207 protein-coding genes, 1 tRNA gene and 2 pseudogenes (2 of these 210 only partly in view) are annotated in these 223,624 nt (G+C 68.1%); 105 read left to right on the forward strand and 105 right to left on the reverse strand.

Annotated features, from left to right (window positions below; all coding sequences use genetic code 11):
- On the forward strand, positions 1-1,203 hold the 3' portion of the coding sequence (locus tag BA022_RS01300; protein WP_088886317.1) for a CaiB/BaiF CoA transferase family protein. The gene continues 6 nt to the left of window position 1, outside the view; the window shows 1,203 of its 1,209 coding nt (coding positions 7-1,209); its start codon lies off the left edge, out of view; it ends in the stop codon at positions 1,201-1,203.
- A 96-nt stretch (positions 1,204-1,299) separates the two neighbouring features.
- Positions 1,300-2,301 carry a Bug family tripartite tricarboxylate transporter substrate binding protein gene (locus tag BA022_RS01305; RefSeq protein ID WP_088886318.1) on the forward strand — a complete coding sequence of 334 codons (1,002 nt, stop codon included), beginning with the start codon at positions 1,300-1,302 and terminating at the stop codon, positions 2,299-2,301.
- A 44-nt stretch (positions 2,302-2,345) separates the two neighbouring features.
- On the opposite strand, the gene BA022_RS01310 is transcribed toward BA022_RS01305, so the two are convergent.
- The 4 genes from BA022_RS01310 to dnaG form a co-directional block, all read right to left on the reverse strand.
- On the reverse strand, positions 2,346-2,804 hold the full coding sequence (locus BA022_RS01310) for a methyltransferase family protein (RefSeq protein ID WP_088886319.1): 459 nt from the start codon (positions 2,802-2,804) through the stop codon (positions 2,346-2,348).
- A gap of 136 nt (positions 2,805-2,940) precedes the next feature.
- The gene (locus tag BA022_RS01315; RefSeq protein WP_088886320.1) at positions 2,941-3,927 is read right to left on the reverse strand and encodes a ketopantoate reductase family protein; all 987 of its coding nucleotides are present in this window, start codon (positions 3,925-3,927) and stop codon (positions 2,941-2,943) included.
- Positions 3,928-4,131: 204 nt separating this feature from the next.
- Positions 4,132-6,537, reverse strand: a complete 2,406-nt coding sequence (gene rpoD / locus BA022_RS01320) for an RNA polymerase sigma factor RpoD (RefSeq protein ID WP_088886321.1) — start codon at positions 6,535-6,537, stop codon at positions 4,132-4,134.
- A gap of 271 nt (positions 6,538-6,808) precedes the next feature.
- Complete coding sequence (dnaG, locus tag BA022_RS01325; RefSeq protein ID WP_228403682.1) at positions 6,809-8,785, reverse strand: DNA primase; 1,977 nt, start codon at positions 8,783-8,785, stop codon at positions 6,809-6,811.
- A 79-nt stretch (positions 8,786-8,864) separates the two neighbouring features.
- On the opposite strand from dnaG, the gene BA022_RS01330 reads away from it, so the two are divergent.
- Positions 8,865-10,511, forward strand: a complete 1,647-nt coding sequence (locus BA022_RS01330; protein ID WP_088886322.1) for an acyl-CoA synthetase — start codon at positions 8,865-8,867, stop codon at positions 10,509-10,511.
- A 59-nt stretch (positions 10,512-10,570) separates the two neighbouring features.
- Positions 10,571-11,788, forward strand: coding sequence for a multidrug effflux MFS transporter (locus BA022_RS01335; RefSeq protein WP_088886323.1), 1,218 nt, complete (start codon positions 10,571-10,573; stop codon positions 11,786-11,788).
- A gap of 94 nt (positions 11,789-11,882) precedes the next feature.
- Here BA022_RS01335 and BA022_RS01340 read toward each other — a convergent pair whose 3' ends face one another.
- Complete coding sequence (locus BA022_RS01340) at positions 11,883-12,935, reverse strand: Ldh family oxidoreductase (RefSeq protein ID WP_088886324.1); 1,053 nt, start codon at positions 12,933-12,935, stop codon at positions 11,883-11,885.
- A 432-nt stretch (positions 12,936-13,367) separates the two neighbouring features.
- On the opposite strand from BA022_RS01340, the gene BA022_RS01345 reads away from it, so the two are divergent.
- From BA022_RS01345 to BA022_RS01355, 3 genes are all read left to right on the forward strand, one after another.
- Positions 13,368-14,483: a TRAP transporter substrate-binding protein gene (locus BA022_RS01345; RefSeq protein WP_011806257.1), complete on the forward strand. Its 1,116-nt coding sequence runs from the start codon at positions 13,368-13,370 to the stop codon at positions 14,481-14,483.
- 127 nt (positions 14,484-14,610) lie between these two features.
- Positions 14,611-15,231, forward strand: coding sequence for a TRAP transporter small permease subunit (locus BA022_RS01350; RefSeq protein ID WP_011806256.1), 621 nt, complete (start codon positions 14,611-14,613; stop codon positions 15,229-15,231).
- Positions 15,228-17,189, forward strand: a complete 1,962-nt coding sequence (locus BA022_RS01355; RefSeq protein ID WP_088886325.1) for a TRAP transporter large permease — start codon at positions 15,228-15,230, stop codon at positions 17,187-17,189. Before BA022_RS01350 ends, BA022_RS01355 begins: the two co-directional genes overlap by 4 nt.
- A 36-nt stretch (positions 17,190-17,225) precedes the next feature.
- On the opposite strand, the gene BA022_RS01360 is transcribed toward BA022_RS01355, so the two are convergent.
- Positions 17,226-18,347, reverse strand: coding sequence for a substrate-binding domain-containing protein (locus tag BA022_RS01360; RefSeq protein ID WP_011806254.1), 1,122 nt, complete (start codon positions 18,345-18,347; stop codon positions 17,226-17,228).
- Positions 18,348-18,397: 50 nt separating this feature from the next.
- Between BA022_RS01360 and BA022_RS01365 the strand changes: the two genes are divergently transcribed.
- Genes BA022_RS01365 through BA022_RS01380 form a run of 4 tightly spaced genes read left to right on the forward strand, consistent with a single transcriptional unit; the run spans position 18,398 to position 21,593 of the window.
- Positions 18,398-19,135, forward strand: coding sequence for an ABC transporter permease (locus BA022_RS01365; RefSeq protein ID WP_011806253.1), 738 nt, complete (start codon positions 18,398-18,400; stop codon positions 19,133-19,135).
- Positions 19,132-19,908 carry an ABC transporter ATP-binding protein gene (locus BA022_RS01370; RefSeq protein ID WP_088886326.1) on the forward strand — a complete coding sequence of 259 codons (777 nt, stop codon included), beginning with the start codon at positions 19,132-19,134 and terminating at the stop codon, positions 19,906-19,908. Before BA022_RS01365 ends, BA022_RS01370 begins: the two co-directional genes overlap by 4 nt.
- Positions 19,905-20,729 (forward strand): ABC transporter substrate-binding protein, encoded by an 825-nt coding sequence (locus BA022_RS01375; RefSeq protein ID WP_088886327.1) that lies wholly within the window; start codon positions 19,905-19,907, stop codon positions 20,727-20,729. Before BA022_RS01370 ends, BA022_RS01375 begins: the two co-directional genes overlap by 4 nt.
- A gap of 9 nt (positions 20,730-20,738) precedes the next feature.
- Positions 20,739-21,593, forward strand: coding sequence for a molybdate ABC transporter substrate-binding protein (locus BA022_RS01380; RefSeq protein ID WP_088886328.1), 855 nt, complete (start codon positions 20,739-20,741; stop codon positions 21,591-21,593).
- Between the two features lie 124 nt (positions 21,594-21,717).
- Here the strand turns inward: BA022_RS01380 and modC are convergent, their stop codons facing one another.
- The 3 genes from modC to modA form a co-directional block, all read right to left on the reverse strand.
- Complete coding sequence (gene modC / locus BA022_RS01385) at positions 21,718-22,794, reverse strand: molybdenum ABC transporter ATP-binding protein (protein WP_088888481.1); 1,077 nt, start codon at positions 22,792-22,794, stop codon at positions 21,718-21,720.
- Between the two features lie 8 nt (positions 22,795-22,802).
- Positions 22,803-23,486, reverse strand: a complete 684-nt coding sequence (gene modB, locus BA022_RS01390) for a molybdate ABC transporter permease subunit (protein WP_047349501.1) — start codon at positions 23,484-23,486, stop codon at positions 22,803-22,805.
- A gap of 91 nt (positions 23,487-23,577) precedes the next feature.
- Positions 23,578-24,339, reverse strand: coding sequence for a molybdate ABC transporter substrate-binding protein (modA, locus tag BA022_RS01395; RefSeq protein ID WP_088886329.1), 762 nt, complete (start codon positions 24,337-24,339; stop codon positions 23,578-23,580).
- 133 nt (positions 24,340-24,472) lie between these two features.
- On the opposite strand from modA, the gene BA022_RS01400 reads away from it, so the two are divergent.
- The 7 genes from BA022_RS01400 (at position 24,473) to BA022_RS01430 (ending at position 31,395) form a co-directional block, all read left to right on the forward strand.
- Entirely contained in the window at positions 24,473-25,258 is a 786-nt protein-coding gene (locus tag BA022_RS01400) for a TOBE domain-containing protein (protein ID WP_088886330.1), read from the forward strand.
- A 172-nt stretch (positions 25,259-25,430) separates the two neighbouring features.
- Positions 25,431-26,201, forward strand: a complete 771-nt coding sequence (locus tag BA022_RS01405; protein WP_088888483.1) for an ABC transporter ATP-binding protein — start codon at positions 25,431-25,433, stop codon at positions 26,199-26,201.
- 1 nt (position 26,202) lies between these two features.
- Positions 26,203-26,916 carry an ABC transporter ATP-binding protein gene (locus BA022_RS01410; RefSeq protein ID WP_088886331.1) on the forward strand — a complete coding sequence of 238 codons (714 nt, stop codon included), beginning with the start codon at positions 26,203-26,205 and terminating at the stop codon, positions 26,914-26,916.
- A gap of 44 nt (positions 26,917-26,960) precedes the next feature.
- Positions 26,961-28,163, forward strand: a complete 1,203-nt coding sequence (locus tag BA022_RS01415; RefSeq protein ID WP_015913847.1) for an ABC transporter substrate-binding protein — start codon at positions 26,961-26,963, stop codon at positions 28,161-28,163.
- Between the two features lie 133 nt (positions 28,164-28,296).
- The gene (locus BA022_RS01420) at positions 28,297-29,442 is read left to right on the forward strand and encodes an ABC transporter substrate-binding protein (RefSeq protein WP_088886332.1); all 1,146 of its coding nucleotides are present in this window, start codon (positions 28,297-28,299) and stop codon (positions 29,440-29,442) included.
- Between the two features lie 48 nt (positions 29,443-29,490).
- Positions 29,491-30,375 carry a branched-chain amino acid ABC transporter permease gene (locus BA022_RS01425; RefSeq protein ID WP_088886333.1) on the forward strand — a complete coding sequence of 295 codons (885 nt, stop codon included), beginning with the start codon at positions 29,491-29,493 and terminating at the stop codon, positions 30,373-30,375.
- An 18-nt stretch (positions 30,376-30,393) separates the two neighbouring features.
- Positions 30,394-31,395 (forward strand): branched-chain amino acid ABC transporter permease, encoded by a 1,002-nt coding sequence (locus tag BA022_RS01430; RefSeq protein ID WP_088886334.1) that lies wholly within the window; start codon positions 30,394-30,396, stop codon positions 31,393-31,395.
- Between the two features lie 202 nt (positions 31,396-31,597).
- Here BA022_RS01430 and BA022_RS01435 read toward each other — a convergent pair whose 3' ends face one another.
- Genes BA022_RS01435 through BA022_RS01445 form a run of 3 tightly spaced genes read right to left on the reverse strand, consistent with a single transcriptional unit; the run spans position 31,598 to position 36,474 of the window.
- Positions 31,598-32,740, reverse strand: coding sequence for a lipocalin-like domain-containing protein (locus BA022_RS01435; protein ID WP_088886335.1), 1,143 nt, complete (start codon positions 32,738-32,740; stop codon positions 31,598-31,600).
- Positions 32,740-33,831 carry a PLP-dependent cysteine synthase family protein gene (locus tag BA022_RS01440; RefSeq protein WP_088886336.1) on the reverse strand — a complete coding sequence of 364 codons (1,092 nt, stop codon included), beginning with the start codon at positions 33,829-33,831 and terminating at the stop codon, positions 32,740-32,742. Before BA022_RS01440 ends, BA022_RS01435 begins: the two co-directional genes overlap by 1 nt.
- Before the next feature lie 9 nt (positions 33,832-33,840).
- Positions 33,841-36,474 (reverse strand): ABC transporter permease, encoded by a 2,634-nt coding sequence (locus BA022_RS01445; protein ID WP_088886337.1) that lies wholly within the window; start codon positions 36,472-36,474, stop codon positions 33,841-33,843.
- A gap of 135 nt (positions 36,475-36,609) precedes the next feature.
- On the opposite strand from BA022_RS01445, the gene BA022_RS01450 reads away from it, so the two are divergent.
- Positions 36,610-37,038 carry an Hsp20/alpha crystallin family protein gene (locus BA022_RS01450; protein ID WP_015913840.1) on the forward strand — a complete coding sequence of 143 codons (429 nt, stop codon included), beginning with the start codon at positions 36,610-36,612 and terminating at the stop codon, positions 37,036-37,038.
- On the opposite strand, the gene BA022_RS01455 is transcribed toward BA022_RS01450, so the two are convergent.
- Genes BA022_RS01455 through BA022_RS01465 form a run of 3 tightly spaced genes read right to left on the reverse strand, consistent with a single transcriptional unit; the run spans position 37,035 to position 39,926 of the window.
- Entirely contained in the window at positions 37,035-37,712 is a 678-nt protein-coding gene (locus tag BA022_RS01455) for an ABC transporter ATP-binding protein (RefSeq protein WP_088886338.1), read from the reverse strand. The two genes, BA022_RS01450 and BA022_RS01455, sit on opposite strands and share 4 nt — an antisense overlap.
- The gene (gene miaA / locus BA022_RS01460) at positions 37,709-38,680 is read right to left on the reverse strand and encodes a tRNA (adenosine(37)-N6)-dimethylallyltransferase MiaA (RefSeq protein WP_088886339.1); all 972 of its coding nucleotides are present in this window, start codon (positions 38,678-38,680) and stop codon (positions 37,709-37,711) included. Before miaA ends, BA022_RS01455 begins: the two co-directional genes overlap by 4 nt.
- Positions 38,670-39,926, reverse strand: coding sequence for a multidrug effflux MFS transporter (locus BA022_RS01465; RefSeq protein WP_088886340.1), 1,257 nt, complete (start codon positions 39,924-39,926; stop codon positions 38,670-38,672). Before BA022_RS01465 ends, miaA begins: the two co-directional genes overlap by 11 nt.
- 144 nt (positions 39,927-40,070) lie before the next feature.
- Here BA022_RS01465 and BA022_RS01470 point away from each other — a divergent pair, with 144 nt between their 5' ends.
- A complete protein-coding gene (locus BA022_RS01470; protein ID WP_088886341.1) occupies positions 40,071-41,060 on the forward strand; it encodes a 2-hydroxyacid dehydrogenase in 990 nt (329 codons plus the stop codon).
- A 7-nt stretch (positions 41,061-41,067) separates the two neighbouring features.
- Here BA022_RS01470 and BA022_RS01475 read toward each other — a convergent pair whose 3' ends face one another.
- From BA022_RS01475 to BA022_RS01485, 3 genes are all read right to left on the reverse strand, one after another.
- The gene (locus BA022_RS01475; RefSeq protein WP_015913835.1) at positions 41,068-41,505 is read right to left on the reverse strand and encodes an HIT family protein; all 438 of its coding nucleotides are present in this window, start codon (positions 41,503-41,505) and stop codon (positions 41,068-41,070) included.
- Entirely contained in the window at positions 41,489-43,462 is a 1,974-nt protein-coding gene (locus BA022_RS01480) for an EAL domain-containing protein (RefSeq protein WP_228403684.1), read from the reverse strand. Before BA022_RS01480 ends, BA022_RS01475 begins: the two co-directional genes overlap by 17 nt.
- A 221-nt stretch (positions 43,463-43,683) precedes the next feature.
- Positions 43,684-44,706 carry a porin gene (locus tag BA022_RS01485; RefSeq protein ID WP_088886342.1) on the reverse strand — a complete coding sequence of 341 codons (1,023 nt, stop codon included), beginning with the start codon at positions 44,704-44,706 and terminating at the stop codon, positions 43,684-43,686.
- A gap of 255 nt (positions 44,707-44,961) precedes the next feature.
- Between BA022_RS01485 and BA022_RS01490 the strand changes: the two genes are divergently transcribed.
- On the forward strand, positions 44,962-45,585 hold the full coding sequence (locus tag BA022_RS01490) for a Crp/Fnr family transcriptional regulator (RefSeq protein WP_047351073.1): 624 nt from the start codon (positions 44,962-44,964) through the stop codon (positions 45,583-45,585).
- 247 nt (positions 45,586-45,832) lie between these two features.
- A complete protein-coding gene (locus tag BA022_RS01495; protein ID WP_088886343.1) occupies positions 45,833-47,935 on the forward strand; it encodes a sensor domain-containing diguanylate cyclase in 2,103 nt (700 codons plus the stop codon).
- Positions 47,936-47,970: 35 nt separating this feature from the next.
- Here BA022_RS01495 and xdhB read toward each other — a convergent pair whose 3' ends face one another.
- Positions 47,971-50,376 (reverse strand): xanthine dehydrogenase molybdopterin binding subunit, encoded by a 2,406-nt coding sequence (gene xdhB / locus BA022_RS01500; protein ID WP_088886344.1) that lies wholly within the window; start codon positions 50,374-50,376, stop codon positions 47,971-47,973.
- Positions 50,373-51,896: a xanthine dehydrogenase small subunit gene (gene xdhA, locus BA022_RS01505; RefSeq protein WP_088886345.1), complete on the reverse strand. Its 1,524-nt coding sequence runs from the start codon at positions 51,894-51,896 to the stop codon at positions 50,373-50,375. Before xdhA ends, xdhB begins: the two co-directional genes overlap by 4 nt.
- A 180-nt stretch (positions 51,897-52,076) precedes the next feature.
- On the opposite strand from xdhA, the gene BA022_RS01510 reads away from it, so the two are divergent.
- From BA022_RS01510 to BA022_RS01540, 7 genes are all read left to right on the forward strand, one after another.
- Positions 52,077-53,678: an ABC transporter ATP-binding protein gene (locus BA022_RS01510; protein WP_088886346.1), complete on the forward strand. Its 1,602-nt coding sequence runs from the start codon at positions 52,077-52,079 to the stop codon at positions 53,676-53,678.
- Entirely contained in the window at positions 53,665-54,738 is a 1,074-nt protein-coding gene (locus BA022_RS01515; RefSeq protein WP_088886347.1) for an ABC transporter permease, read from the forward strand. Before BA022_RS01510 ends, BA022_RS01515 begins: the two co-directional genes overlap by 14 nt.
- Positions 54,738-55,658 carry an ABC transporter permease gene (locus BA022_RS01520; protein ID WP_015913827.1) on the forward strand — a complete coding sequence of 307 codons (921 nt, stop codon included), beginning with the start codon at positions 54,738-54,740 and terminating at the stop codon, positions 55,656-55,658. Before BA022_RS01515 ends, BA022_RS01520 begins: the two co-directional genes overlap by 1 nt.
- Positions 55,659-55,688: 30 nt before the next feature.
- Entirely contained in the window at positions 55,689-56,837 is a 1,149-nt protein-coding gene (locus BA022_RS01525; RefSeq protein ID WP_088886348.1) for a BMP family ABC transporter substrate-binding protein, read from the forward strand.
- An 84-nt stretch (positions 56,838-56,921) separates the two neighbouring features.
- Positions 56,922-58,076, forward strand: a complete 1,155-nt coding sequence (locus tag BA022_RS01530; RefSeq protein WP_047351071.1) for a BMP family ABC transporter substrate-binding protein — start codon at positions 56,922-56,924, stop codon at positions 58,074-58,076.
- Positions 58,077-58,280: 204 nt separating this feature from the next.
- A complete protein-coding gene (locus tag BA022_RS01535; protein WP_088886349.1) occupies positions 58,281-59,333 on the forward strand; it encodes an adenosine deaminase in 1,053 nt (350 codons plus the stop codon).
- A 123-nt stretch (positions 59,334-59,456) separates the two neighbouring features.
- Positions 59,457-61,901, forward strand: a complete 2,445-nt coding sequence (locus BA022_RS01540) for a penicillin acylase family protein (protein ID WP_088886350.1) — start codon at positions 59,457-59,459, stop codon at positions 61,899-61,901.
- Positions 61,902-62,019: 118 nt separating this feature from the next.
- Here BA022_RS01540 and kynA read toward each other — a convergent pair whose 3' ends face one another.
- The 3 genes from kynA to kynB all read right to left on the reverse strand — a co-directional run bounded on the left by kynA (position 62,020) and on the right by kynB (position 64,949).
- Positions 62,020-62,889, reverse strand: coding sequence for a tryptophan 2,3-dioxygenase (gene kynA, locus BA022_RS01545; protein ID WP_088886351.1), 870 nt, complete (start codon positions 62,887-62,889; stop codon positions 62,020-62,022).
- A gap of 2 nt (positions 62,890-62,891) precedes the next feature.
- Entirely contained in the window at positions 62,892-64,205 is a 1,314-nt protein-coding gene (kynU, locus tag BA022_RS01550; protein ID WP_088886352.1) for a kynureninase, read from the reverse strand.
- 66 nt (positions 64,206-64,271) lie between these two features.
- On the reverse strand, positions 64,272-64,949 hold the full coding sequence (gene kynB, locus BA022_RS01555) for an arylformamidase (protein WP_418236106.1): 678 nt from the start codon (positions 64,947-64,949) through the stop codon (positions 64,272-64,274).
- Positions 64,950-65,043: 94 nt separating this feature from the next.
- On the opposite strand from kynB, the gene BA022_RS01560 reads away from it, so the two are divergent.
- Positions 65,044-65,511 carry an Lrp/AsnC family transcriptional regulator gene (locus tag BA022_RS01560; protein ID WP_088886353.1) on the forward strand — a complete coding sequence of 156 codons (468 nt, stop codon included), beginning with the start codon at positions 65,044-65,046 and terminating at the stop codon, positions 65,509-65,511.
- 18 nt (positions 65,512-65,529) lie between these two features.
- On the opposite strand, the gene BA022_RS01565 is transcribed toward BA022_RS01560, so the two are convergent.
- A complete protein-coding gene (locus BA022_RS01565) occupies positions 65,530-65,856 on the reverse strand; it encodes a YkgJ family cysteine cluster protein (protein ID WP_088886354.1) in 327 nt (108 codons plus the stop codon).
- A 117-nt stretch (positions 65,857-65,973) separates the two neighbouring features.
- Between BA022_RS01565 and BA022_RS01570 the strand changes: the two genes are divergently transcribed.
- From BA022_RS01570 to BA022_RS01580, 3 genes are read left to right on the forward strand one after another with little or no spacing between them, the layout of a single operon-like run.
- Positions 65,974-66,267 (forward strand): FeoA family protein, encoded by a 294-nt coding sequence (locus BA022_RS01570; protein ID WP_015913817.1) that lies wholly within the window; start codon positions 65,974-65,976, stop codon positions 66,265-66,267.
- On the forward strand, positions 66,264-68,165 hold the full coding sequence (feoB, locus tag BA022_RS01575; protein ID WP_088886355.1) for a ferrous iron transporter B: 1,902 nt from the start codon (positions 66,264-66,266) through the stop codon (positions 68,163-68,165). The genes BA022_RS01570 and feoB overlap by 4 nt, the downstream gene beginning before the upstream one ends.
- A 24-nt stretch (positions 68,166-68,189) precedes the next feature.
- On the forward strand, positions 68,190-68,387 hold the full coding sequence (locus tag BA022_RS01580) for a hypothetical protein (protein WP_011806146.1): 198 nt from the start codon (positions 68,190-68,192) through the stop codon (positions 68,385-68,387).
- 131 nt (positions 68,388-68,518) lie between these two features.
- On the opposite strand, the gene BA022_RS01585 is transcribed toward BA022_RS01580, so the two are convergent.
- From BA022_RS01585 to BA022_RS01595, 4 genes are all read right to left on the reverse strand, one after another.
- On the reverse strand, positions 68,519-68,869 hold the full coding sequence (locus BA022_RS01585; RefSeq protein ID WP_015913815.1) for a YkgJ family cysteine cluster protein: 351 nt from the start codon (positions 68,867-68,869) through the stop codon (positions 68,519-68,521).
- Positions 68,870-69,012: 143 nt separating this feature from the next.
- On the reverse strand, positions 69,013-69,186 hold the full coding sequence (locus BA022_RS19260) for a hypothetical protein (RefSeq protein WP_187305998.1): 174 nt from the start codon (positions 69,184-69,186) through the stop codon (positions 69,013-69,015).
- A 20-nt stretch (positions 69,187-69,206) separates the two neighbouring features.
- Positions 69,207-70,124, reverse strand: coding sequence for an ornithine carbamoyltransferase (gene argF, locus BA022_RS01590; RefSeq protein WP_011806144.1), 918 nt, complete (start codon positions 70,122-70,124; stop codon positions 69,207-69,209).
- Positions 70,125-70,140: 16 nt separating this feature from the next.
- Positions 70,141-71,337 (reverse strand): aspartate aminotransferase family protein, encoded by a 1,197-nt coding sequence (locus BA022_RS01595; protein WP_088886356.1) that lies wholly within the window; start codon positions 71,335-71,337, stop codon positions 70,141-70,143.
- Positions 71,338-71,571: 234 nt separating this feature from the next.
- Here BA022_RS01595 and BA022_RS01600 point away from each other — a divergent pair, with 234 nt between their 5' ends.
- On the forward strand, positions 71,572-71,886 hold the full coding sequence (locus BA022_RS01600; protein ID WP_011806142.1) for a DUF3579 domain-containing protein: 315 nt from the start codon (positions 71,572-71,574) through the stop codon (positions 71,884-71,886).
- Positions 71,887-72,064: 178 nt separating this feature from the next.
- Here the strand turns inward: BA022_RS01600 and rpsT are convergent, their stop codons facing one another.
- Positions 72,065-72,367, reverse strand: a complete 303-nt coding sequence (gene rpsT, locus BA022_RS01605; RefSeq protein ID WP_011806141.1) for a 30S ribosomal protein S20 — start codon at positions 72,365-72,367, stop codon at positions 72,065-72,067.
- A gap of 104 nt (positions 72,368-72,471) precedes the next feature.
- Between rpsT and murJ the strand changes: the two genes are divergently transcribed.
- From murJ to ppk2, 3 genes are all read left to right on the forward strand, one after another.
- Entirely contained in the window at positions 72,472-74,037 is a 1,566-nt protein-coding gene (gene murJ, locus BA022_RS01610; protein WP_088888485.1) for a murein biosynthesis integral membrane protein MurJ, read from the forward strand.
- A gap of 13 nt (positions 74,038-74,050) precedes the next feature.
- Positions 74,051-74,899 (forward strand): SirB1 family protein, encoded by an 849-nt coding sequence (locus tag BA022_RS01615; RefSeq protein WP_088886357.1) that lies wholly within the window; start codon positions 74,051-74,053, stop codon positions 74,897-74,899.
- Between the two features lie 107 nt (positions 74,900-75,006).
- On the forward strand, positions 75,007-75,921 hold the full coding sequence (ppk2, locus tag BA022_RS01620) for a polyphosphate kinase 2 (RefSeq protein ID WP_011806138.1): 915 nt from the start codon (positions 75,007-75,009) through the stop codon (positions 75,919-75,921).
- 88 nt (positions 75,922-76,009) lie between these two features.
- On the opposite strand, the gene BA022_RS01625 is transcribed toward ppk2, so the two are convergent.
- From BA022_RS01625 to purM, 3 genes are all read right to left on the reverse strand, one after another.
- Positions 76,010-76,402 carry a universal stress protein gene (locus tag BA022_RS01625; RefSeq protein ID WP_011806137.1) on the reverse strand — a complete coding sequence of 131 codons (393 nt, stop codon included), beginning with the start codon at positions 76,400-76,402 and terminating at the stop codon, positions 76,010-76,012.
- Positions 76,403-76,625: 223 nt separating this feature from the next.
- Positions 76,626-77,705 carry an AI-2E family transporter gene (locus tag BA022_RS01630; protein ID WP_088886358.1) on the reverse strand — a complete coding sequence of 360 codons (1,080 nt, stop codon included), beginning with the start codon at positions 77,703-77,705 and terminating at the stop codon, positions 76,626-76,628.
- 18 nt (positions 77,706-77,723) lie between these two features.
- On the reverse strand, positions 77,724-78,773 hold the full coding sequence (gene purM / locus BA022_RS01635) for a phosphoribosylformylglycinamidine cyclo-ligase (RefSeq protein ID WP_088886359.1): 1,050 nt from the start codon (positions 78,771-78,773) through the stop codon (positions 77,724-77,726).
- A 336-nt stretch (positions 78,774-79,109) separates the two neighbouring features.
- Between purM and hda the strand changes: the two genes are divergently transcribed.
- The 4 genes from hda to folK are packed head-to-tail and all read left to right on the forward strand — an operon-like array spanning position 79,110 to position 82,661.
- Positions 79,110-79,802 carry a DnaA regulatory inactivator Hda gene (hda, locus tag BA022_RS01640; RefSeq protein ID WP_011806134.1) on the forward strand — a complete coding sequence of 231 codons (693 nt, stop codon included), beginning with the start codon at positions 79,110-79,112 and terminating at the stop codon, positions 79,800-79,802.
- A 50-nt stretch (positions 79,803-79,852) separates the two neighbouring features.
- Positions 79,853-80,554, forward strand: a complete 702-nt coding sequence (locus BA022_RS01645; RefSeq protein ID WP_011806133.1) for a histidinol-phosphatase — start codon at positions 79,853-79,855, stop codon at positions 80,552-80,554.
- On the forward strand, positions 80,551-82,146 hold the full coding sequence (gene pcnB / locus BA022_RS01650) for a polynucleotide adenylyltransferase PcnB (RefSeq protein ID WP_088886360.1): 1,596 nt from the start codon (positions 80,551-80,553) through the stop codon (positions 82,144-82,146). The genes BA022_RS01645 and pcnB overlap by 4 nt, the downstream gene beginning before the upstream one ends.
- A complete protein-coding gene (gene folK, locus BA022_RS01655) occupies positions 82,143-82,661 on the forward strand; it encodes a 2-amino-4-hydroxy-6-hydroxymethyldihydropteridine diphosphokinase (RefSeq protein ID WP_088886361.1) in 519 nt (172 codons plus the stop codon). The genes pcnB and folK overlap by 4 nt, the downstream gene beginning before the upstream one ends.
- Positions 82,662-82,924: 263 nt before the next feature.
- Here folK and BA022_RS01660 read toward each other — a convergent pair whose 3' ends face one another.
- Entirely contained in the window at positions 82,925-83,896 is a 972-nt protein-coding gene (locus BA022_RS01660) for a Bug family tripartite tricarboxylate transporter substrate binding protein (RefSeq protein ID WP_011806130.1), read from the reverse strand.
- A 132-nt stretch (positions 83,897-84,028) separates the two neighbouring features.
- Between BA022_RS01660 and BA022_RS01665 the strand changes: the two genes are divergently transcribed.
- On the forward strand, positions 84,029-84,379 hold the full coding sequence (locus tag BA022_RS01665; protein ID WP_015913805.1) for a four-helix bundle copper-binding protein: 351 nt from the start codon (positions 84,029-84,031) through the stop codon (positions 84,377-84,379).
- A gap of 186 nt (positions 84,380-84,565) precedes the next feature.
- On the opposite strand, the gene BA022_RS01670 is transcribed toward BA022_RS01665, so the two are convergent.
- Positions 84,566-85,618: a CDP-6-deoxy-delta-3,4-glucoseen reductase gene (locus BA022_RS01670; protein WP_011806128.1), complete on the reverse strand. Its 1,053-nt coding sequence runs from the start codon at positions 85,616-85,618 to the stop codon at positions 84,566-84,568.
- Between the two features lie 45 nt (positions 85,619-85,663).
- On the opposite strand from BA022_RS01670, the gene BA022_RS01675 reads away from it, so the two are divergent.
- Positions 85,664-86,620: an SDR family oxidoreductase gene (locus tag BA022_RS01675; RefSeq protein WP_088886362.1), complete on the forward strand. Its 957-nt coding sequence runs from the start codon at positions 85,664-85,666 to the stop codon at positions 86,618-86,620.
- On the opposite strand, the gene BA022_RS01680 is transcribed toward BA022_RS01675, so the two are convergent.
- The 6 genes and pseudogenes from BA022_RS01680 to BA022_RS01705 form a co-directional block, all read right to left on the reverse strand.
- Positions 86,617-87,264: a DUF4124 domain-containing protein gene (locus tag BA022_RS01680; RefSeq protein WP_088886363.1), complete on the reverse strand. Its 648-nt coding sequence runs from the start codon at positions 87,262-87,264 to the stop codon at positions 86,617-86,619. The two genes, BA022_RS01675 and BA022_RS01680, sit on opposite strands and share 4 nt — an antisense overlap.
- Before the next feature lie 9 nt (positions 87,265-87,273).
- Entirely contained in the window at positions 87,274-87,873 is a 600-nt protein-coding gene (locus BA022_RS01685) for a hypothetical protein (RefSeq protein ID WP_011806125.1), read from the reverse strand.
- Positions 87,874-88,120: 247 nt separating this feature from the next.
- Positions 88,121-88,903: pseudogene (locus BA022_RS19265) on the reverse strand (methyl-accepting chemotaxis protein); the annotation flags it as partial.
- A gap of 134 nt (positions 88,904-89,037) precedes the next feature.
- The gene (locus BA022_RS01695) at positions 89,038-90,006 is read right to left on the reverse strand and encodes a tripartite tricarboxylate transporter substrate binding protein BugE (protein WP_015913802.1); all 969 of its coding nucleotides are present in this window, start codon (positions 90,004-90,006) and stop codon (positions 89,038-89,040) included.
- A gap of 90 nt (positions 90,007-90,096) precedes the next feature.
- A complete protein-coding gene (locus BA022_RS01700; protein WP_015913801.1) occupies positions 90,097-91,353 on the reverse strand; it encodes a CaiB/BaiF CoA transferase family protein in 1,257 nt (418 codons plus the stop codon).
- 152 nt (positions 91,354-91,505) lie between these two features.
- On the reverse strand, positions 91,506-92,702 hold the full coding sequence (locus BA022_RS01705; RefSeq protein WP_047350724.1) for an acyl-CoA dehydrogenase: 1,197 nt from the start codon (positions 92,700-92,702) through the stop codon (positions 91,506-91,508).
- 164 nt (positions 92,703-92,866) lie between these two features.
- Between BA022_RS01705 and BA022_RS01710 the strand changes: the two genes are divergently transcribed.
- A complete protein-coding gene (locus BA022_RS01710; RefSeq protein ID WP_011806121.1) occupies positions 92,867-93,820 on the forward strand; it encodes a LysR substrate-binding domain-containing protein in 954 nt (317 codons plus the stop codon).
- A gap of 21 nt (positions 93,821-93,841) precedes the next feature.
- Here the strand turns inward: BA022_RS01710 and BA022_RS01715 are convergent, their stop codons facing one another.
- Both BA022_RS01715 and BA022_RS01720 read right to left on the reverse strand, forming a co-directional pair.
- On the reverse strand, positions 93,842-94,567 hold the full coding sequence (locus tag BA022_RS01715; protein WP_011806120.1) for an LrgB family protein: 726 nt from the start codon (positions 94,565-94,567) through the stop codon (positions 93,842-93,844).
- Entirely contained in the window at positions 94,564-94,938 is a 375-nt protein-coding gene (locus BA022_RS01720; RefSeq protein ID WP_015913797.1) for a CidA/LrgA family protein, read from the reverse strand. Before BA022_RS01720 ends, BA022_RS01715 begins: the two co-directional genes overlap by 4 nt.
- 225 nt (positions 94,939-95,163) lie before the next feature.
- Between BA022_RS01720 and BA022_RS01725 the strand changes: the two genes are divergently transcribed.
- The 3 genes from BA022_RS01725 (at position 95,164) to BA022_RS01730 (ending at position 96,593) form a co-directional block, all read left to right on the forward strand.
- Entirely contained in the window at positions 95,164-95,391 is a 228-nt protein-coding gene (locus tag BA022_RS01725) for a hypothetical protein (protein ID WP_015913796.1), read from the forward strand.
- A 614-nt stretch (positions 95,392-96,005) separates the two neighbouring features.
- The gene (locus tag BA022_RS19540; protein WP_255580449.1) at positions 96,006-96,140 is read left to right on the forward strand and encodes a hypothetical protein; all 135 of its coding nucleotides are present in this window, start codon (positions 96,006-96,008) and stop codon (positions 96,138-96,140) included.
- 123 nt (positions 96,141-96,263) lie between these two features.
- On the forward strand, positions 96,264-96,593 hold the full coding sequence (locus BA022_RS01730) for a hypothetical protein (RefSeq protein ID WP_088886364.1): 330 nt from the start codon (positions 96,264-96,266) through the stop codon (positions 96,591-96,593).
- Positions 96,594-96,722: 129 nt separating this feature from the next.
- Here BA022_RS01730 and BA022_RS01735 read toward each other — a convergent pair whose 3' ends face one another.
- A complete protein-coding gene (locus tag BA022_RS01735; protein WP_088886365.1) occupies positions 96,723-97,331 on the reverse strand; it encodes a lipocalin family protein in 609 nt (202 codons plus the stop codon).
- 25 nt (positions 97,332-97,356) lie between these two features.
- The gene (locus BA022_RS01740; RefSeq protein WP_088886366.1) at positions 97,357-98,307 is read right to left on the reverse strand and encodes a MerR family transcriptional regulator; all 951 of its coding nucleotides are present in this window, start codon (positions 98,305-98,307) and stop codon (positions 97,357-97,359) included.
- 170 nt (positions 98,308-98,477) lie between these two features.
- Here BA022_RS01740 and BA022_RS01745 point away from each other — a divergent pair, with 170 nt between their 5' ends.
- The 9 genes from BA022_RS01745 (at position 98,478) to BA022_RS01785 (ending at position 107,330) form a co-directional block, all read left to right on the forward strand.
- Positions 98,478-99,782, forward strand: a complete 1,305-nt coding sequence (locus BA022_RS01745) for an NAD(P)/FAD-dependent oxidoreductase (RefSeq protein ID WP_088888486.1) — start codon at positions 98,478-98,480, stop codon at positions 99,780-99,782.
- Positions 99,779-100,597, forward strand: a complete 819-nt coding sequence (locus tag BA022_RS01750; RefSeq protein WP_088886367.1) for a DUF1365 domain-containing protein — start codon at positions 99,779-99,781, stop codon at positions 100,595-100,597. Before BA022_RS01745 ends, BA022_RS01750 begins: the two co-directional genes overlap by 4 nt.
- A 2-nt stretch (positions 100,598-100,599) precedes the next feature.
- Entirely contained in the window at positions 100,600-101,820 is a 1,221-nt protein-coding gene (locus BA022_RS01755) for an SAM-dependent methyltransferase (protein ID WP_088886368.1), read from the forward strand.
- A gap of 74 nt (positions 101,821-101,894) precedes the next feature.
- A complete protein-coding gene (locus tag BA022_RS01760; protein WP_088886369.1) occupies positions 101,895-103,571 on the forward strand; it encodes a methyl-accepting chemotaxis protein in 1,677 nt (558 codons plus the stop codon).
- A 27-nt stretch (positions 103,572-103,598) separates the two neighbouring features.
- On the forward strand, positions 103,599-104,195 hold the full coding sequence (locus BA022_RS01765) for a chalcone isomerase family protein (RefSeq protein ID WP_088886370.1): 597 nt from the start codon (positions 103,599-103,601) through the stop codon (positions 104,193-104,195).
- Positions 104,192-105,511, forward strand: a complete 1,320-nt coding sequence (locus BA022_RS01770) for an MFS transporter (RefSeq protein WP_088886371.1) — start codon at positions 104,192-104,194, stop codon at positions 105,509-105,511. Before BA022_RS01765 ends, BA022_RS01770 begins: the two co-directional genes overlap by 4 nt.
- On the forward strand, positions 105,508-106,044 hold the full coding sequence (locus BA022_RS01775; protein ID WP_088886372.1) for a DUF3833 domain-containing protein: 537 nt from the start codon (positions 105,508-105,510) through the stop codon (positions 106,042-106,044). The genes BA022_RS01770 and BA022_RS01775 overlap by 4 nt, the downstream gene beginning before the upstream one ends.
- Positions 106,045-106,055: 11 nt before the next feature.
- Positions 106,056-106,838 carry an SDR family NAD(P)-dependent oxidoreductase gene (locus BA022_RS01780; protein WP_015913784.1) on the forward strand — a complete coding sequence of 261 codons (783 nt, stop codon included), beginning with the start codon at positions 106,056-106,058 and terminating at the stop codon, positions 106,836-106,838.
- A 3-nt stretch (positions 106,839-106,841) separates the two neighbouring features.
- Positions 106,842-107,330, forward strand: a complete 489-nt coding sequence (locus BA022_RS01785; RefSeq protein ID WP_088886373.1) for a nuclear transport factor 2 family protein — start codon at positions 106,842-106,844, stop codon at positions 107,328-107,330.
- 247 nt (positions 107,331-107,577) lie between these two features.
- Here the strand turns inward: BA022_RS01785 and BA022_RS01790 are convergent, their stop codons facing one another.
- From BA022_RS01790 to BA022_RS01805, 4 genes are all read right to left on the reverse strand, one after another.
- Positions 107,578-107,886 (reverse strand): RNA recognition motif domain-containing protein, encoded by a 309-nt coding sequence (locus BA022_RS01790; RefSeq protein ID WP_011806105.1) that lies wholly within the window; start codon positions 107,884-107,886, stop codon positions 107,578-107,580.
- Between the two features lie 76 nt (positions 107,887-107,962).
- Entirely contained in the window at positions 107,963-108,223 is a 261-nt protein-coding gene (gene infA, locus BA022_RS01795) for a translation initiation factor IF-1 (RefSeq protein ID WP_011806104.1), read from the reverse strand.
- Positions 108,224-108,246: 23 nt separating this feature from the next.
- A complete protein-coding gene (locus BA022_RS01800) occupies positions 108,247-108,462 on the reverse strand; it encodes a hypothetical protein (protein ID WP_088888487.1) in 216 nt (71 codons plus the stop codon).
- A gap of 424 nt (positions 108,463-108,886) precedes the next feature.
- A tRNA-Leu gene (locus BA022_RS01805) sits at positions 108,887-108,971 on the reverse strand.
- A gap of 43 nt (positions 108,972-109,014) precedes the next feature.
- On the opposite strand from BA022_RS01805, the gene cysM reads away from it, so the two are divergent.
- The 3 genes from cysM (at position 109,015) to BA022_RS01820 (ending at position 110,832) form a co-directional block, all read left to right on the forward strand.
- Positions 109,015-109,920 (forward strand): cysteine synthase CysM, encoded by a 906-nt coding sequence (gene cysM / locus BA022_RS01810; RefSeq protein ID WP_047350540.1) that lies wholly within the window; start codon positions 109,015-109,017, stop codon positions 109,918-109,920.
- Between the two features lie 115 nt (positions 109,921-110,035).
- On the forward strand, positions 110,036-110,599 hold the full coding sequence (locus tag BA022_RS01815; RefSeq protein ID WP_088886374.1) for an NUDIX hydrolase: 564 nt from the start codon (positions 110,036-110,038) through the stop codon (positions 110,597-110,599).
- Between the two features lie 5 nt (positions 110,600-110,604).
- Entirely contained in the window at positions 110,605-110,832 is a 228-nt protein-coding gene (locus tag BA022_RS01820) for a sulfurtransferase TusA family protein (protein ID WP_011806050.1), read from the forward strand.
- 103 nt (positions 110,833-110,935) lie between these two features.
- Here the strand turns inward: BA022_RS01820 and galU are convergent, their stop codons facing one another.
- From galU to hemC, 7 genes are all read right to left on the reverse strand, one after another.
- Positions 110,936-111,823 (reverse strand): UTP--glucose-1-phosphate uridylyltransferase GalU, encoded by an 888-nt coding sequence (galU, locus tag BA022_RS01825; RefSeq protein WP_011806049.1) that lies wholly within the window; start codon positions 111,821-111,823, stop codon positions 110,936-110,938.
- 78 nt (positions 111,824-111,901) lie between these two features.
- The gene (locus BA022_RS01830; protein ID WP_088888488.1) at positions 111,902-114,769 is read right to left on the reverse strand and encodes a valine--tRNA ligase; all 2,868 of its coding nucleotides are present in this window, start codon (positions 114,767-114,769) and stop codon (positions 111,902-111,904) included.
- 134 nt (positions 114,770-114,903) lie between these two features.
- Positions 114,904-115,524 carry a VOC family protein gene (locus BA022_RS01835; RefSeq protein ID WP_011806047.1) on the reverse strand — a complete coding sequence of 207 codons (621 nt, stop codon included), beginning with the start codon at positions 115,522-115,524 and terminating at the stop codon, positions 114,904-114,906.
- Between the two features lie 178 nt (positions 115,525-115,702).
- Positions 115,703-116,986, reverse strand: a complete 1,284-nt coding sequence (locus BA022_RS01840) for a heme biosynthesis HemY N-terminal domain-containing protein (protein WP_088886375.1) — start codon at positions 116,984-116,986, stop codon at positions 115,703-115,705.
- A gap of 23 nt (positions 116,987-117,009) precedes the next feature.
- Entirely contained in the window at positions 117,010-118,086 is a 1,077-nt protein-coding gene (locus BA022_RS01845; protein WP_088886376.1) for a uroporphyrinogen-III C-methyltransferase, read from the reverse strand.
- Positions 118,076-118,894 (reverse strand): uroporphyrinogen-III synthase, encoded by an 819-nt coding sequence (locus BA022_RS01850; RefSeq protein ID WP_088886377.1) that lies wholly within the window; start codon positions 118,892-118,894, stop codon positions 118,076-118,078. The genes BA022_RS01845 and BA022_RS01850 overlap by 11 nt, the downstream gene beginning before the upstream one ends.
- A 2-nt stretch (positions 118,895-118,896) precedes the next feature.
- Positions 118,897-119,829, reverse strand: coding sequence for a hydroxymethylbilane synthase (hemC, locus tag BA022_RS01855; protein WP_015913774.1), 933 nt, complete (start codon positions 119,827-119,829; stop codon positions 118,897-118,899).
- Between the two features lie 124 nt (positions 119,830-119,953).
- Here hemC and ppc point away from each other — a divergent pair, with 124 nt between their 5' ends.
- The 4 genes from ppc (at position 119,954) to BA022_RS01875 (ending at position 126,277) form a co-directional block, all read left to right on the forward strand.
- Positions 119,954-122,803 (forward strand): phosphoenolpyruvate carboxylase, encoded by a 2,850-nt coding sequence (gene ppc / locus BA022_RS01860; protein ID WP_088886378.1) that lies wholly within the window; start codon positions 119,954-119,956, stop codon positions 122,801-122,803.
- 9 nt (positions 122,804-122,812) lie between these two features.
- Positions 122,813-124,996: a YccS family putative transporter gene (yccS, locus tag BA022_RS01865; RefSeq protein WP_088886379.1), complete on the forward strand. Its 2,184-nt coding sequence runs from the start codon at positions 122,813-122,815 to the stop codon at positions 124,994-124,996.
- Between the two features lie 112 nt (positions 124,997-125,108).
- Positions 125,109-125,708 (forward strand): hypothetical protein, encoded by a 600-nt coding sequence (locus BA022_RS01870; RefSeq protein WP_228403686.1) that lies wholly within the window; start codon positions 125,109-125,111, stop codon positions 125,706-125,708.
- Positions 125,709-125,722: 14 nt separating this feature from the next.
- A complete protein-coding gene (locus BA022_RS01875) occupies positions 125,723-126,277 on the forward strand; it encodes a FlgO family outer membrane protein (RefSeq protein ID WP_041836344.1) in 555 nt (184 codons plus the stop codon).
- An 81-nt stretch (positions 126,278-126,358) separates the two neighbouring features.
- On the opposite strand, the gene flhC is transcribed toward BA022_RS01875, so the two are convergent.
- From flhC to bfr, 3 genes are all read right to left on the reverse strand, one after another.
- Entirely contained in the window at positions 126,359-126,898 is a 540-nt protein-coding gene (gene flhC / locus BA022_RS01880; RefSeq protein WP_011806038.1) for a flagellar transcriptional regulator FlhC, read from the reverse strand.
- 41 nt (positions 126,899-126,939) lie between these two features.
- Positions 126,940-127,269 (reverse strand): flagellar transcriptional regulator FlhD, encoded by a 330-nt coding sequence (gene flhD, locus BA022_RS01885; protein WP_011806037.1) that lies wholly within the window; start codon positions 127,267-127,269, stop codon positions 126,940-126,942.
- Positions 127,270-127,572: 303 nt separating this feature from the next.
- Complete coding sequence (bfr, locus tag BA022_RS01890) at positions 127,573-128,049, reverse strand: bacterioferritin (protein WP_088886381.1); 477 nt, start codon at positions 128,047-128,049, stop codon at positions 127,573-127,575.
- A gap of 236 nt (positions 128,050-128,285) precedes the next feature.
- Here bfr and ahpC point away from each other — a divergent pair, with 236 nt between their 5' ends.
- Positions 128,286-128,849: an alkyl hydroperoxide reductase subunit C gene (ahpC, locus tag BA022_RS01895; RefSeq protein WP_015913767.1), complete on the forward strand. Its 564-nt coding sequence runs from the start codon at positions 128,286-128,288 to the stop codon at positions 128,847-128,849.
- A gap of 105 nt (positions 128,850-128,954) precedes the next feature.
- The gene (gene ahpF, locus BA022_RS01900; protein ID WP_015913766.1) at positions 128,955-130,511 is read left to right on the forward strand and encodes an alkyl hydroperoxide reductase subunit F; all 1,557 of its coding nucleotides are present in this window, start codon (positions 128,955-128,957) and stop codon (positions 130,509-130,511) included.
- Between the two features lie 100 nt (positions 130,512-130,611).
- Here ahpF and ppsR read toward each other — a convergent pair whose 3' ends face one another.
- On the reverse strand, positions 130,612-131,442 hold the full coding sequence (gene ppsR / locus BA022_RS01905) for a posphoenolpyruvate synthetase regulatory kinase/phosphorylase PpsR (RefSeq protein WP_011806033.1): 831 nt from the start codon (positions 131,440-131,442) through the stop codon (positions 130,612-130,614).
- 223 nt (positions 131,443-131,665) lie between these two features.
- Between ppsR and ppsA the strand changes: the two genes are divergently transcribed.
- The 4 genes from ppsA to BA022_RS01925 all read left to right on the forward strand — a co-directional run bounded on the left by ppsA (position 131,666) and on the right by BA022_RS01925 (position 137,079).
- Positions 131,666-134,056, forward strand: coding sequence for a phosphoenolpyruvate synthase (gene ppsA / locus BA022_RS01910; RefSeq protein WP_011806032.1), 2,391 nt, complete (start codon positions 131,666-131,668; stop codon positions 134,054-134,056).
- 20 nt (positions 134,057-134,076) lie between these two features.
- Positions 134,077-134,394, forward strand: coding sequence for a DUF4212 domain-containing protein (locus tag BA022_RS01915; RefSeq protein WP_011806031.1), 318 nt, complete (start codon positions 134,077-134,079; stop codon positions 134,392-134,394).
- On the forward strand, positions 134,387-136,474 hold the full coding sequence (locus BA022_RS01920; RefSeq protein WP_088886382.1) for a VC_2705 family sodium/solute symporter: 2,088 nt from the start codon (positions 134,387-134,389) through the stop codon (positions 136,472-136,474). Before BA022_RS01915 ends, BA022_RS01920 begins: the two co-directional genes overlap by 8 nt.
- 137 nt (positions 136,475-136,611) lie before the next feature.
- Positions 136,612-137,079 (forward strand): hypothetical protein, encoded by a 468-nt coding sequence (locus BA022_RS01925; protein WP_047350521.1) that lies wholly within the window; start codon positions 136,612-136,614, stop codon positions 137,077-137,079.
- A gap of 116 nt (positions 137,080-137,195) precedes the next feature.
- Here BA022_RS01925 and efp read toward each other — a convergent pair whose 3' ends face one another.
- The 3 genes from efp to BA022_RS01940 form a co-directional block, all read right to left on the reverse strand.
- A complete protein-coding gene (gene efp / locus BA022_RS01930; protein ID WP_011806028.1) occupies positions 137,196-137,750 on the reverse strand; it encodes an elongation factor P in 555 nt (184 codons plus the stop codon).
- A gap of 166 nt (positions 137,751-137,916) precedes the next feature.
- Complete coding sequence (gene earP / locus BA022_RS01935) at positions 137,917-139,029, reverse strand: elongation factor P maturation arginine rhamnosyltransferase EarP (RefSeq protein ID WP_088886383.1); 1,113 nt, start codon at positions 139,027-139,029, stop codon at positions 137,917-137,919.
- Complete coding sequence (locus tag BA022_RS01940) at positions 139,026-139,925, reverse strand: LysR family transcriptional regulator (RefSeq protein ID WP_088886384.1); 900 nt, start codon at positions 139,923-139,925, stop codon at positions 139,026-139,028. The genes earP and BA022_RS01940 overlap by 4 nt, the downstream gene beginning before the upstream one ends.
- Positions 139,926-140,045: 120 nt before the next feature.
- On the opposite strand from BA022_RS01940, the gene BA022_RS01945 reads away from it, so the two are divergent.
- From BA022_RS01945 to BA022_RS01965, 5 genes are all read left to right on the forward strand, one after another.
- Positions 140,046-141,266, forward strand: a complete 1,221-nt coding sequence (locus tag BA022_RS01945) for a CaiB/BaiF CoA transferase family protein (RefSeq protein WP_088886385.1) — start codon at positions 140,046-140,048, stop codon at positions 141,264-141,266.
- Positions 141,263-142,237 carry a hydroxymethylglutaryl-CoA lyase gene (locus BA022_RS01950; RefSeq protein WP_088886386.1) on the forward strand — a complete coding sequence of 325 codons (975 nt, stop codon included), beginning with the start codon at positions 141,263-141,265 and terminating at the stop codon, positions 142,235-142,237. Before BA022_RS01945 ends, BA022_RS01950 begins: the two co-directional genes overlap by 4 nt.
- Before the next feature lie 37 nt (positions 142,238-142,274).
- A complete protein-coding gene (locus tag BA022_RS01955; RefSeq protein ID WP_088886387.1) occupies positions 142,275-143,276 on the forward strand; it encodes a Bug family tripartite tricarboxylate transporter substrate binding protein in 1,002 nt (333 codons plus the stop codon).
- Between the two features lie 50 nt (positions 143,277-143,326).
- Positions 143,327-144,313, forward strand: a complete 987-nt coding sequence (locus BA022_RS01960) for a Bug family tripartite tricarboxylate transporter substrate binding protein (RefSeq protein WP_041836343.1) — start codon at positions 143,327-143,329, stop codon at positions 144,311-144,313.
- A 63-nt stretch (positions 144,314-144,376) separates the two neighbouring features.
- Positions 144,377-144,892: a M48 metallopeptidase family protein gene (locus BA022_RS01965; protein WP_011806021.1), complete on the forward strand. Its 516-nt coding sequence runs from the start codon at positions 144,377-144,379 to the stop codon at positions 144,890-144,892.
- Positions 144,893-144,959: 67 nt separating this feature from the next.
- On the opposite strand, the gene murI is transcribed toward BA022_RS01965, so the two are convergent.
- The 10 genes from murI to BA022_RS02015 form a co-directional block, all read right to left on the reverse strand.
- A complete protein-coding gene (murI, locus tag BA022_RS01970; protein WP_088886388.1) occupies positions 144,960-145,835 on the reverse strand; it encodes a glutamate racemase in 876 nt (291 codons plus the stop codon).
- A 102-nt stretch (positions 145,836-145,937) separates the two neighbouring features.
- Positions 145,938-146,369 (reverse strand): GFA family protein, encoded by a 432-nt coding sequence (locus BA022_RS01975; RefSeq protein WP_088886389.1) that lies wholly within the window; start codon positions 146,367-146,369, stop codon positions 145,938-145,940.
- A 25-nt stretch (positions 146,370-146,394) separates the two neighbouring features.
- A complete protein-coding gene (locus BA022_RS01980) occupies positions 146,395-147,039 on the reverse strand; it encodes a DUF938 domain-containing protein (protein WP_088886390.1) in 645 nt (214 codons plus the stop codon).
- An 11-nt stretch (positions 147,040-147,050) separates the two neighbouring features.
- Entirely contained in the window at positions 147,051-148,037 is a 987-nt protein-coding gene (dmeF, locus tag BA022_RS01985) for a CDF family Co(II)/Ni(II) efflux transporter DmeF (RefSeq protein WP_187305999.1), read from the reverse strand.
- Entirely contained in the window at positions 148,034-148,306 is a 273-nt protein-coding gene (locus BA022_RS01990) for a metal/formaldehyde-sensitive transcriptional repressor (protein ID WP_088886391.1), read from the reverse strand. The genes dmeF and BA022_RS01990 overlap by 4 nt, the downstream gene beginning before the upstream one ends.
- Before the next feature lie 203 nt (positions 148,307-148,509).
- Positions 148,510-149,604 carry a tartrate dehydrogenase gene (locus BA022_RS01995; RefSeq protein WP_088886392.1) on the reverse strand — a complete coding sequence of 365 codons (1,095 nt, stop codon included), beginning with the start codon at positions 149,602-149,604 and terminating at the stop codon, positions 148,510-148,512.
- A gap of 337 nt (positions 149,605-149,941) precedes the next feature.
- Positions 149,942-150,403, reverse strand: a complete 462-nt coding sequence (locus BA022_RS02000) for a GatB/YqeY domain-containing protein (RefSeq protein ID WP_088886393.1) — start codon at positions 150,401-150,403, stop codon at positions 149,942-149,944.
- Between the two features lie 97 nt (positions 150,404-150,500).
- The gene (gene rpsU / locus BA022_RS02005; RefSeq protein WP_007833691.1) at positions 150,501-150,713 is read right to left on the reverse strand and encodes a 30S ribosomal protein S21; all 213 of its coding nucleotides are present in this window, start codon (positions 150,711-150,713) and stop codon (positions 150,501-150,503) included.
- 129 nt (positions 150,714-150,842) lie between these two features.
- Entirely contained in the window at positions 150,843-151,247 is a 405-nt protein-coding gene (locus tag BA022_RS02010; protein WP_088886394.1) for an antibiotic biosynthesis monooxygenase family protein, read from the reverse strand.
- Positions 151,244-151,597, reverse strand: a complete 354-nt coding sequence (locus BA022_RS02015; protein ID WP_088886395.1) for an NIPSNAP family protein — start codon at positions 151,595-151,597, stop codon at positions 151,244-151,246. Before BA022_RS02015 ends, BA022_RS02010 begins: the two co-directional genes overlap by 4 nt.
- A 108-nt stretch (positions 151,598-151,705) precedes the next feature.
- Between BA022_RS02015 and BA022_RS02020 the strand changes: the two genes are divergently transcribed.
- The 7 genes from BA022_RS02020 to sufT all read left to right on the forward strand — a co-directional run bounded on the left by BA022_RS02020 (position 151,706) and on the right by sufT (position 158,462).
- Entirely contained in the window at positions 151,706-152,425 is a 720-nt protein-coding gene (locus BA022_RS02020; RefSeq protein ID WP_088888490.1) for an ArsR/SmtB family transcription factor, read from the forward strand.
- 152 nt (positions 152,426-152,577) lie between these two features.
- A complete protein-coding gene (gene sufB / locus BA022_RS02025) occupies positions 152,578-154,071 on the forward strand; it encodes a Fe-S cluster assembly protein SufB (RefSeq protein WP_088886396.1) in 1,494 nt (497 codons plus the stop codon).
- A gap of 80 nt (positions 154,072-154,151) precedes the next feature.
- Positions 154,152-154,922 (forward strand): Fe-S cluster assembly ATPase SufC, encoded by a 771-nt coding sequence (gene sufC, locus BA022_RS02030; protein WP_088886397.1) that lies wholly within the window; start codon positions 154,152-154,154, stop codon positions 154,920-154,922.
- A gap of 4 nt (positions 154,923-154,926) precedes the next feature.
- A complete protein-coding gene (locus BA022_RS02035; RefSeq protein WP_088886398.1) occupies positions 154,927-156,174 on the forward strand; it encodes a SufD family Fe-S cluster assembly protein in 1,248 nt (415 codons plus the stop codon).
- Complete coding sequence (locus BA022_RS02040) at positions 156,167-157,432, forward strand: aminotransferase class V-fold PLP-dependent enzyme (protein ID WP_088886399.1); 1,266 nt, start codon at positions 156,167-156,169, stop codon at positions 157,430-157,432. Before BA022_RS02035 ends, BA022_RS02040 begins: the two co-directional genes overlap by 8 nt.
- The gene (gene sufU, locus BA022_RS02045; protein WP_011806006.1) at positions 157,429-157,908 is read left to right on the forward strand and encodes a Fe-S cluster assembly sulfur transfer protein SufU; all 480 of its coding nucleotides are present in this window, start codon (positions 157,429-157,431) and stop codon (positions 157,906-157,908) included. The genes BA022_RS02040 and sufU overlap by 4 nt, the downstream gene beginning before the upstream one ends.
- On the forward strand, positions 157,905-158,462 hold the full coding sequence (gene sufT / locus BA022_RS02050) for a putative Fe-S cluster assembly protein SufT (protein WP_088886400.1): 558 nt from the start codon (positions 157,905-157,907) through the stop codon (positions 158,460-158,462). Before sufU ends, sufT begins: the two co-directional genes overlap by 4 nt.
- Before the next feature lie 67 nt (positions 158,463-158,529).
- Here the strand turns inward: sufT and BA022_RS02055 are convergent, their stop codons facing one another.
- From BA022_RS02055 to BA022_RS02070, 4 genes are all read right to left on the reverse strand, one after another.
- Complete coding sequence (locus tag BA022_RS02055) at positions 158,530-158,829, reverse strand: DUF2249 domain-containing protein (protein ID WP_011806004.1); 300 nt, start codon at positions 158,827-158,829, stop codon at positions 158,530-158,532.
- Positions 158,830-158,900: 71 nt separating this feature from the next.
- Entirely contained in the window at positions 158,901-160,106 is a 1,206-nt protein-coding gene (locus BA022_RS02060) for an NnrS family protein (protein WP_088886401.1), read from the reverse strand.
- A gap of 102 nt (positions 160,107-160,208) precedes the next feature.
- Positions 160,209-161,450, reverse strand: coding sequence for a BaiN/RdsA family NAD(P)/FAD-dependent oxidoreductase (locus BA022_RS02065; RefSeq protein WP_088888491.1), 1,242 nt, complete (start codon positions 161,448-161,450; stop codon positions 160,209-160,211).
- Between the two features lie 70 nt (positions 161,451-161,520).
- On the reverse strand, positions 161,521-162,687 hold the full coding sequence (locus BA022_RS02070) for an ABC transporter substrate-binding protein (RefSeq protein WP_088886402.1): 1,167 nt from the start codon (positions 162,685-162,687) through the stop codon (positions 161,521-161,523).
- A gap of 193 nt (positions 162,688-162,880) precedes the next feature.
- Here BA022_RS02070 and BA022_RS02075 point away from each other — a divergent pair, with 193 nt between their 5' ends.
- Positions 162,881-163,381, forward strand: a complete 501-nt coding sequence (locus BA022_RS02075; RefSeq protein WP_011806000.1) for an acyl-CoA thioesterase — start codon at positions 162,881-162,883, stop codon at positions 163,379-163,381.
- A 4-nt stretch (positions 163,382-163,385) separates the two neighbouring features.
- Here BA022_RS02075 and cobA read toward each other — a convergent pair whose 3' ends face one another.
- The 8 genes from cobA to BA022_RS02120 form a co-directional block, all read right to left on the reverse strand.
- On the reverse strand, positions 163,386-164,195 hold the full coding sequence (gene cobA, locus BA022_RS02080; RefSeq protein ID WP_088886403.1) for a uroporphyrinogen-III C-methyltransferase: 810 nt from the start codon (positions 164,193-164,195) through the stop codon (positions 163,386-163,388).
- Positions 164,192-165,121, reverse strand: coding sequence for a DNA-binding protein YbiB (gene ybiB, locus BA022_RS02085; protein WP_088886404.1), 930 nt, complete (start codon positions 165,119-165,121; stop codon positions 164,192-164,194). The genes cobA and ybiB overlap by 4 nt, the downstream gene beginning before the upstream one ends.
- A gap of 93 nt (positions 165,122-165,214) precedes the next feature.
- Positions 165,215-168,073: a nitrate reductase gene (locus tag BA022_RS02090; RefSeq protein ID WP_088886405.1), complete on the reverse strand. Its 2,859-nt coding sequence runs from the start codon at positions 168,071-168,073 to the stop codon at positions 165,215-165,217.
- A 370-nt stretch (positions 168,074-168,443) separates the two neighbouring features.
- Positions 168,444-168,833 (reverse strand): nitrite reductase small subunit NirD, encoded by a 390-nt coding sequence (gene nirD / locus BA022_RS02100; protein ID WP_088886406.1) that lies wholly within the window; start codon positions 168,831-168,833, stop codon positions 168,444-168,446.
- 76 nt (positions 168,834-168,909) lie between these two features.
- A complete protein-coding gene (gene nirB / locus BA022_RS02105) occupies positions 168,910-171,375 on the reverse strand; it encodes a nitrite reductase large subunit NirB (protein WP_088886407.1) in 2,466 nt (821 codons plus the stop codon).
- A gap of 488 nt (positions 171,376-171,863) precedes the next feature.
- On the reverse strand, positions 171,864-173,450 hold the full coding sequence (locus BA022_RS02110; protein ID WP_088886408.1) for an efflux transporter outer membrane subunit: 1,587 nt from the start codon (positions 173,448-173,450) through the stop codon (positions 171,864-171,866).
- Positions 173,447-176,557: an efflux RND transporter permease subunit gene (locus BA022_RS02115; RefSeq protein ID WP_269466926.1), complete on the reverse strand. Its 3,111-nt coding sequence runs from the start codon at positions 176,555-176,557 to the stop codon at positions 173,447-173,449. The genes BA022_RS02110 and BA022_RS02115 overlap by 4 nt, the downstream gene beginning before the upstream one ends.
- Positions 176,485-177,972 carry an efflux RND transporter periplasmic adaptor subunit gene (locus BA022_RS02120; RefSeq protein ID WP_269466924.1) on the reverse strand — a complete coding sequence of 496 codons (1,488 nt, stop codon included), beginning with the start codon at positions 177,970-177,972 and terminating at the stop codon, positions 176,485-176,487. The genes BA022_RS02115 and BA022_RS02120 overlap by 73 nt, the downstream gene beginning before the upstream one ends.
- 376 nt (positions 177,973-178,348) lie before the next feature.
- On the opposite strand from BA022_RS02120, the gene BA022_RS02125 reads away from it, so the two are divergent.
- Together BA022_RS02125 and BA022_RS02130 are read left to right on the forward strand one after the other, a co-directional pair.
- Positions 178,349-179,017, forward strand: a complete 669-nt coding sequence (locus BA022_RS02125) for a DUF937 domain-containing protein (protein WP_088886410.1) — start codon at positions 178,349-178,351, stop codon at positions 179,015-179,017.
- Between the two features lie 179 nt (positions 179,018-179,196).
- The gene (locus BA022_RS02130; RefSeq protein WP_011805990.1) at positions 179,197-179,634 is read left to right on the forward strand and encodes a CBS domain-containing protein; all 438 of its coding nucleotides are present in this window, start codon (positions 179,197-179,199) and stop codon (positions 179,632-179,634) included.
- Positions 179,635-179,810: 176 nt separating this feature from the next.
- Here the strand turns inward: BA022_RS02130 and BA022_RS02135 are convergent, their stop codons facing one another.
- The 4 genes from BA022_RS02135 to BA022_RS02150 all read right to left on the reverse strand — a co-directional run bounded on the left by BA022_RS02135 (position 179,811) and on the right by BA022_RS02150 (position 183,782).
- Positions 179,811-180,614: an ABC transporter ATP-binding protein gene (locus tag BA022_RS02135; RefSeq protein ID WP_088886411.1), complete on the reverse strand. Its 804-nt coding sequence runs from the start codon at positions 180,612-180,614 to the stop codon at positions 179,811-179,813.
- Positions 180,611-181,552 carry a nitrate ABC transporter permease gene (gene ntrB, locus BA022_RS02140; RefSeq protein ID WP_088886412.1) on the reverse strand — a complete coding sequence of 314 codons (942 nt, stop codon included), beginning with the start codon at positions 181,550-181,552 and terminating at the stop codon, positions 180,611-180,613. The genes BA022_RS02135 and ntrB overlap by 4 nt, the downstream gene beginning before the upstream one ends.
- 33 nt (positions 181,553-181,585) lie before the next feature.
- Entirely contained in the window at positions 181,586-182,830 is a 1,245-nt protein-coding gene (locus BA022_RS02145) for a CmpA/NrtA family ABC transporter substrate-binding protein (protein ID WP_011805987.1), read from the reverse strand.
- A gap of 331 nt (positions 182,831-183,161) precedes the next feature.
- Positions 183,162-183,782, reverse strand: coding sequence for an ANTAR domain-containing response regulator (locus tag BA022_RS02150; RefSeq protein WP_088886413.1), 621 nt, complete (start codon positions 183,780-183,782; stop codon positions 183,162-183,164).
- 142 nt (positions 183,783-183,924) lie between these two features.
- Between BA022_RS02150 and BA022_RS02155 the strand changes: the two genes are divergently transcribed.
- Positions 183,925-185,103: a branched-chain amino acid ABC transporter substrate-binding protein gene (locus tag BA022_RS02155; RefSeq protein WP_418236107.1), complete on the forward strand. Its 1,179-nt coding sequence runs from the start codon at positions 183,925-183,927 to the stop codon at positions 185,101-185,103.
- 77 nt (positions 185,104-185,180) lie between these two features.
- Positions 185,181-186,230 carry a tRNA (adenosine(37)-N6)-threonylcarbamoyltransferase complex transferase subunit TsaD gene (gene tsaD / locus BA022_RS02160; RefSeq protein WP_088886415.1) on the forward strand — a complete coding sequence of 350 codons (1,050 nt, stop codon included), beginning with the start codon at positions 185,181-185,183 and terminating at the stop codon, positions 186,228-186,230.
- A gap of 69 nt (positions 186,231-186,299) precedes the next feature.
- Here tsaD and BA022_RS02165 read toward each other — a convergent pair whose 3' ends face one another.
- The gene (locus tag BA022_RS02165; protein ID WP_088886416.1) at positions 186,300-187,751 is read right to left on the reverse strand and encodes an aldehyde dehydrogenase; all 1,452 of its coding nucleotides are present in this window, start codon (positions 187,749-187,751) and stop codon (positions 186,300-186,302) included.
- Positions 187,752-187,909: 158 nt separating this feature from the next.
- Between BA022_RS02165 and BA022_RS02170 the strand changes: the two genes are divergently transcribed.
- From BA022_RS02170 to BA022_RS02185, 4 genes are all read left to right on the forward strand, one after another.
- Entirely contained in the window at positions 187,910-189,337 is a 1,428-nt protein-coding gene (locus BA022_RS02170; RefSeq protein WP_088886417.1) for an efflux transporter outer membrane subunit, read from the forward strand.
- A 70-nt stretch (positions 189,338-189,407) separates the two neighbouring features.
- A complete protein-coding gene (locus BA022_RS02175) occupies positions 189,408-190,808 on the forward strand; it encodes an efflux RND transporter periplasmic adaptor subunit (protein WP_088886418.1) in 1,401 nt (466 codons plus the stop codon).
- A complete protein-coding gene (locus BA022_RS02180; RefSeq protein WP_088886419.1) occupies positions 190,805-191,575 on the forward strand; it encodes an ABC transporter ATP-binding protein in 771 nt (256 codons plus the stop codon). The genes BA022_RS02175 and BA022_RS02180 overlap by 4 nt, the downstream gene beginning before the upstream one ends.
- Positions 191,575-192,780 (forward strand): ABC transporter permease, encoded by a 1,206-nt coding sequence (locus BA022_RS02185; protein ID WP_187148620.1) that lies wholly within the window; start codon positions 191,575-191,577, stop codon positions 192,778-192,780. Before BA022_RS02180 ends, BA022_RS02185 begins: the two co-directional genes overlap by 1 nt.
- 252 nt (positions 192,781-193,032) lie before the next feature.
- Here BA022_RS02185 and BA022_RS02190 read toward each other — a convergent pair whose 3' ends face one another.
- Complete coding sequence (locus BA022_RS02190) at positions 193,033-193,431, reverse strand: Hsp20/alpha crystallin family protein (protein WP_088886420.1); 399 nt, start codon at positions 193,429-193,431, stop codon at positions 193,033-193,035.
- A 191-nt stretch (positions 193,432-193,622) separates the two neighbouring features.
- On the opposite strand from BA022_RS02190, the gene BA022_RS02195 reads away from it, so the two are divergent.
- Together BA022_RS02195 and BA022_RS02200 are read left to right on the forward strand one after the other, a co-directional pair.
- Positions 193,623-194,528: a DUF2242 domain-containing protein gene (locus BA022_RS02195; protein WP_088886421.1), complete on the forward strand. Its 906-nt coding sequence runs from the start codon at positions 193,623-193,625 to the stop codon at positions 194,526-194,528.
- Positions 194,529-194,592: 64 nt separating this feature from the next.
- Entirely contained in the window at positions 194,593-195,906 is a 1,314-nt protein-coding gene (locus BA022_RS02200; RefSeq protein WP_418236108.1) for a branched-chain amino acid ABC transporter substrate-binding protein, read from the forward strand.
- 108 nt (positions 195,907-196,014) lie between these two features.
- Here the strand turns inward: BA022_RS02200 and mltB are convergent, their stop codons facing one another.
- The 4 genes and pseudogenes from mltB to BA022_RS02220 form a co-directional block, all read right to left on the reverse strand.
- The gene (gene mltB, locus BA022_RS02205) at positions 196,015-197,079 is read right to left on the reverse strand and encodes a lytic murein transglycosylase B (RefSeq protein ID WP_088886422.1); all 1,065 of its coding nucleotides are present in this window, start codon (positions 197,077-197,079) and stop codon (positions 196,015-196,017) included.
- Positions 197,076-199,141, reverse strand: a pseudogene (locus BA022_RS02210) (transglutaminase TgpA family protein). The gene mltB and the pseudogene BA022_RS02210 overlap by 4 nt, the downstream one beginning before the upstream one ends.
- Positions 199,142-199,240: 99 nt before the next feature.
- The gene (locus tag BA022_RS02215) at positions 199,241-200,266 is read right to left on the reverse strand and encodes a DUF58 domain-containing protein (protein ID WP_088886423.1); all 1,026 of its coding nucleotides are present in this window, start codon (positions 200,264-200,266) and stop codon (positions 199,241-199,243) included.
- Between the two features lie 4 nt (positions 200,267-200,270).
- Positions 200,271-201,191: an AAA family ATPase gene (locus BA022_RS02220; RefSeq protein ID WP_011805970.1), complete on the reverse strand. Its 921-nt coding sequence runs from the start codon at positions 201,189-201,191 to the stop codon at positions 200,271-200,273.
- Between the two features lie 38 nt (positions 201,192-201,229).
- Between BA022_RS02220 and BA022_RS02225 the strand changes: the two genes are divergently transcribed.
- From BA022_RS02225 to BA022_RS02260, 8 genes are all read left to right on the forward strand, one after another.
- Positions 201,230-202,189: a histone deacetylase family protein gene (locus tag BA022_RS02225; protein WP_088886424.1), complete on the forward strand. Its 960-nt coding sequence runs from the start codon at positions 201,230-201,232 to the stop codon at positions 202,187-202,189.
- Positions 202,190-202,237: 48 nt separating this feature from the next.
- Positions 202,238-203,056 carry an enoyl-CoA hydratase gene (locus BA022_RS02230; RefSeq protein WP_011805968.1) on the forward strand — a complete coding sequence of 273 codons (819 nt, stop codon included), beginning with the start codon at positions 202,238-202,240 and terminating at the stop codon, positions 203,054-203,056.
- A gap of 19 nt (positions 203,057-203,075) precedes the next feature.
- Positions 203,076-204,359, forward strand: a complete 1,284-nt coding sequence (locus BA022_RS02235) for a mechanosensitive ion channel family protein (protein WP_088886425.1) — start codon at positions 203,076-203,078, stop codon at positions 204,357-204,359.
- 161 nt (positions 204,360-204,520) lie between these two features.
- Positions 204,521-205,270 (forward strand): electron transfer flavoprotein subunit beta/FixA family protein, encoded by a 750-nt coding sequence (locus BA022_RS02240; protein ID WP_088886426.1) that lies wholly within the window; start codon positions 204,521-204,523, stop codon positions 205,268-205,270.
- A 21-nt stretch (positions 205,271-205,291) separates the two neighbouring features.
- A complete protein-coding gene (locus BA022_RS02245; protein WP_015913713.1) occupies positions 205,292-206,224 on the forward strand; it encodes an electron transfer flavoprotein subunit alpha/FixB family protein in 933 nt (310 codons plus the stop codon).
- An 80-nt stretch (positions 206,225-206,304) separates the two neighbouring features.
- Positions 206,305-208,095: an acyl-CoA dehydrogenase gene (locus BA022_RS02250; RefSeq protein WP_011805964.1), complete on the forward strand. Its 1,791-nt coding sequence runs from the start codon at positions 206,305-206,307 to the stop codon at positions 208,093-208,095.
- A gap of 78 nt (positions 208,096-208,173) precedes the next feature.
- On the forward strand, positions 208,174-209,130 hold the full coding sequence (locus tag BA022_RS02255) for an NAD(P)H-dependent flavin oxidoreductase (protein WP_011805963.1): 957 nt from the start codon (positions 208,174-208,176) through the stop codon (positions 209,128-209,130).
- A 186-nt stretch (positions 209,131-209,316) separates the two neighbouring features.
- Entirely contained in the window at positions 209,317-210,480 is a 1,164-nt protein-coding gene (locus BA022_RS02260) for an acyltransferase family protein (RefSeq protein WP_088886427.1), read from the forward strand.
- 55 nt (positions 210,481-210,535) lie between these two features.
- On the opposite strand, the gene rnk is transcribed toward BA022_RS02260, so the two are convergent.
- The gene (rnk, locus tag BA022_RS02265; protein WP_088886428.1) at positions 210,536-210,943 is read right to left on the reverse strand and encodes a nucleoside diphosphate kinase regulator; all 408 of its coding nucleotides are present in this window, start codon (positions 210,941-210,943) and stop codon (positions 210,536-210,538) included.
- Positions 210,944-211,220: 277 nt separating this feature from the next.
- On the opposite strand from rnk, the gene BA022_RS02270 reads away from it, so the two are divergent.
- Positions 211,221-212,378, forward strand: coding sequence for a PA0069 family radical SAM protein (locus tag BA022_RS02270; protein ID WP_088886429.1), 1,158 nt, complete (start codon positions 211,221-211,223; stop codon positions 212,376-212,378).
- Between the two features lie 55 nt (positions 212,379-212,433).
- Positions 212,434-212,733: a putative quinol monooxygenase gene (locus BA022_RS02275; protein ID WP_088886430.1), complete on the forward strand. Its 300-nt coding sequence runs from the start codon at positions 212,434-212,436 to the stop codon at positions 212,731-212,733.
- A 190-nt stretch (positions 212,734-212,923) separates the two neighbouring features.
- On the opposite strand, the gene fghA is transcribed toward BA022_RS02275, so the two are convergent.
- From fghA to BA022_RS02325, 10 genes are all read right to left on the reverse strand, one after another.
- Complete coding sequence (fghA, locus tag BA022_RS02280) at positions 212,924-213,796, reverse strand: S-formylglutathione hydrolase (RefSeq protein ID WP_088886431.1); 873 nt, start codon at positions 213,794-213,796, stop codon at positions 212,924-212,926.
- Positions 213,797-213,902: 106 nt separating this feature from the next.
- Positions 213,903-215,018, reverse strand: a complete 1,116-nt coding sequence (locus tag BA022_RS02285; protein ID WP_088886432.1) for an S-(hydroxymethyl)glutathione dehydrogenase/class III alcohol dehydrogenase — start codon at positions 215,016-215,018, stop codon at positions 213,903-213,905.
- A 35-nt stretch (positions 215,019-215,053) separates the two neighbouring features.
- Entirely contained in the window at positions 215,054-215,320 is a 267-nt protein-coding gene (locus BA022_RS02290) for a metal/formaldehyde-sensitive transcriptional repressor (RefSeq protein WP_011805955.1), read from the reverse strand.
- A 314-nt stretch (positions 215,321-215,634) separates the two neighbouring features.
- Positions 215,635-216,945, reverse strand: coding sequence for a citrate synthase (locus tag BA022_RS02295; RefSeq protein WP_088886433.1), 1,311 nt, complete (start codon positions 216,943-216,945; stop codon positions 215,635-215,637).
- A 42-nt stretch (positions 216,946-216,987) separates the two neighbouring features.
- Positions 216,988-217,260, reverse strand: coding sequence for a succinate dehydrogenase assembly factor 2 (locus tag BA022_RS02300; RefSeq protein ID WP_047350435.1), 273 nt, complete (start codon positions 217,258-217,260; stop codon positions 216,988-216,990).
- 5 nt (positions 217,261-217,265) lie between these two features.
- The gene (locus BA022_RS02305) at positions 217,266-217,970 is read right to left on the reverse strand and encodes a succinate dehydrogenase iron-sulfur subunit (protein ID WP_088886434.1); all 705 of its coding nucleotides are present in this window, start codon (positions 217,968-217,970) and stop codon (positions 217,266-217,268) included.
- 30 nt (positions 217,971-218,000) lie between these two features.
- Positions 218,001-219,806 (reverse strand): succinate dehydrogenase flavoprotein subunit, encoded by a 1,806-nt coding sequence (gene sdhA, locus BA022_RS02310; protein WP_011805951.1) that lies wholly within the window; start codon positions 219,804-219,806, stop codon positions 218,001-218,003.
- Between the two features lie 22 nt (positions 219,807-219,828).
- On the reverse strand, positions 219,829-220,194 hold the full coding sequence (gene sdhD, locus BA022_RS02315; RefSeq protein WP_015913703.1) for a succinate dehydrogenase, hydrophobic membrane anchor protein: 366 nt from the start codon (positions 220,192-220,194) through the stop codon (positions 219,829-219,831).
- A 47-nt stretch (positions 220,195-220,241) separates the two neighbouring features.
- A complete protein-coding gene (gene sdhC / locus BA022_RS02320; RefSeq protein ID WP_015913702.1) occupies positions 220,242-220,676 on the reverse strand; it encodes a succinate dehydrogenase, cytochrome b556 subunit in 435 nt (144 codons plus the stop codon).
- A gap of 137 nt (positions 220,677-220,813) precedes the next feature.
- Positions 220,814-221,602 (reverse strand): GntR family transcriptional regulator, encoded by a 789-nt coding sequence (locus BA022_RS02325; RefSeq protein ID WP_088886435.1) that lies wholly within the window; start codon positions 221,600-221,602, stop codon positions 220,814-220,816.
- A gap of 200 nt (positions 221,603-221,802) precedes the next feature.
- Between BA022_RS02325 and BA022_RS02330 the strand changes: the two genes are divergently transcribed.
- The 3 genes in view from BA022_RS02330 to BA022_RS02340 are tightly spaced (at most 12 nt apart) and all read left to right on the forward strand, a layout consistent with a single transcriptional unit that may run on beyond the window.
- Entirely contained in the window at positions 221,803-222,789 is a 987-nt protein-coding gene (locus BA022_RS02330) for a malate dehydrogenase (RefSeq protein ID WP_015913700.1), read from the forward strand.
- Positions 222,790-222,801: 12 nt separating this feature from the next.
- Entirely contained in the window at positions 222,802-223,578 is a 777-nt protein-coding gene (gene tam / locus BA022_RS02335; protein WP_088886436.1) for a trans-aconitate 2-methyltransferase, read from the forward strand.
- Positions 223,575-223,624 carry the start of an HpcH/HpaI aldolase/citrate lyase family protein gene (locus BA022_RS02340; protein WP_088886437.1) on the forward strand. It continues 961 nt past the right edge of the window, so only the first 50 of its 1,011 coding nucleotides appear in the window; it begins with the start codon at positions 223,575-223,577; its stop codon lies beyond the right edge, outside the window. The genes tam and BA022_RS02340 overlap by 4 nt, the downstream gene beginning before the upstream one ends.

Raw genomic sequence — 223,624 nt, forward strand, 5'->3', positions numbered from 1 at the left:
TCCAACGCTTCCTCTTCTCCCCGGCTGCCCCTGGAGGGCCTGCGCGTGGTGGAGTTCACCCACATGGTCATGGGCCCCACCTGCGGCATGGTGCTGGCCGACCTGGGCGCTGAGGTCATCAAGGTCGAGCCCGTGGATGGCGACCGCACACGCCACCTGCTGGGCGCGGGCGCGGGCTTCTTTCCCATGTTCAACCGCAACAAGAAGAGCATCGCCATCGACCTGCGCAGCCCCGCGGGGCTGGAGGTGGCCATCCGCCTGGCCTCGTCGGCCGACGTGGTGGCGCAGAACTTCAAGCCCGGCGTAATGGCCAAGTACGGCCTGGACTACGCGGCCCTGTCGCGCCTGAACGAGCGCCTGGTGTATGTGAACCACACGGGTTTCCTGCCCGGCCCCTACGAGCACCGCACGGCGCTGGACGAGGTGGTGCAGATGATGGGGGGGCTGGCCTACATGACCGGCCGCCCGGGCGACCCGCTGCGCGCCGGCAGCAGCGTGAACGACATCATGGGCGGCATGTTCGGCGCCATCGGCGCCATGGCGGCGCTCATGCAGCGCCAGCAGACCGGGCGCGGCCAGGAGGTGGATTCGGCGCTGTTCGAGAACAACGTGTTCCTCGTGGGCCAGCACATGATGCAGTACGCGGTGACCGGCCAGCCCGCCGCGCCCATGCCCGACCGCATCTCGTCCTGGGCGGTGTACGACGTGTTCAGCGTGAAGGACGGCGGCCAGATCTTCCTGGCCGCGGTGAGCGACGCGCAGTGGCAGACCTTCTGCGACGCCATGGGCTATGCCGACCTCAAGGCCGACCCGCGCTACGTGACCAACAACGACCGCGTGCGCGCGCGGCCCACGCTGTTGCCCGAGCTGCGCCAGCGCCTGGCCGCCCACACGGCCGATGCACTGGCGGCGGTCTTCGAGCGCCATGGCCTGCCGTTCGCACCCATCCTGCGGCCCGAGCAATTGTTTGACGACCCGCACCTCAATGCCACGGGCGGCCTGGCCGAGATCACCCTGCCCGACGGCGAGCGCGCGGGCGGCACCGCGCGCACCACGCTCATGCCGCTGCGCCTGGACGGACAGCGCATGGGCGTGCGCCTGGACCCGCCGCGGCTCGGCCAGCACACGCAGGATCTGCTGGCAGGCCTGGGCTACACGGCCGACCAGGTGGCCGCGCTGCGCGCGTGCGCGGCCGTGGCCTGAGGGGGAGCAACCGGGTCACGGCCTTGTGCATGCGTGGTCCGCCAATCCCTGAGTCCGCGCTTTTTGAGACCCCTATAAAAACCACCGGAGACACCCATGCCCCTCGATGCATTCCCCGCACCCCGCCGCCTCACGCGCCGCCAGGCGCTGGCCTGGAGTGTTGCCCTCTGTGCGCCCGCGCTGGCGCATGCGCAGGGCCCCGGTGCGGCCGACCGGCCGCTGCGCGTGATCCTGCCGCTGTCGGCCGGCTCGGGCGCGGACGGTGCCATCCGCGCCATTCAGGCCAGCCTGTCCAGGGCGCTGGGCCAGCCGGTGGTGATAGAGAACCTGCCCGGCGCGGGCGGCATCACGGGCACCACGCAGCTCGTGCGCGCGCCCAAGGACGGCTCGGTGATCGGCGTGGTGTCCAACAACCACGTGGTGAACCCGCATGTGTACCCATCGGCGCCGTTCGATGCCATCGAGGACATCACGCCCATCACCGTGATCGGCGCCACGCCCTTCGTGCTCGTCGCCCATCCCTCGGTGCAGGCCCGGAACGCGCGCGAACTCATCGCGCTCGCCAAGGCCAGGCCCGGCGTGCTCAACTACGGCTCGTCGGGCAACGGCACCATCCTGCACCTGGGCGCCGCCATGTTCGTGGACCAGGCGCAGCTGGACATCAAGCACATCCCCTACCGCGGCATGGGCCCGCTGATGAATGACATCCTGGGCGGGCAGGTGCAGCTGGGCGTGGTGGCCGTGGCGCCGGCGGCCGCGCACATCAAGTCCGGCAGCCTGCGCGCGCTGGGCGTGACCACGGCCGCCCGCGTCCCCTCGCTGCCCGGCGTGCCCACCCTCGCCGAACAGGGCCTGCCGCGCTATGAACTGGAGGGCTGGATCGCCGCCGTGGCGCCTGCCGGCGTGCCCCCGGCGGACGTGGCGCGGCTGTACCACGGCTTCAAGGCCGCGCTGGCCATGCCCGAGGCGCGCGACGCGCTGGTGGCGCAGGGCTACGAGATCAAGCTCACGCCGCCCGATGCCTCGGCCGCGTTCTTTCGCAGCGAACTGGCGCGTATGGGGCAGGTGGTGAAGAGCGCCAGCGTGAAGATGGACTGACTTCGCTATCGTTCAAGGAGCTGTCAGCGCTTGCTGAATAAGCGCTACAGCCACCTGCGCACCCTTGCTCTATAGGCGGCGAACTCCGGCCCGAACTTCTGCGCCAGCACCCGCTCTTCCGGAATGATCTGAAAGCGTGTGATGTAGGCCACGAACGCCGCCACGCCCAGCAGCGCCAGCGGCGCACCCAGGTACACCGTCCCTGCGAGCAGCAGGAGGGCGAGGCCCAAGTACATCGGGTTGCGCGTGACGCGGTACACGCCGCCCACCACCAGCGCCGAAGCACCGCCCGGCCGCAGCGGGTTGACGGTGGTGCGCGCGCGCCGAAACGCGTGCAGGCCGGCCACGTCGAACGCCAGGCCCACCAGCGCGAGCAGGACGGCCGCCGCGGTGCGCGGCGCGCTGTCCGTCACGCCGCCGCTGGCCTGCGCGGTGAACCACATCGCCACGCCGGCAAGGGCGGCGACGAGCGGCGGAGGGATCTTGTGTTCAAGCCAGTGCATGGGTGTGGGCCGCCGGGCGCCCGGCGGCGGAAAAGGTGGAGGGTGCACGCGCAGCCAGTGTAGGCCGGTCCCGAGGCGGCGCCCAGCCCGCGGTGCGGCGCGTCTGCGTTGTGGCGATTCAGGGTATTTTTGGCCTCTAGCGCTTGCCTATCAAGCGCTGGCAGCTATGTTTTTGATGGTCCTGGGGGCCATGCACGCCACTGGCCTCGGCCATGCGTACCAGCACCAGCAGCGCGCGGTTGACCGGCGTGGCTACACCCAGCGCGGCGCCGCGCTGCACCACGTAGCCATTCAGGTGGCCGATCTCGGTGGGGCGGCCCCGTGCCAGGTCCTGCGCGGTGGAGGACCGTTGGCCCGCCATGCTCTGCGCGATGCCGCGCACGGCCGCGTGGATGTCTGCGGGGATGTGCACCCCGTCCGCCTGCGCCACGGCCAGGCATTCGGCCACGACGTCGGCGATCACATCGGTCGCGCCGTCCTGCTGCACCAGCCAGCCGTAGGGCTGCTGCACGATGGCCGACAGCGCGTTGTAGGCGCAGTTGATGACCAGCTTGGCCCACAGGGCGCTGCGCACGTTGTCCGACACCTCGGCGGGGATGCCCGCGTCGCACAGCTCCCGCGCCACGCGCGCGCTGGCGGGCGACGGGCCGATCACCAGCTCACCCCGCCCGAAGTGACGCACGTGCCCAGGCCCGGCCATGGCTGTCGCCACATACACCACGGCGGCCGCCACGGGGTGCGCCGCGCCCAGCACGGCGCGGGCGCGCTCGTCGTTGTCCACGCCGTTTTGCAGCGTGAGCACCAGCGCGCCCGGTGCCAGGTAGGGCTGCATCTGGCGCGCCGCTTCTTCGGTGTCGGTGGACTTCACGCACAGCAGCACCACGTCGGCGCCACGCACGGCGCTGGCATCGGTACTGGCCTCCAGTGGCACATGGGTGTCCTGCGTGGCGGTTTGCAGTCGCAGGCCGTGGGCCTGGATCGCCTGCACGTGGTCCGGGCGGCCGATGAGCGTGACCGCGTGGCCCGCACGCGCCAGCAGGGCGCCAAAGTAGGAGCCTACCGCGCCTGCGCCCATCACGGCGAAGCGCAGTCGGCCGGTGTGCGAAGGGGTGTTCAGAGGCATGGCGGGGAGCTTTCAGGAAGGACGGGACGGCCATTGTCCACCGATCGGGCGTTCCATGTTTTGCTATTCAAAATATAGCTGCTGGCGCCTGCTGCATAAGCGTGAAAGGCTGATTTGGCTTGAAACCTTGACGCGCAATAAAAAACGCCCCGGCCGAGCGGCGGGGGCGTTGGCAGCGCGAGGTGTGCGCGGAAGATGCGTGGCTTACAGCGAGTCGATGAAGCTGCGCAGCTTGTCCGAGCGGCTCGGGTGCTTGAGCTTGCGCAGCGCCTTGGCCTCGATCTGGCGGATGCGTTCGCGCGTCACGTCGAACTGCTTGCCCACTTCTTCCAGCGTGTGGTCGGTGGACATTTCGATGCCGAAGCGCATGCGCAGCACCTTGGCTTCGCGCGGGGTCAGGCCGTCGAGGATGTCCTTCACCACGTCGCGCAGGCCGGCCTGCATGGCGGCGTCCACGGGTGCGGTGTTGTTGCTGTCCTCGATGAAGTCGCCCAGGTGGCTGTCGTCGTCGTCGCCGATGGGGGTTTCCATCGAGATCGGCTCCTTGGCGATCTTCATGATCTTGCGGATCTTGTCCTCGGGGATCTCCATCTTCGCGGCCAGGATGGACGCATCGGGCTCGAAGCCGAACTCCTGCAGGTGCTGGCGGCTGATGCGGTTCATCTTGTTGATGGTCTCGATCATGTGCACCGGGATGCGGATGGTTCGAGCTTGATCCGCGATGGATCGTGTGATCGCCTGGCGGATCCACCACGTGGCGTAGGTCGAGAACTTGTAGCCGCGGCGGTATTCGAACTTGTCCACCGCCTTCATCAGGCCGATGTTGCCTTCCTGGATCAGGTCCAGGAACTGCAGGCCGCGGTTGGTGTACTTCTTGGCGATCGAGATCACCAGGCGCAGGTTGGCCTCGATCATCTCCTTCTTGGCGTCGCGCGAGCTGGCTTCACCCGCGTTCATGCGCTTGTTGATCTCCTTGAGCTCGGACAGCGGCACCACCACGCGCGCCTGCAGGTCCATCAGCTTTTGCTGCAGTTCCTGGATCGGCGGGATGTTGCGCTGCATCACGGCGCTCCAGGGCTTGCCGGCGGCGGCCTGCTTCTCGACCCACTGCAGGTTCAGCAGGTTGGCCGGGAAGTCCTTGATGAAGGTCTCCTGGGGCATACCGCACTTGTCCACGATGATGCGGCGCAGCTCGCGCTCCTTCTTGCGCACGTCGTCCACCTGGGCGCGCACCATGTCGCACAGCTTCTCGATGGTCTTGGCCGTGAAACGGATGGTCATCAGCTCTGCCGAGATCTCGTGCTGCACCTTCATGTACGCGGGACCGCCGTAGCCGTCCTTGTCGTAGATCTTGTGCATCTTCTCGAACAGCGCGCGCAGCGTGTCGAAGCGGCGCAGGGCCTCGTTCTTGAGCTCTTCCAGCTTCTTGGTCAGCGCCTTGGAGCCGCCCTTGCCGTCGTCGTCGTCTTCCTCGTCGAACTCGTCGAAGTCTTCCTCGGCCACGTAGTCGTCGGCCTCGTTGGGATTGGAGAAGCCGTCCACCACGGTGGAGATGACGACCTTGCCCTCGCGGATTTCCTCACCCATGTTGAGGATCTCGGCGATGGTGGCGGGCGAGGCGCTGATGGCCTCCATCATGTCCATCAGGCCGCCCTCGATGCGCTTGGCGATCTCGATCTCGCCTTCGCGCGTGAGCAGCTCCACCGTACCCATCTCGCGCATGTACATGCGCACGGGGTCGGTGGTGCGGCCGAATTCCGAGTCCACGGTGGACAGGGCGGCCTCGGCTTCTTCCTCGGCCTCCTCCACGGTGGTGGCCGTGGGGGTCACGTTGTTCTGGAACAGGGTTTCCGCGTCGGGCGTTTGCTCGTACACGGCCACGCCCATGTCGCCCAGCATGGCGACCACGACTTCCATGGTTTCGGCGTCCACCAGCTTGTCGGGCAGGTGGTCGGAGATTTCGACCTGCGTGAGGTAGCCGCGCGTCTTGCCCAGCGTGATCAGCTTCTTGAGCTGCGAGCGGCGCTTGGCCATGTCCTCTTCGGACAGCACGGTCTCGTCCAGGCCGAACTCCTTCATCAAGGCGCGTTCCTTGGCCTTGCTGATCTTCATGCGCAGGGGCTTGGCCTTCTCGACCGGGGCGGCTTCGGCGGCCTCAACCACCTCGGCCTCGGGCTCGCCTTCGAGGTCGGACTCGATGTCGGACAGGTCGGCGTCGTCCTCCAGGCCTTCTTCCTTGGCCTTGGGCTTGCGGCCGCGCTTGGCAGGGGCCTTGGCGGCAGCGGTGGTGCCGGCGGCCTTGGCCGGGCGGCCGGGCTTCTTCTTGGGCGCCTCTTCGGCGACTTCGGGCTCGGCAGCAGCCGCCTTGGCGCGCGCGGGCTTCTTCTTCAACAGTTCATCAGCGGCTTTTTTCAGCTCGGCAGCAGTTTTCGGCGTGGACACAGTCTTGACTTTCGGCGCAGCCTTGGGCGCGGCGGCAGCGGCCTTGACAGGGGCGGCTTTCGCGGGCGCCTTGGCGGCGGCTTTCACAGTGGTTGCGGCTTTGGAAGCGGCCTTCGCGGGGGTGCCAGAGGCAGACTTGGGCGACTTCGCGGACTTTTGAACGGGCATGGACAACCTCAAGGTCAAAAACGGACACACAAAGAAAACACAAGCGCCAAGGAACCCGGCGCGGGCAGGCACGGCGACGGCAAGGGCCTTCGCGGTTTGAGGGGAAAACCCTCAGGGGCAAGATGTCTGGGCGAACATTTGGTGTGCAGTCCTTGCGGTGGGGGAGGGCGGTTGTGCGCGTTTGTCACGGTCGCCTGGTCCGGAGGTGCTGCTGTCGCTCTTGCCGACAAACCGTACATTATACCGGCGCAGCAAAATTCAAGGGGCTTTGTCAAGCCCCCGAGGTCATTTTTGTAAGCCCATCTTCCAGCGCGCGGCGGCGCTCCTGCAATTGCCGGTAGCGCTCGATGGCCGCCGGGTCCTGCGAGGCCGCGGCGATCAGGGCGTTCTGCTGCAGCTTGATGGCTTCGATGAGCATGCGGTTGAGCAGTCCACGCAGTTCGGCGCGCAACTCGGTCTCGTCACCCTCGGTCTGGGCGTGGGAGCCGGTCATCACCCGCTCGGCCAGGGCCTGGCAGTCATGGCCTGCCAAGGCCTCGCGCAGCACCGCCCAGGACTGGGGGCCGTGCTCGTGCAATTGCCCTTCCAGCCAGACGAACAGCGCGCCGTGCGGCGCGGGCTGGTCGCACAGCAGCGTGTGATCTTCGTGCGACAGCTCTTCGAGGAACTCCATGTGCGACAGCAGCAGGCGCGCGGCATGGTCGGCGCGCCCCGTGAGGGGGCGGCGCGGCAGCGGCGGCTGTGGGGGGCGCTGCTCTTCGCGGCGCCAGCGCCCGCCCTTCCATTCGCCGCCCTTGCGCCAGCGGCGTGCGGGCTCGCCACCGGCGGGGCTGCCGTATTCCATGCCCGGCGGTTCCTGTCCCCAGGGCGGCTCGTCGCCGAAGGGGGCGCCGTCGTGCGCGGGCGGGTGCGCGGCGGAGCCGGGGCGCGGGCTGTCCTGCGCCCAGAGCTGGGCCAGATCCGGCGCGGGCAACTGGCCCAGTTCACCCAGCTCGGTCAGCAACTGGCGCTTGAGCGCGCCGTCGGGTAGCGCTGCCCACAGCGGGCGCGCGTTGCTCAGCATGTGGGCGCGGCCCTCGGCCGTTCCCAGGTCGCAGCCCTCGCGCGCAGCCTCCAGCAGGAAGCGCGACAGCGGCACGGCGTCGCCCACATGGCGCGCGAACGCCTCCGGTCCATAGGCGCGCACGAAGCTGTCGGGGTCGTGCTCGGCCGGCAGGAAGAGGAACTTCACGCTGCGCGTGTCGCTGGCGTAAGGCAGGGCGCCGTCCAGCGCCTTGCGCGCCGCGCGCCGCCCGGCGGCGTCGCCGTCGAAGCTGAACACCACCGTGTCGGTGAAGCGAAACAGCTTGTGCACATGCTCGGGCGTACATGCCGTGCCCAGCGTGGCCACGGCATTGGGAAAGCCCAGTTGCGCCAGCGCCACCACGTCCATGTAGCCTTCGGTGACCAGGGCGTAGCCGTGTTCGCGGATGGCGTTGCGCGCCTCGTACAGGCCGTAGAGCTCGCGGCCCTTGTGGAACACCGGGGTTTCGGGCGAATTGAGGTACTTGGGCTTGTCGTCGCCCAACACGCGCCCGCCAAAGCCGATGCACTCGCCCTTGACGTTGCGGATGGGGAACATCACGCGGTCGCGGAAGCGGTCGTAGCGCTTGCCGTCTTCCTCGTTCACGATCACCAGGCCGCTTTCCTCCAGCAGCGGGCTGTCGTACTCGGGGAACACGCTGGCCAGGCCCCGCCAGCCCTCCGGCGCGTAGCCCAGGCCGTAGCGCTTGGCCACCTGGCCTGACACGCCCCGGCCCTTGAAATACTGGACGGCGCGCGGCGACTCGCGCAGGTGGCGTCGCCAGGCGTCGCCGGCCTTCTCCAGCGCGTCGGTCAGCGTGGCCTGCTTCTGGCGCTGGGCGGCGGCGCGTTCGCGGTCCTGAGGCGAGGTGTTCTCGTCGTCGGGCACCTGCATACCGATCTGCTGGGCCAGGTCCTGCACGGCCTCGCGAAAGCCCATGCCCGCGTGGTCCATGAGAAACCCGATCGCATTGCCGTTCTTGCCACAGCCAAAGCAGTGGAAGAACTGCTTGGACGGGCTGACGCTGAATGAGGGCGATTTTTCCCCGTGGAAGGGGCACAGGCCCATGAAGTTGGCGCCGCTCTTCTTGAGCTGCACATAGCGGCCGACCACATCGACGACGTCAACGCGCGCAAGCAACTCCTGGATGAACGACTGGGGGATGGACACCGGGGTATTTTCCATCAGCCCGCCGTCAGCTGGCTTTGCTCTAATGAACGGTCTTGCATTCCCGGCCTGAACAAGAAACAAAGGAGCCCCGCACGTGACCAGCATGTACGACCAGAATCTGCCGCGCACCGAAGCCAACCATGCGCCGCTGTCGCCCCTGTCCTTCATCGAACGCACGGCCGAGGTCTACCCCGACCGCCTGGCCATCGTGCATGGCGAGCTGCGCCAGACCTGGGGGCAGACCTACGCGCGCTGCCGCCGCCTGGCCAGCAGCCTGCGCCGCGCGGGCATCGGCAAGAACGACACCGTGGCCGTGATGCTGCCCAACACCCCGCCGATGGTGGAGGCGCACTTCGGCGTGCCCATGGCGGGTGCGGTGCTCAATGCGCTGAATACCCGGCTGGACCCGGAGACCATCGCCTTCATGCTGGACCACGGCGAGGCCAAGGCGGTGATCGTGGACCCCGAATTCGCCCCCGTTATGGCCAAGGCGCTGGCGCTGCGCCAGTCGCAGGCGCCGCTGCTGCTCATCGACGTGGAAGACGCCGTGTACGGCCCGGCCGCGCAGCGCCTGGGCACGCTGACGTACGAGGACTTCCTGGCGCAGGGTGACGCGCAGTTCGCGTGGGAACTGCCCGGCGACGAGTGGGACGCCATCGCGCTCAACTACACCTCGGGCACCACGGGCAACCCCAAGGGCGTGGTCTACCACCACCGCGGCGCGCACACCAATGCCGTCAGCAACGTGCTGGAGTGGGACATGCCCAAGCATGCCGTCTACCTCTGGACGCTGCCCATGTTCCACTGCAACGGCTGGTGCTTTCCCTGGACGGTGGCGGCGCGCGCGGGCGTCAATGTGTGCCTGCGCCGGGTCGAGGCGCAGGCCATCTTCGACGCCATCCGCAACCACGGCGTCACACACTACTGCGGCGCGCCCATCGTGCATGGCCTGCTGGTCAACGCGCCTGCGGCGATGAAGGAGGGCGTTCCCGCGGGCGTGAAGGCCATGGTGGCCGGGGCAGCGCCGCCGGCCTCGATGATCGAGGGCATGGAGCAGATGGGGTTCGACCTGACCCATGTGTACGGCCTCACGGAGGTATACGGCCCGGCCACCGTCTGCGCCAAGCACGCGGCCTGGGACGCGCTGGACATCGGCGAGCGTGCGCGCCTCAATGCCCGCCAGGGCGTGCGCTACCACCTGCAACGCGCGGCCATGGTGCTCAACCCAGACACCATGGAGCCCGTGCCGCACGACGGCGAGACCATGGGCGAGATCATGTTCCGCGGCAACATCGCCATGAAGGGCTACCTGAAGAACCCCAAGGCCACCGAGGAGGCCTTCCGTGGCGGCTGGTTCCACAGTGGTGACCTGGCGGTGCAGTACCCCGACGGCTACATCAAGATCAAGGACCGCAGCAAGGACATCATCATCTCGGGCGGCGAGAACATCTCCTCCATCGAGGTCGAGGACGTGCTCTACCGCCACCCCGACGTGCTGGCCGCCGCCGTGGTCGCCAAGCCCGACCCCAAGTGGGGTGAGACGCCCTGCGCCTTCGTGGAGCTGAAGGCGGGCGCGCAGGCCACGCCTGAGGACATCGTGGCGCATTGCAAGAAGCACCTGGCCGGCTTCAAGGTGCCGCGCGCCGTGGTGTTCGGCGAGTTGCCCAAGACCAGCACCGGCAAGATCCAGAAGTTCGAGCTGCGCAAGCAGGCGGGATCGGCCGCGGCCATCGACGTCTGACGTCCGCCGAGGGCCGGCGGCGGCAGCCAGCGCCACGGCCTGGCTGCTAACCTTCCGCGATGCGCGCGTCCTCTTCGCCTTCTGCCGGCGCACCCCCGCTGTGGCTGCTGGTGCTCATCACCCTGAGCGGCACCCTGGCCATGCACATGTTCGTGCCCGCGTTGCCCGACGCGGCGCGCGCGCTCGGCGTGGGGCCCGCGGCGGTGCAAGCCACGATCAGCATCTACATCGTCGGGCTGGCGCTCGGGCAGCTGGTCTACGGCCCCTTGTCCGATGCGTTGGGACGGCGTCCCCTGCTGCTGGGCGGGCTGGCGCTGTACGCGGCGGGCAGCATCGCTGCCATGCTGGCGCCGACCGCACCGGCCCTGATCGCTGCGCGGTTCATCCAGGCGCTGGGCGGTTGCGCCGGGCTGGCGCTGGGGCGCGCCATGGTGCGCGACACCAATGGCCCGGTGGAGGCCGTGCGCGCCCTGGCACTGCTCAACTTGATGATGATGGTCGGCCCCGGCATGGCGCCGCTGGTGGGTTCGGGCCTGGTGGCGCTGGGCGGCTGGCGGGCGGTGTTCGTGGCACTGGCCCTGGCCGGTGTGGCGACGCTGCTGCTTTCCTGGCGCAAGGTGCCCGAAACCGGTACGCCCACGGGCCGTGTGAGCCCGGGTCGGCTGGCACGCGCCTACGCCGCGCTCGTGCACTCGCCCACCTTCGTCGCCTATGCGGTGGGCGGTGGTTGCGCGACCACGGCGGTGTATGCCTTCATCGCGGCGGCGCCGTTCATCATCACCGAGCAGTTGGGGCACCCACTGCGCGACGTGGGCATTGCGCTGGGCGTGGTGATGGTGGGCATGGCGATCGGCAATGCGCTCACGCGGCGCCTGGCACTGAGCATGCGGCTGGGTTGGCTGCTGGTCTGGGGCAACGCGGTGAGCGTGGCCTGCGCGCTGGTCTTTCTGGCGCTGGAGCTGCTGGGCTACCTGACGCTGGAAGCCACCGTGGGGCTGATGCTGCTGTTCGTGCTGGGTGCCGGCATGGCCAGCCCGGCGGCGCTGTCCAAGGTGCTGACGGTGGATGCGCGCCACGTCGGCGCGGCTGCCGGGTTGTACGGTTTTGCGCAGATGGCGCTGGGCGCGCTGTTCACCCTGCTGGTGGGCTGGGGCTCCAACCCGGCGCTGGCCTCGTCCTGCGTGCTGCTGGGTGCGGCGCTGGTGGGGCAGGGGTGTCTGCAGTTCGCGCTGCGGCGCGAGAAGCGGGCGCGCGGCGAGCGGGCGCGCGGCGAGTAGACGCGCGGTTCCCAGAGTGAACTCTGAATGCTATTGTTTTAATAGCTGTTAACGCTTATTAATTGGGCGCTGCAGGCTCATTTGATTCAATTTTCTAAATTGGCCCGTCGGCGAGGCGCTGCAGCTCGGCCCAGGTGGCGGCAGGCAGCGGCACGCCGTCCTTCAGCGACCGCGCGCGCTGGCGGTAGCGGCGCTCGCCGGGCTGGCGCGTCTGGCCCGCGGCCGCCATGGCCTGCACCAGGTCTTCGCAACGCTGCGCAAAGCTGCGGCCCGCGCTCTTGGCCGGGTCGATGGCGATGATCAGCTCGCCCGTCCAGGGCGTCTGTGCGCCGGGGTGGCCGCTCCAATCGAACTCGAACGAGAAGTTGCCGCCCGTGAGCGCGGCCGCGAGCAGCTCCACCATCATCGACAGGGCCGAGCCCTTGTAGCTGCTGTGCACGCCGCCGAAAGGCAGCAGCGCGCCGCCGTCCAGGATGGCGCGTGGGTCGTTCGTGGGCTGGCCGTGGCGGTCCACGCCGTGGCCGTCGGGCAGCAGGCGGCCCTCGCGCGCGGCGATCTGTACGTCGCCGTGGGCGATGGCGCTGGTGGCCAGGTCGAACACCAGCGGCTCATGGCCCGCGCGGGGCGCGGCGAAGGCGATGGGGTTGGTGCCGAAGAGCGCCGTGGTGCCGCCGCTGGGCACCACGCAGGCCATGCTGTTGACGAGCGCCAGCGCCACCAACCCGTCGTCAGCCAGCGGCTCCACGTCGGGCCACAGCGCCGCAAAGTGGTGCGAGTTGCGGATTGCCAGCAGCGCCACGCCGTTCGCGCGCGCTTTGGCCACCAGCGCCGAATAGGCGGCCCGGTAGGCGGGTTGGGCGAAGCCATTGCCGGCATCCACCGCCAGGTAACCGGGCGCCACATCCTCCACACGCGGCACGGCGCGGCCGTCCACCCAGCCGCTGGCCAACGTCGACAGGTAGCCGGGGATGCGGAACACGCCATGGCTGTGCGCGCCGTCGCGTTCGGCGCTGGCGCAGTTGTGGGCCAGCACGGCGGCCACTTCGGCGCTGGTGCCGTGCCGCTCGAAGATGCGCGCGAGCGTGCCGCGCAGATCGTCGAAGGGCACGTGCTGGACGTCGCCGCTGGCGGTGTGAGAAAGGGGCATGCAGAGGTCTCCTGTGTGGGGCGCGTAAGTGGTGTGCAGGGGCGCTTTGCTTCCAAAAGCATAGCTTCTCGCGCTCTCCCACTATGGGGTTAAAGGTGTTTTTGCTTCAATCTTCGCATGATCCGCCCCGCTGGGGCGCGTGTGGTGCGCATGCCGCTAAATGCCGAGTGGGTCCTGCGTGCTGCGCCGCAGTAATTGCAGGGCCATACCCCACCACCATGCTTCGCAATTCGTAGCGCCCTGCGCCAGATATGCACGGCATTGCACACGTGCGGTGCGCTGGAGCTGCGCAGGTGTGCACTGCGCAAAAAGCGGCGGAACGCCGTGGTGGGGTGCGCGATGCTTCGCGTAAACCCTCTTTGGCGTGCGTTTGCAACCCGCCAAAGATGCGGGTCTGGATTGTCCAGGCATCCCAATCAAGGAGTGAAGTAGATGACAGAGCAGACCAAGACCCCAGGCCGCCGAAACCTACTCAAGGGTGCTGCGGTTGCCGCGGGAGCCATGTCCGTGCCCATGATCAGCACGGCCCAGACCACGGTGTTCCGATTCCAGAGCACCTGGCCCGCCAAGGATATCTTTCACGAGTTCGCGGGAGACCTGGCCAAGAAGATCAACGACATGGCGGGCAGCCGCCTGAAGATCGAGGTGTTGCCCGCGGGTGCCGTGGTGCCGGCCTTCCAGTTGCTGGATGCCGTGGCCAAGGGCACGCTGGACGGTGGCCACGGCGTGGTGGCCTACTGGTACGGCAAGAACCAGGCCGTGGCGCTGTGGGGCTCGGGCCCGGCCTTTGGCCTGGATGCCAACGGCGTGCTCGCGTGGCATTACTACGGCGGCGGTAAGGAACTGCTCGACGAGATCTACAAGAGCCTGAACCTGGACGTGGTCTCCAAGCTCTACGGCCCCATGCCCACGCAGCCGCTGGGCTGGTTCAAGAAGCCGGTGGCACGCGTGGAAGACCTCAAGGGCCTGAAGTTCCGCACCGTGGGGCTGGCGGTGGACGTGTTCACCGAGATGGGCGTGGCCGTGAACCCGCTGCCCGGCGGCGAGATCGTGCCCGCGCTGGACCGCGGCCTGCTGGATGCGGCCGAGTTCAACAACGCCTCCAGCGACCGCGTGCTGGGCTTTCCCGACGTGGCCAAGAACTGCATGCTGCACAGCTTCCACCAGTCCAGCGAGCAGTTCGAAGTGCTGTTCAACAAGAGCAAGTACGACGCGCTGTCGTCGGAGCTGAAGGCGGTCATCGACTACGCCGTGCAGGCCGCCAGCGCCGACATGAGCTGGAAGGCCGCCGACCGCTACGCCAAGGACTACGCCGAGATGCAATCCAAGCAGGGGGTGAAGTTCTACAAGACGCCGGACGCCATCCTGCGCGCGCAGTTGGCCGCCTGGGACAAGGTCACGGCCAAGAAAGCCGAAGAGAACGCCATGTTCAAGAAGGTGATGGACTCCATGCGCACCTTTGCGCAGAGGAGCGGCCGCTGGAAGAACGACACCGACGTCGACTTCAAGATGGCCTGGAACCACTACTTCGCGCAGCGCAAGAGCTGATGCCGCGGCAGGCCCGGCGGGCCTGCCTTTCATTCTGACGAGGGCCGGGGGCACGCGCAGGCGGTGCCGCCCGGGCCAGCGTGTATCCGTTCATTGCCCCGCGGGGCCGCAGCGTTCTCTTCCAGCCATGCAAAAACTCTTACTCGGCATCGATGCCGTGTCCACCTTCATCGGCAAGGCGGCGGCCTGGGCCGTCGTGGGCCTGACGGCCCTGATCTGCTGGGAGGTCTTCTCGCGCTACGCGCTGAACAACCCCCATGCCTGGGTGCTGGACGCACAGATCATGCTGTACGGCACCATGTTCATGCTGGCCGGCGCCTACACCCTGGCCAAGAACGGCCACGTGCGCGGCGACGTGCTGTACGGCTTCTTCAGCCCGCGCGTGCAGGCCGGGCTGGACCTGCTGCTCTACATCCTGTTCTTCCTGCCGGGCGTGCTGGCCATGACCTGGGCCGGCTGGACCTATGCGCAGGAATCGCTGGCCATCCGCGAGCAGACGTTCTCCGCCACGCCGCTGCCGCTGTACCCCTTCAAGTTCGTGATTCCCCTGGCAGGCGCGGTGCTGCTGCTGCAGGGGCTGGCGGAGATCGCGCGCTGCGTGATCTGCCTGCGCCAGGGCGCATGGCCCCGGCGCGGCGAGGACGTGGAAGAGGTGGACGTCGAGAAGCTCAAGGAGATGGTGCACGTGAACGACAGCGACCTGCAGGTGCCGGCTCCCGCATCCGCCGCACAGGGGGGCAAGCCATGAAGATGCGCAAGGAACTGTGGTTCGGCTTTGCCATCATGGCGCTGGTGGTGGCCGGCGCCGTCGGGATGCTGCTGGGCGTGGAGACCGTCACGCGCGGCCACCTGGGCTTGCTGATGCTGTCGCTGGTGGTGGTGGCCATCATGCTGGGTTTTCCCACCGCGTTCACGCTCATGGGCATGGGCATGATCTTCACCTGGCTGGCGTACGACCGCGACATCACGCGCACGCTGGATCTGATGGTGCAGGCGGCTTACAAGAGCATGGCCAACGACGTGCTCATCGCCATCCCGTTGTTCGTGTTCATGGGCTATCTGGTCGAGCGGGCCAACCTGATCGAAAAGCTTTTCAAGAGCCTGCACCTGGCCATGGCGCGCGTGCCGGGTTCGCTGGCCGTGGCCACGCTGATCACCTGCGCCATCTTTGCCACCGCCACGGGCATCGTGGGCGCGGTGGTCACGCTGATGGGCCTGCTGGCGCTGCCGGCCATGCTGCGCGCGGGCTACAGCACGCCCATGTCGGCCGGCGCGATCACGGCGGGTGGCTGCCTGGGCATCCTGATTCCGCCGTCGGTGCTGCTGATCCTGTATGGCGCGACGGCGGGCGTATCGGTGGTGCAGCTGTACGCGGGCGCCTTCTTCCCCGGCATCATGCTGGCGGGCCTGTATGTGATGTACGTGATTCTGATGGCCAAGCTCAAGCCGGCCTGGGCGCCGCCGCTGTCGGCCGAGGAACGGCAGGTGGTGCTGCCGGCCATGACCGCCGCGCTGCCCGCCGAGACGCAGCAATATGCCCCCGTGCGCTTGCTGGATGCCCTCAAGGGCAAGCGCAATGCGCAGGTACCCACGGCCTATGTGCTGCGGCAACTGGCACTGGTGGTGATGCCGGGGCTGCTGTTCGTACTGCTGGCCACCAGCAGCTGGCGTGCGGTCACCGCGGTGTCGGTGGAGGAGGCGTACGGCATCCAACCCATCGGCTTCAACGACAACTCGCCCCGGGTGGCGTCGGAGTTTGGCTTGCAGGAGCCGCCGGTGGAGGGCGGCCTGCAAGAACCGCCGCAGGAATCCACGGGCCTGCAGGAGCCTCCGGGCGCGGACAGTGGTGCGCTGGCCGAGCCCCCCGGTGCCGAGCCCGCGCAGTCCGCCCCATCCGCAGTGGGAGAGCCGCCCGGCTCCACCGCAGGTGCCACGCCCCAGGCCGCCACGCAACCCGCGCCCACCTGGTGGTGGGTCATGTTTGGCGTGCTGGGTGCGGCCACAGCGCTCTTCTATCTGTTCCTGAGCTTCGCGCGGCTGGAAATCTTCAAGATGCTGCTGGGCTCGTTCTTCCCGCTGCTGACACTGATCATGGCCGTGCTGGGCTCCATCGTGTTCGGTCTGGCGACGCCGACCGAGGCGGCGGCCATGGGGGCGTTCGGCGGCTTCGTGCTGGCCGCAGCCTACAAGCGTCTGAGCATGGATGTGGTGCGCGAGTCGGTGTACCTCACGGCCAAGACCTCGGCCATGGTGTGCTGGCTGTTCGTGGGCTCGGCCATCTTCTCCGCGGCCTTCGCGCTGTTGGGTGGGCAGGAGCTCATCGAGCAGTGGGTGCTCTCCATGAACCTGAGCAAGATCGAGTTCATGGTGCTGTCGCAGGTGGTGATCTTCCTGCTGGGCTGGCCGCTGGAGTGGACGGAGATCATCGTGATCTTCATGCCCATCTTCATCCCGCTGCTGAGCCACTTCGGCGTGGACCCGCTGTTCTTCGGCCTGCTGGTGGCGCTGAACCTGCAGACGGCCTTCCTGTCGCCGCCCGTGGCCATGTCGGCGTTCTACCTGAAGGGCGTGGCGCCGCCGCATGTGACGCTCAACCAGATCTTCCTGGGCATGCTGCCGTTCATGGGCATCCAGGTGCTGGCGATCGTGCTGCTGTATGTGTGGCCGCAGATCGGTCTGTGGCTGCCGCAACTGCTCTACAAGTGATGCCGGGCCGGGGACTGCGGTCCCCGCCTCATGGCGTCAACGCGCCGCGGCCCTGCGGCGCGTGAAGTTCCACCACGGCAGCACGCGGCTCATGGCCAGCACTTCGCCGCAGTGCATGGGCGCATAGCCGGGCATGGCAGCCATGCGTCGTTGCCAGGCAGGGGTCTGCAGCAGTTCGCGCAGCGCGCGCGTGGCCGGCTGCTCCAGTGAAGACTTCAGACAGGCCAGGTGGTAGCGCTCGTACACCAGCGGCACGAAGTCCAGCCCGCGCGCACGCGCCGCCAGCTCGATGCCCATGCCCACGTCGGCACTGCCGGCGGCGATGGCCTGCGCCAGCGCGGCGTGCGAGGGCTCATCACGGTCGTAGCCCTCGATCTCTGCGGGTTCCAGGCCCGCCTGCGCGAGCAGGTCGGTCAGCAGCACCCGCGTGCCCGTGCCCAGCGGGCGGTTGACGAAGCGCGCGCCCGTGCGTGCCACGTCCGCCAGCGAGGTCAGGCCCAGCGGGTTGCCGCGCGCCACGATCAGGCCCTGCGCGCGGCGCGCGAAGCCGATCACCTTGTGCAGCCCCGGCTGCAGCAGGGGGCGGTAGGTCTGCGCGGCCAGGGTATCCATGCCCGGCTCTTCCAGCGTGTGAAAGCCGGCGATGGTGCACCGCCCTTCGTTGAGTGCGCGGATCGCGTCCACGCTGCCGGTGAAGCGGATGTCCAGATGCAGCGCGCCGCCCTGGCCCGCGTGGGCGGGCGCGGTGGCGAACGCACGCAGCACGGACAGCGCATCGTCGTGGCTGGCATACAGCGTAAGCACATGGGCATGCTCGTCGAACGCCACGGCAAACGCGCGCTCCAGATCGGCGCGCAGCGCCTCGATCTGCGGCGCCAGCCGCGCCTGTGCCTGGCGCTCGGCCCACAGCAGCTTGGTGCCGAATTCGCTGAGCTGGGCGGACTGGCCCTTGCCCCAGATGATGAGCTCGCTGCCCAGTTGTTCTTCCCAGCGCTTGAGTGCGCCCCACACGTGGCGGTACGACAGGTCCAGCGCACGTGCCGCGCCCGAGATGGAGCCCTGCTGCGCCACGGCCTGCAGCATGTCGAGCAGGGGATTGCGGATCAGCGCGTCGTCCGCGTCGCGGTCGAGCGTGTAGTGGAGTTGGATCCTATGCACAAGTTTTCATATCGCCGGGTATTGGATTGCTGCATACGATAGCCCAACCCATGTCCACAATGACCCAGAGCGTCGCCACGGCGCTGCACCTCATCACCTCCGCCGATGCCGCCTTGTGGACCATCGTCGTGCGTTCGCTCGCCGTGAGTGCCACGGCCTGCCTGCTCGCCTGCGGCGCGGGCGTGGTGCTGGGCGCATGGCTGGGCGTGGCGCGCTTTGCCGGGCGCGACGCGGTGCTCGCGGTGCTCAATACCCTGCTGGCCGTGCCCTCGGTGGTGGTGGGCCTGGGCGTGTACCTGCTGCTGTCGCGCACCGGCCCGCTGGGCAGCCTGGGCTGGCTGTTTTCTTTCAAGGCGATGGTGCTGGCGCAGGCGCTGCTGGTGTTGCCCGTGGTCACCGCGCTTACGCGCCAGGTGGTCGAGGACGTGGACCGCCTGCATGGAGAGCAGTTGCGCTCGCTGGGCGCCGGCACCCTGTTGCGTGCCCTGTTGGTGGCCTGGGACGAGCGCTATGCGCTGCTCACGGTGCTGATCGCCGCATTCGGCCGCGCCATCTCGGAGGTGGGCGCGGTGATGATCGTGGGCGGCAACATCGACGGCTTCACGCGCGTCATGACCACCGCCATCGCGCTGGAGACCAGCAAGGGCGACCTGCCGCTGGCGCTGGCGCTGGGCCTCGTGCTGCTGGGCGTCGTGTTGTTGCTCAACGTGGGCATTGCGCTGCTGCGTCGCTGGCGTGAACGCGTGGATGGTGCCGCCGTGGGCGGCCTGGCCGGGGTGGGGGCATGAGCGCGCTGCCGTCACCCGTCTTCCCCGGGGGGGAGAGCACGGGCGACGTTTGCACCATCGAGCCGCCGTTGTTTGCACTGCGCGAGCTGTCCGTGCGCTACGGCGCGGTGCAGGCGCTGGCCGGCATCAATCTGCGTGTGATGCCCGGCGAGCGCGTGGCTCTGGTGGGTGCCAACGGCAGTGGCAAGAGCACGCTGCTGCGCGCATTGCACGGCCTGGTGCGCCCCAGCGCGGGGCAGCTGCGCCGCGACGGCGCGCCGCGCGTGGCCATGGTGTTCCAGCGGCCTTTCGTGTTGCGCACCAGCGCTCTGAACAACGTGGCGCTGGGATTGTGGCTGCGCAGGGTGCGCTGGCAGGAGGCCTGCGCCCAGGCCGCCGTGGCGCTGCACCGCGTGGGGCTGCAGGACATCGCGCGGCAGAACGCGCGCACCTTGTCCGGCGGGCAGCAGCAGCGGCTGGCGTTTGCGCGCGCCTGGGCCCTGCGGCCCGACGTGCTGCTGCTGGACGAGCCCACCGCCAGCCTGGACCCGCATGCCAAGCGCGAGATCGAATCGCTGATGGCCGACTTTGCCGCCAGCCACGGCAGCGCTGGCCCCGATCAGCCTGTGACCATGCTGTTCAGCAGCCACAACCTGGGACAGGTCAAGCGCCTGGCCAGCCGTGTGCTCTACCTGGAGCACGGGCGCGTGCTGGCGGACCTGCCCGTGCACGATTTTTTCAACGGCCCCTTGCCCGAGGCCGCCCGTCTGTTCGTCAAAGGAGAAATGGCATGAAGAGTTACAAGCGTTTTTGGCCCCTGGCGCTTACCCAGACTGCGGTAGCAGCTATTGCTTTGGTAGCTTATGGCAGCGCTGCGGCACAGGCCATCACGATGGCGTCGACCACCTCGACCGAGCAGTCGGGCCTGTTCACCCACCTGCTGCCGGCCTTCAAGCAGGCCACCGGTATCGACGTGAAGGTGGTGGCGGTGGGCACCGGCCAGGCGCTGGACATGGCGCGCCGCGGCGACGCCGACGTGCTGTTCGTGCACGACCAGGTGGCCGAGGAGAAGTTCGTGGCCGACGGCTGGGGCGTGAAGCGCTACCCGGTCATGTACAACGACTTCATCCTCGTGGGTGGCAAGGCGGATGCTGCCGGCACCAAGGGCAACGACATCGCCGCCGCACTCAAGAAGATCGCCGCGGCCAACGCGGAGTTCATCTCGCGCGGTGACAAGAGCGGCACCCACGCAGCCGAGCTGCGCTACTGGAAGATCGCCACCGAGGGCGTGAAGGGCAGCGGCTACAAGGAATGCGGGTGCGGCATGGGCCCGGCGCTGAACATCGCGGCCTCCAGCGGCGCGTACGCGCTGACGGACCGCGGCACCTGGCTCAACTTCAAGAACCGCGACAACCTCGCGGTGCTGGTGGAAGGCGACAAGCGCCTGTTCAACCAGTATGGCGTGATGGTGGTGAACCCCGCCAAGCACCCGCATGTGAAGCAGGCTGAGGCGCAGAAGTTCGTGGACTGGGTGGTCTCGCCCGCGGGCCAGAGCGCCATCGCCGGCTACAAGATCAACGGCGAGCAGCTGTTCTTCCCCAACGCCAACCCGTAAGGCCATGCCATGGACCGCCGTTCCTTGCTCTGCGTGGCCGGCGTGGCCGCAATGGCTGCCGTGTTGAGCGGTTGTGCCCAGCCTGGCGGCACGGCAATGGGTGCAAGCACGCCGTCCGCGGGCATGGGCGCGGCCACGAACGTGACCGTCTATGCCGCCGGCAGCCTGCGCGAGGCCTTCACCGAGATTGCGCGTGAGCACGAGGTGCGCACGGGCCAGAAGGTGGCATTGACCTTCGGAGCGTCCGGCCTGCTGCGCGAGCGCATCGAGTCCGGCGAGCCGGCCATGGTATTCGCCTCGGCCGATACCGAGCACCCGCAGCGCCTGGCGCGCGCGGGCGATTGGGGCGCGCCGCAGGTGTTCACGCGCAATGCCCTGTGTGCGCTGGCTGCGCCCGGCGTGCCGGTGACCACGGCCAACCTGCTGGACACGCTGCTGCGCGCCGACATGCGGCTGGGCACCTCCACGCCCCAGTCGGACCCGTCGGGCGACTATGCCTGGGAGCTGTTTCGCCGGGCAGAGCAGGTACGCCCCGGCGCCTTTGCGCGGCTGGAGGCCAAGGCGCTGCAACTGACCGGCGGGCCCACCTCGCCCAAGGCGCCACCCGGTCGCGGCACCTATGCCTGGGTCATGGCCGAGGGGCGGGCGGACGTGTTTCTGACCTACTGCACCAACGCCGTTTCTGCCCAGCGCGAAGTGCCGGCGCTGCAGGTGGTGCAGGTGCCGCCAGAGCTGCAGGTGGCTGCGGCTTATGGGCTCACGGTGCGTCGCGGTGCGCCCCAGGCCGCGCTGGACTTTGCCCAGACCCTGATGGCCGAGCCCGCGCAGCGCGTGCTGCGGCGCCTGGGATTTGCCGCGCCCTGAGCGGCGGGCGGCACGGCTTCACCATCGCGGGCGTTGAACTTGGCGATGGGTGGGCGCACCTGCGTGCCGCGGCATTTTTGGCCCAGATGACGTGTAGCGCCGTGCGTCCGCAGGAGTGATCGCCTCAGTCCACCAGCGCGACGCCCTTGACCTGCGCAAACACCTCATCGCCCACGGCCAGCGCCAGCGTGCGGCAAGAGCGCAGCGTGATGCGCGCCAGCAGCGTGGTGCCCGCCACGTCCAGCGCCACCAGCACCTGGCCGGGGCCGTCGTCGGCCAACTGCGTGATGCGCGCGGGCAGCAGGTTCAGGATGCTGCTGTCCGCCGCGCGTGTGCGCGCCAGGCTCACGTCGCGCGCCAGCACGCGCAGACGCACGCTCTCGCCCACGGCGCGCGGGCGGCCGCTGGCCAACTGAATCTGCCCGCCGTCGATGGCCACGGTCAGCAACTGGTCGTGCGCGTCGTGCGCCAGCACGCGGCCCTGCACCAGCGCCGCGGCGGCGTCGCCGTGCGCCAGGGGCAGGTCCAGCCGCGCCATCAGCTCGGCCGTGGGGCCCTGGGCCGTGACGCGGCCGGCCTGCAGCAGCACCAAGTGGGAGGCCAGCCGGGCCACCTCGTCGCTCGAGTGGCTCACGTAGAGCACGGGAATGTCCAGGCTGCGCTGCAGGCGCTCCAGGTAGGGCATGACCTCGGCCTTGCGCGCGGCGTCCAGTGCAGCCAGGGGCTCGTCCATCAGCAGCACGCGCGGGCTGGTGGCGAGAGCCCGCGCAATCGCCACGCGCTGGCGCTCGCCGCCCGAGAGGGTGTGGGGCATGCGCTGCAGCAACGCGCCCAGGCCCAGCAGTTCCACCGCCTGCTCCAGCGACACGCGGCGGCGTGCGGGCGTCTGGCGGCGCAGGCCGTATTCCATGTTGCGGCGCACGTCCAGGTGCGCGAACAGGCTGGCCTCCTGGAACACATAGCCCAGCGCGCGCTGGTGCGTGGGGCGCCACTGGCCGGTGGCGTCGTCCTGCCAGACTTCGCCGTTGACCTGCACGCTGCCGCGCGCGCGGTCCAGCCCCGCCAGCGCGCGCAAGCAGGTGGTCTTGCCGCAGCCCGAGGGGCCGAACAGCGCCGTCACGCCATGGCCCGGCAGCGCCAGCTGCACGTCCAGCGTGAAGTCCGGCCGCGCCAAAGACAGCCGGGCGTGAATGCCGTTCATTGCGCCCGTCATCGCCCCCCCCTGGGCTGCAGCCAGTGCAGCAGCATGAGCACGATGAACGAGAACGCTACCATGCCGCCGGCGAGCCAGTGCGCCTGGGCGTACTCCAGGGCTTCCACATGGTCGTAGATCTGCACCGACACCACGCGCGTCACCCCGGGGATGTTGCCGCCCAGCATGAGCACCACGCCGAATTCGCCCACCGTGTGCGCAAAGCTCAGGATGGCGGCCGTCACGAAACCGGGGCGCGCCAAGGGCAGGGCGACACTGAAGAACCGATCCAGCGGGCTGGCGCCCAGCGTGGCCGCCACCTCCAACGGCCGGCGGCCCAGCGCTTCGAAGGCGCGCTGCAGCGGCTGCACGGCGAACGGCAGCGAATACACGAGGGAGCCGACGACCAGCCCCGGGAAGGTGAACGGCAGCCGTCCCAGGCCCAGCGCCTCGGTCAGCTGCCCGATGGCGCCGCCTGGCCCCATGCTCACCAGCAGATAGAAGCCGATCACCGTGGGCGGCAGTACCAGCGGCAGCGCCACCACGGCCCCCACGGGGCCGCGCCAGCGCGAGCGCGTGTGGGCCAGCCACCAGGCCAGCGGTGTGCACAGCACCAGCAGCAGCACGGTGGTGACGCTGGCCAGCTGCAGCGTGAGCCAGATGGCGGCCCAGTCGTCAGGGCCGATCAGGGGTGTGTTCAATGCTATGAAAACAAGAGCTGTTGGCGCTTGATTTATCTGGTTTGTCAGTCGGATTGGCTGGGAAACGCCCCGCCATCATGCGCAAGGCGCTTCAAAAATCATAGCCGTAGGCACGGATGACGGCGCGCGCTTTCTCGCCGCGCAGGTACTGCATGAGCGCGTCGGCCGCGGGGTTGCCCTGGCCCCGCTGGAGCACGATGGCGTCCTGGCGGATCGGTGCGTGCATGGTGGCGGGCACGACCCAGGCCGAGCCTTCGCGCAACTGGCCGTTCTCCATCACCTGCGAGAGCGCCACGAAGCCCAGTGGCGCGTTGCCCGATGCGGAGAACTGGTAGGTCTGGCCGATGTTCTCGCCCGTGACCACGCGTGGCTGCACCTGCGCCGCAAGGCCCAGCTTGTCCAGCGTCTGCATCGCGGCCAGGCCGTAGGGCGCCAGCTTGGGGTTGGCGATGGCGATGTGCTTCCAGTCGCCGGTGCGCAGCACCTGGCCTTCGGCATCCACATAGCCGGGCTGCTTGCTCCACAGCACCAGCCGGCCGATGGCGTAGGTGAAGCGCGTGGCGCCGTTACCCAGGCCCTCGCGGGCGATCTTCTGCGGCGTGGCGTCGTCGGCCGCCAGCAGCACCCCGAACGGTGCGCCGTTGGCGATTTGCGCGTAGAACTTGCCCGTGGCGCCAAAAGACAGCACGGCCTTGTGGCCCGTGTCCTGCTCGAACTGCGCGGCGATCCGTTGCATGGGCGCGGTGAAGTTGGCGGCCACGGCCACCGATACCTCACCCGCGTGCGCTGACGGCAGCAGGGCAGCGGCAGCCAGAGCGGACCACAGGATGGAGCGGACAGGGAAACCGGACATGAGAGGACCTCGTTATTCCATTTGTGAATAGCGGGAAGTATAGCTACCCACCCGCGCATGCCGTTTGCCGTTTGCCGTTTGCAACATGCCGCGTGCGCCCCAAGCGCCTTGTCGCCCGCGCGCGCAAGGCGGCATGATCGCGCCCATGCAGCATTCCGTATCGTTCCTCGACGCCCTCGGCCATGGCATGGCCGACAAGCGCATCGACATCCTGCGCCAGATCGGGCAGGGCGGCTCCATCTCCCAGGCGGCGCGTGCCGTGGGCGTCAGCTACAAGGCCGCGTGGCAGGCGCTGGATACGCTGACCAACCTGGCCGGCGCACCGTTGGTGGAGCGCGTGGTGGGCGGCGTGGGCGGCGGCGGCGCGCGCCTCACGCCCGCGGGGCGGCAGTTGCTGGAGGCGGCCGATGTGATGCGGCAGGTGCGTGCCACGGTGCTGGCTGGGGTGGGCGAGGGCGGCGGCGCACAGGCGGTCGCCGCGCGGCTGGCGGTGCGCACCAGCATGCGCAACCAATGGCCCTGCATCGTGCAAGGCATGCAGTCGTGTGGGCAGATCGTGCGCGTGCATCTGCGTGGGGCGGGCGACGCGGCGCAGCTGCAGGTGTTTTCGCGCATCACGCGCGAGAGCGCCGAGCTGCTGGGCCTGCGCCCGGGCGTGCCCGTGCAGGCGCTGTGCAAGGCCACGGCCGTGCGGGTGCTGGCTGCGGCACGCGCGCCTGCGCTGGGTGCCGCCAATCAGTGGGCCGCGCGGGCCGCGCGCGTGTCGCGCGGCGAGTTGGGGGACGAGGTCGCGGCGCAGTTGGAGGCGGGCATGCAGATGGTGGGATTCGCTGACGCGGGATCGGGGCTGCGCGTGCGCTCGCGTGTCGTCATGGTGGCCGAGGAGTCAGCCATCGTGATCGCCGCCGAGAACGCATGAATGACCCGCAAGGCCCCGTGTTGGCCGGGGGCATGAAGCGTTCCTACGTAGGCGTTTATACATAGGCATTTCTCCCAGTTATGGCGCACGGGGTCGCACTTTAGGATGCGGTGCAACATAAACATGGAGACGGTCTGTGTCGCGCACGCCGCGCGGCACGTGCCTGATGACAATGAGCGACGTCATACTGCAAACATCCCGCCTCACCAAGGAATTCAAGGGCTTCACCGCGGTCAGCGATGTGAATCTGAGCGTGCGCCGCGGGTCCATCCACGCATTGATCGGCCCCAACGGCGCAGGCAAGACCACCTGCTTCAACCTGCTGACCAAGTTCCTGGAGCCCACGTCGGGCACCATCCATTTCAACGGCCACGACATCACGCGTGAGCATCCGGCGCAGATCGCGCGGCGCGGCGTGATTCGCTCGTTCCAGATCTCGGCGGTGTTCCCTCACCTCACGCTGATGGAGAACGTGCGCCTGGGCCTGCAGCGCAAGCTGGGCACGAGCTATCACTTCTGGCGCAGCGAGCGCAGCCTCAGCCAGCTCAACGACCGTGCGGTGCAACTGCTGACCGAGGTCGGCCTGCAGGAGCTGGCCGACGAGGTCACGGTGAACCTGCCCTATGGCCGCAAGCGTGCGCTGGAGATCGCCACCACGCTGGCCATGGAGCCCGAACTGATGCTGCTGGACGAGCCCACGCAGGGCATGGGGCACGAGGACGTGGACCGCGTCACGCAGCTCATCAAGAAGGTGTCCGCGGGCCGCACCATCCTCATGGTGGAGCACAACATGAAGGTCATCTCGACCATCGCCGACCGCATCACGGTGCTGCAGCGCGGCGCCGTCCTGGCCGAAGGGCCCTACGAAGAAGTCTCAAAGAATCCGCAAGTCATGGAAGCGTACATGGGCACGACCGACGGCCAACTGCAGGGGGCGCACTGACATGGCCGGCACCCCCGCACTGGAAATCCGCAATCTCGAAGCCTGGTACGGCGAGTCGCACGTGCTGCACGGCGTGGACATGGTTGTGCAGCCCGGCGAAGTGGTCACGCTGCTGGGACGCAACGGCGCGGGCCGCACCTCCACCATGCGCGCCATCATGGGCCTGACCGGCGCACGCAAGGGCTCGGTGAAGATCCACGGCGTGGAGACCATCCACCTGCCCACGCACCGCATCGCGCACCTGGGCCTGGGCTACTGCCCCGAAGAGCGCGGCATCTTCTCCAGCCTGTCGTGCGAGGAGAACCTGATGCTGCCGCCCGTGCTCAAGACGGGCTCGCAGGGCATGTCGATCGACGAGATCTACGCCATGTTCCCCAACCTGGCCGAGCGCAAGAACAGCCAGGGCACGCGCCTGTCGGGTGGTGAGCAGCAGATGCTGGCCGTGGCCCGCATCCTGCGCACCGGCGCCAAGCTGCTGCTGCTGGACGAAATTTCCGAAGGCCTGGCGCCCGTGATCGTGCAGGCGCTGGCACGCATGATCACCACGCTGCGCGAGAAGGGCTACACGGTGGTGATGGTGGAGCAGAACTTCCGCTTCGCCGCGCCGCTGGCCGACCGCTTCTACGTCATGGAGCACGGCCAGATCGCCCTGCAGTTTGGCGCCGACGAGCTGGAGGCCAAGATGCCCGTGCTCAACCAGTTGCTGGGCGTCTGACCGACCCCTTTCCCATTCGTTTCGCACCCACCAAGGAGACAACAATGCAAAAGACACTCAAGACACTGGTCGCAGTGATGGGGGCCGCCGGCCTGGCGGTATCCGCCATGCAGGCCCATGCGCAGGACAAGGTGAAGATCGGCTTCATCACCGACATGTCCAGCCTCTACGCCGACGTGGAAGGCAAAAACGGTGCTCTGGCCATCCAGATGGCCATCGACGACTTCGGCGGCAAGGTGCTGGGCAAACCCATCGAACTGCTCTCCGCCGACCACCAGAACAAGGCCGACATCGCTGCCAGCAAGGCACGTGAGTGGATCGACACGCAGAACCTGACGATGCTGTTCGGTGGCACCAACTCCGGCACTGCCCTGGCCATGGCCAAGGTGGCCGAAGAGAAGAAGCGCGTGTACTTCAACAGCGGCGCCGGTTCCTCCGCGCTGACCAACGACCAGTGCACGCCCTACACCGTGCACTACGCCTACGACACCGTGGCCCTGGCCAAGGGCACGGGCGGCGCCGTGGTGAAGCAGGGCGGCAAGGACTGGTTCTTCCTGACGGCCGACTACGCCTTCGGCCAGGCGCTGGAGAACGACACCGCCAAGGTGGTCAAGGAAAACGGCGGCCGCGTGGTAGGCAACGTGAAGCACCCGCTGAACGCGTCCGACTTCTCCTCCTTCCTGCTGCAGGCACAAAACTCCAAGGCGCAGATCCTGGGCCTGGCCAATGCCGGCGGCGACACCATCAACGCCATCAAGGCGGCCAAGGAATTCGGCATCAACAAGAACATGAAGCTGGCCGGCCTGCTGGTGTTCCTGACCGACATCCACAGCCTGGGCCTGCGCAACACCGAAGGCCTGCTGCTGACCACCAGCTGGGACTGGAACCTGAACGACAAGACGCGCGAGTTCGGCAAGAAGTTCTTCGCCAAGACCAAGCGCATGCCCACGGACATCCACGCGGCCGACTACTCCGCCACCATGAACTACCTGAAGGCCGTGCAGGCCGCCGGCACCACCGATGCCGACAAGGTCATGGAGAAGCTCAAGTCCACGCCGATCGACGACTTCTACGCCAAGGGCACGATCCGCGCCGACGGTCGCTTCGTGCACGACATGTACCTCATGCAGGTGAAGTCGCCCTCCGAATCCAAGGAACCCTGGGACTACTACAAGGTCGTGGCCAAGCTGCCCGGCGACCAGGTGTTCACCACCAAGGCCGAGAGCAAGTGCGCCCTGTGGAAGTGAGTTGAGCCACGGCCCCGGGCACTGCCCGGGACCGCGCGCGTCGACGTTGCAAACCAAAGCATGAAAGACAAAGGAGACACCACATGAAGCGAAGCTCACGACATTGGCGTTCGTGCTCGGGGCCGCAGGGCTCATGGCGTCGACCGCGCACGCGCAGGACAAGGTCAAGATCGGTTTCATCACCGACATGTCCAGCCTCTACGCCGACGTGGAAGGCAAGAACGGTGGCGTGGCCATCCAGATGGCTATCGACGACTTCGGCGGCAAGGTGCTGGGCAAACCCATCGAGCTGCTGACGGCCGACCACCAGAACAAGGCCGACATCGCCGCCAGCAAGGCGCGCGAGTGGATCGACACGCAGGGCCTGACCATGATCTTCAGCGGCACCAACTCCGGCACTGCGCTGGCGCTGGCCAAGATCGCCGAAGAGAAAAAGCGCGTGATGATCAACAACGGCGCGGCGTCCTCTGCGCTGACCAACGACCAGTGCACGCCCTATACCGTGCACTACGCCTACGACACCGTGGCCTTGGCCAAGGGCACGGGCGGTGCCATCGTCGATGGCGGCGGCAAAAGCTGGTTCTTTCTGACGGCGGACTATGCCTTCGGCCATGCGCTGGAAGCCGACACCTCCAAGGTCGTGAAGGACAAGGGCGGCACGGTGGTGGGCGCGGTGCGCCACCCGCTGAATGCGTCCGACTTCTCGTCCTTCCTGCTGCAGGCGCAGAACTCCAAGGCGCAGATCCTGGGCCTGGCCAATGCCGGCGGCGACACCATCAACTCGATCAAGGCGGCCAAGGAATTCGGCATCGGTAACAGCATGAAGCTGGCCGGCCTGCTGATCTTCTTCAGCGACGTGCACAGCCTGGGCCTGCGCAACACCGAAGGCCTGCAGTTCACCACCAGCTGGTACTGGGACCTGAACGACGAGACGCGCAAGTTCGCCGACAAGTTCATGGCCAAGACCAAGCGCCGCCCCACCGAGATCCAGGCTGCCGACTACTCGGCCACGATGAACTACCTGAAGGCCGTCGAGGCCGCCAAGACCACCGACGCCGACAAGGTGATGGAGGCCTGGCGCGCCATGAAGATGAACGACTTCTTCGGTTCCGGCTACCTGCGTGCCGACGGCCGCTACGTGCACGACATGTACCTCATGCAGGTGAAGTCGCCGTCCGAGTCCAAGGGCACCTGGGACTACTACAAGCTCATCAAGAAACTGCCGGGTGAACAGGTGTTCACCACCAAGGCCGAGAGCAAGTGCGCCCTCTGGAAGTGATCGCGCTGCTCTCCTGATCCGACTCCCCTACATCAGCGTTCAGTTCCCATGGAAATTTTTGGTGTTTCATTGCCGGCCATGCTGAGTCAGCTCCTCCTGGGGCTGGTCAATGGCTCGTTCTACGCGATCCTCAGTTTGGGGCTGGCCGTCATCTTCGGCCTGCTCAACGTGATCAACTTCGCGCACGGTGCGCTGTTCATGCTGGGGGCGCTGATCACCTGGATGGCCATGAACTATTTCGGCGTCAACTACTGGGTGATGCTGATCTGTGCTCCGCTGATCGTAGGGGTGATCGGTGTGGTGATCGAGCGGCTCCTGCTGCGCTGGATCTACAAGCTCGACCACCTGTACGGCCTGCTGCTCACGCTGGGCCTCACGCTGATGATCGAGGGCGTGTTCCGCTCGATCTACGGCGTCTCCGGCCTGGGCTACGACACGCCCGAGCTGCTGGAGGGCGCGACCAACCTGGGCTTCATGATCCTGCCCAACTACCGCGCCTGGGTGGTGGTGGCCTCGATCGTGGTGTGCATCGCCACCTGGTACGTGATCGAGAAGACCAAGCTAGGCGCCTACCTGCGCGCCGGCACCGAGAACCCCCGCCTGGTGGAAGCCTTCGGCGTCAACGTGCCCGTCATGGTGACGCTGACCTACGCCTTCGGCGCGGCGCTCGCGGCCTTTGCCGGTGTGCTGGCGGCGCCCGTGTACCAGGTCACGCCGCTGATGGGCCAGAACCTCATCATCGTCGTGTTCGCGGTGGTGGTGATCGGCGGCATGGGCTCCATCATGGGCTCCATCCTCACCGGCCTGGGCCTGGGCGTGATCGAGGGCTTCACCAAGGTGTTCTACCCCGAAGCCTCGTCCACCGTCGTGTTCGTCATCATGGCCATCGTCCTGCTCATCCGCCCCGCCGGCCTGTTCGGCAAAGAGAAGTAAGCCAACGGGGTGAACCACATGAACGTCAATAAATTCGCTCCCATTGGCTACGGCCTGCTGCTGCTCGGCCTGATCGTCGCGCCCTTCCTTGGCGCCTACCCGGTGTTCGTGATGAAGCTGCTGTGCTTCGCGCTGTTCGCCTCGGCCTTCAACCTGCTGCTGGGCTACACGGGCCTGCTGTCCTTCGGCCACGCGGCCTTCCTGGGCGGCGCGGCCTACGTGACGGGCCATGCCGTGAAGGTGTGGGGCGCCACGCCCGAGCTCGGCCTGCTGGCCGGCCTGCTGGCCGGTGCGCTGCTGGGGTTGGTGATGGGCTTCTTCGCCATTCGCCGCCAGGGCATCTACGCCACCATGATCACGCTGGCGCTGGCACAGATGCTGTTCTTCGCGGCGCTGCAGGCGCCCTTCACGGGCGGCGAGGACGGCCTGCAGGGCGTGCCGCGCGGCAAGCTGTTCGGCGTGCTCGATCTGTCCAGCGACCTGACCATGTACTACGTGTGCCTGATCGTGGTGGTGGTGGCCTTCCTGCTGATCGTGCGCACCATCCACTCGCCGTTCGGGCAGGTGCTCAAGGGCATCAAGGAAAACGAGCCGCGCGCCATCTCGCTGGGCTACGACACCAACCGCTTCAAGCTGCTGGCCTTCGTGATCTCGGCCGCCATTGCGGGCCTGGCCGGCGCGCTCAAGACGCTGGTGCTGGGCTTCGCCACGCTGTCCGACGTGCACTGGAGCGCCTCCGGCCACGTGGTGCTGATGACGCTGGTGGGTGGCCTGGGCACGCTGAGCGGCCCGCTGGTGGGCTCGGCCGTGGTGGTGCTGCTGGAGAACAAGATCGGCGAGCTGGGCACGCTGCTCGCGCAGCTCACGACCATCGACTGGTTCAACACCCTGGGCGAGTCGGTGACCATCGTCACGGGCCTGATCTTCGTGGTCTGCGTGCTGGCCTTCCGCCGCGGCATCATGGGCGAGATCATCGCCTGGCTGGAGCGCCGCCGCACGGGGGGCAGCGGCAGCCACTGACGCCCTCGTCACCGCATGCCGGCTGGGCCAAGCCCCCAGGCCGGCGGCACCCTCGGCCATGCGCGGCAACCGCCTTGCATGGCCGCTTTGTTTTTGATAGCTGGAGGCGCTTGTTGTGTCTATGTTTTAGATACAAACCGGTTGAAACTGCCCAAAAGCAAAGCGCTGGCAGCTATCACATGCATAGCGACAGGCCGCGCTGTCAGCCCAGCCGCAGGCGCTGCGCATAGCCCGTCATCTCCAGATAGCCGCGCCCCACCTCGGGGCCAGCTGGTTCGCCCGCATCGCCCCGCGCCCGTGCTGCATGCAGCGTGCACAGCCCTTCCCAGTAGATCGCGCCGGTGGAGCCGCGGCTGTCCAGCTCCTGCGCGTCCAGCAGCGCACGCACGATGAAGCCGCCCGCGGGCGTGTCCACGCGCCACTGCACCGGGTAGCGCGCGCCGCTGGCCGGGCTGTGCCAGTGGCGCAGCGGGGAGAACACCACGGCCTCGGATGCGAACACCTGCGCGGCGTCCGCTCCTGCGGGCCGCCAGGAACCCCCGGTCCAGAGCGTGCTGCCGTCGGCGCGCCGCAGGCGGAACGCGGTGAGTGCGGCGCCGTCGTGCAGGTTCATGCCGATCCAGTCCCAGCCCACGGCCTCGGGGTGCATCAGCGCCTCGCTCCACTCATGGTCCATCCAGGCGCGGTTGGCGGGCGCGGCCAGTGGTTGCACCGGCATGCGCCGGCCCGCGAGGGTGATAGCGCCCGTCACGGCCAACTGGGGCTGGCTGTAGTAGTAGCTGGCCTGCGCCGCGTCGGGCCCCTTGCGCGACAGGCCGGCCTGGCCCTGCAGTAGCACGGGCTGGGTGCTGGCGCAGTCCAGCTCCAGCGCAAATCCTTCTGCCTGCGCGCGCACTTCGTAGCGGCTGCCGCCCGGTGCGTTGCTGGCATGGCGCGTGAGCGACCAGTCGCGCAGGCGCACCTGCGTGTCGCCCTCCAGCGCCTCGGCAATGCCGAAGCCCGCGCGGGCAATGCGCTGGTCGTGCAATTGGCGACGGCCTTGCACGTCGGTCAGCGCCGCGTGCGCAAACACGAGCTGGCGCGCGGCGAAGGCGGACTGCATGCCCTGCGTGGCATCCACGCGCGTGCGAAAGAAGGTGATCTGAAAGCCCCACTGCCGCTCGTCGGCCTGCGCATGGCCGGTGATGTACCACCACTCGGTGCGCAGATCGGGGTGGCTGCCGTGGTCGCGCGGGAAGGCCAGCGTGCGCGGCGCCAGGGCCCAGGCGGGAGCAGCCCAGCCGCAGGCAGCACTGCCCAGCGCGCCCTGGGCCGCGAATGCCAGCAGCGCGCGGCGCCCGATCATCAGGCCAGCAGCGCCTGCAGCCGCGCGTGCGCGGCCGCGCAGTCGCCCAGGCAGCGCTGCACCCAGGCGTCGTCGTGATAGGTGGGCAGGTAGCGCTCGCCCGCGTCGCACAGCAGCGAGAGGATCGACCCCTGCTGCCCCTGCGTGCGCATCTCCTGCGCCAGCCGCAGCATGGCGACGAAGTTGGTGCCCGTGGATGGGCCGACGCGCCGCCCCAGCAGGGTGGACAGCGCGCGCATGGCGGCGACGGAGTCGTCGTCGGCCACTTCTTCCATGCGGTCCACCAGCGTGCGGAGGAAGCTGGGCTCCACGCGCGGGCGGCCAATGCCTTCGATGCGCGAGCCCGGCGCGGTGAGCGTGGCGTCGCCCGTGCGGTGGTAGGCGCTGAACACCGAGCCCGCCGGGTCGGCCACGCAGACCTGCGTGGCGTGGCGCTGGTAGCGCACGTAGCGGCCGATGGTTGCGCTGGTGCCGCCCGTGCCCGCACCCACCACGATCCAGCGCGGCACCGGGTGGCGCTCGCGCTCCATCTGGGTGAACATGCTCTCGGCGATGTTGTTGTTGCCGCGCCAGTCGGTGGCGCGCTCGGCGTAGGTGAACTGGTCCATGTAGTGGCCGCCGGTGTCGGCGGCGATGGCGCGCGCCGCGTCGTACACGTCGCCCGCACGCTCCACGAAGTGGCAGCGTCCGCCGTAGAACTCGATCAGCGCGATCTTCTCGGCCGAGGTGCTGCGCGGCATCACCGCCACGAAGGGCAGGCCCAGCAACCGCGCGAAATACGCCTCGCTCACGGCGGTGGAGCCGCTCGATGCCTCCACGATGGTGGAACCCTCGCGCACCCAGCCATTGCATAGCGCATACAGGAACAGCGAGCGCGCCAACCGGTGCTTGAGGCTGCCCGTGGGGTGGGTGGATTCGTCCTTCAAATACAGGTCGATGCCGGCGCTGGCGAACGCGGGCAGCGGCAGCGGGATCAGGTGGGTGTCGGCGCTGCGCTGGTAGTCGGCCTCGATGCGAGCGATGGCCTCGTGCAGCCAGCCGCTGCCGGCCGCCGGGGCGGAAAGAGAGGAGGGGGACAACATGGCCCGCATTGTCGGCGACTACCAGTCTTCCTTGACGGCCATCACCGCGTCGCGCCCCGCGGCCAGGCGACCAGCCAGCCAGGCGGTCAGCGTGCCTACCGCCACCACGGCCAGGGCCAACGCGCCCAGTCGCGGCCAGGGAACGGCCAGGTCCATGGTCCAGTGAAAGCTCTGCGGGTTCACCACATGCACCAGCACCGCCGCCACGGCCAGGCCCAGCAGCGTGCCGGCCACCGCGCCCACGGCCGTCCAGGCCGCGCCCTCGCCGGCGACCACCGCCAGGATCTGCCGCCGCGTGAGCCCCAGGTGGGCTAGCAGCCCGAACTCCTTGCGCCGCGCCAGCACCTGCGCGCTGAAGCTGGCCGCCACGCCGAACAGCCCGATGCCGATGGCCACCGCCTGCAGCCAGTAGGTGACGGCGAAGCTGCGGTCGAAGATCGCAAGCGACCGTGCGCGGATCGCATCGGCCGAGGTGAATTCCAGTGCATCCGCCGCCGAGGCGCCCAGACTCTCGCGGGCCTGCTCCAGCACCTCGCTGCGCAGCGCGCCGGCCTCGCGGCCCGGCATGGGCCACAGCGCCAGGTCGCTGGCGCGCGCGTCACCCGTCAGGCGCGCGAAGTCCTGCAGGTCCAGCGCGATGGCGCCGTGCTGGCGCACATAGTCGCGCCACACACCAGCTACGAAAAATATAGCTGCTGACGCTTTTCCAGACTGCGCTGCAGGCCTGAAAACTTCTGAAAGCCGCGGCCAGTCCGCGCCTGGGCGGGCGCCGTACAGGTCCACCACCGCCTCGCTCACGTACACGCCGACGCGCCCTGGCGGCACGGGGCGCGCAGGGTCCACCAGTGGCAGAGCGCGGGCCGGATCGCCCTCCAGCGGCCGGGCCAGCAGCGCGACGGGGGCGCGGTCGGGTGCCAGTTGCAGGCTGCTGGTGCGCAGCGCCTGCACGCGCGCCACGGCGGGCAGGCGCGCCACGGCATTGACGAAATCCGGGGGAAACACCGCGGCCTCGTCGCCGCTGGCGCCGCCGGCCGCGCGCAGGTACAGCGGCGCGGGCAGCACGCTGTCCAGCCACTGGCTGACCGAGCCGCGAAAGCTGCCTACCATCACCGTCAGCGCCACGGCCAGGCTCAGCGCCGCCACCACGCCGCCCACGGCCACGGCGGCGCTGGCGCGCATGCGGCGGGCGCGTTCCAGCGCCAGCAGGGCCAGGGCATGGCCCGCCGCCAGCGGCTGCAGCCGCGCCAGCAGCGCCTGCACCAGCCAGGGCAGCAGGGCAATGCCGCCGATCAGCAGCAGGCCCACCGCCACGTAGGCCGCCAGCGGTATGCCAAAAATGGGCGGAAGCTTTGCCAGCAAAGCGCTAGCAGCTATCAAAACAAGACCGATCCAGGCGCGCGCGCCGCGCCCGGCCTGCGCACCCAGGCCCTTGAGGGTCTGCGCTGGCGGCAAGTGCTGTGCATGGCGCGCGGGCCACCAACCCCCGATCAGCGCGGCCGCTACGCCCAGCAGGCCGTAGAGGAGCGCCGCCGGTGTACTCCACTGCAACGCAGGCTGTGCACCGGTGAAGTAGCCGCCGCCCAGGTCGCCACCCAGCAGGGTGAGCGCCAGCGCCGCCAGCGCCGTGCCCAGGGCGATGCCGGCCACGCTGCCGATGAGGCCCAGCGCGCAGGACTCCAGCAGCACCAGCGCCTGGCGCTCGCGCGGCGTGGTGCCCAGCACGGCCAGCAGCGCGAACTGCGGCGCGCGCTGCGCCACGCTGAGCGCCAGCACCGAATACACCAGGAAGCCCCCGGTGAACAGCGCCACCAGCGCCAGCACCGTGAGGTTGACGCGGTACGCGCGCGAGAGGCTGTCCACGCGCTGCACATCGTCCTGCGGCGCGGCGAACTGCACGCCCGCCGGCCAGCCGGGCAGGGCGGCCAGCGCCTGCTGCACGCTGGCGGGCGTGCTGCCGGGCTGCAGTCGCAGGTCGATGCGGGTGAGTTGCCCCGCGCGGCCGAACAGATCCTGCGCGGCGCCGATGTCCATCACCGCCAGGGGCGCGCCGCCCGCGGCCACCGTGCCGGCCACCCGTACCGGGTGTGCCGCCAAGCCCGCCTGCAGCGTGATGGCGGGGGTCTGTGCGTCGATGGTGCCCAGGCCCAACGCCTGCTGCGCCGCCGGGTTGAGGAACACGGTGGCGGGCGCCAGCATGGCCAGGCGGTCGGCCCCGTCGTAGGCACGCGGCGCCAGGGCCGGCGCCATGGCGGGCAGCAGCAGCGCATCGGCGCCCAGCACGCGCAGCGCCACGGGTGTCTGGCCGCGGGTCGCGGACGCCCGTACCGGCACTTCCAGCCACGGGCTGGCCAGGCGCACCTGCGGCTGGCGGGCAACCTCGCCATAGAGCGATTCGGGCAGCGCGCCGCGCGTGGCGCGCAGTTCCAGGTCGGGCTGGCCGTTGACCGCGCGCACGGCCTGGGCGAATTCGTCCAGCGCCGACGCATTGATCACATGCACTGCGAACCCCAGTGCCACGCCCAGCATGACGGCGGCCACGGCGGCCGCGCTGCGCCAGGGGTGGTGGCGCAGCGCACGCCAGGAGAAGGTGCGCAGCAGGGCGGTCAGCATGCCGCGATTGTGCGGCCCGCGGCGCGTGGAGTTGCGCTGCATCAAATTCAAACGTGCGGGGGTTCTTGAACCGCGGCGCGACAGCGCCTATATAGCCTGAAGACGGCGGGGCCGACCCGCCGGACGGATGGCCCGTGCGGGCCGCTTCACCTTGTTCTCGAAAGAAGGAGTTTCATCATGAATTCACTGGTCACCCGTGGCAGCTTGTTTGACGATTTCTTCAAGGACTTTGCGCCGGGCTTCTATGTCCGCCCGTTGCACGGCGATGGGCTGCCCACGCCGTCGCAGATCAAGATCGACGTGAAGGAGGACGACGCCGCCTACACCGTGCATGCCGAGGTGCCCGGCGTACCCAAGGAGGACATCCATATCTCCATTGATGGCAACGTGGTCAGCCTGCGCGCCGAGGTGCGCCAGCACGACGAGAAGAAAGAAGGCGAGAAGGTGCTGCGCAGCGAGCGCTACTTTGGCTCGGTGGCGCGCAGCTTCCAACTGCCCGTGGATGTGGACGCCGCCCAGTGCAAGGCCAAGTACGACAACGGCGTGCTCACGCTCACGCTGGCCAAGAAGCAGGGCAACAAGACCCAGCGCTTGACGATCGACTAAATCGCTTGCGCCGGGCGGATACCCTGCGCCGTGAGGCGCAGCACCCGGTCCGCCCGCGCCGCGGCGGCCTGCGAATGGGTCACCAGCACCAGCGCGGCGCCGTGCTCGCGGGTCTGGGCGATGAGCAGATCCATGACCAGCGCCGCCGTAGTGGGGTCCAGATTGCCCGTGGGCTCGTCGGCCAGCAGCAGGGCGGGGCGGTGCACCAGCGCGCGGGCAATGGCCACGCGCTGCAACTGCCCCCCGCTGAGCTGCTGCGGCAGCCGCTCGCCCAGGCCTTCCAGGCCAACGGCGGCCAGCATCTGCTGCACGCGCCGCGCATCGGGGCGGTTGAGCAGCATCAGCGGCAGGCCCACGTTCTGTGCCACGTCCAGATGCGGCAGCACATGGAAGGCCTGGAACACGAAGCCCACATGGGCGCGGCGCCACAGGGCGCGCTGCGTGTCGTCCAACTGCCCCAGATCCACGCCCTCGTGCAGCACCTGACCGGCATCCCAATGGTCCAGCCCCGCCAGGCAGTTGAGCAGCGTGGACTTGCCCACGCCCGAGTCGCCAACGATGGCGACGAACTCCCCGCGCTGCACCTGCAGATCCACGCCCTCGAACACCGCCTGCCCGCCGTAGCGCTTGGCAAGGCCGCGCACCTGCAGCAGGGACGTGGGTTGGGGCCTCATGCGCCGCCACCCCACACGCGCGCGCGCACGGCCTGCACCAGTTGCGCAGTGGCGTCGGGCGCGTCGCAGGCGATCGAATGGCGCTCGGGCATGCTGCGCAGCCAGGTGATCTGGCGCTTGGCCAACTGGCGCGTGGCGGCAATGCCGCGCTCCGGCAGGCTGCTCATCGGGTAGAGGCCGTCCAGTGACTCCCACGCCTGGCGGTAGCCCACGCAGCGCATGCTGGGCAGCTCGGCGTCCAGGTCGCCGCGCGCACGCAGGCGCAGGACTTCGTCCAGAAAGCCGGCGGCCAGCATGGCGTGAAAGCGCTCGGCAATGCGCCCATGCAGCCAGGCGCGGTCGTGTGGTTCCAAGGAAAAAAGGCTTGCAGCGCTCATCGGGCGGCCGCTGGCAGCTACGGTTTTGGTCGTGTGAAAGCTCGACAGCGGCCGGCCCGAGACATGCCACACCTCCAGTGCGCGCTGGATGCGCTGGCTGTCGCCGGGTGCCAGGCGCGCGGCGGTCGGCGGGTCCACGCGCGCCAGTTCGGCATGCATGCCGCTCCAGCCGATGGCGGCCGCCTGGGCCTCCAGGCGCGCGCGCACGGCGGCGTCGGCGGGCGGCATGTCGTCGATGCCGTCAAACAGCGCCTTGAAATACAGCATGGTGCCGCCCACCAGCAGCGGTAGCGCGCCGCGCGCGCGGATCTCGCCGATCAGGCGCGTGGCGTCCTGCACGAACTCGGCCGCGCTGTAGGCCTGCAGCGGGTCGCGGATGTCGATCAGGTGGTGCGGCACGCGGGCCTGCTCGGCGGGCGTGGGCTTGGCGGTGCCGATGTCCATGCCGCGGTACACCAGGGCCGAGTCCACGCTGACGATCTCCACCGGCAGGCGGGGCGCGAGCGCGTCGGCAATGGCAAACGCCGCTGCCGTCTTGCCCGAGGCCGTGGGCCCGGCCAGTGCGAGCGCGGGAATGTGGTCAGCGGGCATGGGCAACCTCCTGCGGGGCATGGCGCTGCACCAGCGTCCAGGCAATGGCGGCCAGCAGCAGCGACCACAGGGCCACGCCTTGCACCAGCGGCCACACGCTGCCGTCCAGCGCCCCGCCCAGCCACTGGCCGATGGCGAAGCCCGCCAGCATCATCATGAAACCATTGAGCGCCGAGGCCATGCCCGCCGCCTGCGGGAACGGGCCCACCGCGCCCGACTGCCCGCAGGGCTGGTGGATGCCGTGGCCCACCATGTAGAGGTAGAACGGCGGCAGCAGCGCGGCCACGCTATGCCAGCCCAGCGCGGCGGCCAGCAGCATCAGCAGGCCGCCGCTGGCCGACAGCGCGCCGGCGATGGCGACCGTGCGCTTGAGGCCCTGGCGCGCCAGCAGCCGCCGGCACAGCAGCGTGCCCAGCAGGTACGCCACGGCCGTGGACAGCAGCGCCAGCCCGTACTGCGTGCGCGAAATGCCCAGCACGTCGAGATAGACAAAGGACGAAGCAGCCAGGAAGGTGAACAGCCCGCCATAGCTGGCCGTGGTGAGCAGCGAGAACGCCCAGAACGTGGGCGTGCGCAATATCTGCGCCGCGGTGCCTGCCAGCATGGCGGGGCGCAGCGCGTGCGGGTTGCGCTGGTGCAGCGTCTCGGGCATGCGCAGCGCGACCAGCGCCAGCGTGCCCATGGCGTAGCCGGTGAGCGCCAGCAAGGCCGCGCGCCAGTTGAACCATTCGGTCAGCAACCCGCCCAGCGGCGCGCACAGGCAGGCCACAAGCCCCAAGCCCGTCAGCGCCTTGGACATGGCGCGTGCGCCCGCCAGCGGCGTGTACAGGTCGCGCACGATGGCGCGCGCGCACATCACCACGGCGCCCATGGCGACGCCCTGGGCCGTGCGCCAGGCGATGAGCACCGCCATGGACGGCGCCAGCGCCGCGCCCACCGCCGCCAGCGTGTACATCGCCAGCCCGGTGAGCAGCACCGGCCGGCGGCCGAATCGGTCGGACAGCGGCCCCCATGCCAGTTGCGAGCAGCCAAAGGCCAGCAGCAGCGCGGACAGCGTGAGTTGGCCTGCGGCCACGGGTGCGTTCAGGCTGCGCGTGAGCGCGGGCAGGGCGGGCAGGTACAGATCGGTGGTGACGGGCTGGATGCTCAGCAGCAGGGCCAGCACCAGGATGGCCAGGCCGGGAGGCACAGGCACGGGTACCGGAGGCGCCTGCTGCGGGCCGATGGCGGCGGACGGGACGGACATGATGCGCGCGAGGGTAGCAGAGTCGATGGCGCGGCAGACCCAAGGCCCCGCACCCCCGCCGGGGCTTGCAGCGGTGCGCAGGGCAGGCCCAACGCATTTGGACGAAAATGGCCTGTACCGCCCTATAGACAAGCGCGAGCAGCTATGAAAAACATAGTCCACTGCACGCATTCAGCTTCGAGCAACGCCGTGACCTCCACCACCCGCATTCCCTTGCTTATCCTCAACGGCATGACGCCGCAGCACCTGGACCAGATCGGCCAGCGTTTTGACGTCTGCTATGCCCCCACGCCCGACGCGCGCGCCCAGGCCATCGCACAGCAGGGCGCGCGCTTCAGGGCGGTGCTGACCATCGGCGCCGTCGGTCTCACGGCGCAGGAGATCGCCGCCATGCCCGCGCTGGAGCTGGTGTGTGCCCTCGGCGCGGGCTACGAGAACGTGGCGCTGGACGCCGCCCGCGCGCGCGGCATTGCGCTGGCCAACGGCGCGGGCACCAACGACGACTGCGTGGCCGACCATGCGTTCGGGCTGCTGATTGCCATCGTGCGCGGCATGCGCACCCTGGACCAGCAGTGCCGCGCGGGCGTGTGGCGCGATGCGATCGGCCTGCCGCCCAATGTCTCGCGCAAGCGGCTGGGCATCTTCGGGCTGGGCACCATCGGCCACAAGATCGCGCGCCGTGCCGCAGGCTTTGACATGGAGATCGGCTACCACAACCGCAGCCCGCGCGCGGAGGTGCCGCACCGCTACTTCCCCAGCCTGCAGGAGCTGGCCGCCTGGTGCGACGTGCTGGTGTGCGCCACGCCGGGCGGGGCGTCCACGCGCCACCGCGTCAATGCCGAGGTGCTGCAGGCGCTGGGCCCGCAGGGCTACCTGGTGAACATCGCGCGCGGCAGCGTGGTGGACACGCAGGCCCTGGCGGCTGCGCTGCGCGAGCGCCGCATTGCCGGCGCGGGGCTGGATGTGTACGAGAGCGAGCCCGCGCCGCCGCAGGAGCTGGTGGGCCTGGACAACGTGCTGCTCACCCCGCACGTGGCCGGGTGGTCGCCCGAGGCCGTGCAGGCCAGCGTGGACCGCTTCCTGGCCAACGCCGAGGGCCACTTTGCGGGCCGCGGCGTGGTCTCGCCGATCTGACCGCGGACTACAGCGCCGCGCGCAGGCGCTCGGCATAACCGGCCAGCACGGCGGCTGGCGGCTCCTGGCGTGGCCAGGTGAAGGTGATGCCGTCGTCCTCATGGCGCGGCACCACGTGCAGGTGTACATGCGCCACGGTCTGCCCGCCCAGCGCGCCATTGGCCTGCAGCAGCGTGAGCCCCGGCGGGTCGAACGCCGTACGCACCGCCAGCGCGACGCGGCGCGCGGTCTGCATCAGCGCCGCGGCCTCTTCGGGGGTCGTGTCGAGCAAGGTGGCCGCATGCCGTTTGGTAGCGACGAGGACATGGCCCGGCGTGACCTGGCCGATGTCCATGAAGGCAATCGTGAGCGCGTCCTCATAGACCTTGGCACTGGGGATCTCGCCGGCCACCAGCCGGCAGAAGATGCATTGGCCGGGCGGCGAGGTGTCAACGAACATGGGCACGGGCGGTCTCTCCTGTAGGTTGGAATATCCAGGTTGGCCGCGGATGGGGATGCGGCGACTCTGTCGCGCTGGAGTGTAAGGACCTAGTGCGCGCCGGCCCGGGCCCGCGGCGCGGCGCGCGCCGCAGGCAGACCAGCCCGCCTGGGCCGGCGTCGCGCCAGGCGATGCCCGCGTGCGACTGCTTGGCATCGCGCTTGGCCAGCGCCGCGAGGTTGGCCACCTCTTCGGCATGCTCCATGCTGCCCGGCGACACGCGCACCGCGCCGATCGACAGCGTGGTACAGCGAAAGAAACGGTTCACGCCATGCCGGTCCTCGGCCCAGATGCCGCCTTCCTGGCGCGCGGATTCATCGAACAGGGCGATGGCCTCGCGCGCGAACGAGTCCACGATGCGCTGGCAGCGCGCCAGCCAGTCGCTGCTCTGGAACAGCAGCATGAAGTCGTCACCGCCCACATGGCCCACGAAGTCGGCCCGCGGGTCGCAGTGCGTCAGCGCCAGCCGCGCCACCAGGCGGATCATCTGGTCGCCGCGCCAATAGCCGTAGTGGTCGTTGAAGGGCTTGAAGTGGTTCAGATCGGCGTAGCAGGCGACGAAGGCCGCGCGGTGGTCCAGCAGGCGCTGCATGTGCAGGCTGATGGGGATGTTGCCGGGCAGGAAGGTGAGGGGGTTGGCGTGGCGCGCGGCCTCGATGCGCGCTTCGGTCACGCCGCGCACCAGTTGCTCGCCGGTGCCCAGGCCCGCGTAGCGCCCGTTGTCGGTGACGATGAAGCCGTCGTTGAGGTAGCGCTGGTCCTGCGAGGTGAGGATGCCCACCAGATGCTCCACGTCGCAGTCCATCTCCACCACGCGCGGCGACGTACTGGCGAACGCCATGCAGGGTTTGCGGCCGTGCACCTCGCGAAAGTACAGCGTGGCGTAGTGGTTCATGAACTCCTGGCGGTTGATGAGCGCCACGGGGCGTTCGCCCTCCAGCACCGCAATGGCGTGCAGATCGCCATGCGTGCGAAACAGCTCGGCCACCGCGTCGTTGCTGGTGCAGGGCGTGACGGTGGGCGCCTGCGCCATGAGCAGGTTGCGCAGGATGCCCGGGCGCATGGGCTGGCCGCCGTGCGGCAGCACGGCCACGCGGCGGTCCCGCAGTACGGACAGCGCGGGCGGCTCGATCGCCATGCGAGCGGTACGCGCGGGCCGGCCCAGCAGGTAGCCCTGGCCGTAGGAAATATCGAGGTCGCGCAGCGCGCGCAGCTCGTCGCTGGTCTCGATGCCTTCGGCCACCAGCGTGGTGCCGAACACTTCGGCAATGCCGCGGATCGCCTGCAGCATCTGCAGCTTCTCGGGGTGCTGGCCGATGTCGCGCGTGAAGTACTTGTCGATCTTCACGAAGTCGGGGCGCACCTCCGACCACAGGCGCAGGCTGGAATGGCCGTCGCCGAAGTCGTCCAGCGCCAGGCGCATGCCACTGGCGTGCACCTGGCGCAGTGCGTCGCGCAGCGGCACCAGGTCGTGCACGCGCTCGTGCTCGGTGATCTCCAGCACCACCATGTGCGGCGCCACGCCCAGCCGACGCACCACGTGGGCCAGAGGCTCCGCGCCGCACAGCCCGACGCCCCAGACCAGCGCGTCGGCGCTGATGTTCACGAACAGCCGGCCCGGCGTGGCCTGCTGGCCCCATTGGGTGAGTGCCTGCGCGACGCACAGCAGTTCGAAGTCGTGCAGCAGGTCTTCGGCGCGTGCCTGGGCCAGCAAGGCGTCGGGCGACTGCAGCGGCGAGTTTTCCGGGCCGCGGATCAGCGCCTCGTGTGAATAGATGTTCCCCTCGCGCAGGTCGGCCAGGGGCTGGAATACGCAGTGCAGCCCACCCGCGCGCAGCAGCCGCGCCAGCGGCCCTTCGCCCCGCACCCTGGGTGACAGCGAAGGCAGCAGTGCGCGCAGAGACAGCCGCGGAGCATCAGGCATCGGTAGCAATTGGTAACTGTTAAAAGGGGAGCGTAGGCCTTCCGGGTGACAGGCCCGTGACGCGCATGCGCCTGGCAAGGGCGATGGCTGGTATTGAATTGATAGCTGCTGGCGCTTTGTCCGTAAGCATCAGGGCTACTTTTCATTGGTATTTGCAGGCGAAAAAAAGCACGCGGCGCATGGCGCCGCGTGCCGTGCAGTGGCCGACAGGGCCTGCTTCGTCAGAACCGGTGGCGGATACCCACGCCGAAGCTGTTGCCCGTGGACTGGTTGGTGATCTTGTCGTTCATGTACATCGCGTACACGTCCGTGCGCTTGGACAGGTTGTAGTCATAGCCCAGCGTGAAGGTTTTGCGGTCCAGGTCCGAGTCCGTCAGCTCGGTCTTGACCCAGGAAGCCAACAGGCTGCCGCCGCCCAGCGGGGCCGATGCGCCGACCTGCATCGTCTTGGCCTTGCCGGGGCTGTTGTCGGCCTTGGTCTGGCCGTAGCTCAGGTACGGCTTCACGACGTTGAAATCGTAGGCTGCGGCCAGCATCCAGTCCTTCTTGGTCGTGCCCAGGTAGGTGCCCTGGCCGGGGTTGCTGATCTGGTCGCGCTCGTAGTAGCCAGTCAGCGTCAGCGGGCCGCCGAAGTAGAAGAAATTAGCGCCGACGTTCTTCTTGCCGTTATCGCCCGGCAGTTCGCCGAACTGGTACTGCAGGTTGGCCTTGAAGCCGCCGATGTCGGGCGTGCTGTAGGCGATCTGGTTGCTCCAGCCTGTGTCGGACGGGGTGGTGGCCTGCCAGCCGGAGGCGTTGAACAGCGGCACGTTCTTGTGCAGGATCAGCGGCGAGAACGTGAACGAGTCGCCCAGCGGGTTGCCCACCACAGACGGCAGGAAGTTGGGTGCCATCCAGCGGCCCAGCAGCACGGAGCCAAAACTGCCCGACAGGCTCACGTTGGCGTCGCGCGAGAAAAACGTATCGCCCGGAAAGCGGCCCTGGGTGCCGGCATCCACCTGGATGAACGAGGTGAGCTGGAAGTTGGCCTTCAAGCCGCCGCCCAGGTCTTCGGAGCCGGTGAAGCCGAACCACGAGGTGGTCATGCCACCGCTATTGACCACCGAGCGGCGGTCGGCGTCGCCGGCCATCTTCATGGAGCCGACGTAGACGTCGGTCAGACCCGAAAGCGTGACGGAGGTCTGGGCGTGCGCCGTGGCCGCGCACAGCGTGGCGGCGGCAATAGCGATCAAATGGCGGTACATGGGTTCTCCTCTGTAGGGCGGGGATGCGCGGCTGGCGCAGGGGTTGTTATGACGGTTTCGTGTCAGGCAGCGATTGTGGTCAAGCAAACATCATGCCGCCAGCCTTTTTCGTGTTTTTGCAACACTGCGAACGCAAGTTGTTGCGCCCGGACCCGCCGGAACGGCGCGTGAGGCGGCCCGGCACGCCGGCGGTTGCACGTCCACTTTTGATTTCGCTCAAAGCAGGACGGGCGGTGCGCCGGCACAGTGGCGGTCATGTTCCCCCTACCGTCCTCTGACCAGTCCGCACAGATCGAGGTGGCCACCGCGGGCGAGGTGCTGCGTGAGCGCCACCAACAACCTGCGTCCGTGCTCTACCTTGACAGTGGCCGCGTGCTGCTGGGCGTGCGCGAGGACGGCGTGATGCGCCACCAGCTTGGTGTCGTCGAAGGGCCGTTCTGGCTCGACGCCGCCACCGCGCTGCTGGAGCAGCCCTGCGCCGTGGACATGGTGGCGGACACCCGCGTGCAGTTGCGCCGGCTACCGCTGGAGGACTTCAAGCGCACCTTTGATGAGTTGCCCGTGGGCGCACAGGCGCTGCTGCGCGACATGGCTACCGGTTACTGCCAACAGACAGAACTGGCCGTGAGCCGCCTGGCCCAGGACGCCGAAGCGCGCTGCGCCCAGTGGCTGCTGCGCCATGCGCAAAACAGTGAAGACGGCGGCTTGCGCGTTACGCTGCACCAGCGCAAGCGCCTGATTGCGGCGCAGTTGGGCATTGCGCCCGAGACGCTCTCGCGTGTGCTGCGCCATCTGCGCGAGCACGGCCTGATCGCTGGCACGGGCAACGTGCTGAGCCTGCCGCAGCCCCGCGCGCTGCAGATGGTGGCCGGCGCCTGAGCACACACTGGGCACTCCGCCCGATGGGGCCGCTGCGGCGGCCCTTTTGCATCCAGTTGTTACCACTCTCTACCTGAAGGCCTGAGGCGTCAGGGTTTTTCCCGCGCTGTCACAGGGTTCCACCCAGTCTGGAGCTGGGGGTGCCTGCGTATATTGGTTCGAGCCTCTGGTGAGGCAGTCCCCCTACGACCATGGTTCGCGCCTTCCTCGATCCTCTCGTTTCGGGCGCTTCGAACGCGGAGCGCCCATGACACCGCCCGAGCATGTTGCCGCGTGGGAAGACGTGGCGCCCGAGCGGGAGCCTGAAGGCTTCGCATGGCTGCCCGGTCCGCTGGTGGGCAAGCTGCTCGCGGTGGCGGCGCTGGCCATCGTGCTCTCCGCAATGCTCACCGTGTGGGTGCTGTCGCGCGCCGCGGGCCAGGAGGTCATGCAGCGCCTGGTCAGCCAGCAGAACGACGAGGTGGAACTGGTGGCGCGGTTGCTGGCCAGCAAGATCGAGCAGAGCCAGAAGGTGCTTGCCACCGTGGCCGAGGGCATCACCCCCGAACTGTTGGAGTCCCCCGCGTCGCTGGAGTGGCTGCTGCAGCAGGGCCTGCCGGCCGTGCGCTTCTTCGACGCCATCCAGGTTGCGCGCAAGGACGGCAACCTCGCCATCAACCTGCGCTATGGCAAGCTGGAAAAGGCCTCGGGTCTGGACCCGGGCGAGCGCGATTACCTCGTGCGCACACTGCTGGACGGCAAGCCGCTGGTGTCGGGCCTCATTGGCGCCACGCCGGCCGAGGCGCGCGTGATGTTCACCATGCCGCTGCTGCGGGGGGAGGGGCGCGTCATCGGGGCCGTGGCGGGCGTGCTGCGGCTGCAATCGCAGGGACTGCTGCCACATTCCCTGGCGCTGCCCGCACGCAGCGATTCGCAGCTGGTGGTGTTCACGCGCGATGGGGTGATCCTGGCGCACCCCAATATGGAGCGCGTGCTGGGCCAGGTGGCCGACGAGCCCGGCCTGGGCGAGGCCTATGCGCGCTGGCGCCGCGCGGACGATGCCCCGCTGGCCGGGCGCGCGCAAACCACCGTGCAGGCGGACCACGTGGTGAGCTTGGCCAGCGTGCCCATGCCGCAATGGGTGGTGGCCCGGGTGAGCGCTTCGCAGGCCGTGCTGGCGCCAATGCAGGGTGTCCAGCGCCGGGCCTGGGCGCTCGCGGCCGCGGCCACGGCGCTGGTGGCCCTGCTGGCGCTGGGCGCCATGCTGTGGATCGCGCGCCCGCTGATCCTGCTGCGCCAGCGTGCCCGAGCGCTGACGGACGCGGAGGCCGCTGGTGCGCCGGCGAGCGGGTCCGCCGGGTATGACGGCCCATGGCCGCACAGCCCTGGCGAGGTGGACGATGTGGTGCGCGTCTGCACCCGGCTGTTGGAACACCGGCGGCTGCAACAGCGTGGGTCGGAGGCGTCGGCGCGCCAGTTGCGTGCGGTGCTGGCGCACGTGCCGTTGGGCATCGTCGTCAGCCGCGACGAGCAGGTGGAGGTCGTCAGCCAGCAGGCCGGCCGCATGCTGGGCTATGCGCCGGCGCAGCTCCAGGGGCGCCGGCTGACGGATCTGCTGGCCTCACCGCCCGGCGCAGCGGATGTGGCACAGCAGGTGCGTGCGCGGTTTGCGGCCCACGGCAGCTTCGATGGCGAACTGCCGCTGCTGCGCAAGGACGGCAGCACGCTGTGGGTGCGGGCGCAGGGGCAACTGGTGGAGCCCGGCGTGCCGTCCAGCGGCCTGGTGTGGTCGCTGGAAGACTTCACTGCGGAGCGTGCAGCGCGCCAGCAGCAGTCCTGGGAGCGCGCCCACGACCCCTTGACCCAACTGCTCAACCGCGCGGAGTTTGAGTTGCGCCTGCAGATGTTGCTGGACGCGCGTGCTGCGCGGGGCCCGCGGGGTGTGCCGGAGGAAGACGGCGGGGTGCTGCTGTTCATGGACCTGGACCACTTCACCGTGGTCAACGACGTTGCCGGCCATGATGCGGGCGATGACGTACTGCGCCATCTGGCACGTCTGCTCGAATCGGAAGTGCGGCACAACGGCTGGGCTGCGCGCGTGGGCGGCGACGAGTTCGCCATCGTGCTGCCGGGCAGCTCCTTGGCGCGCGGGCAGGCCGTGGCCGAGCAGTTGCGCGCCGCCGTGCAGGCGTGGGAGCCCGCATATGGCGGGCGCAGCTTCACCCTGGGCCTGAGCGTGGGGCTGGTCCCGCTGGCGCCCGGTGCGCACGGTGTGGCGGCGCTGCTCTATGCCGCCGACATGGCCTGCTACCAGGCCAAGCGCGCCGGGCGCAACCGCATCGCCGTAGGCAGCGTGCAGGTACCGGCCTGAACGGCTCGGCTGGCATGGCCGCACACGGCGGCGGGTTACTCCAGCCGCCCGATCGCGCGCAGCACGTTCTCTGCCGTGGCGGGCGCGGTCAGTTGCACGGGCGCGCGCGCATCGGCGCCGCCGTCCCCCCGGGCCGCAGCGATTGCATTGCGCAGTGCTTCGTACACGCTGATGGCTAGCATGAACGGCGGCTCGCCCACGGCCTTGCTGCCGCCCACGTTGTCCTCGCGGTTGGGCTGGTGCCACAGCTGCACGCGCAGGTGCTCGGGCACGTCGCCCGTGGCGGGGATCTTGTAGGTGCTGGGGGCGTGCGTGGCCAGGCGTCCTTCGTCGTTCCACACCAGTTGCTCGGTGGTAAGCCACCCCATGCCCTGCACGAAACCGCCCTCGATCTGGCCGAGGTCGATGGCCGGGTTGATGCTGTGGCCCACGTCGTGCAGGATGTCCACGGCCAGCACGCGGCTCTCGCCGGTGTGGGTGTCGATGGCCACCTCGGTGCAGGCGGCGCCATAGGCGAAGTAGTAGAAGGGCCGGCCGGTGAGCGTGGTCTTGTCGTAGTGGATCTTGGGCGTGCGGTAAAAGCCGTCGCTCCACAGCTGGATGCGGTTGGCGTAGGCCTCCTTCACCACGTCCTCCCAGCGCCGCGTGCGTTTTGGGGATATGACCTGCCCACCCGCGAAGCGGATGGCGCCCGCGCCGCAGCCGTCCAGCCCGCAGACGAACGCCGCCAGGTTGTCGCGCACATGGCGGGCCGCGAACTGCGCGGCGCGGCCGTTCAGGTCGGTGCCGCTGCTGGCAGCGGTGGCGCTGGCGTTGGGCACCTTGGCGGTGTCGCTGGCGGTGACCAGCACGCGGGAGAGGGGCACGCCCAGCTCATCGGCCACGATCTGCGCCACCTTGGTGTGCAGGCCCTGGCCCATCTCGGTGCCACCGTGGTTCACCTGTACGCTGCCGTCGGTGTACACATGCACCAGCGCCCCGGCCTGGTTGAACAGCGTGGCCGTGAAGCTGATGCCGAACTTCACCGGCGTCAGGCCCAAGCCGCGCTTGAGCACGGGGTTCGCGGCATTCCATGCCGAAACGGCCTCCTGCCGTTGCCTGTAGAGCGCGGACTGCTCCAATTGCGGTAGCAAATCGTGCAGGATGTTGTCCTCCACGGTCATCTGGTAGTGGGTCACGTTGCGCTCGTGCAGCCCGTAGAGGTTGGCCATGCGGACGTCCAGCGCGTCCCGGCCCAGGGCGCGGGCGATGTCGCCCAGAATGGTTTCGATGGCGATCACCCCCTGCGGTCCGCCAAAGCCGCGGAACGCGGTATGGCTCTGGGTGTGCGTCTTGCAGCGGTACGAGGCGATCTCCACATGTTCCAGGAAGTACGCGTTGTCGCAGTGGAACACCGCGCGGTCGGCCACGGGGCCCGACAGATCGGCGCTGAAGCCGCAGTTAGTGGCCATCATCAGTTTGAGGCCGGTGATGCGCCCGGCGTCGTCAAAGCCCACGTCCCATTCGTAGGCGAAGGGGTGGCGCTTGCCGGTGACCATGAAGTCGTCGTCGCGGTCCAGGCGCAGCTTGACTGGCCGGCCGAACTTGTGCGCCGCCAGCGCCGCCCACACGGCCAGGTGGCCGGCCTGCGTTTCTTTGCCGCCAAAGCCGCCGCCCATGCGCCGGCACTCCACGCGCACCGCGTGGCTGTCGATGCCCAGCGCATGCGCCACCCAGTGCTGGACCTCTCCGGGGTGCTGGGTGCTGGAGTGGATCAGCCACTGCCCCTGTTCCTGCGGCAGGGCATAGGCGATCTGACCCTCCAGATAGAAATGCTCCTGCCCGCCGACTTCCAGTCGCCCCTGCAGGCGGTGCGGCGCCTGCGCCAGCGCCTGGGCCGCGTCGCCCCGGCGCACGTGCACGGGCGGTAGAACATAGCTCTCGGCGGCCAAGGCGTCCCGTACGGTGAGGATGGCGGGCAGGGCGGTGATGCTCAGCTTCACCTGCCGCGCCGCGCGCCGCGCCTGCATCACCGACTCGGCCACCACCAGGCCGATCACCTGGCCGATGTGTTGCACCGTAGCCTGCGCGAACACCGGCTCATCATGGGCGAACGCCGCCAGTACCGGATCGCCCGGAATGTCCTGTGCCAGCACCACGCCGTGCACACCCGCGAGCTGCAGTGCGGCTTGCGTGTCCACGCCTTCCAGCCGCCCGTGCGCCACGGTGCTGAGGATGGGGGCGGCGTAGAGCGTGCCCTTTACCTCGGGCAGGTCGTCGATGTAGTGGGCGCTGCCCGCCACCTGTGCGCGTGCGCTCTCGTGCGCGTGGGGCTGGCCCATGGCGGGCTGACCCATGGCGGGCTGGCCCATCGCGGGCTGGGTCATGGCCGGTGGGTTGCCAGCGGCCGCGCGGCCAACGGGCGTGCGCGCAGTGGGAGCGTGGTCGTCATCGCGCTTCATGGCGTGGCCTCCAGCGTCAGGGGTTGCAGGCGCTCCAGCGCTGGGGTCTCCGCACCGCCGCGGGTCTCGCGCCAAAAGCGGCGCACCAGCGCGCCTAGCACTTCACGGCGATAGGCGCCGCTGGCGCGCATGTCACTGATGGGGTTGAACTCCGCCTGCAGCACGGCGGCGGCGCGCTCCGCCGTTGCGGCGGTCCAGGGCTGGCCGGTCAGCGCAGCCTCGGTCTGGCGCGCGCGTGCAGGGGTGGCGGCCACGCCGCCCGCGCCGATGCGCGCCTGGGTGATGGTCTGCCCTTCGATGCGCAGCTGGATGGCCAGGCACACGGCAGAGATGTCGTCGTCGAAGCGCTTGGAGACCTTGTAGGCCGCCAGTCGCTGGTCCGCCCGCCGCTGGTCCGGCGCGGGCAGAGGTAGGTGGATGAAGGTGAGCAGCTCGTCTGCCGCCAACTGGTTCTGCCGGTAGCCGGTGTAGAAGTCCTCCAGGGGCATGCGCCGGCAGCCGCGCGTGCTGGCCAGCTCCACTTGCGCCCCCAGCGCGATCAGCAGCGGCATCGAGTCGCCAATGGGCGAGCCGTTGGCCACGTTGCCCCCCAGCGTGCCGCTGTTGCGCACCGGCAGGCCCGCAAAGCGCGCGGCAAAGCGGTGCAGTTGCGGCCAGCGGGCCTGCAGCGCAGAGAAGGCATCGGTGAGCGATACGGCCGCGCCCAGCGTGAGCTGGCCGTCGTGCTCGGCCACGCCGGTCAGTTCCGCAGCGCGCGTCACGTCCAACAGGCGCGGGAAGCGGCGGTGCTGCTTGGTGATCCACAGGCCCAGGTCGGTGGCGCCGGCCACCAGTTGCGCGTCGGGGTGGGCGGCGCGCGCGGCCAGCAGATCAGGGAGCGTGGCGGGCGAGATATAAGAGAAATCGGCCTCTAGCGCTTGCGGGGCAAGCGCGAGAAGCTCCAATTGTTGTAGCAACGCGGTTTCGTCCACCTGCACGCGCGGCAGTTGCTGCATCTGCTGTGCGGCATCCAGGATGGGGCGGTAGCCCGTGCAGCGGCACAGGTTGCCCGACAGCGCCTCGGCCGCCTGTGTGCGCGTGATGCCTCGGTTCTGGCAGACCTCGTTCTGGTACAGGCCGAACAGGCTCATGGCAAAACCGGGCGTGCAAAACCCGCACTGCGAGCCGTGGCATTGGACCAGCGCCTCCTGCACGGGGTGCAGTGCGCTGCCCTTTGGGTCGGACGCGGGCCGGATCAGCGGGTCGTGCGCCAGGTCCTCCACCGTCCACAGCGCCATGCCGTCGATGGAATGGGCCAGGCGGATGCAGCTGTTGACGGCCTGGTAGTGCATGCGGCCCTGGCGCGCCTCGCCCAGCACCACGGTGCAGGCGCCGCAGTCGCCTTCGCCGCAGCCCTCCTTGGTGCCGGTGGCGCCCAGGTCCTCGCGCAGAATCTCCAGCAGGGTGCGGTCGGGCGCGATGCCGTGCAGCTGCACGGCTCGGCCGCGGCGGATGAAGCGTAAGGGGCGGGGCGTTGTCATGTACCCAAGGGTATGCCGCAGGCGCCGGCTTGACCATAGGGCGGTACACATAACCCCGCCGGCGTGGTTGGTGGCCGACGGTTTGCTATAAGAAAAGTAGCTGCTGGCGCCCGGTGGGTCGGCGCCGCATGCTGTTTTGATTCCAGGCAGCCGTCCAAAAAACTAGGAGACAATCGCAGGATGAATCCCTCACCCCCTTCTGCCCCCGCCAACGGCGCGCCGCGGCTGCAGCTGACGGGCATCACCAAGCGATACCCGGCCGTGGTGGCCAACGATGGCGTATCGCTCACGGTGCAGCCCGGCGAGGTGCATGCGGTGCTGGGCGAGAACGGCGCCGGCAAGTCCACGCTGATGAAGATCATCTACGGCGCCGTGAAGCCCGACGAGGGCCAGATGCTGTTCGACGGCCGCCCGGTGCAGGTGCGCAATCCGCAGGAGGCGCGCCAGCTGGGCATTGCCATGGTGTTCCAGCATTTCAGCCTGTTCGACACCCTGACCGTGGCCGAGAACGTCTGGCTGGGCCAGGACAAGAGCGTGCCGCTGGCCGAGGTGGAGCGCCGCATCCGTGCCACGGCCTCCGAGTACGGCCTGGGTATCGACCCGCTGCGGCCCGTGCACACGCTCTCCGTGGGCGAGATGCAGCGCGTGGAGATCATCCGCGCGCTGCTCACGCAGCCCAAGCTGCTGATCCTGGACGAACCCACCTCGGTGCTCACGCCGCAGGCGGTGGACAAGCTCTTCGTGGTGCTCAAGCAACTGGCCAGCGAGGGCTGCAGCATTCTCTACATCAGCCACAAGCTGCACGAAATCCGCGCGCTGTGCACGGCCTGCACGGTGATGCGCGGCGGGGTGGTCACGGGCGTGTGCGACCCTTCGCAGGAGTCCAACGCGTCGCTGTCGCGCATGATGATCGGCGCCGAGCCGCCGGCCCTGGCGCACCGTGAGGTGACCACGGGCGGGGTGGCGCTGCGCGCCAGTTCCTTGAGCCTGCCGGCGGCCGACCCCTTCGGCGTGCCGCTCATCGACATCGACCTGGAGGTGCGCGTGGGCGAGGTGGTGGGCATTGCCGGCATCTCGGGCAATGGGCAGAAAGAGCTGCTCTACGCCCTGTCGGGCGAGGACCAGCGCGCCGCGCCCGCCATGGTGCAGGTGGCGGGGCCGCAGGGGCTGGTGCCCGTCGGCCGCATGAACCCGCGCCAGCGCCGCGCGCTGGGCCTGCACTTCGTGCCCGAAGAGCGCCTGGGCCGCGGCGCCGTGCCCAGCATGGGGCTGGCGCACAACCTGCTGCTGACCCGCACCGACGCGGTGGGCGCTTTCGGCTGGCTGCGCATGGGGCAGCTGCAGGCGCAGGCGCGCGCCATCATCGCGCGCTTCCAGGTCAAGGCGGGCGGGCCGAATGCGGCGGCCAAGTCGCTGTCGGGCGGCAACCTGCAGAAATTCATCGTGGGGCGCGAGATCGACGCCGGCCCGCGTCTGCTCATCGTCTCGCAGCCCACCTGGGGCGTGGACGTGGGCGCGGCCGCGCAGATCCGCGGCGAGATATTGAAGCTGCGCGACCAGGGCTGTGCCGTGCTGGTGCTCAGCGAGGAGTTGGACGAATTGTTCGAAATCTGTGACCGGCTGCACGTGCTGGCCAAGGGGCATCTGTCGCCGTCCGTGCCACGCGCCGAGGCGACGGTGGAGCGCATCGGCGAATGGATGAGCGGCCTGTGGCACGCCGAGGTGCAGGCGCACCTGCGCGCGACCAGCGCACCCGAGGAGGCCGGCCATGCTCAAGCTTGAGGCGCGCCCCGAGGCGTCGCGCCTGTTCGTTTTTGGCTCGCCGCTGCTTGCGCTGGCGATCACGGTGCTGATCGGCGTACTGCTGTTTGCGGCCCTGGGCAAGGACCCGGTGCGCGGGCTGCAGGTGTTCTTCTGGGAGCCGATCAAGTCGCCCTATGCGTTGGGCGAATTGGCCGTGAAAGCCACGCCGTTGCTGCTCATCGCGCTGGGGCTGGCGGTGTGTTTTCGCTCCAATGTCTGGAACATTGGCGCGGAGGGGCAGTTCGTGATCGGCGCCGTGGCTGCGGGCGGCGTGGCACTGCTGGCCGACAAGGCCACCGGTCCGTGGATCGTGCCTGCCATCCTGGTTGCTGGAGTGCTGGGGGGCATGGCGTGGGCGGGCATCACGGCGCTGCTGCGCGACCGCTTCAATGCCAATGAGATCCTGGTCAGCCTGATGCTGGTGTACGTGGCGACGCTGGTGCTGGGCTATCTGGTGTACGGCCCCTGGAAGGACCCGATGGGCTTCAACTTCCCGCAGACCAAGATGTTCGAGCCCGTCACGCAGATGCCCAAGCTGTTCACGGGCTCGCGCGTGACCATCGGGCTGCCGCTGGCGCTGCTGGGTGCGGCGCTGCTGTGGGTGTTTCTGTTCCGCATGCGCGCGGGCTTCGCGCTGCAGGTAGGCGGGCTGGCGCCGGCGGCGGCGCGCTACGCGGGCTTTTCGTCGCGGCGCGCGCTGTGGACGGCGCTGCTGATCTCCGGCGGCCTGGCGGGCCTGGCGGGGGCGCTGGAAGTGGCCGGACCCATCGGCCAGCTCACGCCGTATGTACCGGCGGGCTATGGTTTTGCGGCCATCATCGTGGCCTTCGTAGGGCGGCTGCATCCGGTGGGCATGGTGCTGTCGGCGCTGCTGATGAGCATGTTCTACATCGGCGGCGAACTGGCGCAGTCGCGCATGGGGTTGCCGAAGTCCCTCACGGGCGTGTTCCAGGGCCTGCTGCTGTTCACGCTGCTGGCGTGTGACACCTTGATTGCCTACCGCGTGCGGTGGGTGGGTGCCAGGGGAGGGCGCGCGTGATGGAATCGTACGCATTGCTGCTGGGCAGCACGCTGAGCGCCGGCACGGTGCTGGCCATCGCCGCGCTGGGCCTGCTGATCAACGAGAAGGCCGGCATCGTCAACCTGGGGGCCGAGGGCATGATGCTGTGCGCGGCCATCGCCGCGTTTGCCACCGTGGTGCACACGGGCAGCTTCACGCTGGGGCTGCTCGCGGGCATGGCGGCCGGCGCGGTGCTGGCGGCGCTGTTCGGCGTGCTGGTGATCTGGTTCAACACCAACCAGTACGCCACCGGCTTGGCCCTGAGCCTGTTTGGCGTGGGCTTCTCGGCCTTCGTGGGCATCGGCTATGTGCAGGCCAAGCTGCCGGACACGCCCAAGTTCGCCTGGCCGGTGTTGGGCGATCTGCCGGTGGTGGGCCAGGCGCTGTTCAGGTTGCACCCGCTGGTCTATCTGACCGTGGTGCTGGTGGCGCTCATGGTGTGGTTCCTCTACCGCACGCGCGCCGGCCTGGTGCTGCGCTCAGTGGGCGAGTCGCCCGAATCCGCCCACGCGCTCGGCTACCCCGTGCGCGGCATTCGCCTGGGAGCCGTGGCGGCGGGCGGTGCGCTGTGCGGGCTGGCGGGCGCCTACATCTCCACCGTGTACACGCCGCTGTGGGTGGAGGGCATGGTGGCCGGGCGCGGCTGGATCGCGCTGGCGCTGACCACTTTCGCCACCTGGCGGCCCGCGCGCGTGCTGCTGGGCGCCTACCTGTTCGGCGGCGTGACCATGCTGCAGTTCCACCTGCAGGCCACGGGCGTGCAGGTGGCCAGCCAGTTGCTGTCCATGCTGCCCTACGTGGCGACCATCGTGGTACTGGTCCTCATTTCGCGCAACCCGGCCTGGATTCGTGCGAACATGCCGGCCGCGCTCGGAAAGCCGTTCCATCCGGGCAGCTGACCCCATTTTCCATCCATAAAACCCATCGCAATGAACGTACTGAACAAACGATCCCTTTTAAAGGCTGTGGCCCTGTCGGCTGTGGCCCTCGCCACGCTGGCGGCCTGCGGCAAGAAGGAAGAGGCGCCTGCCGCCGCACCGGCACCGGCCGCCGCCCCCGCGGCCGACAAGCTGAAGATCGGTTTCATGTACGTGAGCCCCATCGGCGATGGCGGCTGGACCTACCAGCATGAGCTGGGCCGCAAGGCGATCCAGGAGAAGTTCGGCGACCGCATCGAGACCTCGTTCGTGGAGAGCGTGCCCGAGAGCGCCGACGCCGAGCGCGTGATGCGCGACATGGCAGGCCAGGGCAACAAGCTGATCTTTGCCACGAGCTTCGGCTACCAGGAGTTCGTGCAGAAAGTTGCGGCCGACCTGAAGGACGTGAAGTTCGAGCACGCCACTGGCTACAAGCAGGCCGACAACGTGGCCACCTACGACACCAAGACCTTTGAAGGTGCATACCTGGCCGGCATCGTGGCGGGCGGCATGAGCAAGACCAAGACCGTGGGGGTGGTGGCGTCCGTGCCGATCCCCGAAGTGGTGCGCAACATCAACAGCTTCGTGCTGGGCGCGCAGAGCGTGGACCCGTCGATCAAGGCCAAGGTGGTGTGGGTCAATGAATGGTTCAGCCCGCCCAAGGAGGCCGAGGCCGCCGCATCGCTGCTCAACGGCGGCGTGGACGTGATGTACCAGAACACCAACTCGCCGGCAGTGCTCAAGGCGGCAGAGGAGCGCGGCGCGCGCGCCTTCGGCAAGGACGGCGACATGAGCGCCTATGCGCCCAAGGCGCACCTGGGCTCGGCCGTGATCGACTGGACGCCCTACTACACCAAGGTGGTCGAGGACACGCTGGCCGGCAAGTGGCAGGGCGGCGCGCACTGGTGGGGTGTGAAGGAGGGGGCGATCGACCTCTTGAAGATTGCTGACGACGTGCCGCAGGAGATCAAGGACCGCGTGGCCAAGGCCAAGGCAGGCATGCAGGACGGCAGCTTTGCCGTCTGGACCGGTCCCATCAAGGACAACACTGGCAAGGAAGTGCTGGCCGCCGGCACGGTGGGCGACCTGAAGTTCCTCTCCGGCATCAATTTCTACGTGGCCGGCGTGGAGGGCAAGGTGCCCGGCACCGACGGCAAGTGACAAACACGGGCGCGCCCCTCAGGATGGGCGCGCCTTTTGCTTTGAAACCTGGGTCCGCTTTCACATTCCGACGAAAGAAAAACCATGACTGATCTGCGCAAACGTTCCCTGTTCCAGATGGCTGCACTGACGGCCGTCGCCGCCACCGCTTTGGTGGCCTGCGGCAAGAAGGAGGAGCCGGCTCCGGCGGCCCCCGCGCCGGCTGCGGCACCAGCGGCTGCGGCCGGTCCGCTGAAGATCGCCTTCGCTTACGTGGGACCTGTGGGCGATGGCGGCTGGTCCTACGCGCATGACCAGGCGCGCAAGAAGCTGGAGGCCGAGTTCGGCGACAAGATCCAGACGTCGTACGTGGAAAGCGTGCCCGAAGGCCCAGACGCCGAGCGCGTGCTGCGCGACATGGTCACGCAGGGCAACAAGCTGATCTTCGGCACCACGTTCGGCTACATGGACGTGATCCAGAAGCTGGGCGCCGAGTTCAAGGACGTGAAGTTCGAGCACGCCACCGGCTACAAGACCAGCGACAACACGCGCATCTACGACAGCCGCACCTACGAGGGCGCGTACCTCGCGGGCATCATCGCGGGCGCCATGACCAAGACCAATACGCTGGGCGTGGTGGGCTCGGTGCCGATTCCCGAGGTGATCCGCAACATCAACAGCTTCACGCTGGGCGCGCAGAGCGTGAACCCGCAGATCAAGACCAAGGTGGTCTGGGTCAACGAGTGGTTCAGCCCGCCGAAGGAGACCGAAGCCGCCACTTCGCTGATCAATGGCGGCGCCGACGTGCTGTTCCAGAACACCGACTCGCCCGCCGTTCTCAAGACCGCCCAGGAAAAGGGCAAGCGCGCCTTCGGCTGGGACAGCGACATGACGGCGTACGGCCCCAAGGCCCACCTGGCGTCGGCCATCATCAACTGGGCTCCGTACTACACCAAGGCCACCAAGGACGTGCTGGAAGGCACCTGGACCACCGGTCAGCACTGGTGGGGTGTGAAGGAAGGCGCGATCGACCTCGTCTCCATCGCCGAGGACGTGCCCGCCGAGGCCAAGGCCAAGGTCGATGCGGCCAAGAACGGCCTGAAGGATGGCAGCTTCGTGATCTGGAAGGGCCCCATCGTGGACAACGCGGGCAAGACCGTCCTCGACCAGGGCGCAGTGGCTGATGACAAATTCCTCACCAGCATCAGCTTCTACGTCAAGGGCGTGGAGGGCCAGGTGCCCGGCGGCGACAAGAAATAAGCGGCCATTGCCGCACCAGGCGGCTTTCTTTGCGGAGATCGTCCGCCCGGTACAACGAGCCACCCTTCGGGGTGGCTTTTTTGTCGGTATGGCCATGCCCGCCGTTGCGGGCCGGGAGGTGTTGCACATGGGCGCCGACAAGGCATCATCGCCCTACCGCCGCGATGTCCCGTAGGTTGCGGCCTCATTTTTTGGAGCCTGCCGATGTTCAAGGTCCCGCCCATTCCCGCCGAACGCCTGCCCGGCCTGCTGAGGGCCATGCCCAAGGCCGAACTGCACATCCACATCGAGGGCTCGCTCGAGCCAGAGATGATCTTCGCGCTGGCACAACGCAACGGTGTGCCGCTGCCCTACGCCAGCGTGGAAGAACTGCGCCGTGCCTACGCCTTCACCGATCTGCAGAGCTTCCTGGACATCTATTACGCAGGCGCCAGCGTGCTGCTGCATGAGCAGGATTTTTACGACATGGCACGCGCCTATCTTGCGCGAGCAGCTATGGATAACGTAGCGCATGCGGAAATCTTCTTCGACCCGCAGACGCACACCGCGCGGGGCGTGCACATCGAGACCGTGATCAACGGGCTGCACCGTGCCTGCGCGGACGCGCGCAGCAGCCACGGCCTGTCTGCGTCGCTCATCCTGTGCTTTCTGCGGCACCTGAGCGAGGAGGATGCCCTCGCCACGCTGGAGCAGGCCCTGCCGCTGCTGGACCGCATCGTCGGCGTGGGGCTGGACAGTAGCGAGCGAGGCCACCCGCCCGAGAAGTTCGCCCGCGTGTTCGAGCGCTGCCGCGCCCTGGGCCTGCATGTGGTGGCCCATGCGGGTGAAGAGGGTCCGCCGGCCTATATCTGGAGCGCGTTGGACGTGCTGCAGGCCGAGCGTATCGACCACGGCGTGCAGGCCGTTCACGACCCGGCGCTGATGCGCCGACTGGCCAATGAGCGCATACCGCTCACCGTGTGCCCCTTGTCCAACCTGAAGCTGTGCGTGTTCCCGCGCCTGGCCGATCACAACCTGCTGCAGTTGCTGGAGGCGGGGCTGGCGGTGACCGTGAACTCCGACGATCCCGCCTATTTCGGCGGTTACGTCAACGACAACTTCACGCAGCTCTTCGCGGCGGTGCCGGCGCTCACGGCGCGCCATGCCTACCAGTTGGCCTGGAACAGCTTCGAGGCCAGCTTTGCCGCCGAAGCCGACAAGCGCGCATGGCACCACCGGCTCAAGGAGTGCTTCGAGCAGTTCACGGAGAACGACTGAGGCACCGCGGGGCGTGTTGCTCGCGCGCAGCCGGGTGCTAGGCATTCCGCTGCGTTGCGTCTATCCTGCGTTGGCCCGGGCCGGGGGACCGGCAGGGGTGCACCACAACAAAGGAGACAACGCATGCAAGAGAGAGTGACTCGTGCTGCGGCGCCACGCGCGCTGTTGGCGACGGCGGTCCTGGCCCTGCTGGCCGGCTGCGGGGGCAACGACGATGCGGACGACGCGCCGCTGGCGTACCAGGCGGAGATCCGCCGCACCGCGATGGGCGTGCCGCACATCAAGGCCTCCAACTGGGCCGGCGGGGGCTTCGGTATGGGGTATGTCCAGGCGCAGGACAACCTGTGCACGCTGGCGGATGCCTTCCTCACCTACCGGGGCGAGCGCTCGCGCTACTTTGGCGGCAGCGCACAGCTGGTCTACAACAGCACCATCGGACGCCCGCGCAACATCGACTCGGACTTCTTCCACCGCCATGTGATCTCCGCCGACGTGGTGCAGAAGATGGCCGCGGCGCAGCCCGAGAATCTGCGGCAGATGGTCGAGGGCTTCGTGGCCGGCTACAACCAGTACGTGGACGTTGCCAAGAAAGGGACGGCCCACGCCGCCTGCCGCAGCGAGGCATGGGTGCAGCCCATCACGCAGGAGGACGTCTGGCGCCGCATGTACGCGGCCAACCTGGCGGGGGGGTACAGCAATTTCGTGGAGGCCATCGCCAATGCCGTCGCCCCTGCCGCAGCCAAGGCCGGCGCGGCGCAAGACGCGCAGACCGCCCCGTCCCTGGACCAGAGCCTGACCACACCTCCCGCCCTGCAGGTGGGCGGTGACGCGGGCATCGGCAGCAACATGTATGGCTTTGCGCCGGCAGCCACGGGCGAGTCCAGCGGCGTGATGTTCGGCAACCCCCACTGGTACTGGAAGGGGCCGGACCGGTTCTACCAGGCCCAGGTCACGATCGACAATCAGGTGAACGTCAGCGGCGTCGGATTCCTGGGCGTGCCGCTGGTGCTGATCGGCTTCAACGACAACATCGCCTGGAGCCACACGGTCTCCACGGCGCGGCGCTTCGGCTTCTTCCAACTGCAGCTGCAGTCGGGCGACCCCACCACCTACCTGCGTGATGGCCAGCCGGTCAAGATGGCGCCGCGCAGCATCACCGTGGCCAGCCGCAATGCCGACGGCACGCTGAGCGATGTGACGCGCACGCTGTACACCTCCGAGTACGGGCCGTTGGTCAACCTGGCGGGGCTCAACCCCGCTCTGGCCTGGAGCCAGAGCACGGCCTTCGCCATCCGTGACATCAACGGCGAGAACTTCCGCACCTTCCGCAACTGGATGCGCTGGAACCAGGCGCGTTCGCTGGATGAGTTCATGGCCATCCAGAAGGAAGAGTCCGCGATTCCATGGGTCAACACGGTGGCCGTGGGGCGTGGCAGCGCGCGGGTCTGGTACGCGGACATCGGCGCGGTGCCCAACGTGTCGCCCGAGCAGGTGGCCGCGTGCACCACGCCGTTCGGCGCGGCCGTGGGTGCGGCGCTGCCCAACGTGCCGTTCTTCGACGGCTCGCGCAGCGCCTGCGACTGGCAGACCGATGCGGACTCCAAGCAAAAGGGCGCCATCGGCCCGTCGCGCATGCCCAGCCTGTTGCGTGAGGACTATGTGGGCAACATGAACGACAGCTACTGGCTGTCCAACGCGAATGCCCCGCTCACGGGATACCCGGCCATCTTCGGTCCCGCGGGCACGGCGGCGTTGACGTTGCGCACGCGCCTGGGCCACACCATGGCCCTGGAACGGCTGGCCGGCACCGACGGCTACACCGGCAACAAGGCCAGCGCCGCCATCGTGCGCGACATGGTGCTGAACAGCCGCGTGTTCTCGGCCGAGCGGTTCAAGGACGAGATCCTGACGCTGATCTGCACGCCCTCGCAATGGATGGTGAACGGTGCCACGGTGGACGCCACGCAGGCCTGCGCCACGCTGCGTGCGTGGGACAACCGCGGGAACAAGGAGTCCCGGGGCTCCCATCTGTGGGACGAGTTCTGGACCCGCGTGCCCACCACGGGGTTGTACTCGGTGCCCTTTGACGCGGCCGACCCGCTGAACACCCCGCGCGGGATCAACGTGGCCGCCGTGACCGCGCTGCGCCAGGCCATGGCCACGGCCATCAGCCGCGTGGGGCAGAGCGGGTTTGCGCTGGATGCACCGCGCGGCGAAGTGCTGTTTGCCACGAAGGGCGGTGCCAAATTGCCGCTGTACGGCGGCTGTGGTGGCGTGGGCTACTTCACCATCACCTGTTCCGAGAACGACATCACGGCGGGCGGCTACAGCATGGACGGGCAGCCGCATGGCAACTCATACATGCAGGTGGTGAGCTTCCCCTCCAGCGGCGTGCAGGCCCATACCTTCCTGACGTTCTCACTGTCCGACGACCCGGCGTCGCCGCATTTCGGCGACTACACCAAGGCCTACAGCGCCAAGCAGTGGGTGCGCATGCCGTTCTCGGAGTCCGAGATCACGGGCCACCCGGACTACCGGACGACCACCGTCTCCGCCAGCGCCAAGTAACGGCGCGCAACGGCGCGCAACGGCGCGCCGGTGCCATGCGCACTGGCCGGGATGACCCCCCGTGCAAAGGCCCCGCCATGCGGGGCCTTTGTTCATGGAGCGGCGGGGAGGCGGCAGTTCACAGCGCGGTGCGCAGCCGCCAGATCTCGGGGAACAGCACCACGTCCAGCATCTTGCGCAGGTAGCTCACGCCGCCGGTGCCGCCGGTGCCACGCTTGAACCCGATCACGCGTTCCACCGTGGTCACGTGGCGAAAGCGCCAGAGGCGGAAGGCATCTTCCAGGTCGGTGAGCTCCTCGCCCAGCTGGTACAGGTCCCAATACCTTTGTGGATCGCGGTACACGGTCAGCCAGGCCTGTTCCACGGCTTCGCTGGCCTCGTAGGGCTGGCGCCAGTCGCGCTCGGTATGGCTGGCCGGCACGGGCAGGCCGCGGCGCGCCAGCAGGCGCAGTGCTTCGTCGTAGAGCGAGGGCGCCTCGTATGCCGCCTGCACCTGGGCCAGGCGCTCGGGGTGGTGGGCATGGGGCTGCAGCATGGCGCGGTTCTTGTTGCCCATGGCGAACTCGATGCACCGGTATTGGTAGCTTTGGAACCCGCTGGACTGGCCCAGGTACGGGCGCATGGCGGTGTACTCGGGCGGCGTCATGGTGGCCAGCACATCCCAGGCGTGCACCAGCTGCTCGAGGATCTTGGACACGCGCGCCAGCATCTTGAAAGCGGGCGGCAACTCGTCACGCGCGATATGGGCGATGGCCGCGTGCAGCTCATGCAGCATGAGCTTCATCCACAGCTCGCTGGTCTGGTGCTGCACGATGAACAGCATCTCGTCGTGCGCGGGCGAGAGGGGCTTTTGCGCGCCCAGCACGCTGTCCAACTGCAGGTAGTCGCCATAGCTCATGCTGTGGCTGAAGTCGAGCTGTGCGCCCTCCTGGCGCACGATGGCTTCGGTGGCGCCGGAGGATGCGCTGGGGTGGTGGGGGCAGGTCATGGTCAGGTCACTGCGTTGAGGTGGTTGAACTCGGGCTTGCGCCATTCGCCGGATTCCAGCACCTGGCGCAGGTGCTGCACGGCATTCCACACGTCTTCAAATCCGACATACAGCGGCGTGAAGCCAAAGCGCAGGATGTCCAGGTGCTTGCCGCCGTCGCCCTTGCGGAAGTCGCCGACCACGCCGCGTGCGATCAGGGCCTGCACGATGGCGTAGGCCCCGCTGCCGACGCCCTGAACGCCCAGGCCGTCGCCGCGTGTCAGGCACACCTGCGAACCGCGCGCCGCATGATCGCGCGGCGTGGCCAGTTCCAGGCCGTGGCCGGCGCAGTGCTCCTCGACCAGCGCGATGAACAGATCGGTCAGTGCGAGCGACTTGGCGCGCAGCGCCGCCATGCCGCCCAGAGGCTCGGCGGCGGTAAAGATGTCCAGCCCGCACTGCAGGGCCGACAGGCTCACGATGGGCTGCGTGCCGCAGAGGTAGCGTGCGATACCCGGTGCGGGCTGGTAGTCGGGCGTGAAGGCGAAGGGCGCGGCATGGCCGAACCAGCCCGACAGCGGCTGCGCAAATGTCGCATCCGGGCGGTCCGCCAGGCGCGGGTGCACCCACACGAAGGCGGGCGCGCCAGGGCCGCCATTCAGGTACTTGTAGCTGCAGCCCACCGCATAGTCGGCATTCGCGTCCAGCAGGTGCACGGGCACGGCGCCCGCGCTGTGGCACAGGTCCCAGACGCACAGAATGCCGTGGGCGTGCGCCTGCGCGGTCACGGCGGCCATGTCGTGCATGGCGCCGGTGCGGTAGTTCACGTGGGTGAGCAGCAGGACGGCGACCTGGGGCGTCAGCCGCGTGGCGATTTCCTCGGGCTCCACCAGCACCAACTCCAGTCCGTACTCCTGGCACACGGACTGGGCGATGTACAGGTCGGTGGGGAAGTTGCTGCGCTCGCTGACGAGCTGGGTGCGACCTGGGTGGTCCGTGCGGGCCACGCGCGCGGCAGCCGACAGCACCTTGTACAGGTTGACCGAGGCGGTGTCGGTGAATACCACCTGGTCCGGCCCCGCGCCGATCCAGGGAGCGAACTGGTTGCCCAGGCGCTGCGGCAGGCTGACCCAGCCGGCCTTGTTCCACGAGGTGATGAGGTCCTGTCCCCATTCCTGCTGCACTACTTGGGCCACGCGCGCCGGCGTGGCGCGGGGCAGGGCGCCCAGGGAATTGCCGTCCAGGTAGATCACGCCCTCGGGCAGGCTGAAATGGTCGCGCAGGCTGCGCAGCGGGTCCTGCGCATCGCGTGTGCGGCACTCTTGCAAGGTAGTCATGTGGTTTTTGCTATTAATAAAGTAGCTGTTAGCGCTTGCTGCATGAGCGTTAGAGGCCAAAACGGCCTAATGGTCAGCGCGCGGCGGCAACGCACGCAGCACGGCGCGCACGGGCGATGCGTCGGCCGTGGTGAGCTTGAGCGGCAGTGCGATGAGTTCGTAGTCGCCCTCGGGCACATCGTCCAGCACCAGGTTCTCCAGCACGCGCAGGCCACGCCGGCGGATCACCTGGTGGCTGGGCAGCGGCTTGCTGTCGGCGGGGTCGATGCTGGCGGTGTCGATGCCCACGAGCACTACGCCGGCGTCGGCCAGGCGCTCGATGGTGTCGGGCGCGTAGGCCGTGAGGCCCGCGTCCCAGCGGTCCACGGGCATGCGGGCGTAGGTGCGCACCAGCACCCGCGGCGGCAAAGTGCCCGTCATCGCATGGGCAATGTGGGTCCATTCGATGAGCGGCCCGCAGTCCAGCGCATGCACCACACGGCAGGGGCCGATGAAGGCTTCCAGCGGCACGGCGCCGATGGCTGCGCCGTCCGCTGCGTAGTGCAGGGGCGCGTCCGCGTGCGTGCCCACGTGGGGCGAGAGCGTGAGTGCGCTCACGTTCACCGGGCAGCCGGGGCCCAGTGTGGCGCTCCACTGCTGCTGGTAGGGTGTATCGCCCGGGAACACCGGGCTACCCGCATGCACGGGGGCAGAGATGTCCCACAGCGCGGGCGATGGCGTGGAGGTGGCGGTCATGCCGCGCATGCTATGCGCGGCGGAGGGGTGGGTAAATGGTTTATCCCTGATGGGTGACTCATTTGGATAATCCATTCTCACAGAGACATTTTTGGGTTAAATCATGCAAGCCGAGATCGACCGTACCGACCGCCAGCTGCTGCGCGCGCTGCAGGACAACGCCCGCCTGACCTCCGGCGAACTGGCCGAAATGGCGCACCTGTCGCAGTCGCCCTGCTGGCGGCGCGTGAAGCGGCTGGAGGACGCCGGTGTAGTGCGCGGCTACCACGCGCAGCTGGACCGGCGTGCGGTGGGGCTGGGTGTGATGGCTTTCGTGATGGTGGGCATCGACCACCAGACGGAGGCGCTGTCCGTGGCGTTCGAGGAGGCGGTGTGCGCCATTCCCGAGGTGGTGCTGTTCCACGGCATCTCGGGCCCCGCGGACTTCCTGCTGGTGATCGTGACGACCGACCTGGACGCGTATTCCGAACTGCTGCAGCGGCGCCTGCACCGCCTGCCGGGCGTGCGCCAGGTGCAGACCTATTTTTCGCTGCAGGAGTTCAAGGGGCGCATCGGCGGGTTGCCCGTGTGAAAGCGGGTCCTGCGGCGTTCAGAGCACCAGCCCGTCCAGCGCCGGCAGATGGTGGCGCTGGCGCGCGCGGTTGCAGGCAGCGCTGCCGGCTTCGAATTCGCGGCAGGGCGAGGGGCGCCACTCGTAGATGCCGCAGGCCGCGCGCTGGCCCACCTGGCCCGTGAGGGCCGCGCAGCGCGGCTGCGCATGGTCCGTGCCGCGCATGCGCGCGGTGTCGTCCGTGACCGGCACCACCAGCCCATCGGGAACGCAGCCGCCCAATTCCTCCGTCTCGTGCACCGAGAAGTCCACGCGAAAGCTGGCGCAGCAGGCGCCACAGGTCAGGCAGGGGTGAAGAGTGGTCATGGCGTGCGTCGCAGGGGGTGTCATTGTGACGCGCCACAGGTCCTGATGTGCATCAATCCAGCAGCGTGCAGTTCCATTAGAATGAGAATTACTTTTATTCATTGACTGCAATACAACATGCTTCACACGGGGAATGACGCCGCGCAGCCGCGGGGGCTGGACACCTTGCCGCATGGCGTGCCGGCCACGGTTGCCGGGCTGCTGCCAGCGCAGGATGGCCGGTCGCAGGCCATGGTGCTGCGCCTGATGGAGATCGGTTTCCTGCCGGGCGAGCCCGTGCGCGTGATTGCCCGGGGCTTTCCCGCGGCCGACCCCCTGGCCGTTCGCGTGGGCCAGGCCACTTTTGCCCTGCGCCGCCATGAGGCGGCCCTGGTGCAGGTGCGTGTGGATGCGCTGGAGGCCGCGGCATGAGCACGGCGGCATCTCCCCTGCACATCGCGCTGCTGGGCAACCCCAACTGCGGCAAGACGGCGCTGTTCAATGTGCTGACCGGCGCACGCCAGAAGGTGGCCAACTACGCGGGCGTCACGGTGGAGCGCAAGGAAGGCCTGTTCACCACCGCCAGCGGCCGGCGCGTGCGCGTGCTGGACCTGCCCGGCGCCTACAGCCTGCACGCGCAGAGCCTGGACGAGGCCGTCACCCGCGATGTGGTCACCGGCCGCCGCCCAGGAGAGGCCATGCCCGAGCTGCTGGTCTGCGTGACCGATGCCACGCACCTGCGCCTGAACCTGCGCCTGGTGCTGGAGGCGCGCGACCTGGGCCTGCCCATGGTGCTGGTGCTGAACATGAGTGATATGGCGCAGCAGCAGGGCATCCAGATCGAACGCGAAGTCCTGGCGCGCGAACTGGGCCTGCCCGTGGTGACCACCGTGGGCGTGCGCGCCGACGGGGCGCGCGAGCTGCTGCAGTGGCTGGACACGGCCACCCCGCAGGCCGCCCGCGGCGCCGCCGTGGGCACGCAGGCGCCACCGCCCGTCAATGCGCTGGAGGAAGACCGCCCGCAGCGCGTGCAGCAATTGCACCAGGAAGTGCGCCGCATCATGGGGCTGGCCGTGCGCGAGCCCGCGCTGCGCCTGCAGCGCGACGACCGCATCGACGCCGTGGTGCTGCACCCGCTGTGGGGCATGCTGCTGCTGGCGGTGACGCTGTTCCTGATGTTCCAGGCCGTGTTCAGTTGGGCAGAGGTGCCCATGGGCTGGATCGAAGGCGCCACGGCCGCCGTGGCCGAATGGCTGAACGCCCACATGGCCGAGGGGCCGCTGCGCAGCCTGCTGGCCGACGGCGTGATCGCCGGCGCAGGCGGGGTGCTGGTGTTCCTGCCGCAGATCCTGATCCTGTTCTTCTTCATCCTGGCGCTGGAGGAATCCGGCTACCTGCCGCGCGCGGCCTTCCTGCTGGACCGCGTGATGGGCACCGTCGGCCTGTCGGGACGCTCGTTCATCCCGCTGCTGTCCAGCTTCGCCTGCGCGGTGCCGGGCATCATGGCCACGCGCTCCATTCCGGACTGGCGCGACCGGCTCGTCACCATCCTCATCGCGCCGCTGATGACCTGTTCGGCCCGCCTGCCGGTGTACGCGCTGCTCATCGCGGCCTTCATCCCCGATCGCACGGTGGCGGGGCTGTTCAACCTGCAGGGGCTGGTGCTGTTCGCGCTGTACCTGGGCGGAATCGTGAGCGCCATGGCCGTGGCGGCCGTTGCGCGGCTCGCGCGGCGCAGCGACGGCGCCACGCCGCTGCTGATGGAGCTGCCCGCCTATCGCTGGCCCAGCGTGCGCAACCTGGCGCTGGGGCTGTGGGAGCGCGCGGGCATCTTCCTGCGCCGCGTGGGCGGCATCATCCTGCTGGTCACCATCCTGCTGTGGTTCCTGTCGTCGTACCCCGCGCCGCCGGCCGACGCCACGGGGCCGGCCATCGAATACAGCTTCGCCGGGCGCATCGGCGCCGCGCTGGAGGTGATCTTTGCGCCCATCGGCTTCAATTGGCAGATCAGCATCGCCCTGGTGCCCGGCATGGCCGCGCGCGAGGTGGCGGTGAGCGCCCTGGGCACGGTGTACGCGATTGCCGCTTCGGCCGACGACACGGCCGCGCAGCTCGCACCCATGCTGGCGGCGCAATGGTCGCTGGCCACGGCGCTGTCGCTGCTGGTGTGGTTCATCTTCGCGCCGCAGTGCGTCTCCACCATCGCCGCCGTGCGCCGCGAGACCAACGGCTGGCGCTGGCCGCTCGTCATGACGGGCTATCTCTTCGCACTGGCCTATGCGGCCAGCTTCATCACCTACCGCGTGGCCCTGGCGCTGGGCGGTGGTTGAAAACAGTCACCAAGGAGCAGAACCATGTGGCAAGACATTCTCACCGCCGTGATCGTGGCCGTGGCCGCCCTGGCGCTGCTGTGGCGCTGGCTGCCACAGCGCTGGCGCGCCCGCGCCGCGCGCGTGCACCCGGCACTGGCGCCCATGGCCAAGACCGGCAGCAGTTGCGGGGGCTGCAATGCCTGCGCCGGAGACCGCTGCGCGCCGGCACGCAAGCCCTGAAGCCGGGACAGCCCCGGTCGCGGGCCTAAAAGCATAGCTGCTAGCGCTTGCCAGGCAAAGGTTTCAGTATCAAAACTATCTGAAATCATTGCCTGGCAAGCGCCAGCAGCTCTTCTTTTTGAAGAACCACTTCAAGCGGCCTGCGGCCACTCCTGCGTGTCGCCCTCCGTCAACGGCGGCAGGCCCAGCTTGGCGCGCGTGTCGTGGCAACCGTAGGAGGCGAACGGAAAGTCGCGGCACGGCTGGGGACGCTGGTCGTAGATGCCGCAGCCGATGCAGCCGTTGCCCAGGTCGGCCAGTGCCACGCAGCGCACGGGGTGGCGCTCGGTGCCGTTCATGCGGTAGCGGTTGCCTCCGGCCTCATGGGCCAGGGCGTCGGGCACGCGCCCGCCCATGGACTGCAGTTCATAGACGGAGAACTCCACGCGGTAGTTCTGGCAGCATGCACCGCAGTGCAGGCAGGGGTGGACGGGGACGGACATGCAGGTTCCTCGGGTTCTGGTGCATCGGCAACGGGCCCCATCCCAGGTGCGACGCGCAGCCGGCACCGGGGATCGCGGGCGATCAGGGGGAGCGATGGGAGGGCGGGCATGCGCTGGGGCGCCTGCCGCGCAGAACCGGGCCGCTAGGTGTGGCCCTGGAGGAACTTCAGGTAGAAGGTATGAATGCGCACCTGCAGCGCATGCACGCGTGCCGCCATGCGCCGGGCGGCCGCGTACAGTTCAGGCGCCAGCGGGCGCTGGCGGGCGGGGCAGGGTGGATGGCCCGGGCGCGTGGGGTGGAGTTGCGCGGGGGCCATGGGTGGGATGCGGGATGGGTTTAGACGCGGCCGAGCAGCAGGTATTCCATGAGTGCCTTCTGCACGTGCATCCTGTTTTCCGCCTCGTCCCAGACGACGGACTGGGGGCCGTCGATCACGTCGGCCATGACCTCCTCGCCGCGGTGCGCGGGCAGGCAGTGCATGAACAGCGCATCGGGCTTGGCCACGGCCATCATCTCGGCGTCCACGCACCAGTCGGCGAAGGCCTTGCGGCGCGCTTCGTTCTCGGCCTCGTAGCCCATGCTGGTCCACACGTCGGTGGTCACCAGGTCGGCGCCGCGGCAGGCATCCATGGGATCGGCAAAGACCTTGTAGCAGCCCGCGCGGTGGGGCTTGCCGCCGAAGGCGAGCTTCTCGTCCACCTCGTAGCCGCCGGGGGTGCTCACGTGCACGGTGAAGCCCAGCAGATCGGCCGCCTGCAGCCAGGTGTTGGCCATGTTGTTGCCGTCGCCCACCCAGGCGACGACCTTGCCCGCGATCGAGCCGCGGTGCTCGATGTAGGTGAACAGGTCCGCCATGATCTGGCAAGGATGGAACTCGTTGGTCAGGCCGTTGATGACGGGCACGCGCGAGTATTCGGCGAAGCGCTCGATCTTGTCGTGGCCGAAGGTGCGGATCATCACCAGGTCGGTCATGCGGCTGATCACGCGCGCGCTGTCCTCGATGGGCTCGGCGCGGCCCAACTGGCTGTCGCCCGTGGTCAGGTGCACCACGCTGCCGCCCAGCTGGTACATGCCTGCCTCGAAGCTCACACGCGTGCGGGTGCTGGCCTTCTCGAAGATCATGGCCAGGGTGCGGTCGGCTAGCGGGTGGTACTTCTCGTAGCTCTTGAACTTGCCCTTGATGATGGCGGCGCGCGAGAACAGGTAGTTGTATTCGTCGGCGGTGAAGTCGGTGAATTGCAGGTAGTGCTTCATACGCGGTCGATCTTCTTCATTCAGACAGGAAGGTCTGCACCAGGGGTGTGAGCAGGGCGACGATCTCGTCGGCCTCTGCGCGCGTGAGGGTGAGCGCGGGCACCAGGCGGATCACGCGCTCGGCGGTCACCGACAGCAGCAGGCCGGCCTCGGCCGCGCGATCGATCAGCACGCCGCAGGGGCGGTCCAGCTCCATCCCGATGATCAGGCCCTGGCCGCGGACTTCGTTCACGCCAGCGGTCTCACCCAGTGCGCGCTGCAACTCGGCCTTCAGGTGGGCGCCCACGTCCGCGGCGTTCTGCAGCAGGCCGTCTTCTTCCATGATGCGGATGGTTTCCACGCCCGCGCGCATGGCGAGCGGGTTGCCGCCGAAGGTGGAGCCGTGGTTGCCCGGCTTGAGCACCTGCGCGGCGGCGCCGTGCGCCAGCACTGCGCCCACGGGAACGCCCGAGCCCAGGCCCTTGGCCAGCGTCATCACGTCCGGGACAATGCCGGCCCACTGGTGGGCAAACCACTTGCCGGTGCGGCCCATGCCGGCCTGCACCTCGTCAAGCATCAGCAGCCAGCCGTTGGCGTCGCACAGTGCGCGCACCTGCTGCAGGTAGTCGGCGCGCATGGGATGCAGGCCACCTTCGCCCTGGATGGGCTCCATCATCACGGCGACGATGTTGGCGTTGCCTTCGGTGGCCTCCTGCAGCGCCTCGATGTCATTGGGCGCCACGCGCAGGAAGCCCTCCAGCAGCGGGCCGAAGCCGTTGCGCACCTTGGGGTTGCCGGTGGCGGTCATGGTGGCGATGGAGCGCCCGTGGAAGGCATGGTCGTAGACCACGATCACGGGTTTTTCGATGCCCTTGTCCACGCCGTACTTGCGCGCGATCTTGATGGCAGCCTCGTTGGCCTCCAGGCCGGTGCTGCAGAAGAACACGTTGGTCATGTGCGCGCGCTCGGTCAGCAGCTGGGCCAGCTTTTCCTGACCCGGCACATGGTAGTAGTTGGAGGTGTGGATCAGCTTGGCGATCTGGTCCTGCAGCGCCGGCACCAGCTTGGGATGGTTGTGGCCCAGCGTATTCACGGCGATGCCGCCCAGTCCGTCGAGGTACTGCTTGCCGTTCACGTCCCACACACGCACGCCCTGGCCTCGCTCCAGCGCGATGGGTACGCGGCCATAGGTGTTCATCACGTGGGGCGAGGCAGCCTCGACAAATGCGGTCATGCGGACATCTCCTGACAAGAGAGGGAAACGGGGAACAGCCCCAAAAAGGGAAATGCGATTCTAGGGGCTGCCCCCGCGCGCACCATTGAAGATTGCGCATCACAGTCATGCGCTGCGCTTGCGTTCAATGCTGGCAGGCGGTGCTGGGGCATTGGAGGGTAGCTCTTATATAAGAGTTAGAATCCGTGCCACGCCGACGCACAAGGTCGGCGCCCCTTACACGACCCGAACCCGATGGTTGCTCCCTCCTCCAAAGAAGTCTTCATCCAAGGCATTACCCTCGAAGGGAGGACCTTTCGGCCCAGCGACTGGGCCGAGCGCCTGGCGGGGGTCATGAGCCAGTTCCGCCCCGGCGGTGCCGTGCCTGGCAGCCACCTGAACTACTCCCCCTGGTGCATTCCTACCAGCATGAACGGAGTGAAGTGCGTGGTGGTCCACCGCGACCTGCAGGCGCACGAGCCCATGGCGTGGGACTTCGTGCTCAACTTTGCCAGAGACAACAACTTGCAGGTCGTTGAAGCCTGCCTGCTCCCCGATCCCAAGGCCTGACAATACAGGCCTTTTCTTTTGGGTGGGCGTGTGTGCCTCCGGGGTGCTGTGCCGAGCAGCGCCGGGCACAAAAAAACCGCCCGGAGGCGGTTTCTCTGCTTTGCTGACAGCGCACCCGTTACAAACGGCGGGTGGCGAGCCACCCGGGCTGTTGGCCTGCGCGGGGCAGGCGGTGAATTTAGGCGGCTGCCAGAGCCAAGGCTTTCACCTTGGCGGACAGGCGGCTCTTGTCGCGAGCTGCCTTGTTCTTGTGGAAGATGCCCTTGTCGGCGATGGTGTCCAGCACGGACTGGGCCTTGGCGAACAACTCGGTTGCCTTGGTCTTGTCACCGGCCAGAACAGCCTTCTCGACGTTCTTGACGGCGGTGCGGTACTTGGAGCGCAGCGAGGTGTTGGCTGCGTTCAGCTTGAGGCCTTGGCGGGCGCGCTTGCGGCCCGATGCCAGGCGGGGGTTCTTTTTCTTTGGCTTTCCAGATGCCATGGTATGTGTTCCTTGTGTCTGAGGATGTTGTCAGCAAAGCCGGCCATTATAGCGCAGCCGCCATTTCGGGCGTGGCGCGGCGCCAAACGCATACACTTGCGCCGGTGTCCCTGTTCAAAGCCGCTTCCACCGTATCGCTGTTGACCCTGGCCTCCCGCGTGACGGGCCTGGTGCGTGATCTGCTCATGGCCTCGATGTTCGGGGCCAACGTTCTGACAGACGCTTTCAACGTCGCTTTTCGCATTCCCAACCTGTTTCGCCGCTTGTTCGCCGAAGGGGCGTTCAGCCAGGCCTTCGTGCCCGTGCTGGCCGCGCACAAGGCGCAGCATGGCGATGAGGACACCCATGCACTCGTGAACGCCGTGGCCACGGCGCTGTTCTGGGCGCTGCTGCTGACCTGCGTGTTGGGGGTGGTAGGAGCGCCGCTGCTCGTGTGGGCGCTGGCCAGCGGGTTGCGCCAGAGTCCGGAGGGGTTCGACGCCGCCGTGTTCATGACGCGCTGGATGTTCCCCTACATTGGATTCATGTCGCTGGTGGCCCTTTCTGCGGGCGTGCTCAACACCTGGAAGCGCTTTGGCGTGCCGGCCGCCACACCCGTGCTGCTGAATCTGTGCATGATCGCGGCCGCTTGGCTGGGCGCGCCACAACTGGCGGCGCGGGGCATAGAGCCCATCTACGCCATGGTGGGCGGGGTGATGGGTGGCGGGGTGCTGCAACTGGCGGTGCAATTGCCCGCATTGCGCCGCCTGGGGCTGCTGCCCCGCATCGGCATGACCTGGGGCAGGGTACGCAGTGCCTGGCAGGACCCAGGCGTGCGCCGCATTCTTACCCTGATGGCGCCGGCGTTGCTGGGCGTGGGGGTGGCACAGATCTCGCTGATGATCAACACGCAGATCGCGTCCTATCTCACGCCGGGCAGCGTGACATGGCTGTTTTATGCCGACCGCCTCATGGAATTTCCCACGGCCCTGCTGGGTGTGGCGCTGGGCGTGGTGCTCACGCCGCAGTTGTCGGCCGCCAAGGCTGCGGGGGATGGTGAACGCTACTCGACCATGTTGGACTGGGGGCTGCGCATCGTGGTGCTGCTGGCCGTACCCTGCGCCGTGGGACTGCTGACCTTCGCAACGCCGCTGGTGGCCACGCTGTTCCACCATGGTGCGCTGAACGACGGCGACGTACGGCAGATCTCCGTGGCGCTGGCAGGCTATGGAGCGGGGTTGCTGGGCCTGGTGGCCATCAAGGTGCTGGCGCCGGGTTACTACGCCAGCCAGGATATCCGCACGCCCGTGCGCATCGCCATCGTGGTGCTGGTGGCCACGCAGATCATGAATGCCGCGCTGGTGCCCCTGCTGGCGCATGCTGGGCTGGCGCTGTCGATTGGCCTGGGTGCGCTCATCAACGCCCTGTGGCTGCTCACGGGGCTGCTGCGGCGGGGAAGCTTTCGCCCGCGCGAAGGCTGGGGCCGGTTTGCGCTGCAGGTGATTGCCGCCAGTGCGTTGCTGGCCGTGTTCCTGCTCTGGGCCTCCCACCACTTCGACTGGCTGGCGCTGCGGGCGCACAGCTTGCAGCGTGCGGGACTGCTGGCGCTGCTGCTCGCCGCATCGGCTGCGCTGTACTTTGGCGCGCTGTGGGCCTGCGGGCTCAAGCTGCGCCAGCTGTTGCGCCGCTGAAGGGAGAGGGCGCATGGCGTTGAGCTATTCCGTTCCCACGCCGCTGGAGTATTTCGCGTCGCTGGTCCAGGTGCCGCAGGGCGGCGCCATCGCGTTGCTGGAGTCGGCGGCCTGCATCGCGCAGGACGAATATCCGCGCCTGGATGTGCAGCAGTTCCTGGACGAGATGGACCGCCTGCAGGCGCGGCTGCAGCGGCGCATTGCGCAGGATGCCGAACCGCTGCTGCGGCTCAATCTGCTCAACCAGTTCTTCTTTGGCGAACTGGGCTTTGCGGGCAATCTCAACGACTACTACGCGCCGGGCAACAGCTATTTGCACGTCGTGCTGGAGAAGCGGCGCGGCATTCCCATCTCGCTGGCGGTGCTGTGGCTGGAGCTGGCGCAGGGGGTGGGCCTGCGTGCGCACGGGGTGGCCTTTCCCGGGCATTTCCTGGTCAAGGTGCTCATGCCCACGGGCCAGGTTGTGATGGACCCGATGACGGGGCTTTCCCTCTCGCGCGAAGCGCTGGGCGAGCGGCTGGAACCTTTTCGCCGCGGACACGGACCGCTGGAGGACGAAGCTCCGCTGGGCCTGTATCTGCAGGCCGCCACGGAGCGGGACATTCTTGCGCGCATGCTGCGCAATCTGAAGGAAATCCACCGCGCGCGCCAGGACTGGAGTCGCCTGGTGGCGGTGCAGGACCGGCTCATCGTGTTGCTGCCCGATGCCTGGAGCGAGTGGCGCGACCGCGGCCTGGCGTATGCGGAGAGCGGCGCATCCCTGCAAGCGCTGGAGAACCTGGAGACCTATCTGGCCCACGCTGCGGATGCCGAAGATGCCCATGCGATCGCACAGCGCGTGAAAGAACTGCGCCGTTTCTGATCCAGGCCAAGCGTGCCATGTGACAAAAACATGGCAAAAGTGCACCATGTCATGTGCTGGACACGAAGAGTTGTCACCATCTTCTGCCTGCCGAGAAGGTCCCAGTCATGCCGCACATATCCGAGATCAATTCCCACGAACTCATGGAACGCATCGCCGACGATCTGGCCGACGGCTATGACGAGGAGTTGGAGCTGGAGATCGAGGACCGCGCCTTCGATGAGCACGGCCTGCAGGCGCCCGTGGACCGGCTGGCACGCCAGCAATATTTCCGGGAGCTGTTCCGCCTGCAGGGCGAGCTGGTCAAGCTGCAGGACTGGGTGCAGCACTCAAGGCAGAAGGTGGTGGTGATCTTCGAGGGGCGCGACGCCGCCGGCAAGGGCGGGGTGATCAAGCGCATTACCCAACGGTTGAACCCGCGCGTGGTGCGCGTGGCGGCGCTACCTGCGCCCAATGACCGCGAGCGCACGCAGTGGTACTTCCAGCGCTATGTGGCGCACCTGCCTGCGGCAGGCGAGATCGTGCTCTTTGACCGCAGCTGGTACAACCGCGCGGGCGTCGAGAAAGTGATGGGCTTTTGCACGGAGGAGGAGTACGAGGAGTTCTTCCGCAGCGTGCCGGAGTTCGAGAAGATGCTCGTGCGCTCAGGCATCCGGCTCATCAAGTACTGGTTCTCGATCTCCGACGAGGAGCAGCACCTGCGGTTCCTGGGGCGCATCCACGACCCGCTCAAGCAGTGGAAACTGAGCCCCATGGACCTGGAGAGCCGCGTGCGCTGGGAGGAATACACCAAGGCCAAGGAGGCGATGCTGGAGCGCACCCACATCCCCGAGGCCCCCTGGTGGGTGGTGCAGGCGGTGGACAAGAAGAAAGCGCGCCTCAACTGCATCGCCCACTTGCTGGAGCAGCTGCCGTATGCCGATGTGCCGCATACCGAGGTGGTGCTGCCCGACCGCGTGCGCCACCCGGACTACCTGCGCCAGCCCACACCCGGCAGCATGATCGTGCCCGAGCGGTACTGACGATTGACGATTGGGCGGGTGATCCTGTCTACGCCAAGGCAAGCGGAGGCCGGGGGAGCCGAGCGCCTTGGGGCGCTCGGACGTGCCTTTAAGCGGCCTTGACGGCCAATACCGGGCAATCGACGTTGAGCAGGATCTCCTGTGCCATGCTGCCCAGCAGCAGCTTGCCGACGGGCGAGCGTTTGCGCAGGCCGATCACCAGCACGGATACCTGCAGCGCCGCGACCATTTCCTCGATCTCCTCGATGGTGCTCTTGCCGCGCACGAACTGCTTGAACTCGGCCTCGATCGGCAGCGTGGCCAGGCGCTCCTCCACACGTTCGGCCTCGTAGCCGTTGACGATGCTGGGGTCTTCCTGGCGCCCGCCGGGGCCGGCGTTGACGACGACCAGGCGTTCATTGCGACGGGTGGCGATTTCGATGCCCTTGTCCAGCGCGGCCCGGCCTTCGGGGCGTGGAACGTAGGCGACGAGAATGGTCATGCAAAGTCTCCCTTATAGCTGTGATGACGATGTGTCTGGCGCACTGCGCGCCAGCCGCCAGAATAGCCCAACATCGCAGGCGTTGGCGAGTGTCATCCCGGGTGCGGGGCGCGCGATGAGGGCCAGGCGCCGCGCCGGACGCGGGAAGAGGGTTTGGGGGTGAAAAAGCCCTGCAGCGCTTGCTGGACAAGCGCTAGCAGCTATGGTTTTTGCGGAGCGGCGGTTATACCAGCCGCGCGGCTTCCAGCTCTTTCTTCAGGTAGGCGTAGAACAGCGGTGCCGCCACCAGCCCCGCGGGGCCGAAGACGGCTTCGGCCACGAACATCACCGACAGCAGCTCCCACACGCCCATGTGGGTGCGCCGCCCCACGACCTTGGCGTTGATCACGTACTCGGCCTTGTGGATCAGGATCAGGAAGGCCAGGCAGGCCACGGCCGCAACGGGCGATACCGACAGTCCCACCAGCGTGATGACCGCGTTGCACAGTAGGTTGCCCACGATGGGCACCAGGCCGGCCACGAAGGTCAGGGTGATCAAAGCGGGGGTGTAGGGCAGGTCCAAGTCCCACAGGGGCAGCACCAGCAATAGGAACAGTGCGGTGAGCAGCGTGTTGAAGGCGGCAATCCAGAACTGCGCCGCGACGATCTGACGGAAGGCCTCTCCCATACGCGCGATGCGCAGCACCAGCTCTTGTGCCAAGGGGCCGCGTGAAGCGCCTACGCTGCGTACGGCGGCCAGTGCCCCGATCAGCAGGCCCACATAGGCATACAGCAGGCCCGTGAGCCAGGCGCGCCCCGCCATGGCCAGGGCGCCGGCCTTGGCGGCCAGATAGGCGGCGATGGTGCGCTGGATTTCGGCGGCGCCTTCGGGCAACTGGGCCGCGATGTCGGTGGGCAGCTTCAGCCGCAGTTCCAGCACGGTGCGGGCCAGGAAGTCCAGCAGTTCGCGGTATTGCTGGGGGGCGTCGACGATATAGGTGCGCGAATGCGACAGCGCCAGCGCCAGCAGCAGCAAGGGAGACAGCATGACCAGCGTGGCGGCTGCCGTCTGGCCGCGGGTTGCCATGCTGTTCGCCGTGCGCGACGGGAACCACGCCAAGCGTGGCGCCAGCCAACGCGTGAGCAGAAAACCCAGGCACACGCACAGCAGCCCGGGCAGCAGCCCGCGCAGCATCACGAGCAGCAGCGCGGCGCCCATCAGCAAGTAGCTGGCGATCACCACGCCCCGCGTGGCGGGCGCGAATGGCGGCCTCAGGGCGGCAGGCGTGGCGGCGGAGCCTTGCGGCGGCTGACCCGAAGGCATCGTGCCAATCGCGCTGGATCAGCCCACGACGACGGCGGCGCCGTCGCCACGCTCGGCAATGGCGCCGATGGCGTACACCGCCTCGCCCAGCGCGCGCAGCGTGGCGGCCGTGGCATCGGCGGCCTCCGCCGGCACGACCACCACCATCCCGATGCCGTTGTTGAACGTGCGGTTCATCTCGATGTCGTCGATGCCGGCGGTCTTTTGCAGCCAGGCGAACAGCTCCGTCTGCGGCCAGCTGCCGGCCTTCAGGTGGGCGGCCGTGCCTTCGGGCAATACCCGCGGAATGTTCTCCAGCAGGCCACCACCGGTGATGTGGGCCAGGGCCTTGATCGGATGCTGTGCCAGCGCGGCCAGCACGTTCTTCACGTACAGGCGCGTGGGCTCCATGACGGCGGCCTTGAAGGGTTTGCCGTCCAGCGTGTCAGGCAGCGTGCCGGCGGCCGAGGCGCGCTCGATGCACTTGCGCACCAGCGAAAAACCGTTGGAATGCACGCCGCTGGAGGCCAGGCCCAGCACCACGTCGCCGGGTTTCACCGTCTGGCCGGTGAGGATCTTCGACTTCTCGACCGCGCCCACGGCAAAGCCGGCCAGGTCGTATTCACCGTCGGGGTACATGCCGGGCATCTCGGCCGTCTCGCCGCCGATCAGTGCGCAGCCGCTCAGCTCACAGCCACGGGCGATGCCCCCCACCACTGCGGCGGCGGTGTCCACGTCCAGCTTGCCGCAGGCGAAGTAGTCCAGGAAGAACAGGGGCTCGGCGCCCTGTACCAGCACGTCGTTGACGCTCATGGCCACCAGGTCGATGCCCACGGTGTCGTGCATGTTCCACTCGAACGCCAGCTTGAGCTTGGTGCCCACGCCGTCAGTGCCCGAGACCAGCACCGGCTCCTGGTAGCGCTTGGGCACCTCGAACAGCGCGCCGAAGCCGCCGATGCCCGCCATCACCCCTTCGCGCAGGGTCTTCTTGGCCAGAGGCTTGATGCGCTCGACCAGCGCGTCGCCTGCGTCGATGTCGACGCCGGCGTCTTTGTAGGAGATGGGAGTGGAGGGGGCAGAGGAACTCATGGGATGTGCGTCAGTGCTGAGGGCCGCGGTCGGCGGGCCGGAAAGCGGGGATTTTAAGGGTCCGCCCGGGCGGGCCGCGAATGCCCCCGCGCGGCGGGCTGCGCCGCACGCGGCCCGGGCTCGGGTCGTCTGGGCCATCGACGCACTAAAATCGCGGGTTGCACGCCCTGCGTGCCGCCCGCTTCCCGGGCGCCTCCATGGTTTCGCGGCGGTGAACCGCGGCGCGTCCCCTACCTTGCCTCCCATGCCATCCACTCCATCCCGTTACGGCCCGGCCAGGCTCCGCATTGCGCGCGGAGGCCGGGGCGCGCCGCATTTGCGCGGGTGGCGCTCGCCATGAAGCAGCTGGCCCTGGACATTGGCCTGGTGACCGGCCCCACGCTCGACAACTTCCATGCCGGCCCCAACGCGCAGGCACTGCAGCACCTGCGGCTGGCGGTGGCCGGTGGCGCCGCGCCGCGCTCGCCCGTGCCCACCTACCTGTGGGGCGAAACGGGCACCGGCAAGTCGCACCTGCTGCGGGCCACGTACGAGGCGCTGCGCGGGCAGGGCGCCAGCGTGGGCTGGCTCGACGCCTCCGTGGCGCTGCCCTCGGCCTTCGACGAGCGCTGGAGCGCGGTGCTGCTCGACGAGGTGCACCTGTACACCACGGCGCAGCAGGCGGCGGCTTTCAACTGGTTCGTCAACGCCATCAACCCCACCGAAGGAGCGCCCCGCTGGGTACTGGCCGCGGGCGACCTGCCGCCGGCCGACCTGCCGCTGCGCGACGACCTGCGCACACGGCTGGGCTGGGGCCACGTGTTCCAGCTCCAGCTGCTGGACGAGCAGGAGCGCCGCGCCGTGCTGCGCCAGCAGGCCGACGCGCGCGGCATCTTCCTGGCCGATGAGGTCATGAACTACATGCTGGGCCGCTTTTCGCGCGACCTGGGCAGCCTCATGCAGCTGCTGGACCGGCTCGACAGCTTTGCGCTGCGCACGCAGCGCGCCGTCACCGTCCCGCTGCTCAAGACCATGCTGGAGACCGAGTAGCGCGCGGCCATCGGTGCAGGGCGCTTTCATCCACCCATTGCAATCAACGCATGACCTTTGACACGCAGGTACAACGCCGCCGACTGGCCCTGTTCGACCTGGACCACACCCTGCTGCCCCTGGATTCCGACTACGAGTGGGGCGAATTCACCATCCGCATCGGCTGGGCCGACCGCGAAGAGTTCGGCCGGCGCAACAAGGCGTTCTACGACGACTACGTCGCCGGGCGGCTGGACGTGCACGACTACGTGCGCTTCGCGACCGACGCCATTCGCCAGCGCGGCGCCGAGGCGGCGGCCCTGGCGCACGCGCAGTTCATGCGCGAGGTGATCCAGCCCGCGCTGCGCGAGGAAGCGCGCGCGCTGGTGCAGCGCCACCGCGACGCGGGCGACGAGGTGCTCATCATCACCGCCACCAACGAGTTCGTCACCCGCCCCATCGCCCTGGCGTTGGGCGTGGATCAGCTGGTCGCCGTGGAACTGGAGCGCGGCGACGACGGCTGGATCACCGGCGGCATTCGCGGCGTGCCCTCCATGCGCGAGGGCAAGGTGCAGCGCATGGAGCAATGGCTGGCCGAGCGCGGCCTGCGCTGGACGGACGTGGACAGCACGTTCTACAGTGACTCCATGAACGACGTGCCGCTGCTGGAAAAGGTGGATCATCCCGTCGCCACCAACCCCGATCCACGCCTGCGCGCACTGGCTTCCCAGCGCGGCTGGCGCATTCTGGACCTGTTTCCCCCACACCCATGATCAAGACCTTCATCGACAAACTGCTGGGCAAGGGCGCCGCAGGCGCGGGCCGTGGCACACGCGGCCGCTTTGGCAAGCGTGCGGAAGTGCCCGCCGCGGTGCACGGCATCAACCCCGAACTGGTGGACCGCCGCGCCAGCGACGTGGTGCGCACACTCAAGCAGGCGGGCTACGAGGCCTACATCGTCGGCGGCGCGGTGCGCGACCTGCTGCTGGGCCTCAAGCCCAAGGACTTCGACGTGGCCACCAACGCCACGCCCGAGCAGGTCAAGGGCCTGTTCCGGCGCGCCTTCATCATCGGTAAGCGCTTTCGCATCGTGCACGTGGTGCACGGCCGCGGGCGCGAGCATGAGGTGATCGAGGTCTCCACTTTCCGCGCCTACATGGACAACGCGGCAGCCGAGCAGGTGGGTGGCAACGAAAAGACCAGCAAGGCCCAGCTGGCCGGCATGCACCATGCCGTGGACGCCAGCGGCCGCGTGCTGCGCGACAACGTCTGGGGCCCGCAGGACGAGGACGCCACGCGGCGCGACTTCACCGTCAACGCCATGTACTACGACCCTGAGACCGAGGTCGTGGTGGACTTCCACAAGGGCATCGAGGACGCCAAGAAACGCGTGCTGCGCATGATCGGCGACCCGGCCACGCGCTACCGCGAGGACCCCGTGCGCATCATCCGCGCCGTGCGCTTTGCGGCCAAGCTCAGCCCGCTGGGCTTTGCCCTGGAGCCCAAGACCGCCAAGCCCCTGGTGGAGTGCGAGCCGCTGCTGCGGGAGGTGCCGCAAAGCCGCCTGTTCGACGAGATGCTGAAGCTGCTGCAGACCGGCCACGCGCTGGCCTCGATCGCGCAGCTCAAATCCCTGGGCCTGGCCACGGGCATCTACCCGCTGCTGGACGTGGTGGTGGACCGTTCCAGTCACCCGTTCGTGCAGGCCGCGCTGGCCGACACCGACCGCCGCGTGGGCGAGGGCAAGCCCGTTGCGCCCAGCTTCCTGCTGGCCTGTGTGCTGTGGCAGGACGTGAAGGCCGGCTGGGAGCAGCGCCTGGGGCGCCAGCAGCCCTTCCCGGCGCTGCAGGATGCGATCGACGATGTGTTCGACAAGCGCATCGGCGATGTCTCCGGCCGCGGCAAGCTGGCGGCGGACATGCGCGAGATCTGGGTCATGCAGCCGCGCTTCGAGAAACGCTCGGGTAGCACGCCTTTCGGCATGGTGGCGCACCTGCGTTTTCGCGCAGGCTTCGACTTCCTGCGCCTGCGCGCGGACGTGGGCGAGGTGGAGGAGGCGCTGGCCGAGTGGTGGCAGGAGTTCTCGCTGGCCGACGATGCGCGCCGTGAGGACATGATCGAGCAGGCGCGCGAGGAGCAGCGCGCGCGCCAGCGTAAGGCCCAGCCCACGGTACGGCGCGTGCCCAAGGCCGTGCCAGTCGCCACGGACGACGCCGAGCCCCCGCGCAGGGCCAGCGATGCCGGTGATTCCCTGGCCGAGCCAGCGGCAGAGGACGCTGCTGCGCCCAAGAAGCGCCGCCGCCGTCGCCGCAAGCCCACGGGCAGCGGTGCATCTGAGGGTGGCGCGCCCGCGGGCGAGGTGTGACCTCGCCTTCCGTGGCGGCCAGCGCCTGGGTGGGCCTGGGCGCGAATCTGGGGGATGCGCGCGGCGCGCTGCGCGACGCGGTGCGGGCGATGGGCGCGTTGCCCGGCACCCAGGTGCGGCAGGTTTCGTCGCTGTACCGCAGCGCGCCGGTGGATGCCGGCGGGCCCGACTATCTCAATGCCGTGGCGCAGTTGCAGACCACCTTGGCGCCACTGGCGCTGCTGCATGCCCTGCAGGCCATCGAGCAGGCCGCGGGGCGCGAGCGCCCCTACCGCAACGCGCCACGCACGCTGGACCTGGATCTGCTGTTGTACGGGGAGGAGCGCCTGGACGGCGCCGAACTCACGCTGCCCCACCCGCGCATGGGCGAGCGGGCCTTCGTGCTCCTTCCTTTGGCGGAACTGGCGCCCGGCCTGGCCCAGACGTGCGGAACGGACGTCCAGCGCGCCCAGGCCAGCGGCCAGCGCATCGAGCGCCTGGCCGAAGCCACCGAATGGTTGGGCGCAAACTCCTGAATTAATAGCTGCTTGCGCTGGCCGTACGGACGTTTGAAGGTGAAACCACCTGAAAACTGCCATATGGCAAGCGTGAGGCGCTCTTATTTTTGATGTAAGCACGCCGCCGGTTGCGAGGCGTCACCGCCGTGGTGGCGGGTGCGGCAGCGCAACAGGGGGCGCCGTTGGGGCGGCTTGGCCCCAGGCTGACGACGACACGCCCGGACAGTCGCGCCGTGCGCCGCCCGCGGCACTCCGGTGGCACCCGGAATGCCGCGTTCCGGTCAGTCCACCTTGGCGCCGGAGGCCTTCACCACCTGCTGGTACTTGGCGCGCTCGGCGGCCATGAAGGCGTCGAACTGCTCAGGCGTGGTGGCCACGGGCTCGGCCATCAGTGCGGAAAAGCGCGTCTTGGTTTCCGGTGCCTTGAGTGCGTCCGTGAACGCCTTGTTGAGCTTGGCGATCACGGGCTTGGGCGTGCCGGCCGGTGCCACCAGACCCCACCAGGTGTCGATGGCAAAGCCCTTGAAGGTCTGCGACAGCGGCGGCACGCCGGGCAGCATGGGGCTGGCTTCCAGCGAGGTGACGGCCAAGGCCTTGAGCTTGCCCGACTTGATGTTGGGCGCGGCGGCGGCCAGGTTGTCGATGTTGAAGTCCACCTCGCCGGCCAGCAGGGCCAGCTGCGCGGGGCTGGCGCCGCGGTAGGGGATGTGCAGCGCGAAGATGCCGGCCTTCTGCTTGAACATCTCGCCCGCCAGGTGGCCGGCGCTGCCGTTGCCGCCGCTGCCGTAGTTGAGCTTGGCGGGGTTGGCCTTGGCGTAGGCGATCAGGTCCTGCAGGGTGTTGATCTTGAGCTGCTCGGCCCGCGCGGCGTTGACCACCAGCACGTTGGGCACGCGCACCATCTGCGTGATACCGGCGAAGTCCTTGGCTGCGTCGTAGGGCATGCGGTTGTACAGCCAGGGGTTCACGGCGTGCGTGGCCGTGGCGGCGATGCCGATGGTGTGCCCGTCGGGCGCGGACTTGGCGATCAGATCGGCGCCGATGTTGCCGCCCGCACCCGCCTTGTTGTCGACGACCACCACGCCGAGCGTGTCGCGCACGCGCTCGGCCAGCGCGCGGGCCGTCACGTCCAGCGGGCCGCCAGGCGCGTAGGGCACGACCAGGCGGATCGGCGCATCCTGCGCGTGGCTCAGGGGGGCTGCGAGTGCCGCGCCAATGGCAGCGGCCGAAAGAAGAAGGTGTCTGCGGTTCATAGGCCTCCATTGTGCAAAAAATGGAAGACGCTTCCGTGGCGCCGCAATGCTGCCCTGTCCTACGACAAGGCGCAGCGCATCTTTCTACGATGGGCCCGGGCCTTGCCTGCCCCCGCCCATGAAAGGACTGACATGCTGGACGCCCCCACCATCCTGGACGAATCACGCTACTCCCACTGCATCGCGGCCTGCAACGCATGCGCTGCCACCTGCGATTTCTGCGCCGCGGCGTGCCTGCGCGAGCCCGACCCGCGCCACATGGCCAAGTGCATCGCGCTGGACATGGACTGCGCCGACATCTGCCGCCTGGCTGCCGCCACCATGGCCCGCGAGAGCCCGCACGTGAACTATGTCTGCGAGCTGTGCGCGCGCATCTGCGAAAGCTGCGCACAGGAATGCATAAGCCACGCGGCGGACCATTGCCAGGACTGCGCGGAAGCCTGCAAGCGCTGCGCCAGCCTGTGCCGCGACATGATCGCTTGAGTGAAGTACGGTCCCTGAGCGGCGGCGCTTACCGCGGCCCTGTCGCCGCCTTCGGAGTGCCGTGCGGCGCGGATGGAACACGGCGCCCGTGGTCTAGCAGATCCCGTTCGACGACACCTGCTGGCCGGGCACAACGCCCGTTGCGTGGCGCAGGGTTGTGCGCGGTGCGCCGCGGGGAAGCGCCCGTCAGCCGCCGTGCTTGTCGGCCTCGGACGTGAATGCGTCGGCGTAGAACTCGTCGGGCGGCAGGCCACGCTCCGCGCTGTAGGCGGCGCGGGCCGAGTCCACCACGATGGGCGCGCCGCAGGCATAGACCTGATAGCCCGAGAGGTCGGCAATGTCCTCCATGACCGCCTGGTGCACGAAGCCCGTGCGGCCGGCCCAGCCGTCCTCGGGCAGGGCGTCGGAGACCACCGGCACGTAGCGCAGGTTTGGCAGCGCGGCCAGGCGCTCGCGGATCCAACCGTCCATGTACAGGTCCGCCGGGCGGCGTCCGCCCCAGTAGAGCGTGGCCGGGCGCGTGATGCCCTTGTGCTGCATGTGTTCGATCAGCGCCTTGATGGGCGCAAAGCCCGTGCCCGAAGCCAGAAACACCATGGGCTTGTCGGAATCCTCGCGCAGGAAGAAGCTGCCGAAAGGGCCCTCCACGCGCAGGATTTCCTTCTCCTTCATGGCGTTGAACACATGGTCGGTGAAGCGCCCGCCGGGCATGTGGCGGATGTGCAGCTCCACGCCTGGCGCGCCTTCCTGCGTGTGGGGTGCGTTGGCCATGGAGTACGCGCGGCGCGCGCCGTCACGCAGGATGAATTCGATGTACTGGCCCGCGTGGTAGCGGAAGGTGTCGGCCGCGGGCAGTTGCAGGCGCACCTGCATCACATCGTGCGATGCGCGCGTGAGCGCCGCCACGCGCACCGGCAGCTTCTTGATGGGATAGGCGCTCTCGTCGGTCACCTGGCGCGATTCCAGCACCACGTCGGTCAGCGGCTGGGCACAGCAGGTGAGCACGAAGCCGGCTTCTTCCTCCTCGGTGCTCAGCGCCTTCTGTTGGTGCTCGCCGTGCACCACCGAGCCGCTGAGCTTCTTGCACTTGCACGAGCCGCAGGCACCGTCCTTGCAACCGTAGGGCATGCCCACGCCGCCGCGGATGGCCGCGGACAGGATGGTTTCGCCAGCCTGCGCCTCGAAGGCACGGCCACTGGGCTGCACGGTGATCTGGAATGCGGTCTCTGCGCTGGTCATGACAGTGGGTATCCTTGGAGTTGTCTTCAAGCAAACCGACCGATTTTGCCCTCAATCCAAAACCCTCTCGGCGCCCTGCCGGCGCGCTTTCGCCGCCAGCGCGTGCTCATCATTGGCTGCGGCGACGTGGGGCTGCGCGTGGTGCGCAGCCTGAACGGACCCCAGGGCGGGAGTGGCCGCCCGCGCGTGCTTGCGCTCACGTCCTCGCCCACGCGCGTGCCGCAGCTGCGTGGGGCGGGCGTCACGCCGCTGCTGGGCAATCTGGACGATGCGGCCACGCTGGCGCGCCTGGCGGGCGTGGCCACGCGGGTGCTGCATCTGGCGCCGCCACCTGGCGAGCGCGAGGTTGGTCCGCGCTGGTGGCTGGACCCCCGCAGCACGGCGCTGGCGCGTGCGCTGCGCCGGCGCACGCTGCCGCAATCCCTGGTGTATGCCTCCACCAGTGGCGTGTATGGCGACTGCGCGGGGGCCTGGGTGCCCGAGTCGCGGCCCGTGGCGCCCGCCACGCCGCGCGCGCAGCGCCGCGTGAATGCCGAGCGCGCCATGCGTCACCTGGGCCGTGCGGGCGTGCCTGTGAGCATTCTGCGCGTGCCCGGCATCTACGCCCCTGACCGTGAGGGCGGCACGCCCGAAGCGCGCCTGCGCCGCGGCACGCCCGTGCTGGCCGAGCCTGACGACGTCTATACCAACCACATCCATGCGGATGACCTGGCGCGGGCCTGCATGCTGGCGCTGTGGCGCGCTCGTGCGCAACGCATCTACAACGTGGCAGACGACAGCCAGCTCAAGATGGGAGACTACTTCGACTTCGCGGCCGACCTCTATGGCTTGCCGCGTCCGCCGCGCGTGCAGCGCAGTACCGCGCAGGAGCAGCTACCGCTGTCGCTGCTGAGTTTCATGGGCGAATCGCGGCGGTTGACCACTAAGCGCATGGCGCGCGAACTGCGCCTGCGCTTGCGCTACCCCACCGTGCGCGAAGGGCTGCAGGCACCGCACCCTTAGCGGGGGTAGGTGTTGCCCTGCTTGTCGTAGCAGCGAAACACGTTGCAGTGCGTGATTTCGCGCCGCGGCGGCGGCGCGGGCCGTGGTGGCACCACCACCACCGGCGGGGCGTAGTAGGGCGAGGGATAGACGGTGCGGCTGGAGCGCGCGCTCTCCGCGCGTGCATAGTCCGCCGGACTCAGGCATGCGAGGTCAGCCTGGCGCTGCGCCGCATCCAGCCGCGCCTGCTCGTCGTACATGCCGCGGCCCATGGTGGAGAGCACCTCCTGCAGGTTGCGCCGTGCGCGCTGGCAGTCTACGGATTGCGATGGATCGGCCGGGGTGGCGCGAGGGCGCGCTACGCGCGTCGCGGGCTCGGCGTCGCGCTGTTGCTGGCGCTCCCATTGCTGTCGCTCCTGCTTGCGCTCCAGGGCTTCGGCGGCTTGCTCGCGCTCCTGCTGGATTTCCTGGGGGGTCTTGCGGGCTTCGACTTCGCGTGCGGACTGGCCGCGGCCGCAGTCGCCATCGGTGTAAGTCACCTTGCCCGTGGCCGGGTCGGTGCAGCGCACCACCTGGGCCATTGACGGCAGGGGCAGACAGGTAAACAGCGTCAGCGCCAGGGCGGCACTGACGCTGCCAAGGGAGCCAGGCAGGGCTCGGGTCATGGGCGGCCTTCAGCGCCAGTCGGGGCGCGGGTTGGGGCGATCGCCGGGCTGGGGCTGGAATGCCTGGTTGCGTCGCTCCCGCTCGGCTTCGCGCTCCGCGCGGCGGTCACGTTCGAACTGCAGCTGCCGTTCGCGTGCCACGTCGGGGTTGGGGTGGCGCAGCAGTTGGTCTTCCTTACGGCGCTGGTCCCAGTCGCGGCGGCGTTCGGCCTCCCAACGTTCGGCGTCGCGGCGGCGTTCCGCTTCGCGCCGGTCGGCTTCACGGCGGTCCGCATCGCGGCGGCGGTCGGCTTCGCGACGACGGTCCGCCTCACGGCGTTCGCGCTCCTGGGCCTCGCGCCATTGGCGCTCACGCGCTTCCCGCCACTGGCGCTCGCGCCAGGCGTCTTCACGCCAGCCGGAAGGCGGCGGGGGGTAGTCGCGCCAGCCTAACGGCGGGGCGGTATAGATCACGCCGGGCTGCTCGTACACCGTCATGGACGATGGCGCGGGATAGTAGCCGCCCCCATCGTAGTAGGGGTCACCCGGCACAGCGGCGCAGCCGACAGCCAGCGAGGCGAGCACGCCGGCGGTGAGGATGCGCACAGAAGTCCAACGCGAAAGAGGCATGGAAAGGTCTCCCGGGTAAGCACGCCGGGCGGTCCGGGCCGGCGCTGTGGTGGTAAAGGCGGTGGTCTCGCTGCCACCTCTTGTGTGTCAGACGCGCGTCGGGCCATTTTGGTTGACCCTACCGGGCCGGCTTTGTCAGGCTTTGCCGCCTCTTCACCATTGTGACGGGGTGTTTCTCCGCCAGCGCAGGGCCTGGCGGCCGCGCGGCGCGCGATGATTCCGCCTGGCGCAAGGGCGCCGACGCTGCCTACCCGTGCTGTTGCGCTGCGGGCACGGAGCCGTCGGCGCGCAGGCGGAACAGGGCCACGGACTGCACCAGTTGCTCGGCCTGCAGCTTCAGGCTGTCGGCGGCGGCTGCGCTTTCCTCCACCAGTGCGGCGTTCTGCTGCGTGGCCTGGTCCATCTGCGCCACGGCATCGCTCACCTGGTGCACCCCGGCGCTTTGCTCCTGGCTGGCGGTGCTGATCTCGGCCACGATGCCGCTCACCCGCTGGATGGCCGTCACCACCTCCGTCATGGTGGCGCCGGCTTGGCCGACCAGTGCGGACCCTTGCTCCGCCCGCTCCACGCTGGTGTGGATCAGTTGCTTGATCTCCTTGGCCGCGGCGGCCGAGCGCTGGGCCAGCGCACGCACCTCGCCGGCCACCACGGCGAATCCGCGGCCCTGCTCGCCGGCGCGTGCGGCCTCCACCGCGGCGTTCAGCGCCAGGATGTTGGTCTGGAAGGCGATGCCGTCGATGACGCCGATGATGTCCGCGATGCGGTGGCTGCTTTCGTTGATGCCCTGCATGGTGGTGACGACCTGGGTCACCACTTCGCCGCCCTGGCTGGCGATCTGCGAGGCGTTGGCGGCCAGCTGGTTGGCCTGGCGCGCGTTGTCGGCGTTCTGGCGCACGGTGGAGCTCAGCTCCTCCATGGAGGCGGACGTTTCCTCCAGCGCGCCGGCCTGCTGCTCGGTGCGGGCCGACAGGTCGTTGTTGCCCTGGGCGATCTCGGTGCTGGCCAGTGCCACTTGGCGCACGTTGACTCTTTCTTGTATTTTGTTTCAATAGGTAATTGCCCTGTAATGCTTGGGCATATCAGGAAGGCCTGCCGTTGCATCCATGGCGCAAACGAAAAAGCCCCGCGGGTGGCGGGGCTGGTGAGGGTTGGGGCGGTGTGCGCTCAGTCCATGGTGAGCTTCTGCTTGTCCACCACGTTTTTGTAAGCCGTGTATTCGGCCTTGATTTCCTGGGCGAACTTCGCCGGCGTGTCGGCCACGATCAGCGAGCCCGTGTCCTCGATGCGCTTGCGCACCGCAGGGTCCTTCAGCACCTTGTGCACGGCGGCGTTGACCTTGTCCACGATGTCCTTGGGCAGGCCCTTGGGTCCGATGATGCCGTAATAGGCCATGCGGTTCACGTTGGGCAGGCCCACTTCGGCCAGTGTGGGCACGTCGGGCAGCACGGCCAGGCGCTGCGGGGCGGCCACCACCAGGGCGGTCAGGCGCTTGTCCTTGATGAAGGGCAGGGCGGACGGCAGGTTGTCGAAGATCAGCGGGATCTGGCCGGCGACGGCGTCGTTCAGTGCCGGGCCCGAGCCGCGGTAGGGCACGTGCACCAGCTGGGTGCCGGTCTCCAGCATGAACATTTCCATCATCAGGTGGCCGATGCTGCCGGTGCCGGGCGAGCCGAACGAGTACTTGCCTGGAGTCTTCTTGACTTCGGCCAGGAAGCTCTTGTATTCCTTGCCGACGAACTGCGGGTTGGCCGCAATCACGTTGGGCGTGGCGGCGATGTTCACGACCGGGGTGAAGTCGGTGAACACGTTGTAGGGGATCTTGGGGTTGATGGCCGGGTTGGTGGCCGTGGTGGACACGGTGGCCACGCCCAGGTTGTAGCCGTCCGGCGTGGCGCGCGCGGTTTCGGCCGCACCGATGGCGCCGCCGCCGCCGCCCTTGTTCTCCACCACCACGGGCTGGCCCAGCTCGCGGCCCAGGGGCTCGGCCACCACGCGGGCGATCAGGTCGGTGGTGCCGCCCGCGGCGAAGGGCACCAGCAGGCGGATGGGCTTGTTGGGGTAGCCGGACTGGGCCTGGGCGGCCGTGCCGAGCAGGGCCAGCAGGCCCAGGGTGAGTGCGCTGCGACGAATCATGCTTTTATCTCCTGTTATCGATGTGGTGAAGCAATGGCGTGCCAGTGATGGCGGGAAGGAAGCACCGGCGGGGCCGGTGCGGGAAAAGGGTCAGATGGCACCCCCCGCTTTGAGCGCTGCGATGGCCGAAGCATCCAGGCCCAGCTCGCGCAGCACCTCGTCGGTGTGCTGGCCGAGCGCGGGTGGCGCGCGATGGTAGCTGACGGGCGTGCCCGACAGCCGCATGGGGTTGGCCACCGTGGCCACGTGGGCGATGCCGTCGCCGGCGTCGCGGGGCAGCTCCCTGCGGATGCCGCGCGCGCGCACCTGTGGGTCGTCGAAGGCCTGGGCGATGGTGTTGATGGGGCCGCAGGGTACGGCCTTGTCCTCCAGCAGGGCGATCCACTCGGCGGTGCTGCGGGTCTGCAGGACGGGCTCCATCAGCGCCAGCAGCGCAGCGCGGTGCTGCACGCGTGCGGTATTGGTGGCAAAGCGTGCGTCCTGTGCCCATTCGGGGTGGCCGCACGCCTGGCAAAAGCGCGCGAACTGTCCGTCGTTGCCGATGGCCAGCAGCACGTTGCCGTCGCGGCTGCGAAAGTCCTGGTAGGGCGCTAGGCTGGGGTGGATGTTGCCGGCGCGTCCGGGCGCCTGCCCGGTGGCCAGGTAGCCCGCCGCCTGGTTGGCCAGCACGGCCATGCCCACGTCGAGCAAAGCCATGTCGATGTGCTGCCCTTCGCCGGTGCCGTTGCGGGCGTTGTCGCGCGCGTTCAGCGCGGCCAGGATGGCGTTGCTGGCGTACAGGCCGGTGAACACGTCCACCACGGCCACGCCGACCTTCAGAGGCCCGCCGCCGGGCTGCCCGTCGGCATGGCCGGTGATGCTCATCAGGCCGCACATGGCCTGCACCATCAGGTCATAGCCGGCGCGTTCGGCATACGGCCCGTCCTGGCCGAAGCCGGTGATGGAGCAGTAGACCAGGCGCGGGTTCAGCGCTTTCAGGCTGGCGTAGTCCAGCCCGTATTGCGCCAGACCGCCGACCTTGAAATTCTCGACCACCACGTCGGCCTCGGCGGCCATGCGGCGCAGCAGCGCCTGGCCCTCGGGATGGGCCATGTCCACGGTGATGCTGCGCTTGTTGCGGTTGCAGGCGGTGAAGTAGCTGGCCTCGCGCGTGTCGCGGCCAGCGTCGTCCTTCAGGAAGGGCGGGCCCCAGTGGCGCGTGTCGTCACCGGCCTGGGGGCGCTCGACCTTGACCACGTCGGCGCCCAGATCGGCCAGCATCTGGGTGCACCAGGGACCGGCAAGCACGCGCGAAAGATCCAGTACCTTGATACCGTCCAAGGCGCCGCGGGGGGTGGAAGCACTCATGAAATCGCTATTGAAAACGTAGCTGCTCGCGCTTGTTGTGCCATCAATTCAAGGATAAAAACCATTGAACTTATTGCAGGGTAAGCGCGAGAAGCTCCTATTTTGAGAGCGCGCGTGACGGGCCTTTGATGCGGCCCGCGCGCCGCGCCGGGTCAGTTGGCGAACGCGGCGATGCCCGTCTGCGCGCGGCCCAGGATGAGCGCGTGCACGTCGTGCGTGCCCTCGTAGGTGTTGACCACCTCCAGGTTCACCAGGTGGCGTGCCACGCCGAACTCGTCGCTGATGCCGTTGCCGCCCATCATGTCGCGCGCCAGGCGGGCGATGTCCAGGGCCTTGCCGCAGTTGTTGCGCTTGATCAGCGAGGTGATCTCGACCACGTTCTGGTGCTCGTCCTTCATGCGGCCCACGCGCAGCGCGGCCTGCAGGCCCAGGGTGATCTCGGTCTGCATGTCGGCCAGCTTTTTCTGCACGAGCTGGTTGGCGGCCAGCGGGCGGCCGAACTGCTTGCGGTCCAGCGTGTACTGGCGCGCGGTGTGCCAGCAGAACTCGGCCGCGCCCATCGCGCCCCAGGCGATGCCGAAGCGTGCGCTGTTCAGGCAGGTGAACGGGCCCTTCAACCCGCGCACTTCGGGGAAGGCGTTCTCCTCGGGCACGAACACGTCGTCCATCACGATCTCTCCGGTGATGGAGGCGCGCAGGCCCACCTTGCCGTGGATCGCGGGGGCGGACAGGCCCTTCATGCCCTTGTCCAGGATGAAGCCGCGGATCTGGCCCACGGTGCCGGATGCCTCCACTTCCTTGGCCCAGACCACGAACACGTCGGCCACAGGGCTGTTGGTGATCCACATCTTGTTGCCCTTGAGGCGATAGCCGCCGTCCACCTTGTAGGCGCGCGTGGCCATGCTGCCGGGATCGGAGCCGTGGTCGGGCTCGGTCAGGCCGAAGCAGCCGATGAACTCGCCGGAAGCCAGCTTGGGCAGGTACTTCTGCTTCTGCGCCTCGGAACCGAACTCGTTGATCGGCACCATCACCAGCGACGACTGCACCGACGCCATGGAGCGATAGCCCGAGTCCACGCGCTCGATCTCGCGCGCCACCAAGCCGTAGCTCACGTAGTTCAGGCCGGCGCCGCCGTATTCGGTGGGGATGGTGGGGCCCAGCAGGCCCAGCTCGCCCATCTCGCGGAAGATGGTCACGTCGGTCTTCTCGTGGCGGAACATGTCCAGCACGCGCGGCGCCAGCTTGTCCTGGCAGTAGGCGCGCGCGGCGTCACGGACGGCGCGCTCGTCTTCGGTGAGCTGCTGGTCGAGTTGGAAGGGGTCGTCCCATTGGAAGGCGGTGCGGGTCATGGTGTCTCCAGTGCTGGAATGCGGGGTGGGTAGTAGGACCCAAGCATGCACAAGGTGCATTGCTTGGTTAACGAAGGTAATCGTATGGCGTCTGAGTAAGTGACGGCAAGCGAGTTATTCGCATCCAGATATTTGATTTAAGAATATCTGGCTAAGATGCTGCGATGCGACGACACCTGCCATCCACCCAGGCGCTGGCCTGCTTCGAAGCCGCTGCGCGGCACGAGAGCTATACCCGGGCCGCGCAGGAGTTGGCGCTGACGCAAAGCGCGGTGTCGCGCCAAATCCTGGCGCTGGAGGAACAACTCGGCGTGCAACTCTTTCGCCGCACGCGCCACGGGGTGGTGCTCACCCCCGCGGGGCGGCATTACGGGCAGCAAGTGGCGCGCTGGCTGCAGGGGCTGGAGCGCGACACGCTCGACGTCATGGCCCACCAGGGGCATGGCGGCGCCATTTCGCTCGCGGCCGTGGCCACCTTTGCCACGCGCTGGCTGATCCCGCGCCTGCCTCTGCTGGCCGCGCGCCACCCCGAGATCGTGGTGCACATCGAGACGCAGACCCGGCCCTTCCTGTTCACCGATACGGCTTTCGACGCGGCGCTGTACGCGGGCACGCCCGAGCAGGTCGCCAACTGGCCCGGCGTGCAGGCGCAGCTGCTGATGCAGGAGGACGTGGTGCCCGTGTGCAGCCCGCGCCTGCTGGAGACGGCGGCGCAGCAACTGGGCATGCCGCGCGGCACGGGCCGTGCACATCAGGGCCTGCCGCCACCGGCGCTGGCGCGGCTGCCGCTACTGCAGCAAAGCACCCGGCCCTATGGCTGGCGACAGTGGTTCGATGCCATGGGAGTGCCGGATGCGCCGCGCGCGCTGGAAGGGCCGCGCTATGAACTGTTCTCCATGACGGCCGCCGCGGCGGCCCACGGCCTGGGGATTGCGCTGATGCCGCCCATGCTGATCGAGGCCGAGATCGCGCGGGGCGAGCTGGTGGTGGCCTGCCCGCGTCCGTTGCGTGGCGAGCGGGGTTACTACCTCGTGAGCCCCGCGCAGCCCCAGCCGCCGGTGCTGGCCGCGTTCGCTGGCTGGCTGCAGGACATGGCGGTGGCCGGGCCGCTGGCGTAGCCGCTCTTCAGCATCTGTCGATCAGCGTCCACCCATCAACGCGACGCATACCGGCACCAGCACGGCAGTGGCCACACCGTTCAGGCCCATCGCCAGCGCGGCGAAGGCACCGGCCGTGGGATGCACCTGCAGTTCGCGCGCCGTGCCGATGGCATGGGCCGTGAGTCCGATGGCAAAGCCGCGCACGGCCGGGTCGTGCACGCGCAGCAGGCGCAGCAGCGGCCCCGCCAGCACCGCCCCCGCAATGCCCGTGATGGCCACGGCCACCGCTGCCAGCGATGGCGCGCCGCCGATGCGCTCCGCCACGGGCAGCGCGATCGGCATGGTGGCGGATTTGGGTGCGAGCGCCATCAGCGTCTCATACGATGCGCCCAGCGCCCAGGCCAGCAGCAGGGCGGAGACGATCGCCACCGTGCAGCCCACGAGCAGCGCCACGCTGATCGGGCGCCAGAGCTGGCGAATGCGCTCGCGTTGCGCGAACAGCGGCACGGCCAACGCCACCGTGGCGGGGCCGATGAGAAAGCTCAGCAGTTGCGTGCCCTCGCGGTAGGTGGCGTAGGGCGTGCCCGTGAGCAACAGCACCGCCACGACGAGCGCCGTCGCCGTCAGTGGTGGGATCAGCAGCGGGTGTGCGCCGCTGCGCCGATACAGCGCCAGCGTCAGCGTGTAGGCCGCCAGCGTCAGCGCCAGCCAGGGCAGGGGCGACGCCGTGAACCATGCGGCCAGCCCGGGGAGAGACGCGCTCACTGGGCCTGCTCCTGCTCGCGCGGGCGTGCGTCGGCGCTGTCGCGCAGCAGCCAGCGCAGCGTCCAGGCCGTCACCACCAGCGTGATGGCCGCCCCCACGATGCCGGCCACGAGGAACGGCAGCCATTCGCGCGCGATGCGGTCAAAGTGCAACATGACCCCGGCGATCGCCGGGATGAACAGCAGCATCATGTTCTGCAGCAAGCTGCCCGCGGTGCTCTCCAGCGCCTGCGGGACGCGCCCGTATGCCAGCAGCGCCGCCAGTAGCAGCAACATGCCTGCGAGAGCGCCAGGCAGGGGCAGACCCAGGAGTTGGACCAGAAGTTCTCCCAGCAACTGGAGGATGAAGAGGGCGGTCAGGGCGTAGAGCATTGAAGGCGGGCAGGGCGGCGCGCAGGCGCAAAGACCATGATCATCCCTGATACCCACCGCCCCGCGCTGGTGCTCGGGTGATGCCGCCTCTTTGCGGGAGGTCGGGGGCTCCGCCGGTTGCGCGCAACGGCCATCCGCAATACCCTGGTGTGCAGCGGTCGCCCGGCGAAGCACTCTCCGGTGCAACGTAACGGTCGCCGCACCACTGCACCAGGAGGACTTGCCATGGCTACCGCCCAGCCCCTGTACCACGCGCCCACGTTTGAACCTACCGTGGATGAGATCGCCACGCTGAAGCAGCTCGAAATGGGCCAGGCCCTCAGCGTGCCCGACGCGCTCAAGCACCATCTGTCCGGGCGCCTGCTGGATTGGGCCTATATCGGCAAGACGCCCGGGGGCGAGTTCCACATCACCGACCTGGGCCGCCAGCTCATCAAGCGCCAAAACAACTGAGCCGGGGTCACCGCTGCGGGGCGGATTCGCCTCCGTCCTACACGGCGCCCCGCGCGGGCGAAGGTAACTTACGGCCACCGCGGCAAACACCCGACGGGTGCGCATCGCAGCTTCGCTGCCATGCCCAGGCGGCGCGGGCCGGGCTTCTCGGCTCCCATTGCGGGAGCCCTGCTGCCAGGTCTGGGCCGAACGCTGTGGCCGCATGCATGGCAAGGGTGGCGTCCTCTTATCGCTGCCCGGCGGCATGTGACTAACACCCGTAAGCTTTGCCCTTTGGCAGCGTCCCGTGCTGGCCAGTCCTCACGGGGCCCCGCGTACTCGATTGCCGAGGCGCGGGCGGCAGGCACATCGTCCTGCCGCTGCCTCTGGCGCGGTATGCCACCGACCCGGAGATGGCTGACATGATTCACCGCATCCCTCTCGCTCACCGCCAACCGGCCGATCCCCCCGTGGAGCCGGATGTGCCCGCACCACCCCCGGAGCCCGCCGACACGCCTCCGCGCATGGACTGAATGGCGGTACGTACGGGCGGTGCGCGCACTTGCGCGGGTGGCTGTCTTACAAGGCAGACCCCGCCAGGCGCTTATGGTGGACCGCAACTATCGGAGCGTGACATGCCACCTACCAAGCCCGCCTCAGGCGAAGTACCCCATTCTTCAGGCCGCAACCGCGTGGCCACCTCCCGGACTGTGACACTGCTGCTCATCGCCGTGGCGGTGATGCTGCTGTTCCTGTGGGCGCCGTGGTAGCGCCGGGAGAGGCCAATGGTCTTTTTGCGCTGTTGAACGGGACGTTCGAACGGGGCATTCGTCTGACAGTGGCCGTGCCCCTGCGTTCCTAACGTGGTGCTTCATTAACACAGGAGCTTCACCATGAACCGCACCCCCAACCGTCCGGGCGCTGCACCATCCCCGGGCACCACCCCACCGAGCCAGCGCGACGACAAACGCGCCATTCGCATCGCCCTTGTCACCGCCCTGATCGCGCTGGTAGCCGTTGTCGTATTCAACTTGCGCGCTCCAAAGGATCGCCTGAGTGCGCCTGGCGAAGGGGCTCCCGCAGCCACCCAAGGTGCCCCCGGAATGGCCGGGCCGTCGGTGGATGCCCCCCAGCCCTCAGCGCCCCAGCGCGGCGACACGCCTACCACCCCGGGTCGCGAAGGCATGGGCGCACCTGCCGGGGGCGCGCCCGCGGCGCAGTAAACGATGCGGGCACGCGCATTGCCGCACGACTGACCGGCTACGAACGTGGGTCAAAGAAAGGCGCACGGCACTGAGCGCGCTTTCGATCCCACGTAGGCTTCTTTTCCCGCTGCTTGCTGGTACATGGAGTCAATGGGGCGGGTGCGCAGGATCCTGGCGCTTGTGCGTGACCCAGATGAGAGCGTGCGTATCCACCCCCAGCGCCTGGGCGCGAGCCACGATGGCATCGCGCTGCGCAGCGTCCAGATGTTTGTCGCGCGCCAGAATCCAGCAGTAGCTGGTATCGGGCCCCAACACCAGCGCCCAGCGGTAGTCAGGGTCAAGCGCCGCGACGTGGTAGCCGCCGTAGAACGGGCCGAAGAAGGACACCTTGAGCGATCCGGTGGTGGGGGCACCCGTGAACAGCGCCTTGCCAACGGCTTCACGCCACTGGCCCGATGCGGCGGCAAAGCCGCGGTTGACCACGCGCACGCTGCCATCCGCCTGGGGGGTGTAGGTGGCGGACACATCCGTCATGCCGCGCTCGAATGAGTGGTCGAGCCGGGCCAGCTCATACCAGCGCCCCTGATAGCGCTGTAGATCGAATGGCGAGACCGCTTTTACGCCCGGCGGGGGGCTGGTGTTTGCACAGCCGGCCATTACGGCGACGCCCGCCATCCACAGGGCCCACAGGCCTGCGCGGCAGGACGGGATGACTGCGCGCCGCACAGAAAATAGAAAAGCCGAGAGCAGGTACATGTGATGTCCTTGACCAAGTGGTGGATCAGTGTGTGTGGCGCCATTGCGCCACCAAGGGTTGAAGCCCCGTCAGGTGCTGGACGGGAGTGATCCCTTCCAGGGGCTTTTGGTACAGAGCCGTGCACGAGCCGCCGACCCACAACGCGGTGGTGGGAGACAACTGGGCCCGCAACTCACGCAGGCTGGCGTGAACGACTGTCCCGTTATGCACATTGCTGAAACTCAAAGCCACCACATCCGCCCGATGGGCCACGGCGGCTTGGGCCACGTCGCCCACGGGGGTCTGCGTACCCAACGAAACGCAGGTACAGCCTTCCAGTGCCAGCAGTGCTTCAACCATGAGCAACCCTAGGCTATGCAATTCCTGGGGTAGCGTGGTGAGCAGGACTTTGGGACCTTGCGGTGTGGGCAGCGGCGCCAGGGAAGCAATGGCGTTGCGCAGAACCCCGGTGATGACCTCGGTGAAGAGGTGTTCCTCGAAGACCTCGAAGCGCCCTTGCACCCAGGCCTCGCCCACGGCCGTGGTCAGGGGAGCCACCAGGTCGGTGACGAACGGAGCGAGCCCCATGCGCAGCTGCGCGTGACTCAGGGCATGCCGCAGGGCTTGCGGATCGTGCGCTCCGATGGCGTCAAGAAGCGGAGCCAGGGTCGCAGGTGAGGAGAACGCCTGAAGATTTGTCTTGGACAAAGATGAACTGGGGGATGAAGGTCTCTGGTTCAGCAAGGACAGCAGTTCTGCACTGTCCAACCCCACCACCTTGCCGGGCCTGGCCCCTGTGTCGAGCAGGCGGCGAATCAGTTTCAGCCGTTGCACCTGCTCGCTCGGATACAGGCGGTCCCCCGCCCCGTCGCGCAAGGGTTGCGGGAAGCCATAGCGTTTTTCCCATACGCGCAAGGTGTCCTTGGCTACGCCGGTTTCGCGCTCCACGGCGGCGATGGGCAAACCTGCGCTCTCGGGATGGTCTGGCGTGCTCATGCGCCAACCTTTATGCGGCGTACAGGCCTCAGGAGGGTATCGAAAGTCATGGACAAACTGTGGGAATTGGTGAAATTGTCTAGGACAAAATTTGTTTTGTCCACTACATTTACGCCCATTGTCTGCGCACAGCGCTACCTCTGGGTATTTCGCCGAGGGTTGGAGTGATCATGAAAATCGCCATCATTGGTTCGGGAATTTCAGGTTTGGCCGCAGCCCACCGCCTGCGGGCGCAGGCGCATGTCACGGTGTTCGAGGCGGGGCATTACTTCGGCGGCCACACCCACACGGTGGACGTGTGCCTGCCGGACGCGGCCGGAGAATTGGTAACGCATGGCGTCGACACCGGCTTTCTGGTCTTCAACGAACGGACCTATCCCGGGCTGATTGCCTTGTTTGACGAGCTGCAGATACCCACCGCGCGCTCGGACATGTCGTTCTCGGTGCAGGTGCCTGGCGCCGGCGCGCTCGGCACCGGGACGCTGGAGTGGAGCGGTGCCAACCTGGCAACCGTGTTTGCCCAGCGCCGCAACCTGCTGCGTCCGCGTTTCTGGGGCATGCTGCGCGAGCTGCTGCGTTTCAATCAGCTGTGCACCGCCCTGGCGGAGTCGGGCGAAGAGGCCGCGCTGGCCCAGCCCCTGAGCGAGTTTCTGGCGCGGCATGGCTTTGGCACAGCGTTCCGCGACTGGTATTTCCTGCCCATGCTGGGCTGCATCTGGAGTTGCCCCACCGATCAGATGCTGCGCTTTCCCGTGGCCACCATGATCCGTTTCTGCCACAACCACGGGCTGATTCAGGTGAGCCACCGCCCGCAGTGGTTCACGGTGGCGGGTGGCGCACGCCAGTACGTGCACCAACTGCTGCGGGGGCTTGATGCGCGACTGGCCACGCCCGTGGAGCGCATCGTGCGCGATGCCGCTGGCGTGCAGGTGCATGCAGGGGGGCAAAGCGAGCGCTTCGACGCCGTGGTGCTGGCGGTGCACAGCGACCAGGCCCTGCGCCTGCTGGCGCAGCCGACACAGCAGGAAACCCAGGTGCTGGGTGCCATCCGCTACCAGCCCAATCGCGCGGTGCTGCATACCGACGCGCATGTGATGCCGCAGCGGCGCAGCGCCTGGGCCGCCTGGAATTACGAGCGCGCGGCCAGCAAGGAACGTGAATCGGCGCGCGTGTGCCTGCATTACTGGCTCAATCGCTTGCAGCCTTTGCCTTTTGCCGACCCCGTGCTGGTCTCTCTCAATCCGACGCGTTCGATTGCGGCGGAGAAGGTGCTGGCCGAATTCGACTACGACCACCCCGTATTCGATCTGGCCGCCATTGCCGCCCAGGACCAGGTGCCGCAATTGCAGGGCGTGCAGCGCACGTGGTACTGCGGTGCTTGGACGGGGTATGGCTTTCATGAAGACGGCCTGCAGTCGGGCTACCGCGCCGCCGATCTGCTGCTGGAGCAGTTGCGCCAGCGGGAGGCCGCATGAACCCTCCAGTCACCGCGGTCACCGGCAACCGGCCGCACATCGGCTTCGGTCATGTGTGGCACACCCGGCTGCGCCCGCGCCGTCACCGTTTCATCGTCCCGACCTTCTTCCTGCTGCTGCCCATGCGCACGCTGCGCGCGCAGCCACAGGCCGCGGGCGTGTTGGCGCTGAACCGGCCGGGTGCTCTGGCGTTTCGCGATGCCGACCACGGCGATGGCCGCAGCCCGCAAGCCGGGGGGGCATTGGCCTGGCTGGAAGAGCTGCTACGCGGCGAAGGCATTACCGATGCGCAGGGTGAGATCTGGCTGCACTGCTATCCGCGCATCCTGGGCTACAGCTTCAAGCCGGTGAGTTTCTGGTACTGCCACCGCCGCGACGGCAGCCTGTGCGCCATCGTGGCCGAAGTGAACAACACCTTCGGCGAGCGCCATGCCTACCTGCTCGACACACCAAGGTACGGCGAGGAATTACGCGCGCGCAAGGTTTTCCATGTGTCGCCGTTTTGCCCGGTGGAAGGCGGCTACCGCTTTGAATTCAAGCGCAGTGGCACACAGGGGCTTGAGTCCACGCGCGTGCGCATCGACTTTGACGATGCCCAGGGCCCGCTGGTGCTCACTGGCGTGGCAGGGCGCCTGCAACCCTTGGACGCCAGCAGCCGCCGCCGGGCGCTGTGGCACTACCCGTTTCTGACATGGGGCGTCATTGCGCGCATCCACTGGCATGCACTGCTGCTGTGGATCAAGCGTGCGCCCTTGCATTCCAAACCCACGCCGCCTGCACGGCCCGTGACCCGATCTTCCTCGCCGAGCACCTGACCATGAACACTACCACTGTCTCGCCGTCCGCGCTTCCCTTGCCTGACATGCCTGCCGCGGCACGCCATGGACTGCGACTGTTGCAGCGCCTGCAGCGTGGCACGCTCCATCTGGAGCTGCCCGACGGCAACGTCGTGCAATTGGGTAGCGGCCAACACCCGCATGCCAGCATGCGCCTGCACAACTGGAAGGTGTTTGGAGCCGTCCTGCGCTCGGGTGATATTGGCCTGGCGGAGAGCTACATCGCCCAGGATTGGAGTACGTCCCACCTGGCCGACTTGTTGCGGCTGCTGATGGACAACCGCGATGCGCTGGAGTCTCTGGTCTATGGCGGCTGGTGGGGGCGGCTTGCGTACCGCCTGCGTCACCTGCTCAATCGCAACACCCGTGCCGGGAGCCGGCGCAACATCCACGCGCACTACGACCTGGGCAACGCCTTCTACACGCTGTGGCTGGACCCGAGCATGAACTACTCCAGTGCATGGTTCGAGGGCAACCTGGGGGGAGACCTGACCCAGGCGCAGCACGCCAAAGTACGCCGCGCCCTGCACAGCGCGGGCGTGCAGCCCGGCCACCGGGTGCTGGAAATCGGTTGTGGCTGGGGTGCCCTGGCAGAGATGGCCGCTGGCGAGTTCCGGGCGCAGGTGACAGGGGTGACGCTGTCCACGGAGCAACTGGCCTGGGGCCAGGCACGCATGCAGGCCGCGGGCCTGGCCGCCCAGGTGGATTTACGGCTGCAGGACTACCGTGATATCCAGGATGGCCCGTTCGATGCCATCTGTTCCATCGAAATGGCCGAGGCCGTGGGGCAGGCTTATTGGCCTAGTTACTTTGGCGCCATGGCGCGCCTGCTCAAGTCGGGCGGGCGCGCCTGCGTGCAGAGCATCGTGATCGACGACGCGCTGTTCGACCGCTATGTGCGGGGTACCGATTTCATCCAGCAGTACATCTTCCCAGGGGGGTGTCTTCCCAGCCCATCGCGTTTTCGCGCCGCCGCGCAGGGCGCGGGCCTGCGGGTGGTGGAGGAGTTTGCCTTCGGCCGCGACTACGCGGAAACCCTGCGCCGCTGGCACCAACGCTTCGTCCAGCAGCGAGCCCAGGTACAGGCCCAGGGATTTGATGCGTCTTTCCAGCGCACCTGGGAGTTCTATCTGGCGTACTGCGAGGCCGCATTCGACGCACGCAGCATCGACGTCGTGCAGTACACGCTGGTGAAGGACTGAAGCGCCCCTCACGGGCAACGATCCCCGCTTTTCATGGCCCCGTACGGCCCCCTTTTTTCAACAAGAAAATCATCATGTTCTTATCTCGAATGACGGTCGCCGCCCGCTTGTACGCGGGGTTCGGATTGATCCTGGTCCTTTTGGTGGTGCTGACGGGTATCGCCCTGGTGAAGGTGAACCGCATTGACCAGGCGCTGCGAGCCAACAACGACATCCACGTGCAGGTGCAGCGCTACGCCATCAACTTCCGTGGTTCGGCCCATGACCGCTCCATCGCCGTGCGCGACGTGGTGCTGAGTCCGTCCCCCGCCGAGCGCGACCGGGAGATCGCCACCATCGCTGCGCTGGCGGACTTTTACGCCCAGTCGGCTGCGCCGCTGGAAAAGCTCATCACCCGCAAAGGCGCGGCCCCTGAACTGGGGCAGCTGTATGCCGATATTCGCAGCGCTGAATCCAAGGCCGTGGCCACCACTCAGGCCATCATTGCCCAGGTGCAGGCGGGCGACGCCGCTGCGGCGCAAACCCTGTGGACGCAGGCCAAGCCGCAATACGTGCAGTGGCTTGCAACCATCAACAAGCTCATCGACTTCAAGGAAGCGCGCATCCAGGCGACCAACCAGGGCGCCATGGACGAGGCGGGCAGCTTCCTCGGCGTGATGTTCTCGGCGCTGCTGCTGGCGTTGGTGCTCAGCGTGGCGGTGGCCTGGAGCGTGGCGCGCAGCATCGTGCGTCAGCTCGGGGCCGAACCCGCAGCGCTGGCCGACGTGGCCAGCCTCGTGGCGCAGGGCAACCTGCGGCCGGTGACGGGCGCTGCCCAGGCGCAGCCGGGGAGTGTGCTGGCATCGCTGGGGGCGATGCAGGCCAGTCTGGCGCGCGTGGTAGGCCAGGTGCGCCAGGCGTCGAACGCCGTCACCGTGGGTTCTGAGGAGATTGCCGGCGGCAACGCCGGGCTGCTGCAGCGCACCGAAGAGCAGGCCGCGAACCTGCAGCAGGCCGCCGCGTCCATGGAGCAGATGACCGCTTCGGTGAGGAACAACGCCGACTCGGCCCGCCAGGCCACCCAGGTCGCGGCCTCCGCCAGCCAGGCGGCCCACAAGGGCGGCGCGGTGGTGGCCCAAGTGGTCAGCACCATGGAGGAGATCACGGCCAGCAGCCACAAGATGGCCGACATCATCGGCGTGATCGACTCGATTGCGTTTCAGACCAACATTTTGGCGCTCAACGCCGCCGTGGAGGCTGCGCGCGCCGGTGAGCAGGGCCGCGGCTTTGCCGTGGTGGCCGGCGAAGTGCGGGCGCTGGCGCAGCGCAGCGCCGACGCTGCCAAGGAGATCAAAGGACTGATCGACGGCAGTGTGGCCAAGGTGGAGGAGGGCGCCCGCCTGGTGGGCGACGCAGGAGCCACCATGACCGACATCGTGGAACAGGCCCAGCGCGTGGCAGGCCTGATTGCGGAAATCAGCACCGCCACCGCCGAGCAGACCGACGGTATTGCCCAGGTGGGCAACGCCGTGACCCATCTCGACCAGGCCACCCAGCAAAACGCGGCCATGGTGGAGCAAAGCGCCGCGGCTGCACAGACCCTGAAGCAGCAGGCTGCGCAACTGGCCGAGGCCGTCAGTGTGTTCCGCTTGGCGCAGGACGCAGGCGGTGGCGCACCGATGTCGGTGGTGCGCCGCACTTCCCCCATGGTGACTGCTGCACCCTCTGCCTTGCGGCTCCGGGGCGATGTTGCGGCTTCTGTTGCATATTAAAACGATAGCGGCTAGCGCTTGACCCATATGCCCTGGAGCCGAATTTCATCCTTGAAGCGCTGGGCTTTTGCAGGCGGTGCGGCCTTGGCGTTGGCGGTGGCTTCGGCCAACCCCACGGCCGGACAGCACGGTGGCGCTGCCCCGGCCTGGGTGCGGCAATCCCTCATGGGGGCCACCCTGGCGGGGGAAGGGCAGATGCGGTTTTTGGGCTTGCGCATCTACGACGCACGGCTGTGGGTCACGCCTGGTTTTGACGCCAGCCGCTTTGGTGCGCACCCGCTGGCGCTGGAGTTGACCTACCACCGTGGCTTCACCGGTGCGGCCATTGCCCGGCGCTCGGTAGAGGAAATGCAGCGCCAGGCCAGCGTGCCTTCTGAACAGGCCGAGCGTTGGCAGCAGCGCCTGGCGGCCGTGATTCCCGATGTGCAGCCGGGCGAGCGGCTCACCGGCCTGTACCAGCCGGGCCAGGGCATGCGTCTGTGGCGTGGCAGCCAGGAGTTGGCCGCGATTGACGATGCAGAGCTGGCGCGCCTGTTCTTTGGCATCTGGTTGTCACCGCAGACCTCGGAGCCGGGCCTGCGCAGTGCCTTGCTGGCCCGCATCCCCGGCGGAGCGGCCCCATGACTCCGCTGGCTACCCCTGCGCGTGCGGTTCCGCTGCCCCGTTGGTGGTCCGGGCCGGCCTATGGCCTGCTCGGTCTGCCGCTGGCCTTTGTGGCCTTGCCGCTGTATGTGGTGTTACCGCATTACTACGCCACGGAATTGGCTTTGCCGTTGGCCAATGTGGGTGCTTTGCTGATGCTGGTGCGTCTGCTGGATGCAGCCGCCGAGCCCCTGCTGGGGCGCTTGAGCGACCGCCTGTACCAAGGCCCGCTGCGTGCGGTCCTGTGGGTGGCGGGGGGCTCGGCCTTGGTGCAGGTGCTGGGGCTGTCGGGGCTGTTCTTTCCCGCGGTGCAAGGACCGCAGGCGTTGGCGGCGTGGATGGTGGCGGGGTTGTTGCTGACCTGCCTGGCGCACAGCCAGTTGGTGATTGCGCACCAGGCCTGGGGCGTGCGTCTGGGCGGCGACGCGCTGCAGCGCAGCCGTGTGGTGGCCTGGCGCGAAGGTCCGGGGCTGATCGGCGTGGTCACGGCCAGTGCGTTGTCGGTGGCCTGGGGCGCCGGGCCCATGCTGGTGGTGTTCGCGCTGAGCTTGCTGGCCGGGTGGCTGGCCCTGTGGTGGGCGCCGCGCCCTGCAGCACCTGCGCAGCGGGATTTGTCTGCCGCTTTTGCCTGGGCCACGGTCTGGCAACCCTTGCGCCAGCCAGCCTTTCGCCGCTTGCTGGCGGTGTTTTTGTGCAACGGCATTGCCAGCGCAGTTCCGGCGGCGTTGATGCTGTTTTTTGCCCAGGACCGGCTGCAGGCCACACAGGCGCAGATTGCCTTGTTTCTGGTGCTGTACTTTGTCAGCGGGGCGCTGTCCATGCCAGGGTGGTTGCGCGCGGTGCGCCGCTGGGGGCTGGAGCGTGCCTGGCTGGGCGGCATGCTGCTGGCGGTGGCCTGTTTTGGCTGGACGATGCTTCTGGGCAGCGGGCAGATTGCGGCCTTTGGGTGGATCTGTGCGTTGTCCGGTATCGCCTTGGGGGCGGATCTGGCCTTGCCCGGGGCTTTGCTGGCGCGCTTGGTGGAACGCCAGGGGGCTCAGGGGCGCAGCGAAGGGGCGTACCTGGGGTGGTGGAACCTAGCCACCAAACTGAATCTGGCCCTGGCCGCAGGCGCGGCGCTGCCGTTGCTGCAGTGGCTCGGCTACAGCCCCGGCATCCAGGACGCCCACGCGCTGCAGCGCCTCGCTTGGGCTTACGCGCTGCTGCCTTGCGCCCTCAAGCTTCTGGCGGCAGGTTTGTTGTACCGCCTGCTGATCCACCCCTCCCCGCCGTTGCATGACCAAGGAGTTACCCCATGAACACCCGCCGCCACGCCTTGCTGGCACTGCTCGCGGGCACTGCCGTGTTGACCGGCTGTGCCAGCCCCCAGGTGAACGACTATGCCCAGGAGCGTCCACAGCTGGAGCTGGACCGCTACTTCAACGGCCGCATCCTGGCCCACGGTATTTTTCAGCAGCGAGGCGGCGAGGTGGTGCGCCGCTTTACCGTGGTGATGGATTGCCACTGGGAGGGCAATCAAGGCGTGCTGGACGAGGCGTTCACCTATTCGGACGGCAGCACCCAGCGCCGCATCTGGCGCCTGACCAAGCATGCCGATGGGCGCTACACCGGGACCGCTGACGATGTGGTGGGTGAGGCCCAGGGCCAGACTGCGGGCAATGCTTTCCGCTGGAACTACACGCTGCGCCTGCCGGTGGACGGCAAGGAGTATGAAGTGCAGTTCGACGACTGGATGTTCCTGGTCGATGACCGAGTCATGCTCAATCGGGCCACGATGAGTAAGTTTGGCGTCACCCTGGGCGAGGTACTGCTGTCGTTCACCAAGACATAAGGAGCCGCACTGTGTCTTTGAACCCTGCCATCACTGACTGGCGCGGCAAGCGCGTGTGGCTGGTGGGCGCCTCCAGCGGTATTGGCCGGGCCGTCGCAGCGCAATTGCACGCCCAGGGCGCGCAGGTGATCGTGTCGGCACGCCAGCAGGCGCTGCTGGCGTCGTTTGCGCACGAACACCCTGGCAGCCAAGCAGTGGTGCTGGATGTGACCGACGCCCAGGCGGTCCTGGACGTTGCCGCGCGCCTGCAGACCGAGTCACCACTGGACCTGGTGTGCTACTGCGCCGGCCACTACACCCCCATGCGAGCCGACGCGCTGGCGCTGCCCGAGCTGCTGCGCCACCAGCAGGTCAACCTGACGGGCGCGCTGCATGTGCTCGCCGCCGTGGTGCCAGGCCTGTTGGCTTCGGCCCAGGCCGGCCGTGCGCCCCACCTGAGCCTGGTCGCCAGCGTAGCCGGCTGGCGCGGTCTGCCGCAGAGCCTGGCCTACGGACCGACCAAGGCGGCCCTCATCAACCTGGCCGAGACGCTGTTCCTTGATCTGCGCCCGCAGGGCGTGGGCGTGAGCGTGGTGAACCCCGGCTTTGTCGATACGCCCCTGACGCGCCAGAACGACTTCACCATGCCCGCGCTGCTCACGCCGGAGCAGGCGGCCCAGGCCATGTTGCGTGGCTGGGGGAGGGGCGCGTTTGAACTGCATTTTCCACGCCGCTTCACGCTGTGGCTCAAGCTGCTGCGCGTGCTGCCGTACCGCTGGTACTTTCCGCTGGTCCACCGTATGACCGGGCTGTGACGTATGCACCCACCTATAGACACCCACGCTTGCGTCGCCCGGCTGGTCCAGCTCTACGAGCAGCTAACCCCCGCGCAGTTGCCCCTACTGGAGGACTACTACGCGCTTGACGCACGGTTCAAGGACCCCTTCAATGATGTGCACGGCGTGCCCGCCATCCGTGCCATCTTTGCCCACATGTTCGAGAGCCTGGAGCAGCCGCGCTTTATCGTCACCCAGCGGCTGGTGCAGGACGAGCGGGCCTTTTTGCAATGGGAGTTCCACTTCCGCCTGAAGCGCTGGCGGGCACAGGTGTCTCAATGCATCCACGGCGCGACCCTGGTGCATTTTGATGCCCAAGGCCGCGTGACACTGCACCGCGATTACTGGGACCCGGCTGAAGAGCTGTATGAAAAACTGCCTGTTCTGGGGGCTCTGATGCGCTGGCTGCGCAAGGCTGGCGCGGCACCCCTGCCGCATCCTCATCGCTGTTCACCCCCTAGCGACCGTTAAGGTGGAGAAGGGAAGAGGTTCATGCCGATGAACGTCCATGAAGCCACGATATCCCCCCACCACAAAGACGAACACCCCGACGACTTTCGTTATCGGGGTGTTCGAGGCCAAGAAGGAGATGGGGCGACCATCTCGTTAACGGCATAAGACGCGGCGGAGGGCTCTGCGGGAGGTGGTCAGCGTCCAAAACACGGACTCACCCGGATGGTCCGGAGCACTCTAAGGCAATTGCCGCGGCAAGGCCCTATCAGTAGCGGCCACCGCGGTAGCCACCACGGTCTGCGCCACCGCCAAAACTTGGGCGAGCTTCCATGGGGCGTGCGACGTTGACCGTCAGTGCACGTCCATCGACAGATCGGCCGTTCAGACCGTTAATGGCATCCTGTGCCTCGGAATCGCTGCCCATTTCTACAAAGCCGAAGCCCTTGGACCGGCCTGTATCGCGCTCCATCATCACCTTGGCGGAGGTGACGGAACCAAATTGGGAAAACTGCTGGTGCAGCGATTCATCACGCACGGAATAGGCCAAGTTGCCCACGTACAGTCGGTTGTTCATGTCAGTGTCTTTCTTTCGGGAAATGAAGGGACGGCTTGTAAGCGCATCCCAGAGGAAATGAGTGGGGGAACCAAAATCAATGGCGCCGGCGCGCTGGAGGGGTGGTGCGCGTGCGGTTCTCGATATGCCGAAATGTCACTCGCCCCTTGTTGAGGTCGTACGGAGACATCTCCAGGGTCACCAGGTCACCGGCCAGAATGCGGATGCGGAACTTACGCATCTTGCCCCCGGTATACGCGATGAGCTGATGCCCGTTGTCAAGCGTGACGCGGTAACGGGCGTCAGGCAGAACTTCATCGACCTTGCCCTGCATTTCAATCAACTCTTCTTTGGCCACGGGTACCTCCGTCAATAGCAGGATCAGCCCAGTTGGTTGTGTAGCACCATGCGGCGCCCTTGCGCCAAGGCGTACTGGACTGCTTGTGCATCGCAGGGAAAGCTTGGGAGGAAGCGGAAGATGCGGTCGTACATTCCCCGGCGTATGGAAACCGAAGCAGTAACACCGACATTGGTGGTTTTGGTCAGCGGCGTGACAACGTAGTTGCCCACGCGCTCGGCGTTTTGTTTATCAAGCATTGCAAACAGACAGGATGTAATCGCGAAGGCGACCATCCAGGAGAGAAAAGAGGGGAAAAGACCTGCCGCGCGTCGGCGCAGGAAAGGCGGGGCAGACCCTGTAAGAGGTTTAAGGTCTGCGATGAGCTTGCTGCTTTGGAGAGTGACGGCCGACACTTTGCAAGAAGTGCGGCGCAAGGCGCATCAGCCAGGATGCTGTCAGGCAGGCGCTATCGAAGCAAGCAGTGGGTAGCGCGTTGGCGGATTATTACTCGCCGAAATGAAAAAATCAAACTTAATTCTTGTGGATGTGCCCGATACCGACCAGTAGGCGTCTTAGGGCCCGGATTGCTGCACAGTCCCCCGCACCTTTGCACGACGCTATCGAGGGTTTCGGAGGAAAAAGAAAAGGCCGCACGTTCTGGGAACTGTGCGGCCTTGTATGTGGTGCCCGGGGCCGGAATCGAACCGGCACGCCTTGCGGCGGGGGATTTTGAGTCCCCTGCGTCTACCAATTTCACCACCCGGGCAGGCGCGAAAGCGAAGTCGCAAATTATGGCACAGTAACGCGGTATGAAGACCTACCCCACCATTGAAGACGCGATCGGACACACGCCGCTGGTCGCACTGCAGCGCATCGGTGCACAGGACAACGCGGCACGCGGCAATGTCATTCTGGGCAAGCTGGAAGGCAATAACCCGGCGGGTTCGGTGAAGGATAGGCCGGCACTGTCGATGATCCGCCGGGCCGAAGAGCGCGGCGAGATCAAACCCGGCGATACGCTGATCGAGGCGACGTCGGGCAACACCGGCATTGCCCTGGCGATGGCTGCGGCCATCAAGGGCTACCGCATGGTGCTGATCATGCCGGAGGATCTGTCCGTGGAGCGCGCGCAGACCATGAAGGCCTTCGGCGCGGAGCTGGTTCTCACGCCCAAGAGCGGGGGGATGGAATACGCGCGGGACCTGGCCGACCAGATGGTGGCGCAGGGTAAGGGCGTGGTGCTGGACCAGTTTGCCAACCCAGACAACCCCCGCATCCACTACGAGACCACCGGCCCCGAACTGTGGGAGCAGACCGAGGGGCGCATCACCCATTTCGTGAGCGCCATGGGCACCACGGGCACCATCACGGGCGTCGCGCGCTTCCTGCGCGAGAAGAACCCTGCGGTGCGCATCGTGGGTGCGCAGCCGCAGGAAGGCTCGCGTATCCCGGGCATTCGCAAGTGGCCCGAGGAATACCTGCCCAAGATCTACGAGCCCCAGTTGGTGGACGAATTGGTGCTGGTGAGCCAGGACGATGCCGAGGACATGGCACGGCGCCTGGCGCGCGAAGAGGGCATCTTTGCCGGCATCTCCGCAGCCGGCGCCTGCTGGGTGGCGCAGCAGATCGCGCAACGCGAGGAAAACGCCACCATCGTTTTCGTGGTGTGCGACCGGGGCGACCGCTACCTCTCCACCGGCGTCTTCCCGGCGTGAACGTGAAGATCACAGTGGGCATCAATAAGGCCGCTGGCGCCCGGTAGCCAAGCGCGAGCAGCTATCAATTACGGAGCGCTGTGACTGCCATGGCGCATGCTGGAGGAGCATCGCTATGTCGTACGAAACCCGCTATTGCACCCACTGCGCCACGGCGCTGGCATCCATCGTGGTCATTGAGGACAGCGGTGAGAAGGAACGCCTGCGCTGCCCCGCCTGCGGCTGGACGCACTGGAACAACCCGACGCCCGTGCTGGCGGCCATCGTGGAGGTGGACGGCCGCGTGCTGCTGGCACGCAATGCGCTCTGGCCACCCAAGATGTTCGCGCTGATCACGGGTTTCATGGAGGCTGGCGAGACGCCCGAGGACGGCATTGCCCGCGAAGTCAAGGAAGAAACCAACCTGGACGCGCGCAGTGTGCAGCTGGTGGGCGTGTATGAGTTCATGCGCATGAACCAGGTCATCATCGCCTACCATGTACAGGCCGAAGGCGAGGTGCGCCTGTCGCCGGAGCTGCTGGAGCACCGCTTTTATGAGCCGGACCAGCTCAAGTGCTGGCCCGCGGGCACAGGCTATGCGCTGGCCGACTGGCTGCGCTCGCGTGGCCACGAGCCGGTGTTCTTCACCGCCGAGGAAAATGCAGAGCGCCGCCGCGGACTGGACGCGCCGAAGGACTGAGAAAAATGGACATCCACAAGGAAATCGACACCCGGGGCCTGAACTGCCCCCTGCCCATCCTCAAGGCCAAGAAGGCCTTGGCCGACATGGCCAGCGGCCAGCTGCTCAAGGTGGTGGCGACCGACAGCGGCTCGCTGCGCGACTTCCAGGCGTTTGCCCGGCAGACCGGCAACGAACTGGTTGAGCAACAGACCGTGGGCGAAGAATTCATCCACGTGCTGCGCCGTCGCTGAATGATTAAGGACTAAATAGCCGTCCAGCGCTTGTTGGGCAAGCGCTGGTAGCTATCAAAATAGGAATCCGGGCGGGAGGCAGGGGTACCGCTCCGGCGGTGCGTTACAGCGCCAGGGATTGAAGGTATTCGCGGAACTGTGGGCCCACCTGCGGGTGCTGCAGTGCCAGTTCGACCGTGGCCTCCAAAAAGCCTTCCTTGCTGCCGCAGTCGTACCGTTTGCCGGCGTACTGGTAGGCATACACCGTCTCGTGCTGCATCAGGCGCGCGATCGCATCGGTGAGTTGGATCTCGCCGCCCACGCCCTGCGGCTGGTTGCGGATCTCTTCGAAGATGCGCGGCGTGAGCACATAGCGGCCGGCCACGCCCATGCGCGACGGTGCCTTTTCGGGTGCGGGCTTCTCCACGATCTCGTCGACGCGGATCAGCGCGCCGCCGGCGCTCTCGCCCTTGACGATGCCGTAGCGCTTGGTGTGCTCCAGCGGGACTTCCTGCACGGCCAGCAGCGAGCGCCCCTGCTTGGCGAAAGCGGCCGTCATTTGCGCCATCACGCCGGGGCCGCCGGGCTCGCCGGTCATCAGGTCGTCGGCCAGGATGACGGCAAAGGGCTCGTTGCCCACCAGGGGCTCGGCGCACAGCACGGCATGGCCCAGGCCCAGCGAGCGTGGCTGGCGCACAAACAGGCAGTTCATGTCGTCGGGCGCGATGCTGCGCACCAGCGCGAGCATCTCGCGCTTGCCGGCGTTCTCCAGCTCGTTCTCCAGCTCGTACGCGGTATCGAAATGGTCCTCGATCGCGCGCTTGCTGCGGCCGGTGACGAACACCATGTCGCGGATGCCGGCCTCGTAGGCCTCCTCGACGGCGTACTGGATCAGGGGCTTGTCCACCACCGGCAGCATCTCCTTGGGCGATGCCTTGGTGGCGGGCAGGAAGCGGGTGCCAAGCCCCGCGACGGGAAAGACGGCCTTGCGGACACGGGTGGGTGCGTTCAAGTCGGGTGCCTCATGAAAAAGGGTGCCGGGTAAAAACAAGGGCGCCTGCAGCGCCCTTGTCCGGTGATCGGGCTGATCTTAGCCCAGGCGCGCGAGCTGCTCCTGGATGCGCGCCAGCGTGGCCCCGAAGTCGGCCACGCGCTTCTTTTCCTGCTCGATCACGGCCGGCGGGGCCTTGGCCACGAAAGCCTCGTTGCCCAGTTTGCCGTTGGCCTTGGCGATTTCGCCGGACAGGCGCGCGGCCTCCTTGGACAGGCGGGCCTTTTCAGCAGCGACGTCGATCTCCACGAACAGCGCCAGGCGGGCGTCGCCCACCACGGCCACGGGCGCGCTTTGCGCGGCCTGGGCCCAGGCGGCCTCGTCGTCGAACACCTTCACCTCGCTGAGCTTGGCCAGGTTCTGCAGCACCGGGGCGATGTCGCGCATGAAGTCCGCGTCGCCCGCCACCAGCAGCGGCAGGCGCTGTGCGGGCGACACGCCCATCTCGCCGCGCAGCGTGCGGCAGGCGTCCACCACCTGCTTGATGCGCGCCACGTAGGCGATGGAGCCCTCGTCGATTTTCTCGGGCTGGGACTGCGGATAGGCGGCGATGGCAATGGAGTCGCCCTTCAGGCCCGCGAGCGGGGCCACTACCTGCCACAGCGCTTCGGTGACAAAGGGGATGACGGGGTGCGCCAGGCGCAGGATGGCCTCCAGCACACGGATCAGCGTGCGGCGCGTGGCGCGCTGCTGCGCTTCGTTGCCAGTCTGGATCTGCACCTTGGCGATTTCCAGGTACCAGTCGCAGAACTCGTTCCAGACGAAGTCGTAGAGGGTGTTGGCCACGTTGTCCAAGCGGAACTCGGCGAAGCCCTTGGCCACTTCGGCCTCTACCTGTTGCAGCTGCGAGACGATCCAGCGGTCGGCCTGGCTGAAGCGCAGGTAGCTTTCAGTGCAGCCCTGCGCGGTGTCCATGCCGCAGTCGTAGCCCTCGCAGTTCATCAGCACGAAGCGGCTGGCGTTCCACAGCTTGTTGCAGAAGTTGCGGTAGCCCTCGCAGCGCTTGCTGTCGAAGTTGATGCTGCGGCCCAGCGACGCCAGCGCGGCGAAGGTGAAGCGCAGCGCGTCGGCGCCATAGGCGGGAATGCCCTCGGGGAATTCCTTTTGCGTGTTCTGGCGCACCTTGGGCGCGGTCTCGGGGCGGCGCAGGCCCTGGGTGCGTTTGTCCAGCAGCGGCTCCAGCGCAATGCCGTCGATCAGGTCCACCGGGTCGAGCACGTTGCCCTCGGACTTGCTCATCTTCTTGCCCTGCGCGTCCAGCACCAGGCCGTGGATGTAGACATGCTTGAACGGCACGCGCCCGGTGAAGTGCGTGGTCATCATGATCATCCGGGCGACCCAGAAGAAGATGATGTCGTAGCCCGTGACCAGCACGCTGCTGGGCAGGTACAGGTTGTAGTCGTCGGTGGCAGCGTTGGTCTGGTGCGGCCAGCCCATGGTGCTGAAGGGCACCAGGGCGCTGGAGTACCAGGTGTCGAGCACGTCCGCATCGCGGGTCAGCGTCTTGCCGGGGGCCTGGGCCTGGGCCTCTTGTTCGTTGCGGGCCACGTACACATTGCCGTCCTCGTCGTACCAGGCGGGGATCTGGTGGCCCCACCACAGCTGGCGGCTGATGCACCAGTCCTGGATGTTGTTCATCCACTGGTTGTAGGTGTTGACCCAGTTCTCGGGCACGAACTGCACCTGGCCGCTGGCCACGGCGTCGATGGCCTTTTGCGCGATGCTCTTGCCGGTGGCGTCGCCCGTGCCTTCTTGGGCCACCTTGTTCATGGCCACGAACCACTGGTCGGTCAGCATGGGCTCGATCACCTGGCCTGTGCGGGTGCAAATGGGCACCATCAGCTTGTGCTTCTTGGACTCGACCAGCAGGCCCTGGGCCTCCAGGTCGGCCACGATGGCCTTGCGCGCCACGAAGCGGTCCATGCCCTGGTACTTGGCGGGGGCGTTCTCGTTCACCGTGGCCTGCAGGGTGAGCACGCAAATCATGGGCAGCTTGTGGCGCTGGCCCACCTGGTAGTCGTTGTTGTCGTGCGCGGGCGTGACCTTGACCACGCCGGTGCCGAACTCCTTGTCCACGTAGGCGTCGGCAATCACCGGGATCTCGCGGTCGCACAGCGGCAGCTTGACCATCTTGCCGATCAGGTGCGCGTAGCGCTCATCCTCGGGGTGGACCATCACGGCCACGTCGCCCAGCATGGTCTCGGGGCGGGTGGTGGCCACCACCAGCTGGCCGCTGCCGTCGGCCAGCGGGTAAGCGATGTGCCACAGCGAGCCGTCTTTTTCCTCGTTCTCCACTTCCAGGTCCGACACGGCGGACTGCAGTTTGGGGTCCCAGTTCACCAGGCGCTTGCCGCGGTAGATCAGGCCCTGCTGGTAGAGCTTCACGAAGGTGTCGGTCACCACCTTGGAGAGCTTGTCGTCCATGGTGAAGTACTCGCGGCTCCAGTCCACGCTGTCGCCCAGGCGGCGCATCTGGGTGGTGATGGTGTTGCCGCTCTTTTCCTTCCACTCCCACACCTTCTTCACGAAGTCGGGGCGGCCCAGGTCATGGCGGCTCACGCCTTGCTCTTGCAGCTGGCGCTCGACGACGATTTGTGTGGCAATGCCCGCGTGGTCGGTGCCCGGCACCCAGACGGTGTTGTGCCCCAACATGCGGTGGTAGCGCGTCAGGCTGTCCATGATGGTCTGGTTGAACGCATGGCCCATGTGCAGCGTGCCCGTCACGTTGGGCGGAGGCAACTGGATGGCGAATGCCGGCTGCCCGGCCTGCGCCGCGCCCGTGCCGCGGTAGCCTGCCACGCCGTAGCCGCGCTTTTCCCATTCGGGGCCCCAGTGGGCCTCCAGGGCGGCGGGCTCAAAGGACTTGGAGAGGCTGTTCAGGCCGGGTTGTTCGATCGTGTCGCTCATGGCAATGAAAAACGGCATCCCGTGGGATGCCGCCTGGGCAGTGATTCGGAGGATGGGGGCATTTTATTCGGTTACCGCCATGCTTCCATACTGATAGCTGCTTGCGCTTGCTGGATAAGCGCTGGAGGCGATTTTTACTCAGACCCTGTGGTGGGCACGAATTCGGGGCGGTCGTTGGTCTGGGGTTTGAGTGGCGCGCTGGCATGGCCGCCGGCGCGTTCCTTGCGCCATTGCTCCTTGCGCGCCGTCCACTCGGCCAGCCGGGCGTGGGCGGTGGTGCTTTCGCGCTGCATCTGCGCGGTGTCGGCCAGTTGGGCCGACAGCTCCAGCCGGATGCCGTTGGGGTCGAAGAAGTAGATGCTCTTGAAGATGTGGTGGTCGGTCACTCCGAGCACCTGCACACCGTGTGCCTGCAGACGGGTTTTGGTGTCCTCCAGCTCTTGCACGGTGTTCACGCGGAAGGCGATGTGGTTGACCCACGGGGGGGTGTTGGGCGAGGGCTCGGGCTTCACGTCGTCGCCCAGGTCGAAGAACGCGATGAACGAGCCGTCCTGCAGCCGGAAGAAGAAGTGGGTGTAGGGGCAGTACTCGCCCGTGCTGGGCACGTAGTCGCTCTGGATGATGTGGTACAGCGGCAGGCCCAGGATGTCCTCGTAGAAGTGGCGCGTCTCCTCCGCGTCGCGCGCCTTGTAGGCGTAGTGGTGCAGCTGCTGGATGGCGGCGGGGGGCGGGAGGGTGTCGTGGGGAGCAGTCATGGCGTTGTCTCCGGGATAGGGCGCCAGGGCGCATGCTGGTATGAAGAAGTGCCTGAAATTCTACTATTCGTAATTGATTTGCGTTAAGTGAATTTGAAGAACCGCTGTCCAGCAGGCATGGCGCAGCCGCCGCGGCAAAGGCGGCCGGTGGCCTCAAACGGGAAAGAGGGAGTGGTGCTCAGGCGTTCGCCTGGGCGGCTTTCTTCCAGGCATCCGCGGCGGCCTCTGCGTCGCCGCGCTGCTCGGCCAGCTCGGCAAGATGGCGCCAAGCGCTGGCGCGCAGCGACGCATCGGGAAGCTGCTGAGCGGCCTGGGTGAAGAGTTGCTGGGCCTTGCCCCACAGGTTGCGCTGCAGGCAGGCCTTGGCCGACAGGTATTGCAGACGCGCGTTGCGCGGAGCCGCCTGCTGGGCGGACTCGATGCGCGCCAGCCAGTTGGCATCCAGCGCCTGCAGGCTGCCCTCGAGCGCGCGCACCAGCTTGAGCACCTGGGCATCGGGCAGCGGGGGCTGAGCGGGGTCCGTCATGCGTTCCCACACCGGCAGAAGCCATGCGCGCACCTGCATCGCATCGCCGCCCAACTGGCCCAGGCGCTGCGCCGCATGCACGGCAATCTCGGGCATGGCGCGCTCATGGGGCTCCAGCCCCAGCCAGATGCGCTGCAGTTGGGCCGGGTCGTAGGCGCCGTTGATCAGTTCCATTGCCAGGCCGCGCACGATGCTCTCGGCGGCGGCCGGCGAAAAGGCGTGGTGCTTGCCCAGCAGACGGGCGGTTTCCAGCGCCTGCTCGGTCTGGTGCGACAGGCGCGATGCCTTGAGTTTGGCGCGCAGTGCCAGCGTGCGGCGCGCCGTGCCGGCCGGCAGGACGGAAAGGCGCTCCAGCGCGGTGGTGGCGTCGCGCTCGTCCAGCGACCAGCGTGCAGCGCGCAGCTGCGCGCCCTCGCGCAATTCCTGCTCGATGGCGCCCGCACGATCGGGAATGTTGTCCAGCGCTTGCTGCAAGTGTGCTTCCCGCGTGGCACGGTCCTGCAGCGCATGCGAGCTTTCCGCGGCCACCATGTGGGCCAGCGTGCGCAGCCGACGGCCATGGGGCAGGGCTTCCTTGGCGTCTTCGAGGGCGCGCTCCTGCGCGATCGCGGATTCCGCGGACTTGCGGGCGCGCAGGAAGCGCCCTCCCAGCATCTGCGACAGCGCATCCAGCAGCGCACCGTGCATGGCACGCTCCTTTTGCAGCAGGCGCCAGCGGCGCGCCTGCATGGGTAGCTCCAGCAGCGCCGCCAGGGCGCGCAGCGCTGCGTACAGCAGCGTGAAGCCGCCGAACAGCAGCATCAGCACCATGTTGAGGGACAGGTCGATGCGGTAGGGCGGCCAGAACAGCGTGACCGTGCCCTGGTTGTTGCCCGCAAACAGGGCGACGGCAACGGCCACACCGAACAGGGCCAGGAACCAGAGTGCTGCGCGCATGGGCAGAGTGTCCTAGGGGCGGGTCAACGGCCGGCCGCGGCCGTGGCCAGCGCGGCGAAGGTGTCCTCCAGCGCGGGCATTTCGACGGTCTTCATGTGCGCCTGCAGCTGCTGCAGGGCCGCGATGGCGTTCTGCGTGCGGCGCGAGGCAGGATCGAAGTACTTGCCCAGCGCGCTGTAGGCGCCGGCCAGGTCGGCGCGCGCCGAGTCCATGCGACGCGCCAGCAGGCCCAGCCGTGCATTGAGCAGCTTGAGCTTGAGGTTCTCGCGCAGGAAGAAGGCCTGGTCGGGGGCGAGCAGGATGGCGTCGGGATGGTCGATGCGGCTCACGCGCACCAGGCCGCGCACCTCGTCGCGCACGCCTTCCCAGGTGCGGTGCAGCGTGGCTTGCCAGCGGGGCTGGCTGGCGGTGCTCGCGGCGGGGGCGGGCGCCGTCGCCTCGCCCGCCGGGCGGCGCATGTTGGCTGCTTGGGCCACGCTGCCTAGCAGGGGCAGCTCGTCCACCTGGCGCACCAGGTCGTCCAGGCGGCCGAGCAGACCCGCAGTGTCGATGACGTTGGCGCGCTCCAGGCGCTCCAGGTCATGGCCCATGGCGCGCAGCACGGGCGCCAGGCGCGGCTGCGATGCGCGCTCCACGCGCTGGCTCGCGCTCTTGAGCGCGGCCACCAGGGGCTGCAGGCTGCCCGTGAGTTGGGCCTGCTGCTGCGCCAGGCGGATGGCGGCTTCCACGTCCACCACCAGGTTCTCGTCGCGCGTGCGCGAGAGGCTTTGCATGAGTTCTTCCAGCTGGCTGCGCTGCAGCGCGACTTCGCTCACGCGGGCTTCGGCCACGGCCAGGCGCGTGGAGGTCTCGCGCGCCAGTTCCTGCGCTTGCTGGGCCATGGTGCGCGCCTCGATGGCCTGGGCGCCGGAGTCGGCCGACTGGCGTGCCAACTGCTCTTGGATGGACGACAGCCGCTGCCACAGCATCACCGAACTGGCCAGCGCGGCAATGGCGATGGCGCTCAGCGCGAACAGGGTCGCGCGGCCGCCGTGGGCCGCGGCGGGCCGGGGAGCGGCGGGCGCCGGTGCGGGCAGCCCGGATGAGGACTCATTGCTCATAAAGCGATTCTATCGAGGCTGCCACTTCATCGAACGCCGGACGGCATTCGTGCACGCTGCCAAAGCCGGCCGTACGTGCGGCCTGTGCGATACGCGGGTGGGTGGTCAGGGCGCGGGCCATGCCCCAGTGTTGCGCGGGCAACACAGCACGCAGGTTGGCGATGGCCTCGGAACTGCTCAGCAGCCAGACCGAGCCGTCGCTGGCGGCTGCTTGCGCCAGCACCAGTTGCTGGGCGTCGAGGCAGGGTGCGCCGCGCTCGTACGCGGCGACGAAGTCCACCGCGCCACCCGCAGCGGCAATCTGCCGGGCCAGCCATTCGCGCCCGTTGCCGCCTTCGGCCGTGGGGGCGTTGGCTCCACGCACGATGAGCACGCGGTCGCCCGGGCCGATCTGTGGCGCGACCACCTGCCACAGGGCCTCGGAGTCAAACTGCGCGGCGTCGGCGCCGGGAGCGTCAATGCGCTCGGGCGCAACCCCGGCCTGCACGAGTGCTGCCACGGTGCCGGGGCCGGGAGCCCATACTCTCGTTTTGATAGCTGCTAACGCTTGTTCAGAAAGCGCTAGAGGCATATTTGATTCAAAGAAATACTGCGCCGCGTTGCCGCTCACGAACATCACCGCGCAGTAGCGGTCCATCCGTGCGCGGGCCTGTTGCAGTTCCTTGCGCAGAGCCGGGTTGGTCACCGGGCCGATGGCGATGAGTGGCAGCGCCAGCGCGGCGATGCCGCGCGCCTGCAGATCGGCGGCCCACTGCGTGGCCTCGCGCGCGGGGCGCGTGACGATGGCCCGGGGCGGCTGCACGGGCAAGGTCAGAGCGCTCCCACCGCGCCCGCAGTGCGCAGCTGTGCGGCGACGGCCAGTCCCAGCGCATCGGCCTGCTCCAGCGTATGCACGGGGGCCGCGCCCTCGGCGCGTACCAGCGGCACCCGGGCCGCGACGTCGCCCCAGGCGGCGCGCAGCGAGAGCGTGTCGCCGTCCCACTGGCCATGCGCGGCCAGCGGCATGGAGCAGCTCCCCCCCATGGCGCGGCTCACGGCACGCTCGGCCGTCACCGTGAGCCAGGTGCGCTCATGGGCCAGCGGCGCCAGCGCCTCGCGCAGGTCGTGGCGGTCGCCGCGGATCTCGATGCCCAACGCGCCCTGGCCGGCGGCGGGCAGCATCTGCTCGGGCGTGAACACGGCGCGGATGCGCTCGTGCAGGCCCAGGCGCTTCAGGCCTGCGGCCGCGAGCACGATGGCCGCGTACTGGCCCTCGTCCAGCTTGCGCAAGCGCGTCTGCACGTTGCCGCGCAGCGGCTCGATCTGCAGGTCGGGGCGCAGCGCTTGCAGCAGCACCTGGCGGCGCAGGCTGGACGTGCCCACCACCGCCCCGTGGGGCAGCTCGTCCAGCGATGCGTAGCCGGGCGACACGAAGGCGTCGCGCGGGTCCTCGCGCTCCATCACACAGGCCAGGGCGAAGCCCTGGGGCAGCTCCATGGGAACGTCCTTGAGCGAATGCACCGCGATGTCGGCGCGGCCTTCCTCCAACGCCACTTCCAGCTCCTTCACGAACAGGCCCTTGCCGCCCACCTTGGACAGCGTGCGGTCCAGGATCTGGTCGCCGCGCGTGGTCATGCCCAGCAGCGCGACGGCATGGCCGCGCGCGCGCAGCAAGGACTGCACATGCTCGGCCTGCCAGAGCGCGAGTTGGCTTTCGCGCGTGGCGATCACGATGGAAGGAAGCGAGGGGGAGGGAGTGGTCATTGCGGCGTCTGTCTCGGCCCCCGCAGGCACGGCGGCGGGGCAGCGGGGAATGCTAGCATGCTGCGCTGCAACAGCCGCGCCATTCCATCAACCATCCCATCGGCGCGCCAGGAGACCTTTGCGCATGACCGCCCCCGCCCGCAAGACCGACGCCGCCGCGGCGTCGGCGCCCGCCCGCAAGACCGACAAGGACCTGCCGCTGATCCAGGACATCCGCCTGCTGGGGCGCATCCTGGGCGACGTGATCCGCGAACAGGAAGGCGTGGCCGCCTATGACCTGGTGGAGCAGGTCCGCAAGCTGTCAGTGGCCTTCCGGCGCGACGCGGATCACGAGGCCGACAAGGCGCTGAAGAAGCTGCTCAAGGGCCTGACGGGCGACCAGACGGTGAGCGTGATCCGCGCCTTCACGTACTTCAGCCACCTGGCCAACCTGGCCGAGGACCGCCACCACATCCGCCGCCGCGCCGTGCACGAGCGCGCGGGCAGCGCGCAGGAGGGCAGCATCGAGGTTGCGCTGGCGCGCCTGCGCTGGGCCGGCATCGCGCCGCGCACCGTGGCGCAGACGCTGGCCACCAGCTATGTGGCGCCGGTGCTCACGGCCCACCCGACCGAGGTGCAGCGCAAGAGCATCCTGGACGCGGAGCGCGAGATCGCCCTGCTGCTCACCCAGCGCGACGATATCCAGGCGCGCGCCCAGCTCTACAACAGCGCGAAGGACACGCTCACCCCGCGCGAGCTGGCCGCCAACGAGGCCCAGCTGCGCGCGCGCGTGGCCCAGCTGTGGCAGACGCGGCTGCTGCGCTACTCCAAGCTCACCGTGGCCGACGAGATCGAGAACGCCCTTTCGTACTACGAATACACCTTCCTGCACGAGATCCCCAAGATCTATGCCGAGCTGGAGCGCGAGCTGGGCGGCAGCCACCCCGTGGCGAGCTTCCTGCGCATGGGCCAGTGGATCGGTGGCGACCGCGACGGCAACCCCAACGTGAGCGCCGACACGCTGGTCCTGGCCCTGCGCCGCCAGGCCGAGGTGGCGCTGCGCCACTACCTGACCGAGGTGCATCACCTGGGGCGCGAGCTGTCGCTCTCCAGCAACCTGGTGCAGGTCTCGGCCGAGATGCTGCAGCTCGCCGCACGCTCGCCCGACACCAGCGAGCACCGCCGCGACGAACCCTACCGCCGCGCACTCACGGGCGTGTACGCGCGGCTGGCCGCCACGCTCAGGGATTTGACGGGCGGCGAGGCTGCACGCCATGCCGTAGCCCCACAGAATGCGTACGCCAGCGCGGGCGACTTCCTGGCCGATCTGCGCGTGATCGAGGCTTCGCTGCGCTCGCACCGCGGTGCGGCCCTGGTGGGCGAACGCCTGCGCCCGCTGATGCGCGCAGTGGAAGTGTTCGGTTTTCACCTGGCCACGGTGGATCTGCGCCAAAGCTCCGACCAGCACGAGCGCGTGGTGGCCGAACTGCTGGCCACCGCCCGGGTGGAGTCCGACTACGAGGCCCTGCCCGAGCCCGCGCGCCGCGCGCTGCTGCTGCGCCTGCTGTGTGACGCACGGCCCCTGCGCGTGGTGGGGGCGCCGTATTCCGAGCACACGACGGGCGAGGTCGCCATCTTCGAGACCGCGCGCCAGATGCGCGAGCGCTATGGCGACGACGCCATCCGCCACTACATCATCAGCCACACCGAGACGGTGAGCGACCTGCTGGAGGTGCTGCTGCTGCAAAAGGAGGTGGGCCTGTTGCAAGGCACGCTGGACACGGGCGCCAGGGCGGACCTGATCGTGGTGCCGCTGTTCGAGACGATCGAGGACCTGCGCAATGCCGCGCCCATCATGCGCGAGTTCTACGCGATCCCTGGCATCGCGCAGTTGGTGCGCGCCAGCGGGGCCGAGCAGGACATCATGCTCGGCTATAGCGACAGCAACAAGGACGGCGGCATTTTCACCAGCAACTGGGAGCTGTACCGCGCCGAGATCGCGCTGGTGGCGCTGTTCGACGAGATGAACGCCGCCCAGGCGGGCGCGCCCATCCAACTGCGCATGTTCCACGGCCGCGGCGGCACGGTGGGGCGTGGCGGCGGGCCCAGCTACCAGGCCATCCTGGCGCAGCCGCCCGGCACCGTGCGCGGGCAGATCCGCCTGACCGAGCAGGGCGAGGTGATCGCCTCCAAGTACGCCAACCCCGAGATCGGCCGACGTAATCTGGAGACCCTGGTGGCCGCCACGCTGGAAGCCACGCTGCTGCAACCCACCAAGTCCGCCACCAAGGCTTTCCTGGAAGCGGCCGAGCAGCTCTCGCAGGCCAGCATGGAGGCTTACCGCGCGCTGGTGTACGAGACGCCGGGCTTCACCGATTACTTCTTCAATTCCACGCCGATCCGCGAGATTGCCGAGCTCAACATCGGCTCGCGCCCGGCCAGCCGCAAGGCCAGCCAGCAGATCGAGGATCTGCGCGCCATTCCCTGGGGCTTCAGCTGGGGCCAGTGCCGCCTCACGCTGCCGGGATGGTTTGGCTTCGGCGCGGCGGTGGATGCCTTCACGCATGCACCGGGCAAGGACCCCAAGGCCCAGCTGGCGCTGTTGCAGAAGATGTACCGGCAGTGGCCGTTTTTTCGCACGCTGCTGTCCAACATGGACATGGTGCTGGCCAAGAGCGACCTGGCGCTGGCCTCGCGCTACAGCGAGCTGGTGGCCGATGCGCGCCTGCGCAAAAAGGTGTTCGGTGTGATCGAGGCCGAATGGCAGCGCACGGCCGACGCGCTCACGCGCATCACAGGGGAAAAGCAGCGCCTGGCGGCCAACACGGCGCTGGCGCGCTCCATACGGCACCGCTTCCCCTACATCGACCCCCTGCACCACCTGCAGGTGGAGCTGGTGCGCCGCTGGCGCGCGGGCCAGGGCGACGAGCGCGTGCAGACTGGCATTCACATCTCCATCAACGGCATTGCCGCGGGGCTGCGCAACACGGGCTGAGGTACGGGCGTGGTAGACGGCATCACGGCGCAGTGGCTGCAACGCCTGGGCGCGCAGGTCGCCTGGGCTTACGGCCTGCGCGTGCTGCTCGCGCTGGGCGGCGCCATGGCCTGGAGCTGGGGCACGCACCAGGTGGAGCTGGTGGTGCCGCTGTTCCTGGGCGTGCTCGCGTCTGCGCTGGCCGAGACGGATGACAGCTGGCGCGGCCGCCTGAAGGCGCTGCTGGTCACACTGGCGTGCTTCGCGCTGGTGGCCTTCCCGGTGGCGGCGCTCGTGGACCAGCCGCTGTGGTTCCTGGTGGTGCTGCTGGTGTGCAGCTTCGTCTTCACATTGCTGGGCGCGGTCGGCGGGCGCTACCGCGCGATCGCTTCGGCCACGGTGATCCTGGCGCTGTATGCGGCACTCAGCGTGCCCCAGGGTGCGGGCGACACGCAGCCCTGGTGGCGCATGCCTGCGCTGCTGCTGGCGGGCGCGGGGTGGTACGGGCTGCTGTCGCTGGCGTGGTGTGTGCTCACGCCGTTGTTGCCCCTGCGGCATGGCATGGCCGCGCTGTACGAGGAGCTGGGCGCCTACCTGCGGCTCAAGGCCAGCGTCTTCGAGCCCGTGCGCGGCGTGGATGTGCAGCAAAGGCGGCTGGCGCTGGCACAGACCAATGCGCGCGTGGTGGCGGCGCTCAACAGCGCCAAGGAAAGCCTGTTCAGCCGCATGGACGCGCAGCCGCCCCAGGGCCGGCTGCTGCAGCTGCTCAACCTGTATTTCATCGCCCAGGATATTCACGAGCGCGCGAGCTCCTCGCACTACCACTACAACGAATGGGCGGACGTGCTCTTTCACAGCGATGTGCTGTACCGCTGCCAGCGCGTCCTCACGCTGCAGGGCATGGCCTGCACGCAACTGGGTGAAGCACTGCGCCGGCGCCGCCCGCTGGTACGCGATGCGGGGCATGCGCAGGCGCTGGCAGACCTGCATGATTCCATCACCTACCTGGAGCGCCAGGGCCAGAGCGCCTGGCAGCGCCCGCTGCGCTCGCTGCGCGCGCTGGCGCGCAACCTCAGCACGCTGGACGCGCAACTCACCACCGCCACGCTGCCCATGCAAAACGCGGTGCTGGGGGACATCGCATTGTTCGACCGCACACCGCGCTCGCTGGCCGATGCGTGGGGCCGCGTGCGTGCGCAGCTGCATGCGCGCTCGGTGCTGTTTCGGCATGCGGTGCGCCTCACGCTGGCGCTGGCCGCGGGGTATGCCGCCATGCAGCTCACGGACCCCAGGCACGGTTACTGGATCCTGCTGACCACGCTGTTCGTCTGCCAGCCGACCTATGGGGCCACCGTGTCCCGCGTGGCGCGGCGCGTGCTGGGCACCGCGCTGGGGCTGGTGGCGGGCTGGGCGTTGCTGGAGCTGTTCCCCAGCCCGACCCTGCAGGCGCTCTTGGCCGTGGCGGCGGGGGTGCTGTTCTTCCTTACGCGCACCCAGCGCTACCTGCTGGCCACGGCGGCCATCACGCTGATGGTGCTGCTGTGCTTCAACCAGACCACGGGCGAAGGCTACACGCTCATCCTGCCGCGCCTGCTGGACACGGTGATCGGCAGTCTCATCGCGGCGGCCGCCATGTTTCTGGTATTGCCTGACTGGCAGGGCAAGCGCCTGGGTGCCGTGGCAGCCGAGGCGCTGGAGGCCCATGCGCTGTACCTGCGCGAGATCATGTCGCAGTACGCCACGGGCAAGGACGACGACCTGGACTACCGCCTGGCGCGCCGCGTGGCGCACAACGCCGATGCGGCCCTGTCCGCCGCCCTGTCGCACATGCTGCTGGAGCCGCGCTGGGTGCGCCGCCACGCGCGCGTGGGCCTGCAGTTGCTGGTGCTCTCGCACACGCTGTTGAGCTATCTGTCGGCCTTGGGTGCGCACCGCGGTCTGCCGGCCGACGTGGCGGCCGATTCGTTGGCAGAGCGCGCCGCCCGTGAGGCCGCGAACCAGATCGAGCAGATGGCCCAGGCGCTGCGCGGGCGGCATGCGCTGGCGCAGGAGGATGGCGCTGCCGAGGGGTTGGCGCTGGCGCTGGAGCAGGCGGCCGATGCCTCCGGCGACGGCCTGTCGCTCGTGCAGGCCCAGTTGGCGCTGGTGTGCCGGCAGGTGGCGCCGCTGCGGGCCGCGGTGCGCTCGCTTGCCGGGCAGGGCGCGGCGGCCTGAGGCTGATCTGGCCCGCAAAGCCCCTCTTGTTCCACCCTTGGCGCGCAGGCGCACCGGCTAGCATGGCCGGTCGTCACGCAATACATATTCTTCGATCATGAGAAACCGGGTTTTGGCCTTCTGCGTCCTGGCCGGGCTGGCGGCCGGCTGCGCGCCCCTGCCAACGGCGCCGCACGGCGCGACGCCGGAGGGGGCGCACGCGCCCACGGAGCAACAGGCGGTGAACGCAGTCCGCCAATGGGACGTGCTGGCTGCCGACGTGGCGGCGCATGTGGCCGATCGGCTGCGTGGATGGCCCGCGGGGCAGCACCCGATCCATGTGGAGATGGCCCCCCAAGCCTCCGACTTTCAGCGCGGCTTTCGCGAGTTGCTGGTCACGCATTTGGTGGAGCGGGGCATCGCCGTGACCACCGAACCCGCAGCCCTGCGGTTGCGGGCCAGCACCCAGCTGGTGCAGCACCACGCGGGTGCGGCGTCCGCGGCGCCGTTGCAGCGCCTGGCCGAAGGTGTGTACGTGCAGCGCAACGCAACGTATGCGGACGCGAGTGTGCCGATGCGCACCGAGGTGCTGGTCGTCACGTCGCTGGAAAGCGAGGGCCGGGTGCTGGTGCGCACATCTGACGTGTACACGATCGCGCAGCCGGACGCACCGCTGTACCAGCGCCCCGCTGCGGCGCCGGGGCCCCTCACGACGTGGCGGGTCGTGCCATGAAGGAGGGAGACCGCATGACGCAACGCATTGGAATACAGCGGCGCGTGCTGCTGGCAGCGGTGCTGACCGCCAGCGCATTGGCCCTGCCGGGCTGCGCACGCTACTACTACGGCGCTGCGGTCAGCAGCGACCCCGTGGACCTGATGGCCAGCAACCACGGCGCCGCGGATGCGCTGTTGCTGCAAGTGCCGCTGGACCCCGGCGCCCCCGTGCTGGTGGGAACGGTGGTGCAGTTGGACCGGTTGGATGAATCTTCGCGCCTGGGGCGCTTGGTGGCCGAGCAACTGGCGGGCCGGCTGGCCCAGCGCGGTTTGCGCGTGACCGAGTTGCGCATGCGCGAGACCCTGGCGATGCGCCCCGGCCAGGGCGAGCTGCTGCTGTCGCGGCACGCACAGGAGGTGGCGCGCGCCCAGGCGGCGCAGGCCGTGCTGGTGGGCACCTACGCGGTGGCGCCGCAGGCGGTTTACGTGAGCCTGAAGCTGGTGGGCGCGGGCAACGCGGTGCTGGCGGCGCACGACTATGCACTGCCCATGGATGCCAACGTGCGCGGTCTGCTGGCGGGCCGGTAGCCCATTGCCGCGCCGTTACGCTATTTATTTAATAGCTGTTAGCGCTTGATGGGTAAGCGCTGGAAGCCATTTTGACTTGAATTAGTGCAGCGTGAGTGCGCCAGCGCTCTTGCTCTTTCCGGCACGTGCGGGCGGGTTGCACAGGCCGCAGGTGTAGTGGCGGTTCTCGTACAGCTCGGTGACGAACTGGCCGCCGCACTGCGAGCACTTGGTGCGCGTGAGCATGCCGGCATCCACGAACTTCACCAGCCGCCAGGCGCGCGTGAAGGACAGCAGCGGGTCGATCTGCGCCGCGGCCACCTGCTCGTTGTAGAGGCGATAGGCCTTGGTGAGCAGCTCCACCGCGTCCAGGCTCACGCCCTTGGACAGGTATTCGTAGATGTTCAGGAACAGCGAGCTGTGGATGTTCTCCTGCCAGGTGAGGAACCAGTCCGTGGAGAAGGGCAGCTGTCCCTTGGACGGCGACTTGCCCGCAATCTCCTTGTACAGGCGGATCAGGCGCTCGTACGACAGCGTGGTCTCGGACTCCAGCACCTGCATGCGGGCCCCCATCTCGATCAGCATGGCGGCGCGTTCGATTTGCTTGGATTCGTTGAGAACGCTCTTGGCGGGTGCGGACATGGCGGGCTTTCGGAAGAAGAGGGGAACGCTGGCGTGGGACTTCAGAGCACTTCGGAGACGCGGCTGGCCATCAGGATGTTGGCGTGCAGCGTGTTGGTGGCTTCGCTGGCGGCTTTGCGCGGCGTGTTGTGGCTGGTCAGCAGGCTCCACACCAGTTCGTCGTCCACGCGGAAGCTGCACAGCAGCGTGTTGCGCGAGGCCAGCTTGAGCACCTGTGCGGCGGACAGCGATGCCAGAATGTCGGCCGCCTCTTCGTTCAGCCCCAGACGGAACACCGCTTCGGCCTTGTCCTGGCGGATCAGGGTCTGCGCCAGCATCAGGTAAGTGAGGTTGGCTTCGCGGATTTCGGCGAGCAGTTGTTCGGAGGTCATGGGGCAATCCTTTCCAAGAGGGGATCACTGCGTTGCATAACGTTGCATGTGTTGCGTGATCCGATGAAATGGATTGTGAAACCGGGGCAAAAAGAAATTAAGTCGGGGTTCGGCGCTGCGTGGCGTCTGGCGGATGAGCAGCCTTTGTAGGAATTTGCCTTACAGCGGCGTCGGCGTGTGGCGCGTGTTTGCGGTAGCGGTTTCGCCGGTACAGGCATGAAAAAACGGGTCGCAGCCCGTTGGATGGAGTGCGCGCGGTCGTGCGCAGGGGAAAGGCACCGTGTCAGGCGCCTGGCGCCTGGCTCAGTCGGCGTCGCCCATCTGGGACTGCAGGTAGTTCTGCAGCCCGACCTTGGCAACCAGTTCGATCTGGGTTTCCAGAAAATCGATGTGCTCTTCGGTGTCTTCGAGGATGTCTTCCAGCAGTTCGCGCGAGACATAGTCGCGTACCGACTCGCAGTAGGCAATGCCTTCCTTGATGGTGGCCTGCGCTCCGCGCTCGGCGCGCAAATCGCATTCCAGGATCTCGGGTACGTCTTCGCCCACCTGCAGCTTGGCCAGGTCCTGCAGGTTGGGCAGGCCGTCCAGCATGAAGATGCGGTCCATCAGCCGGTCGGCGTGCCTCATCTCGCCGATGGACTCGTCGTATTCTTTCTTGGCCAGCTTGTCGAAGCCCCAGTGCTTGAGCATGCGGTAGTGCAGGAAGTACTGGTTGATGGCCGTGAGCTCATTCTTCAGCTGGGCCTGCAGGTGTGCGATGACTTGCGCGTCGCCTTTCATGGGGCTTCTCCTTTCAGTCAGAAAGGGGCATTGTCATGACCCTGGCACCACGGGGCAAGACAATGCCCCTGCATGCAGGCTTTGCCTGCGTGTGATGCTGAGTCGTGTTCTCGAATGAATGAGTTGATAGTCAATGTCAATTCAATTGATGTGTTCAATTTATTGGATTTATCATTCGATCCGGCCTAGACTTCAGTCTTGTTCTAGCCCATCAACCTAAGTAAGAGGAAACAGCAATGTCCGTGCTTAACACCACTATCAAGCCTTTCAAGACGCAAGCCTTCAAGAACGGCAAGTTTGTCGAAGTGACCGAGAAGGACGTCCTGGGCAAGTGGGCCGTGTTCTTCTTCTACCCGGCCGACTTCACCTTCGTGTGCCCCACCGAGCTGGGCGACGTGGCCGACCACTACGACGAGCTGCAGAAGCTGGGTGTTGAGGTGTACTCCGTGTCCACCGACACGCACTTCGTGCACAAGGCATGGCATGACGCCTCCGACACGATCCGCAAGATCAAGTACACCATGCTGGGCGACCCCACCTGGCAAATCAGCCAGAACTTCGACTGCCTGCGCGAAGGCCAGGGCCTGGCAGACCGCGCCACGTTCATCGTGGACCCCCAGGGCGTGATCCAGGCGATGGAAATCACCGCCGAAGGCATCGGCCGCAACGCCGCCGATCTGCTGCGCAAGGTCAAGGCTGCCCAGTACGTGGCCAGCCACCCCGGTGAAGTGTGCCCCGCCAAGTGGGAAGAGGGCGCCAAGACGCTGGCTCCTTCGCTGGACCTGGTCGGCAAGATCTAAGCTGGCACCAGCCGCGTTCAGCCGCCGCGGCGGCTGACCAAGACGCCCGGGTGCCAGGCGCCCGGGTTTTTTTTGCCCATAACTAGATTGATTAGGAGTAACCCTATGCTCGACGCCAACCTCCAAGCCCAATTGAAAGCCTATCTGGAGCGCCTGCAGCGCCCGGTGGAGCTGGTCGCCACGCTGGACGATGGCGCCACTTCCCAAGAGCTGCGGGAACTGCTCCAGGAGATCCGCTCCCTCTCCGACAAGATCACTGTGGTCGAGAAGAACGACGCGCCCGTGCGCAAGCCGTCCTTCCTGATCACTAACCCCGGCGTGGACACCGGCGTGCGTTTCGCGGGCGTCCCCCTGGGCCATGAGTTCACCTCGCTGGTGCTGGCGCTGCTGCAGGTGGGCGGCCATCCCTCCAAGGAATCGGCGGACCTGCTGGAGCAGGTCAAGGGCCTGGACGGCGACTTCCATTTCGAGACGTACTACTCGCTGTCCTGCCACAACTGCCCCGACGTGGTCCAGGCGCTGAACCTGATGAGCGTGCTCAACCCGCGCATCACGCACACGGCCATCGACGGCGCCGTGTTCCAGGACGAGATCAAGGAACGCCAGATCATGGGCGTGCCCACGGTGTTCCTGAACGGCAAGAATTTCGGCCAGGGCCGCATGGAGCTGGCGGAGATCGTCGCCAAGATCGACAGCGGTGCGCATGCCCGCGTGGCCGCCAAGCTCAACGCCATGGAGCCGTTCGACGTGCTGGTGGTCGGCGGTGGTCCCGCCGGTGCCGCGGCCGCCGTGTATGCGGCGCGCAAGGGCATTCGTACCGGCGTGGCGGCCGAGCGCTTCGGCGGCCAGGTGCTGGATACCGTGGACATCGAGAACTACATCTCGGTGAGCAAGACCGAAGGCCCCAAATTCGCCATCGCGCTGGAGCAGCACGTGAACGACTACGACGTCGAGGTGATGAACCTGCAGCGCGCCAAGGCGCTGAAGCCCGCCGCAACGGAAGGCGGCCTGGTGGAAATCGAACTCGACAACGGCGCAACGCTCAAGAGCAAGACCGTGATCCTGTCGACCGGCGCGCGTTGGCGCAACATGAACGTGCCGGGCGAGGAGCAGTACCGCACCAAGGGCGTGACGTACTGCCCGCACTGCGACGGCCCGCTGTTCAAGGGCAAGGACGTGGCGGTCATCGGCGGCGGCAACTCGGGCGTAGAGGCCGCGATCGACCTGGCCGGCATCGTTAAGAGCGTGACGGTGCTGGAGTTCGCCAGCGAATTGAAGGCCGATGGCGTGCTGCAGAAAAAGCTGCGCAGCCTGCCCAACGTGACGGTCATCCTGAACGCCCAGACCACGGAAGTGAATGGCGACGGCAGCAAGGTCACCGGCCTGACCTACAAGGACCGCACGACGGACGAGGCCAAGACCGTGGCGGTCGAGGGCATCTTCGTGCAGATCGGTCTGTTGCCCAACACCGACTGGCTCAAGGGCACGGTGGACCTGACGCGCTTTGGCGAGATCATCATCGACGCCCGGGGCCACACCAACGTGCCGGGCGTGTTCGCCGCGGGAGACTGCACCAACGTGCCATACAAGCAGATCATCATCGCCGCAGGGGCGGGCGCGACGGCGGCCTTGTCGGCCTTCGACCACCTGATTCGCCACTGATATCTAAGCCAAATTGGCCTCTAGCGCTTACCAGTCAAGCGCTGATAGCTATTAAAAACAAAGCGCCTTTCGGGGCGCTTTTGTTTTGATGCAGGGGCGGTCAGTACTGCAGCCGTTCCGGCCGCACCTCCTGCAGGATGGTGGTCGCGATCTCCTCGATGCTCTTGGTGGTGGTGGACAGCCAGCGAATGCCCGAGCGGCGCATCATCGCCTCTGCCTCGGCCACCTCGTTGCGGCAGTTCACCAGATCGGCGTACCGGGAGCCGGGGCGCCGCTCATTGCGGATCTGCGACAGCCGTTGCGGGTCGATCGTCAGGCCGAAGATCTTCTTGCGGTGCGGCACCAGCGCGGGCGGCAGTTGGCGGCGCTCGAAGTCCTCGGGGATCAGTGGATAGTTGGCCACTTTCAGGCCGCACTGCATGGCCAGGTACAGGCTCGTGGGCGTCTTGCCGCTGCGCGACACGCCGATCAGGATCACGTCCGCACCCGACAGGTCGCGGTGGCTCTGGCCGTCGTCGTGGTCCAGGCTGAAGTTGATGGCTTCGATGCGGTCGCTGTATTCCTTGGACACGCTGATGTCCGAGAAACGCCCCACGCGGTGGTGTGACTTCACGCCCAGTTCGGACTCCAGCGGGCGGATGAAGGTGCCGAACATGTCCAGCAGCATGCCCCTGCAGCCGTCCTCGATGATCTTGAGCACGCTCATGTTCACCAGCGTGGTGAACACGATGGGCTTCTTGCCCTCCAGCTCGGCCGTGTGGTTGATCTGGCGCACCACCTGGTGCGCCTTGTCCTCGGTATCGATGAAGGGCAGGCGCACGTGGCGCGGGCGGATGTCGAACTGCGCCAGGATGGCATTGCCGAAGGTCTCGGCCGTGATGCCGGTGCCGTCGGAGATATAGAACACGGTGCGCGTGTGCGTGGCAAGCATGGGAAAGGAAGAGCGGGAAGGAGAGCGTGGTGATGCGATGGCGCGTGCGCTGCGGCGGGCAGCCCGCCTACAATGGCGCCCATTATTCCCAATTTCTCCCCATGCACCGCGCCGGCCCACAACCACAACAGCAAAGCCGTGGCCGCTGCATGAGCGACGACTGCCCGCCATCCCTTGACGCGACGGTGGGCGCAGACCGGTTTTTAAACTCTGGAGCTTTCCCATGTCTGCACGTTTCGAGGCGACCGCCCTGGTCGTACCGTTTGAGAACCTGAGAATGAGCGACGTCGAGGTCGTTGGCGGCAAGAACGCCTCCCTTGGCGAGATGATCTCCCAACTGCCCCAGGGGGTGCGCGTGCCCACGGGCTTCGCCACCACCGCGCATGCGTTCCGCGAGTTCCTCAAGTACGAAGGCCTGCACGACCGCATCAGCCAGCGCCTGGCCGCGCTGGACGTGGACGACGTGCGCGCGCTGGCCGAGGCCGGCGCCGAGATCCGCGGTTGGGTGGAAAACCAGCCGTTCCCTGCCGACCTGGAAAAGGCCGTGCGCGAGGCATTTGCCGCGCTGTCGGCGGGTAACGACCAGGCCAGCTTCGCCGTGCGCTCCTCCGCCACGGCCGAGGACTTGCCCGACGCCTCCTTTGCCGGTCAGCAGGAGACCTTCCTGAATGTGGTGGGCATCGAAGCCGTGCTGCACAAGATGAAGGAAGTGTTCGCGTCGCTGTACAACGACCGCGCCATCTCCTACCGCGTGCACAAGGGTTTTGCCCATGACGTGGTGGCCCTGTCGGCGGGCGTGCAGCGCATGGTGCGCTCCGACCTGGGCGCGGCCGGGGTGATGTTCACCATCGACACGGAAAGCGGCTTCGAGGACGTGGTGTTCATCACCTCCAGCTACGGCCTGGGCGAAACCGTGGTGCAGGGCGCCGTGAACCCCGACGAGTTCTACGTGCACAAGCCCATGCTCCAGGCCGGCAAGCAGGCCGTGATCCGCCGCAACCTGGGCTCCAAGCTGATCCAGATGGTGTTTTCCACGGCGCAGGAAAAGGCCGCCAGCGGCAAGCTGGTGAAGACCACCGAGGTGGCAACCGAGCTGCGCAATCGCTACTCGCTGACCGACGCCGAGATCGAGCAGTTGGCCCACTACGCGCTGGTGATCGAGCAGCACTACGGCCGCCCCATGGACATCGAGTGGGGCAAGGACGGCACTGATGGCCAGCTCTACATCCTCCAGGCGCGCCCTGAGACGGTGAAGAGCCAGGCCAAGGGCCAGGCCGAGCAGCGCTTCAAGCTCAAGGGCCACGGCCCGGTGCTGGCGGAAGGCCGCGCCATCGGCCAGAAGATCGGCACCGGCCCGGTGCGACTGGTCAACGACATCGCCGAGATGGACAAGGTGCAGCCCGGCGACGTGCTGGTCACCGACATGACCGACCCCAACTGGGAGCCGGTGATGAAGCGCGCCAGCGCCATCGTGACCAACCGGGGCGGACGCACCTGCCACGCGGCCATCATTGCGCGCGAGCTGGGCATTCCGGCCGTGGTGGGCTGCGGCCACGCCACCGACGTGCTCAAGGACGGCACGCTGGTCACCGTGAGCTGCGCTGAGGGCGACACCGGCCGTATCTACGACGGCCTGCTCGAGACCGAGGTGACCGAGGTGCAGCGCGGCGAGATGCCGCCCATCTCCACCAAGATCATGATGAACGTGGGCAATCCGCAGCTGGCCTTCGACTTCGCCCAATTGCCCAACGAAGGCGTGGGCTTGGCGCGCCTGGAGTTCATCATCAACAACAACATTGGCGTGCACCCGAAGGCCATCCTGGACTACCCCGCCGTGGATGCCGACCTGAAGAAGGCCGTGGAGAGCGTGGCGCGCGGCCATGCCAGCCCGCGCGCGTTCTACGTGGACAAGGTGGCCGAGGGCGTGGCGACCATCGCCGCCGCGTTCTGGCCCAAGCCCGTCATCGTGCGCCTGTCGGATTTCAAGTCCAACGAGTACCGCAAGCTCATCGGCGGCAGCCGCTACGAGCCCGAGGAAGAGAACCCCATGCTGGGCTTCCGTGGCGCAGCGCGCTACGTGAGCCAGGACTTCGGCGAGGCCTTCGCCATGGAGTGCGAGGCCATCAAGCGCGTGCGCAACGACATGGGCCTGACCAACGTGCAGGTCATGGTGCCCTTCGTGCGTACGCTGGGCCAGGCCGAGCGCGTCACCAAGCTGTTGGCACAGCATGGTCTGCAGCGCGGCGAGAACGAGCTCAAGCTCATCATGATGTGCGAGATCCCGAGCAACGCGATATTGGCCGAGCGCTTCCTGGAGTATTTCGACGGCTTCTCCATCGGCTCCAACGACCTGACCCAGCTCACCCTGGGCCTGGACCGCGACTCGGGCCTGGAACTGCTGGCCGCCGACTTCGACGAGCGTGACCCGGCCGTGGAAGCGCTGATCCACCTGGCCATCAAGGCGTGCCGCGCGCAGGGCAAGTACATCGGTATCTGCGGGCAGGGCCCCAGCGACCATCCCGACTTTGCCCAGTGGCTGGCGCGCGAGGGCATCACGTCGATCTCGCTGAACCCTGACAGCGTGATCGATACCTGGCAGCAACTGGCGCGCTGACCGCGCCGCAGCCGCAGGCCATGCCCCACCGCCGGTCGCTCACGCAGGAAGAGATCGAGGGGGCGCCTTTTGCCCCCGACCTGCACGATGCACGCCACCTGTGGCTGAAGGCGGGCCTGCTGCTCGTGTGGGTGCTGGTGTCGTTCGGTACCGGCTACTTCGCGCGCGACCTGCAATTCCTGGTGGGTCCATGGCCGTTGAGCTACTGGATTGCCTCCCAGGGGGCAGTCCTGATGTTCATTGGCATCGTCTGCGTTTACTGTGCCGCCATGAGCTACTTCGAACGGCAGGACATGGCGGCGCAGCGCGACGCTGCCACAGCCCCACCCCATGATTGAACGCGGCGGCGAGGGGCGCAGCTACATGGCGCGCCTGAACCGCATCGTGGCGTTGTACATCGCGGGGCTGCTGGGGTTCGTGGCCCTGATGGCCTGGGCCGAGCAGCGCGGGCTGTCGCGCCAGTGGATTGGCCCCATCTTCCTGTTTCTCACCGTGATGGCCTACGCCGCCATCGGCGTGTACGGCCGCACCACGGATGCGGACGAATACTACGTGGCGGGCCGCCGCATTCCGCCGTTCTACAACGGCATGGCCGCCGCCGCGGACTGGATGAGTGCGGCCTCGTTCATCAGCCTGTCGGGCGCGCTGTATCTGCAGGGCTTCTCGGGCACGCCGGAGCAGCCGGGCGGGCTGGCCTATCTGTTGGGCTGGACGGGCGGCTTCGTGCTCGTGGCCATGCTCATCGCGCCGCACCTGCGGGCGATGAACCTCTACACCGTTCCGGACTTCTTCCAGGTGCGTTTTGGCGGGCGCTGGCCACGCATCATCGCGGCCCTGTCGGCCGTGCTGTGCTCTTTCACCTACGTGGTGGCGCAGATCTACGGCGTGGGGCTGATCGCCTCGCGCCTGACCGGGGTGCAGTTCGAGATCGGCATCATGCTCGGCCTGGGCGGCGTGCTGCTGTGCTCGTTCCTGGGGGGGATGCGCGCCATCACCTGGACGCAGGTGGCGCAGTACATCGTCATCCTGCTGGCGTTCCTGATCCCGGTGTCGTGGCTGGCGTACAAGCAGCTCGGCAACCCCGTTGCACCGGTGGTGGCGGGAGCACAGATCGGCAAGATCACCACGCTGGAGGGTGGGCTGCTGGCCTCGGAGGTCGAGCAAGACGTGGTCGCGGCCTACCTGCAGCGCGCCGAGGATTACAAGGCGCGGCTGGCCGACGTGCCCGCCGCACTCGCGCGTGAGCGCGAAGCGGCGCGCGAGCGCATCCAGCGCCTGCGCGCCCAGAACGCCGACGTGGGGCTGATCGTGGCCGCCAGCCGGGATTTGGCCTCCATGCCGCGCGACGAGGCTGCCGCGCGCGATCGCTGGACGCGCGAGATGCGCGACAACTATGAGCGTGCCCGCGCCATGGGCGGCCTGCCGCGCCACAGCCAGGCGTTTGCGGGTGACCCGCAGGGCACCCCGCAGGAGCGCCAGACCTTCGACGATGCGCGCCGCAACTTCCTGGCGCTGATGTTCTGCCTGATGGTGGGAACGGCCGGCCTGCCGCACCTGCTGACGCGCTACTACACGGTGCCCTCGGTGGCGGGCGCGCGCGCGTCGGTCGCGTGGTCGCTGTTCTTCATCGCACTGCTGTACCTGAGTGCGCCGGCGCTCGCCGTGCTGGTGAAGTTCGAGGTCATGAACAACCTCGTGGGAAGCAGCTTCGACCAACTGCCCAACTGGATGGCGCAATGGGCGCGTGTGGACGCCTCGCTGCTGTCCGTGGAGGACGTGAACGGCGACGGCATCGTGCAGTTCGGCGAGATCCGCTTCGGGGCCGACCTCATCATGCTGGCCACCCCCGAGATCGGCGGGCTCCCCTACGTGATCTCCGGCCTGGTGGCCGCGGGCGGGCTGGCCGCTGCGCTGTCCACTGCCGACGGCCTGCTGCTCACCATCAGCAACGCGCTGGTGCGCGACCTGTACCACCAGGAAACGCGCCGCAAGGCGTCGCCCGAGCAGCGGGTGATCCTGACCAAGTTCACGCTGCTCTCCGTGGCGCTGTCTGCGGCGTTCGTGGCTGCGCTCAAGCCGTCGGAAATCCTGCCCATGGTGTCGGCGTCGTTTTCCATCGCTGCATCGGCCTTCGTGCCCGCGATGGTGATGGGCATCTTCTGGCGCGGTACTACGCGCCAGGGCGCGGTAGCCGGCATGCTCGCCGGCCTGTCTGTCACCGTGTATTACCTGTTGGCGCAGGTGGACAGCGTGCGCGATTGGGTGCCTTCCGCGCTGCTCGTCGATGGCCTGTGGTTCGGCATCCATCCGATTTCGGCCGGGGTCTTCGGCGTGCCGGTGGGTCTGGCTGTGGCGTGGAGCGTCAGCCTGGCCACGCGGCCGGGCCGCGTGCGGCCGGCTCCCGCGGACGGGCTGTAGCGCGCCGCGCCCCGCGGCTGCGCGCCCACGGCGACCTGCGGTTTGACCTCATTCACAAATGGTCACATTCGTGCCACGCTGATCCCGTGCGGCGTTCCATGCCGCTTTTCCATCACGTACCAAGCGAAGAGGTGGGCATGATTCTCGTGAAGACACCGGCTGGGCAACTGGCGCTGAAGGATCGCCAGGGAGCGCTGTCGCCGCGCCAGCGCTCAGCCTTCATCCTGTTCGACGGCAAGCGCACCCTGGACCAGGTGCTGACGGCCACGGCGGCCATGGGTATCTCGCGCGAGGACGTGCAGCTCATGATCGACCAGGGGTTGCTGGAGAGCGGACCGGGAGCGCCGGCACCCGCGGCCGCAGCGCCGGCGGACGGCGCCGAGGTGCAGGTCGATGGCACGGGGCGCACGCAGCGCGAGCGCTATCAAGCCGCCTACCCGATCGCTACCGAACTTACCGCCAGCCTTGGGCTGAAGGGCTTCCGCCTGAATCTGGCGGTCGAGGGCGCTGCGGGGTATGAGGATCTGGCGGCGCTGGCTCCCAAGATCCGCGAGGCCGTGGGAGACGCCAAGTACACCAGGCTGGAGAGGGCGTTGTTCGCATGAATGCGGCGCTGGGCGTGGCCCCTGCCGGACCCACCCAGTCCTCAATAAAAAAAGGGGAGCGTGCATGACACGCTCCCCTTGCATGAACAGCGTCCGCAGCCGGACGCAAGGTGTTCTTAGACGCGCTTGCGGTATTCGCCCGTGCGCGTGTCGATCTCGATCTTGTCGCCCTGGTCCACGAACAGCGGCACGGCCACTTCGAAGCCGGTGGCGATCTTCGCGGGCTTGAGCACCTTGCCGGACGTATCGCCCTTCACGGCGGGTTCGGTCCAGGTGATCTCGCGCTCCACGCTGGTGGGCAGTTCCACGGAGATGGCCTTGCCGTCGTAGAACACCACTTCGGCGGCCATGCCGTCTTCGAGGTAGCTGATGGCATCGCCCATGTTGGAGGCTTCCACTTCGTACTGGTTGTACTCGGCGTCCATCCACACGTACATCGGGTCGGCGAAGTAGGAGTAGGTGCACTCCTTCTTGTCCAGGATCACGTTGTCGATCTTGTCGTCGGCCTTGAAGACGACTTCGGTGCCCATGTTGGACAGGAGCGCCTTCAGCTTCATGCGCACGGTAGCGGCGCCGCGGCCGCCGCGGGCGTATTCGGTCTTCAGCACGATCATGGGGTCTTTGCCCTGCATGATCACGTTGCCGGCGCGGATTTCTTGAGCGATTTTCATGGCTTGCTTGGGAAGGAAAGGTTGACCGCTCCACAAGTCGGGGCGGGCGGGCGTGGCCCAGGCGTTTGCGTGAACTGGGCCGCCTTCCACCCCGGCGCATGTTCCGCGGCGGGGGCGCCGGCTGGGCACGCGAGTGCCGCCTTCGAATGGCGCAAAACCGGGGATTCTAGCTTTTCTCCACCACAAACCCTAGTAGTAAGGTCAATAAATCCTGCTGTGCCAGCAGTCGCGCACGCGCGGACTGTATACATGCGCGCCATTCGCCCAGGGTGGCCGCGTCCAGGGGCGGCAACTCGCTGCGGGTCTCCAGACCGTTCCACAGGGCCGACCAGCGCCGCAGTGACGCTGGTGCGTGCAGCCAGTCCAGGAAGGCCAGTAGCTTGGCGTGGTGCGCATCGTCGTGCTGCGGATAGATCTGCCACACGAACGGCTGGCCCGCCCACAGGGCGCGCACCAGCGAGTCCTCGCCGCGCACGAAGTTCAGGTCGCAGGCCCAGAGCATTTCGTCAAAGGCCGGCTGAGGGCAGGGTGGAAGATATGAAATTGATAGCTGCTCGCGCTTGCTGTATGAGCCTTGGAGGCTGTTTTGACTCTCAAATTGCTGCTGCCATTGGCGCACGGCCGCCGTGGCACGTCCGGGCGTGACCAGCAGCCGCACGTCGCTGCGCGGCTGCCATTGCGCCAGCAGCTGGGGCAGGGCGGGTGGTTCGTAGCAGAACAGCGAGATGGCGACTTCGTCTGCCCCGATGCCGTGGCCGGCGCGCCAGGCGGTGCGGTCGAACGCGGCCTGGCGCGCCAGCAGGTCTGGCTCACGCAGCAGGCCGCCCGTGCGCTCGGTGAAGCCGGGGTAGTAGAACCAGCGTGTCAGGCCTGCCCCCGGGCCGCTCATGAGCGGAGACGGCAGCCGGTGGCAGCGTTCCACATAGGCCTCGGCCGACAGGTACTCCAGGTTGATCCATAAGGGTTTTGGGCCTGTGGCGTTTGTGTGGTGAGCGATGGCAGCTATGAATTGCGGAGCAATCTCGCAGCCGAAGGCCTCCACCACCACGTCGCCAGGCCCGTCTGCGGGCGCCTGCATGGGCCAGGGCAGCACCTGTACGCCAGGTGCGCCCTGCGGCGCCATCCAGGCCAGAGCGCTGGCGTCATCCACCCACAGGCGCACGCGGTGGCCGCGGCTGCCCAGATCGGCCGCCAGGCGCCAGCTCACGCCGATGTCGCCAAAGTTGTCGATCACCTGGCAAAAGATGTCCCAGCGCAGGTGGGCCGTGGCCTTCGTCATGGCGCCTCCTGGGCGCCGGCGCGCAAGTGGTCCACCAGCAAGCGTGCGACGCTGGACAGCGACTCCTCCGAGCGCACGCACAGCGACAGCCGCCGCCGTGCCCAGGGCTCATCCAGCGTGATGGCGCGCAGGGCCAGCGTGCCGCGGTAGATCTGGGCGCTGCCGCGCGGCAGCACGGCCACGCCCAGACCGGCGGACACCATCAGGCACAGGGCGTCATAGCTCGTGACCTGAATGCGCAGCTTGAGCGGCATCTCCTGCTCGGCCGCGGCGCGTGTGAGCAGGTTGTTGATGGCGCTGCCCGGATGCATGCCCACAAAGTCGCAGGCCAGGGCGTCTGCCAGGCGCACGCTGCGGCGGCGTGCCAGCGCATGGCCCGCGGGGACGATGAGGACCAGCTCGTCCTCGCGGTAGGGCAGCAGGGTCACGCGCTCGCCATAACTGCCGTGGTTGAGGATACCCACGTCGGCTGCGTTCTCGGCCACCGATTGCGCCACGGCGGTGCTGATCTGCTCCTGCAGCCGCACATCGACCTGCGGATGCGCGGCCATGAAGCGCTGCAGTTCGCCCGGCAGGAACTGCGTGATGGCCGAGATGTTGGCCACCACGCGCACGTGGCCGCGCACGCCGGCGCGGAAGTCCTGCATCTGCGTGGCGATGCCGTCCAGGTCGTTGAGCACGCCGCGCGCCAGGTGCAGCAGGGCGTAGGCCGCAGCCGTGGGCTCGGTGCCGCGGTTGCTGCGGGTGAACAGCTCCACGCGCAGCGCGTCCTCCAGCTCGGCCAGGCGGCGGCTGGCGGCGGAGGGCGCGATGTGTTCGCGCGCGGCGGCGCGGGCGATGGCGTTTTCCTCCATCACCGCGACGAACAGGCGCAGGGAGACCGGGTCGAGCTTCATGGGCGGCGATGGTACTGCGGCGGCGGCGGGCCATGCCGGTTTGCGATGGCAGCTTCGCGCTTGAGCGTTTTGCGGCCCGGCCGGGGCGCCGCATCATGCCGCCTGGATTGCAGGAGACATATGACCCCCAAGTACAACACCGCTGCCCCCACGCCCGCGGCACTGGCCGGCGTGCGCGTGATCGAAATGGGCCAGCTCATCGCCGGGCCGTTCTGCGGCAAGACATTGGGCGAGTTCGGCGCCGATGTGGTGAAGATCGAGGCCGTGGGCGCGGGCGACCCCCTGCGCAACTGGCGCCTCATCAAGGAGGGCACCTCCGTGTGGTGGCAGGTGCAGTCGCGCAACAAGAAGTCGGTGGCGCTGGACCTGCGCCAGGCCGAGGCGCAGGACATCGCGCGCCGCCTGATTGCCGAAGCCGACGTGCTCATCGAGAACTTCCGTCCCGGCACGCTGGAGGGCTGGGGCCTGTCGCCCGAGGCGCTGCACGCCCTCAACCCGGGCTTGGTCATCCTGCGCATCTCGGGCTACGGGCAGACCGGCCCCTACCGCGACCTGCCGGGTTTTGGCGTGATCGGCGAGGCCATGGGCGGCCTGCGCCACCTCACGGCCGAGCCGGGCCGCGTGCCGGTGCGCGTGGGCGTGTCGATCGGTGACACGCTGGCCGCGCTGCACGGCGCCATCGGCGTGATGATGGCGCTGTACCACCGCAAGGTGAACGGCGGCGCGGGCCAGGTGATCGACGTGGCCCTGCACGAGGCGGTGTTCAACTGCATGGAAAGCCTGATCCCCGAGTACAGCGCCTTTGGCGCCGTGCGCGAGGCCGCGGGCAGCGCGCTGCCGGGCATTGCGCCGAGCAACGCCTACCCCTGCCAGGACGGCTGGGTGCTGGTGGCCGGCAATGGCGACAGCATCTTCAAGCGCCTGATGGCCACCATCGGCCGCCAGGATCTGGCCGATGACCCGCAACTGGCCGACAACGCCGGCCGCGTGGCGCGCGTGGCCGAGATCGACGCCGCCATTGGCCGCTGGACCGCCGAGCGCACCGTGGCGCAAGTGATGGAGTTGCTGGCCGCCGCACGCGTGCCCGCGGGCAAGGTCTATACCGCCAAGGACATCGCCGAGGACCCGCACTACCAGGCGCGAGACATGTTGCTCACGCAGCGCACGCGCGACGGCTACGAGCTGCAGGTGCCGGGCATCGTGCCCAAGCTCTCGGCCACGCCGGGCACCATCCGCACCAGCGCGCCGCGCCTGGGGGACGACACCGATGCCGTGCTGGCCGAGGCGGGGCTGACGGCCGAGCAGATCGCGCTGCTGCGCAGCAAGGGAGTGATCCAATGACGACCAGCGTGTGGAACGGCGCCGGGCGGCGCATCGAGCTGTGTGACGTGGGCCTGCGCGACGGCCTGCAGATGGAGGCGCAGTTCGTGCCGACCGAGGACAAGATCGCGCTCGTGAATGCACTGTCCCACGCGGGCCTGTCCAAGATCGAGGTGACCTCGTTCACCTCGCCCACGGCCATCCCCGCGCTGCGCGACGCCGAGGTGGTGATGCGCGAGATCGAGCGCCGCCCCGGCGTGACCTACACCGCGCTGGTGCCCAACGCGCGCGGCGCGGAGCGCGCCATCGAGTCGCGCACCGACGAGCTGAACCTGGTCATGTCCGTCAGCGAGACGCATAACCTCGCCAACCTGCGCATGACGCGCGCGCAGTCGTTCGCGGCGCTGGCACAGGTGATCACCATGGCGCAGGCGGCGCAGGTGCCGGTGAACGTGTCGCTGTCGTGCGTGTTCGGTTGCCCCATGGAGGGCGACGTGGCGCTGGACGCCGTGTGGGAGCATGTGCAGCGCTTCGCCGACCTGGGCGTTGCGGGCATCACGCTGTGCGACACCACGGGCATGGCCTTTCCCACGCAGGTGGGGCAGGTGGTGGCCGCTGCGCGCGCGCGCTGGCCGGGCATGGCCTTCACGCTGCACTTTCACAACACGCGCGGCATGGGCCTGGCCAATGTGCTGGCGGCCATCGATGCGGGGGCGCAGCGCTTTGACGCATCGCTGGGCGGCCTGGGCGGCTGTCCCTATGCGCCGGGTGCCACGGGCAATGTGTGCACCGAAGAAGTGGTGCATGCGCTGCAGCTCATGGGTTACGACACGGGCATTGATCTGCCGGCGCTGATTGCCACTGCGGCCCGCCTGCCCGCGCTGATCGGCCACGAGGTGCCCAGCCAGATCGTGAAGGCGGGGTGCCGGCTGGACCTGCATCCGGTGCCGGCCGGCTTCGACGCAATCCGCGAGCGCGCGCTGGCGCGGTAGCTTTTACCGCACATCCATAACGACAGGAGACAACCCCATGCCTTTGACCACTGCATCCCACGGCCGCAGGGCCGCGCTGGCCTTTGGGGCCGCTGTGGGCGCACTGCTGTGCATCGCGCCCCTGGGCGCCGCCGCGCAGGACAAGTACCCCTCCAAACCCATCACCCTGGTGGTGCCGCAGGCCGCGGGCGGCGCCAACGACGCGATTGCGCGCGTGCTGGCGCAGCGCCTGGGCGAGCAGATGGGCCAGAGCGTGGTGGTGGACAACCGCCCCGGCGCGGGCGGCACGCTGGCCACGGCGGCCCTGGCGCGTGCCAAGCACGATGGCTACACGCTGCTGGTCACGGCCGACAGCGCGCACGTGATCGGCCCGGCGCTCTACAAGAACCCGGGGTTTGACGCCGTCAAGGATTTCGAGCCCGTGGCGCCCGTCGCCACCGCCGGCTATGTGCTGGTGGCGCATCCTTCGTTCCCGGGCAACAACGTGGCGGACCTGATCCGGCTGGCCAAGGCCAGCCCCGGCAAGTACGCCATCGCCTCGGCTGGCAACGGCACGCTCAACCACCTGATCGGTGAGCTGCTGCAAAAGGCCGCGGGCATCCAGCTGCAGCACATTCCCTACAAGGGCTCGGCGGCGGCCGCCACCGACGTGGCGGGCGGGCAGGTGCCGCTGTCGGTGCAGAGCCTGCCCTCGTCGATCGCCTTCATCAAGGCGGGCAAGCTCAAGGTGCTGGGCGTGGTGAACGAAAAGCGCGTCGCCGCGCTGCCCGACGTGCCCACCATTGGCGAGACGCTCAAGGGCTTCGCCCAGGCACCGTGGTACGCCATGTTCGCCCCGGCGGGCACGCCCGCGCCCATCGTCGAGCGGCTGCAGGCCGAAGTGGCACGCGCGCTGGACCACAAGGATGTGGTGGACAAGCTCGCCGTCGTGGGCTGCGAGCCGTTCAAGGGCACGTCTGCCCAGCTGGGTGCGCTGGTGCAGTCCGACCTGCCCAAGTGGGCGCGCGTGGTCAAGGACACCGGCGCCACCGTGGACTGATTCTTCCATCCCGATTTCGCACAACTTTCAACAAGGAGACACAACCCATGATGACCACGCGCATCACACGCAAACATTTCGGCGCACTGGCGCTGGCCGCTTTGGCGCCGCTGGCGCTGTCCACGGCCTGGGCGCAGGGCGGCTACCCGTCGCGCACGGTGACCTTCGTCGTACCGGCCGCCGCCGGCGGCACCACCGACATCTCGGCGCGCATGGCCGCGCAGGCGCTGGCGCCGGTGCTGGGCCAGTCGGTGGTGGTGGACAACAAGGGTGGCGGCAACGGCGCCATCGCGGCCAACATCGTCAAGCGCGCCGAGCCCGATGGCTACACGCTGCTCATGCAGTACTCGGGCTACCACGTGATCTCGCCCCATCTCACCAAGGCACCGCAGTGGGATCAGAAGGACTTCCAGCCCATCGCCAACGTGATCTCGGCGCCGCAGATCATCGTGGTGCGCGACGGCCTGCCGGTGAAGACCCTGGCCGAGCTGGTGGCCTACGCCAAGGCCAACCCCGGCAAGCTCAACTACGCCTCGTCGGGCAACGGCTCGCTGCAGCACGTGACCGGCGCCATGCTGGAGCAGCAGGGCGGCATCAAGATGGTGCACGTGCCCTACAAGGGCACGGGCCCCGCGCTGCAGGACCTGCTGGGCGGCCAGGTGGACCTGACCTTCGGCACCGCTCCGCCGTTCATGCCCCACATCCAGTCCGGCAAGCTGCGCGTGCTGGCCGTCACGGGTAAGGAGCGCCTGGCCAGCCTGCCCGACGCCCCCACCACGGCCGAGGCCGGCTACCCGGGCGTGAACGCCACCTCGTGGTTCGCGCTGTTTGCGCCCGCAGGCGTGCCCAAGCCGGTCATCGACAAGCTGGCCGCCGACATGAAGAAGGTGGTGGAAGACCCGGCCTTCCGCAAGAAGGCGCAGGAACAGGGTGCCGCGGCCGACTACCAGGGCCCGCAGCAGCTGGGCGAGCGCGTGAAGAGCGACTTCGCCAACTGGGCGGGCGTGATCAAGAGCTCCAAGATCGAGGCGGAATAAATCCGCCCTACACTGGGCGCCCTTTGCAACCGGCAGCACGCGCGTGCTGTCGCCCGGCGCCCCATGACCGCTCCCACTGATCTGCCCTACCTGCGGGCCTACGCGCCCGCGCTGCAGGCCCAGGCCCATGCGCTGCTGGCGCAGGGCCAGCTGGGCGCGCTGCTGCAGCGCAAGTACCCCGAGGGACACTCGGTGCGCAGCGACAAGGCGCTGTACGACTACGCCCAGGAGTTCAAGGCGCGCCACCTGCGCAACGCGGGCACGGTCAACAAGGTGCTGTTCGACAGCAAGATCCACGTGGTCCGCCATGCGCTGGGGCTGCACACCCACCGCACGCGGGTGCAGGGCGGGCGGCTGGCGGCGCGGCATGAGATCCGCGTGGCCGCGCTGTTCAAGCAGACGCCCGACGAGTTCCTGCGCATGATCGTCGTGCACGAGCTGGCCCACCTGCGCGAGAAGGACCATGGCAAGGCCTTCTACCAGCTGTGCACCCACATGGAGCCGCAGTACCACCAGTTCGAGTTCGACCTGCGCCTGTACCTCACGCACCTGGACGCGGGTGGTGAGCTGCTGTGGTGAAATGCTATTGAAAAAATAGCTGCCAGCGCTTGATAGATAAGCGGTGCAGCCCGTTTTGCCTTAAATCTCAGTCGATCTGCAGCGCCGTGCAGTACTGCGCGGGCAACTGTAGCCAGCGTTCGGCTGCCGACTGCAGCGCGGCCAACTGGCCGGTGGTGTAGAGCTGGATATGCCCCGGCGCGGCGGGCGCGCCATCCGCCGCATGCTCGGGTGCGAGGACGCCGGCCTGGTCGAGGATGCGCCGGGTCTGGCGCGCCACGGGCGCACCTGTGTCGATGATCTGCACATCCGGCCCCACCAGGGCGCGCAGCATGTCCTTGGCGAACACGTAGTGGGTGCAGCCCAGCACCAGCGTGTCGATCTCGCCCGTTTTCAAGCCAAAAGTGCCCAGCGCGCCCGTGTACTGGACGCAAAGCGCTTCTATTTTTGCCATGGATGCGGCGGCGGGCAGCGGCTCCTCGGTGCTTTGCTCGATGGCGCGCGCCAGGCCGTCGCAAGGCTGCACCGAAAAGCGCGTGCCGGCCGAATGCCCATCGCGCAGGCGCTGAAAGCGCGCGCTGCCCACCGTGCCGCGCGTGGCCAGCACGCCCACGTGGTGCGTCTGGCTGCTGGCGGCGGCGGGCTTGAGCGCCGGCTCCACCCCGATGGCAGGCAGGTCGGGCAGGGCGGCGCGCAGTTGTTCCACCGCGGCGGCGGTGGCCGTGTTGCAGGCGACCACCAGCGCCTTGATGCCGTGGTGTTCGCGCAGCCAGCGGGCGATGGCCAGCGTGCGCTGCTGCACGAAGGCGTCGCCCTTGGCGTCGCCGTAGGGAGCGTTGCCGCTGTCGGCCAGGTAGACGAAATGCTCGTGCGGCAGTTCGTGGCGCAGCGCCTGCAGCACGCTCAGGCCGCCAATGCCGCTGTCGAACACACCAATGGGACGGGCGGCAAGGGGCGATGTCATGGAAGGCGTGGCAAGAAATCGGGGGAAGGGCACCGCCAGGGGGGGCGGCGGCGCACGGGCCTCCAGTATGCCCGTGCGGCGGCCGGGCTGCAGGGGCGCGCTCTAGGCCGCGCCGGGCGGTACGTACCCCTGCGGGTGCTGGGGTAGATCGTCCTGGAGGGGCCACCAGCTGCAGCGCGAGGCCACATGCATGTGGAATGCCGGCGCCGCGGCCACGGGCTCGTCCAGCAGGCCTGCGCGGATGCGCACCACGCCGGGCAGGCTGTCGCGCTCGCTGAATACCGGCGAACCGCAGATGCCGCAGAACACGCGCCGCTTGCCGGGGGAGGACTCGAAGCGCCGCAGCAGGTCCTGGCCGGCCTGGAACTGCAGCCGATCCACGTCCACCGGCAGGTTGGCGGCAAACGCGCTGCCCTGCGCGCGGCGGCACTGCGCGCAGTGGCAGATCTGGATCGGGGACAGCGGCCCGCGGATCGTGAAGCGCACGCCTTGGCAGAGGCAGGCGCCGTGGTGCAGCGGCTCGGATGGGTTCATGACAGACGGCGAAGGTGTGTTGGCGTCACTCTACGGCAGGCTCCGCCGGGGCGGCGGTGCGGTGGAACACCAGCAGCCGGTTGTTCGCGGGCATGGCGTGGTCGTGCGCGAGCGCGAGGCTGTGCTGTGCCGCCAGCGCCACGATGTCCTCGAAGTGGCGGATGCCGCTGTGCGGGTCGCGCTGGCGCAGCCAGGCATCAAAGGCGCGGTTGCTGTCACTGGTGTAGGTGCCGTCGTAGTTGAAGGGGCCGTACAGCGCCAGCACGCCGCCGCCAGGCAGGTGGGCACCGGCCAGCGCGAACAGCCGCTGCACCAGCGGCCAGGCCACGATGTGCGCGGTGTTGCTGCTGAATACCGCATCGAACGGCCCGCTGTCAGGTTCGCCCTGCGGCCAATCGCTGTGCGCCAGGTCCAGCAGCAGCGGCGGGCGCAGGTTGGGCGCCGGGTGCTGCCCATGCCAGGCGCGTATGCCTGCGTGGTTGTCCGCCAGGTCGCTGGTCTGCCACACCAAGTGGGGCAGGCGCGGCGCGAAATACACGCTGTGCTGGCCCGTGCCCGAACCCACCTCCAGCACATGCCGCCGGTCGGCAAAGGCCTGCTGCAGCACGGCGAAGATGGGCGCCTGGTTGTTTTCGCAGGCTTGGGAAAACGGCAAGGGAGGGTGACTCATGGCATGTGTGCTCAAAGCGCCTGTACTTCCACGGTGACGTGCGACAGCTCGTGCACCGGCAGCAGCAGGGCCTTGTAGTGCTGCGCGGGCTGCGGCGTGGCCGAGGCGACGGAAACGATGGCAGCAAAATGGCCCGGGCCGACCTGCCAGACATGCAGGTCTTTCAGCGTGTCGCCCGTGGCGGAGAGGATGTCCTCGATCTCCTGGCGGACCTGCGGTCCTTCGGCCGGCGCATCCAGCAGCACGCCACCGGCGTCACGGATCAACCCCCAGGACCAGCGGGCGATCACCAGCGCGCCCACCACGCCCATGGCCGGGTCGGCCCAGAGCCAGCCGTAGCTGCGTCCCACGAGCAGCGCCGCGATGGCCAGCACGGAGGTCAGCGCGTCGGCCAGCACATGCAGGTAAGCCGCGCGCAGGTTGTTGTCGTGGCCATGGCGTCCGTGATCGTGGTCGTGGCCGTCGGCGTGGTGATGGTCGTGCCCGTGATCGTGGCCATGGTGGTGGTGCCCATGCCCGCCATGCAGCAGCCGGGCGGACACCAGGTTCACCACCAGGCCGATCACCGCCACGGCGATCGCCTGCTCGAAGCGGATGGGCACGGGGTTGGTCAGCCGCAGGAAGCTCTCCCACGCGATGAGCAGCGCCACGATGGCCAGCACCACGGCGCTGGCGAAGCCGGCCAGGTCGCCCATCTTGCCGGTGCCGAACGAGAAGCGTGGGTTGGCCGCATGGCGGCGTGCATACCCATAGGCCAGCGCCGTGATCAGCATGGCACCGGCGTGCGTGGACATGTGCCAGCCGTCGGCCACCAGGGCCATCGAACCGTACAGCTTGCCCGCCAGGATCTCGGCGACCATCATGCTGGCCGTCAGCGCGATCACGAGCCACACGCGCCGCTCGTTGCGCTGGTGCTCCGCGCCCAGGAAGACGTGGTGATGGTCGGCGGGGAAGGGTGCGGGCGCCGCGCCCGCGGTGTGCAGGGTGGAGGAAGTCATTTCAGGTACGAGCGCAGGATGTCCATCATTTCTTCGCCGCCGGTGCGGCGCTCGGCATCGGTGCCGGCGTCCACCACATGAGCCTGCAGGTGGCCCAGCATGACTTCGGTGGTCAGACCATTCATGGCGCCGCGTGCCGAAGCGAGCTGCCGCAGCACTTCCGCGCACGCGGCGTCACCCTCCAGGGCGCGCTCGACGCCCTCCATCTGGCCCTTGATGCGCCGCACGCGTGCGATCAGCTTGTCTTTTTGCCCGTGGGTGTGGGACATGGAATGACTTGAAAATATAGTGCGGGGGGCTATGCTAACCCGGCCGCACGGACCGCGGCGGGAACTTGGCCATTGCGCGCAGCGGGCGCGTGCGCAATATGTTGTTGAAATGGGCTGCAGCGCTTGATGGACAAGCGCTGCATGCTATTTAATCAATAGCGTAAGTCCGTTGACGGAAACATGCCGCACCCTGCGGGCGGGGGTTACCCGTGCGCGATGCGCGCGGCGATGGCCTCGCCCACTTGCGTGGTGCTTGCCGCACCGCCCAGGTCTGGCGTGCGCGGGCCGCTTTTGATGATCTCTTCGATGGCCGCAACGATGGCATCGTGGGCCTGCCGCCCCGCGCCTTGGCCGTGGGTCAGGAAGTCCAGCATCAGCGCACCGGACCAGATCATGGCGATCGGGTTGGCGATGTTCTGGCCGTAGATGTCGGGCGCCGAGCCGTGCACGGGCTCGAACAGGCTGGGGAAGGTGCGGTCGGGGTTCAGGTTGGCCGATGGCGCCAGGCCGATGGTGCCGGTGGTGGCGGGCCCCAGGTCGGAGAGGATGTCGCCGAACAGGTTGGTGGCGGCCACCACGTCGAAGCGCCCCGGCTGCAGCACGAAGCGCGCGGTGAGGATGTCGATGTGCTGCTTGTCCAGCGTGACTTCGGGGTAGTCCTTGGCGACCTCGTCGGCGCGCTGGTCCCACCAGGGCATGCTGATGGCGATGCCGTTGCTTTTGGTGGCCAGCGTTACGTGCTTGCGCGGGCGGCTTTGCGCCAGGTCGAAGGCGAACTTCAGCAGGCGCTTGGCGCCGTGGCGCGAGTAGACCGATTCCTGGATCACGACCTCGCGCTCCGTGCCCTCGTACATGACGCCGCCCAGCGACGTGTACTCGCCCTCGGTGTTCTCGCGCACCACGAGGTAGTCGATATCGCCGGGCTTGCGGCCGGCCAGCGGGCAGGGCACGCCCTCGAACAGACGCACGGGGCGCAGGTTGATGTACTGGTCGAACTCGCGGCGGAACTTCAGCAGCGAACCCCACAGCGAGATGTGATCGGGTACGGTCGCCGGCCAGCCCACGGCGCCGAAGAAGATCGCATCCATGCCCGACAGCTGCGCCTTCCAGTCGTCGGGCATCATCTGGCCGTGCCGGGCGTAATAGTCGCAATGCGCCCAGTCGAAGGTGTGCAGTTCCAGGTTCAGACCGAAGCGCCGGGCGGCGGCCTGCACGGCGCGCAGGCCTTCGGGCATGACTTCCTTGCCAATGCCGTCTCCGGCGATCACGGCGATCTTGTGGGTGCGTTGCTGCTGCATGGGTGGCTTTTCAAACGATGTAAGCCCGCCATTGTTCACCGAGGAGAGCGTCTGTTCAATGCGCGCGCCCGTGTCTGCGTCTTTCGTGACGTTGGCAGGACGTTCGCCGCTGCACACGGAATGGTGGGGAGAAGCCCAATACGGGGGGCGTGCCCCGCGCGGCCCAGCGGTCTGTCAGCAGTCGGGTCTGTGGGTGTCCAAGCGGCTGTTGAGCGGGGCGTGTGCGGCGCAGCAAAAACGATAGCTACCAGCGCTTGCCAGCGAATGAACTCAATGCCAAATGGGTCTGTGATCGAGACAGATCAAGCGCAAGCAGCTATGAATAGCATAGTGGCAATTAACTGCTCAGCGCGGCCTTCACGGCGGCCGACACCTGGCCCATGTCGGCCTTGCCGGCCAGGCGGGTCTTGACCACGCCCATCACCTTGCCCATGTCGCCGGGGCCCACCGTCTTGCCCAGTTCTGCGCCGACTTCGGCCACGATGGCCTTCACAGCGGTAGCCACTTCGTCGGCCGACATGCGTTCGGGCAGGTAGGCCTGCAGCACGGCCATTTCGGCCTTTTCCTTGTCGGCCAGGTCCTGGCGGCCCGCGCTCTCGAAGGCGGTGATGCTGTCCTTGCGCTGCTTGATCAGCTTGTCCACGATGGCCACGATGGCCGCGTCATCCAGCGTGATGCGCTCGTCCACTTCCTTTTGCTTCATGGCGGCCTGCAGCAGGCGGATGGTGCCCAGGCGCTCGCTGTCCTTGGCGCGCATGGCGGTTTTCATGTCTTCGGTGATCTGGTCCTTGAGGCTCATGGTGTTTCTCCAGTCAAACGGTGTAGAAAACAAAAAACCCGCGCTTGGCGTCCCTAGCGCGGGTTTTGTGGCGTCTGGTGTCAACGCCGGGCTGTGCTTAGTACAGCTTCTTGGGCAGCTGCATGCTGCGCACGCGCTTGTAGTGGCGCTTCACGGCGGCAGCCTTCTTGCGCTTGCGCTCGGCGGTGGGCTTCTCGTAGAACTCACGGGCGCGCAGGTCGGTCAGCAGGCCCAGCTTTTCGATGGTGCGCTTGAAGCGGCGCAGGGCCACGTCAAAGGGTTCGTTTTCTTTTACACGAATGGTCGTCATTAGCTAATGTTTTCCAATAGGTGCCGCTAGCGGGTTTTCGGGAAGATCGGGCCCAAAAGCCATATACGGCGGTTTTCCCCGTCTGTAACTAGTATCCGGCCGACGGGGTCATGCCAGCAGAGCCGAGCATTATAACGGCTCTGCGCTGCCGGGCAAGCGGCTGCCCGGCACAGAGTCGGGCACAGTCCGCGGCGCATGGCAGGCACGTGAGTCGGCGGGTGCCTGGTCACGTGCATGCAGGCCGTAGTCGCGCTGCACGGTGGCCACGCGCAGCCGGTAGTCGGCAAACACGCCTGCGCGGCCCGTCGCCTGGGCCTGGCGGTGCTGCGGCAACGCGCGCCAGCGGGCCACGGCCCTTTCGTCGCGCCAGAAGCTCAGCGACAGCAGCTTGCCGGGCGTGGACAGGCTCTCGAAGCGCTCCACGGAGATGAAGCCGTCGATGGCCTGCAGCGCGGCGCGCAGGTCCGCCGCCAGGTACAGGTAGGCCTGGCGGCCGTCGCTGCTCGGCTGCACTTCGAAGATGACGGCGATCATGGCTGGGCCTGCGTGGTGGTGGGCAATGCGGGGCGCGCGAGGGTGCCCGCCACCGCCTCGGTGAAGCTGCGTTCCTCGCGCAGGATGAAGCGCTGGCGCTGCGCCATCTCGAAGTTGGCGCGGCCCTCGGGGTCGGCCTTGAGCCGGGCGCGGTAGGCCTCGTAGTCGGCCAGGCTGGCGAAGGCGATCAGGCCCCAGGCCTCGTAATTGGTGCCCTCGCTGGGCAGGAAGTAGCCCAGCAGGTGGCCGCCGCAGCGCGGGATGACGCGCCCCCAGGCTTCGGCATAGGCGCGAAAGGCCTCGCGCTGAAAGGGGTCGATTTCGTAGCGGATGAAACAGGTGATGGGCATGGCGTGCTCCTGTGGTGGGTGGATGCGTCCATGGTGCCGGCCGTTGCATGGCCGATGTTTCGTCCTGGAGCGAAGCGTGCGCCGGGCTGGCTGCGGCACACTGCGCGCATGAACACCAACCAGATTGCGCATGTCGCGGCCCTGGTCGGCGAGCCGGCGCGCACCGCCATGCTGGTCGCGCTGATGGACGGACGCGCCCTCACGGCACGTGAATTGGCCGAGGCTGGGCGCGTGTCTGCCGCCACGGCCAGCCGCCACCTGGGCCTGTTGGTGGAGGCCGGGCTGCTGGTGCTGGAACGCCAGGGGCGCCATCGGTACCACCGCCTGGCTTCGCCCGAGGTGGCGCATTTGCTGGAAGGGCTGATGCAGCTGGCCGTGCGGCAGGCGACGGTGTCGCGGCCCGTGGTCGTGGGCCCGCGCGACGCGGCGCTGCGCCAGGCGCGTACCTGCTATGACCATATTGCCGGCCGCCTGGGCGTGGCCATCGCCGCGCACCTGTTGGAGGAGGGCGCCATCGTCTTCGATGACGATGCAGGTGGGCGGGTGACCGGCCGGGCGCAGGCTGTGCTGGCACCGCTGGGGCTGGCCGCGCAGGACGCACTGGCCGCAAGCGCCGCGCGGCGCCCGCCATGCCGGCCCTGTCTGGACTGGAGTGAGCGCCGCCCCCACATGGCCGGGCGCCTGGGGGCGCTGCTGTGCGTGCATTGCCTGGAGCGCGGCTGGCTGCGGCGCGCGCAGGCATCGCGCGCGCTGGAGATCACGCCGCCCGGCGTGGTGGCGCTGCGCAACTGGCTGGGCGTGGTGCGCTGGGGCGAGGTGACCGGCTGACTGGGGTGATGCGCTGGCCTGACGGCAAGCCGCTGCCCGCCCGAAGCGGCGAGCCGGTAAACCCCTGATGCGGGTGCAGGGACCGCATGCGGGTTTGGCGGATTTTTAAAAGATTCATAACATATGAATATTAAAAACTCCGCCCCACGGTCATGTCCTCACAACCCGCCATTCTCGACGCACCCGTCGCCGGTCGCGAGGCGCCGCAGGCGCCCGCGCTGGAGCAGGCGCTGCAGCGCCCGTACCAGCATGGTTTCGTTACCGACGTCGAGTCCGACTTCCTGCCGCCGGGCCTGGACGAGGACACCATCCGCGCCATCTCGCGCAAGAAGCGCGAGCCGCAGTTTTTGCTGGACTGGCGGCTGGCGGCGTTTGAGCGCTGGCGTGCGATGGAGTTGCCCGACTGGGCGCACCTCAAGATCGAGCCCATCGATTTTCAGGCGCTGAGCTACTACTCGGCACCCAAGTCGCTCAAGAACGCACCCAAGAGCCTGGACGAGGTGGACCCCAAGCTGCTGGAGACCTACGAGAAGCTCAACGTGCCGCTGCACGAGCGCGCTCGCCTGGCCGGCGTGGCGGTGGACGCGGTGTTCGACTCGGTCTCGGTGGGCACCACCTTCCGCGAGCAGCTGGCCGAAGTGGGCGTGATCTTCTGCTCGTTCTCGCATGCGGTGCAGAACCACCCGGAGCTGGTCGAGAAATACCTGGGGACCGTGGTGCCGCAGGGCGACAACTTCTATGCCGCGCTGAACTCGGCTGTGTTTTCCGATGGCTCCTTTGTCTACATTCCCAAGGGTGTGAAGTGCCCCATGGAGCTGTCGTCCTACTTCCGCATCAACGCGCAGAACACGGGGCAGTTCGAGCGCACGCTGATCATTGCCGAAGAGGGCAGTTCGGTCAGCTATCTGGAGGGCTGCACCGCCCCGCAGCGCGACGAGAACCAGTTGCACGCCGCCGTGGTGGAGTTGATCGCCCACGACGACGCGTTCATCAAGTACTCCACGGTGCAGAACTGGTACCCCGGCGACGAGAATGGCGTGGGCGGCATCTACAACTTCGTGACCAAGCGCGGCCTGGCGGCCGGCAGGCGCTCGCGCATCGCCTGGACGCAGATCGAGACTGGCTCGGCCATCACCTGGAAGTACCCCAGCGTGGTGCTGCGCGGCGACGAATCGAACGGCGAGTTCCACTCCATCGCCGTGTCCAACCACTTCCAGCAGGCGGATACCGGCACCAAGATGATCCACCTGGGCAAGAACACCACCAGCCGCATCGTCTCCAAGGGCATCAGCGCAGGCCACGCGCACAACAGCTACCGCGGCCTGGTGCGCGTGAACCCCGGCGCCGCCGGCGCGCGCAACCACACGCAGTGCGACTCGCTGCTCATCGGGCCCGACTGCGGCGCCCACACCTTCCCCTACGTGGACACCGCGCGCAGCGATGCCGTGGTGGAGCACGAGGCCACCACCACGCGCATCTCGGAGGAGCGCCTGTTCTATTGCCAGCAGCGTGGCATCGACCCGCAGGAGGCCACGGCCCTCATCGTCGGCGGCTTTTGCCAGGCGGTGCTGGAAGAGTTGCCCATGGAATTCGCGCTGGAAGCCAAGGCGCTGCTTGCCGTGTCGCTGGAAGGCGCGGTGGGCTGAGATCACAAGATTTGAATAAAAGAGGCATCCAGCCCTTATCCATCCAGCGCGGACAGCTATCAAATTAATAGGAAACCCACATGACCTCCACCACTCCTTTGCTGCAAGTGCGCGACCTGCGTGTGCGCGTTGGCGAGCGCACCGTGCTGCAATCGGTCTCGCTGGACGTGCCCGCCGGCGCGCTCGTTGTGCTGATGGGCGCCAACGGCAGCGGCAAGAGCACGCTGGGCATGGCGCTGGCCGGCCACCCGAGTTACCAGGTGCAGGACGGCCAGGCGCTGCTGGACGGGCAGGACCTGCTGCAGCTGCCCGCGCATGAGCGCGCCCGCGCGGGGCTGTTCGTGTCCTTCCAGTCGCCGCCCGATGTGCCCGGCGTGAAGAACAACCTGTTCATCCGCACCGCGCTGAATGCCGTGCACGAGGCGCGCGGCCAGCAGCCGCTGGACGCGTTCGACTTCCTGGCCAGCGCCAAGCAGACCGCCCACGAACTGGGGTTGCCCCAGGCCATGCTGGGCCGCCCGGTGAACGAAGGCTTTTCCGGCGGCGAGCGCAAGCGCAACGAACTGCTGCAGCTGGCCCTGCTGCAACCGCGCCTGGCGCTGCTGGACGAAATCGACTCGGGCATGGACGTGGACGGCGTGCGCGCCGTGGTCGCGTTGGTGCAGAAACTGCGCGAACAGGGCACGGCCTTCATCGTCGTATCGCACTACCTGCACCTGATCGAGCAGCTGCTGCCCGACGCCGTGCTGCGCCTGGACCAGGGCCGTATCGCCGAGACGGGCGACGTGGAGTTGGCGCGGCGCATCGCCCGTACGGGCTTTGCGCGCCAACCTGCTACTGCGGAGGCATGACACCATGAACAGCGCACAAGCCGACATGCACGCCGCGCGCGAGCACCTGCAGACGCAGGGCTGGATTGCGCGGCGCAGCGAAGCCTTTCACCACCTGCCCCCACCCGCGCTGCAGGACTGGCTGGGAACGCAGGCCGGGGTCGTCGACGAGGCCTCGTTGCCCGCGGGTGCGGGCTGGACGCTGCGCCTGCCCCACGCACAGGCGGCCACCAGCGTCCAGGCGCGTTGGCTGGACGCCCTGGACCCGGCGCAGCGCGCCGAGTTGATGGCAGGGCTGCCGTCGCCAGAGTCCGGCGGTGGGGATGGGGCCGCCGCCCCCTTCGCCTGGGCGCACCGCGCCCTGTGCCGCCGGGGCCTGCGCCTGCGCGTGGCCGCCACGCCGGGCCGTGAGCGCGAGCCTGTGTGCCTGGAGCTGCACCACCAGCCCGGCGCCGCGGCCGAGGCGCCCTTGCTGGTGCTGGACGTGGAAGCCGGCGTGCAGTGCGTTCTGATCGAAACCCATGAGCGGCCTGCCGCAGACGGTCTGTCGACCGTTGCGCAAAACCTGCACGCCCACATTCGTCTGGCGCAGGGGGCACAGCTGCAACACCTGCGCGTCGCTGCGCCGTTGGCCGACGACCGCGTGGCGCACCACCTGCAGGTCCATGTGGCGGCAGGTGCCGCTTATGCCCAGGCGCTGGTTGCCACGGGCGCCAGCTACCACCTGCAGCGCAGCCACATCACGCTGCAGGGCGCAGGCGCCAGTGCGCGGCAGGCCGCGTTGCTGCTGTTGGCGGACGGCAAGCTGGACCAGCAGACGCACACCGACCTGCAAGCCGCCCAGGCCGTGAGCCAAGTCGAGACCTTGGCCCTGGCCCAGGGCCGCGCCCACGCGGTGGCGAATGCCTATACGCGCATCGCGCCCGGCAGCGACGGGGCCGATGTGCGCCAGCGCCTGGCCGGCGTGCCGCTGGCGGGCCAGCCACGTTTGATCCTGCGCCCGCACCTGGAGATCCTGCACGACAACGTGCAGGCCGCGCACGGCGCTACCTGGGGTGCGTTGCCCGAGGATGCGCTGTTCTACGCCCGCCAGCGCGGGTTGGATGACGCGGCTGCGCGCGCGCTCATCATCGAAGGCATGGCCCAAGCGTTGCTTGATCGATGCCTGGGGGCCGAGGGGGACGGCATGCTGGCGCAGTGGCTGCAGAGCGGCTGGCTGGCCGGTGCGATCGCCCGCCTGAAGCCCACAGCCGAGGAGGCACACCATGGGTAAACCACATCCTTTGTTGCACACCGGCGGCCTGCCGGTGCAGGCACTGCGCGCGCAGTTTCCGGTGCTGGCGCAGCGCATCCACGGCCAGCCGCTGGCCTATCTGGACAACGCCGCCACCACGCAGATGCCGCTGGCGGTGCAGGAAGCCATGCAGCGCTTCGAACGCCATGACCGCGCCAACATTCACCGCGGCGTGCACACGCTGAGCCAGCGTGCCACCGACGCTTTTGAAGAGGCGCGCGCCACGCTCAAGCGCTTCATCGGCGCGGGCACGCAGCATGAACTGGTCTTCACCAGCGGCACGACCGAGGCGCTCAACCTCGTCGCCCAAGGGTTGTGGGCAGCGGGGCCGGGCAAGGCCTGGCTGCGCCCCGGCGACCGCATCATCGTGAGCGGGCTGGAGCACCATGCCAACCTGGTGCCCTGGCAGCAGGCCGCGCGCATGAGCGGGGCGGAACTGGTCGTTCTCAAACCCGACGCGCAGGGGCGCGTGCATGAGGCCGATCTGACGCCATTGCTCACACCCAACACCCGCGTGCTGGCACTCACGGCGTGCGCCAATGCCACGGGCGAGCGTCCTCCGTATGAGGCACTGCTGGCCATGGCACGCGCGGCCGGCGCCCTCACGGTGCTGGATGCCGCGCAGGCGGTGGGCCATGCCATGCCCGCTCTGGCGGAGCTGGAGGCAGACTTCATGGCCTTCTCCGGCCACAAGATGTACGGTCCCATGGGCACCGGCGCACTGGCCGGCCGGCGCGACGCGCTGGAGCGGTTGTACCCGCTGCGCCTGGGGGGCGACATGGTGGAGTGGGTGACCTACACCGCTGCGGGCTATGCGGCGCTGCCCGCGCGGCTGGAAGGCGGTACGCCCAACGTGGCCGGGGCCGTGGGTCTGGCGGCGGCGGCGCGTTTCATCGATGGTATCGGCCGTGAGGCCATTGACCTGCACGTGCAGGCCCTGCGCGCGCAGGCGCTGGCGGGCTTGTCGGCACTGGAGGGTGTGACGGTGCTTGCCCCGCATGCCACGCAGGCGTCGCTGGTGTCGTTCGTGGCACGCGACGTGCACCCGCACGACATCGGCACGCTGCTGGACGAGCGCGGCATCGCCGTGCGCACGGGCCACCACTGCGCACAGCCGCTGCAGGAGCACCTGGGGCTGGGGCCGACCACGCGCGCATCGTTCGCGCTGTACAACAGCCATGAGGAGGTCGAGCGCTTGATCGCCGGCGTGGCCCAGGCCCTGGAGGTCATGCGATGACTGGATTCACCGGCAACGCCGAGAACGAGCTGTACCAGGAAGTGGTGCTGGAGCACAAGCGCGCACCGCGCAACTTCGGCCATCTGCCGCAGCCCACGCACCAGGCGCAGGGCACCAACCCGTCGTGTGGCGACCGCATTGCCGTGGAGCTGCAGCTGCAGCAAGGGCGCGTGCAGGACATCCGCTTCACCGGCCAGGGCTGCGCGATCTGCATGGCCTCTACCTCGATGATGACCGAGGCCGTGAAGGGCAAGGAGGTTGCCGCCGCGCAGGCGCTGCAGCAGCACTTTCGTGCGGTGCTGACGGGAGAGGAGGCGCCTGAGGATGCCCCGCTGGGCAAGCTGGTCAGCCTGGCCGGCGTGCGCCAGTACCCCAGCCGCATCAAGTGCGCCCTGCTGGGCTGGCATGCGCTGATGCATGCGATTGCCGACAACGGCAACGGCCAGAGCGTAAGTACTGAGGAGGAGCCCGCATGACCTACCGCCGCCATCGCGAGGATGTGCTGGTGCGCCGCAGCGTGACCGTGGAGGCAATTCCCAGCGGCGAGCCGATCGAACTGGAGGCCGGGCAACTGGCGCAGATCACGCAGGCGCTGGGTTCGTCCTTCACGCTGCTGGTCGAAGGCCAGCTCATGCGGCTGAAGGGTGTGGATGCCGACGCCATCGGCAAGACGCCGCCCGAGACCATCACTGCGCCCGCGGACCTGCCCATCGAGGAACTGGAGCCGCTGGTGTGGGAGACGCTGCGCACCTGCTACGACCCGGAGATCCCGGTGAACATCGTGGACCTGGGCCTGGTGTACCGGCTGGCTTTCGAGCCCCTGCCCGACGATGCCCACAAGGTGCGCGCGCTGGTGGACATGACGCTCACCGCCCCCGGCTGCGGCATGGGCGAAGCGATTGCCGACGAGGTGTGCGACAAGCTGCTGGCCCTGCCGCGCGTGGGCGAGATCACGGTGAATTTGGTGTTTGACCCGCCCTGGGATCGCTCCATGATGAGCGAGGAGGCGCAGCTGGCGCTGGGGCTGTGAAGCAGGGACGATCAAAAAGGGGCAGGTGATACCTGCCCCTTTTGCTTTGGTTGAGTGGCTTCGCCGATCAGCCGCAGCAGGCACCGCCCGAGCAGCAGGAGTCTTCTGCCTCTGCGGCGGCCTGGGTCTTGGATGCCAGCTTGGTGATTTCGATCTGCCACTGGCGGGGGCCTGCCTCCAGGTACGCCCACTGGAACTGGCCGGGTGCACGGCCTTCCAGTTGCATGCGCAGCGGCACGGGGTCGTGGTCGTTCACGATCTGCAGCGACTCGCCCGCGCCCAGCGCGTCCAGGCGGCCAAAGATTTGCGCATGGCGCTCATAAGGAGCGATGGTGCGTACGTCGATCACGGAAACGGTGTTGCTCATGGTTCAACCTTTCGGGTGTGTGTAGAAAAAAGGGGGGGAGGGAGCTTGCAGTTGTGGGGCATGGGCCGGCATCAGCCGTCCTTGCCGTCCAGACGGGTGCGCATCAGCCAGGGTGTGTAGATCACGAGGTAGATCGCGAAGGCGATGGCCCACAGGCAGGCGGCGCCTTCCAGCGCATAGGCGTACCACGCGGGTTGCACGGCGGGCACCAGCACGCGCAGCACGGCGGCCAGCATCACCAGGGCATAGGCCACCACCTCGCCGCGCGAGGGCTGCAGCGGCCGGCCGGTGTGGCCGCGCGCGGTGCGCGTGACCATGCCGATGATCAGCCCGCCGATCACGCCCACGGCAAAGGCATGCACGGCCAGCGACGGTACGACCCAGCCCAGTTGCGCCAGCGCCAGCAGCACGAAGCCCAGGGGCAGCCATGCGTACGAAGCGTGCAGGATCCAGAGGATGGGGCGCTTGAACGTGACCTGCGGATGCCACTTCCACAGCCGCACCGCATGCATCACACCCGCCGCGAGGCTGGCCACCAGCACCACCGGCGCGGGCGCTGCGAACACCCACAGCGCCAGCGCCACGGCCGTGACGGCCAGCAGCGACAGCTCGAACTTGCGCGGCATGTTGATGACCAGGCCGGGCGTCACGTTGCGCGTGAACATGGGCACCACGCGGCCGGTGATCACGCTCACCACCATGAGGATCAGCGCCAGCTCGGCATACAGCGCGCTCACGGCCGGCACTGCCACGATGCCCAGCACCGAAAGATGGAACACCAGGTTGGCCGCAGCCATCAGCAGCAGCAGGCAGATCAGCGGAATGTTGCGCTTGTTGCCGGCCTTGATCAGCACGCGCAGCAGCACGGCGGCCACGGCCGGCAGCAGCAGCATGTCCAGCGTGGCATAGACGGCGTAGGGCGCCACCAGCGAAGCCAGCCGCGCGGCCAGCCACAGCAGGGCCAGCGCGCCCAGCAGCGGACCACGGGCCGTCTCCAGGCCGGTCCAGGCCTTGACGGCGGTGAGCAGAAAGCCCACCACCACGCCCGCGGCGAAGCCGAACAGCATCTCGTGCGCATGCCACAGCAAAGGTGACATCGCCAACGGTACCTGGATGCGGCCCAGAAAGATCGCTATCCACAGCGGCACCGCCAGACAGGCCAGCAGGGCCGTGCCCAGGTAGAAGGGCCGAAACCCCAGTCGCAGCAATGGCCACCCGTGCAGCGGAGCGGCGGACTGGGCCGGGCGGGAGGCGGAGACGAGCGGGGGCAGGGACATGGCGGGCCTTTGGCAGGGCGGTTTTCTTAAGATTCATTTTACATGAATATTAAAAATCGGCCAGAAGTTCGAGCGCAGACGGCCCGTTGAGACGGAGGGCGTTCAGTGGAGCGGCAGGGCCTGGGCGCAGGCGTGGGCGCTAGCCCAGGCCCATTGGAAGTTGTAGCCGCCCAGCCAGCCGGTGATGTCTACCACCTCGCCGATAAAGTACAGGCCCGGCTGGGCCTTGCATTCCATGGTCTGCTGCGACAGGGCGCGCGTGTGCACGCCGCCCAGCGTCACCTCGGCCTTCTTGTAGCCTTCGGTGCCCGTGGGGGTGAGCTCCCAGCGCGCCAGCCGCTCGGCCAACCGCGCCAGGGCCTTGTCCGCGGCTTCGTTGATGGGGCGCTGCCAGTCCGCGCTCTGGCTGGCCCAGGCGTCGGCCAGACGGCTGGGCACGAGCGCGGCCAGTTCGTTGGCGATCAGCTTGCGCGAGCGCACCTTGGCTTGGGCCAGTGCGGCCGGCAGGTCCACTCCCGGTGCGAGGTTGATGGCCAGCGGCGTGCCCGGCTGCCAATAGCTGGAGATCTGCAGCACGGCCGGGCCCGACAGCCCGCGGTGCGTGAACAGCAGGTCTTCCACGAAGGCCATGCGTTCCCTCTTGGCGCCGGTGCTGATCTCCACCGGCAGTGCCAGCCCGGCAAGCTGCGCGTAGGGCGCCCAGGCCTGGCCGTCGAAGGTCAGCGGCACCAGGCCGGGGCGCTGCGCCACCAGCGGCAGTCCGAACTGCTGCGCCAGCCGGTAGCCGAAGTCCGTGGCACCGATCTTGGGGATGGACAGCCCGCCCGTCGCCACCACCAGGCTGCGCGCTTGCACCGGGCCGCGATCGGTATCGATTTGATAGCTGCCAGCGCTTGTACCGCATGCCTCATCGGCCAAAAAGACTACCTTCTTGACGCCGCAGGGCTGCCAGCGCTCCACGCGCCCCTGGGCGCATTCGGCCAGCAGCATGGCGATGATGTCCTCGGCCGAGCGGTCGGCAAACAGCTGGCCCTTGTGCTTCTCGTGGTAGGCGATGCCGTGGCGCTCCACCAGCGCGATGAAGTCCGCCGGCGTGTAGCGCGACAGCGCGGAGCGGCAGAACTGCGCGTTCTGCCCCACGAAGTGCTTGTGCGGCGCGCGCACGTCCAGGTCGCGGTTGGTGAAGTTGCAGCGCCCGCCGCCCGAGATGCGGACCTTTTCTGCCACTTTGTCGGCATGGTCGACAAGCAGCACCTTGAGCCCGCGCTGGCCCGCCTGGGCGGCGCAGAACAGGCCGGCGGCGCCGGCGCCGATGATGACGGCATCAAAGAAGGGTGTGGACACGGGCAGCAACCTGGCGGGCAAAGCCGCCGATTGTCGCGTACGGGCTCCGAGGCCGTGCAGTGCAGGCGGTTCAGTGCATGTAGTTGCCGTCGGGCCCAATCACGGCAATGTCCACGTAGCTGGAGCCATTGCGGTTCTGCGCACTGTACTGGTAGGTGTAGCCGCCCAGGTCCACCTTGTGCAGCCCTTCCAGGGCCGCCGCCAGCGATGCGCCCGTCACCGAAGGCCCCGATGCGCGCAGGCCTTCAATGAGGATGCGCGCGTCCAGGTAGCCCCTGAAGCGGTCGTAGTCCACGGGGTGGCCGTGGCGCTTCATGGACGCCTGGAACTCGCGCGCCACGGCGGTGGTCAGCCGCGTAGGCGGCGGCGTGGTCCGCGCCACGGCCAGCCCGCGTGCGTCACTGCCCAGTGCGCGGATGACCTGCGCACCCGCGCCCAGCGACAGCGTATACACCGGCACGCCGAGGTGCGCCTTATTGGCGCGCACGTAGGCCACCACGGGCGGGCCCGCGGCAATCATCACCACGGCTTGCGGCCGCAGGGCCGCCAGGGCCTTGGCGGCGGCCTCGGCGTCCTGGCCGCTGCTGTGCATGGCATGGGCGCCCACGAAGGTGCCGCCCTCGGCCGTGATGGCCTTCTCGACCAGGGGCAGCGCGAGCTTGCCGAAGTCGTTGTTCTCGTAGGCGACGCCGATGCGCGTGGTCTGAATGGCCACGAGGTTGCGCACGATCTTCACCAGCTCGTCCGCGTAGCTGGCGCTGGTGGTGAACAGGTAGGGGCTGCGCGCGCCGTGCACCGCGGGGCTGCCGGTGTAGACGGCCACCAGCGGCGTGCGTGCCTGCGCCAGGTAGGGCAGCAGCGCCAGCACCTGCGAGGTGCCGGCCTGGCCGAACAGCGCGACCACGCCGCTGTCCTGCACGAGTCTGCGGGCGTTGTCCAGGGCGAGCGCGGCGTCGAACTTGTCGTCCAGGGACACGAGCTGCACCTTGCGCCCTGCGACGCCGCCGGCCTCGTTGAAGTCCGCCAGGGCGGCCTCCTGCCCCTCGTGCACCGGCGTGAGGAACGGCGCCATGGGGCCCGACAGGGCCGAGGAGCGCCCGATGAGGATGGCTGCCTTGGCGTCTGCCGAGCGCTGCTGGGCCAGCGCCGGCCACGCGAGCGCACAGGCACTCGCGCACAGCGACTGCAGCAGCCGCCTGCGCGGCGCACAAGGGTGGACGATGAACGGCGTGGTCATGGGAGCTCCCTGCTTTTTGTATTGGGCTGGCGCTGCACCGCCATGGGCAGCGCAGGGGCCATGCTAGGAACGCCGGCGCACGCGCCCACTGGGGGAAACCAAGAAACCGTGACGCGGGTGTGACACGGGCGGGGCGGGTGAAGGCACGTGCTCCGGCCCCGCACGGTCGGCGTAAACACGCTCTAATACCGCCATGCACCTTCCCGCGCACCAACTCAGCATGACCGTGCTCATGTCGCCCGACATGGCCAACTTCTCCGGCAACGTCCACGGCGGCGCCATCCTCAAGCTGCTGGACCAGGTGGCCTATGCCTGCGCCAGCCGCTATTCGGGCAGCTACGTGGTCACGCTGAGCGTGGACCAGGTGATGTTCCTGCAGCCCATCCACGTGGGCGAACTGGTGACCTTCCTGGCCAGCGTCAACCACACGGGCACGTCGTCCATGGAGATCGGCATCAAGGTGGTGGCCGAGAACATCCGCACCCAGGTGGTGCGGCATGTGAACAGCTGTTTCTTCTCGATGGTGGCGGTGGACGACGCGGGCAAACCCACCCCCGTGCCGCCGCTGGCCCCCACCAGCTACGACGAGCGCCGCCGCTGGGAGGCCGCGCTGCTGCGCAAGGCCCTGCGCAAGGAACAGGCCGAACGCTTCGCGCAGATCCGCCAGGCGGCGCAGGCCAGCGCCGCCGGCTGAGCCGTCACACCGCCCGGCTGCGCGTGCCTGCTACCGGGGCTGCATCTTCGCCTTGCGCCACGGCCTGGATGCCGCGCACCACGTCGCCGATCACGATCACCGAGGGGCTGACCAGCCCCTCGCGGGTGATGGTGGACTGCAACTGGCCCAGCGTGGTCACCGCGTGGCGCTGCTGCGGCAGGCTCACATGCTGGATCACCACCGCCGGCGTGTGCGCAGGCAGGCCGGTGAGCAGTTCCTCCTGGATGTGGGCGCAGCCGGTCACGCCCATGTAGATCACCAGGGTCAGGCGTGCATCGCGCGCGGTGGCGGCCAGCTGGCGCCAGTCGGTGCCTTGGTTCCCAGGCTTGTTGTGGCCCGTGATGAAGACCACGCCGTGCGCATGTTCGCGGTGGGTGAGCGGCGCGCCCAGCTGCGTCATGCCCGCCAGGCCGGCGGTGATGCCATTGACCACCTGCACCGGCACGCCCGCCGCGCGCAGGTGCTCCACTTCTTCGCCGCCCCGCCCAAAGATGAACGGGTCGCCCCCCTTTAGGCGCACCACGGTCTCGCCCTCCTGCACGGCGGTGAGCATGAGCTTTTCGATGAACGCCTGGGGCGTGCTCTTGCAGCCGCCGCGCTTGCCCACATGCACGACGCGGGCGCCGGGGCGGGCCAGCGCGACGATGGCGTCGCTCACCAGGTCGTCCACCAGCAGCACGGTGGCGGCCTGGATGGCCTTCACTGCCTTGAGGGTGAGCAGCTCGGGGTCGCCGGGGCCGGCGCCCACCAGGGTGCAGCTGCCTGCATGGGCTGGAAGAGAAGGTGTGGTCATGACGAGGCCTGTGCAGTGATTTGACGGCTCAAGTGCAAGATATGTTCCACCTGCTGGCGCAGGGCAGGGGGCACGGGCGCGTCGCCCGCCAGCACGCGCCGGGTATAGGCGGCGGTGGTGGCCACGTCGATCTCGGTCGGCAGACCGGGCACTTCGGCGGCCGTGCCGGGCTGCTGGTCTTGCAGCAGTTGGTGCGCGCCGCCAATGAAGGCGTCGTAGCGCGGCGTGCGGCGCGGGTCGGCCGCCACCTCGCCCTCCAGCCCGCGCGACAGCAGGGCGTGCGCGCCCAGCGTGGCAAAGGTGCCGCTCAGGATGTCGAAATATTCGGGGTGGGTGAAGCTGCTCACCACCAGCGCCGGGCCGGCGCAGGGGTTCATCAGCTTGGCCACGCTGTGCCCCGGTGTGCGCAGGCCTATCACCTCGCGCACCGCCAGCAGGCGCGCCAGCCCGGGCAGCAGCACCGCGGTGCCGATGTGCGCCACGCTGCCGGGTGCTATGGATCGAGGAGCTGTTAGCGCAGGTATATCCAGCGCTTCAAGCACATCTGATGCCAGAACGCGGCGCGCCTCGGTGCGCATGCCGTGCAGCAGCACGGGCAAGCCTTCGCGCGCCAGCAGCAGCGCCAGCAGCGGCGTGAGCACGGGCAGCTTGCGCGCGCCGTTGTAGCTGGGCAGCACGATGAGCGGCTGCCCGCCCGCACAGGCCGGTATGGCGGCCATGCGCGCATGCACCGCGTCCAGCAGGCCGCTCATTTCCTCGGCGGTCTCGCCCTTGATGCGCATGGCCACGCAGAAGGCGCCGATCTCCAGATCGGTCACCTGGCCGTCGAGCACTTGCCCGAATAGGTCGGCGGCTTGCGCGCGGTCCAGCGCCTTGGCGCCGCGTGCGCCGCGGCCGATTTCCTTGATGTAGTGGCTGATGCCCATGGGGTATTGGCTGGCGGGTGGGACGAGTGGTGTCCATTCTGCGGCATGTCTGATAACCGCCCGTTATATGCGTGCAGCGGATTGCGTGCCGCGTCACGCTGCCTGCACCGCAGTGGTGCCTATGCCCGCGACCGCCGCCTGCACCATGCGCTTGAGCTCGGGCACGCAGGAGCCGCATTGCGTGCCACAGCGCAGCGCGCCCTGCAACTGCGCCAAGCGCTCGGCCGGGCTGCCCTGGCACTGGCCCAGGCGCTCGGTGATGTCGGTATCGGTCACGTTCACGCAGACGCACACCCGCTTGCCGCGTGCGGCCACGGCCACGGGCGGCTGCTGGGTGGGCAGCAGCAGCAACCGTCCGTAGGATTGAACGGGCAGTTCTTCCTGCAGCAGGGTGCGCAGCCAGCCGCCAGCGCTGCCATTGCCGGCCAGCAGCAGTGCGTCCAAAGTGGTGCGGCCGTCGGTTTGGCGCTGCAGGCGCGCGGCGCGGTGCTGGGCGCGGCGGCGGTCGGCGTAGCGCAGCGTGCCAGGCCCGTCCAGGTGCAGCAGGTGCTCGATGCGCGCGAGCAGGGCCGGTGGCGGCGCCTCGTGCGCGGCGCCGCGCAGCAGAACGCCCGTGCGCGGGGGCCCTGCCGCCGGCGCTGCGCCGCTGAAGGGCACACAGTGGGCGAAGGGCAGTTCGGGCATCAGCGCGGCCAGGGCCTCGCGCGCGGCCAGCGCTTCATCTTCGGGCAGCCAGGCCATGGCCAACAGCGTCCAGGGCAGCTCGGCCTTGAGCACCTTCACCGCCGCGTGCTTGAGCTCCGGCTGTTTGGAGCCAGGGCAGAAGGCCGGCGTGGTGAGCGCGTTCACGCCCGCCAGTGGTCGGCCCGTGCTGGAGCGCCCGCCCAGGTATTCGCCGCCCCAGTGCATGGCCATGAAGGCCTGCCCGGGTGCCAGTGTGTCGTCGGCCTGCACGGGCGCGATGATGGAGCCGCGCGCGCTGGTCACATGCGCCAGGTCGCCAGCGGCCAGCTGCAGGCGCTGCAGGTCCTGCGGGTGCATCTGCAGCGCGGGCTCGGACGCGTGGCCGAACAGCCGCCCCAGCGTGCCGGTGCGGCTCATGCCGTGCCACTGGTCGCGCAGGCGTCCCGTGGTCAGGCTGAATGGGTAGCGCGCGCTGGGCGGCTCCGCCAGGGGCTGCCAGGCCGTGGGGACGAAGCGCGCACGCCCGTCGGGTGTGGGAAAGACGCCGTCCGCATACAGGCGCGCGCGGCCCGCGCGGGCGCCGCTCGGGTAGGGCCACTGCTGCGGCCCGTCGGCCTCCAGCGCGGCCCAGGTCAGGCCGGTGATGTCCAGGTCGCGCCCGCGCGTGGTCTCGCGGTGCTCGTTCCAAATGGCTTCGGCACAGGCCTGCGCCGTGTCCGCGGCGTAGGGGAACAGCGTGGGCTGGCCGGGGCGCAGGTGCCTCTCCAGCCGCTGCGCCAGCGCGAGCGCGATCTGCCAGTCGTGCCGCGCGCCGCCGGGTGCGGCCACTGCCGCGCGCACGCGGCTGATGCGGCGCTCGCTGTTGGTGACGGTGCCGGTCTTCTCGCCCCAGGTGGTGGCAGGCAGCAGCAGGTCGGCGTACTGCGCGGTGGCGGTGGTGGCGAAGGCCTCCTGCACCACCACAAACTCGGCACGTTGCAGTGCGCGTCGCACGGTGGCCTGGTCGGGCAGGCTCTGCGCGGGGTTGGTGCAGGCGATCCACAGCGCCTTGATCTCGCCGTCGGCCGCGGCCTGGAACATTTCCACCGCGGTTTTGCCGGGCCGCGCGGGCACCGACTCCACACCCCACAGCCGGGCCACTTCGGCGCGGTGGTCGGGGTTGGCCATGTCGCGGTGCGCGGGCAGCAGGTTGGCCAGGCCCCCCACCTCGCGTCCGCCCATGGCGTTGGGCTGGCCCGTCAGGCTGAAGGGGCCGGCGCCCGGTTGGCCGATCTGCCCGCAGGCCAGGTGCAGGTGGATCAGCGCGGCGTTCTTGGCCGTGCCGCTGGTGCTCTGGTTGAGACCCTGGCAGTACAGGCTCAGCGTGGGCCGGCGCGGCCCACCCCCCGCCATGCCCTCCACGCCGGCGAACCAGCGCGCTGCGGTGGCAATGTCCTGCGGCGGCAGGCCGCAGACGGCAGCGGCGCGCTCGGGCGTGCAGTCCTGCACCACGGCCTGCAGATCGGCGAAGCCGCTGGTGTGCCGCGCGATGTAGCCCTGGTCCACCCAGCCCTCGCGCAGCATCACGTGCAGCATGGCGTTGAACAGCATCACGTCGCTGCCCGGCAGCAGGGGCAGGAACAGATCGGCCATGGCCGCGGTATCGGTGCGGCGCGGATCGGCCACGATGATCTTCATGGCCGGGTTGGCGGCGCGCGCGTCCTCGATGCGGCGAAACACGATGGGGTGCGCCCAGGCCGTGTTGCTGCCAGCGATGAACAGGCATTGCGCGTGGGCCAGGTCGTCGTAGCAGGCGGGCGGTGCGTCGGCGCCCAGCGTGGCCTTGTAGCCAGCCACGGCGCTGCTCATGCACAGGCGCGAATTGGTGTCGATGTTGTTGGTGCCGATCAGGCCCTTGGCCAGCTTGTTGAAGACGTAGTAGTCCTCGGTGAGCAACTGGCCACTCAGGTAGAAGCCCACCGCGTCGGGGCCGTGGCGGTCGATGGTGGCGGCGAAGCGCTGCGCCGCGGTGTCGAGAGCCGCGTCCCAGTCGATGGGGTGCGCTGCCTGGCCGCGCTGCGGGCGCAGCTGGGGTTGCAGCAGCCGGGTCTGCAGTGTGATGGGCCGGCTGGCGGTGAGGTGCAGGGTGCTTCCCTTGGTGCACAGGCGGCCGAAGTTGGCGGGGTGGTGGGGGTCGCCGCGCACGCCGGTGATGGTGTCGCCGTCGGACTGGATGATCACGCCGCAGCCTACGCCGCAGTAGGGGCAGGTGGAACGGGTTTCTTGCATGGCGTGTTCTCTTGGTATTTTTGGGCTTTAGGGCTTGTGGTGTGGGCGCGAGTAGCTATTCTTTTTGGATGTGGCTGGCCGGGACTCGCCCCGGCGGGCGAGGTACTTTTCTTTGCTTCGCCAAAGCAAAGTACCCAAAAGAAAGGCGACCCTACAGGCTGCGTCCCTTCGCTTCGCTACGGGCAACCTGCGGTGCTCGCGTCCAGCGGGGTCTCGCTCAAACTCGCTTCGCTCAAACAATCGCGAGCCCTGATCCGCTGGCCGCTGCGCTCCTCGGCGCATCCTGAAGGGAACCCGGAAACCGGACAGCCCATTCGGGCCATCGCTGCGCTCGGCCTGGCCTTGCGCGGCGCGTTGCGCCTGCGCGGGGTCATGGTGGGTTTGCCTTGCAGCGCAGCGCGGGGCCGGCCACCGGGCGTTGCAGGTCCAGGGCGTGGTGGGCCAGCTCCTGGGCGTCCAGGTAGACGGTGCCCGCTTCCACCTTGACCTGAAAGCGCGGCGTGCAGCCTTCGTCGGGGGCTGCGGCCTGGCCGTCGCACAGGCCGATGGTCCAGTTGTGCAGCGGGCAGGCCACGCTGTTGCCAAAGACGATGCCCTGGCTCAAGGGGCCGCCCTTGTGGGGGCAGCGGTCGAGCAGGGCGAACACACCGCCGGCGTCGTTGCGGAAGACGGCCACGTCCATGCCGTGCGGGCGGGCCACGCGGCGCGCGCCGAGCACGGGGATGTCGTCCAGGGAGCAGATCGGGGTCCAGGTGGTCATAGCTATTCCTTTAGGAGCTGTTGGCGCTTGCTGGCAGGGCGTGACAGGCACTTTTGGCTGAAACTCATGCCAACGGTCATGCGGGGATCGGCGTGATCGGGATGAACTGGCGCCGGTCCACCGCTGCCGGTTCGAACTCGAACCACGGGTCGGGCTCGCCCGCCAGCGCGTCCTGCAGCTCGCGCCACAGCGCCTGGCGGCCGGGGGCATCTTGGAGTACGCGGCGCTTGACGTAGTCCAATCCCACGCGGGCGACGAAGTGCACCGTGCGCTCCAGGTACCAGCCTTCCAGGCGGTACAGCTGCATGAAAGCGCCCGTGTACTCCAGCACCTCCTCGGCGGTCTTGAGCTTGGTGAAGAACTGCGCCACCTCGGTCTTGATGCCGCCGTTGCCGGCCACGTACATCTCCCAGCCCGAGTCCACGCCGATGATCCCCACGTCCTTGATGCCGCTCTCGGCGCAGTTGCGCGGGCAGCCGCTGACGGCGAACTTGACCTTGTGCGGCGCGTACATGCCCACGAAGGCGTGCTCCAGGTCCTTGCCGAGCTGCGTGCTGTCCTGCGTGCCCATGCGGCACCACTCGCTGCCCACGCAGGTCTTCACGGTGCGCAGCGCCTTGGCATAGGCGTGGCCGCAGGGCATGCCGATGTCGCGCCAGACGTTGACCAGGTCTTCCTTCTTCACGCCCAGCAGGTCGATGCGCTGGCCGCCCGTGACCTTCACCGTGGGGATCTGGTACTTGTCCACCACGTCGGCGATGCGGCGCAGTTCGGCGGCACTGGTCTCTCCGCCCCACATGCGCGGCACCACGCTGTAGGTGCCATCTTTCTGGATGTTGGCGTGGCTGCGCTCGTTGATGAAGCGGCTTTGCGGATCGTCCTGCGCCTCCTTGGGCCAAGTGCTGATGAGGTAGTAATTCACGGCCGGGCGGCAGGTGGCGCAGCCGTTGGGCGTCTTCCACTCCAGGAAGCGAAACACGCTGTCTACGGTCAGCAGCCGGTGTGTGCGGATGGCTTCGCGCACGGCCTGGTGGCCGTGGTCGGTGCAGGCGCACACGGGCTTGGTCTTGGGCGTGGCGGAATAGTCGCCGCCCGCAGTGGCCATGAGGATCTGCTCCACCAGCCCGGTGCACGAGCCGCAGCTGGCGCTGGCCTTGGTGTGCTTGCGCACCTCGTCCAGCGTGAACAGGCCCTTGTCCTTGATCGCCTTGCAGATCTGGCCCTTGGTCACGCCGTTGCAGCCGCAGACCTCGTCGCTGTCGGCCATGGCGGCGGCCTTGTTCTGGCCCTGATGGCCCGCGTCGCCCAGGTGCGATTCGCCGAACATGAGCCGGTCGCGGATGTCGGCCACGCTGCGGCCGTCGCGCAGCAGCTTGAAGTACCAGCTGCCGTCCACCGTGTCGCCATAGAGGCAGGCGCCCACGAGCCGGTCGTCCTTGAGCACCAGCTTCTTGTACACACCGCCGCCCTCGGCATGCGGGTCGCTGAGCACGATCTCCTCCGTGCCCTCGCCGCCCTGGAAGTCGCCGGCGGAAAACAGGTCGATGCCCGTGACCTTGAGCTTGGTGGAGGTGAGCGAGCCCTGGTAGCGCCCGATACCCCATTCCGCCAGGTGGTTGGCCAGCACCTTGCCCTGCTCGAACAGCGGCGCCACCAGCCCGTAGGCGATGCCGCGGTGCGCCGCGCATTCGCCCACGGCGTAGATGCGTGGGTCGGTCACGGTCTGCAGCGTGTCGCTGACGACGATGCCGCGGTTGACGTGCAGGTGCATCTGCTCGGCCAGGGCCGTGTTGGGGCGGATGCCCACGGCCATCACCACGAGCTGGGCGGGCACCTCGCTGCCGTCTTTGAAGCGCACCGCGGCCACGCGGCCGTCGCCGCCGGCCACCAGTTCCTGCGTTTGGGCCTGCATCAGGAACTGCATGCCGCGCTCGGCCAGCGACTGCTGCAGCAGCTTGCCCGCCACGTCGTCAAGCTGGCGCTCCATGAGCCACTCGCCCGCATGCACCACGGTGACCTGCATGCCGCGCTTCATGAGGCCGTTGGCCGCCTCCAGGCCCAGCAGGCCGCCGCCGATCACCACGGCTTGCTTGTAGCTGGCGGCAGCGTCGATCATGGCCTGCGTGTCCGCGATGTCGCGGTAGGCCAGCACGCCGGGCAGCTCACGGCCCGGAATGGGCAGCATGAACGGGTTGGAGCCCGTGGCGAGGATCAGCCGGTCGTAGGGAGCCTCGACGGTGCGCCCGTCCTGCGCCACGCCATGCACGGTGCGCCGCGTGCGGTCCACATGGGTCACGGTGCACCCTGCGTGCAGCGTGATGTGGTGGTCCGCATACCAGGACCAGTCGTTGAGGACGATCTCCTCCAGCGTCTGCTCGCCCGCCAGCACGGGCGACAGCAGGATGCGGTTGTAGTTGGGGTGCGGCTCGGCGCCGAACACCGTGATGTCGTAGAGGTCGGGCGCGATCTTGAGCAGCTCTTCCAGCGCGCGCACGCCTGCCATGCCATTGCCCACCATCACCAGCCTGGATTGCTTCACCATCGTCTCCCCGGCGGGAATGCCCCGCGCAGCCACATCAACAAAAAAGGCGTCCGCACGCCGCACCGGGCAGGGGCCTGGTTGCGGGTGGGGACGCCTTCGTCCCGCGAGCCCTGCCTCCGCCGTTGGAGAGGGCACGCGCTGCGGCCTACCGTGGCCGCGCTGGCTTCAATGCAATGGGCGTGCCAGGGTGCGGCGGGGTGAGAGGTGTGCGCTCATGGGTTGGGCCAGATAGTCCGCTAGCGCTTGATGGGCAAGCGTGAGAAGCTATTGTTTCAGGAGCAATCGCGCGCTTGGCCGGGCGTGGCGGGCTGCGCACCGCCGTGGTGCAAGTGGCGGCGCGATGGTGCGGGCGCTGGCGTCCTGATGGCGCCCGGACCTCGTAGGGGATGTTGTACCGGTGGCGCGGCCCCTGCGTGCGCGCCCGATGCACCGCAATTGAACAAAAACAGCGTCCAGCGCTTGCCCCTCAAGCGCTGCCAGCGATGGAATCAGGAGCCGCCTGCCGGCGGTGGTGTTGGGTCCGTCCAGGCGCCGCCCAGCACCTTGTAGAGCGTCACGCGGTTGACCTGCTCGGCCAATTGCAGCGTGATCTGCGCCTGCTGTGCGGCATACAGCGTGCGCTGCGCGTCCAGCACGGCGAGGTAGTTGTCCGCACCGAGGCGAAAGCGTGCGTCCGACAGCTGCAGCGTGCGCTGTGTGGCCTGCACCAGCGAGCCCTGCGCCTGCAGGCGCTCGGTGAGCGTGGCGCGCTCGGCCAGCGCGTCGGCCACCTCGCGGAAGGCGGTCTGGATGGCCTTCTCGTACTGGGCCACGGCGGTGTCGCGCGTCACCTCGGCCACGCGCAGGTTGGCCTGGTTGCGGCCGGCGTCGAAGATCGGCAGGCGGATCTGCGGCGCGAACGCCCAGGTGCCGTTGCCGCCCTCGAACAGGCCCGACAGCGCATTGCTGGCCGTGCCCACCGAGGCCGTGAGCGTGATCGACGGAAAGAACGCCGCGCGTGCCGCGCCGATATTGGCCGTGGCGCCCTGCAGTGCATGCTCGGCCGCGCGCACGTCGGGGCGGCGCAGCAGCACGCTGGACGGAACGTCTGCAGGCACGGCCAGCAGCGCCGTTGCGGGCGCCGCGGGATCGGCCAGCGCGGGGACGGGGGACCGGGGGGCAGGACTGTCCGCAGTACCGGTGCCGGGAGCGGGCTGGGTTGCCGGCGTGGCCGGGCCCGCCATGGCCGTGACCGGCATGGCCGTTTCCACGGTGGCCACGCTGGCGGGCAACAACGCTGGGGGCACGGGCGATCCCACCAGCAGGGCCAGGGCGTTGCGGCTGCGCGCCAGCTGCGAGACGAAGGCGGTCGCATCCACGCGTGCGGTGTCGGCCGCCGACTGGGCCTGCGCCAGCACCAGGCCCGAGCTGGCGCCCAGTTCATGGCTGCGCTGCGTGAGCTCCAGGGCCTGCTGGCGCGTGCGCAGGGTCTCGTGCGCCAGTTGCAGGCGGCGCGCGTCGGCGTCCAGCGTGAGCCAGGCGCCGATCACCTCGGCCACCAGGCTGAGCTGCACGCTGCGGCGGTTCTCCGCCACGCGCAGGAACTCCTGCAGCGCGGCATCGTTCAGGTTGCGCACGCGGCCGAAGAAGTCGATCTCGTAGCTGCTGAAGCCCAGTGTGGCGCTGTACTGGCTGGTGGTGTTGGAGCGGCCCGCGGCGGTCAGGTCGTCGGCGGTGCGGCTGCGGTTGCCCGCGCCGGCCGCGTTCACCGTGGGAAAGCGGTCGGCCTGCACCACGCCGTACTGCGCGCGGGCCTTGTCGATGGCCAGTACCGCCACGCGCAGGTCGCGGTTGTTCGCCAGGGCCTGTTCCACCACCGTGCGCAGGCGGGCGTCCTGCACGAAGTCCTGCCAGGCCATGGGGCCGCCGTCCGGCAGCGCCACGGCGCCGGCGGTTTGCGGCTGGGGCAGGGGCGATGCCACCGTGTCCGGCACGGGCAGCGGCGGCGCTTCGTAGCGTGGCGCCAGGTTGCAGCCGGCCAGCAGGGCGCAGGCCAGGGCGGCGGTCAGAGGCGTGAAGGAATGGGGGCGCGTCATGCGGCACTCTCCGGATGGATGGGGGCAGGCTGGGCCGCGTCTTCCTGGCGCGAGCGGCTCTTGAACCAGCTGCGGATCAGCAGGAAAAACACCGGCACCATGAAGATGCCAAGCACCGTGGAGGCCACGGTGCCGCCCAGCACGGCCGTGCCGATGGCGTTGCGCCCGCCTGCGCCGGCGCCCGTGCCCAGGGCCAGCGGCACCACGCCGAAGCCGAAGGCCAGCGATGTCATGAGGATGGGGCGCAGGCGCATGCGCACGGCTTCCAGCGTGGCATCCAGCAGCTTGCGGCCCTGTTCCTGCAACTGCACGGCAAACTCGACGATCAGGATGGCGTTCTTGGAGGCCAGGCCCACCGTGGTGATCAGGCCGACCTGGAAGTACACGTCGTTGGCCAGGCCCCGCGTCCAGGTCGCCAGCAGCGCGCCCAGCACGCCCAGCGGCACGGCCAGCATCACCGACAGGGGTACGGTCCAGCTCTCGTACAGCGCGGCCAGGCACAGGAACACGAACAGGATCGAGATGGCGTACAGCAGCGGCGCCTGCGCGCCGGATTGGCGCTCCTGCAGCGAGGCGCCCGTCCATTCGTACGCAATGCCGGGCGGCAGGCCCTTCAGGATGTCCTCCACGATCTTCATGGCCACGCCCGAGCTGACGCCCGGCGCGGCGCTGCCCACCATCTCATAGGCGGGCGCGCCGTTGTAGCGCATGAGCTGCGGCGAGCCATAAGCCCAGTGGGCCTTGGAGAAGGCGCCGAACGGCACCATCTCGCCGTTCTTGTTGCGCACGGTCCACTTGCCGATGTCCTGCGGCAGCATGCGGTGCGGCGCGTCGCCCTGGATGTAGACGCGCTTGACGCGGCCGTTGTTCAGAAAGTCGTTCACGTAGGTGCCGCCCATGCCGCTGGACAGCACGCTGTTGATGGCGTCGTAGCTCAGGCCCAGCGCGGCGGCCTTGCGGTCGTCGATGTCCAGGCGCAGCTCGGTGGCGTCGTCCAGGTTGGTGGTGCGCAGGTTGGTCAGCTCGGGGTGCTTGCGCGCCTCGGCCAGGAACCGGTCCTTGGCGGCCAGCAGCGCCTCGTGCCCCAGGCCGTTGATGTCCTTGAGCATGAAGTTGAAGCCCGCGTTGGAGCCCAGGCCGCGCACGGCCGGCGGCTGCGACACGAAGATGCGCGCGTCGCGGATCTTGGCCAGCTCCTGGGTGGCGCGGTGGGCGATGGCCGCCGCGGACTGGCTGGCCAGCGGCCGCTGATCCCAGGGCTTGAGGCGGATGAATGCGCGCGCCGAGCTCTGGTCGCCGTTCAGGCCCGAGACCTGGTTGAAGCTGATGACCTCGGGCACGTCCTTGAAGTACAGATTCACCTGGTCCAGCACGTCCTGCAGCCGCGCGTCGGTGGCTCCAGCGGGCAGGTTGACGTTGGCCAGGATGTAGCCCTGGTCTTCATCGGGCAGGAAGGCCGTCGGCACGCGGCCGATGATCCACCACACGGCCAGGCAGATGGCGGCAAAGATCAGCAGCATGCGCTTGGCGCGGTGCAGCATCCAGCCCACGCCGCGCTGGTAGCGCAGCGTGTTGGTCTCGAAGTGGCGGTTGAACCAGAGGAAGAAGCGGTCGTTCAGCCCCAGCAGGCCGCGGCGCACCTGCGGGTCCTTGCCCAGGTGGGCGGACGGCTTGAGGATGCTGGCGCACAGCGCCGGCGTGAGCGTGAGCGCCACCAGCACCGACAGCGCCATCGCCGCCACGATGGTGATGGAGAACTGCCGGTAGATCACCCCCGTGGAGCCGCCGAAGAACGCCATCGGCACGAACACTGCCGACAGCGTGAGGCCGATGCCCACCAGCGCGGGCGTGATCTCGCGCATCGAGTGGCGCGTGGCCTCTTTGGGCGAGAGGCCCGACTCGTGCATCACGCGCTCGACGTTCTCCACCACCACGATGGCGTCGTCCACCAGCAGGCCGATGGCCAGCACCAGCGCGAACATGGTCAGCGTGTTGATCGAGTAACCCGCCGCGGCCAGCACGCCGAAGGTGCCCAGCAGCACCACTGGCACGGCGATCGCAGGGATCAGCGTGGCGCGGAAGTTCTGCAGGAAGATGAACATCACGATCACCACCAGCACCATGGCCTCGCCCAGCGCGGTGGCCACTTCGCGGATCGAGGCGCGCACGAAGGGCGTGGAGTCGGAGCTGACGAAATAGTCGATCTGGTTGGGGAAGTAGGGCTTGAGCTCCGCCAGCTTGGCGGCCACGGCGTCCGACACCGCCATGGCGTTGGCGCCGTCGGCCAGCACGATGCCCATGCCCGCGCCCGGGCGGCCGTTGAGCTTGGCCTTGACCGACAGGTTGTCGGGGCCCAGTTCCACGCGCGCGACGTCCTTCACCGTGACCACCGAACCGTCGGTGGCGGTCTTGAGCACGATGTCCTCGAACTCCTGCACCGTCTGCAGCTTGGTGCGCGCGGTGATGGTGGCGTTGAGCTGCTGGTCGGGCACGGCGGGCAGCGCGCCGAGCTGGCCGGCCGAGACCTGTGCGTTCTGCGCGTTCAGCGCGCTGATCAGGTCCGACGGCATGAGCTGGAATTTCTCCATCTTGGCCGGGTCCATCCACAGGCGCATGGCGTAGAAGGTGCCGAACACGCGGATGTCGCCCACACCGTCCAGGCGGCCGATCACGTCCACGAGGTTGGAGTTCAGGTAGTCCCCGATGTCCACCGCGCTCATGTTCGGGTCGCCCGAGAAGAAGCTGTAGGTGACCAGGTAGTCCTGGCCGCCCTTGTTGACGAACACGCCCCGGCTCTTCACGGCATCGGGCAGGCGGTTCATGGCCGACTGCAGCTTGTTCTGCACCTGCACCTGGGCCACGTCGATGTTGGTGCCCGGCGCAAACGTGAGGGTGGTGGCCGAGCGGCCCGACGCATCCGACGTCGAGCCCATGTAGATCATGTTGTCGATGCCCTTGAGCTGCTGCTCGATGATCTGCGTGACCGAGTTTTCCACGGTCTCGGCCGAGGCGCCCGTGTACTGCGCGGAGATGGTCACGCGCGGCGGCGCGATATCGGGGTACTGCTCCAGCGGCAGCGTGAAGATCGCCAGGCCGCCCGCCAGCATGATGATGATGGACAGCACCCACGCGAAGATGGGGCGGTTGATGAAGAACTGGGCCATGTGCGCCTGACCTCGTGCTCAGCGGGATGCGCCGGGGCGGGCGGTGATGTCCACGCTCTGGCCCGCCGCGGGGGGGCGCTGGCGGCGGGTGCTGGCGCCGCGGCGGCCGGGCCCTTCTTGGTGTTCAGGTCCACCACCTGGGGCGCCACCTTGTCGCCGGGCTTGATGCGTTGAAAGCCATCCACCACCAGGCGCTCGCCGGGTTGCAGGCCGCTGTCCACCAGCCAGCGGTTGCCAAGGGCGCGCGCCAGTTCCACGGGGCGTTTCTCGACCACGTTGTCGGCGTTGACCACCAGCACGCTGGCGCGGCCCGTCAGGTCGCGGTTCACGGACTGCTGCGGGATCAGCAGCGCGTCGCTGGCCAGGCCCGTGGGCAGCAGCGCCTGCACGTACATGCCGGGCATGAGCAAGCCGTCGGGGTTGGGCACCACGGCGCGCAGCGTCACCGTGCCCGTGGTGTCGTTGACGATCACGCCCGCAAACTGCAGCCGGCCTTCGTGCGGGTAGTCGCTGCCGTCGTCCAGCCGGATGCGCACGCGCATCTGGTTGCCGTCCACCTTCTGATAGCGGCCGGCCTCCCAGTCGCGCTTGAGCTGCACCAGCTCGGTGCTGGACTGGGTGAAGTCCACGTACATCGGGTCCATCTGTACGATGGTGGTGAGCGCATTGGCCTGGTTGGCCGTCACCAGCGCGCCAGGGGTGACGCTGGACAGGCTGATGCGTCCGGCGATGGGCGCCTCGATGCGGCTGTAGCGCAGGTTGATGCGCGCCGTCTCTAGGTTGGCGCGGGCCACGCCCACGTCGGCGCGGGCCTGCGCGGCCGCGGCCTGGCTCTCGTCATAGGCCTGGCGGCTGATGGCGTCGATCTTGACCAGTTCGGCATTGCGGCGCGCATTGGCCTCCTGCGTGCGCGCCGTGGCTTCGGCGCGGGCCAGGGTGGCCTCGGCGCTGGCCTCGGTGGCGCGCAGCGGGCGGTCGTCGATCTGGTACAGCGGCTGGCCCTTGCGCACCAGCGCGCCCTCGGTGAACAGGCGTTGCTGCACGATGCCCGAGACCTGGGGGCGCACCTCGGCGGTCAGGTAGGCGCGGGTGCGGCCGGGCAAGGTGGCGTCCAGTTGCTGCGCGCGCGTTTGCAGGGTGACCACGCCCACGGCGGCGGGGCCCTGTGGCTCGGTGGCTGGCGCGTCCTTGCCGCCACAGGCCGCCAGGCCCAGCGCCAGGGCCAGGCCAGCCAGCCGCTGCGCGAGCGCGCCGTGACGGGCCGCAGTGGTGCACGAGGGGAAAAAAGCGGGTGAAGCGGAAAGACGGGGGGCGCGGGCGGGGCGCTCAATGGGCGCGGGTGTCGTCGCGTGGATCATGGGGCGAAGGCGCAAGGTCTGGAAAGGGTGGCGCAGAGCAGGAAAGCGGGGCCTGGAAGGGCGTCGCAGGGCGCTCCGCTCTGCAGGCAAGCGTTGCACTTTCGCACATTGACGGCAAGGCTGCCGTGGTAGCAGCGATTCTTCATGCTTCTTTACAAGGCATTGTCAAAGGGCATCGCGCGCCGCAGAGCCCCCGCCGGCAGGGTGTGTGGGGCGGCTGATGGCGCTTTAGATCGGCGCTTTGGTTTGGTGTGTCCGGCGCCTATAGCTATGTAAATGATAGCGGCTGACATGCAGCGAAGCCGTGCAGCGCCTACCATGTACGCCTGACGCGGCTGCCGTGGCCGCGCACCACCGTTTGAAGGAGTTGCCTGCCATGAACACTTCCACTTCCGCATCGACCCCGCTGCTGACCCAGCAGCTTTTGCAGCACCTGCAGGGGGCGCCGCTGCAGCAGATGGCCCAGCGCCTGGGTACCGACACCGCCCAGACGCAAAGCGCCGTGGAGATGGCCCTGCCGCTGCTGCTGGGTGCCCTGGGGCGCAACGCCGAGGGGCCGCAGGGTGCGCAGTCGCTGCTGGGGGCGCTGCAGCGCGACCACATGGACGCCGCGGCCCCTGCGGCGCAGGGCATCGGCGGCCTGGACCTGGGCGGGATGCTGGGGTCGGTGCTGGGCGGCGGCATGGCCGGCGGCGCCGGGCAGGGCGGCGACGCAGGTGCCATCCTGGGCCATATCTTCGGCGGTGGCCGCGAGAGGGCCGAAGCCGGCCTGGGCCAGGCCAGCGGACTGGGTGCGAACGCCGGCCAGCTGCTGCAGATGCTGGCGCCCATCGTCATGGCGTTCCTGGCGCAGCGGGTGCGCAGCGACGGACTGGACGCGGGTGGCCTGGGGCAGGTGCTGGGCCAGGAGCGCGCCCAGGTGCAGCGCACGGGCGCGCCCGGCGGCGATCTGCTGGGCAGCCTGCTGGACCAGGACGGCGACGGCCAGGTGGGCCTGGGCGACCTGTTCAAGATCGGCGGCAGCCTGCTGGGTGGGCGGCGCTGAGCGCAGCGGCTCAGGCCGTGCCTGCAGCTTCCAAAAGCATAGCTGCACTCGCCCGGCCCGTGGGCGCTGCGACCACCTGGTTGCAACAAATTTTGAACCCGGTTGCGCGCCCGCCCTGGTTCGGCGGACACTGTGGGCGCGTGTTCGGTTTCGTTCCATCCACAGCCAGGGAGGCAGCCATGACGACTGTTGCAGAAATCCTCAGAACCAAAGCCGATGGGCAGGTCCATGCCGTCGAACCTTCGGACACCGTGCTCACTGCGCTGCGGCGCATGGCCGACAAGGGCATCGGCGCGCTGCTGGTGATGGAAGGCGATCAGATCGCGGGCATCTTCACCGAGCGCGACTACGCCCGCAAGATGGTGCTGTTGGGCCGCTCGTCGGGCGACACCCCGGTGAGCGAGGTGATGACGCGCGCGGTGCGCTTCGTGCGGCCCGCGCAGAGCGCCGAGCAGTGCATGGCGCTGATGACGGAAAACCGGCTGCGGCACCTTCCGGTGGTGGAGGGCGGGCGCGTGGTGGGGCTGGTGTCCATCGGCGACCTGGTCAAGAGCGTGATTTCGGAGCAGCAGTTCATCATCGAGCAGATGGAGCTTTACATCACCGGGGTGCGGTGACGGTGTTCCGGGCGGGCCTGTGCTGAGCGGGGCGCGGGCTCTGTGAAGCCCTGCGGTGTAAGTTTCTTCGTCGCTGGCCGGGACTCGCCCCGGCCAGCGACACTCAACCCAAGGGCAAATACTCAAAAAGAATAGCTGCCAGCGCTTACCCAGCAAGCGCTAGAGCCCAAAAACCCTCAAGCCGCTCTCTCCACGTGCCCCTGCCGCGTGTAGAGAAAGTCGATCACCGCCTTGCGGCACTGCAGGTACCGCGCATCCTCCGCCAGCGCCACCCGGTTGCGCGGGCGTGCAATGCCCACGTCCAGCACCTCGCCAATGGTGGCGGCGGGGCCGTTGGTGAGCATCACGATGCGGTCGGACAGCAGCACCGCCTCGTCCACGTCGTGCGTGACCATGACCACGGTGCTGCACGTGCGCGCCACGATCTCCAGCAGCTCGTCCTGCAGCCGTGCGCGCGTGAGCGCGTCCAGCGCGCCGAAGGGCTCGTCCATCAGCAGCACCTGGGGCTCCATCGACAGCGCGCGTGCGATGCCCACGCGCTGCTTCATGCCGCCCGATATCTCGCCGGGGCGCTTGTGCGCGGCATGGGCCAGGCCCACCAGTTCCAGCGCGGCGTGGGTGCGCTCCTTCAGCCGGGCCTTGGACTCGCGCGCGCCGAACACGCGTTCCACGGCCAGGTGCACGTTGCCTTCGCAGGTCAGCCAGGGCAGCAGCGAGTGGTTCTGGAACACCACTGCGCGCTCGGGACCGGGGCCCTTGATCTCGCGCCCGGCGCAGATCAGCGCGCCGGCGGTGGGCGTGGTCAGGCCCGCGATCAGGTTCAGCAGCGTGCTTTTGCCGCAGCCCGAGTGGCCGATCAGTGCCACGAATTCGCCCCGGGCGATGGCCAGGTCGATGCCGCGCAGCGCGGGAAACACGCCCTTGGCGGTGCGGAAGGTCTGCTCGACCCCCTGGATCTGCAGGAATTTTGCGTCGCTCATGATTGCACCTCCTCGAACGTGAAGGCCGTGGCCAGCCGGACCAGCGCCCATTCCAGCAGCAGGCCCACGCCGCCGATGACGAAGATGGCCACCAGGATGTTGGTGACGTTCAGGTTGTTCCACTCGTCCCACACCCAGAAGCCGATGCCCACGCCGCCGGTGAGCATCTCGGCCGCCACGATCACCAGCCAGGCCGTGCCTACGGCCAGGCGCACGCCGGTCAGCATGTAGGGCAGCACCGCCGGGAACAGGATGGTGGTGGCGATCTTCCATTCGCTCAGGTTGAGCACGCGCGCCACGTTCATGTAGTCCTGCGGCACGCGTTGCACACCCACGGCGGTGTTGATGACCATGGGCCAGATGGAGCAAATGAAGATCGTCCAGATGGCGGCCGGGTTGGCGCCCTTGAACACCAGCAGGCCGATGGGCAGCCACGCCAGCGGCGAGACGGGCCGCAGCAGGCTGATGACCGGGTTGCACATGCGCGAGAGGAACGCGAAGCGCCCGATCACGAAGCCCGCCGGTATGCCCACCAGCGCGGCCAGGCCGAAGCCCACGGCCACGCGCTGCAGGCTGGCCAGCACGTTCCAGCCCACGCCCTGGTCGTTGGGGCCGTTGCGGTAGAACGGGTCGCTGAAGATCTCCACCGCCTGCGCCCAGGTCTGCAGCGGGCCGGGAATGCTCTGGCCCGTGGTGGCCGAGACCACGGCCCACAGGCCCAGCAGCAGGCCCACGCCGCACAGCGGCGGCAGCACGGCCAGCCAGAGGGCGTTCCAGCGCTGGCGCGCGTCGCTGCGCGGGGGTGGGCTGGCAGGCCCTGAGGCTTTTGGGCCTGCAGCGCTTGTGGGATAAGCGCTGGCAGCTATCGGTTTGGAAGCATCGGACGCGCCGGCCGGCGCTTGCGGCTCCAGCGGGCTGTGAAAGACGGCACTGACCATGGTTTCTCCTGTGGGGGTGGGGCGATCGGGGCGTCAGGCCTTGAGCTTGAAACCGTCGGCGTACTTCGCGGGGTCCTTGCCGTCCCAGACCACGCCATCCACCAGCTTGTGGCTGCGCATGTCGCTCGCGGGCAGGGGGGCCTTCGCGGCCGTGGCGGCTTGGCGGTACACGTCGGTACGGTTGATGGCCTTGGCCACGCCCAGGTAGTCCGGGTGGTCCTTGAGCAGGCCCCAGCGCTTGTGCTGGGTCAGGAACCACATGCCGTCGGACAGGTAGGGGAAGTTCACCGCGCCGCCGCCATAGAACTTCATGTGGTCGGGGTCGTCCCAGGTCTTGCCCAGGCCGTCCTGGTAGCGCCCCAGGATGCGCTGGTTGATGGCGTCCACGCTGGTGTTCACGTAGGCCTTGCCGGCGATGGTCTCGGCCATCTGGTTCTTGTGGGCCAGGCTTTCGTCGATCCAGCGGCTGGCCTCCAGGATGGCGGCCGTCACGGCGCGCGCGGTGTTGGGGTACTTCTGCACGAAGTCGGCGGTGGTGCCCAGCACCTTTTCGGGGTGGTCCTTCCAGATCGCCTGCGTGGTGGTGGCGGTGATGCCGATGCCGTCCATGATGGCGCGGTGGTTCCAGGGCTCGCCCACGCAGAAGCCGTCCATGTTGCCCACGCGCATGTTGGCCACCATCTGCGGGGGCGGCACGGTGATGACCTTGGCGTCCTTCAGGGGGTGGATGCCGTGCGCGGCCAGCCAGTAGTACAGCCACATCGCATGCGTGCCGGTGGGGAAGGTCTGCGCAAAGGTGTACTCGCGCCGTTCCTTGGCCATCAGCTGGGCCAGGCCTGCGCCGTTGACGGCCCCCTTGTCGGCCAGCTTGCGCGACAGCGTGATGGCCTGGCCGTTGTGGTTGAGCGTCATCAGCACGGCCATGTCCTTCTTGGGGCCGCCCACGCCCAGATGCACGCCGTAGACCAGGCCGTAGAGCACATGGGCGAAGTCCAGCTCGCCGTTGACCAGCTTGTCGCGCACGCCGGCCCAGCTGGCCTCCTTGGTGGGGATGATCTTCACGCCGTACTTCTGGTCGATGCCCAGCACCGATGCCATGACCACGCTGGCGCAGTCGGTGAGGGGGATGAAGCCGATGCGCACCTCTTTCTTCTCGGGGGCGTCCGAGCCCTGGGCGTGCACCAGGGCACGCAGCGCGGGGCTCACGCCCACGGCGCCCACGGTGGCCGCCTGCAGCACGGTGCGTCGGGGGATTCGGGTGTGGAGCAGATCGGTCATGCAAGAGTCCTTTGGGGTCGTCAAAAAAGCAGTGCAGCAACGGAAAAAGGCGTCCTCACGCCGCGCGGCCGGCGCATGTGCGCTGCCCGAGCGGGTGGGGACGCCTTTGTCCTGGGAGCCCGGCCCTTCCGCCGTTGGAAGGGCCTGGTGCGTGACCAGCGGTGGTCACCGGGCCTGTTGCAAGCGGTGTGCCATCTTTGGGGTTGCTTTCATTTTGATAGCTGTCTGCGCTTGATGGTCGGGCGTTTCAGGTCTGTTTTGTTTGATTGCCTCATCGCCGTGTGGCGCGGCATCGGATGCACCGCATTTGTGCAATGCACAAACCGGCGCATCAACCCAGCAAATCGGCCGCGTCCAGCATGCGCTGCGCCACCTCGGCCAGGCGCAGGCCGCGGTCCATGGCGGCGCGGCGCAGCCGCTCGTAGGCCTGCTGCTCGGTCAGGCCCTGGCGCTGCATCAGCAGGCCCTTGGCGCGGTCGATGGTCTTGCGCTCGTGCAGGGCGGTGCGTGCCTGCGCCAGTTCGGTGCGCAGCGCCTGTTCGTGAGCAAAGCGGGCCAGCGCCACCTCCAGGATGGGGCGGATGCGCTGCGGCGCCAGGCCCGCGACGATGTAGGCCGTCACGCCCGCGGCCAGCGCTTCCTTCACGTGGCGCGTGTCCTCGTCGTTGGTGAACATGACGATAGGGCGGGGCGCCTCGCGCGTGGCCATCACCACATGCTCCAGCGCGTCGCGCGCCTCGCTTTCGGCGTCCACGATCACCAGGTCGGGCTGCAACTGGGCCAGGCGCTCGCCCAGGAACATGTCGCCCGGCAGCGTGGCCACGAGGTTGAAGCCGTTCTCCAGCAGCCCGATGCGCAGCGCGCGCGAACGCTCGGCCTGCAGCGCCGCGTGCGCGTCGCCGTCGGCCGCCAGGTCCGGCGCCACCACCACGATCCGCAGTTGTTCAGTCATGCCGCAGGCGCCAGCAAGAAATACGCCACACCCGCCCCGATGCGTTGTGGAAGATTGCCGAAACGCCCCGGTTGGGGCCGCGGGCAATCCCCCTGGCGCGGGCGGCATCCTTTCGCGAACATCCTGTCACATATCCACATGAATGAGAGAGGAGTCGACTGTGCAGCAGGGAATCAAACGACGCGGTTTTTCCGCCAGCCTGGGGCTGGCGGCGCTGGGGGTGGGCGGGTGGATCACGGGATGCAGCAAGGTGCCGGACACCATCAAGATCGGTGTGGCGCAGCCCTTGTCCGGCCCCTTGGCGGGTCTGGGGCAAGACCTGCTCAATGGCGTGAAGCTGGCGGTGGACGAGATCAACCGATCCGGCCTGAACGTGGACGGCAAGCGCGTGACGCTGGAGGTGGTGGCGCAGGACGACCGCGCGGACGCCGCTTCGGGCAAGGCGGCTGCGCAGCAGCTGCTGGAATCGGGCGTGGTGGCCGTCATCGGGCACCTGAACTCGGGCGTGAGCCTGGAGACCGCGCCCATCTATGCCGCCAAGGAGGTGCCGCAGCTCATCATCTCCACCAACCCGCGCATCACGCAGCTGGGGCTGGCCACCACCTTCCGCATCGTCGCCAACGACAACCTGCAAGCGCGCGCCATCGGCGCGTTCGCGGCCTCGCAGCTCAACGCCGATGCCTACGCGGTGGTCGACGACGGCTCCCCCTACGGCAAGGGACTGGCCGAGGGCGCGGCCGCGCAGTTGCTGGCGGCCAAGAAGCACATCGCCGTGCGCCAGAGCTTCGACGACAAGACCGTGGCCTTTGCTGAACTGGCGGGCCGGCTCAAGGAGGCGCAGGTGCGCGTCATCGTCTGCATGCTCAACGACTTCCAGGCGCTGGCGCTGCTGCAGGAACTGCAGAAGCTGGGCCACAGCCGTGTGGCGCTGCTGGGCGGCGACCTGGTGAAGACGGCCGACATGGCCAAGGGCATGGGCGTGATCGACGGGATCTACGCCACCTCGCCGGTGCTGGACGTGGCCGAGTTCACCACCGGCCGCCAGTTCCTGGAGAAGTACATCGCCGCCTTCCAGAAGCCCCCGGCCTATGGCGGCCACTACACCTACGACGCCGTGTACGTGGTCAGCGAGGCGATCAAGAAGGCCGGCTCCGCCGCGCCCGCCGACATCACGCGCGCGCTGCGCGGCATCAACGGCTACGCCCCCGTCACCGGCACCATGGCCTGGGACGACCGGGGCGAGCTGCGCTACGGCGCCGTGGGCGTGTACGAGCTGCGCAAGGGCCAGTGGGAGCTGCGCATGCGCTCCGACCGCTGGTAGCCGCCGGTCGAGTATGCGCGGGCGTGCGATTGCCCCCGGCCCGGCGGGCGCGGGGGGCGGCCACTACACTCGCGGGCATGAGTCAGCTGATCCTCGGTATCGAATCTTCCTGTGACGAAACCGGCGTGGCCCTGGTGCGCGCCGGCGAGGGCGGCGCCGTGCCCGTGCTGCTGGCGCATGCGCTGCACAGCCAGATCGACATGCACCAGGCCTATGGCGGCGTGGTGCCCGAGCTGGCCAGCCGCGACCACATCCGCCGCGTGCTGCCGCTGACCCGCGAGGTGCTGCGCGAATCGGGCGAGCGCCTGGAGGATGTGGACGTGGTGGCCTACACGCGCGGGCCGGGCCTGGCGGGTGCGCTGCTGGTGGGCGCGGGCGTGGCCTGCGCGCTGGGCGCAGCGCTGGACAAGCCCGTGCTGGGCGTGCACCACCTCGAAGGCCACCTGCTGTCGCCGTTCCTGAGCAGCGACCCGCCGGAGTTTCCGTTCGTCGCGCTGCTGGTGTCGGGCGGGCACACGCAGCTCATGCGCGTGGAGGGCGTGGGGCGCTACGAGATCCTGGGCGAGACCATCGACGACGCGGCGGGCGAGGCCTTCGACAAGTCGGCCAAGCTCATGGGCCTGGGCTATCCCGGAGGGCCGGCGCTGTCGCGCCTGGCCGAGCAGGGCAGCGCCACCGCGTTCAAACTGCCGCGCCCGCTGCTGCACAGCGGCGACCTGGATTTCTCGTTCGCGGGACTCAAGACCGCCGTACTGACCCAGGCCAAGAAGCTGGGCGACGAGCTGCCCGCGCGCAAGGCCGACCTGGCCGCGAGCACCGAGGCCGCCATCGTGGAGGTGCTGGTCAAGAAGACGCTGGCCGCCCTTCAGAAAACAGGGCTCAAGCGTGTGGTGGTGGCCGGCGGCGTGGGCGCCAACCGGCATCTGCGCGCGCAACTCAACGCGGCCTGCGCGCAAGCCAAGGTGCGTGTGCACTACCCCGAGTTGCACCTGTGTACCGACAACGGCGCCATGATCGCCATGGCCGCGGCCATGCGCCTGCAGGCCGGGCAGCAGCAGCCCAACCGCGATTACGCCTTCGACGTGAAGCCGCGCTGGCCGCTGGACGCCATCACGCTCGCGGCCTGAAGATATTGATCAAAATAGGCTCCAGCGCTTGTCCATCAAGCGCTGGCAGCTCACATTTTTGATAGCGGGCTAGAACGGGTAGTGGCGTGGCGCGGTCTGCACCGTGATCCAGCGCAGTTCCGTGAACTCGCGCACGCCCGCCATGCCGCCAAAGCGTCCCCAGCCCGACTGCTTCACGCCGCCAAAGGGCATCTGCGGCTCGTCGTGCACCGTGGGGCCGTTCACATGGCAGAGGCCGGACTCGATGCGTGCGGCCACGTTCCAGGCGCGCGCCACGTCGCGCCCGAACACGGCGGCCGACAGGCCGTAGGTGGTGTCGTTCGCGGTGGCGATGGCTTGCTCCACGCCGCGCACCCGCACGATCGCCTTGACCGGGGCAAAGGTCTCCTCGTGGTAGATGCGCATGGCGGGCGTCACCCGGTCCAGCAGCGTGGCGGGCATCAGCGGGGTGTCGCTTTTGCCGCCGCACACCAGCGTCGCGCCCTGGCCCAGCGCGTCGTCGATCAGCGCATTGCAGCGCTGCACGGTGGCCATGTCCACCACCGGGCCCAGCACCACCGGGCCCTGGCGCGGGTCGCCCAGCGGCAGGGCACGGGCGCGTTCGGCCAGTTGGTGCACGAACGCATCGGCTACAGCCTCGTCCACCACCAGGCGCTCCGTGGACATGCAGATCTGCCCCGAATTGGCGAACGCGCCAAACACGGCGGCGTTCACGGCGGCATCCACGTCGGCATCGTCCAGCACCACCAAGGGGGCCTTGCCGCCCAGCTCCAGCACCACGGGTTTGAGGTGGCGTGCGCAGGTTTGCGCGACCAGCCGCCCCACCTTGGTGGAGCCCGTGAAGTTCACGCGGCGCACGGCTGGGTGGGCCACCATGGCCTCCACCACGTCGGCCGCATCGCCGGGCGCATGGGTGATGAAGTTCACCACGCCCGGGGGCAGGCCGGCGTCGTGCAGCGCCTCGGCAATGAGGCGGTGGGTGGCCGGACAGGTTTCCGAGCCCTTGAACACCACCGTGTTGCCGCACGCCAGCGGCGTGGCAATGGCGCGCACCCCCAGGATGACCGGCGCATTCCACGGCGCCATGCCCAGCACCACGCCGGCGGGCTGGCGCACGCCCATGGCCAGGCTGCCCGGCATGTCGGATGGGATCACCTCGCCGGCGATCTGCGTGGTGAGGGCGGCGGCCTCCTGCAGCAGGTTGGCGGCCAGGTGCACGTTGAAGCCGGCCCAGGCAGCAGAGGCGCCGGTCTCGGCCGCCATGGTGGCGGCGAAGGCATCGGCGCGCGCCGTGAGGGCCTGCGCGGCGCGCTGCAGCAGGTCGCGTCGCGCGGCGGGGCCCAGCGCGGCCCACGCGGGAAAGGCCTGGGCGGCCGCCTGCACGGCGGCCACGGCGTCTTCGGGGGTGGCCGCAGCGGCCGTGGTGGCAATGCGGCCATCCAGCGGGTTGCGGCGTTCGAAGGTGGCGCCGCCCGAGGCGGGCCGGGGCGCGCCGTCGATCAGCAGCGGAAGAGGGGGCATGGGAACTCCTTTGCGAGGGGCGGCCACGGCGGCGAAGCCACCCGGGCGTTTGGCACGCAAGGGTAGCAGCGTGCCACGCCACGGGTTCTCCGGTTTTCTTTACAAAAGTTCATCTGCCGCTGGTGGCGCTGACAAGGAGCGCTGTAACAATTGCCCTCATGTTTGCCGCAGCGCTTCCTTCTCGCTCCCGCCGTCGCCCGCGCGCTTCGGCGCCACTGGCCTTGCTGGCCGCCCTGGTGCTGGCCGGTTGCGCCACGCGGCCGCCTCCCGCGCTGGAGGGGGCGGTGGCCACTCCCGCCGCATGGGCCGGCCAGGGGGCAGTGCAGGGCGGCGCGGCCGCGACCCCGCAAGACCTGGCCCAGTGGTGGCGGCAACTGGGCGATGCGCAGCTCACCGGCCTGGTGGAACGCGCGCTGCAGTCGCACACCAGCATGCGCAGCGCACGCGCCGCCGTGGAGCAGGCGCGTGCCCAGCGCGACGTGCAGGCCGCCGGCCTGCTGCCTTCCGTGAACGCATCGGGCTCCGCCCAGCGCAGCCGCAGCAATGGCAGCACCGGCAACACTTTCCAGGCGGGACTGGACGCGAGCTGGGAGCCCGACCTGTTTGGCCGCCTGTCCAGCGGCGTGCGCGCCAGCGAGGCCGACCTGCTGGCCGCCGAGGAGGGCGTGGCTGCCGCCCAGGTGGCATTGGCCGCCGAGGTGGCGGTGAACTACATCAGCCTGCGCAGCCAGCAGCAGCGCCTGCAGATTGCCCGGCAGAACCTGGCGGCGCAGAGCGAAACTGCGCAGATCGTCCAATGGCGTGTGCAGGCGGGGCTGGCCAGTTCGCTGGCGGCCGAGCAGGCCCGCGCCGCCGTGGAGCAGACCGCCGCCCAGGTGCCCACGCTGCAGGCGGGCATCGCGCAGGCGCGGCATGCGCTGGCGGTGCTCACCGGCCAGCCGCCCGCGGCGCTGGACGAGGCCCTGGCCGCGCACGCGCCCGTGCCCCAACCGCCGGCGGACCTGGCGCTGGCCTTCCCCGCAGACACGCTGCGCCAGCGCCCCGACGTGCGCCAGGCCGAGCAGCGCGTGCGCGCCGCCTGGGAGCGCGTCGCCCAGGCCGAGGCGCAGCGCATGCCCAGCCTGCGCATCAGCGGAACGCTGGGCCTGCGCGCCCTCACGCTGGGCGCGCTCACGGGTGGGGGCGCCACGGTGGCGTCGCTGCTGTCCAGCGTGTCGCTGCCGGTGTTTGATGGCGGGGCGCTGCGTGCTCAGGTGCGCGCGCAGGAGGCTGCGCTGCAGCAGGCGCAGGTGGGCTACGAGGAATCGGTGCTCGGCGCGCTCAAGGATGTGGAAGATGCGCTCGTCGCGCTGCAGGGCGACCGTGACCGACTGCAGCGCCTGTCCGCCGCGGCCGAGGCTGCGGGCAACGCGGCGCTGTTGGCGCAGAACCAGTATGCGAGCGGGCTGGTGGACTTCCAGACCGTGCTGGACACCCAACGCACGCTGCTGTCCGCGCAGGACAGCGTGGCCAGCACGGCCGCCAGCGTGAGTACCGACCATGTGCGCCTGTACAAGGCGCTGGGAGGCGGCTGGCCCGCGCCCTGAGCGGCCCCCCAAAAAACCTGCTGAATGACCCGGCGCTGCCGCCCAAGCGGCGCCTTCCCAGGCAAGAACCATGACCGACCAAGAATCCCCAAGCTCTTCCAGCGCCCCCGCTTCCCATGCCGCCGCGGCGGCCCCGCAGCGCCTGCAGGCCCTGCTGGGCGACGGCCTGCGCCGGCGCTGGTGGCAGAGCATCACCCTGTGGCTGGCCGTGCTGGTGCTGGCCGCCGCTGCCGGCGGCTGGTGGTACTGGCAGGACCGCCAGCGCGCCCAGGCGGCGCCGCGCTATGTCACGCAGGAGGTGCAGCGGGGGCAGATCACGCTCACCGTGGCGGCCAACGGCACGCTGCAGCCCACGCGGTCGGTGAACATCGGCAGCGAACTCTCGGGCACCGTGCGCCGCGTGCTGGTGGACGTGAACGACCAGGTCAAGAAGGGCCAGGTGCTGGTGGAGCTGGACACCACCAAGCTCGACTCGCAGGTGCTGCGCTCGCGGGCTTCGGTCGCGTCGGCGCAGGCGCGCCTGGCACAGGCGCAGGCCACCATGCAGGAGGCGCGCGCCAGCCTGTCGCGCCTGGAGGAGGTGGCCCGCCTGTCCGGCGGCAAGGTGCCTTCGGCGGCCGAGCTGGACACCGGCCGCGCCGCCTACGAGCGCGCCCAGGCCGACGAGGCCGCGGCGCGCGCCAGCGTGCAGGATGCGCGCGCGGCGCTGGCCACCGACGAGACCAACGTCACCAAGGCCTCCATCCGATCGCCGATCGACGGGGTGGTGCTCTCGCGCGCGGTGGAGCCGGGCAATGCCGTGGCCGCGTCGCTGCAGGCGGTGACGCTGCTCACCCTGGCCGAGGACCTGACCAAGCTGCGCCTGGAGGTCAACGTGGACGAGGCCGACGTGGGCTCGGTGCGCCCGGGCCAGAAGGCCACCTTCACCGTGAGCGCCTACCCCTCGCGGCGTTACCCGGCGCGCACCACGCGCGTGGCCTTCGGCTCCACCAAGACCGACAACGTGGTCACCTACATCACCTACCTGGAGGTGGACAACGGCGATCTGAGCCTGCGCCCCGGCATGACGGCCGCGGCCACCATCACCTCCACCGAGCGCGATGACGTACTCACCGTGCCCAACACGGCCCTGCGCTTCAAGCCCGCGGGCGCGGCGGGGGAAGCCCCGCAGGCAGGCCGGCCCGGTGCACAGGGCAGCTCTGGCGCAAGCGCGGGCGGCAGCGGAGGCATCATGTCCCAGCTGATGCCGCGCATGCCACGCCCCTCGGGCCAGCGGCGCAGCGCGGGCGCGGACGGCAGCCGCGGCGACGGCCCCCAGCGCCAGGTGTGGGTGCTGCAGGACGGCACGCCCAAGCCCGTGCGCGTGAAGACCGGCATCAGCGACGGCCGCGTCACCGAGGTGGAGAGCGACGAGCTGCAGCCGGGCATGCAGGTCATCACCGACCAGCTTGCGAGCGGGGCGAAGCCATGATGGCGCCCGCCGATGCGCAGCCGCTGATCCGCCTGCGCGGCATCACCAAGGTGTACGGCGAGGGCGCGCTGGCCTTCCAGGCGCTCAAGGGCGTGGACCTGGACATCGACAGCGGCGACTTCGTGGCCATCATGGGCCCCAGCGGTTCGGGCAAATCCACGGCCATGAACGTGCTGGGCTGCCTGGACCGGCCCACCGCGGGCACCTACCTGTTTCGCGGGCTGCCGGTGCACTCGCTGTCGCGCGACGACCGTGCGCGGCTGCGGCGGCGCTTCCTGGGCTTCGTGTTCCAGGGCTTCAACCTGCTGGCGCGTACCTCGGCGCAGGAGAACGTGGAGCTGCCGCTGCTGTACCGCGGCGAGAGCACGGCCGCGCGCCATGCGGCTGCGGCCCGCGCCCTGGACGCCGTGGGCCTCAAGGGATGGGAGCACCACACACCGGCCGAGCTGTCCGGCGGCCAACAGCAGCGCGTGGCGATTGCGCGCGCCATCGTCACCGAGCCTACGGTGCTGCTGGCCGACGAGCCCACCGGCAACCTGGACACGCAGCGCAGCCGCGAGATCATGGAACTGCTGTGGCGCCTGAACACCGAGCAGGGCATCACCGTGCTCATGGTCACGCACGAGCCCGACATGGCGCAGTACGCGCGGCGCATCGTGCGCTTCGTGGACGGGCGCATCGAAAGCGACGAGCGCAATCCGCACCCGCATGCGCAGGTGCCCCGGAAAGCGCCTGCAAGTGCAGGCACGGGGGAGGTGGCGCCATGATGCTGCTCAACTCGCTGCTGCAGGCGCTGCGCTCGATACGGCGCAACCTGATGCGGTCCTTTCTCACCGTGCTGGGCATCGTGATCGGCGTGAGCGCGGTGATCACCATGGTCACTCTGGGCAACGGTGCCACGCTGGCGGTGCAGGCGCAGATCTCCAGCCTGGGCACCAACCTGCTGCAAGTGCGTCCTGGCCAGCGGCTGGGCCCCGGCGGCAGTGGCGGCGCACCCTCGTTCAAGGATGTGGATGCCGAGGCCATAGCGCAGCAGATCGGCGGCATTCTGGCCGTGGCGCCCGAGGCGCGCACCAGCGCCACCGTGGTGGCCAACGGGCGTAACTGGGCCACCAGCGTCATGGGCAGCACCAATGCCTGGCTGCAGACCGGCAACTGGACGCTGGAAAGCGGGCGCGAATTCACCACCGACGAGCTGCGCGTGGGCGCTGCCGTGTGCCTGATCGGCCAGACGGTGCGGCGGGAGCTGTTCGCCGGCGGCGATGCGCTGGGTGAGCGCGTGCGCGTGCGCCAGTTTTCGTGCGAGGTGGTGGGCGTGCTGGCCTCCAAGGGGCAGGGCGCCTTCGGCAACGACCAGGACGATCTGGTGCTGCTGCCGCTCAAGACGCTGCAGCGCCGCGTGACGGGCTCCACGCGCGTGCCGACGCTGCTGGTGTCCATGAAGGATGGCAGCGACCCCGAGCGCGTGAAGGCCAGCCTGACCGAGTTGCTGCGCGAACGCCGCAAGCTGGCCGACACCGACGATGACAACTTCAACGTGCTGGACACCAAGCAACTGGCCGACACCTTCTCGGGCACCACGCGCGTGATGACCACGCTGCTGGGCGCGGTGGCGGCCGTGAGCCTGCTGGTGGGCGGCATCGGCATCATGAACATCATGCTGGTGAGCGTGACCGAGCGCACGCGGGAGATTGGCCTGCGCCTGGCCATCGGCGCGCTGGAGCGCGAGGTGCTGATGCAGTTCCTCATCGAGGCCGTGGTGCTGGCTGCTTTGGGTGGTCTCATCGGCATCGTGCTGGCTACGGGCGCGTCGATTGCGCTGGCGCAGGTGATGGGCATCCCCTACGTGTTCCACGCGGGCGTGAACCTGCTGTCGTTCGTGTTCTCGGCGGGCATCGGGGTGCTGTTCGGCTACTTCCCTGCCCGCCGCGCCGCGCGGCTGGACCCCATTGAGGCGCTGCGCCATGAGTGAGGCGCTGCGATGGGGCCGCACGCGGCCGCGGCGTTCGATGCGAACAGGCGCCGGACTGGACAAGCCGGGACAAGGCCCCACATGCGTCGAACGCGGACGGTTTAGTCGGAGTCTCGCTGTAGTGTGCCCTGGAAGAGGATCAGGTTAAAAATGGGCGGTAGCGCCCATCCGGTAAGTGACGGTAGCTATATAAAACATAGCAAAGGGGCGGCCACCCGGCCGCCCTGGAATCAGGCGACGCTCTGCGTCTTGTCAGTCGATGGCCAGTCGAACGGCGCTGCTCTGCGGCGGCTTCTTGGCCAGCAACAGGGTGAGCACGCCATGTTCCAGTCGCGCCGTGCTGGCCTGCGGGTCGATGTCCTGCGCCAACTCCCATGCACGCTGCACGCGCCGGGGCGCACCTTCGGCGCTGGCGACGCGCACTTGGTTGCCTTCGATCGTGACCGCGAGTTGCTCGCGCGACAGGCCTGGCACGTCCAGCTGCACGGTGATGGCCTTGTCGTCCTGCTGCACGTTCACGCCTGTGGCGCGTGCATCGTGCGGCGCGGCGGCGGGGGCAGTTAGTGTGTGGTGCAGGAAGCGTTGCAGGGCGGCGTCTCCCACGCGCGGTGCGACATAGGTGGCGTGGCGGATCACGGGGGCGAAAATCATGTCGGTGGCTCCTGGGTCAGACGCGGCACGGGTTGGCCGCATGGACCGCACATGTGTTTGCGTGCGGTGTTTTTCAAGAGTGCCCCACCGCGCGGATGGAACGTCGCCTTGCAATGGGTTACAACGAGCGCGCGCGGGAGGGACATCGCTCAGGCTTCACAATGCGGCCCTGCTGCGGATTTTTCTAGCTGATGCCCGTGTCTCGATTCCCACGCCTTTCCCCCTTCGCTTCCCAGGGCTGCCGGCTGGGCCTGGTGGCCTGCGCCCTGCTGGCTGGCTGTGCCCACATTCCCGACACCATGCCCGGCCTGGACCGCAACCTGCAGTTCTCGCCCAACGACTTCGATACCGCCGGCATGCACACGCGCCACATGGCAGCGCCGCAGGCCAGCACCTGCGAGGCGGCCCGGCGGGCGCTGCTGAGCCAGGGCTACATGGTGCACGTGGCCTCCAGCGACACGGTGGCGGGCCGCAAGTACTACCAGCCCCACACCGACGTGCACTACGTCGTGGAGATGCGCGTGGTCTGCGCATCCGAAGGGCAGGGCGACGTGCGTACGTCGGCCTTTGCCAGCGCGCTGCAGGACCGCTACGTGATCAAGAAGATCAACAACTCGGCGTCGCTTGGCGTCGGTGGCATCGGCTCGGTGTCGCTGCCCGTCACGGCCATCGACGACACGCTGGTGAAGGTGGGCAGCGAGACCATCGCCGATCCGCAGTTCTACGAGCGGTTCTTCCAGCTCTTCGAGCAGTTCGTGCGCGCGGCGCCCGTGGTGCCGGCAGCGCCGACGATGGCGGCCAAGCCAGCCCTGCACGAGCGCGAAGCCGTGCCGCACGCTGCGGTCGCCGCGACCGTTGCGGCGCAGCCGCCTGCCGCTGCTGCAGCCACCACCGCCAGCCCGGCTGCAGAGTCCAGCACCCCCGCGCCCCGGGTTCCAGCCTGGGAGCAGCCGCGCACGCAGGCGTCCGCGCAAGCCCCTCAGCCAGCGCCAGAATCGCAGCCGGCCGGCGCATCCGACGGCGCACCTGACGGCGCACCTGACGGCGCATCCGACGGCGCGGCGCCGCCGGGCATCCAGCAGCTCATGGCCCAGTGAATTCCATTCTTCGTGAGCCAGCGCGCCGGTGCGCTGCCATCTTTTCCTGCTTGTGTCCGTTGCCATGATGATCCTGCCCCGCCGCCATGTTCTGCGCGCCTGTGCGTTGGCGCTGTCCTCCCTGCTGGGCGTCGCGACGCCGCTGGCCGGTGCAGCGGCGCCGCCCCAGGGCGCGCCGATCCGCGTGGCGCTGATCGAGAGCCTGTCCGGCAGCTTTGCCAATACCGGCGAGGCGGTGTTCCGCAACATCGCCTGGGCCATGGAACGTGTGAACGCGCGCGGCGGCGTGGCACTGCCCCCTGCGGCGGGCGGGGCGCGGCCGCTGATGCTGGTGCGCTACGACAGCAAGGGCACCAACGAAGAGGCGCTGTCTGCGCTGCGCGCCGCCATTGACGGCGGCGCGCGTTTCGTCATGCAGGGCAACTCATCGGCCACGGCCGCTGCGCTCATCGACGCGATCAACAAGCACAACCAGCGCGAGCCCGGCAAGCGTGTGGTGTTCCTGAACTACTCGGCCGTGGACCCCGCCCTCACGAACGAGAAGTGCAGCTTCTGGCACTTTCGCTTCGACGCGCATGCCGACATGCGCATGGCAGCGCTCATGGAGGTGATCCGCGAGGACAAGGCCCTGCAGCGCGCCTACCTCATCGGGCAGGACTACAGCTTCGGCCAGGCCGTGCTGCGCGAAGCCCGGCGCCAGCTGGCCGCGCAACGGCCCGATGTCGCCATCGTCGGCGACGAGCTGCACGCCGTGGGCCGCGTGAAGGACTTCGCGCCCTACGCCGTGAAGATCAAGGCCAGCGGCGCGCAAGCCGTCATCACGGGCAATTGGGGCAATGACCTCACGCTGCTGGTCAAGGCTGCGCGCGAGGTGGGCTACGACGGCATGTTCTATACCTTCTACGGCAACGCGCTCGGCGCGCCTGCGGCCCTGGGCGATGCCGGCGTGGGCAGGGTGGTGGCCGTGGCCGACTGGCTGCCCAATCTGCCTACGCAGGGCAGCGAGACCTTCTACCGTGCCTTCCGCGAGCGCTTTCCCAGCCCGCAGGACGACTATGTGCACATGCGCATGCAGCTCATGGTCGAAGCGCTTGCGCAGGCCCTGCAGCAGGCGGGCAGTGACGATCCGTTGGCCGTGGCGCGCGCGCTGGAGCATGCCAGTGTGCGCCTGTACGGCCAGGCAGGCGCCATGCGCGCGCAAGACCACCAGTTCCAGCAGAACCTGGTGGTGGGGGTGATGGACCGGCTGGGGGCGCCCGGCGTGAAGTTCGACGTGGAAGGCTCGGGCTACGGCTTTCGCGTGGTACGCACCATCGCCGCGGACAAGGCGGCGCAGCCCGCCAGCTGCCAGATGCAGCGGCCTGGAGTGGGTGGGTAATGGGCGGGGTGGTTGGACGTTGATGTGGCTGGCCGGGCGCACCTACCGGCCAGCGGCATCCACCTTACGACCAGAGGCTCATGCAGAGCACAACCGATACCACTGGAATCAAGGCCGCGCCGCCGCTACCGCCCGCCCCAACTCGATCACCGCCATGGCGTAGTAGCTCGACCAGTTGTAGCGCGTGATCGCATAGAAGTTCTCGGTGCCGGCCACGTAGCTGGGCGCCTCAGCGCCATTCTGCAGTTCCACCAGCGCTAATGGACCCGTGTGCTGCGCGCCTTCGCTCTGCACGTGCGCCCCTTGGGCCGCCATGCTGGCGACGCTGAAGGTGGGCAGGATGTCCGGCGCCAGCAGCGCGTCCAACTGCAGCGTGGCCGCGTCGAACGCCACTGCGTAGTGCGTGGGCATGCCGCTCTGCCAGCCGTGGCCCACGAAGTAGTTGGCCACGGAGCCGATGGCGTCCTGTGCGCTGCGCCACAGGTCGATGCGGCCGTCGCCGTCGAAATCCACCGCGTAGCGCGACCAGCTCGACGGCATGAACTGCCCCAGACCCATGGCGCCCGCGTAGCTGCCGCGCGGGGTGTGCGGGTCGATGCCCGTGCGGTCCATGAGGGTCAGAAACTGCTCCAGCTCGCGCTGGAAGAACGCGCGCCGCTCGGCCGCGCGCGGGTGTGCGTCGGGAAAGTCGAAGGCCAGCGTGGCCAGCGCGTCGATCACCCGCAGGTTGCCCATGTGCTGGCCGTAGAGTGTCTCCACGCCGATGATGCCCACGATGATCTCGGCGGGCACGCCGTATTGCGTTTCAGCGCGTGCCAGCGCTTCGGCGTTGTCCTGCCAGAAGCGCAGGCCCGCGCGGATGCGTGTGGGCTCCACGAAGCGCGCACGGTAGGCCGCCCAGTTCTTGGGCGTACCCCGCGCGGGCGGCAGCACCAGGCGCGGCACCTGGGGCAGCAGCCGCGCTTGCCCGATCGCCTGGCGCACCCATTCGCGGTCCAGCCCGCGCCGCTCTGCCAGATCGTCGGCGAACTGCATGGCCTGCGCACGTTGCGCATAGTGGTGGGTGGCCGCGGTCTTGGTGGCTGTTTTTTTAGAATGATTTTGGGCTAAAGCGCTTATGGGTAAAGCGCTGACAGCTATGAAAAATGTAGCTTTTGCAAGGGTGCGGATCATGGGGCAGAGGGGCGTGGATTCTGCGCGGTGGGCCAGGGCAGGCGGCGCAATTCGCGCTGCAGGTCGGCCAGCAGGGCGCGGGGTTCGGGGGCGTAGCGGGCATGCTCCACGCGCAGCAGCCACTGCGCGGCGGCTTCGGCGGGGGCGCCCAGTTCGGCGCGCGCACGCGCGGCCATGGTGCGCGGCGGCAGGTGGGGTGGCAGCGGCAGGCCGGCGCGTGCCAGTCGCTGGCGGGCCTGCAGCAGCAGGCGCTGCCAGGGGTCCTGGCGGCTGCGCTCCCACAGGGCCCAGCCTGCGCCCGTGGCGGCGGCCAGCGCGGCCAGCAGGCCCAGCAGGCGCACCAGGTCCTGCCAACTGGGCGACTGCATGCCCAGCGACTTGAGCAAATCGAGCTGGCGCCCCTGGGTGTAGTTCAGCACCCATTGGTTCCAGCCGTTGTTCACGGCCTCCCACACCGACCGCAGACTGCGTACCAGCGAAGGGTTGACGACGGCATCCATCGCGGTGCCCAACACGCCGCGAGGCGCCTGCAATCGCTGGAACTGGCCGATGCGCCCCGGCGACACGGCCCCCGTGGGGTCCACGCGCACCCAGCCGCGGCCCTCCAGCCAGACCTCGGCCCAGGCGTGTGCGTCGCTCTGGCGCACGGTCCAGTAGCCGTCGATACCGTTGAGCTCGCCCCCTGGTAGCCCGTGACGATGCGCGATGGCACGTCCAGCGCGCGCATCAGCACCACGAAGGCCGAGGCGATGTGCTCGCAAAAGCCTTCCTTGCGGTCGAACCAGAACTCGTCGGCCGTGTGCTCCCCGTACACGCCGGGCTCCAGCGTGTAGGTGTAGCCGCCCGTGCGCAGCCGTGCCAGTGCGGCGTCGATATAGGCCTGTGCCCCGCTGGCGGCCACGCGCGCCGCGATCGTGGGGTCGGCCTGCATCTGTTCGGCCAGGGCCAGGGTGCGGGGGTTCATCTCCGCAGGCAGTTCCACGTAGCCGTTCAGCAGGGAGGTGCGCCGCGTGGGGCCGTGGGTGAAGCGCAGGTGGCTTTCGGCGCGGTAGCGCAGCACGCTGGAGATGGGCCGGCTGGCGGACCACAGCAGTTCGGGCGACATCATCGCGCCAGTGCCCTGTGGGAGTTCGGGCCGCTCCTGCACGGCGTCCAGCGTCAGCAGCCAGGGGCGGCGGCTGGGCTCCAGCGTGACCTCGTAGCGCACGGACTCACCCTGCATTTGCAGGTTGGCCGGCGTGGGGTAGGCCCAGGTGATGCCGCGCGCCTCGGGCTGCGACAGCGCATACCAGTCACGCCCGTTGAAGGCCGTGAGCACCGGGCCGCGAAAGTACAGGCTGCTTTGCGGCGGTGGGGCTCCGCCCGGCGTGTCAAAGCGCACGCGCAGCGCCACGCTGTCGTCCAGCACCAGCGACGCCATGCTGCCGATGGACATCTCCCCCGACAGGCCGCTGCGCCCCGAGCGCGCATCGTCCGGCACGCCCCACAGCGGTGCCATGCGCGGAAACAGCAGGAACAGCGCCACCATGATGGGCGCGCCCAGCAGCGCCATGCGCGCGGCGGTGCGCATGGAGGCCGCCAGCGGCGGCCGCCCCACCGGCATGTGGGCGTTGACCAGCGCGGTGAGCAGCCCGAGCAGCGCCACCAGCAGGGCGGCGGCCGTGGGCAGCGACTGCGAGAAGAAGAAGTTGGCCAGCAGCGTAAAGAAGCCGAGGAAGAACACCACCATGGCATCGCGCCGCGCGCGCAGCTCCAGGGTCTTGAGCGCCAGCAGCACCACGATCAGCGTCACGCCCGCGTCGCGCCCGACGATGGTGCGGTGCGACAGCAGCGTGAGCGCCACAGCCGCCGCAAGCAGTGCGCCAATCACCCAGCGCCCCGGCAGGGCACGCGCGCCCACGGCCAGCCAGCCGCGCCAGCCCAGCAGCGCGGCGGTCAGCGCGCTGGTCCACAGCGGCAGGTACGCGGCCAGCGGCGCCACGCAACAGGCCACCACCGCCAGCAGGAACAGGGTGTCGCGCGCTTCGCGCGGCAGATGCGAAAGCCGCTGGGCCAGATTCACGTCGAGGCTCCCGCGCGTCGATAGGGGCTGCTATTGAATGAATAGCTGGTCGCGTTTATTGGTAGAGGGCTAGGTGCTTTTTTCATGTCAAAAACAGAATCAGCACAGCGCCAGTGCCTCCAGGCAGCGGTGGCGGTGTGCGGCGCCGCTGTCCGGTGCAATCTGCTGGCCGGGCAGGCGCAGGCCGTATTCCACGCCCAGCCGGTCGGCCTGCAGCACCCAGGCCGTGAGGCGCGAGACGCGGGCCTCCGGGTCCTGCAGGCCGGTGGCAGCGCCGTCCAGCCAGAGTTCGTGGTGCTGCGCCTGCTGGGTGTCGCGGCTCACCAGGTCGTCGGTGCCGGTGGCAAGCGACTTGGCGGCTTTCTTCCAGACCACCAGCTTGAGCGGGTCACCCCGCCGGTACGCGCGCACGCCATCGAATTCCCCGATGCCGCGCGCCGGTGCCTGGCCGCCGCTGCCCGAGCGCGGCTCGCCGGCGGGCAGCGCAGGGGCGCCCACCTCCGGGCGCGGGTAGACCAGCAGCTGCGCGGCGGGCTGCCACAGCGTCCACACGCGGAACGTGCCCAGCGGGTAGCGGGTTTCCGCCATCAGCACGGGCACGTCCTGCAGCCCGCGCCGCCCGGGCTGGAACGCCACCCGCACGGTGGCGGAGCCTTCGGCGGGCACGTCGGTCCAGGCCCATTCCGCGGCCTGGCCGCCGCGCACCGCCAACGCGATGCCATGGCGCGTGGCGCGCCGCGGGTTGTGCAGCTGTACCTGCAGCAGCGCGCCAGCACCGAGGAACTGCGGCTGCGGCGGCACCAGGTGCAGCGTGAGTCCGCGCAGTGTGGCGTGGCACAGGTGCACGCCCACCACCACGCTGCCGGCGAGCAGAAAGGTGAGCAGGTAGCCCAGGTTGAGCTGGAAGTTGATGGACGCCACCAGCAGCACCAGCAGCGTGAGGGCCAGCATCCATCCCGCGCCTGTAGGCAGGATGTAGATGTTGCCCTGCGTGAGCGTGAGCGTGTCGGTGCGCCGCAGGCGCGCCAGCCACCAGCGCTGCCAGCGCGCGGCCACGGCACGCCAGGGCATCTGCCGCGGGGCCGCGGCACCGGGCGGTGCGGCCTGCTCGAATGCTGCGGGCATGGCGTCAGGGCAGGGGAACGGACTCGACCATGGCGCGCACCTGCTCCACGGCGCCGCGGCCGGCGTCGCCCACCGGCACCAGGCGGTGGGCAATGGTCTGCGGCAGGATGGCCTGCACATCGTCCGGCGCCACGTAGTCGCGCCCCTCGATGAGCGCCTGGGCCTTGGCCGCCCGCATCAGCGCGATGCCCGCGCGCGGCGACAGGCCCTGCAGGAACCAGCGGCCCGAGCGCGTGGCGGCGATGAGATCCTGCACATAGTTGAGCAGCGGCTCGGCCGTGTGCACGGCCAGCACCTGGTGCTGCAGCGCGGCCAGATCGTCCAGCGACAGCAGCGGCAGCAGGCCGTCCAGCATGTCGCGGCGGTCGCTGCCGGCCAGCAGCAGGCGCTCGGCGCCACGGTCGGGATAGCCCAGCGAGATGCGCATGAGGAAGCGGTCGAGCTGGCTCTCGGGCAATGCGAAGGTGCCCAGCTGGTCGTGCGGGTTCTGCGTGGCGATCACGAAGAACGGGTGGGGCAGGGCGCGCGTCTCGCCTTCCACCGACACCTGCTTTTCCTCCATGGCCTCCAGCAGCGCGCTCTGCGTCTTGGGGCTGGCGCGGTTGATCTCGTCGGCCAGCAGCACCTGGGCGAACACCGGCCCGGGGTGGAACACGAAGGCCTCCTTGCCACGCTCGTACACCGACACGCCGGTGAGGTCGCTGGGCATCAGGTCGGCCGTGAACTGCACACGCGCGAACTGCAGGCCGAAGGTGCGTGCCAGCGCATGGGCCAGCGTGGTCTTGCCAACGCCTGGTACGTCCTCGATGAGCAGGTGCCCGCCGGCCAGCAGGCAGGCCACGCAGTCCTGTACCTGCGCGGTTTTGCCCACGATCACCGTGTTAAGCTGATCCAAAAGCGACTTGATCTTCTGCTGTGCATGCATGGCGTGACGTTATCCGAAAACGATTGAGACACCGGGGAATGACTGTGAGCAAGACGGGCTATTACACCCACCGTGACTGCTGGAAGCACGAGATGGGCCCAGGACACCCCGAATGCCCGGCGCGGCTGGACGCCATCGAGGATCGGCTGCTGGTGACCGGCGTGGCCGATGCCTTGCAGCATTGTGAGGTACCGCTGGCCTCCCTGGCCGACATCGAGCTGGCCCACGACCGCATGCACATGGCCGCGCTGCGCGGCCTGTCCGACCGTCTGATCGAGGAAGAGGCCGCGGGCGGACCGCCCTATGTGCAGGTGGACACGGACACCTCGATGAACCGCCACACCTGGACGGCCGCGCTGCGCGCCGCGGGCGCCGCACTGGCCGCCACCGACGCGGTGATGGCCGGAGAGATCGAGAACGCCTTTTGCAGCGTGCGCCCGCCTGGCCACCACGCCACACGCACCAAGGCCATGGGCTTTTGCTTCTTCAACAACGTGGCCATCGCCGCCAAGTACGCGCTGCAGCGCTACAACCTCAAGCGCGTGGCGGTGGTGGACTTCGATGTGCACCACGGCAACGGCACGGAGGACATCCTGGCCGGCGACCCGCGCGCGCTCATGGTCAGCATCTTCCAGCATCCGTTCTACCCGTACTGCGGGGACCAGGAGCCCGCGTCCAACATGCTCAACGTGCCTGTGCCCGCCTATACCAAGGGCATGGACGTGCGCGATATCGTGGACATGGTCTGGATGCCGCGGCTGGAATCGTTCAAGCCCGAGATGATTTTCGTGAGTGCGGGTTTTGACGCGCACCGCGAGGACGACATGGGCCAGCTTAGCCTCAACGAGCAGGACTACGCCTGGATCACCATGCGCGTCAAGGATGTGGCCCGGCGCTTTGCCCGCGGCCGCATCGTGTCGTGCCTGGAGGGCGGCTACATGATGGGGCCGCTGGCGCGCAGCGTGGAAGCCCATGTGCGCGTGTTGGCAGACCTTTGATTCTTCCCCGCGCGCGCCGCGCGGTATTCGTACTCAGGAGACTTCGCCATGACTTCCTCCCCCTCCACGGCGGCCGGTGGCGGCCCACTGCGTGTGCAGCGCGACGATCGCGGCGTGGTCACCCTCACGCTGGATGACGCGCCGCGCTTCAACGCCCTCGGCCACGAGATGCTGGCAGCACTGCAGCAGGCACTGGACGAGGTTGCGCGCGACGACGGCGTGCGCGTGGTGGTGCTCGCCGCGGCTGGCAAGGCCTTCTGTGCGGGCCACAACCTCAAGGATATGGCGGCCAACCCGGACTTGGCGTGGTACCAGCGCCTGTTCGCCCAGTGCAGCCGCATGATGCTGAGCATCCACAAGCTGCCCGTACCGGTGATTGCGCGCGTGCACGGCATGGCCACGGCGGCGGGTTGCCAGTTGGTGGCGCAGTGCGACCTGGCCGTTGCCAGCGAAAACGCGACTTTTGCGACCAGTGGCATCCACTATGGCCTGTTCTGCGCCACGCCCAGCGTGCCATTGGTGCGCAACGTACCGGCCAAGCGGGCCATGGAGATGCTGCTCACCGGGGACTTCATTGACGCGCGCACCGCGTTGGACCAGGGGCTGGTCAACCGCGTGGTGGCGCCCGAGTCGCTGGACGCCGAGGTGGAGTCGCTGGTGCAGTCCATTCTGCAGAAACCCCGCGTGGCCGTGGCCATGGGCAAGGCGCTGGTGTACCAGCAACGCGAACTGGGCCTGGACGCGGCGTACCAACTGGCGGGCCAGACCATGGCCACCAACATGATGGACGACGCCGCGCAAGAAGGTGCGCGCGCCTTTGCAGAGAAGCGTCAGCCGGCCTGGAAGCCGGCTGCTGATAAGGCCTGAGCCGAGGAGCGCCGCGCTGATGGAATGGTGGGAACGGCTGGCGGCCGACTTCCGGCTGTCCAGCCTGTGGCTGGAACTGGCGGTGCTGGCCGGTAGCGTGGCACTTGCTTATGTGCTGAGCCGGCGGGCCGGTCGAGGACAGCCGCCGGAGTCGGTCTGGTTCGGCCGCCGCATCGTGGACGGGTTGATGTTTCCAGCGGTGGTGCTGGCACTGGTGTATGCGGCGCGCGTGGTGGTGGAGCATTACCAGGCGGTTTTCCTGCTGCGCCTGGCGGTGCCGGTGTTCACGTCACTGGTGCTGATCCGCTTCGTGGCACGCGTGCTGGCTATGGCGTTTCCGCGTTCAGGGCTGATGCGCCTGATGGAGCGCGTGCTCTCCTGGCTGGCCTGGGGCGTGGCCGCCTTGTGGATCGCCGGGCTGCTGCCGCGCGTGCTGCAGGAACTGGACGACATCCGCATCGCGTTCGGCAAGTCCAGCGTCAGCCTGCTGGCGCTGCTGCAAGGCGGCCTGTCCGCGGTGCTGGTGCTGGTGGCTGCGCTGTGGGCGGCGTCGACTTTCGAGCGGCGCGTGCTCGACCATGCGGTGGCCGACCTGTCCATGCGCAAGGTGGCGGTGAATGCCACGCGGGCGCTGCTGCTGTTCGTGGGGTTGCTGCTGGCGCTGGCCGCTGTGGGGGTGGACCTCACCGCGCTGTCGGTTCTGGGCGGTGCGCTCGGCGTGGGCCTGGGCTTTGGCCTGCAGAAGCTGGCGGCCAATTACGTCAGCGGCTTCGTGATTCTGCTGGAACGCTCGCTGCGCATCGGGGACAACGTGCGCGTGGATGGTTTCGAGGGCCGCATCACGGACATCAAGACGCGCTACACGTTGATCCGCGCGGGCAACGGGCGCGAGTCCATCGTGCCCAACGAAAGCCTGATCACCCAGCGCGTGGAAAACCTGACCGCGTCCGACCGCAAATTCAACCTCACGACCAATATCACCGTCGCCTACGGCAGTGATGCCGCAAAGGTGCAGCAGATCCTGTGTGCTGCGGCGAGTGCGCAAGCGCGCGTGCTGGGCGACCCGGCGCCCGTAGCCTTCTTGCTCGATTTCATGCCCGACGGGTTGGTGTTCAACCTCAATTACTGGATCAATGATCCGGCTGCCGGCACTGCCAGCGTGCGGTCTGCCGTCAACCTCGCGGTGCTGGAAGGCTTGCGCACAGCGGGTATCGAGATCGCACAGCCACAGCGCGTGGTGCATGTCGTGGCTTCGACGCCGGGGCAGGATGGAGTCGCGCCGGCGGCACTGCCACCGGCGTAGGCCTCGACCTGCCATGAATGCACTGGCATAATCGTCAAAAAGCACGATCGTTCGTTTTTGCCGTGTGCACCATGTTCCCATGACGGAGATGCTGCAGTGCGCAATAGAATGGACCGGTTTACGTAAACGTCAAGCAATCAACTATTGAAGGAGCCGCAGCAATGAAGGTTTTGGTCCCCGTCAAGCGCGTGGTGGACTACAACGTGAAGGTCCGGGTGAAGTCGGACGGCACGGGCGTAGACATCGCGAACGTGAAGATGAGCATGAACCCCTTTGACGAAATCGCCGTGGAAGAGGCGGTGCGGCTCAAAGAAAAAGGCGTGGCCACGGAAGTGATCGCGGTGAGCTGCGGCGTGGCGCAATGCCAGGAAACGCTGCGCACGGCGATGGCCATTGGCGCCGACCGCGGCATCCTGGTGGAGACCGATGCCGAGCTGCAACCCCTGGCCGTGGCCAAGCTGCTCAAGGCCCTGGTGGACAAAGAGCAACCGGGCCTGATCATCCTGGGCAAGCAAGCCATCGACGACGACGCCAACCAGACCGGCCAGATGCTGGCGGCCCTGGCCGACCTGCCCCAGGCCACCTTCGCCAGCAAGGTCGAAGTGGCCGGCGACAAGGTCAGCGTCACACGCGAAGTCGACGGCGGCCTGGAAACCCTGCAACTGACCACCCCGGCCGTCATCACCACCGACCTGCGCCTGAACGAGCCGCGCTACGTCACGCTGCCCAACATCATGAAGGCCAAGAAAAAGCCGCTGGACACCGTCAAACCCGAAGACCTCGGCGTAGACGTGGCCCCGCGCCTCAAGACCCTCAAGGTGGCCGAACCCCCGAAGCGCGGCGCTGGCGTGAAAGTGCCCGACGTTGCCACCCTGGTGGACAAGCTCAAGAACGAAGCCAAGGTCATCTAAAGGCAGGACAGGAGAAACAACATGACCGTACTCGTCATTGCAGAACACGACAACGCCAGCCTCAAGGCCGCCACCCTGAACACCGTCACCGCCGCACTCGCCTGCGGGGGCGACGTGCACGTGCTCGTAGCCGGTGAAGGCGCGCAGGCCGCCGCCCAGGCCGCCTCCCAAATCGCCGGCGTCGCCAAAGTCCTGCACGCCGACGGCGCCAGCCTGAAGGACGGCCTGGCTGAGAACCTGGCCGCCCAGGTCCTGCAGATTGCCGGCAACTACAGCCACATCCTGTTCCCGGCCACCGCCAGCGGCAAGAACGTCGCCCCGCGCGTGGCCGCCAAGCTGGACGTGGCGCAGATCAGCGACATCACCAAAGTGATCTCCGCCGACACCTTCGAGCGCCCCATCTACGCGGGCAACGCCATCGCCACCGTGCAAAGCGCGGACAGCGTCAAGGTCATCACCGTGCGCGGCACCGGCTTTGACGCGGCGCCCGCCACGGGTGGCAGCGCTGCGGTGGAAACCACCGCCGCCGTGGCCGACGCCGGCAAGAGCAGCTTTGCAGGACGCGAAGTCACCAAGAGCGACCGGCCCGAGCTCACCGCCGCCAAGATCATCGTCTCGGGCGGCCGGGCGCTGGGCAGCAGCGAGAAGTTCAACGAAGTCATGACCCCGCTGGCGGACAAGCTGGGCGCGGCCATTGGCGCCAGCCGCGCAGCGGTGGACGCGGGCTACGCCCCGAACGACCTGCAGGTGGGGCAAACGGGCAAGATCGTGGCGCCGCAGCTGTACATCGCGGCGGGGATCTCGGGGGCGATCCAGCACCTGGCAGGGATGAAGGACAGCAAGGTGATCGTGGCGATCAACAAGGACCCGGAGGCGCCGATCTTTGCGGTGGCCGACTATGGGCTGGAGGCCGATCTGTTCCAGGCCGTGCCGGAACTGGTGAAGGCCCTGTAAGCCGCTGCGCCGGCAAAAAGGCATCGCTTGCGATGCCTTTTTTTTGATCACATTCGTACCGTTTTGAGTTGGAGACACCCATGAGTTACACCGCCCCCGTCAAGGACATGCTGTTCGCCATCGAGCACTTGGCACGCATCGACCAGGTCGCGCAGATTCCCGGTTTCGAGGACGCTGGTCTGGACACGGCCGCTGCCGTGCTGGAAGAGTGCGCGAAGTTCAACGAGGGCGTGGTGGCTCCGCTCAATGTGGTTGGCGACGAGAAACCCTCCTGGTTCAAGGATGGTGCCGTGACCACCACGCCGGGCTTCAAGGAGGCCTTCAGCCAGTTCGCCGAGGGCGGCTGGCAGGGCTTGCAGCACCCTGCCGACTTCGGCGGCCAGGGCCTGCCCAAGACCATCGGCGCGGCCTGCGTGGAAATGCTCAACAGCGCCAACCTGAGCTTTGCGCTGTGCCCGCTGCTGACCGATGGTGCCATCGAGGCGCTGCTCACGGCCGGCAGCGACGAACTCAAGGCCACCTACCTGGAAAAGCTGGTCACGGGCGAGTGGACCGGCACCATGAACCTGACCGAGCCGCAGGCAGGCTCCGACCTGGCGCTGGTGCGCACCAAGGCCGACCCCCAGCCCGACGGTACGTACAAGGTCTTCGGCACCAAGATCTTCATCACCTATGGCGAGCACGACATGGCGGAGAACATCGTGCACCTGGTGCTGGCGCGCGTGGCGGGTGCACCCGAGGGCGTGAAGGGCATCAGCCTGTTCGTGGTGCCCAAGTTCCTGGTGAACCAGGATGGCAGCCTGGGCGCGCGCAACGACGTGCATTGCGTGTCCATCGAACACAAGATGGGCATCAAGGCGTCGCCCACGGCCGTGCTGCAGTACGGTGATAACGGCGGCGCCATCGGCTACCTCGTGGGCGAGGAAAACCGCGGCCTCGAATACATGTTCATCATGATGAACGCCGCGCGCTACGCCGTCGGCGTGCAGGGCATCGCGGTGGCTGAGCGCGCCTACCAGAAGGCCGTGCAGTACGCGCGCGACCGCGTGCAAAGCCGCCCGGTCGACGGCAGCGTGGCCGGCAGCGCCGCCATCATCCACCACCCCGACGTGCGCCGCATGCTGATGACCATGCGCGCGTACACCGAGGGTTGCCGCGCCATGGCCACCACGGCTGCTGCGGCCTACGACGCCGCGCACCACCATCCCGATGCCGAGGTGCGCAAGCAGAACGCGGTGTTCTATGAATTCATGGTGCCACTGGTCAAAGGCTACAGCACCGAAATGAGCCTGGAAGTGGCCAGCTTGGGCGTGCAGGTGCACGGCGGCATGGGCTTCATCGAGGAAACGGGCGCTGCGCAGTACTACCGCGACGCGAAGATCCTCACCATCTACGAAGGCACGACCGCCATCCAGGCCAACGACCTGGTGGGCCGCAAGACGGCGCGCGACGGCGGCCAGACGGCCAAGGCGATTGCCGCGCAGATCGAGGCCACCGAGGGCGAGTTGCGCGCCAGCGGCACGGCCGACGCTCAAGCGGTGGCCCAGCGCCTGGCTGCCGCACGCCAGGCATTCCTAGAGGTGGTGGATTTCATCGCTGGTGGCGCCAAGGCCCACCCCAACGACGTGTATGCGGGCAGCGTGCCCTACCTGATGCTGGCCGGCAATCTGGTGGCGGGCTGGCAGCTGGCGCGCGCGTTGCTGGTGGCGCAGGAGCTGTCCGCCAAGGGACAGGACGTGGCCTTCATGCAGGCCAAGATCGCCACGGCGCGCTTCTATGCCGACCACCTGCTGACCAAGGCGCCGGGCCAGCGCGACGCAATCGTGCACGGTGCGGCCAGCGTCACGGCTCTGCCGCTGGAAGCGTTCTGAAAATTGCTTCTGTTTTGATAGCTGCTAGCGCTTACGGGTAAAGCGCTACAGCCCATTTTTATTATGGAGACCGTCCGCATGTCCAAACTGCCCCCAGCGTTGCAGAAACCCTCGCTGCCCGTCATCGGCTCGCCGCTGTTCATCATCAGCAACCCTCAGCTCGTGATCGAGCAGTGCAAGGCCGGCATCGTGGGCTCCATGCCTGCGCTCAACGCACGGCCGGCGGAGCAACTCGACGACTGGCTCGCCGAGATCACCGAGACGCTGGCGGCGTGGGACAAGGCGCATCCCGAGTCGCCCTCCGCTCCATTCGCCATCAACCAGATCGTGCACAAGAGCAACGACCGGCTGGAGCACGACATGCAGGTCTGCGCCAAGTACAAGGTGCCGATCGTCATCACCAGCCTGGGCGCACGCGAGGACGTGAACCAGGCCGTGCACAGCTGGGGCGGCATCGTGCTGCACGACATCATCAACAACAAGTTCGCGCACAAGGCCATCGAGAAGGGGGCCGACGGCCTCATCGCCGTGGCGGCGGGCGCGGGGGGCCACGCAGGGGTGAAGAGCCCGTTTGCGCTGATCCAGGAAATCCGCCAATGGTTTGACGGTCCGCTCGCGCTATCGGGCTCCATCGCGTCGGGCGGCGCCATCCTGGCCGCGCAGGCCATGGGCGCGGACTTCGCCTATATCGGCTCGGCCTTCATCGCCACGCACGAGGCGCGCGCCATCGATGCGTACAAGCAGGCCATCGTCGAGGGCAACTCCGACGACATCGTCTACAGCAATCTGTTCACGGGTGTGCACGGCAACTACCTGGCGCCGTCGATCCGCGCGGCAGGCCTGGACCCCGACAACCTACCGGAGTCCGATCCGAGCAAGATGAACTTCGGTGGCGACGCCAAGAAGGCATGGAAGGACATCTGGGGCTGCGGCCAGGGCATCGGCAGCATCACCGAGGTCACTTCGACGGCTGAACTCGTCGCGCGCCTGCGCCGCGAATACCAGCAAGCGCGCGAGCGCCTGGCCCTGGGCTGATGCCCGCGCGGGGCTGCAACGTAGCCCCGTTGGCCCAACGGCGCCCCAGGGGCGCCGTTTTTGTTGATGCGCGTCCGCTGTGTAGCGGTCAGCAGCATCAGCGCAAAAGGCGCAAAATCTCGGGCTTGCCCGATTACCGTGAATCCCCGTCGCAGGCTTGTTGCCGGCACGGTGTTCCTGTTTTGAATGTCCCAGCACACCCCGTCTCATGCCTCCCGCAGTGCGTTGATCGACTGCACCAAAGGCCTGGCCTGCGCCGCCATCGTCTGGCACCACCTGGCGTTCTACGGGCCCATGTCCGACGTGGCGCGCCAAGCGGTGCCGGGGTTGATCGACTGGCTCTACGAATACGCGCGCATGGCGGTGCAGGTGTTCCTGGTGCTGGGGGGATTCCTGGCAGCGGCCAGTCTGGCGCCGCAGGGGCAGGCGCGCTTTACCGACCCTGCCCAGCGCATCGCACGGCGTTTCGTGCGCCTGGTGGTGCCCTACGCGGTGGCGCTGGTGATCGCCATCGTCGTGCAGGCGACCGTGCAACCGTGGTTCGATCACGCCTCGGTATCCGACGTGCCGGACCTGGGCCAGTTGCTCGCGCATGCGCTGCTGCTGCAAAGCGTGCTGGACGAGGAGTCGCTGTCGGCCGGCGTCTGGTACGTGGCCATCGACTTTCAGCTGTTTGCGCTCACCACGCTGGTCCTGACTGGGGTATCACGCGCGGCGGTGGCGCTGCGTGCGCGCGGCATGTCCCGCTACTGGCCCTGGGCCCTGAGCGGCGCGCAGGCACTCGTGGCGACGGGCGTCGCCGCCTCGCTGCTGTACTTCAACCGCGACGCTGATTGGGACGTCTGGGCGGTGTATTTCTTCGGTGCCTATGGCCTTGGCATGCTGGCCTACTGGGCCGTGCAGTCGCCCCGCGCGCTGGGAGCCTGGAGCTGGGCGCTGCTGATCGCGGCGCTGGTGGTGGCTGCGTTGGCGCTGGAGTGGCGCCCCCGCATTGCGCTGGCCGGCGTGACTGCGCTGCTGCTGGTGGTGGCCATGCGCAGCCTGGCCATGCAGCGCTGGCAAGGCTGGGCACCGCTCAGCCGGCTGGGGCAGATCTCGTATTCGGTATTCCTCGTGCACTTTGCGGTGTGCGTGCTCGTCAACGCGGTGGAAAGCTACTTCTGGCCGCAGTCAGTAGCCGCCGCGATGGCGGGCATGGGCATCGCTTTCGTGCTGTCGATCGCCGCGGGCCACCTGCTGTACGAGCGTGTGGAGCGCCACGTTCCCACATGGCAATCTGCGCTGCGCTGGCAGGCCGGGCTCGTGGGAACCGGCCTGCTGACCACCGCGCTCATGGCAGGCCTGCGCTGACGAAAAAAAGGCAGCCAGTCATGGCTGCCTCGGGTCTTGGGTGGTGCGATCGCGCTCAGCGATGCAGTTCACCCGCGTTCTCGGGTTGGAAATCAATGGCGTCCACGCGCACAGTGACCTGGCCGGTGGGGCTGGGCATCTGGAATTCGTCGCCCACGCTCAGGCCCAGCAGTGCGATGCCGACGGGTGCGAACACCGACACCTTGTCGCCCGAGCCGTCCATCTCCTTCGGGTAGACCAGCGTCAGCGTGTTCGTCTTGCCGGTTTCCAGCAGCGTGAAGCGCACGGTGGAATTCATGGTCACCACATTGGGGGGCATGTCCTTGGGATCGAACACGTCGGCGCGGTCCAGCTCGGCCTCCAGTGCCTCGCGGCCAGGAAAGGGGGCGGTTTGTTTTTCCAGCAGGGCTTCGATGCGCTCCAGGTCCAGGGACGACAGGATGATGTGGGGCTTGCGCTGCATGGTGTGATTCCCTTGTAAACGATAGTGAAAGCGCGTCTGCCGGGCAGCCGCGCTCAAACGGACAAAAGCCCGGGCAACGGGGTTGTCCGGGCCAAGGCATGTTCTCAAAAAAAGCACCAATTGGGTGCGGATGGGGTGAATTGTGCGGCCGGGTGGCGCGTTTGCCAAGGGATCTCACACGCGCGCAGTGCGAATTGCGCTGCGCTTGCAGCCCCCCGGCAAATGGCGTAGGCCTTTGGATATTGCCAGAATAACTGTTTATTTATACAGTCATTCAATGCATTCCGAAGACGATCCCCCGCCCTCACTGGCTCCTGTCGTATGGGCGCCCGTGCAGCCACTCAAGGGGCGGGGTACGGCCACGCGTATGGCCCACCGTTTCATGCGCGATGTGCGCGAGGCGTTTGACGACGGCTGGGGCGGGCCGGCGGAGGGTGTGACGGGCGACGAAAGTGCCGCGCCCGCCGCGCCGCTGACCCAGGTGATCTGGGAAGACGCGCGCAGCGCGCTGTGCGGCAATGATTCGCCCGACATCTTCTTCGAGCAGTCGGTGAACCCTTACCGTGGCTGCGAGCATGGCTGTGTGTACTGCTACGCACGGCCCACGCACAGCTACCTCAACCTGTCGCCGGGGCTGGACTTCGAGACCCGCATCATCGCCAAGCGCAATATCGCCGCGGTGCTGCGGGGCGAGTTGGCGCGCGCCAGCCATCGGCCTTCGGTGGTCAACATCGGCTCCGCCACCGACTGCTACCAGCCGGTGGAGCGTGAGCTGCGCCTCACGCGTGCGTTGATCGAGGTGATGCGCGATGCACGACACCCGTTCTCGCTGATCACCAAGAGCAGCGGCGTGGAACGTGACCTGGACCTGCTGGCTCCGCTGGCGCACAGCCGGCTGGCGGCGGCCTACGTGACCATCACCACGCTGGATGCGCGCCTGGCCCGCGTGCTGGAGCCGCGCGCGGCCGCGCCGCACCGGCGGCTGCGCACCATCCGCGCGCTGGCTGAAGCCGGCGTGCCCGTCGGCGTGAGCGTGGCGCCGCAGATTCCTTTCATCACGGAGGACATGGAGCAGGTGCTGGCCGCCGCGCGCGACGCGGGCGCCACCTCGGCCTTCTATACGGTGATCCGCCTGCCGTGGGAACTCAATGCCCTGATGCGCGAGTGGCTGCAACTGCACTACCCGCAGCGTGCCGAACGCGTCCTGGCGCGCATTCAGGATCTGCACGGCATCGACGCAACCGCGCGTATCGCGGGCAAGAGCTACGACAGCAGCCACGCCACGCGCATGAAGGGCTCGGGCCTGTGGGCCGACCTGCTGCGACAGCGCTTCGAGAAGACCTGTGCGCGCCTGGGCCTGAACCGCCAGCGCAGGGAACTGGACCTGTCGCAGTACCGCCCGGCGCTGGCGCGCGGGCAGGGCGTGCTGTTCTGAGCGCGGTGCGCGCCGCGGCTAGCATGGGCGCTTTGCTGTAGGGAGGGAGTGCTGAATGCTGTTGATCGTAGGAACCATCCGCCTGCCGGCGGACGGGCTGGCCGCCGCGCTGCCGGCCATGCGGGCGATGGTGCAGGCCTCACGGGCCGAACCGGGGTGCATCGAATATGCGTATGCGCAGGATGTGCTGGACGCAGGGCTGATCCACGTGCATGAGCTGTGGCGCAGCCAGGACGACCTGGACCGGCACTTCGCCAGTGCCCACATTGCGCAGTGGCGCGCTCTGTGGCCGGCGCTGGGCATCGGCGGGCGTGAACTGCGCGCCTACGCGGTGGGTGCGCCCTGCCCGGTGTGAGCGGTTTGGCGGGCGTCGGGTGTCAGACGGTGCATGACCTCGGGCGGCCCGGGCAGCCGCGAAAGGGCGGCAGAAACGCGGCCAGTCGCGGCGCAAGGCGAACCCCTCGTGCGGGCTGTAGCGGGCATCCGCAACGGCGCGCGGACAGGTTGTGCGGAACGAGTGAGCCGGGCAGTTCGTTCACACTGCCTTAGGCGCCCAACTGTTGCGCGTGGTGGCGCAGGTGGTCGTCGATGAAGCTCTGGATGAAGTAGTAGCCGTGGTCATAGCCTGCGTGGTGGCGCAGCGTGAGCGGCTGGCCGATGGCGCTGCAGGCCGCCTCGAACAGGTGCGGGTGCAATTGATCGGCCAGGAATTTGTCGTCCAGCCCCTGGTCGATGAGGATGCCGCCGGGGTAGGGTGCGAGGGGCTGGTTCTCCATGAGCACGGTGGCGTCGTGCTGTCCCCAGGAGGAGCGGTCAGGGCCCAGGTAGCCGGTGAACGCCTTCTCGCCCCAGGGGCAGCGCGTGGGGGCGCAGATGGGCGCGAAGGCCGACAGGCTCTTGAACCGGCCCGGGTGGCGCAGTGCCAGCGTCAGCGCGCCATGGCCGCCCATGCTGTGGCCAAACAGGCCCAGCCGGGCACCGTCGATGGGCAGGGCGTTGGTGACAAGCGGCAGCAGTTCTTCCAGCAGGTAGCTTTCCATGCGCCAGTGCGTGGACCAGGGGGCTTGCGTGGCGTCCAAATAGAAGCCCGCGCCCACGCCGAAGTCCCAGGCGTCGGCCTCGCCCGCCACGCCCGCGCCGCGCGGGCTGGTGTCGGGGGTGATGAGGGCCAGGCCCAGCTCTGCCGCCAGGCGCTGGGCGCCGGCCTTGGTGGGGAAGGTCTCCTCGGTGCAGGTCAGGCCCGCGAGGTAGAGCAGCGCGGGGACCTTTCTATCCGCACTCTGGCCCGACAGCGCACGGGGCGGCAGGTAGACGGCGAAGCGCATCGGCAGACCCACTGCGTGCGAAGCATGGCGGTAAAAGCGTTGCTCGCCGCCAAAGCAGGCGTGGGCCGAGAGTTGTTCCAGGGTGTCGGACATGGGCGTGTTGCTCCTTTTTAAGTAGCTGCTGGCGCTTGGTATGGGCGGGATTCAGCAATAAAAGTACTGGAATCCCTTGCGCATCAAGCGCCAAGCGCTCCTGTTTTTATGCAGCGTAGTTCACCACCGAGCGGATCGACTTGCCCTTGTGCATCAGGTCGAACGCCTGGTTGATATCCGTGAGGCCCATGGTGTGGGTGACGAACGGGGCGAGCTGGATCTTGCCGGCCATGGCGTCCTCCACCATGCCGGGCAGTTCGCTGCGGCCCTTGACGCCGCCGAAGGCCGTACCCAGCCACTTGCGGCCCGTGACGAGCTGGAACGGGCGAGTCGAGATCTCTTGTCCCGCACCGGCCACGCCGATGATCACGCTCTGACCCCAGCCGCGGTGTGCGCATTCCAGCGCCGCACGCATCACGTTGACGTTGCCAATGCACTCGAAGCTGTGGTCCACACCCCAGCCAGTCATCTCCACGATCACCTGCTGGATGGGCTTGTCGAAGTCCTTGGGGTTCACGCAGTCGGTGGCGCCGAAGGTGCGTGCCAGGTCGAACTTGCCCGGGTTGGTGTCGATGGCGATGATGCGGCCCGCGCCGGCCAGTTGGGCGCCCTGGATCACCGCCAGGCCGATGCCGCCCAGGCCGAACACGGCCACGCTGTCGCCCGGCTGCACCTTGGCGGTGTTCTTGACCGCGCCCAGCCCGGTGGTTACGCCGCAGCCCAGCAGGCAGACCTGCTCGGGGTTGGCATCGGGGTGAACCTTGGCCAGCGACACCTCGGCCACCACGGTGTATTCGCTGAACGTGGAGCAGCCCATGTAGTGGTACACGGGCTGGCCGTTGTACGAGAAGCGCGTGGTGCCGTCGGGCATTACGCCCTTGCCCTGCGTGGCGCGCACGGCCACGCACAGGTTGGTCTTGCCGCTCTTGCAGAACAGGCATTCGCCGCATTCGGCGGTGTACAGCGGAATCACATGGTCGCCCGGCTTGACGCTGGTGACGCCTTCGCCCACCTCCACCACGACGCCCGCGCCCTCATGGCCCAGCACGGCGGGGAAGATGCCCTCGGGGTCGTCGCCGCTGAGCGTGAAGGCATCGGTGTGGCATACGCCGGTGTGGGTGATCTTGACCAGTACTTCGCCCTTGCTGGGCGGGGCCACGTCGAGTTCGACGATCTGCAGAGGTTCACCAGCTTTGAAGGCGACGGCGGCGCGGGATTTCATGGGAGGGCTCCTTGTGGTGAAAGGGTGGGGGGACGTTACTTCAGGTACGAGCGCAGCAGGGCCAGCGTCTCGTCCACGGCCTGGGGCGAGGGGGCGGGCTCTTGCGCCAGGGTTTCGCGCACATGGCTGTCCAGCATGTCGGCCATCAGCCCATGCACGGCGCCGCGCAGGGCGGCCAGCTGCTGCAGGATGGGTGCGCAGTCGCTGCCCGCCTGCACGGCGCGCTCCAGCGCCTCGGCCTGGCCGCGGATGCGGCGCAGGCGCGTGATGGCGCGTTGCTTGTCTTCGGCGGTATGGGGCATGGCGTTTGGATGGGCGGGCGTTGTGCCGGGACGTGTTGCTATGTGTCTTGTACTAGGGGGAAGTATAAATCGATGGCGCTTTAGGATTAAGCGCTGGAGGGCAATAAATGCCTATTACTGGGAGGGGGTATAGGTGGATGCGCCTGATTGGCGTGTCGCGCGGGGATTGGCGGCGTAGCGGTTGACTGCGGGCTGCGGCACGCTTCCCGTTGTGCGCAGCAAAAAGGGCCCGGACGCAAAAAAGCCCGCAGGCAACGGGTGCGTGCGGGCTGGGGCGGGGCACGCCTGCCTTCGCGGCAGGCGGCGCTACTTGATCAGCGCTTGTTGATGGCCGGAACGTCGCGGCGCTCGGCGCCCACGAACAGCTGGCGGGGGCGGCCGATCTTGTACTCGGGGTCGCCGATCATCTCGTTGAGCTGGGCGATCCAGCCCACGGTACGGGCCAGCGCGAAGATGCCGGTGAACAGGTTGACCGGGATGCCGATCGCGCGCTGCACGATGCCGGAGTAGAAGTCCACGTTCGGGTAGAGCTTGCGCTGCACGAAGTAGTCGTCCTCCAGGGCGATCTTCTCCAGCTGCTTGGCCAGGGCGAACAGCGGGTCCTTTTCCAGGCCCAGCTCGGCCAGCACTTCGTTGCAGGTTTCCTGCATGAGCTTGGCGCGGGGGTCGTAGTTCTTGTACACGCGGTGGCCAAAGCCCATCAGCTTCACGCCGGAGGACTTGTCCTTGACCTTCTCCATGAACTCGCCCACCTTGGACACGCCGCCCATGGCCTGGATTTCTTCCAGCATGTTCAGGCAGGCTTCGTTGGCGCCGCCGTGGGCAGGGCCCCACAGGCATGCCACGCCGGCAGCGATGGCGGCGAACGGGTTGGTGCCCGAGGAGCCGCACAGGCGCACCGTGGAGGTGGAGGCGTTCTGCTCGTGGTCGGCGTGCAGGATGAAGATGCGGTCCATCGCGCGTTCGATCACGGGGTTGACCTTGTAGTCCTCGCAGGGCGTGCCGAACATCATGCGCAGGAAGTTGCCTGCGTACGAGAGGTCGTTGCGGGGGTACATGTAGGGCTCGCCCTTGCCGTACTTGTACGCCATGGCCACCAGCGTGGGCATCTTGGCGATCAGGCGAATGGCGGAGATCTCGCGGTGCTCGGGGTTATTGATGTCCGTGCTGTCGTGGTAGAAGGCCGACAGCGCGCCCACCAGACCGGTCAGCACGGCCATGGGGTGTGCGTCGCGGCGGAAACCGCGCAGGAAGAACTGCATCTGCTCGTTGACCATCGTGTGCTTGGTCACGCGGTCGTTGAACGTGGCCTTCTGCGCGGCGTTGGGCAGCTCGCCATTCAGCAGCAGGTAGCAGGTTTCGAGGTAGTCGCACTGGGTGGCGAGCTGCTCGATGGGGTAGCCGCGGTACAGCAGCTCGCCCTTGTCGCCGTCGATGTAGGTGATGGACGACTGGCAGGAGGCCGTGGAAAGGAAACCGGGGTCATAGGTGAACATGCCCGTTTGCGCGTACAGCTTGCGGATGTCGACCACGTCCGGGCCGATGCTGCCTTGGTACACGGGGAGTTCCACGCTCGGGCTGCCGTTGCTGAACGATAGCGTCGCTTTGTTGTCTGCCAGTTTCATTTCCAGTTTCCTTCTGTTGTTTGCCTTGCACGGGGCTGGGGCTTAAGCGCGGTTGCGCAACTGCTCCAGCACTTCCTTGACTTCGTCCTTAGCGACTTCGCCCGTGGGTTCCTTGCGGCGCAGCAGCAGGTCCAGCAGGTCGTTGTCCGACAAGTCCATCAGTAGCGTGAGTCCTCGCGCCTGACGGATCGTCAGGCAGGAGCCGTGGGTTGCGAAGAACCGCTCGAGAAACAGGTCGTTCTCCACCAGCCCGCGGCGGCAGCGCCACCGCAGGATGGCCACTTCGCGTTCGTCCAGCAGCGCTTCGTCAGCCATGGTTCTCAGATGGCACGGCGTGCCATCAATTCCTTGATCTTGCCAATCGCGCGCGTGGGGTTCAGGTGCTTGGGGCACACGTCCACGCAGTTCATGATGGTATGGCAGCGGAACAGGCGGTAGGGGTCTTCCAGGTTGTCCAGGCGCTCGCCCGTGGCCGTGTCGCGGCTGTCCGCGATGAAACGGTAGGCCTGCAGCAGGCCGGCGGGACCCACGAACTTGTCGGGGTTCCACCAGAACGAGGGGCAGCTCGTGGAGCAGCTGGCGCACAGAATGCACTCGTACAGGCCGTTGAGCTCTTCACGCTCTTCGGGCGACTGCAGGCGCTCCTTGGCGGGCGACGCGTAGATGTCGCTTTGCAGGTAGGGCTTGATCGAGTGGTACTGCTTGAAGAATTGCGTCATGTCCACGATCAGGTCGCGGATCACCGGCAGGCCGGGCAGGGGCTTCAAGACGATGTCGCCCGAGAGGGTCTTCATGTTCGTCAGGCAGGCCAGGCCGTTCTTGCCGTTGATGTTCATGGCGTCGGAGCCGCACACGCCTTCGCGGCAGGAGCGGCGGAACGACAGCGTGGGATCCTGTGCCTTGAGCTTGAGCAATGCATCCAGCAGCATGCGTTCGTGGCCGTCGAGCTCGACCTCCACGGTCTGCATGTAGGGCTTGGCGTCCTTGTCCGGGTCGTAGCGGTAGATCTTGAAAGTGCGTTTCATGGGTTGTTTCTCTCGTGGGCGGCGGCTGTCTTAGAACGTGCGGACCTTCGGAGGAATGCTGTCCACCGTCAGGGGCTTCATGTTCACGGGCTTGTAGCTCAGGCTGTTGCTGGCGCTGTGCCACAGCGTGTGCTTGAGCCACTCCTTGTCATTGCGGCCCAACGGGAAGTCGGGATGGTCGGCAGGGTGCTCGTAGTCGTCCACGGTGTGTGCGCCACGGCACTCCTGGCGGGCCGCGGCCGAGGTCATCGTGGCCTGGGCGACCTCGATCAGGTTGTCCACTTCCAGCGCTTCCATGCGTGCGGTGTTCCAGACCTTGGACTTGTCCTTCAGGGTCACGGTGCCCACGCGCTCGCGGATGGCGTTGATCTTGACCACGCCTTCGTCCATGCCCTTTTGCGTGCGGAACACGCCGGCGTGCTGCTGCATGGTCTGGCGGATGTCGTTGGCCAGGTCCTGGGCGTAGACGCCGTCCTTGGATTCTTCCAACTGGTTCAGGCGCGCCAGGGTGCGGTCGCTGCCGTCGGCCGGCACGGCCTTGTGCTCGCCGTAGCCCCCAACGAATTGCACGATGTGCTTGCCGGCCGACTTGCCGAACACCAACAGGTCGAGCAGCGAGTTCGTGCCCAGGCGGTTGGCGCCGTGCACCGACACCGCGGCGCATTCGCCGACGGCGTACAGGCCATTGACCACGTTGTTCTTCTCGCCGTCCCAGGTGACGACCTGGCCGTGGATATTGGTCGGAATGCCGCCCATCTGGTAGTGGATGGTGGGCACGACGGGGATCGGTTCCTTGGTGATGTCCACGTTGGCGAAGTTGTGGCCGATCTCTTCCACAGACGGCAGGCGCTTGCGGATGGTGTCAGCGCCCAGGTGGTCGAGCTTCATCAGGATGTAGTCCTTGTTGGGACCGCAGCCACGGCCTTCCTTGATCTCCTGGTCCATCGAGCGGGACACGAAGTCGCGCGGTGCCAGGTCCTTCAAGGTGGGCGCGTAACGCTCCATGAAACGCTCGCCATTGCTGTTCAGCAGGATGGCACCTTCGCCGCGGCAGCCTTCGGTCAGCAGCACGCCCGCGCCGGCCACGCCGGTGGGGTGGAACTGCCAGAACTCCAGGTCCTGCAGCGGGATGCCCGCGCGTGCGGCCATGCCCAGGCCGTCGCCGGTGTTGATGAAGGCGTTGGTCGATGCCGCAAAGATGCGGCCAGCGCCGCCTGTGGCCAGCAGCACGGCCTTGGCGTGCAGTTCGTACAGGTCGCCGGTTTCCAGTTCCAGCGCGGTTACGCCGACCACGTCGCCCTCAGCGTCGCGGATCAGGTCCAGCGCCATCCATTCCACGAAGAAGTTGGTCTTGGATTCGACGTTCTTCTGGTACAGCGTGTGCAGCATGGCGTGGCCGGTACGGTCGGCCGCGGCGCAGGCGCGCTGCACGGGCTTCTCACCGTAGTTGGCCGTGTGGCCGCCGAAGGGGCGCTGGTAGATGGTGCCGTCGGGGTTGCGGTCGAACGGCATGCCGAAATGCTCGAGCTCGATCACCACCTTGGGTGCTTCGCGGCACATGAACTCGACGGCGTCCTGGTCGGACAGCCAGTCGCCGCCCTTGATGGTGTCGTAGAAATGGTAGTGCCAGTTGTCTTCGCTCATGTTGCCCAGCGATGCGGACACGCCGCCTTGCGCTGCCACGGTGTGCGAGCGGGTGGGGAAGACCTTGGACAGGCAGGCCACGTTCAGGCCTGCGCGGGACAGTTCCAGCGAGGCGCGCATGCCCGAGCCGCCGGCACCGACGATGACCACGTCGAACTTGCGCTTGGTGATGTTGGCTTTGGTGTAGCTCATTGTTTTCTTTCAGTCGCGGGAATCAGAGACGCCACAGAACCTGGATACCCCAGCCGGTGCAGGCCACCAGCCAGACGATGGTGAAGACTTGCAGCGTCAGACGCAGGCCTGCCGGCTTTATGTAGTCCATCCACACGTTGCGCACGCCTACCCAGGCGTGCCAGGCCAGCGCCACGATGACGGACAGGGTCAGAACCTTCATCCACTGGCTGGAGAAGATGCCGGCCCACAGGTCGTAGCCGATGGGGCCCTTGCTGAAGATGACGCAGGCCAGCAGCACCAGGGTGAACAAAGCCATCAAGACGGCGGTGGCGCGCTGCACCAGCCAGTCGCGCACGCCATAGTGGGCACCCACGACGGTGCGCTTGGAGCCGTAATTCACGGACATGGAAATTCCTTTTTTATGTGAAAAAGTGATCTGCGCAGGTGCGCCGATCAGTACAGGCCGAAGAGCTTGGCGCCCAGAATCGCGGTCAGGCCGAAGCTTGCGACCAGCGTGACGGCAGCAGAGCTCTTGCCAAATTCCTTCGTGACGGCGGCATGGTTCATGTCCATCAGCAGGTGGCGCAGGCCGGCGATGAAGTGGTGCAGATAGCCCCAGATCAGGCCCAGGGTCAGCAGCTTGATGAGCCAGCCAGGCGCGAAGCCCAGGCCCGACGAGAAGGCAGAGGTGAACTTGCCGAAGGAGATTTCCGACGACACCGAGGTATCGAACATCCAGATCACCAGAGGCAGCAGCAGGAACATGATCATGCCGCTGATGCGGTGCATGCCAGAAACCAGCGCGGCCAGCGGCCACCGGTAGCTGGGCAGGTCGCGAAACGCGTGGATGTTGCGGTATTCAGGCCGTTGCTTGGCAAGTTCTGTCATGGCGTGTGTGCTTTCGTGGATGTAACTGCGTTGTAATTGCGCGGATGCAAACAACCCAAAATTCTATTGCAATGCATTACGGGAAGCTTGCGGAGACTGCGTATTTTCCCTGGTTGCATTCGTGGTCGGGCAGTGGATCAGCTCAGTTCATTGTGATAGTGATGTGTGTCAGTCCGGTACAGCCCGCGCCGTAACTCCATGGGAACATCGTTATAGGTGTAAGCGAGGCGCTCCACGCTGAGCAGTGGTGTGGCGACGGGGATATTCAGCCATTGAGCCTGCGTTTCATCGGGAAACACAGCGCGGATCTTTTCTTCGGCGCGCACCATGCGCACGCCAAAATCCAGCTCGAACATGGCATAGGTGGGCCCCTGGTAGTGGGCCATCTGCTCCGCGGTCAGGCCCTTGAAGGCCTGCCCTGGCAGCCAGATGTCCTCCAGGATGGTGGGTACGCCCACAAACGACAGGATGCGCTTGACCTGCACCACCACATCTCCGGTCCGCAGCGCCAGCGTGCGTGCGATCTCCGCACTGGCGCGCATGCGCCGGCACTCCAGGATGGTGCGCTGCGCCGGGCCTTCCACGCGGGCGTCCCCCGTGTCAGGCAGCAGTTTCAGGAAGCGGTACTGCACCTGCCGCTCTGCGTGGGTGGCCACGAAGGTGCCTTTGCCCTGGCGGCGCATCACGAGGTTTTCGGCTGCCAGCTCGTCGATGGCCTTGCGCACCGTGCCCTGGCTCACGCGAAAGCGCGCAGCCAGTTCCATTTCGCTGGGGATGGCTTCACCGGGCTTCCATTCACCATGCTGCAGGCTGTGCAGGATGAGCCCCTTGATCTGCTGGTACAGGGGGCTGAATGCGGGAGTCGATGCCCCAGCACCCGCGCCTGGGGGCGTGCCTTCTGTGGTCGGAGGGAGCGAGGAGGACATGGTGGGCTGTGCCGGGGGCGGAGCATGCCGCTGAATTGAGGGCGATCATATCTTATATAAGACATAAGACAAATTGACCCTGCGCAGTAATCGGCGGTAAACTCCTGGGCTGTTCTGCGGGGCACGGGCTGCTGATGACTGGCGCTGGTGCGACCTTGCACCAACACCACCTCCCTCACACCTCTTTCTGGAGTTTTCGCATGAGCAAGAAACCCGTTCGTGTCGCCGTGACCGGCGCTGCAGGCCAAATCGGTTACGCGCTGCTGTTCCGCATCGCTTCCGGCGAAATGCTGGGCAAGGACCAGCCCGTCATCCTGCAACTGCTGGAAATTCCCGACGAGAAGGCCCAGAACGCGCTCAAGGGCGTGATCATGGAATTGGAAGACTGCGCGTTCCCGCTGTTGGCTGGCATCGAAGCCCACTCGGACCCCATGACCGCCTTCAAGGATACCGACTACGCCCTGCTGGTCGGCGCCCGTCCGCGCGGCCCCGGCATGGAGCGTGCCGACCTGCTGGCTGCCAATGCCCAGATCTTCACGGCCCAGGGCAAGGCCCTGAACGCCGTGGCCTCGCGCAACGTGAAGGTGCTGGTGGTGGGCAACCCCGCCAATACCAACGCCTACATCGCCATGAAGTCGGCCCCCGACCTGCCGGCCAAGAATTTCACGGCCATGCTGCGCCTGGACCACAACCGTGCAGCTTCCCAACTGGCGGCCAAGGGTGGCTTCAAGGTGGGCGACATCAAGAAGCTGACGGTGTGGGGCAACCATTCGCCCACGATGTACGCCGACTACCGTTTCGCCACGGTGGACGGCAAGTCCGTGAAGGACGCCATCAACGACCAGGCCTGGAACAAGGATGTGTTCCTGCCCACCGTCGGCAAGCGCGGCGCAGCCATCATCGCCGCTCGTGGCCTGTCCTCGGCTGCTTCTGCCGCCAACGCCGCCATTGACCACATGCGCGACTGGGCCCTGGGTTCCAAGGGCGAGTGGGTGACGATGGGTGTGCCCTCCAACGGCGAATACGGCATTCCCGCCGGTATCGTGTTCGGCTTCCCGGTCACCACCGAGAACGGCGAGTACAAGATTGTCGAAGGCCTGGCCATCGACGCCTTCTCGCAAGAGTGCATCGACAAGACCCTGGCCGAGCTGCAAGGCGAGCAGGACGGCGTCAAGCACCTGCTGTAATCGCGCCTCTCCATGCACGACTGGGATCCCGCGCTCTACCAGCGCTTCGAGAGCGAGCGCACGCGCCCGGCTGTCGAGTTGCTGGCGCGGGTCTCCCATCCCGCACCCCGCCACATCGTGGACTTGGGCTGCGGGAATGGCAATTCCACGCAATTGCTGCTGGAGCGGTTCCCGCAGTCGCAACTCATCGGCCTGGACAACTCCGAAGCGATGCTGGCCAGTGCGCGCAAGCGTCTGCCCGGTGTGCCCTTCATGCAGGCCGACATTGCCGACTGGGCGCCCACCGTGGCGCCCGATTTGATTTTTGCCAACGCCTCCCTGCAGTGGGTGGCGGGGCATGCCTGGCTGTTCGCCCGGCTGATGCGCTGCCTGGCACCCGGTGGTGTCCTGGCGGTGCAGATGCCCGACAACCTGGACCAGCCGTCGCACCAGCTCATGCGCGAGTTGGCGAGCCAGTCTGCGTGGCGTGATCAGCTGGTGCATGCCGCGGACCAGCGTGCGGCGCTGTTGTCGGTGGAGGCTTATTACGACCTTCTCGCGCCCATGGCCTGCCGGGTCGATATCTGGCACACCGCGTACCGCCATGTCATGCCTTCGGTCCAGGCCATCGTCGAGTGGCTGGAGTCCACAGGCCTGAAACCCTTCCTTGATCCTCTCTCCGCCGTGTTGCGGGATGCGTATCTGCAAGCCTACACGCAGCGCATTGGCGAGGCCTATACCGAGCGCGCGGACGGCCATCGGCTGTTTGCGTTTCCCCGTTTGTTCATCGTTGCCCAGCGTGCCCCATGACCTCGTCCGCTGCCCATCCCGCTGAAGTCCTGCTGGGCGCTCAGGC

It is taken from the genome of Diaphorobacter nitroreducens (assembly GCF_002214645.1).
GTDB classification, from domain to species: domain Bacteria; phylum Pseudomonadota; class Gammaproteobacteria; order Burkholderiales; family Burkholderiaceae_C; genus Diaphorobacter; species Diaphorobacter nitroreducens.

What these genes read in the sequence shown, in the direction of transcription:
- xdhB (WP_088886344.1), bottom strand. Translation starts at nt 50,376, where the DNA reads ATGAAGCGCGATGACGACCACGCTCCCACTGCGCGCACGCCCGTTGGC.
- BA022_RS01720 (WP_015913797.1), bottom strand. Translation starts at nt 94,938, where the DNA reads ATGCTCTACGCCCTGACCGCCCTCTTCATCCTCCAGTTGCTGGGAGAA.
- BA022_RS01470 (WP_088886341.1), top strand. Translation starts at nt 40,071, where the DNA reads ATGAAAAACATAGTCCACTGCACGCATTCAGCTTCGAGCAACGCCGTG.
- ybiB (WP_088886404.1), bottom strand. Translation starts at nt 165,121, where the DNA reads ATGGGCATCAGCCACTACATCAAGGAAATCGGCCGCGGCGCACGCGGC.
- BA022_RS01450 (WP_015913840.1), top strand. Translation starts at nt 36,610, where the DNA reads ATGAATTCACTGGTCACCCGTGGCAGCTTGTTTGACGATTTCTTCAAG.
- BA022_RS01495 (WP_088886343.1), top strand. Translation starts at nt 45,833, where the DNA reads ATGACACCGCCCGAGCATGTTGCCGCGTGGGAAGACGTGGCGCCCGAG.
- BA022_RS01700 (WP_015913801.1), bottom strand. Translation starts at nt 91,353, where the DNA reads ATGAGTGCTTCCACCCCCCGCGGCGCCTTGGACGGTATCAAGGTACTG.
- BA022_RS02215 (WP_088886423.1), bottom strand. Translation starts at nt 200,266, where the DNA reads ATGCCCGCAGCATTCGAGCAGGCCGCACCGCCCGGTGCCGCGGCCCCG.
- BA022_RS01775 (WP_088886372.1), top strand. Translation starts at nt 105,508, where the DNA reads ATGAACACCCGCCGCCACGCCTTGCTGGCACTGCTCGCGGGCACTGCC.
- BA022_RS01820 (WP_011806050.1), top strand. Translation starts at nt 110,605, where the DNA reads ATGGACATCCACAAGGAAATCGACACCCGGGGCCTGAACTGCCCCCTG.
- earP (WP_088886383.1), bottom strand. Translation starts at nt 139,029, where the DNA reads ATGACGAAGGCCACGGCCCACCTGCGCTGGGACATCTTTTGCCAGGTG.
- BA022_RS02070 (WP_088886402.1), bottom strand. Translation starts at nt 162,687, where the DNA reads ATGACCACGCCGTTCATCGTCCACCCTTGTGCGCCGCGCAGGCGGCTG.
- BA022_RS02165 (WP_088886416.1), bottom strand. Translation starts at nt 187,751, where the DNA reads ATGCCCCCTCTTCCGCTGCTGATCGACGGCGCGCCCCGGCCCGCCTCG.
- BA022_RS01370 (WP_088886326.1), top strand. Translation starts at nt 19,132, where the DNA reads ATGAGCGCGCTGCCGTCACCCGTCTTCCCCGGGGGGGAGAGCACGGGC.
- sufT (WP_088886400.1), top strand. Translation starts at nt 157,905, where the DNA reads ATGACCTACCGCCGCCATCGCGAGGATGTGCTGGTGCGCCGCAGCGTG.
- BA022_RS01705 (WP_047350724.1), bottom strand. Translation starts at nt 92,702, where the DNA reads ATGACCCGCACCGCCTTCCAATGGGACGACCCCTTCCAACTCGACCAG.
- BA022_RS02275 (WP_088886430.1), top strand. Translation starts at nt 212,434, where the DNA reads ATGCTGTTGATCGTAGGAACCATCCGCCTGCCGGCGGACGGGCTGGCC.
- BA022_RS02325 (WP_088886435.1), bottom strand. Translation starts at nt 221,602, where the DNA reads ATGTCCTCCTCGCTCCCTCCGACCACAGAAGGCACGCCCCCAGGCGCG.
- BA022_RS01975 (WP_088886389.1), bottom strand. Translation starts at nt 146,369, where the DNA reads ATGAACCCATCCGAGCCGCTGCACCACGGCGCCTGCCTCTGCCAAGGC.
- BA022_RS01340 (WP_088886324.1), bottom strand. Translation starts at nt 12,935, where the DNA reads ATGCCCCTTTCTCACACCGCCAGCGGCGACGTCCAGCACGTGCCCTTC.
- BA022_RS01730 (WP_088886364.1), top strand. Translation starts at nt 96,264, where the DNA reads ATGAACCGCACCCCCAACCGTCCGGGCGCTGCACCATCCCCGGGCACC.
- BA022_RS02195 (WP_088886421.1), top strand. Translation starts at nt 193,623, where the DNA reads ATGCCCGTGTCTCGATTCCCACGCCTTTCCCCCTTCGCTTCCCAGGGC.
- BA022_RS02180 (WP_088886419.1), top strand. Translation starts at nt 190,805, where the DNA reads ATGATGGCGCCCGCCGATGCGCAGCCGCTGATCCGCCTGCGCGGCATC.
- BA022_RS01365 (WP_011806253.1), top strand. Translation starts at nt 18,398, where the DNA reads ATGTCCACAATGACCCAGAGCGTCGCCACGGCGCTGCACCTCATCACC.
- BA022_RS01625 (WP_011806137.1), bottom strand. Translation starts at nt 76,402, where the DNA reads ATGACCATTCTCGTCGCCTACGTTCCACGCCCCGAAGGCCGGGCCGCG.
- BA022_RS02010 (WP_088886394.1), bottom strand. Translation starts at nt 151,247, where the DNA reads ATGATCGCCGTCATCTTCGAAGTGCAGCCGAGCAGCGACGGCCGCCAG.
- BA022_RS01615 (WP_088886357.1), top strand. Translation starts at nt 74,051, where the DNA reads ATGGCGTTGAGCTATTCCGTTCCCACGCCGCTGGAGTATTTCGCGTCG.
- BA022_RS01335 (WP_088886323.1), top strand. Translation starts at nt 10,571, where the DNA reads ATGCGCGCGTCCTCTTCGCCTTCTGCCGGCGCACCCCCGCTGTGGCTG.
- BA022_RS02330 (WP_015913700.1), top strand. Translation starts at nt 221,803, where the DNA reads ATGAGCAAGAAACCCGTTCGTGTCGCCGTGACCGGCGCTGCAGGCCAA.
- BA022_RS01455 (WP_088886338.1), bottom strand. Translation starts at nt 37,712, where the DNA reads ATGAGGCCCCAACCCACGTCCCTGCTGCAGGTGCGCGGCCTTGCCAAG.
- BA022_RS02285 (WP_088886432.1), bottom strand. Translation starts at nt 215,018, where the DNA reads ATGAAATCCCGCGCCGCCGTCGCCTTCAAAGCTGGTGAACCTCTGCAG.
- BA022_RS01345 (WP_011806257.1), top strand. Translation starts at nt 13,368, where the DNA reads ATGACAGAGCAGACCAAGACCCCAGGCCGCCGAAACCTACTCAAGGGT.
- purM (WP_088886359.1), bottom strand. Translation starts at nt 78,773, where the DNA reads ATGAGTTCCTCTGCCCCCTCCACTCCCATCTCCTACAAAGACGCCGGC.
- BA022_RS01785 (WP_088886373.1), top strand. Translation starts at nt 106,842, where the DNA reads ATGCACCCACCTATAGACACCCACGCTTGCGTCGCCCGGCTGGTCCAG.
- BA022_RS02150 (WP_088886413.1), bottom strand. Translation starts at nt 183,782, where the DNA reads ATGACTGAACAACTGCGGATCGTGGTGGTGGCGCCGGACCTGGCGGCC.
- BA022_RS02020 (WP_088888490.1), top strand. Translation starts at nt 151,706, where the DNA reads ATGAACACCAACCAGATTGCGCATGTCGCGGCCCTGGTCGGCGAGCCG.
- BA022_RS01920 (WP_088886382.1), top strand. Translation starts at nt 134,387, where the DNA reads ATGATTGAACGCGGCGGCGAGGGGCGCAGCTACATGGCGCGCCTGAAC.
- BA022_RS02200 (WP_418236108.1), top strand. Translation starts at nt 194,593, where the DNA reads ATGATGATCCTGCCCCGCCGCCATGTTCTGCGCGCCTGTGCGTTGGCG.
- BA022_RS01465 (WP_088886340.1), bottom strand. Translation starts at nt 39,926, where the DNA reads ATGTCCGTCCCGTCCGCCGCCATCGGCCCGCAGCAGGCGCCTCCGGTA.
- BA022_RS01440 (WP_088886336.1), bottom strand. Translation starts at nt 33,831, where the DNA reads ATGCGGGCCATGTTGTCCCCCTCCTCTCTTTCCGCCCCGGCGGCCGGC.
- BA022_RS02240 (WP_088886426.1), top strand. Translation starts at nt 204,521, where the DNA reads ATGAAGGTTTTGGTCCCCGTCAAGCGCGTGGTGGACTACAACGTGAAG.
- BA022_RS02270 (WP_088886429.1), top strand. Translation starts at nt 211,221, where the DNA reads ATGCATTCCGAAGACGATCCCCCGCCCTCACTGGCTCCTGTCGTATGG.
- rpsU (WP_007833691.1), bottom strand. Translation starts at nt 150,713, where the DNA reads ATGACGACCATTCGTGTAAAAGAAAACGAACCCTTTGACGTGGCCCTG.
- BA022_RS01980 (WP_088886390.1), bottom strand. Translation starts at nt 147,039, where the DNA reads ATGAGTCACCCTCCCTTGCCGTTTTCCCAAGCCTGCGAAAACAACCAG.
- BA022_RS01695 (WP_015913802.1), bottom strand. Translation starts at nt 90,006, where the DNA reads ATGATTCGTCGCAGCGCACTCACCCTGGGCCTGCTGGCCCTGCTCGGC.
- ppsA (WP_011806032.1), top strand. Translation starts at nt 131,666, where the DNA reads ATGTCTGCACGTTTCGAGGCGACCGCCCTGGTCGTACCGTTTGAGAAC.
- BA022_RS02185 (WP_187148620.1), top strand. Translation starts at nt 191,575, where the DNA reads ATGCTGCTCAACTCGCTGCTGCAGGCGCTGCGCTCGATACGGCGCAAC.
- BA022_RS19260 (WP_187305998.1), bottom strand. Translation starts at nt 69,186, where the DNA reads ATGGCCCCCGCGCAACTCCACCCCACGCGCCCGGGCCATCCACCCTGC.
- BA022_RS01680 (WP_088886363.1), bottom strand. Translation starts at nt 87,264, where the DNA reads ATGACCCGAGCCCTGCCTGGCTCCCTTGGCAGCGTCAGTGCCGCCCTG.
- BA022_RS01770 (WP_088886371.1), top strand. Translation starts at nt 104,192, where the DNA reads ATGACTCCGCTGGCTACCCCTGCGCGTGCGGTTCCGCTGCCCCGTTGG.
- BA022_RS02295 (WP_088886433.1), bottom strand. Translation starts at nt 216,945, where the DNA reads ATGAAACTGGCAGACAACAAAGCGACGCTATCGTTCAGCAACGGCAGC.
- BA022_RS01955 (WP_088886387.1), top strand. Translation starts at nt 142,275, where the DNA reads ATGCCTTTGACCACTGCATCCCACGGCCGCAGGGCCGCGCTGGCCTTT.
- BA022_RS02260 (WP_088886427.1), top strand. Translation starts at nt 209,317, where the DNA reads ATGTCCCAGCACACCCCGTCTCATGCCTCCCGCAGTGCGTTGATCGAC.
- BA022_RS02290 (WP_011805955.1), bottom strand. Translation starts at nt 215,320, where the DNA reads ATGCCCCATACCGCCGAAGACAAGCAACGCGCCATCACGCGCCTGCGC.
- BA022_RS01535 (WP_088886349.1), top strand. Translation starts at nt 58,281, where the DNA reads ATGTTCAAGGTCCCGCCCATTCCCGCCGAACGCCTGCCCGGCCTGCTG.
- BA022_RS01990 (WP_088886391.1), bottom strand. Translation starts at nt 148,306, where the DNA reads ATGTCCCACACCCACGGGCAAAAAGACAAGCTGATCGCACGCGTGCGG.
- ntrB (WP_088886412.1), bottom strand. Translation starts at nt 181,552, where the DNA reads ATGGTCAGTGCCGTCTTTCACAGCCCGCTGGAGCCGCAAGCGCCGGCC.
- BA022_RS01480 (WP_228403684.1), bottom strand. Translation starts at nt 43,462, where the DNA reads ATGCCTGATGCTCCGCGGCTGTCTCTGCGCGCACTGCTGCCTTCGCTG.
- tam (WP_088886436.1), top strand. Translation starts at nt 222,802, where the DNA reads ATGCACGACTGGGATCCCGCGCTCTACCAGCGCTTCGAGAGCGAGCGC.
- sdhA (WP_011805951.1), bottom strand. Translation starts at nt 219,806, where the DNA reads ATGAGCTACACCAAAGCCAACATCACCAAGCGCAAGTTCGACGTGGTC.
- BA022_RS01725 (WP_015913796.1), top strand. Translation starts at nt 95,164, where the DNA reads ATGGCTACCGCCCAGCCCCTGTACCACGCGCCCACGTTTGAACCTACC.
- BA022_RS01670 (WP_011806128.1), bottom strand. Translation starts at nt 85,618, where the DNA reads ATGACCAGCGCAGAGACCGCATTCCAGATCACCGTGCAGCCCAGTGGC.
- BA022_RS02055 (WP_011806004.1), bottom strand. Translation starts at nt 158,829, where the DNA reads ATGAGCAACACCGTTTCCGTGATCGACGTACGCACCATCGCTCCTTAT.
- BA022_RS01530 (WP_047351071.1), top strand. Translation starts at nt 56,922, where the DNA reads ATGACTGATCTGCGCAAACGTTCCCTGTTCCAGATGGCTGCACTGACG.
- kynB (WP_418236106.1), bottom strand. Translation starts at nt 64,949, where the DNA reads ATGCGCGGCATGACCGCCACCTCCACGCCATCGCCCGCGCTGTGGGAC.
- BA022_RS02235 (WP_088886425.1), top strand. Translation starts at nt 203,076, where the DNA reads ATGGAATGGTGGGAACGGCTGGCGGCCGACTTCCGGCTGTCCAGCCTG.
- BA022_RS02035 (WP_088886398.1), top strand. Translation starts at nt 154,927, where the DNA reads ATGAACAGCGCACAAGCCGACATGCACGCCGCGCGCGAGCACCTGCAG.
- BA022_RS02135 (WP_088886411.1), bottom strand. Translation starts at nt 180,614, where the DNA reads ATGAGCGACGCAAAATTCCTGCAGATCCAGGGGGTCGAGCAGACCTTC.
- BA022_RS02225 (WP_088886424.1), top strand. Translation starts at nt 201,230, where the DNA reads ATGACTGTGAGCAAGACGGGCTATTACACCCACCGTGACTGCTGGAAG.
- BA022_RS02255 (WP_011805963.1), top strand. Translation starts at nt 208,174, where the DNA reads ATGTCCAAACTGCCCCCAGCGTTGCAGAAACCCTCGCTGCCCGTCATC.
- BA022_RS01420 (WP_088886332.1), top strand. Translation starts at nt 28,297, where the DNA reads ATGGCGTCGACCGCGCACGCGCAGGACAAGGTCAAGATCGGTTTCATC.
- BA022_RS01735 (WP_088886365.1), bottom strand. Translation starts at nt 97,331, where the DNA reads ATGTACCTGCTCTCGGCTTTTCTATTTTCTGTGCGGCGCGCAGTCATC.
- fghA (WP_088886431.1), bottom strand. Translation starts at nt 213,796, where the DNA reads ATGTCCGACACCCTGGAACAACTCTCGGCCCACGCCTGCTTTGGCGGC.
- argF (WP_011806144.1), bottom strand. Translation starts at nt 70,124, where the DNA reads ATGAAGCACTACCTGCAATTCACCGACTTCACCGCCGACGAATACAAC.
- BA022_RS02110 (WP_088886408.1), bottom strand. Translation starts at nt 173,450, where the DNA reads ATGACGCGCCCCCATTCCTTCACGCCTCTGACCGCCGCCCTGGCCTGC.
- efp (WP_011806028.1), bottom strand. Translation starts at nt 137,750, where the DNA reads ATGAAAATCGCTCAAGAAATCCGCGCCGGCAACGTGATCATGCAGGGC.
- sufC (WP_088886397.1), top strand. Translation starts at nt 154,152, where the DNA reads ATGACCTCCACCACTCCTTTGCTGCAAGTGCGCGACCTGCGTGTGCGC.
- BA022_RS01430 (WP_088886334.1), top strand. Translation starts at nt 30,394, where the DNA reads ATGAACGTCAATAAATTCGCTCCCATTGGCTACGGCCTGCTGCTGCTC.
- BA022_RS02040 (WP_088886399.1), top strand. Translation starts at nt 156,167, where the DNA reads ATGGGTAAACCACATCCTTTGTTGCACACCGGCGGCCTGCCGGTGCAG.
- BA022_RS01925 (WP_047350521.1), top strand. Translation starts at nt 136,612, where the DNA reads ATGATTCTCGTGAAGACACCGGCTGGGCAACTGGCGCTGAAGGATCGC.
- feoB (WP_088886355.1), top strand. Translation starts at nt 66,264, where the DNA reads ATGAGCACGGCGGCATCTCCCCTGCACATCGCGCTGCTGGGCAACCCC.
- BA022_RS01945 (WP_088886385.1), top strand. Translation starts at nt 140,046, where the DNA reads ATGACCCCCAAGTACAACACCGCTGCCCCCACGCCCGCGGCACTGGCC.
- BA022_RS01940 (WP_088886384.1), bottom strand. Translation starts at nt 139,925, where the DNA reads ATGAAGCTCGACCCGGTCTCCCTGCGCCTGTTCGTCGCGGTGATGGAG.
- BA022_RS01510 (WP_088886346.1), top strand. Translation starts at nt 52,077, where the DNA reads ATGAATCCCTCACCCCCTTCTGCCCCCGCCAACGGCGCGCCGCGGCTG.
- BA022_RS01490 (WP_047351073.1), top strand. Translation starts at nt 44,962, where the DNA reads ATGTTCCCCCTACCGTCCTCTGACCAGTCCGCACAGATCGAGGTGGCC.
- BA022_RS02060 (WP_088886401.1), bottom strand. Translation starts at nt 160,106, where the DNA reads ATGTCCCTGCCCCCGCTCGTCTCCGCCTCCCGCCCGGCCCAGTCCGCC.
- BA022_RS02300 (WP_047350435.1), bottom strand. Translation starts at nt 217,260, where the DNA reads ATGGCTGACGAAGCGCTGCTGGACGAACGCGAAGTGGCCATCCTGCGG.
- BA022_RS01815 (WP_088886374.1), top strand. Translation starts at nt 110,036, where the DNA reads ATGTCGTACGAAACCCGCTATTGCACCCACTGCGCCACGGCGCTGGCA.
- kynA (WP_088886351.1), bottom strand. Translation starts at nt 62,889, where the DNA reads ATGACCTGCCCCCACCACCCCAGCGCATCCTCCGGCGCCACCGAAGCC.
- miaA (WP_088886339.1), bottom strand. Translation starts at nt 38,680, where the DNA reads ATGCCCGCTGACCACATTCCCGCGCTCGCACTGGCCGGGCCCACGGCC.
- BA022_RS02115 (WP_269466926.1), bottom strand. Translation starts at nt 176,557, where the DNA reads ATGCTGGCGGGCGGCCTGGCGATCTTCACGCTGCCGCTGGAGCAGTAC.
- BA022_RS01830 (WP_088888488.1), bottom strand. Translation starts at nt 114,769, where the DNA reads ATGAGCGACACGATCGAACAACCCGGCCTGAACAGCCTCTCCAAGTCC.
- BA022_RS01565 (WP_088886354.1), bottom strand. Translation starts at nt 65,856, where the DNA reads ATGACCACTCTTCACCCCTGCCTGACCTGTGGCGCCTGCTGCGCCAGC.
- BA022_RS01915 (WP_011806031.1), top strand. Translation starts at nt 134,077, where the DNA reads ATGCCCCACCGCCGGTCGCTCACGCAGGAAGAGATCGAGGGGGCGCCT.
- modC (WP_088888481.1), bottom strand. Translation starts at nt 22,794, where the DNA reads ATGAACGGCATTCACGCCCGGCTGTCTTTGGCGCGGCCGGACTTCACG.
- BA022_RS01755 (WP_088886368.1), top strand. Translation starts at nt 100,600, where the DNA reads ATGAACACTACCACTGTCTCGCCGTCCGCGCTTCCCTTGCCTGACATG.
- BA022_RS02230 (WP_011805968.1), top strand. Translation starts at nt 202,238, where the DNA reads ATGACTTCCTCCCCCTCCACGGCGGCCGGTGGCGGCCCACTGCGTGTG.
- cobA (WP_088886403.1), bottom strand. Translation starts at nt 164,195, where the DNA reads ATGACCACACCTTCTCTTCCAGCCCATGCAGGCAGCTGCACCCTGGTG.
- BA022_RS01835 (WP_011806047.1), bottom strand. Translation starts at nt 115,524, where the DNA reads ATGACTGCTCCCCACGACACCCTCCCGCCCCCCGCCGCCATCCAGCAG.
- BA022_RS01685 (WP_011806125.1), bottom strand. Translation starts at nt 87,873, where the DNA reads ATGCCTCTTTCGCGTTGGACTTCTGTGCGCATCCTCACCGCCGGCGTG.
- BA022_RS01660 (WP_011806130.1), bottom strand. Translation starts at nt 83,896, where the DNA reads ATGAACCGCAGACACCTTCTTCTTTCGGCCGCTGCCATTGGCGCGGCA.
- BA022_RS02130 (WP_011805990.1), top strand. Translation starts at nt 179,197, where the DNA reads ATGACGACTGTTGCAGAAATCCTCAGAACCAAAGCCGATGGGCAGGTC.
- cysM (WP_047350540.1), top strand. Translation starts at nt 109,015, where the DNA reads ATGAAGACCTACCCCACCATTGAAGACGCGATCGGACACACGCCGCTG.
- BA022_RS02075 (WP_011806000.1), top strand. Translation starts at nt 162,881, where the DNA reads ATGCACCTTCCCGCGCACCAACTCAGCATGACCGTGCTCATGTCGCCC.
- rpoD (WP_088886321.1), bottom strand. Translation starts at nt 6,537, where the DNA reads ATGCCCGTTCAAAAGTCCGCGAAGTCGCCCAAGTCTGCCTCTGGCACC.
- mltB (WP_088886422.1), bottom strand. Translation starts at nt 197,079, where the DNA reads ATGATCCGCACCCTTGCAAAAGCTACATTTTTCATAGCTGTCAGCGCT.
- BA022_RS01520 (WP_015913827.1), top strand. Translation starts at nt 54,738, where the DNA reads ATGGAATCGTACGCATTGCTGCTGGGCAGCACGCTGAGCGCCGGCACG.
- rpsT (WP_011806141.1), bottom strand. Translation starts at nt 72,367, where the DNA reads ATGGCATCTGGAAAGCCAAAGAAAAAGAACCCCCGCCTGGCATCGGGC.
- ahpC (WP_015913767.1), top strand. Translation starts at nt 128,286, where the DNA reads ATGTCCGTGCTTAACACCACTATCAAGCCTTTCAAGACGCAAGCCTTC.
- tsaD (WP_088886415.1), top strand. Translation starts at nt 185,181, where the DNA reads ATGAGTCAGCTGATCCTCGGTATCGAATCTTCCTGTGACGAAACCGGC.
- BA022_RS01950 (WP_088886386.1), top strand. Translation starts at nt 141,263, where the DNA reads ATGACGACCAGCGTGTGGAACGGCGCCGGGCGGCGCATCGAGCTGTGT.
- flhD (WP_011806037.1), bottom strand. Translation starts at nt 127,269, where the DNA reads ATGACCTCCGAACAACTGCTCGCCGAAATCCGCGAAGCCAACCTCACT.
- nirB (WP_088886407.1), bottom strand. Translation starts at nt 171,375, where the DNA reads ATGGTGAAGCAATCCAGGCTGGTGATGGTGGGCAATGGCATGGCAGGC.
- BA022_RS01630 (WP_088886358.1), bottom strand. Translation starts at nt 77,705, where the DNA reads ATGCCTTCGGGTCAGCCGCCGCAAGGCTCCGCCGCCACGCCTGCCGCC.
- BA022_RS01425 (WP_088886333.1), top strand. Translation starts at nt 29,491, where the DNA reads ATGGAAATTTTTGGTGTTTCATTGCCGGCCATGCTGAGTCAGCTCCTC.
- sufB (WP_088886396.1), top strand. Translation starts at nt 152,578, where the DNA reads ATGTCCTCACAACCCGCCATTCTCGACGCACCCGTCGCCGGTCGCGAG.
- BA022_RS01965 (WP_011806021.1), top strand. Translation starts at nt 144,377, where the DNA reads ATGACCGCTCCCACTGATCTGCCCTACCTGCGGGCCTACGCGCCCGCG.
- BA022_RS01315 (WP_088886320.1), bottom strand. Translation starts at nt 3,927, where the DNA reads ATGCCTCTGAACACCCCTTCGCACACCGGCCGACTGCGCTTCGCCGTG.
- kynU (WP_088886352.1), bottom strand. Translation starts at nt 64,205, where the DNA reads ATGACTACCTTGCAAGAGTGCCGCACACGCGATGCGCAGGACCCGCTG.
- BA022_RS02190 (WP_088886420.1), bottom strand. Translation starts at nt 193,431, where the DNA reads ATGATTTTCGCCCCCGTGATCCGCCACGCCACCTATGTCGCACCGCGC.
- ppc (WP_088886378.1), top strand. Translation starts at nt 119,954, where the DNA reads ATGACCGCCCCCGCCCGCAAGACCGACGCCGCCGCGGCGTCGGCGCCC.
- BA022_RS01740 (WP_088886366.1), bottom strand. Translation starts at nt 98,307, where the DNA reads ATGAGCACGCCAGACCATCCCGAGAGCGCAGGTTTGCCCATCGCCGCC.
- sdhC (WP_015913702.1), bottom strand. Translation starts at nt 220,676, where the DNA reads ATGACAGAACTTGCCAAGCAACGGCCTGAATACCGCAACATCCACGCG.
- BA022_RS01750 (WP_088886367.1), top strand. Translation starts at nt 99,779, where the DNA reads ATGAACCCTCCAGTCACCGCGGTCACCGGCAACCGGCCGCACATCGGC.
- BA022_RS01375 (WP_088886327.1), top strand. Translation starts at nt 19,905, where the DNA reads ATGAAGAGTTACAAGCGTTTTTGGCCCCTGGCGCTTACCCAGACTGCG.
- BA022_RS19540 (WP_255580449.1), top strand. Translation starts at nt 96,006, where the DNA reads ATGCCACCTACCAAGCCCGCCTCAGGCGAAGTACCCCATTCTTCAGGC.
- BA022_RS01445 (WP_088886337.1), bottom strand. Translation starts at nt 36,474, where the DNA reads ATGCAGCGCAACTCCACGCGCCGCGGGCCGCACAATCGCGGCATGCTG.
- BA022_RS01410 (WP_088886331.1), top strand. Translation starts at nt 26,203, where the DNA reads ATGGCCGGCACCCCCGCACTGGAAATCCGCAATCTCGAAGCCTGGTAC.
- BA022_RS02125 (WP_088886410.1), top strand. Translation starts at nt 178,349, where the DNA reads ATGAACACTTCCACTTCCGCATCGACCCCGCTGCTGACCCAGCAGCTT.
- BA022_RS02175 (WP_088886418.1), top strand. Translation starts at nt 189,408, where the DNA reads ATGACCGACCAAGAATCCCCAAGCTCTTCCAGCGCCCCCGCTTCCCAT.
- BA022_RS02305 (WP_088886434.1), bottom strand. Translation starts at nt 217,970, where the DNA reads ATGAAACGCACTTTCAAGATCTACCGCTACGACCCGGACAAGGACGCC.
- BA022_RS01540 (WP_088886350.1), top strand. Translation starts at nt 59,457, where the DNA reads ATGCAAGAGAGAGTGACTCGTGCTGCGGCGCCACGCGCGCTGTTGGCG.
- BA022_RS01710 (WP_011806121.1), top strand. Translation starts at nt 92,867, where the DNA reads ATGCGACGACACCTGCCATCCACCCAGGCGCTGGCCTGCTTCGAAGCC.
- bfr (WP_088886381.1), bottom strand. Translation starts at nt 128,049, where the DNA reads ATGAAAGGCGACGCGCAAGTCATCGCACACCTGCAGGCCCAGCTGAAG.
- BA022_RS01570 (WP_015913817.1), top strand. Translation starts at nt 65,974, where the DNA reads ATGCTTCACACGGGGAATGACGCCGCGCAGCCGCGGGGGCTGGACACC.
- BA022_RS01305 (WP_088886318.1), top strand. Translation starts at nt 1,300, where the DNA reads ATGCCCCTCGATGCATTCCCCGCACCCCGCCGCCTCACGCGCCGCCAG.
- BA022_RS01800 (WP_088888487.1), bottom strand. Translation starts at nt 108,462, where the DNA reads ATGCTTGATAAACAAAACGCCGAGCGCGTGGGCAACTACGTTGTCACG.
- BA022_RS01840 (WP_088886375.1), bottom strand. Translation starts at nt 116,986, where the DNA reads ATGCGCGCAGCACTCTGGTTCCTGGCCCTGTTCGGTGTGGCCGTTGCC.
- BA022_RS01405 (WP_088888483.1), top strand. Translation starts at nt 25,431, where the DNA reads ATGAGCGACGTCATACTGCAAACATCCCGCCTCACCAAGGAATTCAAG.
- BA022_RS01560 (WP_088886353.1), top strand. Translation starts at nt 65,044, where the DNA reads ATGCAAGCCGAGATCGACCGTACCGACCGCCAGCTGCTGCGCGCGCTG.
- nirD (WP_088886406.1), bottom strand. Translation starts at nt 168,833, where the DNA reads ATGACCACCTGGACCCCGATCTGCTCCCTGGACGACATCCCCGTGCTC.
- BA022_RS02220 (WP_011805970.1), bottom strand. Translation starts at nt 201,191, where the DNA reads ATGCATGCACAGCAGAAGATCAAGTCGCTTTTGGATCAGCTTAACACG.
- BA022_RS01355 (WP_088886325.1), top strand. Translation starts at nt 15,228, where the DNA reads ATGAAGATGCGCAAGGAACTGTGGTTCGGCTTTGCCATCATGGCGCTG.
- xdhA (WP_088886345.1), bottom strand. Translation starts at nt 51,896, where the DNA reads ATGACAACGCCCCGCCCCTTACGCTTCATCCGCCGCGGCCGAGCCGTG.
- flhC (WP_011806038.1), bottom strand. Translation starts at nt 126,898, where the DNA reads ATGTCCGCACCCGCCAAGAGCGTTCTCAACGAATCCAAGCAAATCGAA.
- hemC (WP_015913774.1), bottom strand. Translation starts at nt 119,829, where the DNA reads ATGACCACTCCCTCCCCCTCGCTTCCTTCCATCGTGATCGCCACGCGC.
- BA022_RS01960 (WP_041836343.1), top strand. Translation starts at nt 143,327, where the DNA reads ATGACCACGCGCATCACACGCAAACATTTCGGCGCACTGGCGCTGGCC.
- BA022_RS02245 (WP_015913713.1), top strand. Translation starts at nt 205,292, where the DNA reads ATGACCGTACTCGTCATTGCAGAACACGACAACGCCAGCCTCAAGGCC.
- dmeF (WP_187305999.1), bottom strand. Translation starts at nt 148,037, where the DNA reads ATGACTTCCTCCACCCTGCACACCGCGGGCGCGGCGCCCGCACCCTTC.
- BA022_RS01995 (WP_088886392.1), bottom strand. Translation starts at nt 149,604, where the DNA reads ATGCAGCAGCAACGCACCCACAAGATCGCCGTGATCGCCGGAGACGGC.
- BA022_RS02015 (WP_088886395.1), bottom strand. Translation starts at nt 151,597, where the DNA reads ATGCCCATCACCTGTTTCATCCGCTACGAAATCGACCCCTTTCAGCGC.
- sufU (WP_011806006.1), top strand. Translation starts at nt 157,429, where the DNA reads ATGACTGGATTCACCGGCAACGCCGAGAACGAGCTGTACCAGGAAGTG.
- BA022_RS01525 (WP_088886348.1), top strand. Translation starts at nt 55,689, where the DNA reads ATGAACGTACTGAACAAACGATCCCTTTTAAAGGCTGTGGCCCTGTCG.
- ppsR (WP_011806033.1), bottom strand. Translation starts at nt 131,442, where the DNA reads ATGCTTGCCACGCACACGCGCACCGTGTTCTATATCTCCGACGGCACC.
- murI (WP_088886388.1), bottom strand. Translation starts at nt 145,835, where the DNA reads ATGACATCGCCCCTTGCCGCCCGTCCCATTGGTGTGTTCGACAGCGGC.
- sdhD (WP_015913703.1), bottom strand. Translation starts at nt 220,194, where the DNA reads ATGTCCGTGAATTACGGCTCCAAGCGCACCGTCGTGGGTGCCCACTAT.
- BA022_RS02000 (WP_088886393.1), bottom strand. Translation starts at nt 150,403, where the DNA reads ATGAGCCTCAAGGACCAGATCACCGAAGACATGAAAACCGCCATGCGC.
- BA022_RS01400 (WP_088886330.1), top strand. Translation starts at nt 24,473, where the DNA reads ATGATCGCGCCCATGCAGCATTCCGTATCGTTCCTCGACGCCCTCGGC.
- hda (WP_011806134.1), top strand. Translation starts at nt 79,110, where the DNA reads ATGAAGCAGCTGGCCCTGGACATTGGCCTGGTGACCGGCCCCACGCTC.
- BA022_RS01485 (WP_088886342.1), bottom strand. Translation starts at nt 44,706, where the DNA reads ATGTACCGCCATTTGATCGCTATTGCCGCCGCCACGCTGTGCGCGGCC.
- BA022_RS01745 (WP_088888486.1), top strand. Translation starts at nt 98,478, where the DNA reads ATGAAAATCGCCATCATTGGTTCGGGAATTTCAGGTTTGGCCGCAGCC.
- BA022_RS02120 (WP_269466924.1), bottom strand. Translation starts at nt 177,972, where the DNA reads ATGATCCACGCGACGACACCCGCGCCCATTGAGCGCCCCGCCCGCGCC.
- BA022_RS01350 (WP_011806256.1), top strand. Translation starts at nt 14,611, where the DNA reads ATGCAAAAACTCTTACTCGGCATCGATGCCGTGTCCACCTTCATCGGC.
- BA022_RS01595 (WP_088886356.1), bottom strand. Translation starts at nt 71,337, where the DNA reads ATGACCGCATTTGTCGAGGCTGCCTCGCCCCACGTGATGAACACCTAT.
- BA022_RS01515 (WP_088886347.1), top strand. Translation starts at nt 53,665, where the DNA reads ATGCTCAAGCTTGAGGCGCGCCCCGAGGCGTCGCGCCTGTTCGTTTTT.
- pcnB (WP_088886360.1), top strand. Translation starts at nt 80,551, where the DNA reads ATGATCAAGACCTTCATCGACAAACTGCTGGGCAAGGGCGCCGCAGGC.
- BA022_RS01380 (WP_088886328.1), top strand. Translation starts at nt 20,739, where the DNA reads ATGGACCGCCGTTCCTTGCTCTGCGTGGCCGGCGTGGCCGCAATGGCT.
- BA022_RS01600 (WP_011806142.1), top strand. Translation starts at nt 71,572, where the DNA reads ATGGTTGCTCCCTCCTCCAAAGAAGTCTTCATCCAAGGCATTACCCTC.
- BA022_RS02250 (WP_011805964.1), top strand. Translation starts at nt 206,305, where the DNA reads ATGAGTTACACCGCCCCCGTCAAGGACATGCTGTTCGCCATCGAGCAC.
- BA022_RS02155 (WP_418236107.1), top strand. Translation starts at nt 183,925, where the DNA reads ATGAGAGAGGAGTCGACTGTGCAGCAGGGAATCAAACGACGCGGTTTT.
- dnaG (WP_228403682.1), bottom strand. Translation starts at nt 8,785, where the DNA reads ATGGAAAATACCCCGGTGTCCATCCCCCAGTCGTTCATCCAGGAGTTG.
- BA022_RS01665 (WP_015913805.1), top strand. Translation starts at nt 84,029, where the DNA reads ATGCTGGACGCCCCCACCATCCTGGACGAATCACGCTACTCCCACTGC.
- BA022_RS01765 (WP_088886370.1), top strand. Translation starts at nt 103,599, where the DNA reads ATGCCCTGGAGCCGAATTTCATCCTTGAAGCGCTGGGCTTTTGCAGGC.
- BA022_RS01845 (WP_088886376.1), bottom strand. Translation starts at nt 118,086, where the DNA reads ATGAGCAATGAGTCCTCATCCGGGCTGCCCGCACCGGCGCCCGCCGCT.
- BA022_RS02090 (WP_088886405.1), bottom strand. Translation starts at nt 168,073, where the DNA reads ATGCAAGAAACCCGTTCCACCTGCCCCTACTGCGGCGTAGGCTGCGGC.
- ahpF (WP_015913766.1), top strand. Translation starts at nt 128,955, where the DNA reads ATGCTCGACGCCAACCTCCAAGCCCAATTGAAAGCCTATCTGGAGCGC.
- BA022_RS02145 (WP_011805987.1), bottom strand. Translation starts at nt 182,830, where the DNA reads ATGACCGATCTGCTCCACACCCGAATCCCCCGACGCACCGTGCTGCAG.
- BA022_RS02170 (WP_088886417.1), top strand. Translation starts at nt 187,910, where the DNA reads ATGTTTGCCGCAGCGCTTCCTTCTCGCTCCCGCCGTCGCCCGCGCGCT.
- modA (WP_088886329.1), bottom strand. Translation starts at nt 24,339, where the DNA reads ATGTCCGGTTTCCCTGTCCGCTCCATCCTGTGGTCCGCTCTGGCTGCC.
- BA022_RS01415 (WP_015913847.1), top strand. Translation starts at nt 26,961, where the DNA reads ATGCAAAAGACACTCAAGACACTGGTCGCAGTGATGGGGGCCGCCGGC.
- BA022_RS01580 (WP_011806146.1), top strand. Translation starts at nt 68,190, where the DNA reads ATGTGGCAAGACATTCTCACCGCCGTGATCGTGGCCGTGGCCGCCCTG.
- BA022_RS01760 (WP_088886369.1), top strand. Translation starts at nt 101,895, where the DNA reads ATGTTCTTATCTCGAATGACGGTCGCCGCCCGCTTGTACGCGGGGTTC.
- rnk (WP_088886428.1), bottom strand. Translation starts at nt 210,943, where the DNA reads ATGCAGCGCAAGCCCCACATCATCCTGTCGTCCCTGGACCTGGAGCGC.
- BA022_RS01585 (WP_015913815.1), bottom strand. Translation starts at nt 68,869, where the DNA reads ATGTCCGTCCCCGTCCACCCCTGCCTGCACTGCGGTGCATGCTGCCAG.
- ppk2 (WP_011806138.1), top strand. Translation starts at nt 75,007, where the DNA reads ATGCCGCACATATCCGAGATCAATTCCCACGAACTCATGGAACGCATC.
- BA022_RS01875 (WP_041836344.1), top strand. Translation starts at nt 125,723, where the DNA reads ATGACGCAACGCATTGGAATACAGCGGCGCGTGCTGCTGGCAGCGGTG.
- BA022_RS01310 (WP_088886319.1), bottom strand. Translation starts at nt 2,804, where the DNA reads ATGCACTGGCTTGAACACAAGATCCCTCCGCCGCTCGTCGCCGCCCTT.
- BA022_RS01645 (WP_011806133.1), top strand. Translation starts at nt 79,853, where the DNA reads ATGACCTTTGACACGCAGGTACAACGCCGCCGACTGGCCCTGTTCGAC.
- BA022_RS01435 (WP_088886335.1), bottom strand. Translation starts at nt 32,740, where the DNA reads ATGATCGGGCGCCGCGCGCTGCTGGCATTCGCGGCCCAGGGCGCGCTG.
- BA022_RS01790 (WP_011806105.1), bottom strand. Translation starts at nt 107,886, where the DNA reads ATGAACAACCGACTGTACGTGGGCAACTTGGCCTATTCCGTGCGTGAT.